Source organism: Rhodococcus sp. NKCM2511 (genome assembly GCF_014905595.1).
GTDB classification, from domain to species: Bacteria; Actinomycetota; Actinomycetes; order Mycobacteriales; family Mycobacteriaceae; genus Rhodococcoides; species Rhodococcoides fascians.
The window spans coordinates 2,863,166-3,089,573 of the sequence record NZ_BNHJ02000001.1 but is presented as its reverse complement, the minus strand read 5'-3'; the positions used below and the strand labels follow the sequence as shown (position 1 = coordinate 3,089,573).

229 protein-coding genes, 3 tRNA genes and 2 riboswitches (2 of these 234 cut by a window edge) are annotated in these 226,408 nt (G+C 64.6%); of the genes, 117 read left to right on the top strand and 115 right to left on the bottom strand.

Annotated elements, in window-relative coordinates; all coding sequences use genetic code 11:
- Nucleotides 1–84: the 5' portion of a GNAT family N-acetyltransferase gene (locus JLZ96_RS14485; RefSeq protein WP_032407192.1), read on the bottom strand. The gene continues 402 nt to the left of window position 1, outside the view; the window shows 84 of its 486 coding nt (coding positions 1–84); the start codon lies at nt 82–84; its stop codon lies off the left edge, out of view.
- Nucleotides 85–93: 9 nt separating this feature from the next.
- Nucleotides 94–834 (bottom strand): 1-acyl-sn-glycerol-3-phosphate acyltransferase, encoded by a 741-nt coding sequence (locus JLZ96_RS14480; RefSeq protein WP_027494833.1) that lies wholly within the window; start codon nt 832–834, stop codon nt 94–96.
- Between the two features lie 100 nt (nt 835–934).
- Between JLZ96_RS14480 and JLZ96_RS14475 the strand changes: the two genes are divergently transcribed.
- A complete protein-coding gene (locus tag JLZ96_RS14475) occupies nt 935–1,822 on the top strand; it encodes a hypothetical protein (protein ID WP_201010434.1) in 888 nt (295 codons plus the stop codon).
- A 7-nt stretch (nt 1,823–1,829) separates the two neighbouring features.
- On the opposite strand, the gene serS is transcribed toward JLZ96_RS14475, so the two are convergent.
- Together serS and JLZ96_RS14465 are read right to left on the bottom strand one after the other, a co-directional pair.
- Nucleotides 1,830–3,083, bottom strand: a complete 1,254-nt coding sequence (gene serS / locus JLZ96_RS14470; RefSeq protein WP_201010433.1) for a serine--tRNA ligase — start codon at nt 3,081–3,083, stop codon at nt 1,830–1,832.
- A gap of 11 nt (nt 3,084–3,094) precedes the next feature.
- Nucleotides 3,095–3,487 carry an ankyrin repeat domain-containing protein gene (locus JLZ96_RS14465; protein ID WP_032383011.1) on the bottom strand — a complete coding sequence of 131 codons (393 nt, stop codon included), beginning with the start codon at nt 3,485–3,487 and terminating at the stop codon, nt 3,095–3,097.
- Between the two features lie 34 nt (nt 3,488–3,521).
- Here JLZ96_RS14465 and JLZ96_RS14460 point away from each other — a divergent pair, with 34 nt between their 5' ends.
- Together JLZ96_RS14460 and JLZ96_RS14455 are read left to right on the top strand one after the other, a co-directional pair.
- Nucleotides 3,522–4,604 carry a septum formation family protein gene (locus JLZ96_RS14460; RefSeq protein ID WP_201010432.1) on the top strand — a complete coding sequence of 361 codons (1,083 nt, stop codon included), beginning with the start codon at nt 3,522–3,524 and terminating at the stop codon, nt 4,602–4,604.
- A gap of 13 nt (nt 4,605–4,617) precedes the next feature.
- A complete protein-coding gene (locus JLZ96_RS14455) occupies nt 4,618–4,950 on the top strand; it encodes a metallopeptidase family protein (RefSeq protein ID WP_027494838.1) in 333 nt (110 codons plus the stop codon).
- A 130-nt stretch (nt 4,951–5,080) separates the two neighbouring features.
- On the opposite strand, the gene JLZ96_RS14450 is transcribed toward JLZ96_RS14455, so the two are convergent.
- Together JLZ96_RS14450 and JLZ96_RS14445 are read right to left on the bottom strand one after the other, a co-directional pair.
- Complete coding sequence (locus JLZ96_RS14450) at nt 5,081–5,851, bottom strand: CbtA family protein (RefSeq protein ID WP_032366733.1); 771 nt, start codon at nt 5,849–5,851, stop codon at nt 5,081–5,083.
- On the bottom strand, nt 5,842–6,036 hold the full coding sequence (locus tag JLZ96_RS14445; protein WP_027494840.1) for a CbtB domain-containing protein: 195 nt from the start codon (nt 6,034–6,036) through the stop codon (nt 5,842–5,844). The genes JLZ96_RS14450 and JLZ96_RS14445 overlap by 10 nt, the downstream gene beginning before the upstream one ends.
- A 50-nt stretch (nt 6,037–6,086) precedes the next feature.
- A riboswitch (cobalamin riboswitch) is annotated at nt 6,087–6,221 on the bottom strand.
- A gap of 63 nt (nt 6,222–6,284) precedes the next feature.
- Between JLZ96_RS14445 and JLZ96_RS14440 the strand changes: the two genes are divergently transcribed.
- The 4 genes from JLZ96_RS14440 to JLZ96_RS14425 all read left to right on the top strand — a co-directional run bounded on the left by JLZ96_RS14440 (nt 6,285) and on the right by JLZ96_RS14425 (nt 9,383).
- The gene (locus JLZ96_RS14440; RefSeq protein WP_032385452.1) at nt 6,285–6,851 is read left to right on the top strand and encodes a histidine phosphatase family protein; all 567 of its coding nucleotides are present in this window, start codon (nt 6,285–6,287) and stop codon (nt 6,849–6,851) included.
- An 88-nt stretch (nt 6,852–6,939) separates the two neighbouring features.
- The gene (locus JLZ96_RS14435; protein WP_027494842.1) at nt 6,940–7,251 is read left to right on the top strand and encodes a PE family protein; all 312 of its coding nucleotides are present in this window, start codon (nt 6,940–6,942) and stop codon (nt 7,249–7,251) included.
- A gap of 66 nt (nt 7,252–7,317) precedes the next feature.
- A complete protein-coding gene (locus JLZ96_RS14430) occupies nt 7,318–8,523 on the top strand; it encodes a PPE domain-containing protein (protein ID WP_268963049.1) in 1,206 nt (401 codons plus the stop codon).
- The gene (locus tag JLZ96_RS14425; RefSeq protein ID WP_201010430.1) at nt 8,520–9,383 is read left to right on the top strand and encodes an ESX secretion-associated protein EspG; all 864 of its coding nucleotides are present in this window, start codon (nt 8,520–8,522) and stop codon (nt 9,381–9,383) included. The genes JLZ96_RS14430 and JLZ96_RS14425 overlap by 4 nt, the downstream gene beginning before the upstream one ends.
- On the opposite strand, the gene JLZ96_RS14420 is transcribed toward JLZ96_RS14425, so the two are convergent.
- The 3 genes from JLZ96_RS14420 to JLZ96_RS14410 are packed head-to-tail and all read right to left on the bottom strand — an operon-like array spanning nt 9,376 to nt 11,702.
- Nucleotides 9,376–10,041, bottom strand: a complete 666-nt coding sequence (locus tag JLZ96_RS14420) for a histidine phosphatase family protein (protein ID WP_032374193.1) — start codon at nt 10,039–10,041, stop codon at nt 9,376–9,378. The genes JLZ96_RS14425 and JLZ96_RS14420 overlap by 8 nt on opposite strands.
- The gene (gene pheA / locus JLZ96_RS14415; protein ID WP_201010429.1) at nt 10,038–10,970 is read right to left on the bottom strand and encodes a prephenate dehydratase; all 933 of its coding nucleotides are present in this window, start codon (nt 10,968–10,970) and stop codon (nt 10,038–10,040) included. Before pheA ends, JLZ96_RS14420 begins: the two co-directional genes overlap by 4 nt.
- A 9-nt stretch (nt 10,971–10,979) precedes the next feature.
- Nucleotides 10,980–11,702, bottom strand: coding sequence for a hypothetical protein (locus JLZ96_RS14410; RefSeq protein WP_057473099.1), 723 nt, complete (start codon nt 11,700–11,702; stop codon nt 10,980–10,982).
- A gap of 124 nt (nt 11,703–11,826) precedes the next feature.
- Here JLZ96_RS14410 and JLZ96_RS14405 point away from each other — a divergent pair, with 124 nt between their 5' ends.
- From JLZ96_RS14405 to JLZ96_RS14385, 5 genes are all read left to right on the top strand, one after another.
- Nucleotides 11,827–12,597, top strand: a complete 771-nt coding sequence (locus tag JLZ96_RS14405; RefSeq protein WP_032383014.1) for a DUF2470 domain-containing protein — start codon at nt 11,827–11,829, stop codon at nt 12,595–12,597.
- Between the two features lie 35 nt (nt 12,598–12,632).
- Nucleotides 12,633–13,442, top strand: coding sequence for a CPBP family intramembrane glutamic endopeptidase (locus JLZ96_RS14400; RefSeq protein ID WP_032391166.1), 810 nt, complete (start codon nt 12,633–12,635; stop codon nt 13,440–13,442).
- Between the two features lie 289 nt (nt 13,443–13,731).
- The gene (locus tag JLZ96_RS14395; protein WP_201010751.1) at nt 13,732–14,982 is read left to right on the top strand and encodes an LCP family protein; all 1,251 of its coding nucleotides are present in this window, start codon (nt 13,732–13,734) and stop codon (nt 14,980–14,982) included.
- Nucleotides 14,983–15,013: 31 nt separating this feature from the next.
- Nucleotides 15,014–15,559 (top strand): ferritin, encoded by a 546-nt coding sequence (locus tag JLZ96_RS14390; RefSeq protein WP_032371710.1) that lies wholly within the window; start codon nt 15,014–15,016, stop codon nt 15,557–15,559.
- Nucleotides 15,560–15,671: 112 nt separating this feature from the next.
- Nucleotides 15,672–16,226: a ferritin gene (locus JLZ96_RS14385; RefSeq protein WP_027494851.1), complete on the top strand. Its 555-nt coding sequence runs from the start codon at nt 15,672–15,674 to the stop codon at nt 16,224–16,226.
- 157 nt (nt 16,227–16,383) lie between these two features.
- On the opposite strand, the gene JLZ96_RS14380 is transcribed toward JLZ96_RS14385, so the two are convergent.
- From JLZ96_RS14380 to JLZ96_RS14365, 4 genes are read right to left on the bottom strand one after another with little or no spacing between them, the layout of a single operon-like run.
- Complete coding sequence (locus JLZ96_RS14380) at nt 16,384–17,295, bottom strand: DUF5926 family protein (RefSeq protein ID WP_032374198.1); 912 nt, start codon at nt 17,293–17,295, stop codon at nt 16,384–16,386.
- Between the two features lie 10 nt (nt 17,296–17,305).
- Nucleotides 17,306–18,079: a glycerophosphodiester phosphodiesterase gene (locus JLZ96_RS14375; RefSeq protein WP_032385338.1), complete on the bottom strand. Its 774-nt coding sequence runs from the start codon at nt 18,077–18,079 to the stop codon at nt 17,306–17,308.
- Nucleotides 18,076–19,191, bottom strand: coding sequence for a DUF4328 domain-containing protein (locus JLZ96_RS14370; RefSeq protein WP_201010428.1), 1,116 nt, complete (start codon nt 19,189–19,191; stop codon nt 18,076–18,078). The genes JLZ96_RS14375 and JLZ96_RS14370 overlap by 4 nt, the downstream gene beginning before the upstream one ends.
- Nucleotides 19,192–19,542, bottom strand: coding sequence for a rhodanese-like domain-containing protein (locus JLZ96_RS14365; protein WP_027494854.1), 351 nt, complete (start codon nt 19,540–19,542; stop codon nt 19,192–19,194).
- Nucleotides 19,543–19,820: 278 nt separating this feature from the next.
- On the opposite strand from JLZ96_RS14365, the gene JLZ96_RS14360 reads away from it, so the two are divergent.
- The gene (locus JLZ96_RS14360; RefSeq protein WP_201010427.1) at nt 19,821–20,765 is read left to right on the top strand and encodes an LLM class F420-dependent oxidoreductase; all 945 of its coding nucleotides are present in this window, start codon (nt 19,821–19,823) and stop codon (nt 20,763–20,765) included.
- Between the two features lie 165 nt (nt 20,766–20,930).
- Here JLZ96_RS14360 and JLZ96_RS14355 read toward each other — a convergent pair whose 3' ends face one another.
- Nucleotides 20,931–22,070 carry an acyltransferase gene (locus JLZ96_RS14355; RefSeq protein ID WP_236253983.1) on the bottom strand — a complete coding sequence of 380 codons (1,140 nt, stop codon included), beginning with the start codon at nt 22,068–22,070 and terminating at the stop codon, nt 20,931–20,933.
- 259 nt (nt 22,071–22,329) lie between these two features.
- Between JLZ96_RS14355 and JLZ96_RS14350 the strand changes: the two genes are divergently transcribed.
- A complete protein-coding gene (locus JLZ96_RS14350; protein ID WP_057477341.1) occupies nt 22,330–22,953 on the top strand; it encodes a superoxide dismutase in 624 nt (207 codons plus the stop codon).
- Between the two features lie 79 nt (nt 22,954–23,032).
- Here the strand turns inward: JLZ96_RS14350 and JLZ96_RS14345 are convergent, their stop codons facing one another.
- Nucleotides 23,033–23,953, bottom strand: coding sequence for a sucrase ferredoxin (locus JLZ96_RS14345; RefSeq protein WP_201010426.1), 921 nt, complete (start codon nt 23,951–23,953; stop codon nt 23,033–23,035).
- A 1-nt stretch (nt 23,954) separates the two neighbouring features.
- Nucleotides 23,955–24,902 (bottom strand): ABC transporter substrate-binding protein, encoded by a 948-nt coding sequence (locus tag JLZ96_RS14340; RefSeq protein WP_201010425.1) that lies wholly within the window; start codon nt 24,900–24,902, stop codon nt 23,955–23,957.
- Between the two features lie 157 nt (nt 24,903–25,059).
- Here JLZ96_RS14340 and JLZ96_RS14335 point away from each other — a divergent pair, with 157 nt between their 5' ends.
- From JLZ96_RS14335 to JLZ96_RS14315, 5 genes are all read left to right on the top strand, one after another.
- Entirely contained in the window at nt 25,060–25,587 is a 528-nt protein-coding gene (locus tag JLZ96_RS14335; RefSeq protein WP_027494858.1) for a hypothetical protein, read from the top strand.
- A gap of 206 nt (nt 25,588–25,793) precedes the next feature.
- The gene (locus JLZ96_RS14330) at nt 25,794–26,501 is read left to right on the top strand and encodes a TMEM165/GDT1 family protein (protein ID WP_032371715.1); all 708 of its coding nucleotides are present in this window, start codon (nt 25,794–25,796) and stop codon (nt 26,499–26,501) included.
- A 312-nt stretch (nt 26,502–26,813) separates the two neighbouring features.
- On the top strand, nt 26,814–27,716 hold the full coding sequence (locus JLZ96_RS14325; RefSeq protein ID WP_374758037.1) for a sensor histidine kinase: 903 nt from the start codon (nt 26,814–26,816) through the stop codon (nt 27,714–27,716).
- On the top strand, nt 27,713–28,729 hold the full coding sequence (locus JLZ96_RS14320; RefSeq protein ID WP_201010424.1) for a hypothetical protein: 1,017 nt from the start codon (nt 27,713–27,715) through the stop codon (nt 28,727–28,729). Before JLZ96_RS14325 ends, JLZ96_RS14320 begins: the two co-directional genes overlap by 4 nt.
- 112 nt (nt 28,730–28,841) lie before the next feature.
- Nucleotides 28,842–29,609 (top strand): SDR family NAD(P)-dependent oxidoreductase, encoded by a 768-nt coding sequence (locus tag JLZ96_RS14315; protein ID WP_027494862.1) that lies wholly within the window; start codon nt 28,842–28,844, stop codon nt 29,607–29,609.
- A 40-nt stretch (nt 29,610–29,649) separates the two neighbouring features.
- Here JLZ96_RS14315 and JLZ96_RS14310 read toward each other — a convergent pair whose 3' ends face one another.
- The gene (locus tag JLZ96_RS14310; protein ID WP_201010423.1) at nt 29,650–31,272 is read right to left on the bottom strand and encodes a TM0106 family RecB-like putative nuclease; all 1,623 of its coding nucleotides are present in this window, start codon (nt 31,270–31,272) and stop codon (nt 29,650–29,652) included.
- Nucleotides 31,273–31,497: 225 nt separating this feature from the next.
- Between JLZ96_RS14310 and JLZ96_RS14305 the strand changes: the two genes are divergently transcribed.
- From JLZ96_RS14305 to JLZ96_RS14265, 9 genes are all read left to right on the top strand, one after another.
- Nucleotides 31,498–32,148 (top strand): DUF6474 family protein, encoded by a 651-nt coding sequence (locus JLZ96_RS14305; RefSeq protein ID WP_027494864.1) that lies wholly within the window; start codon nt 31,498–31,500, stop codon nt 32,146–32,148.
- A gap of 16 nt (nt 32,149–32,164) precedes the next feature.
- A complete protein-coding gene (locus tag JLZ96_RS14300; RefSeq protein ID WP_032381961.1) occupies nt 32,165–32,698 on the top strand; it encodes a hypothetical protein in 534 nt (177 codons plus the stop codon).
- Nucleotides 32,699–32,749: 51 nt separating this feature from the next.
- Nucleotides 32,750–33,412 carry a YcnI family protein gene (locus JLZ96_RS14295; RefSeq protein WP_032366718.1) on the top strand — a complete coding sequence of 221 codons (663 nt, stop codon included), beginning with the start codon at nt 32,750–32,752 and terminating at the stop codon, nt 33,410–33,412.
- Nucleotides 33,409–33,990, top strand: a complete 582-nt coding sequence (locus tag JLZ96_RS14290) for a copper resistance CopC family protein (RefSeq protein WP_201010422.1) — start codon at nt 33,409–33,411, stop codon at nt 33,988–33,990. Before JLZ96_RS14295 ends, JLZ96_RS14290 begins: the two co-directional genes overlap by 4 nt.
- A gap of 16 nt (nt 33,991–34,006) precedes the next feature.
- Nucleotides 34,007–34,951 (top strand): copper resistance D family protein, encoded by a 945-nt coding sequence (locus tag JLZ96_RS14285; protein ID WP_236253978.1) that lies wholly within the window; start codon nt 34,007–34,009, stop codon nt 34,949–34,951.
- 35 nt (nt 34,952–34,986) lie between these two features.
- Nucleotides 34,987–36,177, top strand: coding sequence for a DNA cytosine methyltransferase (locus JLZ96_RS14280; RefSeq protein ID WP_027494869.1), 1,191 nt, complete (start codon nt 34,987–34,989; stop codon nt 36,175–36,177).
- Nucleotides 36,161–37,021 carry a GIY-YIG nuclease family protein gene (locus tag JLZ96_RS14275; protein ID WP_052054712.1) on the top strand — a complete coding sequence of 287 codons (861 nt, stop codon included), beginning with the start codon at nt 36,161–36,163 and terminating at the stop codon, nt 37,019–37,021. Before JLZ96_RS14280 ends, JLZ96_RS14275 begins: the two co-directional genes overlap by 17 nt.
- A gap of 24 nt (nt 37,022–37,045) precedes the next feature.
- On the top strand, nt 37,046–37,954 hold the full coding sequence (locus JLZ96_RS14270; protein ID WP_032391161.1) for a LysR family transcriptional regulator: 909 nt from the start codon (nt 37,046–37,048) through the stop codon (nt 37,952–37,954).
- Between the two features lie 68 nt (nt 37,955–38,022).
- The gene (locus JLZ96_RS14265) at nt 38,023–39,129 is read left to right on the top strand and encodes a TDT family transporter (protein ID WP_201010421.1); all 1,107 of its coding nucleotides are present in this window, start codon (nt 38,023–38,025) and stop codon (nt 39,127–39,129) included.
- 11 nt (nt 39,130–39,140) lie between these two features.
- Here JLZ96_RS14265 and JLZ96_RS14260 read toward each other — a convergent pair whose 3' ends face one another.
- The gene (locus JLZ96_RS14260) at nt 39,141–39,491 is read right to left on the bottom strand and encodes a VOC family protein (protein ID WP_032371721.1); all 351 of its coding nucleotides are present in this window, start codon (nt 39,489–39,491) and stop codon (nt 39,141–39,143) included.
- A gap of 226 nt (nt 39,492–39,717) precedes the next feature.
- Between JLZ96_RS14260 and JLZ96_RS14255 the strand changes: the two genes are divergently transcribed.
- Both JLZ96_RS14255 and JLZ96_RS14250 read left to right on the top strand, forming a co-directional pair.
- Nucleotides 39,718–40,203, top strand: coding sequence for a MarR family winged helix-turn-helix transcriptional regulator (locus JLZ96_RS14255; protein WP_032385330.1), 486 nt, complete (start codon nt 39,718–39,720; stop codon nt 40,201–40,203).
- 57 nt (nt 40,204–40,260) lie between these two features.
- Nucleotides 40,261–42,267: an MDR family MFS transporter gene (locus JLZ96_RS14250; protein WP_201010747.1), complete on the top strand. Its 2,007-nt coding sequence runs from the start codon at nt 40,261–40,263 to the stop codon at nt 42,265–42,267.
- 75 nt (nt 42,268–42,342) lie between these two features.
- Here JLZ96_RS14250 and JLZ96_RS14245 read toward each other — a convergent pair whose 3' ends face one another.
- Nucleotides 42,343–43,896 (bottom strand): succinic semialdehyde dehydrogenase, encoded by a 1,554-nt coding sequence (locus JLZ96_RS14245; RefSeq protein WP_027494877.1) that lies wholly within the window; start codon nt 43,894–43,896, stop codon nt 42,343–42,345.
- A 156-nt stretch (nt 43,897–44,052) separates the two neighbouring features.
- Between JLZ96_RS14245 and JLZ96_RS14240 the strand changes: the two genes are divergently transcribed.
- Together JLZ96_RS14240 and JLZ96_RS14235 are read left to right on the top strand one after the other, a co-directional pair.
- On the top strand, nt 44,053–45,258 hold the full coding sequence (locus tag JLZ96_RS14240) for a lipase family protein (RefSeq protein ID WP_236253974.1): 1,206 nt from the start codon (nt 44,053–44,055) through the stop codon (nt 45,256–45,258).
- A 108-nt stretch (nt 45,259–45,366) separates the two neighbouring features.
- Nucleotides 45,367–46,119 carry a MerR family transcriptional regulator gene (locus tag JLZ96_RS14235; protein WP_201010746.1) on the top strand — a complete coding sequence of 251 codons (753 nt, stop codon included), beginning with the start codon at nt 45,367–45,369 and terminating at the stop codon, nt 46,117–46,119.
- A gap of 192 nt (nt 46,120–46,311) precedes the next feature.
- Here JLZ96_RS14235 and JLZ96_RS14230 read toward each other — a convergent pair whose 3' ends face one another.
- On the bottom strand, nt 46,312–47,343 hold the full coding sequence (locus tag JLZ96_RS14230) for an amidohydrolase family protein (protein WP_236253972.1): 1,032 nt from the start codon (nt 47,341–47,343) through the stop codon (nt 46,312–46,314).
- A gap of 115 nt (nt 47,344–47,458) precedes the next feature.
- Between JLZ96_RS14230 and JLZ96_RS14225 the strand changes: the two genes are divergently transcribed.
- Both JLZ96_RS14225 and rraA read left to right on the top strand, forming a co-directional pair.
- The gene (locus JLZ96_RS14225; protein ID WP_094651481.1) at nt 47,459–47,842 is read left to right on the top strand and encodes a DUF5313 family protein; all 384 of its coding nucleotides are present in this window, start codon (nt 47,459–47,461) and stop codon (nt 47,840–47,842) included.
- 24 nt (nt 47,843–47,866) lie between these two features.
- The gene (gene rraA, locus JLZ96_RS14220) at nt 47,867–48,346 is read left to right on the top strand and encodes a ribonuclease E activity regulator RraA (protein WP_027494882.1); all 480 of its coding nucleotides are present in this window, start codon (nt 47,867–47,869) and stop codon (nt 48,344–48,346) included.
- Between the two features lie 63 nt (nt 48,347–48,409).
- On the opposite strand, the gene JLZ96_RS14215 is transcribed toward rraA, so the two are convergent.
- Nucleotides 48,410–49,249 carry an alpha/beta fold hydrolase gene (locus JLZ96_RS14215; protein WP_032374210.1) on the bottom strand — a complete coding sequence of 280 codons (840 nt, stop codon included), beginning with the start codon at nt 49,247–49,249 and terminating at the stop codon, nt 48,410–48,412.
- 103 nt (nt 49,250–49,352) lie between these two features.
- On the opposite strand from JLZ96_RS14215, the gene JLZ96_RS14210 reads away from it, so the two are divergent.
- Together JLZ96_RS14210 and JLZ96_RS14205 are read left to right on the top strand one after the other, a co-directional pair.
- Nucleotides 49,353–49,913 carry a TetR/AcrR family transcriptional regulator gene (locus JLZ96_RS14210; protein WP_027494884.1) on the top strand — a complete coding sequence of 187 codons (561 nt, stop codon included), beginning with the start codon at nt 49,353–49,355 and terminating at the stop codon, nt 49,911–49,913.
- Nucleotides 49,914–49,979: 66 nt separating this feature from the next.
- A complete protein-coding gene (locus JLZ96_RS14205) occupies nt 49,980–51,128 on the top strand; it encodes a serine hydrolase (protein ID WP_201010419.1) in 1,149 nt (382 codons plus the stop codon).
- Here the strand turns inward: JLZ96_RS14205 and JLZ96_RS14200 are convergent, their stop codons facing one another.
- Complete coding sequence (locus tag JLZ96_RS14200) at nt 51,129–52,040, bottom strand: aminotransferase class IV (RefSeq protein WP_201010418.1); 912 nt, start codon at nt 52,038–52,040, stop codon at nt 51,129–51,131.
- 64 nt (nt 52,041–52,104) lie between these two features.
- On the opposite strand from JLZ96_RS14200, the gene JLZ96_RS14195 reads away from it, so the two are divergent.
- On the top strand, nt 52,105–53,115 hold the full coding sequence (locus tag JLZ96_RS14195; protein WP_268963047.1) for an aldo/keto reductase: 1,011 nt from the start codon (nt 52,105–52,107) through the stop codon (nt 53,113–53,115).
- A complete protein-coding gene (locus JLZ96_RS14190; RefSeq protein ID WP_201010417.1) occupies nt 53,102–53,554 on the top strand; it encodes a GNAT family N-acetyltransferase in 453 nt (150 codons plus the stop codon). Before JLZ96_RS14195 ends, JLZ96_RS14190 begins: the two co-directional genes overlap by 14 nt.
- On the opposite strand, the gene JLZ96_RS25245 is transcribed toward JLZ96_RS14190, so the two are convergent.
- A complete protein-coding gene (locus JLZ96_RS25245) occupies nt 53,536–53,727 on the bottom strand; it encodes a PLDc N-terminal domain-containing protein (RefSeq protein ID WP_032371728.1) in 192 nt (63 codons plus the stop codon). The two genes, JLZ96_RS14190 and JLZ96_RS25245, sit on opposite strands and share 19 nt — an antisense overlap.
- Before the next feature lie 113 nt (nt 53,728–53,840).
- Between JLZ96_RS25245 and JLZ96_RS14180 the strand changes: the two genes are divergently transcribed.
- Nucleotides 53,841–54,038 carry a PLD nuclease N-terminal domain-containing protein gene (locus JLZ96_RS14180; RefSeq protein WP_032366706.1) on the top strand — a complete coding sequence of 66 codons (198 nt, stop codon included), beginning with the start codon at nt 53,841–53,843 and terminating at the stop codon, nt 54,036–54,038.
- Between the two features lie 4 nt (nt 54,039–54,042).
- On the opposite strand, the gene JLZ96_RS14175 is transcribed toward JLZ96_RS14180, so the two are convergent.
- Both JLZ96_RS14175 and JLZ96_RS14170 read right to left on the bottom strand, forming a co-directional pair.
- Nucleotides 54,043–54,399 carry a hypothetical protein gene (locus JLZ96_RS14175; protein ID WP_052056619.1) on the bottom strand — a complete coding sequence of 119 codons (357 nt, stop codon included), beginning with the start codon at nt 54,397–54,399 and terminating at the stop codon, nt 54,043–54,045.
- A 118-nt stretch (nt 54,400–54,517) separates the two neighbouring features.
- The gene (locus JLZ96_RS14170; protein ID WP_201010416.1) at nt 54,518–56,311 is read right to left on the bottom strand and encodes an HNH endonuclease signature motif containing protein; all 1,794 of its coding nucleotides are present in this window, start codon (nt 56,309–56,311) and stop codon (nt 54,518–54,520) included.
- Nucleotides 56,312–56,431: 120 nt separating this feature from the next.
- Here JLZ96_RS14170 and JLZ96_RS14165 point away from each other — a divergent pair, with 120 nt between their 5' ends.
- The 3 genes from JLZ96_RS14165 (at nt 56,432) to JLZ96_RS14155 (ending at nt 57,582) form a co-directional block, all read left to right on the top strand.
- Entirely contained in the window at nt 56,432–56,635 is a 204-nt protein-coding gene (locus tag JLZ96_RS14165) for a hypothetical protein (RefSeq protein ID WP_201010415.1), read from the top strand.
- A gap of 77 nt (nt 56,636–56,712) precedes the next feature.
- The gene (locus JLZ96_RS14160) at nt 56,713–56,922 is read left to right on the top strand and encodes a hypothetical protein (RefSeq protein ID WP_201010414.1); all 210 of its coding nucleotides are present in this window, start codon (nt 56,713–56,715) and stop codon (nt 56,920–56,922) included.
- A 60-nt stretch (nt 56,923–56,982) separates the two neighbouring features.
- Nucleotides 56,983–57,582: a hypothetical protein gene (locus JLZ96_RS14155; RefSeq protein ID WP_201010413.1), complete on the top strand. Its 600-nt coding sequence runs from the start codon at nt 56,983–56,985 to the stop codon at nt 57,580–57,582.
- Nucleotides 57,583–57,692: 110 nt separating this feature from the next.
- On the opposite strand, the gene JLZ96_RS14150 is transcribed toward JLZ96_RS14155, so the two are convergent.
- Both JLZ96_RS14150 and fmdA read right to left on the bottom strand, forming a co-directional pair.
- Nucleotides 57,693–58,058: a hypothetical protein gene (locus JLZ96_RS14150; RefSeq protein ID WP_201010412.1), complete on the bottom strand. Its 366-nt coding sequence runs from the start codon at nt 58,056–58,058 to the stop codon at nt 57,693–57,695.
- A 42-nt stretch (nt 58,059–58,100) separates the two neighbouring features.
- Nucleotides 58,101–59,354 (bottom strand): formamidase, encoded by a 1,254-nt coding sequence (fmdA, locus tag JLZ96_RS14145; protein WP_201010411.1) that lies wholly within the window; start codon nt 59,352–59,354, stop codon nt 58,101–58,103.
- Between the two features lie 68 nt (nt 59,355–59,422).
- Between fmdA and JLZ96_RS25170 the strand changes: the two genes are divergently transcribed.
- Together JLZ96_RS25170 and JLZ96_RS14135 are read left to right on the top strand one after the other, a co-directional pair.
- On the top strand, nt 59,423–59,782 hold the full coding sequence (locus tag JLZ96_RS25170) for an FmdB family zinc ribbon protein (RefSeq protein WP_308436825.1): 360 nt from the start codon (nt 59,423–59,425) through the stop codon (nt 59,780–59,782).
- Nucleotides 59,783–59,824: 42 nt separating this feature from the next.
- Nucleotides 59,825–61,045, top strand: coding sequence for an FAD-binding domain-containing protein (locus JLZ96_RS14135; RefSeq protein WP_201010409.1), 1,221 nt, complete (start codon nt 59,825–59,827; stop codon nt 61,043–61,045).
- Here the strand turns inward: JLZ96_RS14135 and JLZ96_RS14130 are convergent.
- The 3 genes from JLZ96_RS14130 to JLZ96_RS14120 are packed head-to-tail and all read right to left on the bottom strand — an operon-like array spanning nt 61,039 to nt 63,736.
- Entirely contained in the window at nt 61,039–61,818 is a 780-nt protein-coding gene (locus JLZ96_RS14130) for a DUF4097 family beta strand repeat-containing protein (RefSeq protein ID WP_167326998.1), read from the bottom strand. The two genes, JLZ96_RS14135 and JLZ96_RS14130, sit on opposite strands and share 7 nt — an antisense overlap.
- Nucleotides 61,815–62,471, bottom strand: a complete 657-nt coding sequence (locus tag JLZ96_RS14125; RefSeq protein ID WP_201010408.1) for a response regulator transcription factor — start codon at nt 62,469–62,471, stop codon at nt 61,815–61,817. Before JLZ96_RS14125 ends, JLZ96_RS14130 begins: the two co-directional genes overlap by 4 nt.
- Nucleotides 62,462–63,736: a histidine kinase gene (locus JLZ96_RS14120; protein WP_201010407.1), complete on the bottom strand. Its 1,275-nt coding sequence runs from the start codon at nt 63,734–63,736 to the stop codon at nt 62,462–62,464. The genes JLZ96_RS14125 and JLZ96_RS14120 overlap by 10 nt, the downstream gene beginning before the upstream one ends.
- A gap of 135 nt (nt 63,737–63,871) precedes the next feature.
- On the opposite strand from JLZ96_RS14120, the gene JLZ96_RS14115 reads away from it, so the two are divergent.
- Nucleotides 63,872–64,504, top strand: a complete 633-nt coding sequence (locus JLZ96_RS14115) for a hypothetical protein (protein WP_201010406.1) — start codon at nt 63,872–63,874, stop codon at nt 64,502–64,504.
- 38 nt (nt 64,505–64,542) lie between these two features.
- Entirely contained in the window at nt 64,543–64,725 is a 183-nt protein-coding gene (locus tag JLZ96_RS14110; RefSeq protein ID WP_201010405.1) for a hypothetical protein, read from the top strand.
- Here JLZ96_RS14110 and JLZ96_RS14105 read toward each other — a convergent pair.
- The 4 genes from JLZ96_RS14105 to JLZ96_RS14090 form a co-directional block, all read right to left on the bottom strand.
- Entirely contained in the window at nt 64,713–65,543 is an 831-nt protein-coding gene (locus JLZ96_RS14105; protein ID WP_201010404.1) for a MerR family transcriptional regulator, read from the bottom strand. The two genes, JLZ96_RS14110 and JLZ96_RS14105, sit on opposite strands and share 13 nt — an antisense overlap.
- 101 nt (nt 65,544–65,644) lie before the next feature.
- Nucleotides 65,645–66,949: a PQQ-binding-like beta-propeller repeat protein gene (locus tag JLZ96_RS14100; protein WP_236253969.1), complete on the bottom strand. Its 1,305-nt coding sequence runs from the start codon at nt 66,947–66,949 to the stop codon at nt 65,645–65,647.
- Between the two features lie 98 nt (nt 66,950–67,047).
- Entirely contained in the window at nt 67,048–68,145 is a 1,098-nt protein-coding gene (locus tag JLZ96_RS14095) for an SMP-30/gluconolactonase/LRE family protein (protein ID WP_201010403.1), read from the bottom strand.
- The gene (locus tag JLZ96_RS14090) at nt 68,142–69,086 is read right to left on the bottom strand and encodes a hypothetical protein (protein WP_201010402.1); all 945 of its coding nucleotides are present in this window, start codon (nt 69,084–69,086) and stop codon (nt 68,142–68,144) included. Before JLZ96_RS14090 ends, JLZ96_RS14095 begins: the two co-directional genes overlap by 4 nt.
- Nucleotides 69,087–69,108: 22 nt before the next feature.
- On the opposite strand from JLZ96_RS14090, the gene JLZ96_RS14085 reads away from it, so the two are divergent.
- On the top strand, nt 69,109–69,267 hold the full coding sequence (locus tag JLZ96_RS14085; protein WP_176456993.1) for a hypothetical protein: 159 nt from the start codon (nt 69,109–69,111) through the stop codon (nt 69,265–69,267).
- Between the two features lie 245 nt (nt 69,268–69,512).
- Entirely contained in the window at nt 69,513–70,163 is a 651-nt protein-coding gene (locus JLZ96_RS14080; protein ID WP_027494901.1) for a cutinase family protein, read from the top strand.
- A gap of 6 nt (nt 70,164–70,169) precedes the next feature.
- Here the strand turns inward: JLZ96_RS14080 and galK are convergent, their stop codons facing one another.
- From galK to JLZ96_RS14055, 5 genes are all read right to left on the bottom strand, one after another.
- Nucleotides 70,170–71,393, bottom strand: coding sequence for a galactokinase (gene galK / locus JLZ96_RS14075; RefSeq protein WP_201010401.1), 1,224 nt, complete (start codon nt 71,391–71,393; stop codon nt 70,170–70,172).
- The gene (gene galT / locus JLZ96_RS14070) at nt 71,333–72,448 is read right to left on the bottom strand and encodes a galactose-1-phosphate uridylyltransferase (protein ID WP_201010743.1); all 1,116 of its coding nucleotides are present in this window, start codon (nt 72,446–72,448) and stop codon (nt 71,333–71,335) included. Before galT ends, galK begins: the two co-directional genes overlap by 61 nt.
- 23 nt (nt 72,449–72,471) lie before the next feature.
- A complete protein-coding gene (locus JLZ96_RS14065; RefSeq protein WP_032385313.1) occupies nt 72,472–73,287 on the bottom strand; it encodes a DeoR/GlpR family DNA-binding transcription regulator in 816 nt (271 codons plus the stop codon).
- A gap of 89 nt (nt 73,288–73,376) precedes the next feature.
- Complete coding sequence (locus JLZ96_RS14060; protein ID WP_032385312.1) at nt 73,377–73,652, bottom strand: YrhK family protein; 276 nt, start codon at nt 73,650–73,652, stop codon at nt 73,377–73,379.
- A 38-nt stretch (nt 73,653–73,690) separates the two neighbouring features.
- Nucleotides 73,691–74,956, bottom strand: a complete 1,266-nt coding sequence (locus JLZ96_RS14055; protein ID WP_236253966.1) for a reverse transcriptase family protein — start codon at nt 74,954–74,956, stop codon at nt 73,691–73,693.
- A 389-nt stretch (nt 74,957–75,345) separates the two neighbouring features.
- Between JLZ96_RS14055 and JLZ96_RS14050 the strand changes: the two genes are divergently transcribed.
- Both JLZ96_RS14050 and JLZ96_RS14045 read left to right on the top strand, forming a co-directional pair.
- Complete coding sequence (locus JLZ96_RS14050; RefSeq protein WP_201010400.1) at nt 75,346–75,900, top strand: DUF3558 family protein; 555 nt, start codon at nt 75,346–75,348, stop codon at nt 75,898–75,900.
- A gap of 71 nt (nt 75,901–75,971) precedes the next feature.
- Nucleotides 75,972–76,316: a hypothetical protein gene (locus tag JLZ96_RS14045; protein ID WP_080736551.1), complete on the top strand. Its 345-nt coding sequence runs from the start codon at nt 75,972–75,974 to the stop codon at nt 76,314–76,316.
- On the opposite strand, the gene JLZ96_RS14040 is transcribed toward JLZ96_RS14045, so the two are convergent.
- Nucleotides 76,313–76,828: a GNAT family N-acetyltransferase gene (locus tag JLZ96_RS14040; protein WP_032400932.1), complete on the bottom strand. Its 516-nt coding sequence runs from the start codon at nt 76,826–76,828 to the stop codon at nt 76,313–76,315. The genes JLZ96_RS14045 and JLZ96_RS14040 overlap by 4 nt on opposite strands.
- Before the next feature lie 280 nt (nt 76,829–77,108).
- Between JLZ96_RS14040 and JLZ96_RS14035 the strand changes: the two genes are divergently transcribed.
- The 4 genes from JLZ96_RS14035 to JLZ96_RS14020 all read left to right on the top strand — a co-directional run bounded on the left by JLZ96_RS14035 (nt 77,109) and on the right by JLZ96_RS14020 (nt 80,670).
- Nucleotides 77,109–78,056: an ABC transporter ATP-binding protein gene (locus JLZ96_RS14035; protein WP_201010399.1), complete on the top strand. Its 948-nt coding sequence runs from the start codon at nt 77,109–77,111 to the stop codon at nt 78,054–78,056.
- Between the two features lie 8 nt (nt 78,057–78,064).
- Nucleotides 78,065–78,847, top strand: coding sequence for an ABC transporter permease (locus JLZ96_RS14030; protein WP_201010398.1), 783 nt, complete (start codon nt 78,065–78,067; stop codon nt 78,845–78,847).
- Nucleotides 78,848–78,919: 72 nt separating this feature from the next.
- Entirely contained in the window at nt 78,920–80,065 is a 1,146-nt protein-coding gene (locus tag JLZ96_RS14025; RefSeq protein WP_201010397.1) for a sensor histidine kinase, read from the top strand.
- Entirely contained in the window at nt 80,062–80,670 is a 609-nt protein-coding gene (locus JLZ96_RS14020) for a response regulator (protein WP_032400930.1), read from the top strand. Before JLZ96_RS14025 ends, JLZ96_RS14020 begins: the two co-directional genes overlap by 4 nt.
- 1 nt (nt 80,671) lies before the next feature.
- Here the strand turns inward: JLZ96_RS14020 and JLZ96_RS14015 are convergent, their stop codons facing one another.
- Complete coding sequence (locus tag JLZ96_RS14015) at nt 80,672–81,499, bottom strand: SDR family oxidoreductase (RefSeq protein WP_201010396.1); 828 nt, start codon at nt 81,497–81,499, stop codon at nt 80,672–80,674.
- Between the two features lie 182 nt (nt 81,500–81,681).
- Nucleotides 81,682–82,239, bottom strand: coding sequence for a helix-turn-helix domain-containing protein (locus JLZ96_RS14010; RefSeq protein ID WP_032367567.1), 558 nt, complete (start codon nt 82,237–82,239; stop codon nt 81,682–81,684).
- A gap of 66 nt (nt 82,240–82,305) precedes the next feature.
- Between JLZ96_RS14010 and JLZ96_RS14005 the strand changes: the two genes are divergently transcribed.
- The 3 genes from JLZ96_RS14005 (at nt 82,306) to JLZ96_RS13995 (ending at nt 84,764) form a co-directional block, all read left to right on the top strand.
- A complete protein-coding gene (locus tag JLZ96_RS14005) occupies nt 82,306–83,004 on the top strand; it encodes an AzlC family ABC transporter permease (RefSeq protein WP_094665933.1) in 699 nt (232 codons plus the stop codon).
- A complete protein-coding gene (locus JLZ96_RS14000) occupies nt 83,001–83,312 on the top strand; it encodes an AzlD domain-containing protein (RefSeq protein WP_094665932.1) in 312 nt (103 codons plus the stop codon). Before JLZ96_RS14005 ends, JLZ96_RS14000 begins: the two co-directional genes overlap by 4 nt.
- Nucleotides 83,313–83,744: 432 nt before the next feature.
- Nucleotides 83,745–84,764 (top strand): DUF5914 domain-containing protein, encoded by a 1,020-nt coding sequence (locus JLZ96_RS13995; RefSeq protein ID WP_027494916.1) that lies wholly within the window; start codon nt 83,745–83,747, stop codon nt 84,762–84,764.
- 1 nt (nt 84,765) lies between these two features.
- Here JLZ96_RS13995 and JLZ96_RS13990 read toward each other — a convergent pair whose 3' ends face one another.
- The 3 genes from JLZ96_RS13990 to JLZ96_RS13980 all read right to left on the bottom strand — a co-directional run bounded on the left by JLZ96_RS13990 (nt 84,766) and on the right by JLZ96_RS13980 (nt 86,141).
- On the bottom strand, nt 84,766–85,233 hold the full coding sequence (locus JLZ96_RS13990) for an SRPBCC family protein (protein ID WP_027494917.1): 468 nt from the start codon (nt 85,231–85,233) through the stop codon (nt 84,766–84,768).
- Nucleotides 85,230–85,574, bottom strand: coding sequence for a helix-turn-helix transcriptional regulator (locus JLZ96_RS13985; RefSeq protein WP_032371450.1), 345 nt, complete (start codon nt 85,572–85,574; stop codon nt 85,230–85,232). Before JLZ96_RS13985 ends, JLZ96_RS13990 begins: the two co-directional genes overlap by 4 nt.
- Before the next feature lie 63 nt (nt 85,575–85,637).
- Entirely contained in the window at nt 85,638–86,141 is a 504-nt protein-coding gene (locus JLZ96_RS13980; protein WP_201010395.1) for an N-acetyltransferase, read from the bottom strand.
- A 229-nt stretch (nt 86,142–86,370) separates the two neighbouring features.
- On the opposite strand from JLZ96_RS13980, the gene JLZ96_RS13975 reads away from it, so the two are divergent.
- Both JLZ96_RS13975 and JLZ96_RS13970 read left to right on the top strand, forming a co-directional pair.
- A complete protein-coding gene (locus JLZ96_RS13975) occupies nt 86,371–86,820 on the top strand; it encodes an Hsp20/alpha crystallin family protein (RefSeq protein WP_027494920.1) in 450 nt (149 codons plus the stop codon).
- Between the two features lie 58 nt (nt 86,821–86,878).
- Nucleotides 86,879–87,061, top strand: a complete 183-nt coding sequence (locus tag JLZ96_RS13970; protein ID WP_032371449.1) for a hypothetical protein — start codon at nt 86,879–86,881, stop codon at nt 87,059–87,061.
- A gap of 84 nt (nt 87,062–87,145) precedes the next feature.
- Here JLZ96_RS13970 and JLZ96_RS13965 read toward each other — a convergent pair whose 3' ends face one another.
- From JLZ96_RS13965 to JLZ96_RS13935, 7 genes are read right to left on the bottom strand one after another with little or no spacing between them, the layout of a single operon-like run.
- Nucleotides 87,146–87,601 carry a GNAT family N-acetyltransferase gene (locus tag JLZ96_RS13965; RefSeq protein WP_201010394.1) on the bottom strand — a complete coding sequence of 152 codons (456 nt, stop codon included), beginning with the start codon at nt 87,599–87,601 and terminating at the stop codon, nt 87,146–87,148.
- Nucleotides 87,602–87,650: 49 nt separating this feature from the next.
- Complete coding sequence (locus JLZ96_RS13960; RefSeq protein WP_032374617.1) at nt 87,651–89,168, bottom strand: NAD(P)/FAD-dependent oxidoreductase; 1,518 nt, start codon at nt 89,166–89,168, stop codon at nt 87,651–87,653.
- The gene (locus tag JLZ96_RS13955) at nt 89,165–89,902 is read right to left on the bottom strand and encodes a class I SAM-dependent methyltransferase (RefSeq protein ID WP_027494924.1); all 738 of its coding nucleotides are present in this window, start codon (nt 89,900–89,902) and stop codon (nt 89,165–89,167) included. Before JLZ96_RS13955 ends, JLZ96_RS13960 begins: the two co-directional genes overlap by 4 nt.
- The gene (locus tag JLZ96_RS13950; RefSeq protein ID WP_027494925.1) at nt 89,899–90,132 is read right to left on the bottom strand and encodes an RNA-binding S4 domain-containing protein; all 234 of its coding nucleotides are present in this window, start codon (nt 90,130–90,132) and stop codon (nt 89,899–89,901) included. Before JLZ96_RS13950 ends, JLZ96_RS13955 begins: the two co-directional genes overlap by 4 nt.
- A gap of 43 nt (nt 90,133–90,175) precedes the next feature.
- A complete protein-coding gene (locus JLZ96_RS13945) occupies nt 90,176–92,362 on the bottom strand; it encodes a cation-translocating P-type ATPase (RefSeq protein WP_201010393.1) in 2,187 nt (728 codons plus the stop codon).
- Nucleotides 92,359–92,607, bottom strand: coding sequence for a hypothetical protein (locus tag JLZ96_RS13940; protein ID WP_094651454.1), 249 nt, complete (start codon nt 92,605–92,607; stop codon nt 92,359–92,361). Before JLZ96_RS13940 ends, JLZ96_RS13945 begins: the two co-directional genes overlap by 4 nt.
- 26 nt (nt 92,608–92,633) lie before the next feature.
- On the bottom strand, nt 92,634–93,146 hold the full coding sequence (locus JLZ96_RS13935; protein WP_236253963.1) for a GNAT family N-acetyltransferase: 513 nt from the start codon (nt 93,144–93,146) through the stop codon (nt 92,634–92,636).
- Nucleotides 93,147–93,264: 118 nt separating this feature from the next.
- Here JLZ96_RS13935 and JLZ96_RS13930 point away from each other — a divergent pair, with 118 nt between their 5' ends.
- A complete protein-coding gene (locus JLZ96_RS13930) occupies nt 93,265–94,962 on the top strand; it encodes a cutinase family protein (RefSeq protein ID WP_201010392.1) in 1,698 nt (565 codons plus the stop codon).
- A gap of 22 nt (nt 94,963–94,984) precedes the next feature.
- Here the strand turns inward: JLZ96_RS13930 and JLZ96_RS13925 are convergent, their stop codons facing one another.
- Together JLZ96_RS13925 and JLZ96_RS13920 are read right to left on the bottom strand one after the other, a co-directional pair.
- Nucleotides 94,985–96,217 (bottom strand): hypothetical protein, encoded by a 1,233-nt coding sequence (locus tag JLZ96_RS13925; RefSeq protein ID WP_201010391.1) that lies wholly within the window; start codon nt 96,215–96,217, stop codon nt 94,985–94,987.
- Nucleotides 96,218–96,233: 16 nt separating this feature from the next.
- On the bottom strand, nt 96,234–97,769 hold the full coding sequence (locus JLZ96_RS13920; RefSeq protein WP_201010390.1) for an aldehyde dehydrogenase family protein: 1,536 nt from the start codon (nt 97,767–97,769) through the stop codon (nt 96,234–96,236).
- A gap of 157 nt (nt 97,770–97,926) precedes the next feature.
- Here JLZ96_RS13920 and lat point away from each other — a divergent pair, with 157 nt between their 5' ends.
- Both lat and JLZ96_RS13910 read left to right on the top strand, forming a co-directional pair.
- Nucleotides 97,927–99,222 (top strand): L-lysine 6-transaminase, encoded by a 1,296-nt coding sequence (lat, locus tag JLZ96_RS13915; RefSeq protein WP_201010740.1) that lies wholly within the window; start codon nt 97,927–97,929, stop codon nt 99,220–99,222.
- Between the two features lie 73 nt (nt 99,223–99,295).
- Nucleotides 99,296–99,700: a hypothetical protein gene (locus JLZ96_RS13910; RefSeq protein ID WP_027494931.1), complete on the top strand. Its 405-nt coding sequence runs from the start codon at nt 99,296–99,298 to the stop codon at nt 99,698–99,700.
- A 1-nt stretch (nt 99,701) separates the two neighbouring features.
- Here JLZ96_RS13910 and JLZ96_RS13905 read toward each other — a convergent pair whose 3' ends face one another.
- Complete coding sequence (locus JLZ96_RS13905) at nt 99,702–100,559, bottom strand: LysR family transcriptional regulator ArgP (protein WP_201010739.1); 858 nt, start codon at nt 100,557–100,559, stop codon at nt 99,702–99,704.
- A 72-nt stretch (nt 100,560–100,631) separates the two neighbouring features.
- Here JLZ96_RS13905 and JLZ96_RS13900 point away from each other — a divergent pair, with 72 nt between their 5' ends.
- From JLZ96_RS13900 to JLZ96_RS13890, 3 genes are all read left to right on the top strand, one after another.
- Complete coding sequence (locus JLZ96_RS13900) at nt 100,632–101,249, top strand: LysE/ArgO family amino acid transporter (protein WP_032367950.1); 618 nt, start codon at nt 100,632–100,634, stop codon at nt 101,247–101,249.
- Between the two features lie 122 nt (nt 101,250–101,371).
- Nucleotides 101,372–101,893 (top strand): DUF664 domain-containing protein, encoded by a 522-nt coding sequence (locus JLZ96_RS13895; RefSeq protein ID WP_032381985.1) that lies wholly within the window; start codon nt 101,372–101,374, stop codon nt 101,891–101,893.
- A complete protein-coding gene (locus tag JLZ96_RS13890) occupies nt 101,890–102,282 on the top strand; it encodes a VOC family protein (RefSeq protein ID WP_027494935.1) in 393 nt (130 codons plus the stop codon). Before JLZ96_RS13895 ends, JLZ96_RS13890 begins: the two co-directional genes overlap by 4 nt.
- A 4-nt stretch (nt 102,283–102,286) precedes the next feature.
- Here JLZ96_RS13890 and JLZ96_RS13885 read toward each other — a convergent pair whose 3' ends face one another.
- Both JLZ96_RS13885 and JLZ96_RS13880 read right to left on the bottom strand, forming a co-directional pair.
- Nucleotides 102,287–102,673, bottom strand: coding sequence for a VOC family protein (locus JLZ96_RS13885; RefSeq protein ID WP_027494936.1), 387 nt, complete (start codon nt 102,671–102,673; stop codon nt 102,287–102,289).
- 19 nt (nt 102,674–102,692) lie between these two features.
- Nucleotides 102,693–103,070 carry a VOC family protein gene (locus JLZ96_RS13880; RefSeq protein WP_032367582.1) on the bottom strand — a complete coding sequence of 126 codons (378 nt, stop codon included), beginning with the start codon at nt 103,068–103,070 and terminating at the stop codon, nt 102,693–102,695.
- Nucleotides 103,071–103,137: 67 nt separating this feature from the next.
- On the opposite strand from JLZ96_RS13880, the gene JLZ96_RS13875 reads away from it, so the two are divergent.
- The 3 genes from JLZ96_RS13875 to JLZ96_RS13865 all read left to right on the top strand — a co-directional run bounded on the left by JLZ96_RS13875 (nt 103,138) and on the right by JLZ96_RS13865 (nt 105,377).
- Nucleotides 103,138–103,962, top strand: coding sequence for a helix-turn-helix transcriptional regulator (locus JLZ96_RS13875; RefSeq protein ID WP_236253958.1), 825 nt, complete (start codon nt 103,138–103,140; stop codon nt 103,960–103,962).
- Between the two features lie 115 nt (nt 103,963–104,077).
- A complete protein-coding gene (gene mraY / locus JLZ96_RS13870) occupies nt 104,078–105,148 on the top strand; it encodes a phospho-N-acetylmuramoyl-pentapeptide-transferase (RefSeq protein WP_027494939.1) in 1,071 nt (356 codons plus the stop codon).
- A 16-nt stretch (nt 105,149–105,164) separates the two neighbouring features.
- The gene (locus JLZ96_RS13865; protein ID WP_201010389.1) at nt 105,165–105,377 is read left to right on the top strand and encodes an oxidoreductase; all 213 of its coding nucleotides are present in this window, start codon (nt 105,165–105,167) and stop codon (nt 105,375–105,377) included.
- A 6-nt stretch (nt 105,378–105,383) separates the two neighbouring features.
- Here JLZ96_RS13865 and JLZ96_RS13860 read toward each other — a convergent pair whose 3' ends face one another.
- Nucleotides 105,384–106,058: a hypothetical protein gene (locus JLZ96_RS13860; RefSeq protein WP_201010388.1), complete on the bottom strand. Its 675-nt coding sequence runs from the start codon at nt 106,056–106,058 to the stop codon at nt 105,384–105,386.
- Between the two features lie 67 nt (nt 106,059–106,125).
- Between JLZ96_RS13860 and JLZ96_RS13855 the strand changes: the two genes are divergently transcribed.
- Nucleotides 106,126–106,575 (top strand): MarR family winged helix-turn-helix transcriptional regulator, encoded by a 450-nt coding sequence (locus tag JLZ96_RS13855; RefSeq protein WP_201010387.1) that lies wholly within the window; start codon nt 106,126–106,128, stop codon nt 106,573–106,575.
- Between the two features lie 24 nt (nt 106,576–106,599).
- Here the strand turns inward: JLZ96_RS13855 and JLZ96_RS13850 are convergent, their stop codons facing one another.
- Both JLZ96_RS13850 and JLZ96_RS13845 read right to left on the bottom strand, forming a co-directional pair.
- Complete coding sequence (locus tag JLZ96_RS13850) at nt 106,600–106,827, bottom strand: hypothetical protein (RefSeq protein ID WP_032407777.1); 228 nt, start codon at nt 106,825–106,827, stop codon at nt 106,600–106,602.
- Between the two features lies 1 nt (nt 106,828).
- Nucleotides 106,829–107,554: a haloacid dehalogenase type II gene (locus JLZ96_RS13845; protein ID WP_032373374.1), complete on the bottom strand. Its 726-nt coding sequence runs from the start codon at nt 107,552–107,554 to the stop codon at nt 106,829–106,831.
- Nucleotides 107,555–107,666: 112 nt separating this feature from the next.
- Between JLZ96_RS13845 and JLZ96_RS13840 the strand changes: the two genes are divergently transcribed.
- Nucleotides 107,667–108,128 (top strand): GNAT family N-acetyltransferase, encoded by a 462-nt coding sequence (locus JLZ96_RS13840; RefSeq protein WP_201010386.1) that lies wholly within the window; start codon nt 107,667–107,669, stop codon nt 108,126–108,128.
- A 22-nt stretch (nt 108,129–108,150) separates the two neighbouring features.
- On the opposite strand, the gene JLZ96_RS13835 is transcribed toward JLZ96_RS13840, so the two are convergent.
- Entirely contained in the window at nt 108,151–109,224 is a 1,074-nt protein-coding gene (locus tag JLZ96_RS13835; RefSeq protein ID WP_201010385.1) for an aldo/keto reductase, read from the bottom strand.
- Nucleotides 109,225–109,353: 129 nt separating this feature from the next.
- Here JLZ96_RS13835 and JLZ96_RS13830 point away from each other — a divergent pair, with 129 nt between their 5' ends.
- The 3 genes from JLZ96_RS13830 (at nt 109,354) to JLZ96_RS13820 (ending at nt 111,794) form a co-directional block, all read left to right on the top strand.
- Nucleotides 109,354–110,223 (top strand): helix-turn-helix transcriptional regulator, encoded by an 870-nt coding sequence (locus tag JLZ96_RS13830; RefSeq protein WP_048319056.1) that lies wholly within the window; start codon nt 109,354–109,356, stop codon nt 110,221–110,223.
- 89 nt (nt 110,224–110,312) lie between these two features.
- On the top strand, nt 110,313–111,182 hold the full coding sequence (locus JLZ96_RS13825; RefSeq protein ID WP_201010384.1) for an AraC family transcriptional regulator: 870 nt from the start codon (nt 110,313–110,315) through the stop codon (nt 111,180–111,182).
- A 117-nt stretch (nt 111,183–111,299) separates the two neighbouring features.
- Nucleotides 111,300–111,794, top strand: a complete 495-nt coding sequence (locus tag JLZ96_RS13820; protein ID WP_201010383.1) for a hypothetical protein — start codon at nt 111,300–111,302, stop codon at nt 111,792–111,794.
- Between the two features lie 115 nt (nt 111,795–111,909).
- Here JLZ96_RS13820 and JLZ96_RS13815 read toward each other — a convergent pair whose 3' ends face one another.
- On the bottom strand, nt 111,910–112,353 hold the full coding sequence (locus JLZ96_RS13815; RefSeq protein WP_032373377.1) for a MarR family winged helix-turn-helix transcriptional regulator: 444 nt from the start codon (nt 112,351–112,353) through the stop codon (nt 111,910–111,912).
- A 60-nt stretch (nt 112,354–112,413) separates the two neighbouring features.
- On the opposite strand from JLZ96_RS13815, the gene JLZ96_RS13810 reads away from it, so the two are divergent.
- Both JLZ96_RS13810 and JLZ96_RS13805 read left to right on the top strand, forming a co-directional pair.
- Nucleotides 112,414–112,932 (top strand): phenolic acid decarboxylase, encoded by a 519-nt coding sequence (locus JLZ96_RS13810; protein ID WP_197077467.1) that lies wholly within the window; start codon nt 112,414–112,416, stop codon nt 112,930–112,932.
- Nucleotide 112,933: 1 nt separating this feature from the next.
- Nucleotides 112,934–113,389, top strand: coding sequence for a DUF3237 domain-containing protein (locus JLZ96_RS13805; RefSeq protein ID WP_201010382.1), 456 nt, complete (start codon nt 112,934–112,936; stop codon nt 113,387–113,389).
- A gap of 94 nt (nt 113,390–113,483) precedes the next feature.
- Here JLZ96_RS13805 and JLZ96_RS13800 read toward each other — a convergent pair whose 3' ends face one another.
- Nucleotides 113,484–113,915 (bottom strand): PPOX class F420-dependent oxidoreductase, encoded by a 432-nt coding sequence (locus JLZ96_RS13800; RefSeq protein WP_201010380.1) that lies wholly within the window; start codon nt 113,913–113,915, stop codon nt 113,484–113,486.
- Nucleotides 113,912–114,457 (bottom strand): tetratricopeptide repeat protein, encoded by a 546-nt coding sequence (locus JLZ96_RS13795; RefSeq protein WP_201010379.1) that lies wholly within the window; start codon nt 114,455–114,457, stop codon nt 113,912–113,914. Before JLZ96_RS13795 ends, JLZ96_RS13800 begins: the two co-directional genes overlap by 4 nt.
- A gap of 290 nt (nt 114,458–114,747) precedes the next feature.
- On the opposite strand from JLZ96_RS13795, the gene JLZ96_RS13790 reads away from it, so the two are divergent.
- Complete coding sequence (locus JLZ96_RS13790; RefSeq protein ID WP_027494954.1) at nt 114,748–115,218, top strand: nuclear transport factor 2 family protein; 471 nt, start codon at nt 114,748–114,750, stop codon at nt 115,216–115,218.
- Between the two features lie 79 nt (nt 115,219–115,297).
- Here the strand turns inward: JLZ96_RS13790 and JLZ96_RS13785 are convergent, their stop codons facing one another.
- The 4 genes from JLZ96_RS13785 to JLZ96_RS13770 form a co-directional block, all read right to left on the bottom strand.
- On the bottom strand, nt 115,298–116,086 hold the full coding sequence (locus tag JLZ96_RS13785) for an ABC transporter ATP-binding protein (protein WP_201010378.1): 789 nt from the start codon (nt 116,084–116,086) through the stop codon (nt 115,298–115,300).
- The gene (locus JLZ96_RS13780) at nt 116,083–117,108 is read right to left on the bottom strand and encodes an iron ABC transporter permease (RefSeq protein ID WP_201010377.1); all 1,026 of its coding nucleotides are present in this window, start codon (nt 117,106–117,108) and stop codon (nt 116,083–116,085) included. The genes JLZ96_RS13785 and JLZ96_RS13780 overlap by 4 nt, the downstream gene beginning before the upstream one ends.
- Nucleotides 117,105–118,133, bottom strand: coding sequence for an ABC transporter substrate-binding protein (locus JLZ96_RS13775; protein ID WP_201010376.1), 1,029 nt, complete (start codon nt 118,131–118,133; stop codon nt 117,105–117,107). The genes JLZ96_RS13780 and JLZ96_RS13775 overlap by 4 nt, the downstream gene beginning before the upstream one ends.
- 41 nt (nt 118,134–118,174) lie before the next feature.
- A riboswitch (cobalamin riboswitch) is annotated at nt 118,175–118,317 on the bottom strand.
- The gene (locus JLZ96_RS13770; RefSeq protein ID WP_201010375.1) at nt 118,309–119,508 is read right to left on the bottom strand and encodes an MFS transporter; all 1,200 of its coding nucleotides are present in this window, start codon (nt 119,506–119,508) and stop codon (nt 118,309–118,311) included. It overlaps the preceding riboswitch by 9 nt.
- A gap of 46 nt (nt 119,509–119,554) precedes the next feature.
- Here JLZ96_RS13770 and JLZ96_RS13765 point away from each other — a divergent pair, with 46 nt between their 5' ends.
- The 4 genes from JLZ96_RS13765 to JLZ96_RS13750 all read left to right on the top strand — a co-directional run bounded on the left by JLZ96_RS13765 (nt 119,555) and on the right by JLZ96_RS13750 (nt 123,242).
- Nucleotides 119,555–120,601 (top strand): LacI family DNA-binding transcriptional regulator, encoded by a 1,047-nt coding sequence (locus JLZ96_RS13765; RefSeq protein WP_236253956.1) that lies wholly within the window; start codon nt 119,555–119,557, stop codon nt 120,599–120,601.
- Between the two features lie 83 nt (nt 120,602–120,684).
- The gene (locus tag JLZ96_RS13760; protein WP_236253954.1) at nt 120,685–122,040 is read left to right on the top strand and encodes a bifunctional diguanylate cyclase/phosphodiesterase; all 1,356 of its coding nucleotides are present in this window, start codon (nt 120,685–120,687) and stop codon (nt 122,038–122,040) included.
- 10 nt (nt 122,041–122,050) lie between these two features.
- A complete protein-coding gene (locus JLZ96_RS13755; protein WP_201010374.1) occupies nt 122,051–122,470 on the top strand; it encodes a TIGR03668 family PPOX class F420-dependent oxidoreductase in 420 nt (139 codons plus the stop codon).
- 217 nt (nt 122,471–122,687) lie between these two features.
- Nucleotides 122,688–123,242 (top strand): GNAT family N-acetyltransferase, encoded by a 555-nt coding sequence (locus JLZ96_RS13750; RefSeq protein WP_201010373.1) that lies wholly within the window; start codon nt 122,688–122,690, stop codon nt 123,240–123,242.
- Here the strand turns inward: JLZ96_RS13750 and JLZ96_RS13745 are convergent.
- Nucleotides 123,224–124,195 carry a hypothetical protein gene (locus tag JLZ96_RS13745; RefSeq protein WP_032367600.1) on the bottom strand — a complete coding sequence of 324 codons (972 nt, stop codon included), beginning with the start codon at nt 124,193–124,195 and terminating at the stop codon, nt 123,224–123,226. The two genes, JLZ96_RS13750 and JLZ96_RS13745, sit on opposite strands and share 19 nt — an antisense overlap.
- A gap of 304 nt (nt 124,196–124,499) precedes the next feature.
- Here JLZ96_RS13745 and lysX point away from each other — a divergent pair, with 304 nt between their 5' ends.
- The 5 genes from lysX (at nt 124,500) to JLZ96_RS13720 (ending at nt 131,048) form a co-directional block, all read left to right on the top strand.
- Nucleotides 124,500–127,811 carry a bifunctional lysylphosphatidylglycerol synthetase/lysine--tRNA ligase LysX gene (gene lysX, locus JLZ96_RS13740; RefSeq protein ID WP_201010372.1) on the top strand — a complete coding sequence of 1,104 codons (3,312 nt, stop codon included), beginning with the start codon at nt 124,500–124,502 and terminating at the stop codon, nt 127,809–127,811.
- Nucleotides 127,812–127,920: 109 nt separating this feature from the next.
- The gene (locus JLZ96_RS13735) at nt 127,921–128,817 is read left to right on the top strand and encodes an alpha/beta fold hydrolase (protein ID WP_201010370.1); all 897 of its coding nucleotides are present in this window, start codon (nt 127,921–127,923) and stop codon (nt 128,815–128,817) included.
- A gap of 100 nt (nt 128,818–128,917) precedes the next feature.
- Nucleotides 128,918–129,922 (top strand): beta-ketoacyl-ACP synthase III, encoded by a 1,005-nt coding sequence (locus JLZ96_RS13730; RefSeq protein WP_167330128.1) that lies wholly within the window; start codon nt 128,918–128,920, stop codon nt 129,920–129,922.
- Between the two features lie 173 nt (nt 129,923–130,095).
- Complete coding sequence (locus JLZ96_RS13725; RefSeq protein WP_201010369.1) at nt 130,096–130,497, top strand: PPOX class F420-dependent oxidoreductase; 402 nt, start codon at nt 130,096–130,098, stop codon at nt 130,495–130,497.
- Nucleotides 130,498–130,547: 50 nt separating this feature from the next.
- Nucleotides 130,548–131,048, top strand: a complete 501-nt coding sequence (locus JLZ96_RS13720) for a DUF4190 domain-containing protein (protein WP_032400902.1) — start codon at nt 130,548–130,550, stop codon at nt 131,046–131,048.
- Here JLZ96_RS13720 and JLZ96_RS13715 read toward each other — a convergent pair.
- Complete coding sequence (locus tag JLZ96_RS13715; RefSeq protein WP_032367604.1) at nt 131,034–132,266, bottom strand: MFS transporter; 1,233 nt, start codon at nt 132,264–132,266, stop codon at nt 131,034–131,036. The genes JLZ96_RS13720 and JLZ96_RS13715 overlap by 15 nt on opposite strands.
- Nucleotides 132,267–132,348: 82 nt before the next feature.
- Between JLZ96_RS13715 and JLZ96_RS13710 the strand changes: the two genes are divergently transcribed.
- The 3 genes from JLZ96_RS13710 to JLZ96_RS13700 all read left to right on the top strand — a co-directional run bounded on the left by JLZ96_RS13710 (nt 132,349) and on the right by JLZ96_RS13700 (nt 135,472).
- Complete coding sequence (locus JLZ96_RS13710) at nt 132,349–133,260, top strand: LysR family transcriptional regulator (RefSeq protein ID WP_201010368.1); 912 nt, start codon at nt 132,349–132,351, stop codon at nt 133,258–133,260.
- 4 nt (nt 133,261–133,264) lie between these two features.
- Nucleotides 133,265–133,879, top strand: a complete 615-nt coding sequence (locus JLZ96_RS13705) for a histidine phosphatase family protein (protein ID WP_201010367.1) — start codon at nt 133,265–133,267, stop codon at nt 133,877–133,879.
- 96 nt (nt 133,880–133,975) lie between these two features.
- Entirely contained in the window at nt 133,976–135,472 is a 1,497-nt protein-coding gene (locus JLZ96_RS13700) for a phage infection protein (RefSeq protein WP_236253952.1), read from the top strand.
- Here the strand turns inward: JLZ96_RS13700 and JLZ96_RS13695 are convergent.
- Entirely contained in the window at nt 135,407–135,700 is a 294-nt protein-coding gene (locus tag JLZ96_RS13695) for a putative quinol monooxygenase (RefSeq protein WP_032367959.1), read from the bottom strand. The two genes, JLZ96_RS13700 and JLZ96_RS13695, sit on opposite strands and share 66 nt — an antisense overlap.
- Nucleotides 135,701–135,802: 102 nt before the next feature.
- Between JLZ96_RS13695 and JLZ96_RS13690 the strand changes: the two genes are divergently transcribed.
- On the top strand, nt 135,803–137,329 hold the full coding sequence (locus tag JLZ96_RS13690; RefSeq protein WP_201010365.1) for an MFS transporter: 1,527 nt from the start codon (nt 135,803–135,805) through the stop codon (nt 137,327–137,329).
- Here the strand turns inward: JLZ96_RS13690 and JLZ96_RS13685 are convergent, their stop codons facing one another.
- From JLZ96_RS13685 to JLZ96_RS13670, 4 genes are all read right to left on the bottom strand, one after another.
- Nucleotides 137,330–138,232: a cutinase family protein gene (locus JLZ96_RS13685; RefSeq protein WP_201010364.1), complete on the bottom strand. Its 903-nt coding sequence runs from the start codon at nt 138,230–138,232 to the stop codon at nt 137,330–137,332. It lies immediately after the preceding gene.
- 249 nt (nt 138,233–138,481) lie between these two features.
- On the bottom strand, nt 138,482–139,933 hold the full coding sequence (locus tag JLZ96_RS13680) for a glutamate synthase subunit beta (RefSeq protein ID WP_032367609.1): 1,452 nt from the start codon (nt 139,931–139,933) through the stop codon (nt 138,482–138,484).
- Nucleotides 139,926–144,515 (bottom strand): glutamate synthase large subunit, encoded by a 4,590-nt coding sequence (gene gltB / locus JLZ96_RS13675; protein WP_201010363.1) that lies wholly within the window; start codon nt 144,513–144,515, stop codon nt 139,926–139,928. Before gltB ends, JLZ96_RS13680 begins: the two co-directional genes overlap by 8 nt.
- Before the next feature lie 424 nt (nt 144,516–144,939).
- Nucleotides 144,940–145,025 (bottom strand) — tRNA-Leu (locus JLZ96_RS13670).
- Nucleotides 145,026–145,232: 207 nt separating this feature from the next.
- Here JLZ96_RS13670 and JLZ96_RS13665 point away from each other — a divergent pair.
- The 7 genes from JLZ96_RS13665 (at nt 145,233) to pknB (ending at nt 155,038) form a co-directional block, all read left to right on the top strand.
- Nucleotides 145,233–146,702 (top strand): DUF3662 and FHA domain-containing protein, encoded by a 1,470-nt coding sequence (locus tag JLZ96_RS13665; protein WP_201010362.1) that lies wholly within the window; start codon nt 145,233–145,235, stop codon nt 146,700–146,702.
- A 180-nt stretch (nt 146,703–146,882) separates the two neighbouring features.
- Nucleotides 146,883–147,347 (top strand): FHA domain-containing protein, encoded by a 465-nt coding sequence (locus tag JLZ96_RS13660; RefSeq protein WP_027494977.1) that lies wholly within the window; start codon nt 146,883–146,885, stop codon nt 147,345–147,347.
- On the top strand, nt 147,344–148,789 hold the full coding sequence (locus JLZ96_RS13655; protein WP_032385262.1) for a PP2C family serine/threonine-protein phosphatase: 1,446 nt from the start codon (nt 147,344–147,346) through the stop codon (nt 148,787–148,789). The genes JLZ96_RS13660 and JLZ96_RS13655 overlap by 4 nt, the downstream gene beginning before the upstream one ends.
- Nucleotides 148,786–150,243 carry an FtsW/RodA/SpoVE family cell cycle protein gene (locus JLZ96_RS13650; RefSeq protein ID WP_027494979.1) on the top strand — a complete coding sequence of 486 codons (1,458 nt, stop codon included), beginning with the start codon at nt 148,786–148,788 and terminating at the stop codon, nt 150,241–150,243. Before JLZ96_RS13655 ends, JLZ96_RS13650 begins: the two co-directional genes overlap by 4 nt.
- Nucleotides 150,240–151,724: a penicillin-binding protein 2 gene (locus JLZ96_RS13645; protein ID WP_032373395.1), complete on the top strand. Its 1,485-nt coding sequence runs from the start codon at nt 150,240–150,242 to the stop codon at nt 151,722–151,724. Before JLZ96_RS13650 ends, JLZ96_RS13645 begins: the two co-directional genes overlap by 4 nt.
- A gap of 6 nt (nt 151,725–151,730) precedes the next feature.
- Nucleotides 151,731–153,107: a serine/threonine-protein kinase gene (locus tag JLZ96_RS13640; protein ID WP_032385261.1), complete on the top strand. Its 1,377-nt coding sequence runs from the start codon at nt 151,731–151,733 to the stop codon at nt 153,105–153,107.
- Nucleotides 153,104–155,038, top strand: coding sequence for a Stk1 family PASTA domain-containing Ser/Thr kinase (pknB, locus tag JLZ96_RS13635; RefSeq protein ID WP_032371410.1), 1,935 nt, complete (start codon nt 153,104–153,106; stop codon nt 155,036–155,038). The genes JLZ96_RS13640 and pknB overlap by 4 nt, the downstream gene beginning before the upstream one ends.
- Before the next feature lie 3 nt (nt 155,039–155,041).
- On the opposite strand, the gene JLZ96_RS13630 is transcribed toward pknB, so the two are convergent.
- Together JLZ96_RS13630 and JLZ96_RS13625 are read right to left on the bottom strand one after the other, a co-directional pair.
- Nucleotides 155,042–155,683, bottom strand: coding sequence for an aminodeoxychorismate/anthranilate synthase component II (locus JLZ96_RS13630; protein ID WP_201010361.1), 642 nt, complete (start codon nt 155,681–155,683; stop codon nt 155,042–155,044).
- A gap of 13 nt (nt 155,684–155,696) precedes the next feature.
- Nucleotides 155,697–156,443: a DUF881 domain-containing protein gene (locus JLZ96_RS13625; protein WP_032367617.1), complete on the bottom strand. Its 747-nt coding sequence runs from the start codon at nt 156,441–156,443 to the stop codon at nt 155,697–155,699.
- Nucleotides 156,444–156,646: 203 nt separating this feature from the next.
- Between JLZ96_RS13625 and crgA the strand changes: the two genes are divergently transcribed.
- Nucleotides 156,647–156,910, top strand: a complete 264-nt coding sequence (gene crgA, locus JLZ96_RS13620; RefSeq protein WP_048319273.1) for a cell division protein CrgA — start codon at nt 156,647–156,649, stop codon at nt 156,908–156,910.
- A 36-nt stretch (nt 156,911–156,946) separates the two neighbouring features.
- Nucleotides 156,947–157,432, top strand: a complete 486-nt coding sequence (locus JLZ96_RS13615; RefSeq protein ID WP_045841529.1) for a PH domain-containing protein — start codon at nt 156,947–156,949, stop codon at nt 157,430–157,432.
- A 223-nt stretch (nt 157,433–157,655) separates the two neighbouring features.
- Here JLZ96_RS13615 and JLZ96_RS13610 read toward each other — a convergent pair whose 3' ends face one another.
- On the bottom strand, nt 157,656–158,573 hold the full coding sequence (locus JLZ96_RS13610) for a rhomboid family intramembrane serine protease (RefSeq protein WP_167326381.1): 918 nt from the start codon (nt 158,571–158,573) through the stop codon (nt 157,656–157,658).
- A 24-nt stretch (nt 158,574–158,597) separates the two neighbouring features.
- Nucleotides 158,598–159,134 (bottom strand): peptidylprolyl isomerase, encoded by a 537-nt coding sequence (locus JLZ96_RS13605; RefSeq protein ID WP_094621787.1) that lies wholly within the window; start codon nt 159,132–159,134, stop codon nt 158,598–158,600.
- Between the two features lie 82 nt (nt 159,135–159,216).
- Between JLZ96_RS13605 and JLZ96_RS13600 the strand changes: the two genes are divergently transcribed.
- A complete protein-coding gene (locus JLZ96_RS13600) occupies nt 159,217–159,606 on the top strand; it encodes a hypothetical protein (RefSeq protein ID WP_027494989.1) in 390 nt (129 codons plus the stop codon).
- On the opposite strand, the gene JLZ96_RS13595 is transcribed toward JLZ96_RS13600, so the two are convergent.
- From JLZ96_RS13595 to dnaA, 15 genes are all read right to left on the bottom strand, one after another.
- Nucleotides 159,595–161,226 (bottom strand): alpha/beta hydrolase, encoded by a 1,632-nt coding sequence (locus JLZ96_RS13595; protein WP_201010360.1) that lies wholly within the window; start codon nt 161,224–161,226, stop codon nt 159,595–159,597. The two genes, JLZ96_RS13600 and JLZ96_RS13595, sit on opposite strands and share 12 nt — an antisense overlap.
- 123 nt (nt 161,227–161,349) lie before the next feature.
- A complete protein-coding gene (locus JLZ96_RS13590) occupies nt 161,350–162,345 on the bottom strand; it encodes a diguanylate cyclase (RefSeq protein WP_228139313.1) in 996 nt (331 codons plus the stop codon).
- Between the two features lie 196 nt (nt 162,346–162,541).
- Nucleotides 162,542–163,492 carry an acyl-ACP desaturase gene (locus JLZ96_RS13585; RefSeq protein ID WP_032367964.1) on the bottom strand — a complete coding sequence of 317 codons (951 nt, stop codon included), beginning with the start codon at nt 163,490–163,492 and terminating at the stop codon, nt 162,542–162,544.
- A 418-nt stretch (nt 163,493–163,910) separates the two neighbouring features.
- Nucleotides 163,911–163,983, bottom strand: a tRNA-Ala gene (locus JLZ96_RS13580).
- 190 nt (nt 163,984–164,173) lie between these two features.
- Nucleotides 164,174–164,247 (bottom strand) — tRNA-Ile (locus tag JLZ96_RS13575).
- Between the two features lie 109 nt (nt 164,248–164,356).
- Nucleotides 164,357–165,733 (bottom strand): DUF3566 domain-containing protein, encoded by a 1,377-nt coding sequence (locus JLZ96_RS13570; protein WP_201010359.1) that lies wholly within the window; start codon nt 165,731–165,733, stop codon nt 164,357–164,359.
- On the bottom strand, nt 165,734–168,277 hold the full coding sequence (gene gyrA / locus JLZ96_RS13565) for a DNA gyrase subunit A (protein WP_201010358.1): 2,544 nt from the start codon (nt 168,275–168,277) through the stop codon (nt 165,734–165,736).
- Between the two features lie 65 nt (nt 168,278–168,342).
- Complete coding sequence (gene gyrB / locus JLZ96_RS13560) at nt 168,343–170,385, bottom strand: DNA topoisomerase (ATP-hydrolyzing) subunit B (RefSeq protein ID WP_094718090.1); 2,043 nt, start codon at nt 170,383–170,385, stop codon at nt 168,343–168,345.
- Nucleotides 170,386–170,640: 255 nt separating this feature from the next.
- On the bottom strand, nt 170,641–171,738 hold the full coding sequence (locus tag JLZ96_RS13555) for a 2Fe-2S iron-sulfur cluster-binding protein (protein WP_374758049.1): 1,098 nt from the start codon (nt 171,736–171,738) through the stop codon (nt 170,641–170,643).
- A gap of 32 nt (nt 171,739–171,770) precedes the next feature.
- On the bottom strand, nt 171,771–172,688 hold the full coding sequence (locus JLZ96_RS13550; RefSeq protein ID WP_032371404.1) for a metal-dependent hydrolase: 918 nt from the start codon (nt 172,686–172,688) through the stop codon (nt 171,771–171,773).
- A gap of 167 nt (nt 172,689–172,855) precedes the next feature.
- Complete coding sequence (locus tag JLZ96_RS13545) at nt 172,856–173,416, bottom strand: DUF721 family protein (protein ID WP_027494996.1); 561 nt, start codon at nt 173,414–173,416, stop codon at nt 172,856–172,858.
- Nucleotides 173,413–174,645: a DNA replication/repair protein RecF gene (gene recF, locus JLZ96_RS13540; protein WP_201010355.1), complete on the bottom strand. Its 1,233-nt coding sequence runs from the start codon at nt 174,643–174,645 to the stop codon at nt 173,413–173,415. The genes JLZ96_RS13545 and recF overlap by 4 nt, the downstream gene beginning before the upstream one ends.
- A complete protein-coding gene (gene gnd, locus JLZ96_RS13535; RefSeq protein ID WP_032407751.1) occupies nt 174,646–175,572 on the bottom strand; it encodes a phosphogluconate dehydrogenase (NAD(+)-dependent, decarboxylating) in 927 nt (308 codons plus the stop codon).
- A gap of 104 nt (nt 175,573–175,676) precedes the next feature.
- Nucleotides 175,677–176,861 (bottom strand): DNA polymerase III subunit beta, encoded by a 1,185-nt coding sequence (gene dnaN, locus JLZ96_RS13530; protein WP_027494999.1) that lies wholly within the window; start codon nt 176,859–176,861, stop codon nt 175,677–175,679.
- Nucleotides 176,862–177,520: 659 nt separating this feature from the next.
- The gene (dnaA, locus tag JLZ96_RS13525; RefSeq protein ID WP_027495001.1) at nt 177,521–179,053 is read right to left on the bottom strand and encodes a chromosomal replication initiator protein DnaA; all 1,533 of its coding nucleotides are present in this window, start codon (nt 179,051–179,053) and stop codon (nt 177,521–177,523) included.
- Between the two features lie 622 nt (nt 179,054–179,675).
- Here dnaA and rpmH point away from each other — a divergent pair.
- The 9 genes from rpmH to JLZ96_RS13480 all read left to right on the top strand — a co-directional run bounded on the left by rpmH (nt 179,676) and on the right by JLZ96_RS13480 (nt 188,773).
- Nucleotides 179,676–179,819, top strand: coding sequence for a 50S ribosomal protein L34 (gene rpmH / locus JLZ96_RS13520; protein WP_026347786.1), 144 nt, complete (start codon nt 179,676–179,678; stop codon nt 179,817–179,819).
- A 30-nt stretch (nt 179,820–179,849) separates the two neighbouring features.
- A complete protein-coding gene (rnpA, locus tag JLZ96_RS13515; protein ID WP_201010354.1) occupies nt 179,850–180,230 on the top strand; it encodes a ribonuclease P protein component in 381 nt (126 codons plus the stop codon).
- The gene (gene yidD, locus JLZ96_RS13510; protein WP_027495003.1) at nt 180,227–180,556 is read left to right on the top strand and encodes a membrane protein insertion efficiency factor YidD; all 330 of its coding nucleotides are present in this window, start codon (nt 180,227–180,229) and stop codon (nt 180,554–180,556) included. Before rnpA ends, yidD begins: the two co-directional genes overlap by 4 nt.
- Before the next feature lie 4 nt (nt 180,557–180,560).
- Nucleotides 180,561–181,652, top strand: a complete 1,092-nt coding sequence (gene yidC, locus JLZ96_RS13505; protein ID WP_032385250.1) for a membrane protein insertase YidC — start codon at nt 180,561–180,563, stop codon at nt 181,650–181,652.
- Between the two features lie 25 nt (nt 181,653–181,677).
- On the top strand, nt 181,678–182,370 hold the full coding sequence (locus JLZ96_RS13500; RefSeq protein WP_167329011.1) for a R3H domain-containing nucleic acid-binding protein: 693 nt from the start codon (nt 181,678–181,680) through the stop codon (nt 182,368–182,370).
- A 2,651-nt stretch (nt 182,371–185,021) separates the two neighbouring features.
- The gene (gene rsmG / locus JLZ96_RS13495) at nt 185,022–185,699 is read left to right on the top strand and encodes a 16S rRNA (guanine(527)-N(7))-methyltransferase RsmG (protein WP_032371601.1); all 678 of its coding nucleotides are present in this window, start codon (nt 185,022–185,024) and stop codon (nt 185,697–185,699) included.
- A 76-nt stretch (nt 185,700–185,775) separates the two neighbouring features.
- Entirely contained in the window at nt 185,776–186,777 is a 1,002-nt protein-coding gene (locus JLZ96_RS13490; protein WP_236253950.1) for a ParA family protein, read from the top strand.
- Between the two features lie 3 nt (nt 186,778–186,780).
- Nucleotides 186,781–187,857, top strand: a complete 1,077-nt coding sequence (locus JLZ96_RS13485) for a ParB/RepB/Spo0J family partition protein (RefSeq protein ID WP_048318998.1) — start codon at nt 186,781–186,783, stop codon at nt 187,855–187,857.
- A gap of 235 nt (nt 187,858–188,092) precedes the next feature.
- Entirely contained in the window at nt 188,093–188,773 is a 681-nt protein-coding gene (locus JLZ96_RS13480) for a GNAT family N-acetyltransferase (protein ID WP_201010353.1), read from the top strand.
- Nucleotides 188,774–188,820: 47 nt separating this feature from the next.
- On the opposite strand, the gene JLZ96_RS13475 is transcribed toward JLZ96_RS13480, so the two are convergent.
- From JLZ96_RS13475 to JLZ96_RS13440, 8 genes are all read right to left on the bottom strand, one after another.
- Complete coding sequence (locus tag JLZ96_RS13475) at nt 188,821–190,014, bottom strand: N-acetylmuramoyl-L-alanine amidase (protein ID WP_032371397.1); 1,194 nt, start codon at nt 190,012–190,014, stop codon at nt 188,821–188,823.
- Nucleotides 190,015–190,152: 138 nt separating this feature from the next.
- A complete protein-coding gene (trxA, locus tag JLZ96_RS13470; RefSeq protein ID WP_201010352.1) occupies nt 190,153–190,485 on the bottom strand; it encodes a thioredoxin in 333 nt (110 codons plus the stop codon).
- Nucleotides 190,486–190,532: 47 nt separating this feature from the next.
- Entirely contained in the window at nt 190,533–191,522 is a 990-nt protein-coding gene (gene trxB, locus JLZ96_RS13465; protein WP_032367966.1) for a thioredoxin-disulfide reductase, read from the bottom strand.
- 125 nt (nt 191,523–191,647) lie between these two features.
- Nucleotides 191,648–192,406 (bottom strand): hypothetical protein, encoded by a 759-nt coding sequence (locus tag JLZ96_RS13460; RefSeq protein ID WP_201010351.1) that lies wholly within the window; start codon nt 192,404–192,406, stop codon nt 191,648–191,650.
- 59 nt (nt 192,407–192,465) lie between these two features.
- Nucleotides 192,466–193,047, bottom strand: a complete 582-nt coding sequence (gene sigM / locus JLZ96_RS13455; protein ID WP_201010350.1) for an RNA polymerase sigma factor SigM — start codon at nt 193,045–193,047, stop codon at nt 192,466–192,468.
- Between the two features lie 99 nt (nt 193,048–193,146).
- The gene (murJ, locus tag JLZ96_RS13450) at nt 193,147–197,337 is read right to left on the bottom strand and encodes a murein biosynthesis integral membrane protein MurJ (protein ID WP_201010349.1); all 4,191 of its coding nucleotides are present in this window, start codon (nt 197,335–197,337) and stop codon (nt 193,147–193,149) included.
- A complete protein-coding gene (locus JLZ96_RS13445; RefSeq protein ID WP_236253948.1) occupies nt 197,334–199,736 on the bottom strand; it encodes a DUF6049 family protein in 2,403 nt (800 codons plus the stop codon). The genes murJ and JLZ96_RS13445 overlap by 4 nt, the downstream gene beginning before the upstream one ends.
- Before the next feature lie 2 nt (nt 199,737–199,738).
- Nucleotides 199,739–200,314: an NUDIX hydrolase gene (locus tag JLZ96_RS13440; protein ID WP_201010347.1), complete on the bottom strand. Its 576-nt coding sequence runs from the start codon at nt 200,312–200,314 to the stop codon at nt 199,739–199,741.
- Between the two features lie 101 nt (nt 200,315–200,415).
- Between JLZ96_RS13440 and JLZ96_RS13435 the strand changes: the two genes are divergently transcribed.
- Nucleotides 200,416–201,882, top strand: a complete 1,467-nt coding sequence (locus JLZ96_RS13435; RefSeq protein WP_201010346.1) for a CCA tRNA nucleotidyltransferase — start codon at nt 200,416–200,418, stop codon at nt 201,880–201,882.
- A 50-nt stretch (nt 201,883–201,932) separates the two neighbouring features.
- Here JLZ96_RS13435 and JLZ96_RS13430 read toward each other — a convergent pair whose 3' ends face one another.
- The 3 genes from JLZ96_RS13430 to JLZ96_RS13420 are packed head-to-tail and all read right to left on the bottom strand — an operon-like array spanning nt 201,933 to nt 205,732.
- Nucleotides 201,933–203,429: a DUF4185 domain-containing protein gene (locus tag JLZ96_RS13430; protein WP_201010345.1), complete on the bottom strand. Its 1,497-nt coding sequence runs from the start codon at nt 203,427–203,429 to the stop codon at nt 201,933–201,935.
- 59 nt (nt 203,430–203,488) lie between these two features.
- Nucleotides 203,489–204,775 carry an MFS transporter gene (locus JLZ96_RS13425; protein WP_201010343.1) on the bottom strand — a complete coding sequence of 429 codons (1,287 nt, stop codon included), beginning with the start codon at nt 204,773–204,775 and terminating at the stop codon, nt 203,489–203,491.
- Nucleotides 204,776–204,799: 24 nt separating this feature from the next.
- The gene (locus JLZ96_RS13420) at nt 204,800–205,732 is read right to left on the bottom strand and encodes an NAD-dependent epimerase/dehydratase family protein (RefSeq protein ID WP_201010342.1); all 933 of its coding nucleotides are present in this window, start codon (nt 205,730–205,732) and stop codon (nt 204,800–204,802) included.
- A gap of 117 nt (nt 205,733–205,849) precedes the next feature.
- Here JLZ96_RS13420 and JLZ96_RS13415 point away from each other — a divergent pair, with 117 nt between their 5' ends.
- Both JLZ96_RS13415 and JLZ96_RS13410 read left to right on the top strand, forming a co-directional pair.
- Nucleotides 205,850–206,539 (top strand): TetR/AcrR family transcriptional regulator, encoded by a 690-nt coding sequence (locus tag JLZ96_RS13415; RefSeq protein ID WP_094651410.1) that lies wholly within the window; start codon nt 205,850–205,852, stop codon nt 206,537–206,539.
- Between the two features lie 54 nt (nt 206,540–206,593).
- Nucleotides 206,594–207,211, top strand: a complete 618-nt coding sequence (locus JLZ96_RS13410; protein WP_032381871.1) for a YqgE/AlgH family protein — start codon at nt 206,594–206,596, stop codon at nt 207,209–207,211.
- Nucleotides 207,212–207,283: 72 nt separating this feature from the next.
- Here JLZ96_RS13410 and JLZ96_RS13405 read toward each other — a convergent pair whose 3' ends face one another.
- Genes JLZ96_RS13405 through JLZ96_RS13390 form a run of 4 tightly spaced genes read right to left on the bottom strand, consistent with a single transcriptional unit; the run spans nt 207,284 to nt 211,071 of the window.
- Nucleotides 207,284–208,645: a glutamate decarboxylase gene (locus JLZ96_RS13405; RefSeq protein WP_201010341.1), complete on the bottom strand. Its 1,362-nt coding sequence runs from the start codon at nt 208,643–208,645 to the stop codon at nt 207,284–207,286.
- Between the two features lie 31 nt (nt 208,646–208,676).
- Nucleotides 208,677–209,672 carry a bile acid:sodium symporter family protein gene (locus JLZ96_RS13400; RefSeq protein WP_201010340.1) on the bottom strand — a complete coding sequence of 332 codons (996 nt, stop codon included), beginning with the start codon at nt 209,670–209,672 and terminating at the stop codon, nt 208,677–208,679.
- Nucleotides 209,673–209,681: 9 nt separating this feature from the next.
- A complete protein-coding gene (locus JLZ96_RS13395; protein ID WP_201010339.1) occupies nt 209,682–210,662 on the bottom strand; it encodes a DUF1648 domain-containing protein in 981 nt (326 codons plus the stop codon).
- A gap of 4 nt (nt 210,663–210,666) precedes the next feature.
- Nucleotides 210,667–211,071, bottom strand: a complete 405-nt coding sequence (locus JLZ96_RS13390; protein ID WP_201010737.1) for an SdpI family protein — start codon at nt 211,069–211,071, stop codon at nt 210,667–210,669.
- 68 nt (nt 211,072–211,139) lie between these two features.
- Between JLZ96_RS13390 and leuS the strand changes: the two genes are divergently transcribed.
- Entirely contained in the window at nt 211,140–213,962 is a 2,823-nt protein-coding gene (gene leuS / locus JLZ96_RS13385) for a leucine--tRNA ligase (RefSeq protein WP_201010338.1), read from the top strand.
- Between the two features lie 88 nt (nt 213,963–214,050).
- Nucleotides 214,051–215,325 carry a lipase family protein gene (locus JLZ96_RS13380; RefSeq protein ID WP_201010337.1) on the top strand — a complete coding sequence of 425 codons (1,275 nt, stop codon included), beginning with the start codon at nt 214,051–214,053 and terminating at the stop codon, nt 215,323–215,325.
- 5 nt (nt 215,326–215,330) lie between these two features.
- On the opposite strand, the gene JLZ96_RS13375 is transcribed toward JLZ96_RS13380, so the two are convergent.
- Nucleotides 215,331–215,756: a pyridoxamine 5'-phosphate oxidase family protein gene (locus JLZ96_RS13375; protein ID WP_201010336.1), complete on the bottom strand. Its 426-nt coding sequence runs from the start codon at nt 215,754–215,756 to the stop codon at nt 215,331–215,333.
- 91 nt (nt 215,757–215,847) lie between these two features.
- Between JLZ96_RS13375 and JLZ96_RS13370 the strand changes: the two genes are divergently transcribed.
- Nucleotides 215,848–216,573, top strand: a complete 726-nt coding sequence (locus tag JLZ96_RS13370; protein WP_201010335.1) for a molybdopterin-dependent oxidoreductase — start codon at nt 215,848–215,850, stop codon at nt 216,571–216,573.
- Nucleotides 216,557–217,147, top strand: a complete 591-nt coding sequence (locus JLZ96_RS13365) for a cytochrome b/b6 domain-containing protein (RefSeq protein ID WP_201010334.1) — start codon at nt 216,557–216,559, stop codon at nt 217,145–217,147. Before JLZ96_RS13370 ends, JLZ96_RS13365 begins: the two co-directional genes overlap by 17 nt.
- 18 nt (nt 217,148–217,165) lie before the next feature.
- On the opposite strand, the gene JLZ96_RS13360 is transcribed toward JLZ96_RS13365, so the two are convergent.
- The 3 genes from JLZ96_RS13360 to JLZ96_RS13350 all read right to left on the bottom strand — a co-directional run bounded on the left by JLZ96_RS13360 (nt 217,166) and on the right by JLZ96_RS13350 (nt 223,856).
- Nucleotides 217,166–218,596, bottom strand: coding sequence for a phenylacetate--CoA ligase family protein (locus tag JLZ96_RS13360; protein ID WP_201010333.1), 1,431 nt, complete (start codon nt 218,594–218,596; stop codon nt 217,166–217,168).
- 147 nt (nt 218,597–218,743) lie between these two features.
- Nucleotides 218,744–222,577 (bottom strand): hypothetical protein, encoded by a 3,834-nt coding sequence (locus tag JLZ96_RS13355; protein ID WP_201010332.1) that lies wholly within the window; start codon nt 222,575–222,577, stop codon nt 218,744–218,746.
- A 40-nt stretch (nt 222,578–222,617) separates the two neighbouring features.
- Nucleotides 222,618–223,856, bottom strand: coding sequence for a TetR/AcrR family transcriptional regulator (locus tag JLZ96_RS13350; protein ID WP_094621777.1), 1,239 nt, complete (start codon nt 223,854–223,856; stop codon nt 222,618–222,620).
- Between the two features lie 339 nt (nt 223,857–224,195).
- On the opposite strand from JLZ96_RS13350, the gene JLZ96_RS24985 reads away from it, so the two are divergent.
- Nucleotides 224,196–224,429 carry a LuxR C-terminal-related transcriptional regulator gene (locus tag JLZ96_RS24985; RefSeq protein WP_032367970.1) on the top strand — a complete coding sequence of 78 codons (234 nt, stop codon included), beginning with the start codon at nt 224,196–224,198 and terminating at the stop codon, nt 224,427–224,429.
- Nucleotides 224,430–224,647: 218 nt separating this feature from the next.
- Here the strand turns inward: JLZ96_RS24985 and JLZ96_RS13340 are convergent, their stop codons facing one another.
- Nucleotides 224,648–225,319, bottom strand: a complete 672-nt coding sequence (locus tag JLZ96_RS13340; RefSeq protein ID WP_032367647.1) for an SDR family oxidoreductase — start codon at nt 225,317–225,319, stop codon at nt 224,648–224,650.
- Nucleotides 225,320–225,332: 13 nt separating this feature from the next.
- Entirely contained in the window at nt 225,333–225,848 is a 516-nt protein-coding gene (locus tag JLZ96_RS13335) for a DinB family protein (protein ID WP_201010331.1), read from the bottom strand.
- A 107-nt stretch (nt 225,849–225,955) separates the two neighbouring features.
- Here JLZ96_RS13335 and JLZ96_RS13330 point away from each other — a divergent pair, with 107 nt between their 5' ends.
- On the top strand, nt 225,956–226,408 hold the start of the coding sequence (locus tag JLZ96_RS13330) for an amylo-alpha-1,6-glucosidase (protein ID WP_027495036.1). Its footprint extends 885 nt past the window's final position; the window shows 453 of its 1,338 coding nt (coding positions 1–453); its start codon is at nt 225,956–225,958; its stop codon lies off the right edge, out of view.

Below are 226,408 nucleotides of genomic sequence, written 5' to 3'. Positions count from 1 at the left end.
GGGGGTGTGCAGTATTCGGCGTAGCTCCGGCACGTCCTCGGCGGTGATCGGCCGCAACACGACCCGTTCACCGCGGAGGTTCATGCCCGCCGACTACTCGACGCGCTTGGCTGCGCGCGCCGCCAGATCCTGGGCGTCGAGCTTGTCGGCTTCCTCCAGGGTCGGGGCACTGCCACCGAGTCGGGCCGGAACCCAGTACGCGCCGGGCTCGTGGTGGTAGCCCTCCTGAAGCTCGAGCAGCATCTTCTGCATGACCGACCGCAGCTTGTCGGTCAGTTCGTTCGGCGGCCCGACCGGCGCAATCGGTTCACCGACGGCAATGGAGATCGGAGTGTTGGTGCGGCCCAATCGCTTCGGGTAGCCCTTGGTCCACACTCGCTGCGCACCCCAGATGACCGTCGGGATGATGGGGACGCCGGCCTCGATGGCCATACGCGCTGCACCGGACTTGAATTCCTTGATCTCGAAGCTCCGGCTGATGGTGGCCTCGGGGTAGACGCCCACCAGTTCGCCGTTGCGCAGACTCTGCACGGCCGACTTGTAGGACTCCGCACCTGCACCACGATCTACGGGGATGTGCTTGAGCGCGCGCATGATGGGTCCGGAGATCTTGTTGTCGAAGACTTCCTTCTTGGCCATGAAGCGGATGTAGCGCTTCACTCGCCGCGGCGGCAACCCGGCGTAGGTGAAGTCCATGTATCCGGTGTGGTTGACGGCGATGACCGCTCCACCGGTAGCAGGGATGTGGTCCTCGCCCTCGACCTCGAACTTCAGGCCCTCGAACGCGAACACTGTGCGAGCGATGCCGATGACTGATCGGTAGACGGGTTCCACAGTCGGTTAGCGTAGTCGGTGGACGGGGTCGGAGAAAGGTCCGGCCAGGAGCGCGGTCGGGTCGTGCGCAGTTCGAGAAGCTACGGGGGAGAGAATTCACGTGAAGAACAGAGCGGCTTCACCGCGGCGCAGCCGAGTCTGCCGAACCGCGCTGCCGCTGATAGCGATGATTGCGCTGGTCGGTGCCTGCGATTCCGCGGTCGGGATCCCATCCGATCAGGACGCAGCCCCGTCCAGCAGCAGTGCCGGGTCCACCCCCGAGTCCGCGAATGCCGCCGGGTCGAGCACCCCTGAGCCGACGATCACCACCCCGGCACCGCCGCCCATCCCACCGGGTCCGCCCGTCGGCGAAGCCCCCGGAAGTCCTGCGGCCGCCGCGGCACTACGGCCGTTCGTCAACGATCTCACCGGCGGCGGAATAGGTGTCGTCACCGCGAGGTGCTGGACTGTGCCGCCAACCGACATTCCGACGATGTACTTCGACACCGGCGCCATCCTCGCTGCGGTGGCGGCTCCCGCGGTCGACGGTCAGTACGCGGTGACGTGGACCGGACCCACGGCAACGGTCGCCATCAAACGCAGCGAGATCGCGTCGGGTTACGCCTGCCCGACCGTCTATCCCACCGGCACGACGCCGGTGTTCGACGCGACGGACGCGGTCTATACCGTCGACCGCTATCTGGGACGCATCGCCGGTATCCCCGTCAATCGGGGCGACGTCGAAGAGAGCTACCCGCTGGTGTGCGACAGCCGCGGCACGTGGGATCCGAACGGCACCGGGTCTCCCACTGCCCCACCTCTGGCCGAGAATCCGGCAATTCTGCCGAGCATCACCTCGTTCGATCCCGACAGTGTGTTCGTGACGGCCCAGAACGGCGTCTACACGCAGGTCAATGCGGACATCATCGACGCCTCGGGGGTGTACCAGAATCGCACGTTCCTGCTGGCGATCGGCGGCGAGGGCTACTGCATCGGCGACATCGCCTGATCCTGAATTACATCAGGACATCGGTCCCGACGAAAGGCACGAGGGCTTCCGGAACCCGGACGGTGCCGTCGGCCTGCTGGTGGTTTTCGAGGATCGCCACGATCCACCGCGTGGTGGCGAGGGTGCCGTTCAGGGTGGCGGCGGTCTGAGGCTTGCCCTTCTCGTCGCGGTATCGCACGCCGAGGCGTCGGGCCTGGAAGGTCGTGCAGTTCGAGGTCGAGGTGAGCTCGCGGTATGCCTTCTGCGTGGGGACCCAAGCTTCGCAGTCGAACTTGCGAGCGGCCGACGACCCGAGGTCTCCGCCTGCGGTGTCGATGACGCGGTAGGGCAATTCGACTGCGGCGAGCATTTCCTTCTCGTACTGCAGCAGCTTCCGATGCTCGGCCGCCGCGTCCTCGGGCTTGATGTACGAGAACATCTCGATCTTGTCGAACTGATGGACGCGGATGATGCCGCGGGTGTCCTTGCCGTAGCTGCCCGCTTCACGACGGAAGCACGACGACCAACCGGCGTAGCGCTTGGGGCCGTCGGCGAGGTCGATGATCTCGCCCGAGTGGTAGCCCGCGAGAGCAACTTCGGAGGTTCCGACGAGGTAGAGGTCGTCGGCTTCGAGGCGGTAGATCTCGTCTGCGTGTGCTCCGAGGAAGCCGGTTCCCGACATGATCTCCGGCCGCACGAGAACCGGCGGGATCATCATGGTGAACCCGTTCTTGACGGCCTTCTGCGCGGCGAGCTGAAGCAGCCCCTGCTGCAGCAACGCGCCGTAGCCGGTCATGAAGTAGAAGCGTGAGCCCGACACCTTGGCTCCGCGTTCCATGTCGATCAGGTTCAGCGACTCGCCGAGTTCCAGGTGATCCTTGGGCTCGAAGTCGAACTCGGGGACGTCGCCGACGGTCTCGAGCAGCACGAAGTCGTCCTCGCCGCCCGCGGGCGTTCCCTCCTCGACGATGTTGGAGATCGCCCGGTGAGCCGTGTCGAGAGCTGCGTCGGCCTCGGCCTCGGCTGCCTGGGCCGCCTTGACCTTCGCGGCCAGTTCCGATGCCCCGGCCAGCAGCGCGGGACGGTCCTCGGCCGAAGCCTTGCCGACCTTCTTGCCCAGCGCCTTCTGCTCGGCACGCAACTGATCCCCGGCCAACACAGCGGCGCGGCGGGAGGCGTCGGCGTCCAGAAGAGCGTCGACGAGAGCGGGGTCCTCGCCTCGGGTGCGCTGCGAGGCGCGCACTGCGTCGGGGTTCTCGCGAAGCAATTTCAGGTCGATCACGAGAGCAAACCTTACTTGCCGAGCAAGCCCAGGTAGTCCTCGCGTCCGAACATCGTGGCTGCGTCGATCGCCGAGGGGTGGCCGCCGTGTGGGTCGGCTCCGCCGTCGATGAGCAGCCGCACCACCTCGTCCTCGCCTTTGAACACAGCGCCCGCGAGTGGGCTCTGGCCCTTGTCGTTGGCCTTGTTCACATCGGCACCGCGTTCGACCAGCACCCGTACCGCATCGGCATGACCGTGATAGGCGGCCAACATGAGCAGGGTGTCCCCCGACTCGTTGTGCAGATTCACCGGAACTCCGGCGTCGACGTAACTCGCCAGACCGACGGCGTCACCGGTACGTGCCATTGCGAACAGTCGACCGGCCAGCTCACTGAGGTCGTCGTCACCCGTTGGGTCGCTCATGTCGACCGAACATACTCGGGCATGATGGAGGGCGATGTCCGCTACAGAACCAGACCCCACGACGAGCGAGAGTCGGAGAACTCTCTCGGCCACCACTGCTCGACGCGGCCTCGCCATGGTGGCCGTCGGTGCAGTCCTGGCCGCGGGGGCAACAGTGTTCCTGTCCGGCGGATTCTCGACTCCCGAGAAGATCACCACGCATTCGACGGCCAGTGGCCCCGCCACCGCAGGTCCGGTGTCCGCGAAGTCCTTCGGTGCCGCCGACCCGGGCGTATGCCTGCAGTGGACGCCCACCGACGATCCCGAGACCGATCGTCAGGACCTCAGCGAAGTGCCGTGCGCCGACGCCCACCGCTTCGAGGTGGCCCGCGACATCGACATGAGTGTCTACCCCGGTATCGAATTCGGTCCCGGCGCGCCGTACCCGGGAGCGCTGCGCTTCGGTGAACTGCGCGACGAGCACTGCAGCGCCGCCGTCGACGGCTACGTCGGTGCCAAGTTCGACCCGAACGGCCGCTACGGCGTCGGCCTGATGTTCCCCAGCCAGGCCGGATGGGCCAAGGGCGAGCGCACGCTGCGGTGCGGTGTGCAGATGCCGTCGAACACCGGTGCGCTGCTCGAGATGACCGGCTCGATCCTCGACCAGGACCAGTCCAAGGTGTGGCCGACGGGCACGTGCATCGGAATCAACCAGAACGTGCCTGCCGACCCGGTGGAATGCTCGACTCCCCACGCGTTCGAGGTGGCCTCGGTGATCAACCTCACGCAGCAGTTCCCCGGCGGGCACCCGTCGGAAGGCGACCAGGACGCGTACCTGGAGAAGACCTGCACCGACGCCGTCAACGGATACCTCGGCTCGGAGAACGCGCTGCGGGACAAGACGCTGACGTTGTTCTGGGACACGATCGACGTCTCGAGCTGGCTCGCCGGTAGCCGTCAGGTGACCTGCTCGGTGGGCAAGGAACTCGACTCCGGTGGATTCGCAACCATCGTCGGCAGCGCGAAGGGCGACATCCTCATCAACGGTGCCGCACCAGTGCCGCCGCCCGCAGCCCCCGACGGCCGCGCCCTCCCGACTCCGCTGCCCGGTGCCGCTCCGATCACCACCGGAGGCTGACATCCCCACCCATATGACCCGCGTCGACTTCGAGGAAGCGGTGTCCGACGCTCTCGACACACTGCCGCGAGAACTCACCGACTTCATGAACAACGTCGTCGTCCTCGTCGAGGAAGAACACCCCACCGAGGACATCCTCGGGTTGTACGAGGGAATCGCGTTGACCGAACGCTACGAATACAGCGGACACTTGCCCGACGTCATCACGATCTACCGCAAACCGATCCTCGACATGGTCGACGACGAACACGAGGCCCGACGCGAAATCGCCATCACCGTCGCGCACGAAATCGGCCATCACTTCGGCATCGACGACGAACGCCTGCATCAACTGGGATTCGGCTGATCGCGCTCGCCCCCGATCGCCACCCCCACCCCCGTAATGCCACCCCCGGTTGGGATCAATGTGGGTTTCAGTCGGTCAGACTGCAACAAAGGCGCATTGATCCCAACCTGGGGGGGCGGGCAAAACAGGGTTAAGCCGAGACAGCCTCTCGGCGAACAGGTCGCACCGCGCGGTCGGTGAGGAACGCGAATCCCAGTCCCAGAGCCAGCCACAGGGTTGCCTGCGTGGCCAGTGACGAGAGTCGGAATTCCCACAGCAGGGTCGCCGGGAAGTCCGAACCCACTTCGTTCACGCCCGGCAGAAGTGCGTAGCCCACACCGACGATCACGAGGAACGCCACCGTCGGAGCACCGACGCGAACCGCCACCGACGACTGCGACGCCACCGCCTTCGCCACATAGATCGCGACGCCCACGGCCAGCAGACCGAGAATCACCGACGCCAACCACAGCCAGGTGCGCTGGGTGATCGTCTCCGGGTCCCCGACGGCCGGTGGGTTTGCCGGATACTTGAAGAACGGCACCGCTTCGATTGCCAGCCATCCGGCCCCGGCTCCGAGGAGCGCGAGGATCGAGCCCGGGAGCGAGCTGAACCGTCGGGCATAGTGCAGTACCGACGCGAAGATCGCGCCGAGTGCGAGCCCGGCGAGTCCAGTGGCGAGGAAGAGTCCGACGCGTTGCCCGTCGCGACTGACGAGGGCGTCCTCGTCGCCGTGCGAATGCGCAGCAGTCGCATCGGAGTCGGCGTGGTGTGCCTCGCCTGCCGCTTCTTCGATGGAGATGGCCGAATCGACGTGCGGCTCACCGATGACGAAGGCAACTCCGCCGGCGAGCAGTCCCGCGACGAGACCGGCGAGCAGACCTCGCACCAGCAACTGAACGAATGTCCCGGTCAGTGGCATGGCAGGCCCAGCAGGTGGCGGCCGTCGTGCATCAGTTCGTGCATGTACATGCCACTACGCGAGATCGCGCCCTGGTCGAATCCGACGAGGTAGAGCACAACGAACGCGAGCAGTATCGTCGCGGCGACGATGACGGCGAGGGCCGCCGATTCCGTCGTGTTGCTGGGTGCATGAAGTATTGCCATGGGGGTGTCCTCCTGGGATTGTGCGTCCCGTAGTCCCTTCGAAGATGAAGGGACGGCCATGCGATGTACGAGTTTTCTGGCTCTCGAATTCGGACATCTGCCCGACGTCGATCACAGTGGCGCAACCGTTCCGGATTTTCACCGGATTACCTGCGTACATCGCGTCTTACCTGCGCACTGTGGCACCGCGTTCGACTCTGTGTCAATCACTGTCCTCGAAGAACACCGTCCGATGCCACAATGACGCGGTGACTGCGCCTGCGACCCGCCTGACGTTGGTGAGCCACGCCAGGACCGATGCGATGCGCTCGGGCCGCTTTCCTGCCGACGAGCCACTCGACGAGGCGGGTGTGCGCGCACTGGCCGAGGTGACCGATTTTCCGCGTGCCGACCGAGTGATGTCCGGCCCGGAGCTGCGGTCCCGATCCACTGCCGAGATCTTCGGCAGCGACGTCGCCATCGAACCCGCGTTGGCCGATGTCGCGTACGGCCGGTGGTCCGGTCTCGAGATGACCGATCTGCCCGACGCCGACGCGATGGCCTGGCTCGGCGACCCGGCATTCACACCGCCGGGCGGTGAATCTCTGGATGCATTGTTCGCTCGCGTCGAGGCGTGGCTCGACGAGGCCGGTTCGACGCCGGGCCGCACGCTGGCCGTGACCGCACCCGCAGTGATCAGGGCCGCGGTCGTGCTGGTGCTGGCGGCACCGGTCAGCTCGTTCTGGCGGGTCGACGTCGCACCGTTGACGCGCACCTCGATCCATCGCCGAGGTTCGCTGTGGACGATGGATTCGGTGGCACAGAAGTCTCTCTGAATTCTTTCCGGCATCGATGGAACCGATCCGGGCACGGCGGCGTCCTACCTACCGACAGCCCAGTTCGTCGATCGCAGGGAGCGTGCTCATGACCGTCATCAAAGTCGATCCGGTGGCTCTGCAGCTCGCTGCCTCGGAACTCGATGCGGTCGCTGCCCGCTTGCAGGCCGCCGTCACTGCGACGGCACTTCCTGTTCGGCCGTTACCGCCGGGCACCGACGAGGTGTCGCTCTTGACCGATCGCTTCTTCGCCACCGCGGCCGATACCTTCGGTCCCGCTGCCGCACAGGGCATTTCGGAGCTGCACCGAGCCGCCGAGGAACTGCGCAAGCAGGCCGCGGACTACTTGGCCACCGACGACGACACCGCCGGGGGCCTGCCGGGGCTCGCCGGCATCTGACGCACACATCGACCGGCAGCGGTTTCGAAAACGACACGGGGGCTCGAACATCATGGGGGCTGAACAATGACGCTCGGTGTGACAGGTGTGGTGTGGCTACCACGAACTGCGACAGGAAATTCGACGCGACTGCTGGGGCCCGGACCGGTGCCTCTACATGTCGCAGGCGGGGCCTGGGGTTCGGTGGCCGCGGCCTTCACCGAGGCCTCGGTGAGCATCGCCGCCATCACGACAGCCCTGACCGCGGGCTGGGAGGGTGAGTCGGCTCTCCTCGCGCAGGCCGCCCTCGCCCGGTTCGCCACGTGGACCGGAGCCACCGCACTGAAGGCGGCGGCACTGTCGATCGAAGCCCCCGCCGCGGGGACCTCGTACGGCGTCGCACTGGCCACCATGCCGTCGCTCGTGGAGATCGGTGCGGTGCAAGCTGCCAAGGTCACGGCTGCGTCGACCGGCGGTGCGCTCAACGGAAGTTACGAGGCGGCCGAGGTCGCAGACCGATTGCTCGACATCCGCGCAGCCATGGTCATGGAGGGATTCGAGCTGGTCTCCTCGCACCTGATCGCGAAGACGACGTTCGATCATGCGCCCGCCATCGTGTCCGAGTCCGGCAGTGGTCTCGGCAAATTCGCCAACGGTGCGCTGATGACGTCTCCCGTTCAGGCTGCGGTCGGCAGTCTGATGGCCGCGACGCAGAACCCTGGCGTCGCAGCCGCAGCCGGGCAGCTCGGCAGTGCCGCCACCTCGATCGCCGGAACGGGCGTGTCCACGGTGGCCACCGCGGCATCCAACCTGGTCTCGACGCCCCCGCCGAGTGGACCCGGATCCGGCATCGGCCACTCCTTCGCACCCGGTGGTTCGGGACCTCACGCCGTCGGGCCGGCAGCCACCCGTCCGGTGTCGTTCGGCGGACTGGGCGGAAGCATCGGCAGCATCGGCGGCGGACTGGGAGTGCCCGGTTCGGCGTCGAGTCCCCTCGGCGGTGGATCGGGGCTCACGGGTGCAGTACAGAGCAGTCCTGCCGCCACGGTCGGCGCGCCGACCGCAGCCGAGGGTGGCCTCGCTCAGCGCGGAACCGGTGCCGGTGCTGCGCCCGCATCGGGCACACGGGCGCAGGACGACGACGAACACGACACCCCGGAATACCTGAAACAGTTCGAGCATTTCGCCGACGGCCGCACGGTGGCACCGTCGGTCATCGGAGCGGACCCGGCACTACCGGACCCAGCCCTCGACAACCCAGCCCTCGACAACATCGGTGAGAACGGCCGGTGATCGACTTGGGAACCGTGCCGGTGGGCCACACACTGCCGAGTGCCGCACTCGGTGTCGACGAGATGGATTTCCTGGTCGACGAGCTGTCGATTGCCGAACTACCCGTTGTGCTCGACGTCTTCCCACGCTTCGACGACGCGACAGCCCGCGACCGTGCTGTCGACCGCGGCCGTCAGGCCCTCGCGGCGGCAGGACTGTGGGACGGCTCCGCGGTCCACGAGGACGTTCGCCACTGGCTGCGGGTCATGGAACAACCCCGCTGGTACGTCTCGGCTCGACAGTTCGAGGGCGACACCGTTCCTGTGACCCGGATCTGCATCGCATCCGACGACACCATCGCGGTGTCGGCGGTACGGCGAGAGAACATCGTCACCCTGCGCGTCATCGCCGGGGATCCGGCTCGCGATCTCGTCTCGTCGCTGGGATCGGCACCGCCGTTCGATCCCGGCAGCATCAACGCGCCCACCGACCTGCTGGCCGAGGCACTGGACGCGGCACCGTCCGACGTGGGGGGCACCGCTTCCCGTCTGCGCAGCATCGGAATCGCCGATGACCGGGCCCTCACACTGGCCTCGGCGATGGCCACGTGCGCGGGCAGGACCGAGATCACGGCCGTGACCCGCAGGCATGGGACTCGGCGCGGGGCCGGGCGTCCGGTGGCCCTGTTCGACACCCGCGTCGGACGGATCGTCGCCACCTCCGCTGTCGCCGCGGACGGTCGTTCGTGGAGCTCGTTGACCGGCGCGTCGGATCACCGGGTGACAGCGGCTCTGACAGAGCTGATCTCGTCGGCCAAGGACTCAGCGACCACCAACCCAGCGACCACGAACCCAGCGATCGGCAATCCCGCGATCAGCTGATCGGGTTGTCTGCCTTGTCGCTGCCCTTGCCCTCGAACGGCGGCAGGAACGTGCCCCACTTGGCGCATGCCCAGCCACCGTCGGGTAGCGGCAACAGCTCGATTGTCTGGGTGTTGTCGAGATGGTTGTCGGCGGCGAAGGTGCCGTCGACACCGGTGAGGGCCGCCGCGACCAGTCGAATTGCGGCCCCGTGGCTCACGACGACGACGTCTCCGGCGGTGTCGTCACCCAGGTACTGTCCACGCAGCTCGTCGAGCACCGGGACGTAGCGCGCCAACACTGCGCGCCCGCTCTCGCCGCCCGGCGCGGCTGCATCCAGATCTCCGGTATGCCACCGGTAGAAGATTTCGGTGAACAGTCGGTGCGCCTCGGGATCGTCTCGATCTTCCAGCTCTCCGGCGGACGTCTCCTGGATACCGTCGGTCACGACGAGGGGCACTCCGGTGCCGCGCTCGACGTAGCCCGCAGTCTGCTTAGCGCGCAGAGCAATCGACGAGACCAACACGGCGGGAGGATTACCCAGCCGTGTCTGCGCGTACGCCTCGGCTTGCCGGTGCCCGAGCTCGGTGAGTTCGGCTCCCGGCGGCGCTGTGTCCAGCTTCTTCGCGACGTTGGAGACGGTCTGCCCGTGCCGAACGAGAATGAGCTTGCCCATCACAGATCACCCCGACCGGAACGAATTTCGGACAACCACTGCACGTGCTCGTCGATCGGTTGCGGCACCGAACCTCCCGATGTCGTTGCCGTGGGCCATGATCCGAGGAAACGTAGCGGCATCTTCCGGTGGAACGCGGTCAGCGCCTCGGCGACGAGGGGATCGTCCACATGCCCGGCGCAATCGACGAAGAACATGTAGGTGCCCAATTGCGAACGGGTAGGGCGTGATTCGATGAACGTCAGATCGATGTTGCGAATTCCGAACTCCGCCAACGCTGCCGGCAGCGTACCCGGGTCGTTCGGCGGCTTCAGCACCACCGAGGTGCGGTCGGCACCGGTGCGGGCGGGCACCGGCTGCGGCGGAGTCACCAGCACGAAGCGGGTGCGCGCACCCTCGACGTCGATGATGCCGTCGGCCAGCGTCGGCAGAGACAATCGCTCCCCGGCCAACCGTGTCGAGACAGCGGCGTCGACCACGCCGGCGGCAACATCTTCTGCTGCACCGGCATTCGAGGTCGCAGACTGCACGACGGCGTCGGGCATCGCGGCCTGCAACCACTGCCGGACCTGGCTGAGGGCGATGGGGTACGCGCTGATCGTGCGGGCCGAGTCGAGAGTGACACCGGGTCCGCCGACGATGGTGAAGGCGACCTCGATCTCCGTCTCGGCGACGATCTGCAATCGCCGTCCTTCGGACAATGCGTCGAGCGTCGGCGGCACGGCCCCCTCGATGGAACTTTCGATGGGAACCACTGCGGCGTCGGCGGCACCGGATCGAACGGCCTCGAGCGCCGCGGGCGGGCTCGCGGCCGACACCCTCTGGACGTCCCCGCTCAGGCCGACCCCGTCGAATGCGCCGAGCGTTTCGAACTGCGCCAGCGCCATCTCCGTGAACGTTCCCGATGGGCCGAAGTAAGCGATGCGAGGCACGTCTCGAGGTTACGTTGTCGACGTCCCCGAAGCGATCAAACCGACGTCGACCAGCCGGGCGTGGGCGGCGACGGCGTCGGCGATCTCGACCCCCAGCAGTACCTCCCGCACGGCCTCGGCGGCCTCGGGTATGAGCTTGCGCAGAGCGTCGACATTCGGCGCGGCCAGAGCCGACGCGATGTCGTCTCCGCGCAGCGACGCCACCGTCGCGGCGAGGATCGCGATCACGTCGTCTCCGGTGTCGGCGCGGGCAACGAGACCGACATCGGCATGCGAGACGACGGCGAGCACGTCGGCGATACGCCTCGCTGTGTCGCCGACACCGATGCCGGGGGTCCGATGAGCGGCAACGATGGTTTCCGCGGTCTCGGCCACGTCGATCGCGTCGAACACCGGGAAAACGACGAGGGGCGAGGGCAGTCGCAACCCGAGCGCGTCGGCAAGATGCTCGGAGACTGCGTCGACCTCGAATCGAACGGCCTCGTAGTTGCCTGCGCTCGAGGCCCGGAGCTCGTCCGGGTCGATGTCGAGTCGCACGACGATGCGCCCGAGGTTCTCGGTGGGCGGCAGCGTCAGCAGGGTCGAGGCCAGCACGACGGGCGGGCCGTACTCGGCGGCGCGTGGAGCGGCCTGCACGGCAGGGGCATCGGCGCAGAACGGCTGCAGCAGTCCGGCGACGAGCGCGTTCGGATCTGGTCGGTGCGGCACACCGAGGGTCAACGGAATCGGCACGTCTTCACGGTAGTCCCAGCTTGCCCTTGCGATACCCGCCACATCCGGCTAACTTAGGGGCACGTTACTTAGGTATGCCTCACCTACTGGCCATTCAACTGTACCGATCGCATCGGAGGAGCCCATGCTCGGCGCAACCACCACCACCGGACCGTCCACCGCCGAGCGCGTACGCAGCGCCTGCATGCGCGCCGAGGGCGCAGCTCTCGTGATCGACGGCAGCGACCCCGTCGTGACGTCCCTGCACCACCTGCGACCCAACGGCGAGATGATTCTGGCCGTCCCCACCGATTCCATCGACGACGCGATCAGGTGGCAGTCCTCCCGCGCCGGCGTTCCTGCCGTCGTCGAACTCACCGATCACGCACCTCTCGCACTGCGCGAACCGGTGCGGTCACTGGTGTGGCTGCGCGGAGAATTGCGCCCGGTGCCGGAGTCCCTGATGCGCCCGATGGCCGGCGCGGTGGCCGCCGAGCATCCCCACGCGGCCCTGCTCGACGTCGGCCACACCACCTCCCTGGTACGTCTGATCGTCGGCTCCGCAGTGGTGGCGGACAGCACCGGAGCCGAGCCGGTCGACGTCGACTCGCTGCTGGCAGCCGAGCCCGATCCGTTCTGGGAGATGGAAACGAGCTGGCTCGAGCACCTCGACTCCGATCATCCCGACCTCCTCGCACAACTGTCCCGACGCCTCCCACCGTCGCTGCGGCAGGGACGCGTCCGTCCGCTGGGCATCGACCGCTACGGCATTCGTCTGCGTATCGAGGGCGAGTGCGGCGACAACGACGTCCGGTTGGGCTTCGCCGCGCCCGTCGACGACACGATCTCCCTGAGCCGGGCCCTCCGGGTCCTCGCCGGTTGCCCGTTCCTCAACGGTCTGCGCGCCCGGGGCTGACGCCGCCGCGCGGCACAACAGGGCACACTCGTGCCGTGATCGACTTCAGGAACTGGTTGACGCCACCGCCGCCGGAGAGCGCCGCTCCACCGCCCGATGCTCGCGAACGCACGACCATCAAGGTCGAGATCGCGATCGTGCTGCTGGCGACGTTCGGCCTCAGTGGCATGAGCAGCATTCTCTCGCTGGTCGAGGATGCCCTGCAGACCGCAGCGCTGTCCGATCAGACGGTCGCCCTGAACTCCTCGCGATCGAGCTTCAGCGTCATCGACCTGCTGTTCCAGCTGCTGAGCATCCTGCGCCTGTGCGCATGGGGAGCATTGGGGCTGTACCTGCTGTGGCGAGCAGATCTGGCACCGCGTGCGATCGGACTGGCGAAACCGCGCCTGAAGATCGATCTCGGCCACGGCGTCGGGCTGGCGGCACTCATCGGGCTGCCGGGTCTCGCGCTCTACCTGGTCGGCAACGCCCTGGGATTCAATCTGAACGTCGTACCCAGCGCGCTCGACGACCACTGGTGGCGAGTGCCCGCCCTGATTCTGTATGCGCTGGCCAACTCCGGTGCCGAGGAGATCATCGTCGTCGCCTACCTGATCTCTCGACTGCGCCGACTCGGCTTGAGCGAGAACAAGTCCTTGCTGTGCTCCTCGCTGCTGCGCGGGAGCTACCACTTCTATCAGGGGGTGGGCGGCGGCGTCGGCAACTTCCTGATGGGCCTGGTGTTCGGCCGATACTGGCAGCGCACCGGGAGGCTGTGGCCACTACTGATCGCGCACGCGCTCATCGACATCGTCGCGTTCGTCGGTTACGCCCTGCTGCGCGAACACCTGGCGTGGTTGCCCTGATGGGTACAGTCGATTCGTGAACGACGACGATCGCTACGGACGGCACGGCGCGCCGAATCGGCGTACCCCGCCGCCGAGCCAGCCGCCGCCACCGCGTCGACCACCCGGCCAGCAGCCCCCTCCCCCGCCTCGGCGCGCCGGTGGGGCCCCTGGACAGCCACCGCCGCCACCACGTCAGTACCGACCCGGTCCGCCGCCGGTTCCGAACCCCCGTCGGTACAACCCGGAACCTCCCGCGGAGCGAGGGACCCCTCGCCGTCCGAGTCCTGCACCCGAGGGCACCGAATTCATCAGGCGCGACGGTCGCCCGGCCGCTCCCCGCCACGGTGCCCCGGTGCCACCGCAACAGGCGTGGTCGCAGGCACCCGAACCCGGCCCTGCCGGTTCCGTTCCGCCGAACTCGACGCGCCAGTACTCCCGCGCTGCCGAGGACGAGGCCGGGCGCGCCGGGTACGCACCGCGCCAACAGCCGGAACCGTACGTCGACGAGCGCAGGCAGCCACCGGCTTCTCCGCAGCGCGCCTTACGACGACCGGAACCAGCTCGGCCACAACGTGATTCACGTCCCCCCAAGGTTGCGAAGCCGCGCAAGCGTCGGCGCTGGGGCCGTCGCTTCCTGATCGTTCTCCTCGTCCTCGTTCTGGGCATCGGCGGCATCGTCTACTACGTCGACAGTTCGCTCACGCGAGTCGACGCTCTGACCTCGTACCCCGGGAGGATCGGCGACACCCCGGGCACCAATTGGCTTCTCGTCGGATCGGATTCACGAGCAGGTCTGACGCCGGAGCAGGAAGCATCTCTCGCGACCGGCGGCGAGGTGGGCCCCAGCCGGACCGACACCATCATCATGATCCACATCCCCGAGGGCGGCGGGGCGACGACGATGGTCAGCCTGCCCCGCGATTCGTACGTGCCGATTCCCGGCAACGGCGAGGACAAGCTCAACGCGGCGTTCGCATTCGGCGGGCCGTCCCTGCTGGTGCAGACGGTCGAGGGTGCGACGGGAGTACACATCGATCACTACGCCGAGATCGGCTTCGGTGGTTTCGCCGGAATCGTCGACGCCGTCGGTGGAGTCAACGTGTGTGTGCAGAACGCGATCGACGATCCGTTGGCGGGCATCAACATTCCCGCGGGCTGTCAGGATCTCGACGGTTCCGAGGCACTCGGCTTCGTGCGATCCCGCGCGACCGCATTGGCCGACCTCGACCGGATGAACAACCAGCGGGCCTTCATGTCCGCTCTGCTCGACAAGGCAACCAGCGCTTCCACTTTCCTCAATCCTTTGAAACTGTGGCCGTTGGTGTCCGATACCGCGTCGGCGTTGAGTGTCGACGACGGAGACCACATCTGGAACCTGGCCGGGTTGGCCTGGGCGATGCGCGGTGGGCCGGTGACGACGACCGTGCCGGTCGGCGGCTTCCAGGACTCCGATGTCGGCAACGTCCTCGTGTGGGACGACACCAGGGCACCGGCATTCTTCGAAGCCATCGCTCAGGATCGGGAAATTCCGGCAGATCTGCTGACCGGCGGCCCCTGACGGGGGACGTGCGGCCGGTACGTTGTGGATCATGACATTGCCGTCGCATGAGCCCACCACCTCGTTTCACGATCTACTGCGCGCCCAGGTTCGGTACGAGTTCACCGCCTCGCAGCAGTACGTCGCCATCGCGATCTGGTTCGACCGCAACGATCTTCCGCAGTTGGCGCACCGCTTCTACGCCCAGTCGGCCGAAGAGCGTCGGCACGCCATGATGATGATTCGGTTCCTCATCGACAACCGACTCGAGGTGGACGCGTCGGGCATCGACGACGTGGTGACCGCGTTCGATTCGGTCGCCGAACCGGTGGAGTTGGCGTTGGCGCAGGAGGTGGCGGTCACCGATCGGGTCACCGCGCTCGCACAGGCGGCCAGAGCCGAGGGCGATTACATCGGGGAGCAATTCATGCACTGGTTCCTCACCGAACAGGTCGAGGAAGTAGCCGCGATGCAGAGCCTGCTCAACATCGTGCGGCGAGCAGGTTCGGATCTGTTCGACATCGAGCAGTACGTGGCACGCGAGCTCGGCTCGGTGACCCGCGCCACCAATGCACCCAAAGAGGCCGGAAGCGCGTAACTTACGCCCTGCTCAGAGCCGACATTTAGGATTGACTGTATTAGGCTACGTTCGCCTCAATAAGGCTCGACTTGGATGACAATGCCCTCTGACCAGGCATATTGTCCTCACCATGAGCGCAGACATCAAAGAAACGAACCACACCAAGTTCCACGCACTTCTTCGCGACCAGATCCGCAACGAGTTCAACGCCTCGCAGCAGTACATCGCCACCGCCGTCTACTTCGCCAATGTCGACCTGCCGCAGCTGGCCAAGCACTTCTACGCGCAGTCGGTCGAAGAGCGTAACCACGCGATGATGATCGTCCAGTACTTCCTCGATCGCGACATCACCGTCGAACTGACCGGTGTCGACGCGTCGAAGTCCGTGTTCACGGACCCGCGTGAGGCCATCGCCCTCGCACTGGCACAGGAAGAGACGGTCACCGAGCAGATCATCGCTCTGGCGAGCACCGCCCGCGAAGAGGGCGACTACCTCGGCGAGCAGTTCATGCAGTGGTTCCTCAAGGAGCAGGTCGAGGAAGTTGCCAGCATGAAGACCTTGCTCAACATCGCAGACCGCGCCGGCCACAACCTGTTCGACCTCGAGCAGTTCGTTGCCCGCGAGATGAACACCAGCGTCGTCGCCGATGCAGGCGCACCCACCGTCGCCGGCGGATCGCTGTAATTTCGCTCCACGCGACACGCATCGACGAGTAACGCGAGAGATCTCGCGCTCATACGGGTGGTCGTCGGACAAGCAGCCCCTTGTCCGACGGCCACCCGACGTGCGTTTCGGTGCACCGACTTTCGGGCCGCCGCACCTCTCAGTTGGGCTCGACTGCTCAGCGCAGGGTGACTTGACGGCCACGAAGGCCGTCCCGCGAGCGCAGCTGCGCTCCCGTGAGCGGGGCGTCGACGGCAAGAGCCTCGTTCAGCTTCTCCCCGAATTCCTTTGTCGGAGCAGCCCATTCGGTGGGATGCATCTCCGGATCGAGATCGAACACCGGCACCAGCAACCCGTGCGTACGGAACGAGCCTGCGTAACGCGAGCCCTCACCGAGATTAAGGTCTCCGGCAGCGTGCAACCGTGCGAGGGCGAGCATGACGTCGTCCTCGCTCTCCGGGCGAACCCACCGGATGTGCGCCTTGTCGCCGGCGTCGACCCACCATGCTGCAACGACGCCGTCCGCCTCGATCCGCGCCGAGGGCATGATCGCCTGATTCGCGCGCTCCACGGTTGCGGCCACATCGGCTGCGGGAGTGGCACTTTCCGGGATCCACCAATTGAAATCCTGATGCACGGTGATCTCGAGGAGTGCGGACGGGTCGAGGACATCGGTCAATGCGGGGGTGTTCTCGTCCACCGTCGAGGCTTCGAGCGACTCACCTGCGGGGGCGGCGGCGACCCAGCCCAACGCGCTACTGATATCTGCTGCAACGTCTTTCGACTGCGTCTGAACCTGCAGGCCGACGAATCCTTCTACAGTGCCCGCCTCTTCGCGTACCAGAGCGGCGACGGCTCCCGGCAATACCGTTGCCAGAGTGACGGTGCGGCCGCCGGAGGTGATCGGCGCGGTGGCGGTGGCCGACGGCACGAATTCGCGCAGCGCTACCAGGTCGCATTCTGCGGCCAGGCCCTCGAACGGCCGCGTCGTCCCCGACTCGAGGCTGGCGCGCTCGGCCTCACGCTGTGCGAGCTTGGCCGCCCGGTTGCTGTCCTGCTTCGGTCCGCTGTTTCTTTTGCTCTTACCCACGCCAGAAAACCTACACGTTCTTCGATTCCAGCCAGGCGCGCGTTCGTCCGGGATGGTTGGTCGCGATCCACCCGACACCGAGTTCGCGGCACAGGTCCACGTCCTCTTTCTCGTCGACCGTCCACACGTAACTGCCACGGCCCGACGCGGCTGCTCGATCGACGAGCGTCGGGTGCTCACGCAACGCCCGGATCGACGGACCGACCGCGGTGGCACCGACGGTCGTCGCTGCTCCGCCGCCCAGATAGTGCGAGCTGTCGCCGAGGAGGACCGTCGGAAGCATCGGTGCCGAGCGGCGCACTCGCCACACGGCCGAGGGCGCGAAAGACATGATGACCGCCCGCGAATGATCCGCCGAGGCAGGCGCGCCGATGCCGAAGTGGTGCAGCTCGGCCAGCACCGAGGCCTCGATCAGCGAGCCGTAGCGCACCGGATGCTTGGTTTCGATGAAGAGCTTGACCGGCTTGCTGGTCCAATCCAGAATCAGCGCGATCAGGTCGTGCAGCGTCAGAAGTTCGGCGGGTTCGTCGGCATCGCCGTAGTTCAACCGGGCGAGCTCGTCGAAGGTCATCTCGCTGACGATTCCGGTGCCGTTCGAGGTTCGGTCGACGCGGCGGTCGTGCACACACACGATGCGGCCGTCCTTCGTGAGCCGGACGTCGCATTCGACCCCGTCCGCTCCCTCCCGCAACGCGAGATCGTACGCGGCGAGCGTGTGCTCCTTCTTCGCCGCAGATGCTCCTCGGTGCGCGACGACCAAAGGGCCGCGTCGGTCCGGGCTCACGAGACCGTCACCGCCCGGTCGTCCTTCTCGGCCCCGGAATCCGCACGAGCTGCGTCGGCCGGCTCGGTCTCGGTCTGCTCGGTCTGCTCGGTCTCGGCCTCGGCCTGCTTGGTCTCGGTCTGCTCGGTCTCGGACTCCGTGGTCTTTCGCTCGACGCTGGGTGCGATGACCCAGCGGGTGGGACGAGACAGCGCCGAACCGCGCAGGGTGCGGCCCTCGAGTCGGCGCATGACGGCCAGGGTCAGCACCGCGGAAACTGCGGCCACGAGCGCCACGACGGCGGCGAGCAGAACGCCGTCGGCGCGGGCTTGCAGTGTGTTGCGCAGACTCCACAGCACCTGCACGACGACCAGCGCGTTGCTCGTCGCCCAGGCGGCCCACCAGATCCGGATCAAGGTGAGCTCGCGGTACACGTCGCCGTCGGCTTCGGCTCGGAGGCGGACGATCTCCGTCAGGTACACCCCGGGCATGACGATCCGAACCAGAGGCAGCATCGAGAGCAGCAGCATCCATCGCACCGACCGCGGCTCGGTCGCCCCGACCGATGCGTAGGCCAGCCGGCGTTGCCGAACCAGCCAGCAGGACGTCGTGATCAGCGCGAGCAGACCGACGATGAGCGCGCCGACCTGTGCGAAATAGACCAGCGCATCGGAAATTGCCAGCGTGATCGGCGACAGCAGTCGGGTGCGGTTGTACAGCAGAATTCCGTAGCGAAACAGCTCGGCGAACGCCGCCAGCCCGAGCAGCAGCGCCGTGATCCAGACGAACGTCTGCGCGTTGGCTGCGTACTGCTCGACGCGGCCGACGGGCTTGAGTGCGGCCGGGTCGCGTGGGGTGTCGCGCAGTCCCCACGTGGGCGTCGAGTCGTAACGCGGAGTGGGTGTCGGTGCCGCGACCCGGGCGAGACCGACGGCCTTGTTCTTCGACGACGCAGGCCGCGCAACCCAACGAAAATTGCGGCGGCCCTGTGCCGGTGCCCGAGCGGACACCGGCGAGAGCAGCACGCCGTGGCAGCGGGGGCACCACGTACCCGGCCGTGCGCCGACGGCCCAGCGAGTGCTGCAGCGGGCGCAGACCTGGAACGCCTGTGCGCGCCCCTGCGGTGCCGACATCTAGATGATTCTCGCTTCGTCCGAATCGTCGTCGCGCTGGATCGGCCTACCGGCGGCATGCCAGTCGAGCATCCCGCCCTCGACGTTGATGGCCTCGTAGCCCACGCGATTGAGGTATTCGACGACCCGAGCCGAGCGCCCGCCTGCTTTGCAGACCACGTAGATCTCGGACTGGTTGTCGATTTCGCCTGCTCTGGACGGAATGTCGCCCATCGGGATGTGCACGGCACCGGGTGCATGTCCGGCCTGCCACTCGTCGTCTTCTCGGACGTCGAGCAGTACTGCCGCTTCCGGGAACGGCACCGGAAGGCGGTCTACGGTGACGGCGGGCGACTGCTCGGGGTGAGACACCTCTCGATCTTGTCACGTGTGCGATCGCGACTGCCACTCATGCCCGCCTGACGATGGATGGCCCCAGCTATGACCTACGTCACTTTGGCTCACGAAAGTTATCCACAATATCCACAGGTTGATGCACAGAATCGGGGCCCGTGCCGGTTTCTATCCACAGGTCACGGCCTCACAACTGATTGCCGGTGTATCGAGTACCAACGAAGGCTGTGGATCGATCGTGATTTGACACAGCTGTTGTCTGCGGTCGTTTATCCAAGCTGATTACCCTGGCAAACATGACTTCTCACTCCTCGGTCGAGCTACGCGTCTTCACCGAACCGCAACAGGGCGCCACCTACGACGACCTCCTCCGGGTCGCCACAGCCGCGGAGGAATTCGGCTACGGTGCCTTCTTCCGATCCGACCATTACCTCGCAATGAGCGGCGACGGGTTGCCCGGCCCCACCGACGCGTGGATCACCCTGGCCGGCCTGGCCCGTGAGACGTCGACCATCCGGCTCGGCACGCTCGTCACCTCCGCCACATTCCGCTACCCCGGCCCACTCGCCATCAGCGTCGCGCAGGTCGACGCCATGAGCGGTGGCCGCGTCGACCTGGGGTTGGGTGCCGGCTGGTTCGAGGACGAGCACAAGGCGTACGGCCTGCCGTTCCCGGCGCTCGGTGAGCGCTTCGACCGACTGGAAGAGTCCCTCGCCGTCATCACCGGGTTGTGGGAAACACCGACCGGCGAGACGTTCTCGCACGCGGGAACCCACTACCCCGTCACCGATTCCCCCGCCCTCCCCAAGCCCGTCCAATCGCCGCGTCCACCCATCCTCATCGGCGGCGGAGGCAAGAAGCGCACCCCGGCCCTGGCCGCGAAATACGCGGATGAATTCAACATCCCCTTCGCCTCACTGGCCGACACCGAAACGCAGTTCGGACGCGTCCGCGCCGCCTGCACTGCCGCCGACCGTGACCCCCACTCCCTCGTCTACTCCAACGCACTCGTCCTGTGCTGCGGCCGCACCGAGGAGGACATCGCCCGACGCGCCGCCGCCATCGGCCGCGACGTCTCCGAACTCCGCGAGAACGGGGCCGCGGGAAGTCCCGCCGAACTGGTCGACAAAATCGGCCGCTTCGGGGCCATCGGCGCGACTCGCGTGTACCTGCAGACCCTCGACCTCACCGATCTCGATCACCTCGAACTGGTCGCCTCCGAGGTCATCCCGCAGCTCTGATCTCCCCCGCCTCCCATCCGCCCCAGTCCACTCAACGTGACATTGACCCCCGAAAAGGCCACCAAATGTCACATTGACTACCCAGCGGGGGTGAACTACCCAGCGGGGGTGAACTACCCAGCGGGGGTGAACTACCCGGCGGGGGTGACTACCCAGCGGGCTGGGTCAGGGGGCAGATCGAGTGCGTAGTTGTCGGTATCGCGTGCTGATGTGTCGTGCTGCGGGCAGTTCGATCCAGCGGTACATGATTTCGGCGAGTGCGGCGGTGCCGGTCAGGAAGGCCAGGACGGCGGCGGTCGGTCCGAAGTGCGGTTCCACGGCTGCGTAGATGCGGTAGAGCACGAGTGTGTGGATCAGGTAGATGGCGTAGCTGCGGGTGCCGATCCAGCCGATGATGGGCCAGCGGGTGATGGGTCCGTCGTATCGGGCCAGGATCAGCACGGTGCCGGTGACGACGAGCAGTGACCACAGGTAGGTCTCGCCCATCCAGAAGGTGTGGACGTCGATGGCGAGGCGGATCACTTCGATTTGTGCGACGACGCCGATGACGATCCAGCGCCAGGTGACGAGTTTCGCCCAGCCGAGGTAGAAGATCTGGCCGAGGAACAGGGTGGGCAGTACTCCGGCGACTTTGGTGAGGAACGGGATGGTGTACGGCTGGGGCAGGTAGAGGTTCCAGAGGATCGCCAGTGTGCAGAGTGCGGCTCCGATGAGGGGCACGGTGATCGGGCTTGCTCGTAGCGCCGAGCGCATTGCGACGCAGTAGAGGTAGAACACGATTTGCACGACGAGTGTCCAGGTGACGCCCAGTACGGCGACCTCGGGTCGGAGGAAGAAGCCGCCGAGGAAGAAGCTGAGTACGGCCTCTCCGTTGCTGATTCCGGGTTGTCCGCTGAACATGCCGTTGACGCCGAGTTTGACGAGTACGACGGCCAGGGCGATGGCGAACCAGAGGGCGGGCACGAGTCGGGCGAGGCGCGCGACCATGAAGTCCCGACGCGATTGCCGCATAGCGGATCGGGTGATGAGCAGCCCCGTGAGCAGCATGAACATGCTCACGCCCACGAAGGAGAGGTGGAGGTTGAGGCCTACGTCGTCGATGAGGACGAGGTTGACGATGTCGAGCATCCACCAGTCGCCGCCGACGTCGTCGAGCAGGTAGAACGAGATGTGCGAGTAGAGGACGGCGCAGACGGCTATGACGCGCAGGAGATCGGCACCGTTCATCTGGACGCGGGGCGCGGTCACGGCCGGTGCGGCGGCGGACTCGTCGACCGAATTTCGGTTCGGACGGTCCCCTTTCACACCCTCGAGTTTAGGTTCCGTTCATGGTGTGGACCAATTCGGCGCTGTTACGCAACTATTTCGTGACAATCGCAGGTTTTCGCAGCCCAGGAATTCGACTGTCTTGTTCACGTGAATTTATTCCGAGAAAAGCATCTCGGTTACAACGGTTGCACAAGGGGTACGAATGAGATTGGGTTGAACCCTACGAAAGATCCGAAGTAGGACGAACGTGCCCGCATCACGCGATGGGTACGGCGTCGTTAGAGAAGGGAACCACGTGTCCGAGTACACCTTGCCCGACCTTGATTTCGATTACTCCGCCCTCGAGCCGCACATCTCGGGCGAGATCAACGAGCTTCACCACTCCAAGCACCACGCCACCTACGTCGCAGGCGCGAACACCGCGCTCGAGAAGCTCGCCGCAGCGCGCGACAACGAGGATCACGGCAGCATCTTCCTGCTGGAGAAGAACCTCGCGTTCCACCTCGGCGGTCACGTCAACCACTCCATCTGGTGGAAGAACCTCTCGCCCAACGGTGGCGACAAGCCCGAGGGCGAACTCGGTGCCGCGATCGACGACCAGTTCGGTTCGTTCGACAAGTTCCGCGCACAGTTCACCGCTGCTGCCAACGGCCTGCAGGGCTCCGGCTGGGCAGTGCTCGGCTACGACTCGCTGGGCAAGAAGCTCCTCACCTTCCAGCTCTACGATCAGCAGGCCAACGTGCCGCTGGGCATCATTCCGCTGCTGCAGGTCGACATGTGGGAGCACGCCTTCTACCTGCAGTACAAGAACGTCAAGGCCGATTACGTGAAGGCGTTCTGGAACGTCGTCAACTGGGCCGACGTCCAGGCTCGTTTCGAGGCTGCCACGTCGAAGACCCCGGGCCTGATCTTCCCGTAGGTTTCGAGATTGCCGCACGACGCGCAATCGCAGACAGGGCCACCGCGTTCGACGCGGTGGCCCTGTCGCATTTCGAAGGTCACGCCCTCCCGGCGGCGGGCACCGACCCGATGGTTGCGACGCCGTGGTCCGGTCTCGCGACGTCCTCGGAACGGCAGGTCGTTCGGCGCGGGGGCTCGGGATCGGGTGTCACGTGTACCTGCACGCTTCCCGACGTCGTCACCACCACAACATCCGACGCGACGCCGGACGACGTGACATCGGACGGGTGGACGTCGTCGATTCCGGTGAGCCCGTATTCGGTTCGTACTGCGTGTTCGGCGATCTGGGCGACGGTGTCGTCGGTGCATCGGCCTCGGTAGTGGCGCAGCGTGAGATGCCCGCGGTCGTGGTCGTCCACGACGGCCTGCGCGTTGGTCGGTTCGAGGTTGCCGTAGTAGCTGCCGTCGGGCAGGGCCACCATGCCCGCTGCGTATCGATCCCCGCCCAGGTGCGTCGATTCCCATACCCGCCCGCTGGGTCCGGCGAGGGCCGCCGCCACCGGCCGACCGAGCACTGCGCAGCACGGATCCTTCTTTCCGTGCGTGCAGACGAGGTAGAGCCGCTGGTCGACGCGAGTCCCGATCCCAGGTGGGGTGCCCGCCGCAGCGGCTTCGAGCGGTAGTTCGAGTATCTGCTCGACGGTGTCGACCGTGTATTTCTCCAGCCACGGCCCGCGGCGACCCGAGTGCGCGAGAAACACCTGTCGCGTCTCGGTGGGTTCACGCCTGCCGTGCGTTTCTCGCACCAGTTGCGGGCGTACCCCGACGGACTTGCAGCGACGCGAGAGTTCGGTGCCGATTCGACCCAGCGGACCGTCCGGCCCCCACGGTTCGCGCCCCCACGGGCCTCGGTGCTCGATCAACACCCAGCCGTGTGCCCGTGCAGCTGTCCCGCGAAGCGATTCGTCGTTCTCGCGCGCCACTGCAGCGCAGCCGACCCAGCGTTCGGATGCCGGCACGTCAGCCCCCGATTTCGGTTGCGGTCTCGACCAGGGCCTGGGCGGTCAGCACGTTGCCGAAGAGAAAATCCTTGGACGGCAGCTCGGTCACCCGAGCTCCGAGACCGGTGAACAGCGGGTTCTGCCGCAGTTGCGCCACGGCGTCCTCCGTCCCGGCATCGGTGAGCAGAAGGATGTCGTCGGCCGCCAGCACGTCGATCAGTTCCGGGCTGACGTCGACCGTCTGCACCGCGTCGGATCCGCGATCCTGCTGTGCGGGCGCGCGGTAGCCGAGATCGGCCAGGACGGCGTAAGGAAACGATCCGTCCTGCGTCATGTACCGCAACGAGTCGGTGCGCACTCGCGCGACGGTCAACGTGCTGTTTTCCCGAGGTGAGCGTGACTTGGATCGGTCGACCGCCTGTCGATAGTCGGCCAGCAAACCGTCGGCGATCTCCTGCCGATCGAAGATTCCCGCCAGCTGCTGCAAGGTGTTCTGCCACGAGGCCGGGGTGTATTCCACGACGACGGTCGGCGCGATCGGGGCGACCTGGTCGTACAGCGCTCGGTTGTCCTCACCCGTCGTTCGCATGACGATCAGGTCCGGTGCGGCAGCCGTCAGAGCCTCGATGTCGACGTCGGCGTCGACGGATCCGATGTCGATCGGTTCGGTGGTGAGCCGCTCCCGGACGACGGGTGCGTAGTCACCGGTGAGCGGCGGCTTCACCGCTGCGACGGGCTGGATGCCCAACGCGACGACGGCTTCCAACGTGCGGTCGCCGTCGAGCACGGCCACGCGCTGTGGATCGACGGGAACACTCGTCTCACCGAATGCATGCTGCACGGTGCGAACCTCGCCGCCGGTCTCGCCCGGGGTCGATGCCTCCCGACTGCAGGCGGCGACACTCAGCAGCAGCGCAACGGACAGCAACGAGACGACGGTTCGCCGGGCGGATCCTCTGTTTTTCACCGCAGCAGCGTATCGGCTGCCGAGCCGCAGTGGGCCGGCTACGTTTTCGGCTGGCACTCTCCCCATCTTGTGTGCCAGCCGTTTTCGGGTCATTCTTCTCCTTACCCAACGTCGTGTACCCGGCTTCTGCCTCGTACCTGTCTGGGAGGGATGCGCAATGGACGATCGAGATCTCATCGGTGTCTCACCTTTTCACGCCGCCGGTCTACTGCGCGGGTTCGTGATCTCCGGTCGTTGGCCGGACACCACCAAGGAGTGGGCTCAATTCCTGGCGCTGGCCGTCCGGGTCGCGTCGATGCCGGGTCTGTTGGCGACGTCGACGGTGTTCGGGGTGCGGGAGGAGCTGCCCGAGGATCCGGAGCCGGGGACGGTCGGCCTGGTGTTGGCCGAGGGACCGGTGATCGGCGATTTCGCGTTGGCTCCCGGACGGTTCTCGGACCATCAGCCGGCCGCGTTGCTGATGCTGCACCCACCGTCGGAGACGACGCCCTCTCTGCCGGAATGTGCGGGCGCGGCCTCGGGTTGCGTTCTGCTGCCCGGTCTTCCGCATCTGGGCCTCGATCACCGGGCCGCGTGGGTGGAGGCAGAATCCGACGGCACCGTGACGTCGATGATCAGTCGGGTCGGCCTCGATCCGATCAGCGATCCCGACACCGCAGTTTTGGCGATGCTCCTCGCATCCTGACCGCTCCCCGTACACGATTTTTCGGGTCCCCAAACTTATTGGCGCATTGGACAATTGGAGAAACGGCACTTAAAGTCGTCTGCAGCGAAGGGGAGTAGCCCCCAATCAACGTGTCGACATACTGGTCGTTTTCCACGACCCGGCACCTGAACCGGTACTTCCGGTGGGCGAGACCTTCGGTCCGTTCGACGACCGAGGAGTCTGCTGTGCTGTCCGCTCTACTGTTGAGTTTCGCTGTCATTTTCGTGGCCGAGCTGGGTGACAAATCCCAGCTGATGGCCATGACGTTCGCCTTGCGCTACAAGTGGTACGTCGTCATCGGCGGCATCACGGTGGCCACGACCGTCGTGCATCTGGTCTCGGTCGCCGTCGGCCATTTCCTCGGTGTGTCCATCCCCACCGAAGCCATCTCGATCGTCGGCGGGCTCGCGTTCGTCGTGTTCGGTCTGTGGACCCTGCGCGGAGATTCGCTGTCCGACGACGAGGGTGCCAAGGCGTCGCGAGTCACCAAGTCGGCCTTCCTGGCCATCGCGTCCGCGTTCTTCCTCGCCGAACTGGGCGACAAGACGATGCTGGCCACCGTCACTCTGGCCGCCGACAACGACTGGGTCGGAGTGTGGATCGGCTCGACGGTGGGCATGGTCGCCGCCGACGCCCTCGCTATCGTGCTGGGTGCCGTTCTCGGAAAGCACTTGCCGGAACGCATAATTCAGTACGGTGCGGCCATTCTGTTCTTCGTCTTCGGCGCGGTCCTGTTCTTCGAGGGACTGATGCCGGGTACGTCGGCACCGTACGTGGCGGCCGCAGTCGTGGTGGCGATCTCGGCCCTCGTCGTCGCCGCTGCGTTCGTCCGACGCTCCCGCAGCGACGCACCGCAGGAAGTGGAGAAGCGCAGCACCACCGAAGACGTCTGACCTTGGTTTACACTCCTCGCGGAGGGGTGAATGAACGACAACCTGCAGGCGACGGGTAGCGACGCGGCACACCGTTCGACCGATCGGCTCATCAGGATCTTCGGCCGGTTCGTCGGCACCGGCTACGCGGCGTATCTACTGCTGCTCGTTCCCGACATCGCGCGCAGCAGCGTCACGGTCCCCGGGTGGTGGACCCCGGCCGCCGTGATCGTCGTGTTCGGTACCGGTCTCGCGTTCGGAGCCTTCACCTTTCACCCGAGCATCAGGGTCAGCCAGGTTGCGGGTTCGATCGCAGCGTTGGCGTTCCCGGTCATGGCCCTGCTGTGGTGGGTGGCCTGGGACGGGACCACCTTCGATCGGAGCGGAATGTTCCTGTCCGCATTCCCCGGCCTGGCCTCACTCGCGGCCGCGACCGTGTGGCGACCCATCCCGGCATTCGTGCACACGGCCGTCTCGGTGGTGATCGTGCAACTGATCAATCAAGCTGTGCGAGAGCCGTTTCCTCGCAGCAATGTCATCGCCGAAATATTCTTCGGGCTGATGTTCTGCACGGTGTTCGTCGCGGCGACTCTGGCCGCACTGCGTACCGGTCGCATTCTCGATGCCACCATCAGCGCCACCCACGGCGATGCCGCACGGGCGGCTGCGGCGAATGCACGCGAAGTCGAACGGGAACGGTTCGACGCCCTCATCCACGACGAGGTCATGTCGTCACTGCTGGCGGTCGCTCGCCAGGGCCGCACTGCGAGCCTCGCCCGTCAAGCACGTTCGGCATTGGCCCATCTGGACGGACTGCACACCGACACTGCGACACACGATTTCACCGTCGACGACACGATCGCTCTGATGCGGGCCTCCGCATCGACAGTCGACGAGTCGATCGATTTCAGGGTCCGCGAGGACCCCGCCGATTCCTCGGCGAACTACCCTGCCGATGCGGTCCGGTCGATCGCGGGCGCACTAGCAGAAGCACTGCGCAACAGCCTCGTTCACGCTCAGGCGTCGACCAGATCGGTGACGGTCGAGCTGGCCCCGTCGGCACTGCGAGTCATCGTGCGAGACAACGGTATCGGCTTCGATCGACGCTCGGTGCCTCCGCACCGACTCGGCGTCGCCGTCAGCATCGAGGGGCGGATGCGTCAGCTCGACGGCGGTTCGGCCGAGATCGACACCTCCCGCCGCGGAACCACTGTGCGATTGAGCTGGGCGCGATGAACGGCGAGGATGTTCGCGACCTGCTGTCGATGAAGTCGGGGGCCGCGTACGCCGTCGCCGGCTTCTACATCCTCGCGTGCGCCGTGTGTGCGTCGGCGACGCTGAAGGGTATGTCCGCGGTGTGGCCGCCGTTCGTCTCGGTGCTGGTGTTCTCGGCCGCGGTCATCCTGCTGCTCAGAGCGCCGGGGGATCCGCTGAGCCCACGGTCCACGGCGTTGCTCACAGTGTCCGGGCCGGTGGCCGCGTCGTTCGTCTTCGCCGTGGTGCCGGTGCCGCTGACCGGCAGTCTGCAGTCCTGGCCTCTGGGTATGTCCGTCGTGATCTACACGTTCATGTGTGTCCGTGGCCGCACGCCGGCCGCGTGGTTCGGACTCGCGCTCACGATGTCTGTCGTCGTCGGTTGGGCAGCCTGGACGGGTCAAGGCGCACTGTTCGGGTTGTCGTTCAGCGCCATCAATATTGCTCCGTTGTTGATGGCGACGTTCTTCGCCTTCACCATCCGACCCCTCGGTGCAGCGATCTTCGAGCTCCGTGGACAATCCACCATCCGCATCGCCGCCCAGGCCGCCGCTGCGGCGGTACTCGAAGAACGGGACGCCCGCCTGGCCAGTCTCGACACGCTCGCCCGCCCGCTCCTGCAGCGCATCGCGGACGGCCCCGACCTCACCGACGAAGAAGTCCTGGCGTGCCGACTCCTCGAAGCCGAGCTCCGCGACACCCTGCGGGCCCGCGGGCTCGTACTGCCCGAGTTGGCCAGAGCGGCACGCTCGGCTCGCGCCCGCGGGGTCGAGGTCACGATGCTCGACGACCGAAGCCCCACAGCATTGAGCGAGAAGGTCCGCAACGACATCGCGGCGGGGGCGTCGAGCAGTCTGGACGGTGCCGTGACCGGATCGGTGACGGTTCGCCTGCTGCCTCCGGGCCGACCGGCCGCGGCGACGATCCTGCTCGACGACCTCGGTGACGGCGCTCAGCGAGTCGAGTACGACGACTCCGGCCGCATTCTGCCCTGATCGGCGGGTGCCTGGGAGTGGGGTGAGGTCCCCCGCCGGTTATGGTGCAGAACACAGCGTGGTCGCTGCCTGTGCCGCGACCCGACACCGCTAACGAAGGGGATCGTACGACGTGGAGATTTCAGGAACAGCAGCACTCGTCACCGGTGGCGCGTCGGGCCTCGGAGCAGCAACCGCAGCACGTCTGGCAGGCGCGGGCGTCACGGTGTTCGGTCTCGATCTGCCGCAGTCCATCGAGCGCGCCGGAGACAGTGTCCCGGACGGGGTGACCCTCATTCCCGCCGACGTCACCAGTGAGGCCGAGGTGGAGGCCGCACTGGACACGATCGTCGAGTCCGGTGTGCCGCTGCGCATCGTCGTCAACTGTGCAGGCGTGGGCTGGGCGGGTCGCATCCTGTCCAAGAAGGGACCGCACGATCTCGAGCTGTTCCGCACGGTCATCACCATCAACCTGCTCGGCACGTTCAACGTGATGCGGCTGGCCGCCAACCGCATTCAGTCGCAGTCCACCGTCGACGACGCCGGCCAACGCGGCGTTGTCATCAACACCGCATCGGTCGCCGCATTCGAGGGTCAGATCGGCCAGATCGCCTACACCGCCTCCAAGGGCGGCGTGCACGCGATGACCATCACCGCGGCCCGCGACCTGGCCCAGGTCGGCATTCGCGTGAACACCATCGCCCCCGGCATCGTCGACACCCCGATGCTCGCCGGTGTCACCGAGGAATACCGTCAGGGCCTCGAGGCGTCCGTGCCCTTCCCGTCGCGTCTCGCGCAGCCCAGCGAGTACGCCCAGCTGGTGCAGATGATCGCCGAGCACGACTACCTCAACGGCGAAACGATCCGCATGGACGGCGCGATCCGGATGGCACCGCGCTAGAAGTCCTTTCGCGTGTGGCCCCGACTTCTCGGGCGCGGGGTCACACGCGAGCGCGCAGGTCCGCCACGGTCGGGATCTCGTGCTCGGCGCGGTCGGACATCCACTCGCGCAACACTTTGGTGGCGAGCACATCGTCCTCGTTGTAGACGAGTAGCCGTTCTCGCTGGGTGTGATCGGGATCGGCGTCGTATCCGACAGCCTCGCGGTACCAGCCCATCGACGCCTCGCCGCCGGCTTCCTCGTCGCGCCAGGAGAATCCGGCCACCGGGGCAATCTTCTTCAGCCCCTTGCCGTTCGGGCAGATGAACTGGTCGCTGACGGCTTGATAGATATCCACCCACTGCTCGCTGTCGATGAATTCGCGTATCTGTGCTTCGGTGGGCACTCCGGGGACGTCGGCGAAGCGTCGGGCCGAGTCGAGTAGCCATTTGTCCTCGGCTTGTCTCGAATAGCAATACGCTGCAAAGGTTTTGCCGCGAGCCGCGGCATCGGCCCGCGTGTCCATCAACCAGTTCCAGAACACCGCGAACGAGCGTCCCTCGTCGTCGGTGGGCAGCGGATCCCAGGTGACGAAGCCGCGATACTCCGGCGGCGGTCCGCCTGCCTCGGTGAGGAGCGTGCCCCACAGGTACGCGCCGTGCTCCTGATAGCTCTCCATGTCGACGTCCACCTCCACGTCGGCGCGGTGGACCGTCACGGTCTCCGATCGACGCAGCAGCGGCACGTCGGCACGCCAAGCCAACGCCGCGGATACCGCGTCGTCGAAGTTGCCGAAGGGCCACTCCTCGGGAGCCGGACCTGTCCATTGCGCCAGCTCGTCGATCGTCCGCACTCCAGCGCTGCGCAGCACGTCCGCTCGGGATCCCGATGCGACGAGAGAGACGTCGCGGGCCGCCACCAACTGCGGCTTGCAGTCGAACCACCAAGCACACGAACGGCATTCACTGATCTGCGAGGGAACGGTCACCGCGTCACCGCTCGCGACCGCAAGCCGGTCCGCGAAGCGAATGTCGTATTCGTCGAGCGCGGCAGTCAGGTCGTGTACCAACACGCACTCTCCGCGATAACCCACTGCACCCCCGACCGGGGTAGCCGTGGCCAAGCCCTCGTGGGCGAGCATGCGGTACAGGTGCGCGAGGCGGAGCTGATCGCGCAACTGGCTGCGCACCTTGCGGGTCTCGTCGACGGCCGGAGCCCAGTGCGTGAGCGGTGTGGTGCGCGCACCGCGCCCGGGGTCGGTCACTTTGTGATTGACGACGATCACCGGAATGTAGCCGCCCGACGCGTCACGCACGAGAAGCTCGCTCCGTCCGCGGCGGCCGGTATCGCGTTCGAGTGGCAGAACTGCATTCCAGATACGTTCGACGCCTGCGCGGCAGGCCGCGACGGTCGCATCGGCCGCAGCACGGGCCGTGGGCTCGTCGATCTCGGTCCACTGCATGGGGTCGGCCGCTGCCAACTGCGCGCGAATGTTCTCGCGATGCGCCTGGGCCGCCTCTCGGCGTTGCCGCACCCCGGGATTCTCGGGTTCACCGCGCAGGAGCGCCCCGTAGGCGGTGTCGAGATAGAGCCGGTGCCGACATCGCGTCAACGATCCGGCGTCGAGCAGCACAGGTGCGTGCGACGCTGCCGCATCTCGTTGACCGTTCACACCGCTAGACATTAGGTGAGCCCTCCGACAGCCGAAGAAGAACAGCTGCCTATCAGGCGGGAGTGGAGCCTGGGGACCGACCCATAAGGCGGGAGTGGAGCCTGGGGACCGACCCATAAGGCGGGAGTGGAGCCTGGGGACCAACCCATTAGGCGGGAGTGGAGCCTGCGGAATGACCCATTAGGCTGTGTGGAACGCACCGTTACCGCCTAGCAGCACATGTCAGGAGCCTTGTCGATGGGTCTGTTCCGTAAGCGCAAAGGTCGTGCCACTCGCAAGGCGGAGGCGAAGGCCCTCAAGCACAAGGCCACTCTCGAGGCGAAGCTCGGCGCGAAGAACGAGCGTAAGCAGCTGAAGTCGATCGCCAAGGCGCAGCGCAAGCTCAGCGCGGTGGAGGCGAAGTCGCAGAAGAATGTCGAGAAGGCGCAGGTCTCGGCGTTGCGGGCGCAGCAGAAGGCGGCTGCGGCCGGCACGCTGAACGTGGCTCAGATTCGTAAGTATCTCGGTATTGCTCGGCTTCTGCTGCCGGTGCTGGCTCCGATCGCCTACCGCGCTGCCACCGTCGTTCGCGGGCAGCTCGACAACCGCAAGGCGCAGCAGCTGGGTGTCGCACCCGATCAGCTGAGCGAGTACTCGGGCCACGGCGGCAAGCTCAGTGCCCGGATCGCCGGTGCCGAGAAGTCGCTGAGCACCATCGGATCGCGTCATTCGGATCCGGAGACCAAGAGTTTCGGTGCCGCGATCAGCGAGCGTCTCGACGATCTGACCACCGCTGTCCGCGCCGCCGAGCAGATGCCGCCGGCACGCCGCAAGACTGCCCACGCCGCCATTTCCGCTGAGCTCGACGGCATCGAAGCGGACGTGCTCGCTCGCCTCGGCGTGCGCTGATCTCACCGACCATCCGATGACCGACGGCTCTGCTGCACCGCTTCGCGGCGGAGCTGTCGGTACGGTCACCGCCGCGCTGGCGGTTGCTGCGCACGGAATGGCGGGCGGCGGCTATCTCAGCGGATCGGGCCTGGCTCTGCTGATCGTGGTCAGCCTCGGCGTCGGTGCCATGACTGCCGTTCCGCGTCGCTCGACTGTTCTGTTGCCCGCCCTGATGGGTGGCCAACTCCTCGCTCATACCGCACTGAGCCTGAGCGACATGGCCGGCATGTCGGGCTCGTCACACAGCCATTCGCTGCTGCCCAGCGCCGCGATGATCGGCTTTCACGCGGCCGCGTCGCTGGTCGCCGCGCTGTTGATCGCCGCAGCCGAACGTCTCTACGGCCCGATCACATCGATTGTTCGTGCCGTTCTCGCGCTCCTCACTCCCCTGCCCGACGGTTCTGCTGTCGGTCGCGTCCGGTTCTCCGTCGCGATGCCGTCGGTGCACGGTATTGCCCTGGACTGGGCCATTTCTCGTCGTGGGCCTCCGATGTCGATCAGCTCGTAACTCTGATCCGACATCCTCTTTCCACCTCCGTACAGAAATGACCCAACACTCATGAAGAGTTCCATTCCGCGTGCCTTGTTCGTATCCGGTGCCACCGTCGGCGCACTGCTGATCGGCGCAGGCGCAGCCTCCGCCCATGTGGTCGTCTCCGCGCCCGACGCCGCGCAGGGCGGCTACTCGGTCCTGACGTTCCGCGTCCCCACCGAGTCCGACACCGCATCGACCAACTCGGTCAAGGTCACCTTGCCCGGCCTCAATTCCGCTCGCACCCAACCCATTCCGGGGTGGACGTCCACCGTCGAGAAGGACTCCGCCGATCTCGCCGTGTCGGTGACCTGGACGGCGAATCCCGGTGCCGAGGTCGGTCCGGGCCAGTTCCAGCAGTTCCTGCTCTCCGCGGGGCCGCTGCCCGAGCAGGAAACCGTGTCGTTCCCGGCCACCCAGACCTACACCGACGGTGAGGTCGTGCAGTGGAACGAGCCGATGACCGAGGACGGCAGCGAGCCCGAGTTGCCCGCTCCCACACTGACCCTCGCAGCATCGAGCGGTGACGCGCACGGCGGAGCCCACGCCGAGACGACGGACGCAGCCGAGCAGACGTCCACGTCCTCCTCGGACACCACCGCCCGGTGGATTGCCGGTGCCGGGCTCGTTCTCGGTGCCGTCGGCGCCGGCCTCGGAATCGGTGCAACCGTACGGAGCCGACGCTCGTGAGGGCGCTGACCGTGTCCGCCAAAGCGGTGGTCGTATCGGCGGTGGCCTTGCTGGCACTGCTGGTCGCGGCTCCGATTGCCTCGGCTCATTCGCAGGTCACCGGGTACAGCCCGGCCGACGGCTCCTCGCTCGACGCATCTCCGGCGACGGCATCGGTGACCTTCAACGAGGTGCCGCAGTCGCAGTTCGCAACGCTCAACGTCGTCGGCCCCGACGGCAACATCTGGTCGAAGGGCGATGCTCGCATCGAGGGCCAGAGCGTGGTCGTCGACGTCGGTGATCTGGGCCCTGCCGGCGAGTACACCCTCGCCTACCGCATCACCTCGGCAGACGGTCATCCGGTAAGCGGCACGGCCACGTTCACGCTGACGCAGGAAGGGTCCGGAACACCCGGGGCACCGGCCGATGCGTCGGGCACCTCGGAAGAGTCCGAGGACGGGTTCCTCGGCGGTTACGGACCTATCGTGCTGGTCGTGATTGCGGTCCTCGCCTTCGGCGGAGCATTGGCATTCGCACTGCGTAAGCCAAAAGACCAGCGTAAGTCAGAAGACCAGCGTAAGCCGAAGAGCGAGAAGTAGATCCGACGTGGCTGCGGTGAGCGAGAGGAGCGTTCGGCTCGTGCTCGCCGCCGCAGCCTCGGCGGTGGTGGGGGTCGCGGCAGCGTTCGCGCTGGCGTACCCCACCTTTCCCAGCGGGTCGTCGTGGCTCCGCGTCATCGCTGTCGCGTCGGGTTCGGTGGTGTTGGGGTTCGGAATTCTCGCTGTCCTGGACGGTAATTCCGCATCTCGACGCCCCGCCCTCGACTCGCTGGTGATGTGGCGGTCGATCGGGTTCCTGTCGGGTCTGTGGGCGGTGGCCGAGTTCGTCCTGTTGGCAGCGGCCGCAGCCGAGGCCGAGGGCCGAGCAGTGACGGCGCTGTCGCCGAGTGCATTTGCGGCCTTCGTCGCGTCGATCTCCGTCGGTCGACTCGGCGCGACGACGGTGCTCCTCGCGCTCGTTCTGTGCGCCATGGGCGCACTCGGATATCGACGAGACGCATCCTGGTCCCCGGTTCCCGTGGTCACACTGGCGGCGCTGGCCCTGGTCGCGCGACCGATCACCGGACACATGTCGCAATTCGCATTCGGGTCCATTGCCGTTGCCGTTCATGTGGTGTGCGCCTCGGTGTGGCTCGGTGTGCTCGGCGCGATGGCGCTGAGTCTGCGGACCAAGACAGCGTGGGCGACGCTTTTACCGGCCTATTCCCGGATCGCGCTGTGGTGCGTCGTCGGGGTGGCCGTGACCGGCGTATTCGACGCGGTCCTGAAGTTGGAGAGCCCGGCCGCTGCGATCGAGACAGGTTACGGCCGAATCGTTCTCGCCAAAGTCGTGATGACCGTGATCCTGGTGGCTGTGGCATCTCGGATCCGCCGCACGTGGTTGCCGACCGCCACTGCGCACCGCTCCACGGCGGACTACTCGGTGCGGCGAGCTGCAGCTCATGTCTGTCTGCTGACGGTGGCGTTCGGACTGGCGGCGGCGTTGGCGACCACGGCCTAAGCGAGTCTGTCGGGGCTCTGTACTAGCCTGAGTGCATGCCGAAGTTGACTGTGGTGCCGGGTGGTTCCTCGGTGTCCGCGCGCGATCGGATTCCCACGGTCGCCGAGTTCTTCGCCGGTATCGGTTTGGTGCGAATGGGCTTGGAGCAGGCCGGTTTCGAGGTGTGCTGGGCCAACGACATCGAGCGCGACAAGCACCACATGTATCGCCAACACTTCGGTGACGACGCGGCCCATTTCCAGCTCGGGGATGTCGCCGGCACGCGGGGCGGCGATCTGCCGGACGGTCTGTCGTTGGCATGGGCGTCGTTTCCGTGCACGGATTTGTCTCTGGCCGGGGGCCGGGCCGGTCTCGCGGGCAAGAACTCCTCGACATTTCGGCACTTCACTCGAGTGTTGGACGAAATGGGTGACGGCCGTCCCGAGGTGGTCGCGCTGGAGAACGTCGTCGGCCTGGCCACCAGCCATGGGGGCGACGATCTGGCGGCGGCGGTCCGTGAGCTCAACGAACTCGGCTATTCGGTGGACGTCCTCACCATCGATGCTCGACGCTTTGTCCCGCAGTCCCGTCCCCGTTTGTTCCTGATCGGTGCGCAACATCCGCCCGAGGATGCCCGCGATCCCAACAGTGAACTGCGTCCGGATTGGTTGCAGGCGGTCTACGGCGATTCGACGCTGTCGACGCATCGGGCTCCGCTGCCCAGCCCGCCGATCCCGTTGACCAGTGGTCTCGGCGATCTGGTCGAGCGGATGGATTACCGCGACGAGCGCTGGTGGGATGCAGACCGCACCGAGGCGTTCGTACGCTCGTTGTCTCCGATTCAGTTGCAGCGCATCGAGATTCTGAAGAAGGCGCGCAAGGTCAGTTACCGTACCGCCTACCGTCGTACGCGCAACGGCGTCGCGGTGTGGGAGGCCCGCCCCGACGACATCTCCGGCTGCCTGCGTACTGCGCGCGGTGGGTCGTCGAAGCAGGCGGTGGTCAAGATCGGCCACGGCCGGTTGCAGGTGCGCTGGATGACGCCTCTCGAGTACGCCCGCTTGATGGGAGCCGGCGACTACACGCTCGGCGGTCTGCGGAACAACCAGGCGCTCTTCGGTTTCGGTGATGCGGTGTGTGTTCCGGTGGTCGCGTGGCTGGCGGAGCACTACCTGATGCCCCTGGTGAACGGGACACTCGGTTCCATCGCGCCGAATGCGACTGCTGCGCATGTCCAGTCACGGTAAGTCCTCGCTGCGGGCGTCGGCGGTCGCGCCGCGCAAGAGCAGTCTGCCTGCGGACGATGTGCAGTCATTTCGAGCTGCACTGCGAGAAGTGCTGAGCGAGAAGGACGATCGAGGACGCGTCTGGTCGGCGGCCAAGTGGGGCGTGTATGCGTTCTACGACTATGACGGCGAGCCGATCTACGTGGGGCAGACCAAGGAGAAGCTCAGCGTTCGGGTGCAGCGGCATCTGACCAATCAGCGGACCGACGCCGTCGCGATGCGAGTGCTGGACGTGTTCGAGGTCGCGGAGATCGAGATCTGGCCGCTCTGGCAGTACGAGGACCTCAAGAAGTCCGACGGCGCAGAACAATTCCGCGCAGCCGAACGCGATTTGAACGCCCACGAGTACACGGCGTACCTCGAGGCCATCGACAGGTCGCGTCACAAGGCAATTCTGAACGAGAAGATCCCGCCGGTCTCCGAGCCCATCACTCTGCCTGCGTCACTGCGGCGGTCGCTGATCTCCGAGCAGATCCGAATAGAGCGCGGGCACCCCGACATTCGGATCGCGCGGCGCGCGGAGACCATCTCCCGATTGGCTGCGGTCACTCGCGAGCGCGGCGAGGTGTCCGAGGGTCTGCGACGCGTCCTGGTGGTGCAGGCGGTGCGGCTGGCGTATTTGTCTGCAGAGCGACTCGCCTTCGTCGAGGGTCACCCCATTCCCGATCCCGCGGCCATCGACGTCACCGCCCTGGTGGGTTCGGTGCTGCACGAACGTAGCGATCCCGAAGATCCAGACGACCCCGGAGACCCAGAGGACCTACCCGAGCCCGACGCCGAGCTGGACCTGTTCAGCGACTACTGACTCCCGTCGCCGTAGGCTCGACCTGTGCCGCTTCCCCCTCACGTTGCCGATCTCACCAGCATCGATCTGTTGCTGTCGGTGGCAGAGCTCGGCAGCATCGGCCGTGCCGGACACGCCCACGGCATGTCGCAGCCCGCGGCAAGTTCTCGCATTCGCGCGCTGGAGCGTCGCGTCGGAGCGCCGTTGTTGAAGCGGGGCGCACGCGGAACGGTGCTGACCGAGTTCGGCGAGCTCGTCGCGAGTTGGGCAGCGCCGGTCGTCCGGTCGGCAGAGGACTTGGCGACGGCGATCGCCACGCTGCACGCCGAGCGCATCGGTCACCTGCAGATCGCGGCCAGTCAGACTGTCGCCGAATATCTTCTGCCGAGATGGCTGGTCACACTGCATACAAAATTGCCCCAGATCGTGCCCACGCTGAGCTCGGGCAATTCGGCGGTGGTCGCCGCGACGGTGCTCGCCGGAGACGCAGACCTGGGGTTCATCGAAAACCCCAGTGTCCAGGCCGAACTCACGTACCGCACCGTCGCAACCGACGAACTGGTTCTCGTCGTGGCACCCGGACATCCGTGGGCACACACTGCACCGTCGACCGCGCAGGTAGTCGAGACGGCGCTGGTCACCCGCGAGGCCGGGTCGGGAACCAGGTCGGTGTACGAGAGTTCGGTTGCTGCAGCAGGTTTCGGCCCGCCCACGACTCCTCTACTGGAAGTGTCGTCGACGACGGCTATCAAGTCCGCTGTGGCGGCGGGGATCGGCGGTGCCGTCCTCAGTTCACTGGCCGTCGCGACGGAGCTGGCGGCGGGCAGTCTGATCGGAGTGCCGCTCCCCGATCTGTCCCTGCACAGAGACTTGCGCGCCATCTGGCGATCGGGCCGTGAGCCCAGTGGCCCGGCCGCAGAACTTCTGACGGTCGCAGGGTCCATCCAGCCATAATCTCCGGTTATGGCTGGATGGCGAATTGCTGCCTACCGGACATGGGCCGCGTCGCGCACAGTGAAGTCATGACCGTCCTCGAGTCCGTCTCGTATGCACCCCGGCTGTCGCGCAGGCGGACCGTCGAGCACATCACCCCCAACTGGTTCGCCGCCGTCATGGGAACCGGCATCGTCGCCACCGCGGCCGCCACACTTCCCGTCGACCTTCCTGCGTTGCACGTCTTCGCCGTCGTCGTATGGGTACTCGCTGCCGCAGCACTCGCAGTGATCGGCGCGGCGTTCGTGCAGCATTGGATCGGTTACCGCGCACGCGCAGTCGACTACGCGCAGCACCCGGTGATGATGCAGTTCTACGGCGCACCGCCCATGGCCTTGCTCACCGTCGGTGCCGGGGCCGGCCTTCTCGGCGGAGACCTCATCGGTCCCACGGCGGCCACGGCACTGTTCGCAGTCCTGTGGGTCGTCGGCACGATCACCGGCCTGCTCACCAGCGTCGCGGTGCCGTTTCGCATGGTTACGGCCGGTCCCCGAGAGCAGGTCACGGCATTGCCGTCGTGGTTGATGCCCGTCGTCCCGCCGATGGTGTCGGCATCGACCGGAGCGTTGCTGCTCCCTCACCTGCCCGACGGCCAGTGGCGGTTGGCGCTGCTGTGCGCGTGCTACGCGATGTTCGGGCTGTCGCTGACCGTCGGAATGCTCACCATGACGTTGATCTACGGACGCCTGCTGCACGGCGGTCTGCCGTCCGTCGACGCGGCTCCGACGGTCTGGATCACGCTGGGGTTGATCGGCCAGTCGGTCACGGCGGCCAATCTGCTGGGCAACGATGCAGCGATGGTGTTCACCGGTGCGCAGTCGTCGATCGCCGTCGGGCTGCACGTCGTCGGGATCGGCTACGGCTTGATCATGGGCGGATTCGGCGCGCTGATGTTCGCACTGGCCACTGCACTGACCGTGCACGCGGCGCGGAGGAAGATGAGCTTCTCACTGACGTGGTGGTCGTTCACGTTCCCGATCGGCACCTGCGTCACCGGAGCGACCGCACTGGGCAATGCCCTCGATTTCGGCGCGGTCCGTGCCCTTGCCGTACTGCTGTACGTCGTGCTCGTGACGGCCTGGATCACCGTCGCTACTCGAACCCTCCGAGGCGTGTGGCGAGGAAACCTGCTGTAGCCCAGCTGATCTCACATGTGCGCGAGCACGTTCACCACGTTGCCGCCTGCGTCTCGGAAGAAGAATCGGCGCACGCCCCACTCCTCGTTGGTGATCTCGTACACGATCTCGAAATTCGCATCCACCGCGGCGCGGTAGGCCGCGTCGACGTCGTCCACTTCGAGAGACGCCGACGGATTCACCGGGCCGGTGGGGTCGACGGTGATCAGACTCAGTTGCGCGGTGCTGTCTCCCGGTGACGCAAGTGTGGCGATCCAACCGTGGTTCATCACCACCTCCATGCCGGTGACCTGGACATACGCGTCCAGCGCCGCATCGAGATCGGTGACCGTGAGCAGGGGCATCGCGCGCACAACGTCCATGTTCGGACTGTATCGCCCTCCCCTGGGCCCCAGATCGGCTCCCCAGCTTCGGATTTGTGCCGCCGATCGCAGGCTGGAATCCAGATCGGGGGAGCCGATCCCCCACCACGGCCCCACCTCGCCACGACGCTGTGACCCACCAGACAGGAATATTGTTTGCTTAGCGCATGTATGTATATATATGGTTGCAGACAGCAAGTAAATCGAACTCAGCGTTGGAGTACTCATGGCAGTTCAATCCACGACAGCGGAATCGCTCGTCGAAGAGGTTTTCCTCTTCGGGCGCACGCTGAAGCGGGCCGTGACCACCGGAGTCGAGGATTCACCGTTGCCGCAGGCGCTGACCGGAGTTCTGGCCATCCTCGCGACAGAGGGTGAATGCAGACAGACCGACCTCGCCAGCAGGCTCTGCGTCAGCCAGTCCGCCCTCAGCCGGCAGATCGCGGACCTCGTCGAACTCGGCTACATCGATCGGCATCCCGATCCGGACGACAGACGAGCGTCCCGGGTCTGCGTGTCGGACGACGGCCAGGCTCGACTGAAACAGATTTGGGACAGGCGAGCTCGTCGCCTGGCAGAGATGTTGAGCGAGTGGAGCGAAACCGAGGCGCTCGATGCCCTCGATTCCATCCGCAAGCTCAACGACACGTTCACCGAAGACGCCCACGCCCAGCACCAGGACGTGGCCCGCATTGAATTGATTGCGAGATAACCAATGACAACATCCGCGGAGAATCCGCCGAATCAGGCAGTCGCCGATCCCGATGCGATGACGCATCGCCAGATCCTCGAAGCCCTCACCGGTCTGCTGGCCGCGCTGTTCACCGCGCTGCTGAGCACCACCATCGTCTCGACCGCATTGCCGACCATCATCGGTGACCTGAAGGGTTCGCAGACCGCGTACGCCTGGGTCATCACCACCGCCCTGTTGGCCAACGCCGCGTCGACGCCCATCTGGGGCAAGCTCGCCGACCTGTTCAACAAGAAGGTCTTGGTCCAGAGCTCGATTCTGATCTTCGTCGCGGGCTCGCTCATCGCCGGCTTCGCGCACAACGTTCCGGTGCTGCTCGCCGCACGTGTGGTGCAGGGCATCGGCATGGGTGGCCTGACGGCACTCGTCATCGCCATCATCGGAACCATCGTCTCCCCGCGTGATCGTGGCCGCTACTCCGGTTACACCGGTGCCGTCATGGCCGTATCGATGTCCGGTGGCCCCATCCTCGGCGGCGTCATCGTCGACAGCCCCCTCGGGTGGCGCTGGTGCTTCTTCGTCTGCGTCCCGTTGGCTGTCATCGCCCTCGGCCTGCTGCAGAAGACGCTGCACATCAAGACCGTCCGCAAGGACAATGTCTCCATCGACTGGCTCGGCGCACTTCTGCTGACCGCAGGCGTGTCCGTTCTCCTCGTGTGGGTTTCGTTCGCCGGCAAGGCCGACTACTACGCCTGGATCTCTCGTGAGACCGCGTACCTCGTGGGCGGCGGAGTTGCGCTGCTCGTCCTGACGATCATCGTCGAGGCTCGGCACAAGTCGCCGATCATCCCGCTCAAGATCGTCACCGAGCGCACCACCGGCCTGGCCATCATCGCGTCCATCGCCGTCGGCGTCGGCCTCTTCGGAGCCACCACGTTCCTCGGCCAGTACTTCCAGACTGCTCGCGGCTACACCCCCACCGAAGCTGGATTGCTGTCCATCCCACTGGTATTCGGCATGCTTGTCGCCTCCGTGGGCTCCGGTCAGCTGATCACCAAGTTCGGTCAGTGGAAGCCGTTCATCGTCACCGGCTCCATCTTGCTGGTCATCGGATTCCTGCTGCTGGGCACCATCGACCACGCCACCAGCCTGGTGACGGTCGGCATCTTCATCACCATCGTCGGTCTCGGTACCGGCATGCTGATGCAGAATCTCGTTCTCGCAGTGCAGAACACGGTCAGTGTGCAGAACGTCGGTGCAGCATCGTCGACGGTTGCCTTCTTCCGAACCTTCGGCGGAGCGATCGGCGTCTCGGTTCTCGGTTCGCTGCTGGCAACCCGTGTCGCCGAGAAGTCGGCAGCCGGTCTGGCGCAGCTCGGTGTGGACGGTTCGGCCGGAGGCGGCGGATCGCTCGACCTCACGGCACTGCCTGCTCCGATCGTCAGCGTCATCCGCACCGCATACGGCGACGCGACCGGACGCATCTTCATGATCGCCGGCTTCGTTGCGATCGTCACGCTCATCGCAGTGGTCTTCATCCCGAATCGCCCGCTGCGCAAGACGATCGACATCGCGTCGGCACCGGCGCAGGGACCCGTCGCCGATCCGAACAAGACCGATCTGGACCAGAACGATCTCGGCGCTGATGCTCAGGCACAGCCCGAGCGTCGGGAACAGCTCGCCGAGATCCCGTCCTTCGGGGCGACTCAGGACTACGTCGGAGCGCAGTACGGCAACGAACGTCGCTTCGAGCGTCGCAACGAAGGTCGCCACGAGGCTCAGCCGGGTCAGCGTCCCTTCGATGGACTGAGCACCGATGCCCGTGATCGACTGCTCTCGCTGCTGCTGCCCCAGCCTGAGGACACGTTGACCGCACTCGACGAGGCCGAGGCCATTCGCGCCGAGGTGATCGAGCTGCAACAGGAGCTCGACGCCAAGATGCTCGACTTCGATGCAGTGTGCGAGCGACTCCGCCGACTCGGACTCAGCGAGCAGCAGGTGGCTCGGGTGTTGGGAGACAACCACATTCCCGACAGCCACAATCACTACGCCAACGCCGGACTGAACGGCCACAGCGTCAACTGATCTGCCACAGAACAGCGAAAGGCCCCGCACACCCGAAAGGGAGTGCGGGGCCTTTTCTCGTCCGTCTACCGACTACTACCGGCCGGGTATGTACTTCAGCGCTTTGACGAAGGGAGGCATGATCTTTGCCCACAGCTTCGGCGGAAGTCCGCGCGGTCCACCGAGATTGAGCAGGCGGGTCGTCGCGATGGTCTGCGGCTCGGTGTACTTGAGCAGTCCCTCGTTTCCGTGCCTACGGCCCATTCCGGAGACGCCCATTCCGCCCATCGGCGCACCGGTGGTGCCCCACGTCGGCGCGTAACCCTCGTCGACGTTGACCGTGCCCGCGTGCAGACGTGCCGCAATGGCCTCGCCCTGCGCCTTCGTCTTGGCCCAGACACTCGCATTCAATCCGTAGTCGGTGTCGTTGGCCTTCGCGATGGCCTCGTCGACGTCGGCGACGGGGTAGATCGACACCAGCGGCCCGAAGGTCTCGGTCGCCGCGCACTCCATGTCCTCGGTGACGTTCGTCAGCAACGTCGGCTCGTAGAACAGCGGGCCGATGTCGGGACGCGCCTTGCCGCCCGCGACGACCGTCGCGCCCTTGACCTTGGCGTCGTCGACGTGCGCCGAGACCGTCTTGATCTGGTCCTCGGAGATGAGGCTGCCCATTTCGATGCCGAACTCGTAATCGGCACCCACGGTCATGTTGCGTACCCGCTGGCCGAACTTCTCGGTGAACTCGGCGGCGATCGACTTCTCGACGTAGATGCGCTCGATGGAGATGCAGAGCTGACCGGAGTTGGAGAAGCAGGCGCGCACTGCCGCGTCGGATACTTCCCGCAGGTTCGCGCCCTTCGCGACGATCATGGCGTTCTTGCCGCCGAGCTCGGCGGAGAAACCGATGAGTCGACGCCCCGCCTGTTCGGCCAGGAGCTGACCGGTGGCCGTGGAGCCGGTGAACATGACGTATTCGGTGTTCTCGACGATCGCGGTGCCCACCACCGAGCCGGGGCCGGGGACCACGGCGAACAGGTCGCGGGGCAGACCGGCCTTGTAGAGCAGCTCGACGCAGGCCAGCGCGCAGTACGGCGTCTGGCTGTCGGGCTTGAGCACGACGCCGTTGCCGGCCAGCAGCGCCGGAATGGCGTCGGACACCGCGAGAGTCATCGGGTAGTTCCACGGCGAGATGATTCCGACGACGCCCTTGGGCTGGTACCGAACGCGAGTCTTGGTCAGCACGGGAAGCATGCCGGTGACCTTCTTCGGGGCCAGCAGTTTGGCGGCCGTGCGTGCGTAGTGCCGCGAGGTCATCGAGATGTCGAGGACTTCCTCGAGGGCGGCGGCGCGGGACTTGCCCGTCTCGGCCTGCGCCATGTCCATGAGCTCGTCGCGGTGCGCGAGCACCAGGTCGCGGTAGCGGTGGAAGATCTCTGCGCGCTCGGAGACCGGGCGCTTGGCCCAGGCCGCCTGAGCGGTACGGACGCGAGCGATCGCAGCCAGAGCATCTGCAGCCGTGCCGACCGGAATGGTCGCCAGCTCCTTACCGGTGAACACCTCGGTGATCGTCTTGGTGGGACGCGAGTCCGCGTCGGGAATGGCGATGAGATCAGCGAGCCGGGAAAAGGTCGCAGTGGACGGAGCAGGCATTTTTGCATCCCTACTGATGAGTAGTGTTCGGAGTAACAGACAACCTACCTGGTCTTCGGCTCAGTTCACAGGGCCGATGTTCCCTGGCCCTGTGGCACGATGGGCGGTGGTCTACTCCGACGTCGGGGCGTTCGGAAGCAACAGGGTGGGGAATCCATGCGCAAGGCACTAGTTCTGGCCGGAGCAGCAGCACTGATGGTGGTATTCGCGGGGTCTGCGCAGGCAGATCCGGTCCAAGATTTCATTGCTCCGCCGAGCGATCCGGATGCGTATCTCCCCTCGTCACTCGGCGATCCGTGGTTCGATCCGCCGGCGGGATACGAGAATCTCGTGCCCGGCACTGTCCTCGCTCGACGAGATGTCGCGGTGACGCCCGAGGCCTCGTCCGTCCAATTGCTCTTCCGCTCCACCGATTCGAAGAATCGTCCCATCGCAGCGGCGACGACGGTGCTGACTCCCACTGCGCCGTGGACCGGTGGTGGAGATCGCCCTGTCATCGCATACAACGAGGCGACGGATTCACTCGGCAACACGTGCGCGCCGTCGTACACCCTCCCGCGGGGCAACAACAAAGAGATCGATCAGGTCCGGATCCTCCTCGGCCGCGGTTACACCGTGGTGATGACGGACTATCAGGGGCCGCGTCAGGCGTATTCGGCCGGTCTCGTGTCGGGGCACACCGTGCTCGACGGTCTGCGCGCCTCCCGGACTGCAGGCGTGAGCGCGGATGCACCCATCGGCATCACCGGATATTCCGGCGGTGCGATCGCGTCTGGCTGGGCGGCGCAGTTGGCCCCCGAGTACGCACCCGAGCTGAACATCGCCGGAGTCGCGTTCGGCGGCCCGCCGACCGATTACAAGATTCTGCAGACGTCGCTCAACGGCCAGATCGGATCGGGCTTGTTCACTGCGGCGACGATCGGACTGTCCCGGGAGTACCCGGAGATGCGGCAGCTCGCCAACGACAACGGCAAGCGACTGGCGCTGGCGCAGAAGGATCAATGCGTGGATGTGTTGTCCTACAGCGGACTACTGCTGTTGGACCAGCGAAATCTCTCCAACGTCCCTGATGTCTTCGCGCATCCGATCACCACGGCCGTCGTCGAGGAAAACCGCATGGGCCAGACGAAGCCGGACGCGCCGGTGTACATCTACCAGGGCCTGCAGGACTTCCTCATTCCCAAAGAAGGTGCCGAGGCCGTGCAGGATCAGTGGTGTGCAGCGGGAGCATCGGTACATCTGGAAGAGGTGCCCGGCGACCATTCACAGGCCCAGACCAACGGCCGTCCCGGTGCCTACGACTGGCTGGCGCAACGCCTGGCCGGAGTACCCACCTCGGGTTGCGAACGTGTGATTCGCTAGAGGTCGGTAGCGAATCGTTTTCGTCTTGACCCTCACGCCACGGGAGGCAGCACAGTGTCCTTCGTGAGTGATTCGTCCGCGAACAGTTCGGTTGACGTCCAGGTCGGCATGCAGGTCGGCGCGGTCTCGAAGTTGGTGGGTGTCAGCGTCAGAACGCTGCATCACTACGACGAGATCGCGTTGGTGGTGCCGTCGGGCAGAACCCCCAAGGGCTATCGGACGTATTCGTCGGCCGATGTCGAACGGCTGCATCAGGTACTGACCTACCGCGAGCTCGGGTTCCCACTCGACGTCATTGCAGCGTTGCTCGACGACCCGGCCGTCGACGCGATGGCGCATCTACGTCGGCAGCGCGAGCTGCTCGGCGAGCGGATCGATCACTTGCACGCAATGGCTGCGGCCGTGGACAAGATGATGGAGGCGAAGAAGATGGGTATGCAATTGACTCCCGAGGAGCAGCGAGAGATCTTCGGCGACAACTGGACCGGCGAGGAATACGCCGAGGAGGCCGAGCAGCGCTGGGGCGAAACCGACGAGTGGAAGCAGTCTCAGCAGCGGACGGCGTCGTTCACCAAGGACGATTGGAAGGCCGTCAAGGAAGAGACGGACCTCCTGGAAGCCGATCTCGCTGCCGCGATGCAGCGGGGTGTGTCGCCGGATTCCCCCGAAGCCGGGGTACTGGCCGAACGTCATCGCGCGTCGATCGAGCGGTACTACGACTGCGGTTACGAGATGCAGGTGAACCTGGCGGAGATGTACATCGCCGACGAGCGATTTGCCAAGCACTACAACGATATCGCCGACGGTTTGGCGCAGTACCTTCGCGACGTCATCGTCGCGAACGCCGCTCGTCAGGGCTGACTCGTCTCGATCCGCACCCCTTTTCGGAATCCGCGCCTCCTGCAGGGGGTGCGGATTCCGACCCGGGGCGTAGATGTCCGGGCGAAGGCTGCTCGTCAGGGTTGACGCGAGCGGCAGGCGGCATTCATCTGCCAATCCCAGTGCCCCGAGAACGGTTGTAGTGCTTGCGCTTTCATCGAACTCCCGTACGGATCAGACACTCAACAGACTGCGGGCATTGTCGGATGTGACGGCGCGCCAGTTCTCCAGTCCACCGTCCGCGGCACCGGCGTCGAGCGATCGCAGTTGTTCTTGCACAGCGGCGATCGGCGAGAAGCAGTAGTCGCTGCCGTACACCAGACGATCGGGCCCGACCGCCGACAGCAATGCCGGCAACTGCCTCGGAACCGGCGTACCGGCGAAGTCGAACCACATGCGCTGCAATACATTCGGCGTCGACGGGGTACCGAGACCGACCTGCGTCCGGAAGAAGTCGACCCGATCTGCCAACAGCGGCAGTACTCCGCCGCCATGAGTGAACACCCAACGGATGTGAGGGAACCGATCGACCACGCCCAGCAGAATCAAGTCGATGACGGTTCGCGCTGTGTCGAAGAGGAATTCGACCATCGGAGCGGGCCTACCGAGCGCTACCGCAGCTGCATTCGGCGGCGAGGTGGGATGCACGAAGACCACCGCCGAACGCGCATCGAGCGCGGTGAGCAGTGGCGTCAGCACCGCGTTGCCCAGATACATGCCGCCGGCGTTCGACATCACGGTGACCCCGTCGGCACCGAGCCGATCGAGAGCCCGAATGGCCTCGACCGTCGAGTCGACGACGTTCGGAAGGGGCAGCGACGCAAAGAATCCGAGTCGTGGCTGACCCTGGGCAACTCCGGCTCCGAAGTCATTGACCCGTCGGGCCAGATCGGCAGCCTTACCGTCGTCCCCGAAGTGCACCCCAGGGCTCGACACGGACAGGATCGCACTGTCGATCCCGCACCGGTCCATCATCTGCAGATGCTCGGTCACCGACCAGGACGGCCACTTCGGCATGCCGTCGGGAAAGACGATGCCGGACGCGAGCGCTTCGCGCAGATAGAAGTCGGGGACCATGTGCGAGTGCACGTCCACTACTCCCCCGGCAGCAGGTTTCGGCGACGCCGACGCGGTCGCAGCGGACAAAACGACGCCCGAGAGCGTGGCTGCACCGAGCGCGCCGAGCAAGGTTCTGCGATCGATCACGGTCTACGTCCTTGTCGTCGACACCACCCGGTCCGAACTGACGCTATCGTCACATATGAGATTATCCGCAGTCAACGGTGACTTGTACCAACTGATGTAGGACTAGCATGGCGCGATGACGACCGAACGCACGAAGCCCAGTCCTGCGCAATTTGTGGGGTACTCGTTCGGTCGTGTCCTGCCCCCGTCGATGCAGGATTGGGTCCGAAACGACCTCGTCGGCAACGGTGCCCAGGTGCGCTACCTGGCTCGATTCACGGTTCCCGTCATCCCGTTGCTGCTGCTGTTCCTGCTGATTCCCGGCCCACTGTGGATGTCGCTGGCGATGATGGCATTGCTGTTCATTCCGCTGGTGTACTTCGCGATAGCGCTGATGAACGTCTATCGGCGGCACCGGTTGCTCATTCACGGCCTCGATCCCCAGTTGATCAACGCCAAGGCGCAGACACGCGTCGACCGCACCCGGGACGACTACGAGCGACGTCACGGCCGCGGCTGACGATCGGACGTTAGTCTTCTGCGCATGACTTCACCTGTGGAATTCAAAGCAACCGCTGATCTGGCCGACGAGATCGGTCCCGACATCCGCAGCTGCGACACCCAGTTCATCCAGTTCGGCAAGCACACCGAGTTCGCCGGACCCATCACCACCATCCGCTGCTTCCAGGACAACTTGCTGGTCAAGCAGACGTTGAGCGAGCCCGGCAACGGCGGCGTTCTCGTGGTCGACGGCGACGCCAGCATCCACACCGCGCTCGTCGGCGACATCATCGCCGGGCGGGGTGTCGACAACGGCTGGGCAGGCGTCATCGTCAACGGCGCTGTGCGGGACTCGGCGATTCTGCGCACCCTCGACATCGGCGTCAAGGCATTGGGGACGAACCCACGCAAGAGCACGCAGACGGGATCAGGCGAGAAGAACGTGCCGGTGACCTTCGGCGGCGTCACCTTCACCCCCGGCGAGATCGTCTACAGCGATCACGATGGAGTGGTCGCGGTCTGATCCGACGCGAAAGGGACGGCCGCGGTGCCGTCCCTTTCTGTTGCGTCTTGTACGACGTCGGTGCTACTTCACGAATGCGAGAAGCGCGTCGTTCACTTCCTGGAAGTGTGTCCACAGCAGCCCGTGGGGTGCGCCGTCGACCTCGACGTACGTTGCCTCCGGGAACGCCTCGTGGAACGGGCGGCCGGTGGAGTCGATCGGCAGGATGTTGTCGGCCGTGCCGTGCAGGATCAGCGTCGGCTTGCCCGATGCGCGGACCTTCTCGACGTCTCCGCGAAAGTCTTCGAGCCAGGTGGGCACGACGGCATAGGCCGCGACGGGCGCGCTGGTGGTGGCGGTGTTCCAGCTGGCGCGCACGGTGGCCTCGCTGATGCGGCTGCCGAGGTTCTCGTCGAGGTTGTAGAAGTCCTTGTAGAAGTTCTCGAACCAGGTGAAACGATCCTCGCGCGCTGCGGTCTCGATGCCGTCGAACACCGACTGCGGAACGCCGGTGGGGTTGTCGTCGGTCTGTAGCAGGAACGGCTCGAGCGAGGCGAGAAACGCGAACTTGGCGACGCGATCGGTGCCGTACTTCGCGGCATACCGAGCCAGTTCTCCTGTGCCCATGGAGAATCCGACGAGGATGACGTTGTTCAGGTCGAGCTCGGTGAGTACCTTGTCCAAGTCTGCAGCGAAGGTGTCGTAGTTGTAGCCGACGGTGGGCTTGCTCGACTGCCCGAATCCACGGCGGTCGTAGGTGATGACGCGGTAGCCGGCATCGAGCAGCGCACGCGACTGGCGCTCCCAGGAGTTGCCGTCGAGCGGGTAGCCGTGGATGAGCACAACCGGCTGGCCGGAGCCGTGATCCTCGTAGTAGACCTCGACGGGGGTGGAGTTCTCGGTTCCGACGTTGATGTACGCCATGATCCTGCCTTCCTGTGTCCTGAACATCGAGCGGGAGAACGGTCGTTCTCTCCGTGTGTGGACTACTGTAGAGAACGTTGGTTCTCTCGGCAAGGGGTAAGCGATGACCATTACGGAAATCGGACGGGCACAGGTGGTGAACGCCGCGGACGAATTGTTTTATGCGCGCGGCATCCAGGCCGTCGGCATGGATGAGCTGCGCACCGCAGCGGGAATCTCTCTCAAACGCATGTACACACTGTTTCCGTCCAAGACGGCCATCGTGGCCGAGGTCCTCCGTGGCCGCACTGCCCAGTGGAACGACGGGATCCGCGCCGAGGCGGACCGACACGACACGCCGCGCGGAAAGCTGTTGTCCATCTTCGACTTCCTGGATCGATGGTTTCGAGAGGACGACTTTCGCGGGTGCGCGTTCATCAACTCCTTCGGCGAACTGGGCGCAACCATGCCCGAGGTCGCCGACGCCGCGCATCAGCACAAGAAACGTTTCATCGAGTACGTCACCGCCTTGGCCGTCGAAGATGGATGCGAGCCGACCGTCGGTCTGCAAATCGCACTTCTCGCCGAGGGTGCTCAAACCACCGCCGCCATCACCGAACTGGCCGAATCCGCCTCTGCAGCAAAGACTGCGGCCGAGGTTCTGTTGAATTCGAGCGCGAAGTGACCGGCATCGCGGATCACTGACATTTGACACTGAAATTGTCCGTTTCGGGACGTTAGTGTCGAATCCATGAGCAAGCTACGAGTCCTCGCCGCCCTCACCGTCTCGACGTTCCTGCTGGTCAGTGGATGCACGTCGTCCGACGAGCCCTCAGCCGTGCAGGCGACCACTACGACGACGTCGAGTGGGAACATCAGGACCGACGACGTCCAGGCGGCTCTGGACGCGCTGGTAGCGGCCGGGTCCGTCGCCGCTGTCGCGCAGGTGCGCGACGGCGAGGATTCCTGGTCGGGAGCGGCAGGACTCGTCGAGCGTGATGGCACCGAGCCGGCGGGTGCCGATGATCCGGTGCGCATTGCAAGCGTCACCAAGTCGATGGTCGCGGCGGTGGTGCTGCAGCTCGTCGACGAGGGAAAGCTGCAGCTCGATCAGCGGGTCGACGAACTCCTTCCGGGCCTGCTGTCCAAGTCCGTCACCGTCCGACAACTGCTCGACCACACGAGCGGAATACCCGACTACCTCACCGGACTCGATACGGCGCAGCAGATCGCTTCTCGCGCCGATGATTCCGTCTCCGACGATGAGCTGATCTCGAAGGCATCGGCCATGCCGTGGACAAGTGAACCGGGCCAGGAGTTCAGCTACTCGAACACCAACTACGTTCTACTCGGGCGGATCGTGGCCGATCTCGATGGGAAGCCCGTCGGACAGTCGTTGCAGGACAGGATCTTCGAACCTCTGCAGATGACCGACACCACCTACCCCACCGACACTGATATCGCCGGCGATGCACTGCACGGCTACGTGCTGGAGAACGGGATCTACACCGACGTCACCGAATACGACGCGAGTATCTGGTCTTCGGGTGCTGCTGTGGTGTCCACGGTCGGCGATCTCAACACCTTCTTCAGAGCGCTGTTCGACGGCATGCTCATCCCGCAGAACCTGATCGACGAGATGCAGGTCCTCACGCCGTCCGCGTATGGACTCGGACTGCTGCTCGGCGGCGATGCCTGCAATCCCGGTTCCGGGGAACTGGTATTCGGTCAGCGCGGCAACGGCTTCGGCTACAGCACTCTCGCGTTCGCGAGTCCGGACGGGGAGCGCCAAGTCGCACTGTCGTGGACCTCCGCGGCACCTGACCCCGCAACCGATCCCCTGTTCCAGTACGCCAGCGCCGCGCTCATTGCCGGACTCGAGTCGACCTGCCCGGCGTAGCTAGAGGGTCGTCACCCAGCCGTGCACTTCGTCGCTCGTGAGTGCAGCCTGGTGACGCTTCCGCAGAGTGAGCGTCGTCGGTCCGGTTTCCTTGGTTCCTATTGCGCGGCCGTCGATTTCGTATACCGGGGCAACCCCGGCCGACGTGCCACACACGAAGACCTCGTCGGCGATGTACAGCTCGGTGAGGTCGACGGTGCGTTCCTGAACCGTCATTCCTTCTTCGCGCGCCAACGTCAGGAGCGTTCGACGGTTGATGCCATCGAGAATGTCGCTGGTGACGTCAGGCGTGACGAGCACGCCGTTTCGGACGAGGAAGATGTTGGCGGCACTGAGCTCGCAGACGTGTCCGTTGATGTCGAGGAAGATGCAGTCGTCGAAACCGCTGTCGATCGCATCCTGTTTCGCCAGAACGGAATTGACGTACGCACCGTTCACCTTGGCGCGGGAGGGAATGGCGTAGTCGGGAATGCGACGCCAGACACTTGTCTTCAACCGCATGCCGTCCTGCGGCACAATGGGATTGGCGTCGTAGAGGAAGATCGACACTGTCGTGTGCAGGCCACGGACCCGTGTTCCGGGAATGGACTCGTCGACGTGGACGGTTGCCCGCACGTACACCTCGTCGGTCGGGGCGTTGGCGGCGATCACGTCGCGTGTCGCCTGTACGAACCGCTCGAACGTCCACTGTGACGCGAACGTGTCGATACCGATGATCTTGCAGGACTCGACGAGTCGCTGGTAGTGATCGAGTAGCCGAAACGCGGTGCGCCGATCTCCGTCCACCTGCACCGGAAACACGGTGTAGACACTCAGGCCGTAGAGGACGGCCGAGGTCGCGACCCCGAGTGTCGCGTCCTGCGCATCGACCAGTCTGTCGCCGAAATACACCTTCGAGTGCGGGAGTGCCATGCGGCGATGCTAGTCGCCCGGTGAGTCCAAGCGACAACGCTTTTACTTCTCTATGGTCGAGTACATGAGCGAACGCACAGTATCCTGGCCACCCCTTGGTCGTTCCGCAGGCTCCACTCCCGCCCGCACACTCTGGAACAACGGCCCCGAGGTGGGTGCCATCGGCTTGGGCTGCATGGGAATGACCTGGGCATACAAGGCAGACGACCAAACGGAGTCCCCCGATCGCGTCATCGGGCACGCCTTGGACTTGGGTGTGAACTTCATCGACACCGCCGATGTGTACGGACCGTTCACCAACGAGGAAGTCGTCGGCGCAGCCATCGGCAGTCGACGCGACGAGGTGGTGCTCGCGACCAAGGGCGGATTGACCTCCCACATCGGCGACGCCGGAGAGCCGGTCACTTCCGGCCCCAACGGCAAGCCCGAGCATCTACGGTCTGCCATCGACGACTCGCTCCGACGGTTGGGCGTCGACCACATCGATCTGTATTACCTGCACCGTCCCGATCCCGAGGTCGACGTCGAAGACAGCATCGGCGCGATGGCCGAGGCCGTGCAGTCCGGAAAGGTTCGCGCACTCGGTGTTTCGGAGTTCACCGTCGAGCAGCTCGATCGGGCTCAGCGGGTGCATCCGATATCCGCTGTGCAGTCGGAGTTGTCGTTGTGGACACGCGACCACCTGGCCACGTCGCTGAAGTGGACGCAAGACAACGGTGCGGTATTCGTGCCGTTCTCGCCGCTGGGCCGCGGCTTCCTGACCGGCAACTTTCGCGGAACAACTCCCGCTGCAGATGATTTCCGAGCTCGGCTGCCACGCTTCAGCCAGGACAACCTCGACGCAAATCTCGTGATCGTCGACGCCATCGCGGCCATCGCCGACGAGCTCGGTGCGACGCCTGCGCAGGTGGCCCTGGCATGGGTGCTGGCGCAGGGAGAGCACGTGGTGCCGATTCCCGGCACTCGCCGCACTTCACGTCTGGACGAGAACGCCGGTGCCGCCTCGCTCACGTTGAGCTCCGAGCACCTCGCCGCACTCGACACGTTGCCCGAGCCCGCTGGTGGCCGGTATTGAGATAGCGCAGGTCGATCCGTCGACGGATCGGTTGTCGGCCGAGAAAATCCTCGCGGTACAGAGGAGTGCGTACGCGGTCGAGGCCGAGCTCATCGGCGACGATCGCATCCCACTACTGCACGAGTCGGTGGATGATCTGTGTGCAGCACAGGTCCACTGGCGCGTCGCGCTTGATCTGGACGAAATCCTCGGTGCCGCAGCGTGGTCCGGATCCGAGATCGACCGTCTGGTGGTGGCTCCGCACGCACATCGCCAGGGCATCGGTCGCGGTTTGGTTACCGCGGCACTGAATTACATTGCCGGAGAACGTGTGCTGGTGGCTACCGGGCGAGACAATGCCCCGGCCCGTCGCCTGTACGAGTCACTCGGCTTCGTGCACAGCCAGAATCAAGAGGTGTTGCCGGGACTGTGGCTGGCCCGCTACGAACTCAACCGTTGATCTGTATCGGGCTTACGCGGGCGAGCGACGAACCATATCAGTGCGCCTGAGATGGGCATCAGCAACACGAGCAGACACCACCAGAACGCGGATCCCCGACGAGCCTGATTGCTCCGAAGAATCGACACCCATGCGACACCGACGAGTAGCAGCCACAACACGATCCCAGCCATCCATGCGAGATCGAACCATAACGGCAGAGCCGGGTTACCGTCAGCATCCATGGTCTTCCGACTCCTTTCACCTCAGGGCAAGACTAGCCACGACGCAGGCATAAGGTGCGACCATGACTTCTGCCGGCGGCGCGATTGCATTGGCTCTCTTCGGCATTGCTCTCGTGTCGATCGTCCGTGACACAGGCTCCAACTGGCTCATCAAGCTGGCATGGGTAGTGGTGACACTGATCCTGCCCATCGTCGGCCCGATCCTGTGGTTCGCAGTCGGGAAGCGCTATCCGTATGGGGTGAACGGCGGCAACAGCTGAGAGTTCAGTGTCCAGTCGCATTGCGTAGGTCGATGTTGATCAGATGGCTTACCTGGTCGCGGAGCCATTCAACCGTCTGCGGGTTGGGGGCGGGTGTGTGGGCCAACAGCGTCCAGCGAAGTCGGGTTGCTGCGGTCAGATCGAACTGCACCAGGATGTCGGGAAGACTCGGCCACGGCGAGCTCCACACCACGCGGTCGAACTCACTACTCTCGACGATGCGCGGCAGAGCGGCACCCTCGAACATCACCGGCCAGGCGAACCCTTGATTCTTCGGATGCACATCTGGGCGCATCAGTGCCTTCCAGACGAAGAAGACCGGCGGCGACAACTCCGCAGTCCTGCTGGCGAGAACCATCATGGGGTCACCGTACGCGGGCGCCGACTCGGGAGCCCTCCTATTTTTCGCGCACGCCGGTGCGGTCGGTCGCGATGTACTGACAACAGACAGAGCTGTGCCCTGACGCTTGTGTGGGTCGTCAGGCGGGTTGTCGTGGTTCTTCGTCGCCGGTGTCGCGGGTGTTGTCGCAGTGGTGGTCGGGTGGGTAGAGGACCTCCTCGGGGTGGTGTGCGTGGTTGATCAGCCCACGGCGTGTGGGGTCCATTCCGGTGGGTGGGTGCCACAGGGTGCGGCCGGGGTAGCGATGTGCGGCTGTGGTTTTGGTGGTGGCCCACTTTCCGGGGCCGGTGCCGACGAGTGCGTGGTGCATGTCGCAGGCGAAGGTGAGGGAGTCGATGTCGGTGGGTCCGCCCTCGACCCAGTCGTCGAGGTGGTGGGCTTGGCACCAGGTCGCGGGGCGGGTGCAGGAGGGGAAGCTGCAGCCGCGGTCGCGGGCGATGAGCACGATGCGTTGGTCGGCGGAGGCGATGCGTTTGGATCGGCCGAGGTAGAGGGCTCTGCCGTTGTCGTCGAAGATGGTGAGGTAGTGGTGGGCGTGCGAAGCCATGCGGATGGCGTCGCGGATCGAGACGCGGGATCCGGTGGCGGTCATGGCGTAGCCGCAGCCTGATTCGAGATCGTTCAAACTCATGGTGACGATGGCGGTGACGGGTAGGCCGCGGTGGGTGCCGAGGGTGCCGGAGGCGAGGGTGTGCCGGAGCGCCATCTTCAGGGCGTCGTGACGGCGTTCGTTCTGGGTGCGTAGATCCCGCGCAGCGGCAGCATCACGTATATCTGCTGCGTCGTCTGAGTCAGTAACACCGTCGGGTGCAGCTGCGTCCTTGGGTGCGGCTGCATCCTTGGGCTCTGTGCCGCAACCACAGTCGTCATCGTCACCGCAGTCGTCATCGTCACCGTAGTCGTCGTCACTGTCGCAGTTCGTCTCATCCCACAAACCCGCATGACTGGACCCGACATCGCCCGGAAGGGGCTCGGGCGTCGGCGTAGTAGCGCTGCCGCTCCCGCCGTTGTCATCACTGCCGGCCTCGTCTTTGTCGTCGTCACGTTCATCCTCGTGGACGATCGATGTCGGGTCTGCAGGATTGTTCACCCCCGGCTTCGCAGCTTTCGAGAACAAGGCCTCGAGGTAGGCCCGTAGCTCCGAGTCGACGCAGAACTTCCCTTCCGACATCCCGTCGGACCCCTGCTCACCGAGGTAGAAGAACGCATCCCGTTTCCGTGGCCTCGGCTTCGCGTTCTTGTCCTCGTCTTCGTTCTCGTCGAAGTCGCCGTCGGGGTCGAGGATCGAATCCAGATGCGCCACCAGTGGCGCGAAGTCGTCGGGCCGCCTCGTCGAGGCGAGACCCACCAACTGCTGTTCGGCGCGATCGCGGGTCTGCGGATCCACACTCGACGGTAGGTGCCGGAAGAATTCGCGGATCATCTGCACGTGCTGGGCATCGAGCAATCCTTCCCGTACCGCAGCAGCGGTGCGCGGCAACAAGGGAGGCAGAACTTCGCCGGACAATGCGGTGCGATCCCCCAACTCCGCGGCCAGACGCACCCGCGCCCCGGCCGCGCGTGGGGTGATCCGCAGCATCCATGCCACCGAACACGGCACCGACCCCGGATAGACATCGAGGCCGTGCTGCGCGATCAGCTCGTTGAGCCAGGTGTGCGAATACGCCGTCACAGACCGCGACACAGTTTCCATGCGTTGGATCACCGCACGCCGGTCGGCATTCGACCACGACACCGACGCCTGCCCCGCCAACTCGGCAACCGCCGACTCCACCGCCTCGACCAACCCAGCCAAGTCGGGATCGGACACGACGGGGGCAGGCGGCACCGTGTCGATGCCGTCCACCCCTGATCCGCCGTCCCCCGAAAGCATGAACAGAATCTACCGCGACCCACCGACACACTTTCGAACGCACGTGCGACAACATAATGACGAATGACCCCGGGCCCCGAACCAGACATCTGCACGGTGACACTGGTGGAGGATGCAAGCATGCTGACGATTCCGAATCGCACCAGCGTAGTCCGTCGCTCGGTGATCGTGGCGGGAAGTCTTCCCCTCGCCTGGTGGTGCCTCAGCTTGGCTGCTGGCGCGCTGGGCATCGGCAACGACGCCATCGGCGACGTCGTGAGCACCTGGAATATCAGTACGGCAGCCGATTGGTCATTCTCATTCCAGCTGCCTTTTTCTCCGTAAACGGAGGCTTCGAGCTTGCCTCCCCCGGCCGTCTTCGTCACGCCCGCTGGTATGCGACCGTTGGATTGGCTCTGGCGATGGCCTTCTACCTGTTGATGGTGCTGAATTCGATCATTGCCATCGTCGGCGATTCAGCCCTTCGCGACCCGGACAGCTGGAGCCCCGAATTGTCCTCGGTGGAGCAGTGGGCGGTTGCGGCACCGTACGCAGCTTTCATCATCCCAACAGGCACAACGCTCGCAGCGCTGTGGACTGGGCGCAGCAGGCAGGCAGGATCCGTCACCTAGCCATCTTTGCTTGCGAGATGGGTCGACCAATCCACACCGGATGTCGGTAGCGTCAGGTTAATGGAATCGAAAACCGATCGGGCGGAATGGTCGGATAACGATCTGCAGCATGATGTCTCGCGGGCCGAATGGCTGAAAGACAACCTCGACGGCGTCGCGAGGACCACGGTGGGCTCACTGGTCCCCACTGTGTTCGACGCCTACGCCCGCATCGCGTATCCCGCTCGCAACGGCATGCCACAACGTACAGCGCCGGCGAAACCCGTTGCAGCCTGGCATGTTCAGCTGATGTCCATCATCGAAGTACTCACTCGAAACACCACAACACCCAATGACTGCTGGTTCGCCGTCTGGGAAGGCAACACCGCACTCGACTACATTCGCGATTCGGCACCGACCACGAACATCGCCGGCTACGACTACTTCCTGTTGAGGCGACCGGTCTCACGTGCAACGGACACCCTCGGCGGGTTGTCGCCGAATCTGTGGTGGCCCAACGACCAGACGTGGTGTGTAGCTCAGCACTTCGACTTCCCCTGTGCCTATATCGGGGGCAGCAGGGATGCCGTTGCGGACCTTCTCGCGCTCACAGAGATCGATTCGTCGCCGGTCCGCGTCGACCAGATCATCACCGTGAACTACGACCAGCACATCGACTGAGATACCTCAACCAGTCGATGCAACGGTCTCGACGACGGATGCCCTCCATCGGACCCCGAGTCCCTCCGGCATTGAATCTCGTCGGTGATACTCGAACTCGCCGTCGTAGGTCAATTGAACGCACCTAGGTGTCGCGTCGCGACCAGTGTCTTGCGTTGCGCGAGAAAGCCGGCCCGATCCAGGATGCGGAGGGTGCCTCGCGGCCGCGTCCGAAAGTCCAACCACAGATACCTGTCCCACACCAGGCAGCCGCGTAACGTCACATCACCGACCAGGCCGCCGTCGCCCATCATCGTGGTGAAGCCGTTCCCGAGATGCGCCACCCACTCCGTCAGACCGTCCACAGTGACAGTCTCGACCCGAGCCGGCACCTCGGCACACATTTGCGCCGGCAGGTCCATCTGGTCGGGTGACGCCCAGTACGTGGTGGGAGAAAACACCGCGCCCACGGCAGGCTCGTCAGGCCACGGTTCCATGTCCTGGAGCATCCACAGTTGCGACATATCAAGCGAACTGAATCAGAACTGCGCCCGAGGTGCTCCCATTCCCGGGTCGATTTGGAACGGACCGCTTCCCGAAGGCGCTATCGGGAAATCGAAGATTGCGGTGGGGATGTACACGGTGGCACAGGAGTTGGGGATGTCGACCACTCCGGACAGGCGTCCTTCGATCGGGGCCGAGCCCAGTAGCAGGTACGCCTGCTCGGGGCTGTATCCGAATTTGGTGAGGTAGTCGATCGCATGCATGCAGGCGTTCTGGTAGGACAGGTCGGAGTCCAGATACTTCTGCTCGCCGTCGACGGTGACCGAAATGCCCGAGAAGGCAATCCATTCCGAGTACTGCGGTGCGGTGTTTCCGGGCATGAAGATCGCGTTTTCACTGACCCCGTACGTGTCCATGCCGCCCTTGATCAGGTCGACGTGCAGGTCCATGAAACCGCCCATTTCGATGGCACCACAGAAGGTGATCTCGCCGTCACCCTGCGAGAAGTGCAAGTCTCCGAACGACAACTTCGCCCCTGGTACGAACACCGGATAGAAGACGCGAGTGCCCTTGGTGAGATTCTTGATGTCTTGATTGCCACCGTTCTCTCGTGGCGGTGCCGTACGTGCGGCTTCGCCTGCGACACGAGAGAACTCGTCGCCGCTCAACGATCCCAAAATTGCCCCGTCGAGTTCGGGTGCTAAAGCCAGCGGCGGAACACGCTGAGGATCCGTGGCAATCAGCGCACCTTCACGGGCGTTCCACTTGGCCAGCAGTGCAGCCGACGGCGCGGTCCCCATCAGGCCGGGATGGGTGATTCCGGTGTACTTCACGTGCGGAACGTGGCGAGATGTGGTGGTCTGGCCGGAAAAGTCCCAGATCGCCTTGTACGCGTCGGGGAATCGATCAGTGAGGAATCCGCCGCCGTTCTGCTTGGCGAAGATCCCCGTGTATCCCCAGCCCTGACCGGCCAGTGGGCCCGAATCTTCCTGCGGGATCGGACCGACGTCGAGGATATCGACGATCAGCAGGTCCCCGGGCTCGGCTCCCTCGATGTGGAACGGCCCGGACAACGTGTGCACGTTGTTGAGCGGCGCATTCAGAATGTCCTCGGCGGAGTCGTCGTTGTGAATGGCCCCGTCGAACCATTCGCGGCAGTGCGCCCGAAACGACGTGCCGGGCTTCACTGTGACCGCGGCCGGTATGTCGGGATGCCATCGGTTGTGACCGACGATCTCCTGTTCGGTGAAACTCTTCGTCGAGTCGAGCGGAAACAGCAGTTCGGGCACGAGGCACCTCCGGTTGCGCGGATTCTCCTGCCTCGATCATTGCACCGTCGTGGTGTATTCGGCCCGGTATGACGTGTAAATGTTGTATGACGTTGCGCCGGAACGCCACTGACACGACACCTCGCGCTACCCTCGTGTGCGTGCCCACCTACAGCTTTCGCTGCACACAGCGTTGCGAACCCGTCGAGCAGAGATTCTCCATGGCCGATGTCCCCTCCCAGGTGACGTGCCCGGAGTGTGGAGAGACAGCTGCACGCCAGATTTCGTCTCCCGCCCTCGGCAGGGGGAACAGCGCTGCGATGAAGGCGCACGACGCCTCGCGCGTCACCGCCGACACACCGACAGTGGTCACTTCCATCCCACAGCAGGGACGGGCGGCTAGCCCGACGACGTCGAACCCGCTCCACCGTCGCCTGCCTCGTCCCTGATTTCGTCGTTTCTCTTTCGTGCCGACGGGGAAGTCCGGGTGCATGTCCCAGCTCCCCGCTCCCCCGTCGATTGCCGACGGTTTCACCACCGAGGACGTCGTTGCCTGGGTTGCCGAGCATCTAGGCGACCTGGTGCTCGAGCGGCCGGACGACATCGCTCCGGGTGCTATTCGCGGGGGCCAATCGGCGGCCGATGCCGCATTGGCGAGCTTGGACATCACCGGTTACGCCCGCGACCGAAGCACGGTTCTCCCAGTGAATCGCCGCGGCGCAAGCCGGATGTCGCCGTACATCCGGCACGGTCTGCTCACTCTCCGTGAGGTGTGGGACGCGGTAGCGGACGCCCCGGCGCGAGACCGCACGCGGTACCGAGACGAACTTATGTGGCAGGAATACGCCCGCCACCTCTATGCCCGCGTCGGAACCGATCTGGGACGATCCCTTCGACGTGAACAACCGCGACCGCACAACTGGACTTCCGAACCCTGGCCCGAAGAGATGAACTGCATGTCCACGGTGGTGGACGAATTGCACAGTGACGGTTGGCTCGTCAACCAAACACGCATGTGGCTGGCATCCCAGTGGGCTGTGCGTGCCGGCGCGACATGGCGCGACGGCGAGGACGAGATGTTCACCCACTTGCTCGACGGCTCACGGGCGGCCAATCGACTGGGTTGGCAATGGACGGTCGGTACCGGAAGCGGCAAGGTGTACGGCTTCAGTCGGTGGCAGGTGAACAAGCGCGCCCCATCGCTGTGCCGCAACTGCGCGCTGAAAGATGCTTGCCCCATCGAGAACTGGCCCGACGACGATCTCGGACCGGCAGTCGACGGCCCGGATCTCAACAAGGCACCGGTGCCCGCGGGCCCCGTGCACATGGAAGGTGATGGTGCAGAACAGGTCTGGCTGACCGCCGAATCGCTCGGCACCACAGACCCCGCCATGGCTGCGAATCCCGAGCGACCTGCTGTCTTCGTGTTCGACGAACCACTCCTGCACAAGCTTCGGCTGTCCGGAAAGCGACTGGTGTTCCTAGCCGAGACTCTCGGCGAGATCGCGTCGACCCGGCCGTTGGAGGTACGCCGCGGCCGAGTAGCCGATGAGCTTTCCGGACGGTCTCTGGCCGCCACCTGGGCACCCGTTCCCGGCTTTTCTCGCATCGCCGACGCCATCGCCCCGGTCGAATTGCATCCATGGCCCTGGCTGACGCGTCCCACCACATCCTCGGTCCGGTCGTTCAGTGCGTGGCGGCGCAGTCACTGACGTGCCCGCACCGTGATTTGCCCTTCCTCGCTGGTGGCGGAGACCGTCTTCGGCGATCTGGGGTCGTTGATCACGTCGACGACGACGTCGCCTTTGTCGGATGCCGCGTCGACGGCATAGAAGTCGGCGGGCGGAAGCCCGATCGTCGTGTCGCCGATCACGTTGCGCGCCTTGACCGATTCCGGTGCAGTACGCGATTCGACGCTGATCTCGCCGAACGTCGTGCTCACATCCACGATGGACGCAGTTGCATCACTGATCTTCACGTCGCCGAACCGTGTGTCGACCCGGATGGCCCCTGCCGATCCACGAGCGAACACCGATCCCGACGCTGTCGAGACGGATACGTCTGCACCGACATCCGACAGCACGACATCACCGCCCGCACCGTTCACCGTGAGGGTCAGACCTGCGGGTATCTGCAATTCGACATCGGCGTCGCACGTCTTGTACCTGCCGTAGGAGCATTCCACAGCCACGCTCGACCCGTCCGCACCGACGTCGATCGTGGGGGCGTCCCCTCGGTAGATCCCGTGCGCTCGAACATGCAGCGAATCATCGGGACTGGGCACGAACTTCAGGTGCGCGAACCCGGTCGTCACCGTCAGCTGTGAGCCGTCGATCGCGTGATCGACCGAGTAGTCGTAGTTCTGAGTCTTCGGGACGGAGAAGCCGAGCGCGATCGCCGCAGTCGTGCCGGCCCCGGCCGCACCGACCACGACGGCCGCGGTGGTGATCGCCAACGTGTAGCGCAACAATGGAATTCGGTTCATCGAATAGCTCCCAGGTATCGTAGGACTGCCATGACCCGGCGGTGATCCGCACTGTCACCGAGCAATCCGAGTTTGGCGAAGATGTTTCCGATGTGCTTCTCGACGGCTGCTTGGCCTACGACAAGAGCGGCAGCGATGCCGGCATTGGACTTACCTTCGGCCATCGCCGTCAGCACATCTCGCTCTCGCGGTGTCAGCGAGTCGAGTGGATCCGATCGTGGGGCACGCGCCAGAATCTGTTGCACAACTTCAGGATCGATGACGGTTCCGCCGTCGGCGACCGTCTTGACCGCGTCGGAGAATTCGTCCACATCGGCGACACGATCCTTCAGCAGATATCCGACGCCGTCCGTGCTCTGCCGAATCAGTTCTGCCGCATACCTTTCCTCCACGTACTGCGAGAGCACCAGTACTCCGACATCGGGCCATCGCTCACGAATGACCAACGCTGCTCGCAGACCTTCGTCGAGAAATGTCGGGGGCATCCGCACGTCGATGACGCAGACGTCGGGCACGGGTTCGGTAGCCGACATCAGCGTCAACAACTGCGCCGCGTCACCTACTTTTCCGATCACATCGGCACCCGAGTCGACCAACAGACGTGCAACACCCTCACGGAGCAATACCGAGTCGTCAGCGATGATCACTCGCACGGGATGGTCACCTCCACTCGTGTCGGGCCGCCGGACGGCGAGGTCACCGTCAGGGTTCCGTCGATTCCGCTGAGCCTGTCGGCCAATCCGGACAATCCGCCGCCCGGCTCGAGATGCGCACCGCCGCAACCGTCGTCGATTACGGTGACGGCGACGGAGGACTCGCCGCGAGCGACGTCGACCTGCACGTTGCCGGCGTGGGCGTGCTTGCCGACATTGGTCAAGGCCTCGGATACCACGAAGTACACCGTCGACTCGGCGGTGGCGTTCAGACGTCGCTCGCCGGTGAGGTCCGGGTCGATGTCGATCGTGACCGGAACCGTCGACAACGCCGCGACCGACGACAGTGCTGCGTCGAGTCCGCGATCGGTCAGGATCGGGGGATGCAATCCGCGCGTCAACGTTCGGATCTCCCCGATCGCGTTCTTCGCCTCCCGATGTGCATCGTCGAGCAAACCCTTCAAGACGACGTCGTCCGTAGCCGACGCGCGAGACTTCGCTTGCCCCAGTGACATTGCCACCGAGACCAGCCGTTGTTGGGCACCGTCGTGCAGGTCTCGTTCGATGCGTCGCCGCTCGGCATCGGCGGCGTCGACGACGCGCGCACGGCTCACGGTCAGCTCGTTCACCCGCTTGCTCGACTCCGACTGCCCGAGAAGTGCTGCGGCGCTCCACCAATCGAGCTTGGCAATCAGGGTCGTCAGTGGCGGAACGCCTGCAACCAGTACCACAAGAGCTGCCACCCCGATCACCGCAACCAGCGGAAAGTCCACTCGTTCGGCTATCTCCAACCCGGTGCCCTCGGGATCGGTGACCAACCACGCGACCGGGGCGGCCGCCAGAACGGGAAGTGCCAGGAACAGCGCAGGCAGCAAGAACAGCAGCGCAGCCGAGATCGGAATACGAATGATCCAGTAGACGAGCGACTTCCACAGCCCGACGTCACGAACACACCACACCAACTTTCGCCAACTGGTCGGATAGACGATGGTGTCCGGTTTCGTGATCTCGATGCCACTGGTCAGGTCGATGCCCGCTCGCGCCGCAATGTCCAGCCAACGAAGGACCACGATCGTGAACACGAAGACGAGCACACCGCTGAGGGCGAACGGCAATGCGAACACCGCGAGCAGGAGCAGACCTACGATCAGCCATCCGCCCAGTCCGGCGAACGTCGTCGCCAACAGCGACGCCATTGCCAACCACCACTGCTGCGAAATCCACGCTCTGAGCGGATTGAGGGGAATCGGTAATGCCTGGTTCATGCGGATGAGCCTAAGTGGGCAGTTGCCGGGGCGTCCTCACTGCGAACCCACGAGGTGAGGTAGGGCCAGCCCTACCGTCGATCAGTAGGTCGATCGTGGTTTCTTCCGCGGTCCGGACGACGAGATTCGACAGTTATGAACCTGAACATCCTCGATGTGGACCGGTTGTCGTCCGTGCCCGTGTGGGTCGTCTTCGCCGTCGTCTTTGCACTGCTGGCATTCGAGTCCGCGTCGCTGCTCGGTCTCTTCACACCAGGAAACAGCGTCCCGATCACACTCGGGGTGCTGACGTCGATCGGTGTCGTGCCGTGGCTGCCCGCCGTCGTCGCCGCGGCGGTGGCGTCGAGCATCGGTGCACAGTGGGCGTTCTGGCACAGTCGCCATACCGACACTGTGTTGGGTCTCGGGCGAGCGGAGTCCGCGCTGCCGGCTGGGGTGATGAGGGTCGTCCTCGGGCTGACCACTCAGGCGCGATCGCGTCCACGCGCCGTCGCCACTGCCGGACACCTCATCGGGGGTATCCGCACCGTCACTCCCCGACTCGTTGCGACCTCCTCACTACGGTGCCGCGAATACGCGGTGCTCAGCCTGCTGGCCGCAGTCGTGTGGGCGGCTGTCTTGGTATCGGCCGGAGCATGGCTGGGCGACCGAACGATCATCAGGACCGCCCTGGGATACGCCTGGATTCCGGCTCTGACGGTGATGGCTGTTACCCAGCTCAGGCGTCGAACACGCTCGTCTTCTCCCGAACTTGTCGGAGCCCGGTGATATCAAGGATGTAGAGGAAACGACAGAAAGGGATTCGCATGTCCGCACGCTTCGATACCTGCAACGGCACACTCGTGATCCACGCGGTCGGTGGTGCGGAGTGCACGGAGCCGGACTGCGTGGACCTCGAGTACGTGCGCCACTTCCTGGTGCTCGAGTGCGAAGAGGTCACCGGCGGCTGCCAGTGCTTCGCGCTCGTCGAGCTCGCTCAGGCGTCCTGACGTCGGACCACCGGCTGCTGCAGTTCGGTGACCCAATTCTCCTGCGACTGCGGCTCGGACACCAGGTAGTACTCACGGCAGATCCCGGAGAGCTCGTAGCCGTTGGCCTCGATCCACGCCGTGAACTGCTCCCAGGTCTCACCGATCGTTGTCATGGAACCGTGGTGAACGGTGGTCACCGCCAGCTCGACGGGCGGAAGCTCACGAACCTCGTAGCCCTCACCGGACACGACCTCCGGCCCCACCTCGAATGCGGCATGCACGGTGATGCCGGTGCCGTCCCCGTCGTCGACGGCCTCGTACATGGCAATGGACGACGGCCCGAACGCCACGCCGTGCCGAGCGAGCATCTGCGCGAGTCGGGCGTACATCGGGCCGATGACCGGGCCGATGTTCTGGGGCCCGAACCCGGCAGCGGTCTCGGTGACGAGAGCAATGCGGGTGCTCGGCAGTGCTTTGGTGTCCACGGTGATCATCGAAATCCCTTCGGTGTCGGAGAGCCGCGCATCGATGCGACGCAGGCGAGCGGCGTCGAGATCGAGTCGACGAGCGACGTCATCGCGCTTGGCGGCGAGCATCTCGCGTAGCCGGTCGACGCTGACCTGGCCGTGCACGATCTGCGTTACCTCGTCGAGCCTGAACCCGAGGTCCTTGAACATGAGAATGCGTCCCAGAACCTCGAACTGCGAACCGTCGTACGAGCGATAGCCCGTGAACGGATCCACCCGTGCAGGAGTCAACAACCCGATCTCGTCGTAATGCCGAAGCATGCGAACCGACACCCGGCCGATCGATGCGAACTCTCCAATGTTGAACATGACTCTCCGAGGTTCTCGTCTCACACAGTGTGAGGGTCAAGCGCAGAGAATCGGGTGAGCGAGGTTTACTGCACCCGATACTTGCGGGTCGGGGATCCCACTCACTTCCACACCGTGAATTGGTTGTCCCACGACCTGGTCATGTGTCCGGTTGCCGTGGAGACCACCACCCGAGCCGGGTCGGCACCTTCGGGCTGTGGGATGGTCCATCCGATCTCTCCGCTGCTGGCGTCGATGGAATGCGTACCCCGATAGTCGCCGAAGACGAAGTTCTTTCCGTCGGTCAGTCCGCCGCGTACCCAGTACGCGTCTTCCCACGGCGTCACCCAACGCTCGGTGCCGTCGTCGATATCGAGACCGGTGAGCGTCTTCGCTTCAGGATCGGTGACGATGACGACGCCGCCGACCACTGCAACCATGGCAGATTGGGCACCGCTGAACTCTGATTGCACCATCGCGGGGTTACGCCAGAGCTCGTCACCGGTGTTCGGGTCGTAGGCTCCGTCGCCGAGAAACATCGGCGACGGTTTCACTGGACTGCTGGGATACATCGACGCTCCGTAGGACGGCCGCGGAATCGCTCGGATCACCGAGCCGTCTGCCGCCAGGAGATTCTGAGTGCCGACGGTTCCCGATTCGCTTCCTATGCTGGAGAGGAACAGGCCGTTCCCGACGCTCTGCACCGAGTCACCCTCGTAGGTGAATCTCTCAGCGCCACTGTCGAGATCGAAGATGGTGTAGATGTATTGCGGAGTGCCGTCACCCCTGGACGTCAACATCACCGACTTTCGATCCGGAGTGACATACACCGAGGAGAAGTCGCCGGACCGCTCGAACGTCCGACGGAAGTCGGACTCGATCGCAGTCGGGGTACCTTTCGTCAACACCGGCGTTCCGTCCAGATTCCCAGAGACGAAGACGGTTTGATCCACGATTCGCGCACCGTTCACATCGAAATCCGTTCCGACGTCCGCGACCAGCGCCCCATCGAACGTGTCGATGGACACCACGCGCCGATCACCCCAGCACGCGAGCAACACCGATTCCAGTTCCGACGCACATTGACTCACCCGCCCGATAGGCGTCTTCCACAGCGGCGCGCCGTCATCCGGGTTCACGCCGACGAGGGTTACGGCTCCTACCTCTGCGCCGCTCGATGGATCCGCACTGGGAAGCGGATACCCGGTCGCACCGATCATCACGCCGTCTCCGCTGAGGAATCCGCCGTAGCCGTAGTACTGGCCGAGGCCGTAGGGCATCGACAGCAGCACGTCGCCGCCGTTGTCCGACAACGTGCGGACGTCTGACGTCCACGCCGGCTCAGGTGGGGTGTCTAGGGACCCAGCAACCATGGCCTGCTCGGCACCCGGCGCGGGCGTATCCGGCTCGTCCGACGCTACCCGCACAGCGATAACGCCGCTCCCACGACCAGCGCCGAACCGAGCGCGATCAACTTCCACCGCTCGTCACGAGTGAGCTCCATCGGCAGACGGTAGCACCGGCTTCAGGCAACTCCCACCGGATAGTGCAGCGGTAGTCCCGTCTCTTCGACACCGAGTTCGAGGATTGCCCATTGATGTGGGTCGATGGCGAGCAGTCCGTGGTTGGAGACGATCAGCGACGTCCCGCGGAATGCGACAGAGGCGGGTGTGGAGTACGGGATGGACCGAGTGATGCTCTCGACGGGTGTGGGCAACGACGCCACCACCGAACGGGTGTCGGGATCGACCACCTCGAGGGCGTTGTACAGCGGATTAGCAATCGGCAGGTAGATGCGCCCGCTGGACCCGATGGCCAAACCGTCACCCTGACTCGCGACCGCCACTGTCTCGAGCTCGCCGGGAGCGCCGTCTGGCATTACCGAAAGACGATGGACGACACCGCGCCCGAACGATTCGACACGCGGAACCAGGGACATGGTCACCACGAAGTTCAGTCGCCCGGCAGCGTCGAACTGCATGCCGTTGACACCGTAGATCGAGGCGAAATCCGCATTCTGATACCAGATCTCGGCCGCCCCACCGCCGGCAGGGACCTTCCAGATGGTGGCCTGATTCAGGTCGCTGACGTACATGGTTCCGTCGGGCGCGAACGTGGCCCAGTTCGGCCAGGCAGGCCGGTCGATGGGCGACGGCTCGCACGCGATGCCCACCGCCCCGGAACAGGTCGGCAGATTCGCAAAGGTCGCGTAGACCGATTGCTTACCGGTCGCCGGATCGATGCGCACTGCTCGTGCACCCGAGTAGTCGAGGGCGTAGACCCTACCGTCGCCGTCCAACGCAATGCCGTTGACGCCGTGTTCGGCGGCCACGCGATCCGTCAACGAGTACGTCGCCAGCAGACGACCGTCGGCGTCCCAATGCCAGACGTCCGCAGACGAATTGGGCCGGTTCGAGCCCGACCAGATGCTGCCGTCCTCAGGATCGACTGCCATTCCCTCGGGCTGGCCGGGCAACGGCACCACGGCGATGTCCCTGGTCTGCCCGTAGTCGAGGGAACCGGCCAGTGGTTCGGCCGCCACCCCGGGAGCGGTCACGACCGCGCCCGAGATGCAGCTTGCCATCACCGTCAGAACGAGAACCCCGATCCGACGTCCGTTCATCGAGGGGTGATGGAACCGAGGAACGAGGTGGTCCAGATTGCCGAATTAGCAGATCCTGCAGCATCGTTCGTCGGAACGAGACCGTTGAGCGTCACCTGGCCACCGGTCAGACCGAGAGCGGGCTGCGGCGGCAGGGTGAAGCCGCAGGACTGCTGCACGGCGCCCGGCTCGATCGGCAGATCGGTACGACGGCACTGCCCGGTGGAGTTGGCAGTCAGCGCAGGCGTGACGCCGTAACTCGTGATGCTCAGCGATGCACCGAAGTCCGGGGACGACGGATTCTGATAACAGATCGACGCCGTGGCTGCGACGTCCGCGGAGGGCTCGGTCGATGCCGCGCCGGTGGCGGCGTCGACGGACACGGCGTGAATCTCCGTGGTGCGCAGGCCACCCGGGCATGCAGGAGTGCTTCCGGTCGACACCGAGTTCACCTCGCGACCGGCGCTGTACTTGACCGAGCCGGTCGGTTGGGGGGTTCCTGCCACGGGTTCCGGCACGGGAGCAGTGCCTTCACCGAGTGTGTAGAGGGTCCACAGCGAGCCGGTGCGTCCGTCCGGCAGACGCAGTGGATTGGCGATCGAGTTGCTGGTAGCAACTCCACCGGTCACACCGGAATCGTTGGGGTTCACGCGCAATACGCAATCGACCGCGGCACGGCCGGGCGAGCCGATCAGGAACTCGAGTCCGCACGGCCCGTTCATCGTCAACTTTCCCAGCCCCGGCGCAGTCAGCACACCCCACTGATCGAGGAAGGCCTGACCGTCGATCGTCGGACCGTCGCACACGTAGATAGGTCCGACGTTCTGGGCGGTGGGATCGGTGAGAAAGCCTGTGGTCGGGTTGTTCTCGAACGTGTACATCCGCGCGTCGAGTCGTTCGACCACGGTCAACGATCGGGGTGAACCGAAGTAGTCATTGCACGCGGCGTTGTCCGCGGCCACGGGCCGCTGCCCACTGTCGACCGTGCGGAAGACGCTGAAGCTACCCGGGCCGTCGTTGATCGACCCCAAGATCGTCGCCGGAGCGGGACTCGGTGCCGCGTTCGCCGAGACCACGGGACACATCGCCACCATTGCCGCCGCCACTACCGCTGTTCGTACCCAACGACTCGTCACTCGATAACCCCCGAAAATTCGGACCAGGCCATTCGCCAGGTCTACGGCACCCCAGCGGTCACCGTAGCGCAACAGGCGTTGAGAAACCAGGCTTGGCAGTGGATTACCGACACATCCCGATACGGCCTCCCGGACCCGCCTCGATAACCGACCGGGCGTCTGTAATCAAATGTTGAACGACCCTGTGAATGCGACGTCGCAGCGGTTATGGTTCGTTTCGATGCTCCTCCCCCGAACCCACAAGGACTCGCCATGAAGAGACGCCTGATCGCCTATTCCATTGCTGCACTTGCTATCTCCGCCACCGCAGTGGCGCTTCCCACCGGAGTGGCGTCGGCCGCGCCGTGTTCGGATGTGGACGTCTCGTTCGCTCGGGGCACCGGTGAACTTCCCGGTCTCGGCATCACGGGTACTCCTTTTGTGAACAGCGTCAAATCGCAACTCTCGGATCGCTCGGTCAGCACGTACGCCGTGAACTACGCCGCCGACTTCACCCAAGCCAGCGCCGGACCCGGATCTCGCGACCTCGTGGCTCATCTCAATTCCGTTGCGGCATCGTGCCCGTCGACGAAATTCGTGATCGGCGGTTACTCGCAGGGGGCGACCGTGGTGACCAACGCAGTGGGTCTGCGCACTCCCAGCAGCTTCACCGGTGCCGTCATCCCGGCCGCGATCGCCGACCGTATCGAGGCCGTTGTGGTGTTCGGCAACCCATTCGGGCTTACCGGCAGGAAGATCGAGACAGCCAGCAGCACATACGGTTCACGCACCAACAGCTTCTGCAACTTCGGCGACCCGGTGTGCCAGATCGGTGGCTTCAACACCTTCGCTCACCTGACCTACGGCACCAACGGCTCGACGACGCAGGGTGCCTCGTTCGCGGCCGCTCAGGTACGCAGCTGAATCGACTCACCGAAATCGGTGCGCGGGCCCCGATGGTTCTGCGGATAGAAAAGTCGGTTCCGGTAGCCCGGATTGCTGTGCGCTCGTACAGATTTCCTCAGCGACTGCATCGACCCGAGCTATCGGAACCAACGCAATGGCAGAACCCCCGAACCCCCCACCAGTCATACGGGCCCCGTATGCCCCGGCTCGCAGCGCAGCATCGACGGCGCTGTCCAGCTCGGGGGAACTGACCTCGTAGTCGTCTCGAAGCGAGACGTGCGACGCCGTCATCAGGTCGCCGAGTTCGGTACCGATGTCACCGCCGTCCAGCAACGCTACTGCCCGCTCGACTCGTCGTATCTCGCTGGTGACGTGACGAACTCGGGGAACGAGAGCCTGATCGACGAGCCCCGATACCGCCCGCTCGGGGTCGAGTCCGCGCAGCGACGACACACCCAGCTCCAGGTAGGCCCGGTCGAGGGCGGCCCGGCGGGCACCGTACTGGCCGTCGACCAGACGGTGCGGAGCGTTGGTGTCGATCACCATGATGCGAGCACCCGACGACGCGACGTCCAGTGGGATCTGGCGGGTCGACCCGTCGAGGCAGTCCAGAAGCAGGGCGTGTCCTCGTTCGGAAAGCATCGCGATGGCTTGATCCATTCCCCCGGTCGACGCGCCGGCCACATCGTTCTCGGCCCGAATGCTGGCGTCGATCAGCACCTTTCGATCGACGTTCAGATCGAACAGATCGCTCAGGGCCAAGGCGAACGAACACTCGAGGGCCGCCGAACTCGACAGGCCCGAGCCCACCGGTACCGAGGAGTGCACGGCAACATCGACTCCGCCTATCCCGTGCTCCTGCAGCGCCCAGGCAACGCCCGCCACGTACGCGGCCCAGCCCGACGGACTTCCCGGTCCGATGTCACCGAGTTGCCCCGTCCACGTCTGGTCGGTATGCGTCGAGACCGCCCGCATCGTGGCATCCTCGCGCCGCCGAACAGCGACTGCAGTGGCGAAGGGCAGCGCGAACGGCAGCACCAGACCACCTGCGTAGTCGATGTGTTCGCCGATCAGATTGACTCGTCCTGGGGCCAACCAGACGCCGTCCGGTTCACCGCCGAACGCGGCGTCGAACAGCTCCGAAGCACCGTCGGCGAGGCTCTGCTCGGACACGACGCTCAACCAGTTCACACCAGCACCTCGCGCAATCTGTCTGCGATTCTCTCGGGAGTCGTGTCGTTGATCCATGCGCCCATCGCCGACTCGGATCCGGCGAGAAACTTCATTCGGCCCGGTGACCGCATCATCGAGAACAGCTGTAGATGAAGACGTCCCAGCTCTCGATCGGATCCGACGGGAGCCTGATGCCACGCCGAGATGTACGGCACCTCGTCCACGCCCTCGAAGAATGCGTCGACGCCCCGCAGCAATGCGCGGTAGACGCCGGCCAGCTCGTCGCGCTCCGCATCGTTCAGTTCGGCAAGATCTGCGACGTCGCGGCGCGGAGCAAGATGCACCTCGAGCGGCCAGCGTGACGCCGCAGGGACGTACGCCACCCAATGCTCGACATCCACGACTATTCGTCGACCCGAGCGCAATTCGGCGGCGAGTACATCGGCCAGCAGAACTCGACCAGTGCTCTCGAAGTGCTTGCGCGACTGCCTGATCAAAGCATCGGTACGAGGAGGAAGGTAGGGGTAGGCGTAAATTTGGCCGTGCGGGTGCGTCAAGGTGACACCGATCTCCTTGCCACGATTCTCGAAGCAGAACACCTGCTTCACTCCATCGATCGCCGAGAGCTCCGTGGTCCGGTCTGCCCACACGTCGATGATCGTTCGGACCCTCGACAGTTCCAGCGAGACGAAAGACGCCTCGGGATCGCTGGCGAAACAGACGACCTCGCACCGACCGGTACCTGCCGCCAACGGCCACAGCGGCTCACCGTCGACCGCTGCCAGAAGAGTCTGTTGTGCAGCACTTCCCGCCAACGACGGGAAACGGTTCTCGAAGACCACGACGTCGTAATCCGAGGCCGGAATCTCGGTCGGCGGCCGGCCCGGACGGCTGGGGGCCAACGGGGACAGGTCGGCGGGAGGCAAGAACGTGCGGTCCATCCGCTGGGCAGCCATGACGATCCACTCGCCGGTAAGCACGTCGAATCTCATCTGCGAGAGCGACATCGAGGGCGGCAGCGGCCGCGAGTCCACGAGCTCCCGGGTGTCACCACCGGAAAGGTAGGGCTCGGTGTCGTCGTAATAGATCAATTCTCGACCGTCGGCCAACGTGGTCGAGGTCTTGCGCATGGGATGGGTGGTGACCTGCATGGTCATCGACTGCTCGCTTCCTGGGTGGTCGGCCGGGGCTCGGCGGGACCGGTTGCGACGACCACGTCGTCGACGATGTCGGTCAGCGCGTCGCGAATACGTTCGGGCACATCGACATCGGTGACGATCACGTCCACCTCCGACAACGCAGCGGTGGTTGCGAGGGCGCGAACACCCCATTTGGTGTGATCAGCGAGGACCGCGACGCGTCGAGCCGAGGCGACGAAGGCCTGATTGGTCTGTGCCTCCAGCAGATTGGGGCAGGTGAGGCCCGCATCGATGTCCACTCCATGCGTGCCGAGAAACAGAATGTCGACGTGCAGCGTCTGCAACGCGCCGACCGCCAACGGACCGACGAGTGCGTACGACGGGGTGCGTTGGCCTCCGGTGAGCAACACGGTGTGGTCTGCTCTGCCGCCGGCATGAAGGACGTCGGCGACGGGCAGGGAGTTGGTCACCACGGTGATGTCGGGTATCCGAAGCAGTTCCCGCGCCAGCGCGTGTGTCGTCGTACCTCCGGAGATGCCGATAGTCGTTCCTGGCCGGATCAATCGTGCGGCGGCGCGGGCAATGGCGGCCTTGGCGTCACGGCTCTGCTCGGACTTAACCGGAAAACCCGGCTCGAACGCGCTCGCGGAACTCGGCGCGGTGATGCCGCCATGCACTCGCTCGACCAGGCCCTGGGCGACCAGCTCATTGACGTCACGTCGAATGGTCATGTCGGACACCGACAGAGCAGTGCCCAACGCGGCCACCGTGACGGCTCCCTCGGACAGCACCCGGTCCAGAATCTTTTGCTGACGTTGATGGGCGAGCATCACACCATCACCAGACCTGATTCCATGCACACAACATTCACCAGATAGCAACAAATGTCAACAAAAGCGAACAGGGTGCGGCGATGTGGTCAGAAGTCGTCGTCGCTCTCGGACGCGGTTCGTGCACGACCGATCCGTGTCAGATGCACCCGTCGCGCCAGTCGAATCACGGGACGGATGAGCAGTTCGATACTCCCCAGCAGGAAGAACCACGTACCGATCACCGTCGTGCTCTCCTGAAAGAAGAGGATGCTGCCGGCGATGAACCAGACCGCAACGAGAATGTCGTTGATGATGCTGACAACTTCCCACCGCTGGCGAATCACCAGTTCCTCGTGCCCGATGGTGAAGGTCAGGTCGTTCATAGCGGCTCCTTCGTAAAACGTCGGTGTACCCAGTCCGACTACCCGGATCCCTCCCAATCGACCCGGGCTGCCATCTCGAGCAGTTTCCGACGGCGTGTCTCGCTGGTCTCGCCGATCCGCGCAATACGTCCGTACACATGGGCGCGAAAGTCGGTCAGATCGTCCCGATTCTGTTGGGCTGCACCGCTACCGATACAGTTGTGCACTAACGCGCGGAGGTTGTCGTACTCCTCTCGCGGAACTGCGGGCCACGCATTGACCACCAGCCCGGTGAGCTGTTGGCGTTGATGAGCGCGCCGCACTCGAGTTTTGTCGGGATGAATCGTGAAGCCCTCGTCGTGCGCGATCTGGGACACCACCCACAGCAACTTGTCGACATCGAGCTCGGCCGGACCGGAGAACGCCAGGTCGTCGGCGTAGCGGGTGTAGCGGGCACCCATGGTGCGGGCGAGCCCGGCAACTCGTATATCAAGTTGGCGGGCAACCAGGTTGGCCAAGGCGGGCGACGTCGGTGCGCCCTGCGGCAAGTGAGTGGTGCGAAGCCTCGCCGCCGTTGCGCGGTCCATGCCCGTCAATTCGCCGGCCGGGGTGACCGTTGTGCACAGCGCGGCAAGATTGGCCGCGACCTTTCTGCGGTAGCCGACAGCCTCGAAGATCGCAACCACGCGATCGAACCCGATGGACGGAAAGAAGCGACGTAAGTCGACCGAGACCACCACCTCACGCTCGGCGTGGGGCGTCGCGAACGTGCGGGGGCTTCGCCCTTTACGAAAACCGTGCGCGGCGGGATGTGGTGGAATTCGATCCAGGATGCGGTGCAGTATCTTTCGCTGAATCTCGCGCAAGCGCGGTTTGGGCACCTCGAGCAGACGGACGCCGTGGCGCTTGTCGAGACGAGCAGATCTATAGTGCTGCAGGGGAAACGGCGCAGTACGCAGCCGACCCTGCAGATCCGCGAACCACTCGATCTCGGAAATGGTCAGATCAAGCGATTGCGCGAGCTGGCCCGTCGTCTCGTAGCGAGGCACCTCGAACCGCCAGGGTACGACGCGACCACGTACCGGCTTTCGCGGCGACTTCGAGGGATCGGCGATCAACGGAAGATCTCGCAGCAGAACGAATATCGACGCCTCGTCGAACGGCGGGCTCGGGTACAGGTCGATGATTCGATCGGCCAACCTCGAGGCCTTGGCCGGTATGAACCGAGAGAACGCCTCCTCGAGCCCCGATTGCGTCCACTCTGCGCCTGCCGCCAGGCGAGCCAGAGTTGCGGCGGCGCGCGGAGACAGTTCGCGGTCGTTCACGTGTGTGGCTCCACCGGATCTGGAGCAAGAGAATGCAGCGACGCGCGGCGACCGAAATCTTTCGTCCTCGGAGCAGTCAAGCACGCGGAGCGTGCCGAGCTGCTTCGGACGCAGTGCTCGATTCTCTTCGTGTACCCAGGGGTTACCCCTGAGACCGGTCCCGCGGACCAACTCTCGCCCACGCGCCGCTGCATCCCACCACAATGCCAAACCGACGCGGATCTGTCAGCGGGATGACTCACTAGTTCGACCGACCGGTCGGGTTTTGAAGTTCTCGTGAGTTGCTCGATTGCGAGCCGGAGCTCTCGAGTCCGGAGCGGGTGAACGGAACCAGCGCCGACTCCGTTGCGTCCAACCCGTAGATGGGCTCTTGGGAAAGGACAGTGCACATGCATCGAAGCAGTCGATGGGCGGCAATCGCAGTAGGTCTGCTCCTGCTCACCGCATGTTCGACGGGCCACGACGGTACTGCAGTCCCCAAAGTCATCGCGACGACCAACACCGCCGTCGCCGCACCGACGCCGTGGGATCCATGCACCATCCCCGACAACGCCATCGAGCAGGCGGGATTGAACGTCGACTCCAAGGAATCGGGGGTGTTCGGCCGCGATCAAAACGGATTCAAAATTTGCGGCTGGGAGGAAAGCCCTCCAGACAACCAGTACTACGTGTCGTTGATCTCCGGACTCGAGACATTGGACTTCATTGACGACCCGAGCTACTTCGACCGGCTTCGGCCAGTTCGGGTGGGCACCCGTAATGCCACCCAGTATCAACAGGTCTCCTCCGACTCGGCCCTTAATTGCGGCCTCGCCTTCACTGCAGGCCCTCATCTGATTCGAGCGACACTGCTGACCGATGGTCAGGTTCACGCGCCACGGTACGACCCGTGCATTGAACTGAACGCCCTGGTCGCCGTGCTCGATCCCGTACTACCCAGCTGAATTTTCGTCGATGGAAGGACGCGTAGACCGTGGCCCAAGTGAAGCCGGACCTCCTTGCACAGTGGCAGGCCATGAACAGTCAAGCCGACGCCGGCACACTCACCATTCCGCCCGATGTCGCCTCGAAATGCGATGCGGCCTGCGTCGCCTACCTCGCGCATCTGAACGACATGAGGCGCAAAGCGGCGGTCTTGCACGAAACCAAGAGTTGGGGGAATTTGCCGTCTGCCCAGGCTCTGCAGAACAGGTTCGCTCGCCTGGCGACCGGCAAAAGCACGTCACTCGACGTCATTCTGCAGCAACACATCGACGTCATCGATTCGATGCGCATGCTCTTTCGTCGCTACTTCGACGAGACCGAGGCTACCGACACCCAGACAGCTGCGAACATCACCGCGCTCACTCCGGGAAGCTAGCACCGCAACAGTTTTCGATGGACCTCGACTTCGCGTTTGTCATTGTCCAAACGCCGTTCGACCGGCAGATAGCCGAATGAACGCCACCATCCGATGCGCTCGACCATGCTCACCATCGGACCCACGAACACATGGGTCCACCCCTGTGCCGCAAGAATGCGCTCGAGCTCCGCCAGCACCTGATTCGCCACACGCTCATGCTCTAGTTCCCCGTCGACGATCAGACTCCCCACCCACGGTTGACCTTCGCGGGGATGCGGAACCAGCAACGTCACCACTCCCACGATTTGTTCTGCTGTACGAATCACCAAACAATGCGAATTCTCCATGACCGTGTTGTGCCACAGAAACTTCTCGACATCCTCCGCGGTGAATGCAGTGACACCGGTGCGCAACGTACTCGCGTCGAGGAACTTGGGGTTGCTGTTGAACACCGCCATGAAGTCCTCAGGACCATCGCTACCCTCGACCTCACGGACCGCATACGAACCCGCATCGAAAACGAACTCCATCCCGCCACGATAGGTCCACCGCTCGATCCGCGCCCACCGTCGTCAGGCACACCCCATCAACGCGCTATGGATCTTCACGAGGGGCGTTGATCCCGGCATCGGGGCACTTACGTGACACCTGGTCCGTAGTTGCGTATGACAGTTGTCAGCAGTTCACCATGACGGCCGAAACGACGTGCCATTTCGCGTTGACCTGCGCTTTCTCCGAGGTGGAGAGTCTGATGTGTCGCCGAGGAACACGGCTGAAGATCCACAGACGAAGGAGCGAAGGGAATTGCAGATGATCACGCAGAATTCGACTCGGACCGAGGCGGTGGGTACCGAGACAGCACTCGCGGTACACGCCACCGGTATCCACAAGTCGTTCAGCGACTCCACGGGCTCGAAGATCCGCGCCGTTCGCGATGTGAACCTCTCGATTCCGCGCGGGCAGGTTGTGGCGTTCCTCGGTCCGAACGGCGCAGGCAAGAGCACGACGATCGACATGATCCTCGGGCTCACCGAACCGGACGGCGGCACCATCGAGGTGCTCGGCACCGATCCGCTGACCGCCGCGTCGACAGGACGCAGCGCAGCGGTACTGCAGTCCGGTGGACTGTTGCCGGACGTCACTGTCGGAGCACTGGTCGCGATGATGGGCTCGCTGTACATCGGGGCCGATCCTGCCGCCGCGATCACCCGCGCCGGGCTCGGTGAACTGGTGAATCGACGTGTATCGAAATGCTCTGGTGGCGAACAGCAGAAGGTGCGGTTCGCCCTCGCATTGCTCTCCAACCCCGAGCTACTGCTGCTCGACGAGCCGACCGCCGGCATGGATGTCACTGCGCGCAAGCACTTCTGGCAGGCGATGCGCGCGCAGGCAGCCAACGGCACGACCGTCATGTTCGCAACCCACTACCTCGAAGAGGCACAGGACTTCGCCGATCGAATCGTCGTCATCGTCGACGGTGCCCTCGTCGCCGACGGCACGGTGGCCCAGATCAAGGCCACCGTCTCCAATCGGACCGTCGACGCCAACCTGCCACGCTCCGAGGCCGAATTCGTTGCAGGGCAGACCGGCTCGCGACTGCAGGAACTCGCCAACGGCCGGTTCCGATTCGTCTGCACCGATACCGACCCCGTGGTGCGCGCACTGAGCACGTCGACCTCCGCGACCGATATCGCGATCGTGTCGGCCTCACTCGACGAAGCATTCGCCGCGTTGACCGACCGCACACACAAGAACTGAGGACCTCCATGACCACCACGACCTCACTGCAACCCCGCCGCGGAATGCACCCCACGTTCATCCTGCACGACGTCCGCCGACAAATCACCCCACAGAATCTGATCTTCACCGTTGCGCTACCCGCCGTGCTCTATCTCGCCCTGTTCCGCGTCGTCGAACCCAGCGCGGGAGTAGACCTGCCGCACGGAAACTTTCAGGCCTGGATGATGATCGGAATCGCCGTCTACGGTGCGTCGATCGGCACCATCTCGCGGGCCGCGGGCATCTCGAACGAGAAGGCCAACGGCTGGCTGCGGACAATTCGCCTGTCGCCCTTGGGTGCCGGCGGCTACGTCGCATCACGCATTATCGCCTGCCAGGTGTACGCGGCCATCCCGGTCGTAGTGGTCGGCATCCTCGGAGCACTCACCGGAGCCCGCGCCGACGCGATCGTCTGGATCACCGGCCTCGTCGTGGCCTGGATCGGATCTGCCATCTTCTCTGCCCTCGGCCTCGTGCTGGGCATGCTGCTGCCACCCGAGGTGGTCACCCACGTTCCCGGCGTCGTCATGACCGGCCTCGCCTTTCTGGGCAACATCTTCATTCCGCTCTCGGGCGGCATGCTCGCAATCGCACAGGTGACACCGCTCTACGGTGTGGCGACACTGGCCCGCTACTCGCTGACCGACGGCTACAACCTCGACGGATCCCGCGCCTCGCTCGCAGGTGCGCTCATCAACGTCGCAGCCTGGTTCTTCGGATTCTCCTTCGCCGCCGTCCGACGATTCGCTGGGGCGACCGGACGCCAGTGACATACAGGTCACGGTTGCCCAGCGCGGAGGCGTCGTTCATAGTGTGGGTTCCTCACCGGAGAAAGTGACGCAGTGATCACGCAGAAAACCGATGCCCGACGCGATGAGCGGTTCCCCAGCGCGTTGGTCGCGTTCGTTGCGAGTTGGTTCGTCGTCGCGTTGTTCACGTTCATTTCTCTGACAACGGTGTTCGATCACAGGGAAAGCATCGGATACGGGCTCGCACTGCTGGCAGCAGCGATGGTCGTCTTCGTTGCGGTAGTCATGGTGCTGACACAGCGGATGTTCGTTCATGGACGCGTCGATTCCCGGCTGACGGTAGCGGCATGGATCGCCATTCCGCTCGGCATCGTCGTGGTGCCGCTCTCCGAGGTCTGGGAGATGTGCGCGATGTCGGTCGCGATTTCCGCCACCTTGGTACGTGGGCGCTGGGCACCAGCCGTCATCGGCGGTGTATTCGTCGTCGCGACGGTCGTCACGGTCGGCGTGGACCGCGGCGATCCGCTACAGGCGTTCGGCATCACGTTGTTCAACACGTGTACGACTGTGGTGCTGATCGTACTCACCGAGCTCGCAAGAGCGCTCGATGCATTGCGGGCGTCTCGTGAACAGGTTGCCTTACTGCTCGTAGACGCTGAGCGACAACGGATTTCACGGGATCTGCACGATGTCATCGGCCGCACTCTGGTGACCGCGCAGCTACGCAATCAGGCTGCACTGCAGATGTTCGAGAACCAGCCGGAGAAGGCCCGCGAGCAGCTGGGGCATGTGCACGACGTTCTCAACAGTGGTCAGGCCGATCTGCGGAGGATTACCAGCGGACCCATCCTGGACGACTTCGTGTCTGAGCTGGCAGCCGTCGAAGCGATGTGTGCTCGGCTGGGCATCGACTGCCTTACCTCGGTGGAAGCCCCGCCGGTCAGCGACGTGGACCGCATCTTCGCCGCCGTCGTACGCGAATCGTCCACCAACATGCTCAAGCATGCTCACCCACGCAGGTGCACCGTTCGAGTCACCGCTGAGAAGGACTGCGATGTCTTCGAGTTCACCAACGACGGCGTCACCCGTGAGGAGACCGACGCAGGTACTGGAACCGGGATCGCTGCACTGACCCGTCAGGTGGAAGATGTCGGAGGCAGATTTTCAGCCGGTAAGACGTCAGCGGGTACCGAGTTTCGAGTCGTGGCAACAATCCCGAGGAAGGGGGCCGATGCATGACGATCACAGTGCTGCTTGCCGAGGACGTCGCTCTACTGGCCGAAGCCTTCGAGGTGCTGCTGTCCACCGACCCGGACATCGAGGTGGTCGGACGAGTGTCCCGAGGAGACGAAGTATGCGATGCCGTAGATCACTTGCGGCCGGACCTCGTCCTGATGGACATCGACATGCCCGGTATGACGGGCATCGCGGCCACGGCCGCCCTTCGAGCAATGAATGACCGCACCCCCGTCCTGCTGCTGACTGCCCTACCCGGCAGCGGGCATGTGCACGACGCTTTGGCCGCGGGAGCGAACGGGTATCTCCTCAAGAGCACGGACGCGGTGCACCTCTTCGCCGGTATCAAGGCGGTGTTCTCGAAACACACCGTCATCGATCCCGCACTTGCCGCCGAAGCACTGCGCGCCGGACCCAATCCTTTGCGTGATCGCGAACTCGACGTCCTAAGGCTCGTCGATCAAGGGTTGTCCACCAAGCAGATCGGCGAACGCTTGTTTCTCAGCCCCGGAACCGTGCGCAATTATCTCTCGAGCATCATTACCAAGTTGGACGCAAGCAGTCGTCTCGAAGCGATAAAGTCCGCACGTGAAAACGGGTGGTTGTAGATCAGCCTCCGTGTGCTTCGACGGCCACGGGCTGCCATTCGCGCCAGTTCGCCAGGCGTGATTCGTAGTCCTTCGTCGCGATCTGGAGCGGTGCCTCTCCGAAAAAGACTCGCAGCGGCGGCTTTTCGGCGTCGACGACCTTGAGCAGCGCCGAACGCGTAGCTACCGGATCGCCAGGAGTCGCCTGCCTTGCACTCCGCAGTTCGGCGGCCTTCTCCCGAATCGGGTCGTACGCGGCGATGTCGGTGGACTTCTTGGCAGACGGACCGGCCCAATCGGTGGAGAAACCACCCGGTTCGATCAGCGTCACATGGATACCGAAGTCCTCGACCTCCTGCGCCAGGGCCTGACTGAATCCTTCGAGGGCCCACTTGGACGCGTGGTACGCACCGACATTGGGGAATGCGGAGATTCCGCCGATGGACGACACCTGCAGGATGTGGCCGCTGCCCTGCTCACGCATGAACGGCAACGCGGCCTGAGTGACCCACAGCGCTCCGAAGACATTGGTCTCGATCTGCGCGCGGGCGTCCTCCTCGGAGATCTCTTCGATCATCCCGAACTGGCCGTAGCCGGCGTTGTTGACGACGATGTCGAGCGATCCGAAGGTCTTGTGCGCCAGGGCGACTGCTGCGAAGTCGGCAGCGCGGTCGTTCACATCCAGCTCGATCGGCAGAATCGCGTCGCCGTATTTTTCCACGAGATCGTGCAGTGTCGCCGTGTTGCGAGCCGTGGCTGCGACTCGATCGCCGCGGTCGAGGGCTGCAATAGCCCACTCGCGTCCGAATCCCTTGGAAGTGCCGGTGATGAACCACGTCTTGGCTGCCATGAATCTCGCCCCTTCGCTACACGGACAAAAGTAAGGACGACGTCCGCTGCAAACGCCTCTCGGCGAGTGGTCGCTCGTAGCGACAAATGGGGTGAGGCCCGGGGCTTGCCAAGCGAACGCCGTCGAAAGAGTCCAACGGGGTACGTCCGCCGACTATTCCCCGCACGTCAACTGCGTTCCGTTCAGCTGTGCTCGGTGATCATTACCGCCATGGTGTTCGGCTCCAGCGCCTCGAAGATATGCAGCGCGTCGCCGGGGTAGGCGACATAGTCGCCGGGCAACAGTTCGACTGCCTCGCCCACCGGCCCCACCAGCGCTCGTCCGGCGCTGAGCACCACGTGCTCGACCACGCCGGGGGAATGAGGGTCCGAGCGCCTGGGCTCGCCCACGTCCGCACTGACCAGATAGATGTCTCGTCGCGCGTTCGGCGGAGACGACGCCAGCAGCGTCGCCGAGTAGTCCGCCCGGTCCGACGCGAATCTCGGCCCCTCCCCCGCACGGATCAGCCGGACCGACTGCTTCGCGGGCTCGACCAGTCTGGAGAACGGCACGTCCAGGGTGACGCTGAGCGCCCACAGAGTTTCCAGACTTGGATTCCCCGTACCCGATTCCAGTTGCGACAGAGTCGATTTGGCGATACCCGCACGACGCGCCACCTCGGCCAGCGAGAGGCCGACGCGTCGTCGTTCCTGCTGCAGAGCAGCAGCGATGGCTGCGATCGGTGGTCCGGCGTCCGCCATTCGTTCACTCCATCAGTACGTTCGTTTGATTTGACGAACAGCCTAACATCGTCCACTATAACGACCATGCGTTCGACATGGCGAACCCTGCAGGGGGTCAATATTCGCGACATCGCGTTGGTTTGCCTGGCCGACGCCTTGGTCGGGGCCTCGTTCGGTGCCATCGCCGTCGCCGCCGACCTGCCACTGTGGCTACCGGTGGTGATGTCCTTGGTGGTCTTCGCGGGCTCCTCCCAATTCATCTTCGTCGGCATCCTGGCCGTCGGCGGCAACCCCGTCGCCGCCGTGGCGAGCGCCTTGCTCGCCAATACCCGGCTCGTGCCGCTCGGATTCTCCATAGGATCCGTTTTCGAGAACGTCTCGCCATGGAAGCGACTGCTCGGCACCCACCTGATCACCGACGAAGCGGTCGCATTCAGCGTCGCCGAAGAAGACGAAGGACGGCGTCGAACAGCGTTCTGGCTGTGCGGAATCGGACTGTTCGTCACCTGGAACATCGGGGTGGTGATCGGCACTCTCGGTGGTGGCGCAATTACCGATACCGCCGCACTCGGACTCGACGCCGCATTTCCGGCGATCCTGCTCGGACTGATCATGCCTGCGCTCCGAGATCGGGGCACGCGCAATGCCGCACTCGTCGGCGCAGGGATCGCCCTGGCAGCGTCGATGTTCCTACCGAGCGGACTGCCGGTGCTCCTCTCGCTGATCGCCGTGGTCCCCGCACTGCTGTCCACCAAGCCCGCCGCAGGCAAGGAATCCGCATGAGCCTCACGATCCCGCTGATCGCCATGATCGTCGGCACTTTCGCGCTCCGCCTCATCGGCCCGGCCCTGCGCTCGCGCATGACCATCTCGCCCCGCATCGACCGCGTCATGTCCACCTCGGTCGCCGTCGTGTTCGTAGCCCTCATCGCCACCTCGACCCTGCTCGTGGGCAAGGACTTCGCGGGCTTCGCAGCCCCTATCGGCGTCACCGTCGCCGGAATCCTCGCTTGGCGCAAAGCACCCTTCGTCGTCATCGTGATCGCCGCTGCCGCGACCACCGCTGCCCTCCGCTGGATCGGTGTCGCCTGACCGAACCGCGGCACCCCAAGTCCACTAGATGTGACATTGACCCCCGAAAAGTCCACCAAATGTCACATTGAGTGCATCGGATGGGGAACACGGGTGACAGCCATCGCCCCTTCGCGGACTACCGACTCGGCAACAAGCCCGTTGCCACCCGGGCCACCTCGCGTACTGACCTAAGCGCCCACTATTTCTCTGCATCCACGGGATCCCGCCTTTCGAGCCGAATTGTGGGCGCTGACATCAGTTGAACGGCGCAGCGTGAACCGCCGACCCCCACTGGACCCACCTGACCTCGTGCACCGCTCCCCGTTCACCGGCACCCCGGGTCCACTGGATGTGACATTGACCCCCGAAAAGTCCACTCGACGTCACATTGAGTACCCCAGGGCGGGGACAATGGAGAATGAACACAATGTCTCGATGTGGGGAGCAGCAATGACCGCGCTGGATGCAGTACGACGACGCTGGCCGAAGACGATGCCACTTCAGCCGCTTCCGTCGGAGTCGTGGGCCAAGCAGGAGCCGACGTGGAAGGGTGCGAATCCCCAGGTCATCGAGTCAGCGTTGAAGCGTGCGAAGACTCGGACGTCGGGTAATTGGTTCGTTTTCGCTGCCAGTCGCGACGTGAAGGCCGACAAGCCGTTCGGTCGCTATGTCGGTACCACCGAGTTGGTTGCGTGGCGGGATTCGGCGGGCAAGGTGCATATCGGTCCGGGTGCGTGTCCGCATCTCGGGGCGGCGCTCGATACCGCGAAGATCGAGTGCGACGCGTTGGTGTGCCGGTGGCATGGGCTGGCGTTGGGTCCGAAGGGTAAGGCTGGCTGGCGGCCGGTTCCTGCGTTCGACGACGGTGTTCTGGTGTGGGTCCGGCTCGACGAGCTGGGCGGCGAGGAGCCGACGCCGGTGCCGGTGGTTCCGATCAGGCCCCCTGCGTCGACGTCCATTCCTGGTGTCGTCACGTTGATCGGGAAGTGCGAACCGGACGACATCATCGCCAATCGCCTCGATCCGTGGCACGGCGCATGGTTCCATCCGTACTCGTTCGCGAGGTTGAAAGTGGTGAGCGCGCCCACCGACATCGATGTGCCCGAGGAGGACGATCGCTTCCTGGTCGATGTCACGTTCCGCGTCAGTCGCGGCATCGGTGTTCCGGTTCGAGCCGAGTTCGTCTGCCCCGGCCCACGCACCATCGTCATGCGCATCCTCGACGGTGAGGGGGCGGGAAGCGTCGTCGAGACTCACGCGACTCCGCTGGCTCCTGCGCCCGACGGCACCCCGCGGACGGCGGTCATCGAGGCGACGATCGCGAGCTCGGATCGACCCGGCTTCCAGATGGCGCGCAAGGTCTCGGGATTGCTGCGTCCGGCGATGAATTTCACCGCCGCACGTCTGTGGAAGGACGACCTCGATTACGCCGAACGTCGTTACGAACTGCGCTCGACGGGTCGCGCGTGATCTAACTTTCGACGAGTGCGGCGAGTTGGCCGATGACGGTTCCCCATCCGTCTTCGAAACCCAACTCCTCGTGCATCTTTCGGTCTTCTACGTTGCGGTGCATCACGTGCGCCCGGTACTCCGTCCCGTCGGGATGGTCGGCGAACGTGATCACCGCGGTCATGAACAGTTGTGGGGCAGGTCGCCAACCTTCGACGAGGGAGTTGGTGAACACGATGCGTTCCTGATGGTCGACGGCGAGGAAGCATCCGTCGATGTGCGGTTCGAAGTCTCCTCCGGGTTCACTCATCAGCGTTCGGAATGCGCCTCCGGGCTGCAAGTCCCACGCATCCACTCGGCACAGAGTAGGTGCGGGAATCCACCATTTCTCGAACTTCGACGGGTCGGCCCACGCATCCCACACCGTCTCGCGCGGAACCGCGATGATGCGGGAGATACTCAGGTCGAGTTCGGGATCGAAGGAAGTCATTGCTGCTCACTCTCTTTCGAGGATCGGGTGACGAACTGTTCGAGACGGTCGGTTCTGGATTCCCACACGGACCGTTGCTGTTCCAGCCACGTGGAGGCCGCATCCAGGTTGGTTCGCTCGATCGTGCATGCGCGTACACGTCCGGTCTTGTGGGTGCGAATCCATCCGCTGCGCTCGAGTACATGAATATGTTTCATGAACGACGGCAGAGTCATGTCGAATGGTTCGGCCAGTTCCCCCACGGTGGCAGGCCCGGACCCCAGTCGGCCCAGTACTGCACGCCGCGTCGGATCGGCCAACGCTTGGAACACGTCGTCGAGGACCTCGGAATACTGAGCCATAAGGCACAGTATCTCCACGAGAATACTTAGCGCAAGGGCACAGTATCGTCGGCTCGGGTCGGACTAGCTACAACCATCAGTCTCGGCGAGGTCCTTGAAATAGTGGGCGACGGGCCACCGCTCGAAACCACTCTTCTCGTAGACCGACCGCGCCGGCGCATGACCGGGATCGTCACCGGTCTCGACCATTACCATTCGCATTCCGGCGGATCTCACTCGCGCGAAAGACCGATCGAGGAGCGCCCTTCCGACGCCGGCTCGCTGCTGAGCTGGGTCGACCACCAGGACGTACACCTCACCCATGTCGTCGTTCGGGTGCAGGCGGGTACAGACCCAGCCGACCGGCGTGTCACCGTCCACGGCCACGTCCACGCTCTCGGGTTCGTCGTCGACGACGGATGCGAGATCGTCGTACTGACGCGCCTGCCACCCCTGGGGATAGAAGGAGTCGTACACGAACCACGGGACCGCCTCCTGCACGAGCGGAAACACCGGTTCCCACGCGCGAAGCGACAGCGCGAGCAACTCGGCCCGATACCGGGGGACGTACGGCACGATGGTGACCATCGGACCGAGTGTAGGTTGCAGCATTCGAGCGAGGCGGCCGTTCGACCGTCACACCGACTGCTGCACGCCACCCCCATTGCGCCGCAGCACTATTGGGTCGAAGAAATTTCCGAAAATGTGCCGTAAAGGTCTTGGCACTCGCTGCATTCGAGTGCTAATTTTTGTGTTGCACAGTTGAGAAGCGCCTCGCCACAGGGGCGAGCGCATCTGGGTACAGGAGGTGGTTGCTGTGCTTCGTTTCGATCCGTTCCGTGACGTCGATTCGCTCACCTCGGCATTGTTGGGTGCGTCTACCGGTTCGGACCGCGCACCGCGATTCATGCCCATGGATCTGTACAAGGTCGACGATCACTACGTACTCAGTGCCGACCTTCCCGGCGTCGACCCGGGATCCATCGACGTCGACGTCGATCGCGGCACATTGACGCTCACCGCGCAACGAACCGTGCCGGAAAGCTCCGGCGTGCAGTGGATTTCATCGGAACGGTTCGCCGGAACGTTCCGTCGACAGATCTCACTGGGTGACGGCGTCGACACCGAGGGCATCTCGGCGTCGTACGACAACGGCGTCCTGTCGATCACCATTCCGCTTGCCGAGCGAGCGAAGCCGCGCAAGGTCGACATCGCTCGTGCAGAGCTGACCGGCGAGCAGAGATCCATCGAACACCAATCGACCTGATCCGTCACGCGCACAAGCACATCGAGCACTGTCGAACTACTCAGGGAGGGTGATGCATATGGAAACGGATACCGTGGTCTGGCCGGAATCTCCCGATCGCGACCAGTGGTGGCGCACGGTTCTCGGGGTCGGGACCGAGATCCGTGAATGCGCGACGGCCGATCTACTGGATCAGCAGCGAGCAGAACCGGTCGACGACGACCTCTACCCGCACGTACCGCGAGAGCCCGTCGCTGCGTGATCCGAACGACCGCAAGGCCGGCACCGACATTCGGTGCCGGCCTGCGTCATTGCCGCACCGAGTGACTGGTCACAAGGCCAAACATCACAGGACCAACGAATAGAACGTGCTCGACGGGTCCACGACGTAGTCGCCGAACGGGGGCACTGCGACGAATCCGTGTCGCTCGTAGAGGCGTCGAGCTGCGGCGAAGTAGTCCTGGGTGCCCGTCTCGAGGCTGACGCGCTCGAACCCCAGCCGCCGCGCCTCCGTCAGAACGTGCTCGAGCAGTTCGGACGCCACCCCGCGGCCTCGCGCGAAACTCGAGGTGCGCATCGATTTCAGTTCTCCGTGTTCAGGAGTGAGTGTCTTCAGCGCGGCAATGCCGAGCAGTGCCCCGGCCTCCCACGCCGTCCACACCCGCATATCCGGCCCGCGCAGACCCGACAGATCCAGTGCGTGAACACTCTCTGCCGGTGACGTCGCGTGCATGTCCGCAAGGTGCTCGACGAGCAACACACCGACCTCCGGCCGCGACAGATCGTCGACCTCGAGACGCATGCAACCTCCTGTCGTGAGTGGAAGTTCGACCCCTGCTACGAAGTACCACTCACCTGCGGCGAAGCCGCTCCAAAGCGTCGAACATCTTGAATCGTCCACTCGTGGGCACGGTTTCGATGTCGTGGCCGGTGACGCCCCAGCCCGCCAACAGGGTGTTCGCTGCCTGCAGTCCGGTGGTGGCGGCACGTTCCATGAGAGCAACGGGCAGATCGATCCGAATGCCGTCACCCGCGAGTACCAGCGAGGGCTCGGGGGTGCGCACGGTGGGCCGCTCGGCGAATGCTCCGAGGCCGAACATCGGACAGTCGTCTCGCCATTCGGATCGTTCCGCGATTACTTCTGCCGCAGCGGTTTCCGGGTAGATCTCGTGCATGCGAGCCATCAGCTGCGCGCGGGTGACCTCCTCGGATTCCTCGGCGGCGTAGGCATGCAGTTCGACCACGGAACCTCCGGTCCTCGCTGCCCACTCCGCGGCCTCGTCCTCGAACCGCTCGAGCACACTGATGTTGTCGATCGGAGGCATACCGCCGGTGCCGATGAACGCGGGACGATCGGCATTCACCGCCTTGCTCAGCCACACGCGGTGGACCATGAAAGGCGGGGTGTTCTGCAGCGCGCCGATCTGCTTGCGCCACGCCGGCGTCCCGAGCTCGGGGGATTGCTCGAGCACCCGCTGCAATCCGGCGATGTCGGTAGCGAGGACCACCGCGTCGGCGTCGATGATTCCGCCGGCGTCGACGCGGAACTTGCGCAGGCCACCGCGGGTGATCTCGCCACACGGAGTGGACGTTCTGATCTCGACACCGAGACCGCTGAGGTACTCCCCCAACGGGTTCCACAGTGCCTGTGGGTAGGGATCGCGGGGGACGTCGAAGATCAGACCCTCGGAGGAGCCGAGGAAGTAGATGTGGAACATCATCGCCAGTTCGGCAGCCGACATCTCCTCCGGGTCGGCGAAGAAGCTGCGTGAGAACACCCCGAACGCCAAATGGCGTGCCGCTTCGGGAAAGTTGATGTTGCGCAGGAACTCCGCCGCGGGAGTGGTGTCGAGTTCGTCGAAGGTCTTCGGCACGCTCACCGTCATGAGCGGCAGGGCGGCGATTCCGTTGAGGTCGGTGAGGTCCTTCCACCGGAACGTCGGACTGCGCTTGACGAACGCGAACGCATTGAGCGGTGGCGTCTCGGGCAGACCCTTGAATCCGTCGATACGACCGTCGCCGTCGATCAGCGGGTAGTCGTCGACCGGGCGTAGACGCGCCAGGTCTGGGTCGGTGCGGCGCAGCAGGTTTCGCAGGTTGTAGTACTGCCGGAAGAACGCGTGGAAGCCGCGGCTCATCGTCGCGGGCGAGCCGTCCTCCAGCGTCGTGTCCCAGCCACCGACGCGGCCACCGAGGTAGCTTTCGCGTTCGACCAGATGAACCTTGACGCCGCGTTCGGCCAGCGCGGTCGCGGCGCTCAGTCCCGCGATACCGCCGCCCACCACCACCACATGCGGGACGTCGGCCAGCTGACCTGCATCCGAATATCCCTGCACCGCAGCATGGGTGACCTTCTTGGAATCGGTCAACGCTCTTCCTTCGCGGGTCGAGAGCCCAGGAACGTGTGCACCACACCGTTCTGCCATCCGGTCATCGTTTCTCGGGCGACACCGCTGTAGCCCGCACGCTGCATCCGTCGCACGAACGCCGATGCGCCGTCGAACGTGACAACGCTGCGCCACAGATGCCGATACAACGTGGCGTCTCGCGTCGCGAGCCAGCCGAGCGGGATGATGATGCCCCAGCTCACGACGTTCCAGGAGATGCGAGCACGCAGTGAATCGTGCACCGAGTACTCGTGGAACGCGATCGTCGAACCCGGACGCAGCAGTGCCAGTAGCGATTTGAGTTCGGTGTCGGGGTCGTCGACGTTCCTGATCAGATATGCGGCCAGGATGGCGTCGAACGGTCCGTCGACCCCGTTCACGGCCAGATCCTCCACCCGCGAGTGCACGAACGTGACGTTCGACGGCCAGTCCTTGCTCCGGGCGACCTCGAGCATCTCGGCGGACGCGTCGGCGGCGACGATCTCGGCGTGCGGTGCCGCTTCGAGCAGCGCTGCGGTGGACGCACCCGTACCGCAACCGATATCGAGCAGGCGCAGTCCGCTCCCGAGGTCGGGGATGCGGAGGCGCTGCGCAGACTTGACGAGGTGCTCGTGGTAGCCGGGGTTCGCTCCGACGAGTCGGTCGTACGCCTTGGCACCGACGTCGAATGCGCCGGGAACTTCGTTTCGCGGCAGACCGCGCTTACCGACCTTCACAGTGCCTCTTCCTTGCTCACGCGGGCAGCTGGCCCACCTTGGACCGATACGACATCTCCGTGCTGCAACTGCCGTCCGCGGCGGATGTCCACGTCCCCGTTGACGCTGACCAGGCCGTCGGCGATGATGCCCTTGGCTTCGGCACCGGATTCGATCAGGTTGGCGAGCTTGAGGAATTGGCCCAGCCGGATCGATTCGTCGCGGATGGGGACATCGTGTGCATCGGACATGTCTCCATCCTGTACTAGCGGGCCGCTCGCTGCTACCAACGAGTCACATCGCGGCGCAGAAGCGGCGCAACCGCAGGCTGTTGCTCACCACGAACACCGAGGACAGCGCCATTGCAGCCCCGGCGAGCATCGGGTTGAGCAGGCCCGCCGCCGCGAGGGGGATCGCCGCGACGTTGTAGGCGAACGCCCAGAACAGGTTGCCCTTGATGGTGCTCAGCGTGCGACGCGAGAGCCGGATCGCATCGCCGACGGCCCGTAGGTCGCCGCGGACGAGCGTCAGGTCGCTCGCCTCGATCGCAACATCTGTACCGGTCCCCATCGCGAGGCCCAGGTCGGCGGTGGCCAGCGCTGCCGCGTCGTTGATGCCGTCGCCGACCATCGCCACGACCTTGCCTGCGGCCTGCAGTTCACGAACGGCATCGACCTTGCCCGACGGCAGCACACCGGCAACGACCTGCTCGATGCCTACCTCCGCGGCGATCGTTCGGGCGGCGGCCTCGTTGTCGCCGGTGAGCATGACCGGCGTCAGGCCCAGCTCGCGCAGCTCGGCGACGGCCTGCTTCGACGTCGGCTTGACCGAGTCGGAGACCACCAGAACCCCGCGGGCTTTCCCGTCCCACCCGATCGCGACGGCGGTGCGTCCCTGGCGCTCGGCGTCGTCGAAGGCGTCGGCCAGTTTCGGTGGCAGAGGCATCGACCAGTCGGCCAGCAGGCTGCGACGGCCGATGACCGCGGCGCGACCCTCGACGACGCCCTGGACACCGAGACCCTCGAGGCTGGTGAACTCCTCGACCGACTGGGACAGTGCTCCGCCTGCGATGGCCCGCGCGATGGGGTGCTCCGAGCTCGATTCGAGGGCAGCGGCAACCTCACGGACCGTGTTCTCGTCCTCGCCGTCCGCCACGTGCACCGAATGCAGTGTCATCTCACCGGTCGTCACGGTGCCGGTCTTGTCCAGCACGACGGTATCGATGCGGCGGGTCGATTCGAGCATTTCGGGGCCCTTGATCAGAATCCCCAACTGCGCTGCCCGTCCGGTGCCGACCATCAGAGCGGTGGGGGTGGCAAGCCCGAGTGCGCAAGGGCAGGCGATGATCAGGACGGCTACCGCCGCCGTGAAGGCGGCCGCCACCGAATTGCCGGTACCGAGCCAGAATCCGAGCGTTGCCACCGAGATGGCGATGACGATCGGCACGAAGATTCCCGAGATGCGATCGGCCAGACGCTGGGCCTGAGCCTTGCCGGTCTGCGCATCTTCCACCGCCTTCGCCATCTGCGCGAGCTGGGTGTCTGCACCGACTCTGCTGGCGCGCACGGTGATTCGACCACCGACGTTCACCGTGGCTCCGGTCACCGCGTCGCCGGCCCCGACCTCCACCGGCACCGACTCGCCGGTCAGCATCGACCGATCGACGGCCGAGGATCCACTCTCGACGGTTCCGTCCGTGGCGATCTTCTCACCCGGACGAACGACGAACAGATCGCCGACGGCGAGCTGATCGATCGGAATCTGCTGTTCCTCATCGCCTTTCAGCACGGCGACGGTCTTGGCACCCAGGTCCATCAGTGCGCGCAACGCCGCACCGGCCTGCCTCTTGGACCTGCTCTCGAACCACCGGCCGGCCAGGATGAAGGTGGTGACACCCGCAGCCGCCTCGAGATAGATATTGCTCGCCCCGTCCATCCGCGCGATCGTGAACTCGAACGGATGCGTCATACCGGGCTCGCCGGCTGTACCGAAGAACAGCGCATACAGCGACCAGCCCAGTGCAGCAAGGGTTCCCATGCTCACGAGGGTGTCCATCGTCGACGTACCGTGCTTCAGGTTGGTCCACGCGGCCCGGTGGAACGGCAGCGCTCCCCAGACAACGACCGGCGCGGCGAGAGTCAACGACAGCCACTGCCAGTTGGTGAACTGGAGAGCCGGAATCATGGCCATCGCGATGACCGGAATGCTGAGCACTGCCGAGACGACCAACCGCTGTTTCAGCGGATCGGTAGGGAGATCGTCCTGTGGCTCGGCGGCCGGCAGCGTGGCGGTGTACCCGGCAGCTTCGACGGCGGCGATCAGGTCTTCGGTAGCAACACCGTCACTGGTGACGCGCGCCTTCTCGGTGGCGTAGTTGACCGTCGCCGATACCCCGTCGAGCTTGTTGAGCTTGCGTTCGATGCGGTTGGCGCACGACGCACAGGTCATGCCGCCCAGAATCAGTTCGGTTTCCGTACTCATCCCTGATTCCCTTCTGCCTCGATGACGAATGTGGCCGTGCGGACGACACCCTGATGCTGGAAGTCCGGATGAAGCGCAGATGTTCCGTCATGCGACTCGTGGTCGGAATGCGTCGGTTCGCTGGGCGACGCGTCGGGTCCGATTGCATGGCCGACGAACAGGGCAAGAAAGAAGACGAGGGCTATGCCGACGACGAATCCGACGAGCTTGGTCGGGGTGCCGAGTTCCTGTCGTGTGGAGTTCACATCCCTACCCTACCCCCCCAGGGTATCTAGTGGGTAGTGCCGATCGCCTTCTTGAAGCCGACGTGTGAGGCAGTGAAGCCCAGACGGGTGTAGAAGCGGTGGGCATCCACTCGACGCGAGTCGGACGTCAACTGCACCAGAGCGCACCCTCGCCGCGTGGCCTCCTCGATCGCCCACTCGATCAACGCGCCACCGAGTCCGCGGCTGCGCCAGGTAGCGGCCACCCGTACGGCTTCGATCTGAGCTCGCAACGCGCCACCTCGCGCCAGTCCCGGAATGACGGTCGACTGCAGAGTCCCCACCACCTCGTCACCGTGCACGACGACGACCACCACGTTCCGTGGATCGGAAGAAATGTCCTCGAAGGCGGTGCGATATCCGGCCATGTCGTCGACGGATTCGCGCGTCGCGCCCAACTGGTCGTCCACCAACAGCGCCACGATCGACTCCAGGTCCGACGCCACCGCCTCACGCACGACGCAGGTCGACCCATCGGTCAGAGTTAATTCCATCGGTGTCATTCGGGCGTGAAAAGTCATGTCCACGACGGTAAACGAAGCGTTTTGTAACGCGAACCATCCGAGCGACGAAATGCCGGGTAACCCACTGGCAATTGCAGTCGGGATCGGTTCGGGCGTGGATGATGGGGATCGAAACATGAATGGTGGCAAGTCGAAGCGTGTGCGCATCGCGCTCAGCGCGTTTGCGATCGGCGCACTCGGTGCCGGAGTGCTGGTAGCAGCACCCTGGTCTGCGTCGGAAACGAGTGTCGAGGCCTCCGTCGAGCTGGTGTCGACATCGACCTGCTACGACATGGTGAGCATCGCCATCGGCGGACGCGGTGACACCCCACGCGAGGGCGTCAAGTGGCTGACCAAGCCCGACGGTACCCGCCTTCCCGCGGCGATGTCCGGTGACTACTCGAGCGACTGGATCGACCAGGCCGTGCGAGCTCCCAACAACGGCAACGTGGTTCCCGACTCCTACGCTGCGGTCTACGTCGAATACCCGGCGAACCTCGCGAGCTACGAGGACGCCGTGCAGACGGGCGTCACCAACTCGCAGACCATCATGAAGGAAATCTCCGCGTCCTGCCCCAACACTCGCTTCGCCATCGTCGGCTACAGCGAAGGCGCAGACGTTGCTCGCCGCACCGCCATGGAAATCGGCAATCAGGCCGTTCCCGAGGACGGCAAGTACGGCATCATCGACCCCTCGCAGGTCGTCGGCGTCGTCATCTTCGCCGACGCGGGACGCGTCGCAGGAGAGGGACCGTTCCCCGGTGCCGAGAACCCGTTCAGTAACCCGGACGGTTTCGACACCAAGTACCAGAACGGCAACAACGCCATCCCCGGACAGGGTGCATTGCCGGGAACGTCGGGCGGCTTCGGCGCACTCGACGGACGCGTCGCGTCCTTCTGCTCCGACGGTGACCTGACCTGCGCACTGCCCGCCAACACGTCGCTGATCCACCTGGCCGCCAACGTCGGTCGACAGGTCAACGCCGATGCGCTGCAGAACGAGAACCTCACCCCCGCCACCGGAGCCGATCTGGCTCTGGCACTGGGACGCATCGCAGTCAACGCCTTCAACGACATTGCCTCGCAGCCCAATTGGATGCAGAGCGACGAGACCTTCCTCGACGTGCTGATCAAGGTGTCCGAGCCCGACTACAAGCCCGGCACCGCAACGACCCCTGTCTCGGCCAAGGTCGACGGTGAAGAGCCGATCGAGACCGGCCAGATGGTCGACATGGTGTACCTGCCGCAGAAGATCTTCAAGGAGATCACCGGGTTCATCTCGTCCAACCAAAACACGATCCCGGTCATCATGAACGACCCCTACGGCCTGACCCTCGGGCCCGGCTCAGGACACCACTTCGACTACTGGCGAGACTCCGACGCCGCCAACGGCAAGCCACTGACCTCGGTCCAGTACGCCGCGGCCTGGCTGACCCAGCTGGCCGAGCAGGCCAACCGGGGCGAGCCGGTGAAGACCAAGGAAGTACAGGAGAAGGCAGGCCGCGCAGCAATCCAGGCCATCGCCGCCACACCCGAGACCACCACCTCGGCCACGGCAACTCCGACGGCAACGACAACGGCACCGGTCACCACCAGCCCCGCTGCCCCGGCTGCCCCCGCTGCGCCTGCTCCCGCCCCCGCAGCCGAGGTGCCGGCACCCGCACCGGCACCGGCTCCCGCTGCCGAGCCTGTAGAACCGGCCTGCACGACTCCGGTCGAGGGTGAAACACCCGTCGAGGGCGCACCGCCGGTATGCGTCACCGCGCCCGCCACGGACACCCCGGCCACCCCCGAGGCCGCAGCTCCGACGACGACTGTCGCACCCACCCCGTAGGTGTGTGGAAACTCGTAGCCCACTACGAGTTTCCACGCACGACGGGTGAGCGACGCGCCAGCAGAACAGCGGCACCCGTCACCACAGCAAGAACCACGAGCCCGGCCACCGGCAGCACCAGGTGGTCGGGCTCGCTTGTGCGTGAGATGACCGATTCATCCATGGACAACGACGGTGTGTAGCCGGCGGACACCACGGTCACGGGCAGCGCCATGACGAACAGCGCCGACAGTGAGATCGCCAGAGATCCGGGTGACGTCGCCAGCGCGGAGACCAGAACATAGGCCGCCACGAGCGGCAGGCCGAACTGCGAGACGATCGGAATGTCGACGTAGTTCTCCGTCAGGCTCGTAACAGCGATGACGAACAGGCCGCCCAGCCCGACGTACAGCTGCGGCCACCGGTAACCGATCCCGGCTCCCGCGACCAACAGTGCTGCGCTCGCGCACAACCGAACGGCATCTCCTGCGGCGAAGCCGGAGGTGCCCAGGGCTGTCGCCGACACTGCGAACAGCACCAGCAGCAGACGTCCGTCCCGGCCAGGAAGTAGGAACGACGCCAGCAGCGCAGCAGCCGTCATGCCGGCGAGAGCCCCCAGCCACTCCACGCTCCGCGTATCGGCATCTGCCGCAATCCAGCTCAGGACGCTTGCCACGACGGGCAGCGACAGGCCGACGAGCAGAATCCGCGGGGTCTCGGGTGGCTGCACCACCTCGTGGTGTCGTGCCAGGAACAACGTGACTGCCGCGGCCACTGCAGCGATCACCATGACGATCGCGCGCTCGGGCGCCACATCGTCCTCGGCACCGACCACATCCCAGACGAAGACGGGACCGTCGTTCGCCTGCAACAGGGCATCGAGCCAATAACCCAGCAGCCCGGCACCCACAACCGAGACACCCAGGGCGGCCTGTGCACCACGGTGGTGTCCCGACAAAACCGCGGCCGCACCCAGCAGCACACCGGTGCCCACTGCAGCAGCCCAGTGCCCGAGCATCCCGGGCACCATTCCGACGGTCTGGAACACCACGACGAGCAGCGCTGCCATCGCCACGATGGTCGCAGTTGGCGCACTGACCCGGGCCACGGCGACCGCCGTCCCACAGGCAGCGACGGCAACGACTGTGAGCCCGTTGACAATCGACCAGAACGACCCGAATTCCGCTGTGCCGTTCAGCAGCGACTCGACGGGGCCGATGTCACTGATGGCATAGCCGAGAACGAAACCGGCCAAGAGCATCGACAGTACTTTCATACTGCCGATCATGCCGTCAGCCGAATTTCACTCCCTGCGCCAGGGGCAGTTCGTTGGAATAGTTGACCGTGTTCGTCGCCCGACGCATGTAGGCCTTCCATGCGTCCGAACCTGATTCGCGTCCGCCACCGGTTTCCTTCTCGCCGCCGAAAGCACCGCCGATCTCGGCACCGGAAGGACCGATGTTGACGTTCGCGATGCCGCAGTCCGATCCAGCAGCCGACAGAAAGCGTTCCGCTTCACGCAGGTCGGTAGTGAAGATCGACGACGAAAGTCCCTGCGGCACATTGTTGTGCAGGGCGATGGCCTCGTCGAGGGTGTCGTAGGTGAGCACGTACAGGATGGGCGCGAACGTCTCGTGCCTGACGATGTCGGTCTGGGCGGGCATCGTCACGATCGCGGGCTGCACGTAGTACGAATACTCGTCGACAACATTCACGCGCTCACCGCCGACCACCACCGTTCCGCCGTCGGACTTGGCGGCCTCGAGCGCCTTCTGATAGCCGGCGAACGCGCCCGCGTCGATGAGCGGACCCACCAAAGTGTCGCTCTCCAAGGGAGATCCGATGGACAGTGTCTCGTACGCCGAGACCAACTTGGCCACCAGTTCGTCCGCAACCGAGGAATGCGCGATGACGCGTCGGAGCGAGGTGCACCGCTGACCGGCCGTACCCGCCGCCGAGAACACCAGCCCGCGCGTCGTGAGATCGAGGTCTGCCGACGGCGTCACGATCGCCGCGTTGTTGCCGCCGAGTTCGAGCAGCACGCGCCCGAATCGCTGCGCAACCCGCGGCGCAACAGCCTTGCCCATCCTGGTCGAACCGGTTGCCGACACCAGAGCAACACGCGAATCATCCACCAGCGCTTCACCGGACGCTCGGTCCCCGATCACCAACTGAGCGATCTTGGGATCGACACCTGCAGCGGCAGCAGCACGCTCGAACAGAGCCTGCACGCCGACGGCAGTCAGCGGGGTCTTCTCCGACGGCTTCCAGATGACGGTGTCGCCCGCCACCAACGCCAACGCCGTGTTCCAACTCCACACCGCGACAGGGAAATTGAACGCCGTGATGACGCCGACGACACCGAGCGGATGCCACTGCTCCATCATGCGATGCCCGGGGCGTTCTGTGGCAATGGTGTTGCCGTACAGCTGACGTGACAGGCCGACGGCGAAGTCGCAGATGTCGATCATCTCCTGCACTTCCCCGAGCCCCTCGGAGACGATCTTTCCGGCCTCGATGGAGACCAGGGCGCCGAGGTCCTCCTTGTGCGTACGCAGCAGTTCCCCGAGTTCTCGGATCACCTGACCCCGCGCCGGTGCCGGCACCTGCGACCACGAGACGAACGCCGCAGCTGCGTCCGCGATGACACCGTCGACGTCTGCGGCAGAGACCGATGCCAGCGACGCCAAATTTCCGCCGGTGATCGGCGATCTCGCGGTGATCGCGTCGGGACCGGCCGGCACGTCGAGCGCGATCGTCGCACCCAGCCGGTCGAGAATGGCGCGCGTACGCACACTCAGCTCGTCGTGGGTGATGGATGCAGACATGCGCGTACACCTTCCGTGGAGAGAATCGAACCGTCGGACATAAGCCTACCGACGGGGGTTACAACAGTATTATTTCCTGCCCAATGGTCTTGCTTACGGAATATTAACGCGTATGTTCGTCATCATGACGCAAGTATTACAGCGCACCGGAGTGCCCATCGACGCCTCGACCGCCCGCGGCGTGATCGGTGAACACCTACTGGCCGACGGTTTCGAGCTGGTCCTGGACCTCGACGCCTCCACCGGGTCCACCCTGGTCGACGCCCGAGACGGCACCCGCTACCTGGATCTGTTCACCTTCTTCGCGTCCAATGCCCTGGGGATGAACCACCCCGCCTTGATCGACGATCCGAATTTTCGGGCCGATCTGCTGCAGGCGGCGATGAATAAACCCAGCAACTCCGACATCTACACCGTGCCGATGGCACGTTTCGTCGACACGTTCGCCCGGGTGTTGGGCGATGCTCGGCTACCGCACCTGTTCTTCGTCGAGGGCGGTGCGTTGGCAGTGGAGAACGCATTGAAGGTGGCATTCGACTGGAAGTCCCGTTGGAACGAGCGCAAGGGAATCGATCCGTCCCTGGGCTCACAGGTGATGCACTTCGAGCACGCGTTCCACGGGCGCACCGGGTACACGATGTCCCTCACCAACACCGACCCGAACAAGGTCGCGCGCTTCCCGAAATTCGACTGGCCCCGAATTCCGTCCCCGTTCATCAGATCCGACGCGAACATGGACGAGCTCGAAGACGCGTCGTTGACGGCCGCGCGGCTGGCCTTCGAAGCCAATCCGCACGACATCGCCTGCGCCATCATCGAACCCATCCAGGGCGAGGGTGGGGATCACCACTTCCGCCCCCGCTTCCTGCAGAAGCTGCGCGCACTCTGCCACGAGTTCGACGCACTGTTCGTCATGGACGAGGTGCAGACCGGAGCCGGAATGACCGGTACTGCATGGGCTTTCCAGCAGCTCGACGTCGTCCCGGATGTGGTCGCCTTCGGTAAGAAGGTCCAGGTCTGCGGCGTGATGGCGGGCGGTCGCGTCGACGACATCGACGACCACGTGTTCGCCGTCAGCTCCAGAATCAACTCGACGTGGGGCGGCAGCCTCACCGACATGGTGCGATCGCGTCGAATTTTGGAGGTCGTCGAATCCGAGAACCTCATCGAACGCGCCGGCCAACTCGGAACAGTCTTGCTGAAGCAGTTGCAGGAGTTGGCAACTCGACATGAGATGGTCTCCGAGGTTCGTGGCCGCGGACTCATGTGCGCCTTCTCCCTGCCCGACGCCACGACCCGCGACCGAGTGATCGAACTGTTGCGCACCGAGGAGCACGTACTTGCGCTCGGCTGCGGCGACGCGGCAGTGCGATTCCGGCCGGCACTGACGGTCACCGAAGCCGAACTGACACAGGCAATCGAGTCGATCGATCGGGTGCTGAATCGGCTCTGACCCACCGCGTCAGGTAATCCTTGACACCAGCCGTAACCTTCTGTCAGGATCAACCTGACGCAGGAGGTGGATCATGGATCCGATCGAGCTGGCCGCCGAGGCCGATATCACTGCGGCAACACGGGCGGTCGTGACGGCCGCAGCCACCGAGGCCGGTCGCATTGCCGACGAGATCATCGGCACCGGCCCACTGCCGGGCACACCGGAATGGGAGGCAGAGCAGTCGACCGACCTGCCTGCACGACGGAGCCTCGCGTGGCATCTGTTGAGTCTTCGTGTGCAACTGGCGGCGGGGCTCGACGGCATCGAAACCGTTGTGGTGCTGCGCGTTCAGGGTGCGACGTGGGCGATCATCGGCCAGGCGGTCGGCATGTCTCGTCAATCGGCGCACGAGCGGTGGGGTGCCCGCGCGGCGGCGATTCTCGATCCCGTCGGCGATGGGCAGCCCGACATCGTTCCGAACGACAGTCCGGCGTGACTTACCGCAGCACGCTCGCTGCCGCGGCAGCCACAGCGTCGGCCGCTCGCTGCAGTGCAGGCGAGGACAGCGACCACTGCTGCCAGTACAGCTGAACGTCTTCGATGCCGTCGGCGTCGAAGCACGTCAGCGAGTCACAGTCCTGGAGGTCCGGGATCATGCCCCAGCCGAAGCCGAGTTCCACCGCCCGCGCGTAATCCGAGGACGCCGGGACGAGGTGACGGGGCGGAGCGTGCGAATCGACGCCTCGGTGCCGTAAGTAGTTGTCCTGCAATCGGTCGTCGGCATCGAACACCACCACCGGCGCGGTCTGCAGTGCCTCGATCGTCACACCGGGGCCGAACCATCGCTCGGCGAACTTTTCGGTGGCCGACGGCCGGTAGCGCATGGCGCCGAGGGATCGGACGGTACATCCACGAACCGGCTCGGACACCGATGTGATTGCGGCAGAGACGATTCCGTCGTGCAGCAACTGGGCCGTGCGGTCCTGGTCCTGGCGATGCAGATCGAAGGTCGTCGTACCGGCGAGTGGCGCGAGCGCAGGCAGCACCCACGTCGCCATCGAATCGGCATTGACGGCAATCGAAATGGGGGCCGAGACGCCGTCGTCGTTGAGCTCGGCCCTCGTCTGATCCGTGAGCGTATCGATCTGACGAGCCAGGCGTAGTACCGCGGCACCCGACTGGGTGGCCACCACCGGTTTCGTCCGCTGCACCAGGGTGCGCCCCAACGACGCTTCGAGCGACTTGATTCTCTGGCTTACTGCCGACGGGGTCACATGCAATGCACGTGCGGCAGCCTCGAAAGTTCCACCGTCGACTACTGCTGTCAGCGCTCTGAGCTGCTCGATCTCCACAATATGAAGTTACACTTACCGATGGTGAAAAACATTCGCTGGCTCTAATGCTGGTCGCCTCCTAGCGTGAACAGCATGACCTCGCTTGCCGCAGCACAATCGACGTTGACCGGACTGGGAGTCGGCCTGTCCCTTATCGTCGCCATCGGTGCGCAGAACGCGTTCGTCCTGCGCAAGGGCCTGCAACGCACCCATGTGTTCCCGGTGGTTGCGGTGTGCGCGCTGTCCGACGCCGTGCTGATCGTCGCCGGGGTGGCGGGCATCGGCGTCCTCGTGGACCGGTTTCCGCTGGCGTTACGCGTCGTCACCGTGCTCGGAGCGCTGTTCCTCTTCGTCTACGGAGTGATGGCGCTGAACCGCGCCCGCACCCCAGCGGCGATGACCACCGACGGCGGCGGTGGGGGCTCGCTGATCGCCGCTGTCGCAACGTGTCTCGCGTTGACGTGGCTCAACCCGCACGTCTACCTCGATACCGTCGTATTTCTCGGGTCCATCGGTAACCGGCAGCCGGGCGAGCTTCGGTGGTGGTTCGCCCTCGGTGCCGTGCTGGGCAGCGTGCTCTGGTTCACCGCTCTCGGATACGGATCGCGCGTGCTCAGCCCCCTGTTCGCGCGGCCGACGGCGTGGCGGGTCCTCGATCTCGGTATCGGAATCATGATGCTCACCCTGGCCGCGCTGCTGTTGTTCGGCTGAGTCTGCCGCGCCGACGGAGCGCGAGCAGTGAGCTGAGTGTCCACAATTCTCGATCGCGGCCCTCATCCCGATTTCGCATCCACAGAATGGACACGCAGCCCACCACCCGATACGAAGGACCCATGGCACAGCTGACGACGTTCCCGGAGCCCGATTCCTCCTTGTCCGATCCCGCCGACCTGTTCGTCGAGTACCTCCGCTTCTACCGCGGTGAGCTCGCCCGGCGGATCGCCGCGTTGAGTGACGACGCGCTGGCCACGTCGGCTGTGCCGTCGCAGTGGACTCCCCTCGAGATGCTCATCCATCTTGTGTACATGGAACAGCGCTGGTTCGTCTGGGGGTTCCTCGGGCGCGCCGTCGACGATCCGTGGGGGGACAAGAAGGACGGATCCTGGCATGTGCCGACCGACGTGCCGGCGGCGGCATTGCTCGCGCGCCTCGACGACGGCGCTCGACTGACCGAGCAGGTGCTGCGGTCTCATCGCATGGACGACGTGGCCACCCTGGGTGGACGATTCACCGAAGAACAGCCCACCCTGATCTGGATCTGCTTTCATGTACTGCAGGAATACGCCCGCCATCTCGGCCACCTCGACGTCGCCGTCGAACTGACCGGCGGGCCCACAGGCGAGGGGCCGCAATGAGAATCAACATCACCAGTGTGTTCGTCGACGATCAAGACAAGGCACTGGCGTTCTACACCGACGTACTGGGCTTCGTGGTCAAGCACGACATTCCCATGGGCGGAACAGATCGCTGGCTCACGGTCGTATCTCCTCAGGAGCCGGAGGGCACCGAGCTACTGCTCGAGCCCAGCGGCCATCCGGCAACCGGCCCGTTCAAGACGGCACTGTTCACCGACGGCATTCCGTTCACCCAGTTCGCCGTCGAAGACGTTGCAGCCGAACACGATCGGCTTGTCGGACTGGGTGTCAGGTTCACTCAGGAGCCCACCGAGATGGGCCCGGTGATCACCGCCGTGTTCGACGACACCTGCGGCAACCTGATTCAGATCATCGCTCCGGTGAGCTGACCGGTCACACGTTCGCGTACAGATCGACGGTGGTGCCGTCGGGATCGTGCACGACGGCATAACGCTGCCCCCAGAACGCATCCCACGGCTGCAGGTGCCCTGTGTACCCCGCGTCGGTCACTGCGGCCCACGCGGCATCGACTCCGGCGGCCGTGCCGCAGTCGAATGCCAGCGCGACGCGGTGGCCTCCGCTGGGCGCGGTCCACGTCGGATCGAACGAGGTGATCGTCGAGGGTAGGTCGAACAACAACCGAACCCCACCGAGGTCGACCTCCACATGTTGCTCGGCATCGGCCTCGGCCGGAATGTCCAGTCCCAGAACGCGGTAGAACGCCAATGCAACTGCCATATCGGCGACGACGATTTCGATTCCTGCCAGACGTGGTTTCACCCGGACAAGGGTAGCCACGTCAGCCCCAGTTCGCGGCATTTGTCAGGCAGAACGGATGCCCGGCCGGATCCAACAGCACACGCCAGGTCTCACCCGGTTGCTCGTCGGGCACAGTTGCCCCCAACTGCACTGCGGCTTTCGCGGCCGCATCCAGATCGTCGACCGCGAGATCGAAGTGAAACTGTTTGCTGCCCTTCGTGTTCGGCCACTCCGGCCGCTGATAATTCTCCACGCGTCCGAATCCGAGCGCGCTGGAGGGCCCCTGCAGCATCGCGTAATCCTTCTCCGCGTGGACGACGGTCCAGCCGAGTAGCGCAGACCAGAACGTCGCGCTGGCCTCGGGATCTCCGCAGTCCAGCGTGACCATCTTCAGGGTTGCCACGGGTGCATCGTTCATGGTGTTTCTCCTCGACAGCGTCGATCGTTTCTCGAAGGTGTCGGACCAGACTCCTACACTGACGCCCGTGCCGGATAGGAAAAATGCGACAGCCACCCACGCCGGTGTCCTGCGGCCGGATCAGCTGGCGCAGTATGTCGACCTGGTCCGGCTGCCGTGTGCGGCGTCGTTGGAACCGTGGGTCGAGAACTACTGGCAACTTCGGTGGGATCTGCCGTCGGGCACCTCGTATCGCAGCTCGACCCTGCCCCACCCGGCATGCACGCTCAGCGTCGAGCACGGCTGGACCCGCGCCGGCGTCACCGAGCCGGTGGTCGTGACCGGAGTGCTGACCCGACGGTTCGACGTCGAACTCGCCGAGTCCGGGTGGGTGTTCGGCGTCAAGTTCCGCCCCGGCGGCTACGCGAGCTTCACCGGAACCGTGGCCCGAACTCTGCGCGACGTCCCAGTAGCTCCGCCCACCCCGTTCCGATCGGAGACCGTCGCCGCGTTGACGCAACTGGACGCACAGCACGACGCCGACCACTGCCGAACCGTCGTCGACGCGGTTCTCGAGCCCTACGCCCACGATGTCGAGCCGGAGTACGAGATCGTCTTGGATGTCATCGGCACGATGCTCGGTGATCGGACGCTGATACGCGTCGGCCAGGTGGAGGACAGATGTGGCATCGGGACTCGTCGGCTACAGCGGTTGTTCGAGCGTTATGTCGGTGCGACGCCCAAGTGGGTTCTGGGCCGATATCGGATTCACGACGCCCTCAGTGATCTCGACAACGGATACAGCGGGTCGCTGGCGGAACTGGCCGCGCGGTACGGATGGTTCGACCAGGCGCATTTCACCCGCGAGTTCACCGAACTGGTCGGTGTGTCTCCCGGTACGTATCAACTGTGAGTAACACCTTCGTCACGCAATGCGACTTTTGCCGATTCGTTTGGCACAGTATCCCGCGGTGCTCGGTAGCACCCGGTGGGCAACCGCAGCACAGAGGAAGAGTGGGCTTCAACGCATGATCAACATTCTCGTCGCCGGTGGAATCGCATTGGCGGTCTCGATTCTGTTGACGCCATTTCTCATCGCGCTGTTCACCCGGCAGGGCTTCGGCCAGGAGATTCGCGTCGAAGGCCCGGCGAGCCACCAAGCCAAGCGAGGAACGCCGACGATGGGCGGCGTCGCGATCATCGTGGGTCTGTGGGCCGGTTACCTCGGTTCCCACCTCGTGGCGATGGGAGGCGACGGGCCGTCGGCATCGGCGCTGTTGATCCTCGGTCTCGCGACCGCCCTCGGCATCGTCGGTTTCCTCGACGACTACATCAAGCTCCGGATGAAGCGAAGCCTCGGCCTCAAAGCCACCGGAAAATACGTCGGGCAGATCAGTGCCGCGGTGATCTTCGCGGTCCTGGCTCTGCAGTTTCGCAACGGCAACGGGCTGACCCCGGGCAACGTCGAACTGTCACTGGTGCGGCAATCGACGTTCTTCACGATGGCCCCGATCGTCTTCGTGCTGTTCTGTGTGTTCCTCGTCGTTGCCTGGTCCAATGCCGTCAACCTCACCGACGGGCTCGACGGTTTGGCGGCGGGCTCGATGACCCTCGTCCTCGGCGCCTACACGGTGATGACGTTCTGGCAGTACCGGCAATCGTGCGCCACCAATTCGGTGGCCGGGTGCTACCAGGTGCGTGATCCCCTCGACCTCGCTGTCGTGTGCGCGGCGGCCGCGGGAGCGTGCATCGGATTCCTGTGGTGGAACGCAGCACCGGCCAAGATCTTCATGGGCGACACGGGCTCCCTGGCACTCGGTGGTCTGCTCGCCGGCCTGTCCGTCGTCAGCAAGACCGAGCTGATCGCGGTTGTCTTCGGAGCCCTCTTCGTCGCCGAGAGCGCGTCGGTGGTCATCCAGGTCGCGTCCTTCAAGTCCACCGGCAAGCGGCCGTTCCGGATGGCACCGATCCACCATCACTTCGAGTTGGGCGGCTGGGCGGAAACAACGGTCATCATCCGACTGTGGCTGTTCGCGGCCATAGCGTCGGCGCTGGGGCTCGGATTGTTCTACAGCGAATTCCTCGCAGCCGTCGGCTGACCTCTACGATTCCGATATGACCGACGAACTGTCTCCGCTGGCCAAGGTCGATGCTCTCGCCGCCGAACTCGAGACCCTCGATGCTCGACGCGTCGCCATCGGAGTCGAACTCGTCAACCTTCAATTCGGACTCGACGGAAACGCAAAGATCCGCGCCACCGAGGTCTTTCACAGCGACTACCTGGGCAGGCTGTTCACGTTGGTCGACGAACTACGCACGGACGATTAGGGCTCGCTAGAGCGCATCCGGGTCCGATCGCGACACCGCAGTCAACCGAAAATCCCTCAGCGACAACGTCCATGCTGCAACCGCTGCAAGGACAACACCACCGATGGGAAACACCGTCCACGGACTGCCGATGATCGGGGTGAAGGTCGACGGTGACGCGTCGTCGACAGCAGCATCAGAACTGAAGACGTTTCCGACGTAACCCTCATCGTCCTGAATCCCGATGCCGGATATGTCCGCGGGTGCGGTGCCGAACGACGACTGCGGGACTTCGGTTGCACCACTGTGAATCACGATGTACCGAGCCCACGCCGCTGCGGGATCTGGAGCTCTCTCCAACTGCTGCGGCGGCCAGTGGGTCCACGCGAAGGCGCTGCCCGCTCCCAGCGCGGCACCGACGACGATCAGCAACGTGAACAGGTGGGCGGAACTGTACTGACGGTCTCTGACGACGCGCATTCCGGAATCGACGAGAAACCACGCCACCACCAGAGCCAGAGCCACTCCGGCGGCAACGAGATACAGCGACACGGGGAACCAGCTCGGTCGCAGATGTGCCGTCCCAGGAGTGTCCGGCGGTTCGGTGATCGCAACGTGCCACACCACCGCGGCCGCAGCCCCTGTGGCCGCGCCGACGCCCCCGAGCACTGCGACGAGCCCTCTGCCGGATGGTCTGTCCACGCGCGAGACTCTACCGGCCAGTCGGTCTCTTGACCTGAAGCATTGTTCAGGTTCTACCGTTCCATGCATGACGACACAGCGCCCCATGCAACCACCCGAGAAGCAACCCATCGGCTTCTGGACCGTCCGCGCGGGGGAGGCCGTCCGCGCTCGAACACGCGGAGCGCTCCGCGACATCGGCATCACCCAGGCCGAATGGTGGCTCCTGCATCAGATTTCACTGCATCCCGCTGGTGCCGATCGAGCGAGGACAATCGACACGACCGGACACAACGACACCCCTGGCGCGATCGTCGACGCAGTCGACTCCGCTACCCAGAAGGGTTTGATCACCGAATCCCATGCACGACTGAAGTTCACGCCTGAGGGCCAGCGGCTATTCGCCCGCGCCGCGGACATCCAACGGATGCTGCAGGACGAACGCATGCAGGGAATCAGTCAGGACGATTTCGCGACCACTATCCGCGTCCTGCAAGGAACCATCGAGAACGTCGGCGGCGACGCATGGCACTGGTAGGGCAGTCGCTCGTAGCCGACAGCGTCAGCGTCGCTTTCTGGTGAACAGAACACCGACAACGAGGCCGAGAACAGCGCCGAGGATGGGTAGGCCGAAGACAACGAACGCCGTTGTGTAGGTGATTCCCAACGAGCGGATGTAACTCGAACTGTCCACGACGAACGCGTAGTTGACCCGTCGCGGCCTGATCTCCCACAGCAAGTATCCGAGCGAGCCGACCAATCCGAGACACAGCCCAACCAGGGTGCTCAACCTACGCATTGCCGTGCGCCCCACGGGCCGCGTCGGCAAACTCCGCCATGCTCGGGAACTGCATCGCAAAACCGTAGTCGCCGTTCGGCTCCGGTGTTGCGCCCCACCCTGGCCGATCGTGTCTGCGATCGATCCACACCGACGCAAGGCCGTGACGCCGCGCCGGGACGTGATCGTGGAACAGGCTCTGTGCCACGTGCAGCAGACGTGATTTGGGCACACCGAAGTCGTCGAGGATCGCGTCGAGCGCATCGAAATGGTTGTCCGCCGGCTTGTATGCGTGCACATCCTCGGCTGTGACGATGGCGTCGAATTCAACGCCGAGCCGACGGTTGCTACCGGCAAAACCCGCGCGGTGCACGTTGGACAGAATCACCAGCTTGTAGTGCTCGGCGAGTGATGCCAGTGCGTCCGCCGAGTCCGGAAACGCCGGCCAGTCCGGAACGGAGCCGGCGAGTCTGCCTGACCAGTCCGGGGTGACCGGTATACCCAGCGCGTCGCCTGTTCGTCCGAATGCGTCGGCCAGGATGTCGGGATAGAGCATCGACGGTGAATCCTGCTGCGCCTGTGCTTCGTTGGGGGCATAGGCGGCGAGTAATTCGTCTTCGGACATCGGCGATCCTGCATCCGCAGCCCATGCGCCGAGCACGTCGCCGATCCCCGACTCCCAATCGATCAGCGTTCCGTAGCAATCGAAGCTCAAGACGTCGTAGTCGGCCAGGTTCATCGGGCTCCCTTGGGTATTCGGTGGCGGTCGGATCCGGATGCCTCTATCGTCTGCAGGTCATGAGCATCGTACTGCGGTTGGCCGACCCTCGACCGATCGATGGTCGGCGGTTGTGACGTCGACCCGGCTACGGCGGGCAACTGCCACCGATGCCGAATTCCTGTACTCGATGGCCTCGGACGCCTCCGTCATGCGGTGGGTGGGCGACGGAAAACCCTGGACAAGAACCTATTTCGATGGTCGATTCAACCGCGCATTGGCGACGACGGACCTCGATACACCCGACCTGCCGATGTGGTCGATCGGCGTCGAAGACGCGGTACCGGTCGGACTGCTGAGCCTCATCCGTCGAGCCGATCACGTCGAGGTGGGCTACTGGGTGCATCCGGACCACTGGGGACGCGGCTGTGCTGGGCACATGCTGGGCTTGGCACGCGAGACCGTGGGCAACCTCGCAATGGTTGCGACAGTCGCACGCGGCAATGCCGCGTCGCAAAGAGTGCTGGAGAAGGCAGGTTTCACGGTCGTGCACGACGGTGATCCGTTGACCTATCGTCGATCACCGTCGTCCTGATTCGACTGCTCACCAGGTCCGATCACCAGGACCGCAGTGGGCGTGGGCGCACCGACGTCCGCCCGCTCATGACCCCGCGGACCATCGGACGCGCCAGGAATTCGTGCGGAAACCCCATGTCGATCGCGCTGACCGAATGCAGCCGAGCCAACTGCGACTCGTCGAAGACGATATCGAGGGCACCGATGTTGTGCTGCAACTGTTCTGCGGTCCGCACCCCGATCAACGAACTGACGACGGCGGGATGCAGCAGCGTCCATGCCAACGCCACCTGGGCCGGAGTCGCACCCAGCTCTTCTGCCACCTCGACGACGACGTCGGCTGTGCGCAACCCACGTTCGGTCAGTGTTCGGTTCGACCTCGCGTGATCGCGCCGACTACCCGCCGGTGAATTCGAGCTTGCCCCTTCGAGGTCGGCAGCGGTGTACTTACCCGTCAACACACCCCCGCCGAGCGGTGACCACGGAATCACACCGAGACCCAGATCTGCTGCCATCGGTAACAACTCGCGTTCGGTAGTGCGCTCGATCAGGCTGTACTCGACCTGAAGTGCGGACAGCGGTGGCCATCCACGTAGCTGCGCAAGGGTCTGCATTCGCGCGACCTCCCAGGCCGGGGTATCCGAAATGCCGAGGTAGAGAACTTTTCCCGATTGCACCAAATCACCGAGGGCGGACATGATCTCGTCGCTCGGCGTCACACCGTCCCATGCGTGCAGGTACATCAGATCGATGTAGTCGGTGCCCAGGTTCCGCAAACTGGCATCGACCGAACCACGCAGGCTCTTTCTCCCGCCGCCACCCGAATTCGGGTCCGCCGGATCGCGCGTCGCCGCATATTTGGTCGATACGACAACCGAGTCGCGACAACCTTCGAGAAATTCCCCCAGATACCGCTCCGATTGACCGTCGGTGTAGATGTTCGCGGTATCGATCATGTTGCCTCCGAGGTCCAGATAAGCGTCGAAGATGCGTTTCGACTCCTGCTTGTCGGCTCCCCACCCCCAGACGTCCCCGAATGTCATGGCCCCCAACGACAACGGTGCCACGCGCAGTCCCGAGCGTCCCAGGAGTCGATAGTCGTCCATCCGTGTCATCGTGTGTCTCCTTCTCGATCGATCCGTCCGGCTCACAGTGCCGGTCCGGTCGAGAAGCGGGAAGGTCATGGTCATCCTGGGACGCGCGATACCAGGCTGACTGGTCCGAATTGACCTACGCTGTGTGGAATGACCACGACGCCACCGGAGATGGCCCGCCGAGAACTGGCGGCCTTCCTGCGGTCTCGACGTGAAGCGCTCGTTCCGTCCGACGTCGGTCTGCCGCCGCGGATCGGGGCCTCCCGGACCCCCGGACTCAGGCGCGAGGAGGTCGCCGCACTCGCCGGTGTCAGCGTCGACTATCTCGTGCGGCTCGAGCAGGCCCGTGATATCCGACCGTCCGCCCAGGTGGTGGGGTCACTGTCGAGGGCCTTGAAGTTGTCCGGCGACCAGACGGGCTACCTGTTCACGTTGGCGGGGCATCGTGCACCCGAACGGCCCACCGACCGAAAGATTCCCGACGGAATCGCCCAGTTGGTACACGACGTCGAGCCCCTGCCTGCCATGGTCCTCGATTACAGACTCGACATCCTGGCCATCAACGAAACCATGGCCGCCCTGCTGCTCGACATAGACGAGCGGCCCGCCGAGAGTCGTAATGTCCTCCGAATGTGCTTCTTGGACACATCATTCGACGGCTTCTACGAGTCACGCGACGACGTCGTCCGCGGTGCCGTCGCCGATTTGCGTGCCGCGTGGGTCGACCACTCGCACGACACTCACCTCGCCCTGCTGATCGACGAACTCCAACACGGCAGTGCCGAATTCTCGCGATACTGGCAATCACGTGAAGTATCGATACGAAGCCGGGGAGACAAGCCGATGCAGCACCCGCTCGTCGGCCCGGTGACCGTGACGTTCGACGTCCTCACTCCACTCGGCGACCCGGATCTTCGATTGATCGTCTATCGCCCGGCCGACGCACAATCGCATGCCGCGTTGGCCGAACTCGGTCGCCTCCGTGCTCGGCGACGCGGACGGCATCTGCGCACCATCTGAACCCGACCCAGCCGGGCTCGAAAAGTCGAGCCAGCCGTGCCTGCGCCTCCCTATCGTTGTCACCAGAACGAAGGAAAGGCCACCGGCACATGCTCGAACGATGGAATGCAGCACTCGATTACATCGAGGACAACCTCGACCACGACATCGACCCGGCACAGCTCGCTCGCATCACCCTCACGTCCGACTATCACTTTCGACGCGTGTTCTCCGCGCTGGCCGGAATCCCACTGTCGGCGTACATCCGACAGCGGCGAATGTCGTTGGCAGCCGCAGACATTCTCGCCGGCATCGGGGTGCTCGACGTCGCGACCAAATACGGCTACAGCGGCGACGCATTCACTCGCGCATTCCGAGACATGCACGGGGTCACACCATCCCACGCCCGCAAGCCAGGGACCACCCTCCGCTCCAGACCGCCACTGGCATTTCACCTGACCATCGAAGGAAAGAGCACCATGGACTACCGCATCACCGAACTGCCCGCATTCCACATCATCGGCAAATCGACGCGAATCCCCCTCACATTCCACGGCGAGAACACCCCCATGACCCAGTTCCACCAGACCTTGCCCACCGGATTCGGCGAACAACTTCGCCGACACGCCGACCTGCCCGAACTCCCCCACATCCTCTTCGTCAGCGATGGCTTCGAAGCCGACCGAACCGACGGCAGTCTCTTCGACTACTACTTCGCCGTCGCCACCACAGCCCCCATACCGGCCGACCTGGACTCCCTCAGCGTCCCCGCATCGACATGGGCGGTCTTCGAAACACACAGCGACACCGCACTCGCCCCAGCACTACAACAACTCTGGGCCGACGCATTCAGCGAGTGGTTCCCCTCCCACCCCTTCCACATCACCCCCGGCCCGGAAATTCTGACCGTCATCGAAAACACACCCGACTGGTCATCGGGAACCGGAGAACTCTGGATCCCGGTTGCCCGCAACCAATGACTCCCCGCCCGCCCTGGCTACTCAATGTGACATTTGGTGGCCTTTTCGGGGGTCAATGGCACATCCAGTGGACTGTGGGGGCGGGTGTCGCTGCCAACTCATGACTAATCTGGCGTGATGTCCAGTGGTCGCCGGAACGCGTTGCGGCGACGGTATCTGTCGCTCGGCCTGGGTGAGCTGTCCGCCGCAGCGGTGTTTGCTTCGATTGCGCTCACCATGGCAGAACCACGACTCGACGACAGAGAGGACTCACTCGCCATGTGGTCTGCTCTCGTCCCGTTGCTCGCCGTCCTCGTGCAGGCGGGAGTTTATTGGTTGATGGCGCGATCCTGGGTCGAACTCAACCCGATGCCACCGGTCATTCGCGCGATCTATCGCGTATGTCGAGTCGCAAACGTCCCACTGTTGGCGGTTGGGCTCATCGGTGTCGTCGTATGGTTCCCGTCGAGCGCCGGAATTGGCGTCGCACTGCTCGTCGTGTGGCTGTTCGCCGTTGTCGAATTCGTCAACTACTTCGTGGTTCGACTGTCGTATCCCGCACACCGCTGGTGGTCGACAGTCGGTCAGATGCGCACTCCTCGGCTTGTCCTCGACATCAACACGCGTCGTTGATCGAAACAGGGAGCACGAGCACGACATCCCGGTACTCAATGTGACATTCGGTGGCCTTTTCGGGGGTCAATGGCACATGGAGTGGACTGCACGGGTGCGGACGCACCGCCGAGAATCAGGAGCTGCGGCGGGAGAGGATGCTGGTGATTTCCGCCAAGGCCGGCAGAGCTGCGGCGATGGCTTCGCGGTTGTGTCGACTCAGTTCGTCCAGTGCGTCCGCGAGTACTCGGGAGCTCGCCGCGTCGTATTCGGCGAGGAGCTTCACAGCTTTCGGCGATGCGGTGAGTGTCGCCCCTCGAAGGTCACCGGTGGTGATCGATCTTTCCACCAGGCCGGCGTCGACCATCGCTCTGATCAGGTTGCTCACGGTGGATCGGGCCAGGTTGAGGCGAGTGGCAAGGCGTCCCGGACTCATGGACGGTTCTGCTGCAAGGGCTCGCATCACCTCGATGTGCGAGTCGGCGATGTCGGGCAGCTGCGCGACATCCCGCGTCGCCCGGAGCAGTGATCGCCGCAGGGGCCCCAGCTGTCGGCCCAATTCCGTTGCGGTGGAGTCCATGCGTCGATGATCGCACAGATAGTTTTGCCGCAAACATAGTTTTGTGACAAAATGAAGACCATGACCACAGTCGAGAACCCCATCCCCAGCCAAGATCTGAGCGGCATCGTCGGGCATCGCTTCATCTACACGTACGCCAACAGCTGGCAGTACGAGATGTATGTGAAGAACGCGACCACGATCGACTACCGAATTCACACCGGCATGGTCGGCGGACGCTGGGTCAAGGACCAGGAAGTCGATCTCGTCCAGCTCGACGACGACGTCTACAAGATCTCGTGGAACGAGCCCACCGGAACCTCGGTCGTCGTCAACGTCATCCCAGGAAAGCGTCGTCTGCACGGAACCATCTTCTTCCCTCAGTGGATCGAATTGGACGGCACCAAAACGGTCCTCTACCAGAACGATCACCTCGACGAAATGCGTGCGTACCGCGACGCCGGACCGACCTACCCCATCTATGTCGTCCCCGAGTTCGCCACGATCACGCTCTTCGAGAACGTCGGAGCCGACGACGAGACCATCGTGTCCGTCGCACCTGGCGATCTTCCCGACGGCTTCGCGGACCGAACGAACTGACGTGCGCCCCGATCTGACGTTCGTCGCGCACCTGTCCGTCACGGTCGGGGAGCCCATCGATCTCGGCCAGGTCAGCGACGGACATCGACGCCTCGTGCCGATCCTCGGTGGGACCGTCGACGGGCCGGTGATACGAGGACGCGTCCTGGCCGGCGGTGCCGACCACCAGGTCCTCAGATCGGCCACTGTCACCGAACTCGACGCCCGATATGCACTCGAGACCGACGCAGGCGAACGGATCTCGGTCCATAACGTCGGGGTGCGCACCGGCAGCGAACAGGACATCGACGCACTGACTCGAAACAAGCAGGTTCCCGCCGACCGAATCTACTTTCGCACCTTTCCGCGACTGTCGACGTCCGCCGACTCCCTCAGCTGGATGAACGGAACACTCTTCGTGGCAACCGGTGAACGTTTACCGAATTCCGTCGAACTGGACGTCTACCAACTCACATGACGGAGGCAGATATGCACCGACCCCAGTGCACTCAATGGCACATTCAGTGGCCTTTTCGGGGGTCAATGGCACATCGAGTGGACTGCCTAGGCGATCAGGTGAGGCTTTCGCCATAGACGTGGTCGACGGCGATGGTCACCAGAACTCGGCGATCCGCGGCCATCGCGGCGCGGTATTCGTTCCAGTCGGGGTGCTCTCCGGCGGCGGCGCGGTAGTAGTCGACCAGCGCATCGATTTCGGGGCTGTTCGGGTTCGCGCCCGGTCCGGTGAGGGTGACGGATCCTTCTGCTGTTGCCCAGGCCTTGCCGTCGGCGCTGGTCACTTCGAGTGCAGCGCGCGGGTCTCGGCGTAGGTTGGCCGTTTTCGCTCGTCCTTCGGTGACCGAAATCTTGATTGTTCGCTCGGTGCGATCGTAGAACGGCGTCACCGGCGACAGTTGCGGCAGGCCGCTCGCTTTTATCGTGGCGAGTACGCCGAGTCGGCTGTGCTCGAGGAGGTCGTGTGGATCGAATGCTCCGCTGGTCATGGCTTCACCTCGGGGTCGTCGAGCGAACTGGCACGATCATGGTGGGCAACACGGTCGTCGGTGCCGTTGTTCCTCGGCCTGTCGGTACGGAGGTCGTCGGCATATGTTCCGATTGCGCGACGGTATGTGCCGAGCGCAGGCTTCGCTGCCTGCAGTGCCGCCTTCAGCGCGCCAGCACCATCGCCCAGATCCCACAGGATCAGGGCATTGAATGCAGCTCGCGCAGAGGAGAATTCGTCGGAAAACTCGAAGTCTTCCAACACACGCGACGCCTCCTGGAGTCGGCCGACATTACGCAGCGAACTGGCGAGCTGAATTCTGGCCTTGCTCTCGTGCACGGAATCGAGCCCACTCGACAGCGCCGCCTCGTACAACGGAATCGCAGCCGATTCTTCGCCCAGAAAATCCTCGAGCGACGCACGTTCGAACAGTGTCCGTGCTCGGGAAAGCCTTGTCGCCGAGAGCAACTGATTCATCTCCGACCGCATCAGAGCAGGCTCGCCGTCATCTGCGTGGCACCAGAACGCAGCTATGGAGTCCATCTGGGCCCCCCGGGATTCGGCCGGACAGCGACCGACGAACGATATGCGCTCACGTTCGTCCCCTCACCAGTCCATCCTTGCAGAGCATGCCTACGCTTGGAACCTTCACTCTGTCATGTTCTCTGAACCGAAGCGAAGTACACGATCGGTGTGAGTCGTCATCGACGGTATCGGCCGGGCTGCGAACTCGAAAAGATGGTGAACAGCACCACCACCGACCTGGGTGAAGCCGGGTCTCGAAACGTCCCACTCGATTGACACGTCGGTGAACGGTAAGCAAACGTATAGCCATGCAACTGAGATTTCTGGCCGGCATCTCGACGGCCTTCGCATGCAAGCTTCTGCTGATGCGAGTGCTGACCCTCAAGTTGCAGCGAGACATCGAGGCGCTCAACAACGGAAACTATCGCCCACTGCTCTCGTCGTTCCACCGAGACGCGGTGCTCAAATTCGCCGACGGTGACAGCCGATGGTCGGGCACCCACCGCGGACGACCGGCAATCGAAAAGTTCTTCCAGGACTTCGTCGCCGCCGGCATCCGCGGGCAGGTCACGGAAATCTACAGCGGCGGAGCCCCCTGGCGCATGACCCTCCTCGTCCGCTTCGACGACCAAGCACACGCAGCCGACGGCACCGAGTTGTACAGCAACCGAACGGTGCTCCTTGTCCGCACCAGCTGGGGCAAAATCGTCTCGCAAGAGGACTTCTTCGAGGACACCACACGCATCGACGCATTCGAGCGGAAATTGCGCCAACTTTAGATTCGGTCTCCCCTCCCCCGGTTTTGCCCCTTCCCCGGGTACTCAATGTGACATCTAATGGCCTTTTCGGGGGTCAATGTCACATCGAGTGGACTCCGGGGGCGGTCGGGCGGGGGCGGCGATAGGTCACCTGGGGGCAGTCGTCGGTATGCGAGACGCTGGCGTGCACGTTGTACACCTCGCGCACCAGGTGTTCGGTGATCACTTCGTGTGGGGTTCCCGATGCCACGATGCTGCCGTTGTTCAGGACGATGATGCGGTTGCAGAACATGGCGGCGAGGTTGAGGTCGTGGAGGGCGATGTAACTGCTCAGGGGTAGTCCTGCGACGAGGGTGAGGATGTCGAGTTGGTGTTGGATGTCGAGGTGGTTGGTCGGCTCGTCGAGCAGTAGTTCGGTGGGTTGTTGAGTGAGGGCCCGTGCGATCTGGGCGCGTTGGCGCTCTCCGCCGGAGAGGGTGTGCCAGCGTCGGGTGGCTTTCGACGCCATAGCGGTGTCGGTGAGTGCCTGTTCGATCGCGGCGTCGTCGGCTGCTGTGTCTCCGCCGAGGATGCCGTGGTGGGGGATGCGGCCCAGGCGTACGACGTCGCGGACGGTGATGTCGACGTCGGTGTCGGAGTGTTGGTCGACCATCGCTACGCGGCGGGCGATGCTGCGACGACGTTGGGTGCGCAGGTTCTTTCCGTCGAGCAGCACGTCGCCGCTGTCGGGTGCCACGATGCCGGCGAGGATTCGTAGTAGCGACGATTTGCCGGAGCCGTTTGGGCCGATGAGCCCGATGGTCTCGCCCGGTTCCGGCGCGAAGCTGACGCCGTCGAGAATCGGGTTCCCGCCACGGGTCCACCGGATGTTGTTGACGTGCAACGTCATCGGGATCTCCTGAGTCGAAACAGAATGAGCGCGAATGCCGGCACGCCGATGAGTGCGGTCACCACTCCGACGGGTATCTCCTGCGGGGCGAACAGCGTTCGGGCGATGGTGTCGACCCACACCATGAAGATCGCGCCGATGACCACCGTCGTCGGCAGCAGCCGTCGATGCCGTGCGCCGACGAAAAAACGTGCGGCGTGCGGCAGAACGAGACCCACGAACCCGATGGCTCCGGCGGCGCTGACGAGCGAGGCCGTGATCAGTGCGGTGATGACCAACAACAGGATTCGCACCCACTTGACCGGAACACCGAGGGACGCGGCCGCGTCGTGCCCGAATGTGAAGGCGTCGAGGGCCGAGGTGTTGAACAGACACACCACCATTCCGAGCAGCGCAACAGATCCGCACAGCACCACGTCCGTCCAGTCGGCACCGCTCAGCGATCCGAGGAGCCAGAACAGCACGCCGCGTGTCTGTTCGGCGTCGGCCGAGGAAATGACGATGAACGACGTCAAGGCCGAGAACAGCTGCGTCCCCGCGACCCCGGCCAGCACCACGCGGTCGTTTCCGCCGCCTGCCCCTGCGGCCAGCAGCATCACCAGGACGAACGAGAGCAGCGCACCGGCGAATGCCCCTGTGGACAAGGACAATGCGCCACCGCCGACGCCGAGAACCGCGACGAGGACCGCTCCGGTAGATGCACCAGACGAAATGCCCAGGACGAAGGGATCGGCGAGGGGGTTGCGCAGCAGTGATTGCATGATCGCCCCGCACAGCGCGAGACCCGCGCCGCACACGGCGGCCAGCAAGGTCCGGGGCAGGCGCAGCTCCCAGACGATTCCGTCCTGGATGCGACCGACTCCCGAACTCCCGATACCCATGTGCGTCAGTATCACTCGATACACGTCGGGCACCGACACGTTCGCGGGTCCGATGGTGACGGCGACGCCGATCGAGAGCACCAACAACGCCGATCCTGCGAGCAGTAGTGGGACGAGCACCCCGCGATCGGTGCGGCTCATCGCGACGCCATTCCCCAATCCTGCAGGGCAGCCGCAACTTTCTCGACACCGTCGATCGTCCGAATGGACGGGTTCAGATCGGCACCGTTGACGACGATGTACCGCTTGTTCTCGACGGCGGGCATTCGGTTCGTGACCGAATTCGACTCCAGGAAGCCGATTTTGCTGTCCAGGGCGTCCCCGGCGATACTGCGTCGACTCAGATCTGCGAGCACCAGTGCAGTCGGGTTGCGATCGAGCACACTCTCCCAATTGACCTGTGGCCATTCGTCGGTGGTGTCGGCATAGATGTTCTCGGCGCCGACGGAGTCGGTGATGATGCCCGACGATCCGCAGCAACCGGCCATGTACGGCGTATCGGTGTCGGCGAACCAGTAGGCCAACGACACACCTGACGCGTCGACCGAACCGGAGGCCTTCTCGAACCGATCCTGCAGTTCGGCGACCAGGCGCTCGCCACGGTCTCGCACGTCGAAGACCGCAGCGAGATCACGAATCTCCCGATAGACGGTGTCGATCACCAGCGGCTCCGTGCGAGCACCGTCGGAATTGACGCTTTCGTCGGTCTTGCCCTGACAGTCGGTGGGCGAGAGATAGTTCGGGACGCCGAGTTGCTCGAACCTGCTCCGATCTGCGACTCCCCCGGGTCCGAGGGTGCCGCCGAAGGACGCGGACACGAAATCGGGCTCGGTATCCAACACGACCTCGAGCGATGGCTTGTTGTCCGCGAGCCTCGGCACCCTGGCGTTCTCGGATTCGAGGTTCGAGCGGACCGGGTCGGTCCAGGTGGCGGTGCCCACCATCCGGTCTGCGAGGCCGAGCGAGAGCAGTATTTCCGTCGAGCTCTGGTTCAACGACACCGCGCGTTGCGGTGGTGCGTCGACGACGACGTCGCGTCCGCAGTTCTCGATGGTCAGGGGATAGTTCCCGGAGGTGACGGTGGACGCGTCGGGGGTCGACGCGGTCGAACAACCGGAGACCAGAAGGATGGAGACAGCGCCTAGTGCGGCGAGAGAGGTACGCATCGAAGAGCTTCCTGCTTGGGGCTCGTGTCGCGGAGCCGCGGGTGGGGTTCGATCACGACGTCCGAGCATTCGGACTTCGAGCTCTCACCCGTCACCGTTGCGCGCCAGCTCCGGAATTGCACCGGATTCCCTCGTTCGTCGCGTGCTGACCCTATCGCGCGAGAGCGCCGAGAGGTCAGTGCGCCGGCGTCGAGACCGGTACCGACGGATACGAGCTCGGAAAGGCTCTGCGCGCGACCACTACGACGGTGAGTGCCACAGCCACCAGGATCGTCGCCGCAGCGGTCACCGCCCCGATACCCCTGGCGTCGACGACGACGCCTCCCACCAGGGCCCCGGTGGCAATGGCCAGTTGGAAGGCGACGACATAGATCGCCGACGCCTTGTCGGCGTCGGCAGGGGCGGCCCGAACCACGGCGGACTGGATGCAGACCGGCAGTGTGGTGAAGGCCAGACCCCACAACGCGATCGCCCCGACAGCAAGGACGGCCAGGCTGCCCGGTGCTGCGCTGAGGGTGCCCCACAGGATCGCCGTCGCGGCCGCGACGGCACCCAGAGCAGCGATGGTGGAGGGCCGCGGCCAACGGTCGTACGTTCTGCCGATCACCCAGATACCGACGACCCCGAACAAACCGTAGAGCATCAACATCAGCGTCAGAGTGGTTCCGGCCGAACCGATTGCGCGATCGACGATGAGCGAGAAGTACGTGTACGCGGCGAAATGGCCGAGGACGGCCAGGAACGTCACTCCACACAGGATCGCCAGGGTGCCGTCGAGCACGCCCGGTGATTTCTTGCCGCGCGCAGCTGCTCGGGTGACCGGTAGTGCAGGGAGGACGAAGTAGAGCGCCACCGCGATAGCGGCGGCGACGACACCGAGAATCGTTGCAGCAGTGCGCCACCCGAACCACTGACCCATGGCCGCGGTGATCGGATTACCGGCGACCAACGCCAACGAGGTGCCGGCGTACACCGTGGCGATCGCTTTTCCTTGCTTACCGGGAAGTGCGAGTGACGCCGCGACGGGTGCGACCACGGCCCAGAAGACTCCGTGGGTCGCCGCGCACAGCATCCTCGACAGCACCAGCATCGGGTACCCGACGGACACCGCGGAGAGCAGTTGCGAAAAGGCCAGTGCCGCAACGGTGATGACGACGACCCGTCGCCGTGGCCAGTCGCGTACGAACCTGATCAACGGCATGGTCATGACGGCGACGCCGTATGCGTAGAAGGTCAGCAGCAGACCGACCGCGGATTCGCCGACGCCGAGATCGCCCGAGATCTCCGGAAGCAGACCCACGGGCAACGTTTCGGCCGTGACATAGATGAAGGCGGCTGCACCGAGGACCAGCAGCTTGGGGAGGGGCGACGACATGGTGTGTATCGTTACACAGATCGTCGACACGCGCTAAGGTGGCCCCGTGAACAATCGGGTGACGATGGCCGACGTCGCGGCGTCTGCGGGAGTCTCCACCATGAGCGTCTCGTATACCTACAACCAACCCGACCGCGTCTCGCCTGCCACCCGAGACCGCGTCCACGCAGCGGCGGCGGCCCTCGGATACGCAGGTCCCAACCGCGCGGCACGCTCGCTTCGCAGCGGAAAGCACAACAGCATCGGCGTCGTACTCGGTGAAAAACTCACCTATGCCTTCGAGGATCCCCAGGCCCGACGGTTCCTCTCGGGCATCGCCGACGCGTGTCTCGACGCCGACACCGCGCTGGTGATGTTGCCTAATCTGCACCGCGACAGCGACATTGCGAGAATTCGCGACGCGCAGGTCGACGGCTACGTCGTCTGGACCACCGGCGTCGACGACCCCGTCCTCGACGTGCTCGTCGGCACCGGTCGACCCACCTGCGTCCAGGGCGGCCCCCAGCATCCGGGATTGAACTCCATCGGAATCGACGACCGCGCTGCAGCCGACGCGATCGCCACCATTGCTCTGCGCAATCGACGTCGGCCCGCGATCGTTGCGCTACGACCCGATTCGCGACGCGAATCGACGGTGGTGCACGGCGCCGACGCGTCGGACATCTCGATGCCGGTGACTCGCGCACGACTCGAGGGCTACCGCGATGCGTGCATGCGTCGAGGAATCGAATGGTCGACGGTACCGACGCTGTTCACCACCCACAATTCGCGCGAAGAGGGCGCACGGGCAGCACGACTGTTGTTGCGCGACAACGTCGTCGATGTGATGTTCGCGATGAGCGACGAACTCGCCTTCGGCGCACTCGACGCGGCGACGGGTGCCGGGATCGACATTCCCGGCCACGTCGCACTGACCGGATGGGACGACTCCCCTGCAGCGGCGGCGGCCCACTTGACCACCGTCGCGCAATCGTTGTTCGACCAGGGCCGATCGGCGGCCCGGTGGGTGCTCGGTCTCAGCGACGCCGTCGACGCGGCGGTATGGAACATCGAGACGCGAGGGTCGACGGGCACGCTGCGTGAGGGCCAGTAAAAAGGGCGCGCTCCCCGTTTATAGGCGTTAAGCAAACTCTTCGGCTAGTATCGCCGGTGGCCGTCCGGCTACGAGGGGGCACTGTGAGTCGAGAACACGACACGCCGCTCCGCCGTGCCGACCCCAACCCGACGCTCGACGCCCTCACCGGGCTTGCGAACCGGAACGAAATCCTGGCCACCATCACCGCCGCGCTGGTCGACCTAGGCCCTGACCAGCACTTCAGCGTCCTCCTCGTCGACATCGACGGCTTCCGTGAATTCAACGACGCGCTCGGACCGGCCCAGGGCGACGAGCTGCTGTGCATGGTCGCCGACCGACTCACCGCATCGACCCGACCCGGGGACACCATCGGCCGACTCACCGGGGACGAATTCGTCATCGTCGCCTACGGCTGCCATTCCCTGGCAGCCCGAGCGATGGCCGCGGGGTTCGCCAGCATCTTCGAGCCCCCCTTCGAGCTCGGCGGCCGTCAACTCACCCTCACCGCCAGCGTCGGTGTCGCGTCCACCACCGGCAGCACCGATCGCGCCACCCAGCTGGTACACAACGCCACCGCCGCCATGCATGCCGCCAAAGCCACCGGCCGCAACCGGCATCACATCTTCACCGACGAGCTGCACCACACCAACCGCACGCGGCTCGAGCTCCTCGAACGACTGCGCGGAGTCGCCATGACCGCGCGCGAGCTCACCATGGTCTACCAACCCATCGTCGAACTCGCGACCGGAGCCGTCGTCGGAGCCGAAGCCCTCGTTCGCTGGAACCACCCCGAGCTCGGACTCCTGATGCCCGACGCCTTCATCCCCCTCGCCGAAGACAACGACCTGATAATCCCCCTGAGCATGTGGATTCTCACCGACGTCGCGGCAACCATCGCAGACTGGCAATCCCGCGCGATCATGCTCCAGGTCGGTGTCAACGTCAGCCCCGCACACTTCGCCGCAGGAACCCTGGCCACCGACGTCATCGACATCGTCGACACCCACGGCATCGAACGCGGTCGACTCGCACTCGAACTCGCCGAATCGCAGACGCTGCACGACCTCGACGCCGTGCACTACCAACTCCGCGACGTCCAACGCCACGGCGTCCTCATCGCCATCGACGACTTCGGCTCCGGCTTCTCCTCCCTCGAACGACTCGCCACCCTCCCCGTCGACATCCTCAAAATCGACAGATCCCTCACTCAACACCTCGACAGCACCAACCTCCACCGACGCCGCGCCATGACCACCCTCTGCACCGCCCTCGTCGACGTCACCACCACCCTCGGCAAAGACACCGTCATCGAAGGCATCGAGACCACCGAACAACTCCGAATCTGCACCGACATGGGCGTAACCTTCGGCCAAGGACACCTCCTCGGACGACCCATGCCCGTCGCCGAACTGGAGCAATACATCACCCGACACAGCAGCCACAGCGAATCCGCATGAGGAACCGAACGTGAAGATAGACAACGAAATTCAACGCTTCACCGACGCACCCCGCGCCCAACTCTCCACCGTCAACCCCAACGGCACCCCACACCTGGTCCCCATCGTCTACGCCGTCGCACCCACCGGCGACCGCATCTACACAGCCATCGACTGGAAACCCAAAACCACCCAGAAACTGCAGCGACTCGACAACATCCACGCCGACCCCGCCGTCAGCCTCATCGTCGACCACTACTCCGACGACTGGTCCCAACTCTGGTGGATCCGCGCCGACGGCAACGCCCGCATCGTCGACGCGGGCAGCGCCGAAGGCACAGTCGGTACCGACACCCTCGTCGCGAAATACAGCCAATACAAGAACAACCGACCCGAGGGGCCGGTCATCGTCATCGACAAACTGTCCTGGAGATCGTGGTCCGCTTCCTGATCGTTTTACTTCCTCTCCCCCAGCATCGCCCACCCCACTACCGCCTGACCACTCCCGGCTGACACCACTACCGTCTGACACCACTACTGTCTGACCACTCAATGTGACATCCGGTGGCCCTTTCGACCGTCAATGGCACATCGAGTGGACTGCACATGGGTCGGAGGGCACCGAAAAACCAGTGGAATCGGCATTAGCAGGGAGTCAGACTGTCTCAATGGTCAGCAAACCTCCCGTTCGGATTGTCACCGACCGTCTCGTGGTTCGACGCGAGACGGCAGACGATGCTGTCGTCATTGCCGAAACGATCGAGCGAAATCGGGTCCGCCTGCTGCCGTGGCTCGGTTGGGCCACCGAGGACGCTGCAAACAGGTCGGCGCAGATCGTCCGCATCGCGGAAAGCCGGAAGCTGTGGGACGCCGACGAAATGTACGACTACGGGATTTTCGGTCGATCCACCAGCGCATTCCTGGGGAAGATTGCATTGCACCGACGAGTCGGACCGGGTGGGATCGAAATAGGGTACTGGCTCGACAGTGCAGCCGAGGGTGACGGCATCATCTCCGAAGCCACCGCGACCCTCACGCAAGAGGCATTGAAACTCGCAGACGTCGATCGCGTCGAAATTCATTGCGATGCAGCCAATTCGAGGAGTCGAGCCGTTCCGCGGCGGCTGGGTTTCGTCCTCGACAGGATCGAGCCGCGAGCCTTGGCCGCTGCGGCCGAAACCGGCGACCACATGATTTGGGTGTATCAGCCCGATCGGCGGTAGGACGGGTCGACGGTGACGTGGGGGCGCGGACGCGCGAGCGCCTGTCGGTACCGAGACCGCAGGTCGGAGAGAACACGTTCCGGATCGTCGCGAATATCGCTCGGCAGGTGAGTCACGACAATGATGCCGGCGTTCTGAGCGCGCTCCCGTCGTTCCACGGTGGCGCGGTGCGCCGCGGGTGACAGGTGATATTCGAGCGAGTCGATCTCCCAGTCGAGGGCGACGTCGTCGAGCCAATTGTCGGCCACCAGCAGCAACCTGCCCGACTCGTCGCGAACCGCGACATTGTGCGTCATCGGGGGAAGACCGCTGCGCGCGTACAACTTCTGCGCGTGTGCTTCGGCAACGGAGTGCGCGCCGGCGGCCAGTTCGCGAAGTACTCGACGAGGCATCGCGGTTCCACGCGTGGTGCCGGCGTCCAGTTCCTTCATGATCGCCTCGATCGTTGCGGCACCCCGCTGAACGACACTGGCAACGAGCGCCATGCACTGCTCGGCGTTCTTCATGCGACGAATCGCGTCGCACAGACACCGAACAACCGGCGCGACGGGAAGACCCGACTTACTTTCCGCCGTTGGCATCCGCCACGTACGTTCCACCGCGGCGAAGCTCACGGACCTGCGGTGCTGCGCCTCGGGAATGAGCACGAACGTCTCCTCGAACGAGCCGGATGTACCGAGACCATGCAACGCCAGCCCGGCCCGACCACTGATGACGCCATCACGACCGCAATAGATGGAAGCGGCAACCGCCCGCTCCAAGGGCGTCAGCGAACGGTTCTTCAAGAACACCAGGCCAGGTAGCGCCCGTGACCAGATACCGTCCGGCAGCGTGCGCCGAACAATCGTCTTCGACGCGACGCCGAGTTCGAGAAGATGAGCAGTCCGCACCAGCCCGCGATCCGATGCGGCCGCAATTACCCTCGCATCGACCCGTGCGCCGCCCCTCTTCATACAGACGATCGTGCACGCTCGGCCGAACACCGATCGCACCCGACGTCGCACTATCAACAGCCCTGTGGACAACCGAAGGCCTGTGGACAAACGCATACAGGAAGGGTGGCCCACACTCTGACTCGAGCACGGCCAGGCGCGCTCTCGTGACCGGCCGCGAGTCCACTCGATGTGCCATTGACTGCCGGAAAGGCCACCAAATGTCACATTGAGTGGACGGCGGGGCGGCAACAGGCAACCCACCCACCTCAGCGGGGATACCGTCTATCTTGCAACTCGTGCGTTCTTATTTCGGGAGTGAGACATGACGGCGACAGCAGTTCCCTCGGATCGGTCGGGTACTACGGGACCACGGTCGTTTTCGCCGCCGCAGCGCGGTCGGTTGAGTGAGGTTCCGCATATCGCGGGGCTGGTGCTCGGTGTGTTCGCGGCGGCGTTGTTTCTGTGGAGTCTGTCGCCCACTTTGCGGTATCTGGTTCATGCGCCGCGGGAGTATGTCGACACGTATTACTTCGATGCTCCGGATACGAGTTTGTCGTGGGCTCTCGTTGTCGGGTTGTTGGCGGCGGCGTTGGCGAGTCGGAAGCGTATTGCGTGGTGGTTGCTGACGATCTATTTGGTGTTGTTGGCGATCACGAACGTCGCGGAGGGCATCGAGGACAAGAACGTCAGTTCGTGGATTGCGTTGGCGGTTCATGTCGTCGTGACGGGTCTGCTGATCGCGTCGCGCAAGGAGTTCTACACGCGGGTTCGGCGCGGTGCGGTGTGGAAGGCGCTCGGGGTGCTCGTGCTGGGAGCGGCCGTCGGCACGATTGTCGGGTGGGCGTTGGTGGCGTTGTTCCCGGGTTCGTTGCCGGAGGGTCAGACGTTCCTGTGGGCGTTCAACAGGGTGACGGCGTTGGCGACGGTGGACAACGAGCAGTTCGACGGAAGGCCGAACGGTTTCGTCAATACGGCGTTGGGACTGTTCGGAGCGCTGGCGTTGCTCGGTGCCGTGGTCACGTTGTTCCGGTCGCAACGGTCGAGCAATGCGTTGACCGGGCGCGACGAGTCGGCTCTGCGCGGCCTGCTCGACAAGTGGGGTGCCGACGATTCCCTCGGTTACTTCGCGACCCGCCGCGACAAGGGCGTCATCTTCGCCACCAGCGGCAAGGCGGCGGTGACGTATCGCGTCGAGGTCGGGGTGTGTCTGGCCAGTGGTGACCCGATCGGCAACCCCGAGGCGTGGCCACATGCGATATCCGAATGGCTCGACCTGGCCGAGAAGTACGGCTGGACCCCAGCTGTCATGGGGGCCAGCGAGATCGGGGCCACGGCCTACAAGCGGGCCGGCCTGAGTGTTCTCGAACTCGGCGACGAAGCGATCCTGAAAACCAAAGATTTCAACCTCAATGGACGCGAGATGCGTCCCGTGCGTCAGGCCGTCAACCGGGCTCGCAAAGCGGGTGTCGTGGTCACCGTGCGTCGTCATCGCGATATTTCGGCCGAGGAGATGGACGAGATCATTGCCTGCGCGGATGCGTGGCGCGATACCGAGACCGAGCGTGGTTTCTCGATGGCGCTGGGCCGGTTGGGCGATCCGCTCGACGGCGATTGTCTTCTGGTGCAGGCGGTTCAGGGCGAGAAGATCGTCGGTGTTCTGTCGCTGGTGCCGTGGGGTCGGACCGGCGCGTCGTTGGACCTGATGCGCCGCGATCCGGCGTCGCCGAACGGTGTCATCGAGTTGATGGTGACCGAACTTGCCACCGGCGCAGATCATTTCGGTGTCAGCAAGATTTCGCTGAACTTCGCGGTGTTCCGTGCTGCGTTCGAGGAGGGTAGTCGGATCGGGGCCGGTCCGGTCCTGCGAATCTGGCGCAGCGTATTGGTGTTCTTCTCGCGCTGGTGGCAGCTCGAGGCGCTGTATCGCTCGAATGTGAAGTACTTGCCGGAATGGGAGCCGCGCTACCTGTGCTTCGCCGACAATCGGGTGCTGCCGAAGGTCGGTGTCGCGTCGGCCATCGCCGAAGGCTTCTTGACTCTGCCGACCTTTCGGCGCGCCTCGAAGCACACCGGGTCCCACGTCGCGGTGCCGGCAGCGTTGGTCGACGCCGAGGACATTCATCCCGACGGCAGCGGACCCGAGACTCCCGCAGACGACACCGTGCCCGGCCGCAAACGTCCCGACCAGGTACGCGTGCGCATGGCCAAACTCGATCGTCTCGAAAGTGACGGCATCGAGGGCTATCCCGTCGCCTATCCCCCGACACACACCGTCGGTGAAGCGGCGGCTTCGCCCCAGGGCACGACCGTCCGAATTGCGGGTCGAATACTGCGCATTCGCGACTACGGCGGCGTGTCGTTCGCCGTCATCCGGGACTGGTCGGCCGATATTCAGGTGCTGTTCGACCGCGAACGCGTCGGCGACAGAATCGAGGAATTCGATGCCGACTTCGACCTGGGTGACCTCATCGAAGTCAGTGGCACCATCGGATACAGCAGGCGTGGTGAGCTGTCGCTGCTCGCCACCGAGTGGCGAATGAACGCCAAATGCCTGCACCCTCTACCCGACAAGTACCGCGGTCTGACCGATCCGGAAGCGCGAGTACGGCAGCGGTACGTGGACCTGGCGATCAACCGCGATGCGCGCGCGCTGATGATCGCACGCTCGAATGTGGTGAAGTCGCTTCGTGATTCACTGAGCGATCGCGGCTACATGGAGGTCGAGACACCGATCCTGCAGCAGGTACACGGCGGTGCGAACGCTGCCCCGTTCGTCACCCACATCAATGCCTACAACCTGGATCTGTACCTGCGCATCGCACCGGAGCTCTATCTCAAGCGGCTGTGCGTCGGCGGCATGGAGAAGGTCTTCGAGATCGGGCGAGTGTTCCGCAACGAGGGAGCGGACTTCAAGCACAATCCGGAGTTCACGATCCTCGAGGCGTACGAGGCACACAGTGACTACGAGCGCGCAATGGTGTTGTGCCGCGAACTGATTCAGCGTGCAGCCGTGGCAGCGCACGGCCGCGAAATCATTCTGCGTCCCGACGGCCCGGACGGCGAGATGATCGAGATCGACATCTCCGGAGAATGGCCCGTCAAGACACTGCACGGTGCCGTCGCCGAAAAATTGGGTGTTCCCGTCGAGCCGTCGACGCCCCTGGACGAGCTGCAGCGGCTGTGCGACGAGAACGCCATCCCCTACGAGAAGTCGTGGGACGCGGGTGCCGTCGCCCAGGGCATGTACGAGCACCTGGTGGAGGACTACACCGAATTCCCCACCTTCTACAAGGACTTCCCGACGTCGATGTCGCCGTTGACGAGACCGCATCGGAGCATCCCCGGCGTCGCCGAAAAGTGGGACCTGGTGGCGTGGGGGGTCGAACTGGGCACGGCCTACAGCGAGCTGACCGATCCCGTCGATCAACGTCGACGCCTCACCGAGCAGTCGTTGCTGGCTGCGGGTGGCGACGAAGAAGCGATGAGCTTGGACGAGGACTTCCTGCAGGCGCTCGAGCACGGGATGCCCCCGACCGGCGGCCTCGGAATGGGCGTCGACCGCGTCGTCATGCTCATCACCGGCGGCAGCATTCGCGAGACACTCGCATTTCCGCTGGCCAAACCGCGACAATGACGGTCTTCCCGAGGCGATCCTCCACGGGAAAGTTGCAAAACGGGGCGAATGATGGAAAATGGAGGCTTAAACAAACTTCGAGTAGGCAATGCATGGTGGGGACGAAAACATGGATCACGGGAATCGAACCGAGCGCGAGGCATTGTTTCCCGTGAAACATCCTCCCGGGCGGTACGTCGAAGTGGACGGCCAACGTCTGCATCTGTTCGTCCGGGGAACCGGCCCCACGATCGTTCTCTGCGGCGGCCTGGGCAGTAACTGGTTCGACTGGAACGACACCGTCGATATCTTGAGCGCACGACATCATGTCGTGGTTCTCGACCGCCCCGGCTTCGGACTCAGCGACCCTCTACCCGATGGCGCCACTCCCACCGTCCGCGGCGAGGCCGACAGGATCGTCGGCGTCCTCGACGCGCTCGGTGTCACCGAGCCGGCCGTCGTCGCGGGTCACTCGATTGCCGGCTTCTACGCAGAAGCAGTGGCCCGGCTGTACCCGTCGCGCATACGTGGTGTTCTTCTCCTGGACTCGAGCGCCGAGTCCGACCCCCGCCGCATCCTTCCGGCGGCTCTGCGAGTGCGCGCAGCGCATTTGCTGTCGACGCTACTGAGCCGCACGGGCCTTCAGCGACTCGTCGGTCCGCGCGTCCGACCGATACTCAACCAGGCGACGCCACCCGACGGAACACCGAAGGACGTCGTCGACTGGGTCGACGACATCTACCGCAGGCCTACCTATCTCACGGCTGCACTCGTCGAAGATGTCGTCTACCCGGACCTCGCGGCCGAATTGAACCGACTTCGGAAGAGACTGCCACTGGTCGTTCCCGTTATCGTCGCGGCCGCCCACACCGGACGCCCGTCCCCGTGGGGACGCAGATGGATCAAGACCCAACGCAAGCTGGCCACATACTTGCGAGCCGATTTCACCGTCGTCATACCCGCCCATCACCACGCCATGATCGACAAACCCGCCGAGGTTGCGGCGCTCATCACCGAACTGGTGTGAACCTCTCCCGTCGGCGCACGTAACGTGTGTCGACGAGCCCGTAGCCCAAGACCCGAGCCGAAGCTCGGCGATGGCGCGGTAGCACGAGAGGAAATTGAAGATGGTTGCGATCAGCACAACGCAAGGTCGACAGTCGAAGATGCTCGGTCTGGGCGTTCACCGCCCCGAACGAATAGTCACCAACGATGAGATCTGCGAGTTCATCGACTCCAGCGACGAGTGGATTCAGACGCGATCGGGCATCAAGAACCGCCGATTCGCCGACCCCGAAGAAAACGTCGTCCAGATGTCGATCTCGGCAGGCCGAAAAGCACTCGAAGCCAGCGGCATCTCCGCCGAGCAGGTCGACACCGTCATCGTCGCGACCTCCACACACCTCGAACTGACACCCCAAGCAGCCGCCAAGGTTGCCCACGGACTTGGCACCAAAGGACCGGCCGCGTTCGACATCTGCGCCGGATGCGCAGGCTTCTGCTACGCACTCGCCGTCGCATCGGACCTGGTCAAGGCCGGAACCTCGCAGTACGTCCTCGTCATCGGAGCCGAGCAGCTCAGCGTCACCACCGACCCGTACGACCGCACCACCCGCTTCATCTTCGCCGACGGCGCCGGAGCCGTAGTCGTCGGACAGAGCGACGAAACCGAAATCGGACCCGCCGTATGGGGATCCGACGGCTCGCAGTCCGACGCCATCGTGCAGACCACGGACTGGTACGAATACATCACGACAGCCAACATGGAACGACCCTGGATCAGGATGAACGGAATCTCCGTCTTCCGCTGGGCTGCATTCGAGATGGGCAAGGCCGCGCAGAAGGTACTCGACGTCGCCGGCATCAAAACCGACGAACTGCACGCCTTCATCCCTCACCAGGCCAACAGCCGCATCACCGATCTGCTGGCGAAGAGTCTCAACCTGGACGAAGGCACCGCCGTCGCCAACGACATCGCCGAAACCGGCAACACCTCGGCTGCGTCCATCCCCCTGGCAATGGAAGAACTACTGCGCACCGGAAAAGCCAAAGCAGGCGACACCGCACTCCTGCTCGCCTTCGGTGCAGGACTGTCCTACGCCGGACAAGTCGTCAAACTCCCGAAGCTGTAATCACTCCACCCGTCCGCAGCCCACACCCACCCGCAGTCCACCTATCCGCAGTCCACTCAATGTGACATTCAGTGACCTTTTCGGCAGTCAATGTCACGTTGAGTGGACTCGGGCCGGGTGGGCGGTCCGCCGAAGGTCTGGCCGAGTCAGCTTTCGGGTCGTAGTGTTGGTTCATGCCCAAGCCTCCGTTGCTCGTTGATGCTGTCGAGTTGCTGAAGAAGGCGAATCCCGCTGTCATGGCGGTGGTTCGTGCCGATGGAACTCCAATCACCGCGCCCACGTGGTATTTGTGGGAGGACGGGAAGATCGTGCTCAATTTCGATGCTTCACGTAAGCGGCTGGAGCACATTCGGGCGAATCCCAAGGTCTCGATTTCGGTGATGGACGAGGCCAGTTGGTATACGCATGTGACGGTGCACGGTTCGATCGAATTGCAGGACGACCCGGATCTGGTGGATATCGATCGCATCGCGACGCATTACACCGGCGAGCGGTATCCGGTTCGCGATCAGCCGCGCGTGACCGGTTACGTGACCGTCGACGCGTATGTGGGCTGGGGCAAGGTCGGTTCGTAGACGTCGCGTTGCCGCTTGCGACGGCCCAATTCAGGTGCAAGACTCCCGCAATGGTCAATCCGCAGGGTGAAGGTAGCGACGCGTTCGAGAAGGACGAGCCGTACGGGGGTCAGCAGTACCCGCCGTATCAGGACCCGAACACGAGCTACCAGAACCCGCAGCACGGACAACCTCAATACCAAAATCCTCAGTACCCGAACCCCCAGTACGGACAACCCCAATACGGGCAACCCCAGTACGGACAGCCGCAATACGGTCAGGCCCCGTATGGCGGAGCGGGTTTTCGGCCGGCACCCGCCACGAACACGTTGGCGATCGTGTCGCTCGTGTTGGCGGTATTGGGTCTGACGTTCATCCCGCTGATCGCGTCGGTGTGTGCGGTGGTGTGCGGCCACGTTGCGAAGGGCCAGATCAAGCGCACCGGCGAGGGCGGGTCAGGATTCGCGACGGCAGGTCTGATCGTCGGCTACGTGTCGATCGCCCTGTTCGTCCTCGTCGTGGCTGCTATTTTCATCTTCGCGATAGCAGCCTCGAATTCATCCACGTATTGAGTTCGGTTGCTGCGCCAGTCGGCCGTTCATCGCTGCGGCCCACAGGCCGGCGATGACTGCCAACGCAATGACGAACAGCGCCAAGGCGTTCCATCCGAGTGACTGAAAGACCACTCCGCCGAGCCAGCCCACGACGGACGATCCTCCATAGTAGAACAGGTTGTACAGCGATGTCGCCTGCGCCCGTCCGTGGACGGCTCGCTGGCCGGTCCATCCCGACGCGATGGCGTGGGCGGCGAAGAATCCCATCGTGAAGATCACCAGCCCGGTGAGGATCACGGCCAAGTTCGACGCCATCGTCAGTGCGACTCCGGCGATCATGGTGGCGGTCGATCCGGCGAGGACGATCGATCGGCCGTGCTTCGTCGCCAACTTACCCGCCACTCGCGAGGACACCGTGCCACTGAGGTAGGCCACGAAGATCAAGCTGATCAGAGACTGTGGAAGACCGAAAGGCGCTGCCTCGAGCCGGAATCCGAGGAAGTTGTAGACCGCGACGAATCCTCCCATCAGCAGGAACCCCTGGCCGTACAGCGCCAGCATCCCCGGCTCTCGAAGATTCACCCACAACCGACCGGGTAGGTCACCGATCTTGCTGTGCACGAGGGTGGTTCGCGGCCGCGGTGCCAACCACACGAACAGTCCCGCTGCCAGCGCCGCGATCACCGACACGGTGAGGGTTCCGATTCGCCAGTTGGTCTGTTCTGCAACGGGTCCCGAAACAATTCGCCCCAGCAGACCACCGAGCGTCGTACCGGACACGTAGGTTGCCGCTGCCAGCGCGGTGTGATTGCGGTGCACCTCCTCGCTGAGATAGGCGATCGCGATGGCCGGAAGTCCCCCCAGCGCAGCACCTTCGAAGAATCGCAGGACCAGCAGCACCTCGAGCGAAGGCGACAGAGGCACCAGCAAACCCAGTGTCGTCGCGACGAGTATCGAGGCGGTCATCGCTCGAACGCGTCCGATTCGGTCGGCCGCGACCGACCACGGAATGACCGACACCGCGACGCCGACGGTCGCCAGGCCGACGGCGAGCGAGGACTGCGACGGGGTGATGTCGAGACTGGACGCGATCAGCGGCAGAATCCCCTGTACCGAGTAGAGCTGCGCGAACGTCGCCACTCCGGCGAACAGCAGCGCCAACACGAGACGCCGGTACTCGGTCGATCCCTTGGGATGCCCCTCCCACTCCAGGACCTCGGGCTGCGTCGTAGTCATGTCCAAGACGTTAGAAGCGCTCACGGTATACGTCCAATGCATGAGACCCCAGCGATCAATACGTCAGCGATATGCTTCGTTCATGCGCCGCGAGACCACCGAGCTGCTGCCGCTTCTGCCGACACTGGTCGCGGTGGCGGACACCGAGCACATCACTGACGCCGCCCACGTCCTGGGAGTCCCGCAACCCACCGTCAGTCGACAGGTCGCCCGCGCGTCGGCGATCCTCGGCGTCGACATCGTGGAACGACGGGGCCGCGGCATCGTGCTGACCAGTACCGGCCGCGTCCTCATCCCGTATCTTCAACGAGCCCTGAGCGACATCGACGCCGGTATCGACGCCATGACCGAGCACGACGCCCGAGCGCGTGGCCGCATAGCCGTCGCGTTCCAGAACACACTCGGTGAGGACGTCGTGCCGGCACTGATCCGGCACTTTCGCGTCGACCATCCCGCGGTGACGTTCGATCTCGACCAAGGCGCACGTGCGCGCTGCCTAAATCGCCTGGCAGATCGCACGTCCGACCTGGCGTTCGTGTCTTTGAGCGCCGAACACACCGACACGAATTCCTTTCAGCTGTACGACGAGCGGCTGATGCTGGTGGTCCCCGAACATCACCGCCTCGCGTCGCGGACGACGGTCGATCTCGCTGATACCGCCGACGAGAACTACATTGCCATGGGCCACGGATACGGAATGCGCTCGATCTGTGACGAGCTGTGGGCCGATGCCGGATTCAGCCCGCGCATCGCGTTCGAGGGACAGGACACCCATACCGTGCGCGGACTCGTCGGCGCCGGCCTCGGCATCGCCATCCTGCCGCGGATCCGTGCACACGGCGCCGAGGGTGGAACGGTCGACGTGGGACTCACCCAACCGGCTGCGCGCAGGCGAATCGGCATGGTGTGGGAGCCGGGAACGGACATGCCCCGCCAGGTGGCGGCCTTCCGCTCGATGGTGCAACGCAGTGGACGCACACTCGTGATTAGGTGAGTCGATGCAACTGGTTCTGGTACGGCACGCCCTTCCGCGACGATCGGAGTCCTCGGCCGATCCCGATCTCGACGAACTGGGCGTCGAACAATCCCGCAGAGTGCCCGATGCGCTGGCACGCTTCACGGTGTCCCGAGTCGTGTCGAGTTCGCAGCAACGCGCGATCCGGACCGCGCAGCCACTCGCCGAACGGCTCGGTCTCGAGATCACGACCGACGACCGTCTGACCGAATACGACCGGGACTTCGGCGGCTACGTCCCGATCGAGGCCGCGAAGACCGAATTTCGCGACGCCTACGACCGCATCAAGGCCGGTCACCTACCCGAGCAGGTCGACGAACAGGCCTTCCGCCAGCGAGTTCTCGCCGGAGTGGCCGATATCGTCTCGGCCGCCGCGCACTCCGATACCGTCGTCCTCTTCGCTCACGGCGGCGTCGTCAACATGCTGTTGCAAGACATTCTCCAGACCCCGAAAGTGCTCGGATTTCCCATCGACTACTGCTCGGTGACGCGTGTGCTCTTCTCCCGCAGCGGTGCCCGATCGGTCTCGTCGGTCAACGAGACCGCCCACGTGTGGGACCTGTTGCCGCGCAACCGGCAATCCACAGAGACCTCTTAAAGTCCCTGGTAGAGGGGCAGAACGGCCGCTGTGGATCGCTCCGAGTGGTCGGTGCGGCCGGCGCTGGCAGTTAGCCTCGAAGTCATCATGGGTGAAATGCGTATCTTCCGACGTCCTGCCGTTGCTCTCGTCGCACTGGCGTTCCCTCTGGTGGCTGTGGGTGCGTTCGCGCTCGGCACCGGCTACGACCTGGGCGGAGAATCGACCACGACGACCGCCGTTGCCGCCGACACTCAGCAGGCCCCGGCAGAGGCACAGCAGACGGCCGATCCCCTGTCCAAGGCCAGGAGCAGCCTCAACAGCGCCTCGCTCCCGATCACCTTTCTCTCCAGCGGCATCGGTCAGCTGACCGAAGGCGGAACGCAGCTCAACGACGGCGTCGGCCAACTTGCCGACGGCATCACCCAGGCTCACGACGGAACCATCCAGCTCGCCGACGGGTTCGGCCAGTACCGCGACGGCATCGGCCAGCTCGGTGACGGCGCATCGCAAATCAGCGGGGGTGTCGACCAGGTCGTCGACCAGCTCGCCGGATTCGGAGCTCTGCAGGCCGACTTCACGGCAAAGCTCGCCGCCACGGCAGACACCGTCGATCGCTTCCCGCATCCGGGATCCGACGCGATTTCCGGCGAGATCCGCGGAGTGATCGACAACCTCAACACTCAGGCGTTCGGTCCCGATACGCTCGCTCAACTGCAGACCCTCAAGGGTGGTGCTCAGCAGCTGTCGACCGAACTGAACGACCCCAACAGTCAGTTCCTCGGTGCCACCGCGCAGCTCGGCGACGCAACCGTGCAGTTGCGTGACGGACTCGGCCAGCTCGACGACGGCGGGCAGCAACTCAAGGCCGGCACCGATCAGCTCGTGACGTCGGTGAAACCCGTCGAGGGGATCGTCAACGGCATCGCCACCAATGTGCGCGACGCCTCCGCCGCCCTCCCGACAAAGGCGGCCGCCACGACCGATGACGCCACCTCCGACCAGAACGTTGCAGCGACGGCGACGAGCACCGGTACCGGTGCCACCCCGTATCTGATCGCCGCCCTCGTGGCACTCGGAGCTCTCGGCTGCGTCAGCCTCGTGCGGGTCCTGGGCAGGGACACCAAGCCGCGGTGGCTCGCCGTCGGAGCGGCCGTCGCCGCAGTGGGTGTCAGCGCGGCCGTCGCATTCGCCTTCGCCACCGACGCCGCCCTCGGACCGGTGATCGGAGCCGGCGCGTTCCTCATCGTGTCGGCCGCGGCTTATCTCGCCACCGCAGGCGCAATTCAACGAGTGCTCGGTGCCGTCGTCGGGCAGATCGTCAACGTCGTCGCCCTCGTGGTGCAGGTCGTCGTCTGCGGATTCGCGTACGCATCGACGGCACCGATCTGGGGAGACGTCGCCGCCTTCATGCCGATGAGCTACACCGCCGCCGGTGCCCGCATCATCGCGTCGGGAGAGATGAGCGGGACCGGGTGGCTGGCGATCGGTGCCACGGTGGCGCTGCTTGCCGTCTCGGCACTCGTGTACGTCAGCGCGCGGGCAGGCTCAACCGACGGGCCGGAGCGGATGGATGGCGGGCGGGGCCGCGAGATGGGCACCGAATTCGCTTAGCGCCTGCTGCAGGTGCGGGGTCTGCATGTGGCCGTCGAGGTCCTCCTGCGACTTCCATACCTCGATGGTGATGAAGGTGCCCGGCTCGACCGCCGACTCGAACAACTTGTAGGAGACGTTGCCGCTCTCCTTGCGTGACTCGGCGACCAGAGCCACGAGCCCGTCGCGCACGGTGTCGATTGCGTCCGGCTTGGCGGTGATCGTCGCGACTACCTCGAGATCGTTGATCATGCGGAATCGGTTCCTTCGTTCGGCGAGACACACTCTTCCTCACCGAACGTACTCCCGACCCACCTAAGGTGAGGTGTCCACGCGGGAAGGGAAGAAGCAGTGAATCAGACGGCAACCGAGGATCGCGCCACGAAGAAGGAATGGCTCGGCCTCGCGGTACTGGTGGTGCCGATCCTCGTGGTCTCCATGGACATGTCGGTGCTGTATCTCGCGCTGCCCTTCATGACCGCCGATCTCGAACCCACCAGCAACCAGACCCTGTGGATCCTCGACATCTACGGATTTCTGCTGGCCGGTCTGCTGATCACCATGGGCTCGCTCGGCGACCGTATCGGACGCCGGACCCTGCTGATGGTCGGCGCGGTGGTCTTCGGCGCGGCATCGCTCGCCGCGACGTTCTCCACCTCCCCCGAGATGCTGCTCGTCGCACGTGCTCTGCTGGGAGTGGGCGGAGCCACCATCGCGCCGAGCACACTGTCGTTGATCCGCAACATGTTTCACGACCCTGCGCAGCGCAAGGAAGCGATCGGCCTGTGGACCGCTGGTTTCGCAGGCGGCGCAGCCGTGGGCCCGGTCGTCGGAGGCGTTCTGCTGGAACACTTCTGGTGGGGTTCGGTCTTCCTGATCAACATCCCCATCATGGTCGTGCTCTTCGTTGCGGCCCCGCTACTGGTCCCCGAGTTCAAGGACAGCGACCCCGGAAAGTTCGACCCGATCAGCGTGATCCTCGCGATCTCGTCGATGCTCTCGATCGTGTTCGCCATCAAGCACGGTGCCCAGGACGGTATCGACGCCACGACGATCACCACCGCGATCCTCGGCCTGGCACTCGGCTTCGTGTTCGTCATCCGGCAACGCAAGGCATCGAACCCGCTCATCGACGTGACGCTCTTCGCCGAACGTGCTTTCAGCGCTGCGGTCGTCGTGCAATTTCTGGTCATCTTCTCCATGACCGGCTTCAGCCTGTTCGCCTCCCAGTACCTGCAGCTGGTTCTCGGACTCGGACCACTCCGCGCCGGACTGTGGTTGCTGATTCCCGCTGCCGCAGCGGCGGCCGGTGCCGTCACCGCACCGACGATGAGCAAGGTGATTCCCACCGGCACCATCATTTCGGCGGGCCTGCTGTCCATCGTCTTCGGCTGCGTCGCACTGATATTCGTGCAATCCGACTCCGGCCTGCCGCTGCTGCTGACCGGAATGGCCCTGGTCACGTTCGGAATCGGAGCAGCATCGACTCTGAACTCCGACATCGTGCTGACCGCAGCGGCCCCCGAAAAGGCCGGGGCTGCATCGGCATTGTCGGAAACCGGGGCCGAGCTCGGCGGTGCCGTCGGCATTGCCATTCTCGGGACTATCGGCAGCACCGTCTATCGACACCGTATGGAGGACGCCATCCCGGCGGGCACACCGGCCGAGATCGCCGATCCGGCCCGCGAAACCATCGGCGGCGCAATAGCCGTGGCCGACTATCTGCCGGAGCCGTTCGCAACGCAGTTGACCGACGTCGCGCACTCGGCCTTCATCGACGGCTTCAACCTCGCCGCCGGTACGAGCGCCGTGCTGATGTTCGTCAGTGCCGTGGTCGTGTTCCTGCTGCTCCGTCGGGTTCCTGCTAGTACGTCGTAGTCAGACCGCGTCGGCGAGGTAACGCGCCAACCACCGCGTCGCCGACACTCCGCCTCCGACGTCGTAGGTCTGATATTCCTGGTGGATGCCCGAGCGGTAGAAGGCCTCGATTTCCCGCTGACGCTGGGCATTGGCCTGATCCGACAGCTGCCCCTGCAGTACGGGTAATCCACCGGACGCAGCGAGGTCCGCGATCAAGGATTGTGCTTCCTGGGTGTACTGATCTGCGACGTCGGGCGCAGGGTTGGACGACACGGCGAGGAAGCCCGCGAGTCGCGCCACGTAGTCGTCCTTGGGCGTCGAGCAATACAGATCGCCGACGGCGCAGAACGTGCGCACCACCGGACTGACGTAGCCGAATCCACCGACCCTGGGTCCACCGACGCCGGTACCCACCACAGGGGGACCGACCAGGGCGTCGGTGTCCGACCGCTTCGGGTCGGAGACGAGCCCGACCGCCACCACCTTGTCGGCCGGAACCACCCCGAGACCGGTTCCGATGGACGCGGCGAGATCACCGGCCGCGTCCGCTCCCTGGCTGTAGCCGATGATGCCCAGTTTCGTTGCGCCGCAGCGATCCGCCATCGCCTTCAGCATGCCGCCTGCGTTGGTGACGGCAGCAGCACGGGACTGCCCGTACACCTCGCCCTCCCACGGGAACGCGGTGGCGGGATACGAGACGTACTCGGTGCGGATGTCCCCGCCGAGACGATCGGTGACGTCGGTCAGCATCCCCGGCTTCGGCGCAGCACCGGAGCTGGTCTCCCACGTTCCCGGAATCGCTACGACGTACATCGAGGGACAACCGCCGGGATCGGCGACGGCGGGCGATGCCCCGACGATTAGACCGGACGCAACAGCTGCAGCGACGCCGACACCGGCGCAGAATTTCTTGACACTCATGGGGAGGGGGCCTCACTGGGTGATCGAACGCTTCTTGTGTTCGATCACCACAATGACAGCGGCCTGTGACCATCCGATGCCCACATGGTTAACGGACGTAACCGTGCGTCACACGGTTCGCCGCCACCCGTCGGGATCGGTCGCGCCCCCGTCGGGATCGGTCGCGCCCCCGTCGGGATCAATGCGGCTTTCAGTCGCTCAGAGTGCAAGAAAGGGACATTGATCCCGACGGGACGGGCGAAAAACTACCTACCGCTGCGGTGCCTGGGTGGGCACGATCGGCGACGGCAGTGCCGTTGCTCCCTGCAGGAAGGTGTCGACGGCGGCCGCGCAGGAGCGGCCCTCGGCAATGGCCCACACGATGAGCGACTGACCGCGGCCCATGTCTCCGGCGACGAAGACGCCGGGCACGTTGGTGACCCACTCGTTGGTGCGTTCGACGTTTCCGCGCTGGTTGAAGTCGACGCCAAGGTCGGTCAACAGACCGCCCTTGTCGGGTCCGACGAAGCCCATGGCGAGGAGCACGAGATCGGCTTCGAGGGTGAACTCGCTGCCTTCGATCTTCTCGAACTTGCCGGCCTTGAACTCGACCTCGCATGCTTCGAGTGCGGTGACCTTGCCGTTCTCACCGACGAAACGCTCGGTGTTGACGGAGAAGACGCGCTCGCCGCCTTCCTCGTGTGCGGACGCGACGCGGTACATCAGCGGGTACGTCGGCCACGGGGTGGAGGTGGCACGCTCCTCGGGCGGACGGGCCATGATCTCGAACTGGTGGACGCTCGCCGCGCCCTGACGGTGCGAGGTGCCCAGGCAGTCTGCCCCGGTGTCGCCGCCGCCGATGATGACGACCTTCTTGCCCTCGGCACTGACCGGCGGCTGCTCGAAGTCGCCCTGCTGGACGCGGTTGGCGTGCGGCAGGAACTCCATGGCCTGGTAGATGCCGTCGAGTTCGCGGCCCTCGATGGGCAGGTCGCGCCAGGCGGTGGCACCGCCGGACAGCACGACGGCGTCGAACTGCTCGCGCAGTTCGTCGGCCGAGATGTCCACGCCCACATCGACACCCGTGCGGAAGACGGTGCCCTCGGCCTCCATCTGCGCGAGCCGACGATCGATGTGGCGCTTCTCCATCTTGAACTCGGGAATGCCGTAGCGCAGCAATCCGCCGATGCGATCGGCACGTTCGAACACCGTGACGGTGTGGCCGGCGCGGGTGAGCTGCTGCGCTGCAGCAAGTCCCGCCGGTCCGGAGCCGACGACGGCGACGGTCTTGCCGGTCAGGTGCGTCGGGTAGACCGGCGTGACCCAGCCTTCCTCGAAGGCCTTGTCGATGATCTCGACCTCGACCTGCTTGATGGTCACCGGATCCTGGTTGATACCCAGGACACACGCCGCCTCGCACGGAGCGGGGCACAACCGTCCGGTGAATTCCGGAAAGTTGTTGGTGGCGTGCAGGCGATCGATGCTGTCGCGCCAGCGATCCTTGAACACCAGGTCGTTCCACTCGGGAATCAAGTTCCCGAGGGGACAACCGTTGTGGCAGAACGGAATGCCGCAGTCCATGCATCGGCTGGCCTGGGTGCGCAGAGTGTCCTTCGAGAAGTCCTCGTAGACCTCTTTCCAGTCCATCAGGCGCAGATCGACGGGCCGCCGCTTGGGTACCTCGCGAACCGTGTTCTTCAAAAATCCCTGTGGGTCACCCACGAGCTGCCTCCATGATCGCTTCGTCCACGTCCGCGCCGTTCTTCTCGGCTTCGGAGATGGCCAGCAGTACCTTCTTGTAGTCGCGAGGCATGACCTTCACGAAATGGTTCACCTGCTGTGACCAATCCGCGAGGATCCGCTCGGCCACCTCGGAGCCGGTCTGCTCCTGGTGACGAGTGACGATGTCCTTCAACCAGGTGAATTCGTCGCCCTCGAGCTCGTCGATGTCGACCAGCTCGGTGTTGAGGTTGGCCTCGAACGTCTTGTTCGGATCGAAGATGAACGCGACGCCGCCGGACATGCCGGCACCGAAGTTTCGTCCCGTCGTGCCGAGGATGACGACCTTGCCGCCGGTCATGTACTCGCAGCCGTGATCGCCGACGCCTTCGACGACAGCAACGGCACCGGAGTTACGAACCGCGAACCGCTCGCCGACGACGCCGCGGATCAGGGCTTCACCGCTGGTGGCACCGAACAGGAACACGTTGCCGCCGATGATGTTGTCCTCGGCCACGAATCCCTTCGGAGCGTTCAGCGACGGCCGCAGCACGAGATGTCCACCGGACAAGCCCTTGCCGACGAAGTCGTTGGCGTCACCGTTGAGGCGCAACGTCATACCGGAGGGCACGAACGCACCGAAACTGTTGCCGGCCGAGCCGGTGAACGTGATCTCGATGGTGTCGTCCGGGAGGCCGACGCCGCCGTACGCCTTGGTCACCTCGTGTCCGAGCATCGTGCCGACGGTGCGGTTGACGTTGGTGATCTTGGACTCGAACGCGACCTTCTCGCCCTTGTCCAACGCATTGCGGCTGGCCGCGATGAGCTGCTGATCCAGGGCCTTGTCGAGACCGTGATCCTGAACGCCTGTGTTGTACAGGTTCTGGTTCATGAACGCCGATTCGACCTCTTCGAGGATCGGCGACAGATCGAGCTTCGACGCCTTCCAGTGCTCCTTGGCCGCGGTCGTGTCGAGCAGACCGACCTGGCCGACGGCCTCGTCGAGGGTACGGAAGCCGAGCTCGGCCATGAGCTCGCGCACCTCTTCGGCGATGAACATGAAGAAGTTCTCGACGAACTCGGGCTTGCCCGCAAAACGCTTGCGCAGCAACGGGTTCTGTGTCGCAACACCGACGGGGCAGGTATCGAGGTGGCAGACGCGCATCATGATGCAGCCCGAGACGACGAGCGGAGCGGTGGCGAAACCGAACTCCTCGCCGCCCAACAGAGCCGCGACCATGACGTCGCGGCCGGTCTTGAGCTGACCGTCGACCTGCACGACGATGCGATCGCGAAGACCGTTGAGCAGCAACGTCTGCTGGGTTTCGGCCAAGCCGAGCTCCCACGGTCCACCTGCGTGCTTGACCGACGTCAGCGGCGTCGCGCCGGTGCCGCCGTCGTGGCCCGAGATGAGCACCACGTCCGCGTGCGCCTTGGACACACCCGCCGCAACGGTGCCGACTCCGACCTCGGAGACCAGCTTGACGTGAATACGAGCCGACGGGTTCGCGTTCTTCAGGTCGTGGATCAGCTGCGCGAGATCCTCGATCGAGTAGATGTCGTGGTGCGGCGGCGGCGAGATCAGACCGACACCCGGCGTGGAGTGCCGAACCTCGGCGACCCACGGGTACACCTTGTGAGCCGGAAGCTGGCCACCCTCACCGGGCTTGGCTCCCTGCGCCATCTTGATCTGGATGTCGGTGCAGTTCGTCAGGTAGTGCGAGGTGACGCCGAAACGTCCCGACGCGACCTGCTTGATGGCACTGCGTCGCCAATCGCCGTTCTCGTCCGGCTCGAAGCGCGAGACGTCCTCGCCGCCCTCACCGGAGTTCGAGCGTCCACCGAGACGGTTCATCGCGATGGCAAGGGTCTCGTGCGCCTCGGCCGAGATGGAGCCGTAGCTCATCGCACCCGTGGAGAAACGCTTGACTATCTCGCTGGCCGGCTCGACCTCGTCGATCGAAATCGCCTGTCGCTCTTCGGTCTTGAAGCGGAACAGACCGCGCAGCGACGCGAGCCGCTCGGACTGGTCGTCGACCATCTTCGTGTATTCCTTGAAGATGTCGTACTGACCGGTGCGGGTGGAGTGCTGCAGCTTGAAGACGGTGTCGGGGTTGAAGAGGTGGTACTCCCCTTCCCGACGCCACTGGTACTCGCCGCCCGTCTCGAGCTCACGGTGTGCGCGTTCCTGACGGTTGTCGAGGTACGCGACGCCATGTCGCGCTGCGACGTCGTCGGCGACCTGGTCGAGATCGATACCGCCGAGGTGGCTGTTCAGCCCGGTGAAGTACTCGTCGACCAGTTCCTGCGACAGGCCGATGACCTGGAACAGCTGGGCTCCGGTGTACGACGCGAGGGTCGAGATGCCCATCTTGGACATCACCTTCAGCACGCCCTTGCCTGCGGCCTTGATGTAGTTGCCGACGGCCTTGTCGAAGTCGATGCCGGTGAGGGCACCGCGCTCGATCATGTCCTCGATCGACTCGAAGGCCATGTACGGATTGACCGCTGCCGCACCGAATCCGATGAGCAGAGCCATGTGGTGGACCTCGCGGGCGTCACCGGCTTCGATGATCAGACCGACCTTGGTGCGCGTCTTCTCACGAACGAGATGGTGGTGCACTGCCGAGGTGAGGAGCAACGACGGGATCGGAGCGAGCTTCTCACTGGACTCTCGATCGGAGAGCACGATGATGCGCGCTCCGCCCGAGATGGCAGCGGAAACCTGAGCGCGGATGGCCTCCAACGCCTTTCGGAGACCCTCACCGCCCTCGGCAACCGGGTACAGGCCACGAACGACCACCGAGCGCAGCTCTTCCTGCGTGCCCTCGTCGTTGATGTGGACGAGCTTGGCGAGGTCGTCGTTGTGCAGGATCGGCTGGGGCAGCACGATCTGCTTGCAGCCGTCGGCACCCGGGTTGAGCAGATCGCCCTCGGGACCGATGGTGCCGCCGAGGCTGGTGACGATCTCTTCACGGATCGCGTCGAGCGGCGGGTTGGTGACCTGGGCGAACAGCTGCGAGAAGTAGTCGAACAACATCCTCGGACGTGCCGACAGCACGGCGATCGGGGTATCGGTACCCATCGAACCGATGGCCTCGGCACCGGACTTCGCCATCGGCGAGACCAGCACGTTCAGTTCCTCGGTGGTGTATCCGAAGATCTGCTGGCGGATCAGCACGCGATCGTGCGGCATGTGCACGTGCGGCCGCTCGGGCAGATCGTCGATCGACGTCAGGCCCTCGTCGAGCCACTGCTGGTACGGGTGCTCGGCGGCGAGTTCGTCCTTGATCTCGTCGTCGGAGACGATGCGGCCCTGCGCGGTGTCCACCAGGAACATCCGGCCCGGCTGCAAGCGAACCTTGCGGACGACCTTGGACGGGTCGATGTCCAGCACGCCGACCTCGGAAGCCATGACGACCAAGCCGTCGTCGGTGACCCACAAGCGGCTGGGGCGCAGACCGTTGCGGTCCAGAACGGCGCCGATGACGGTCCCGTCGGTGAAGCACACCGAGGCCGGTCCGTCCCAGGGCTCCATCAGCGAGGAGTGGTACTTGTAGAACGCCCGACGTGCGGGGTCCATGGATTCGTGCCGCTCCCAGGCCTCGGGAATCATCATCAGCACGGCATGCGGCAGGCTGCGGCCGCCGAGGTGCAGCAGTTCGAGCACCTCGTCGAAACGTGCTGTGTCACTGGCTCCGTGGGTGACGACGGGGAAGATCTTCTCGAGCGCTTCCGAGCCACCGAACACGTCGGAGGTGATGAGGGCCTCGCGGGCGCGCATCCAGTTCTCGTTGCCGGTCGCGGTGTTGATCTCACCGTTGTGTGCGACCCGACGGAACGGGTGGGCCAACGGCCACGACGGGAACGTGTTGGTCGAGAAACGCGAATGCACAAGTCCCAGTGCACTTTCGACGCGCTCGTCCTGCAGGTCGAGGTAGAAGCCCTTGAGCTGGGGCGTGGTCAGCATGCCCTTGTAGACGAACGTCTGCGAGGACAGTGACGGGAAGTACACGGTCTCGCGACCGGGGCCGTCCTTGCCTGCGCCCTCTTCACCCAACTCGTGTTCGACGCGCTTGCGTATGACGAAGGCACGACGCTCGAGTTCGAGGTCGGTGATCGCCGCGTCGGGAGCGGAGAAGAACAACTGACGGAACGTCGGCATCGCGTCGCGCGCCAACGCGCCCAAGGAGGAGTCGTCGGTGGGGACCTCACGCCATCCGAGGACGGTCATGCCTTCGCTCTCGACGATGCGCTCGACACCCTCGCACGCGCGTGCGGCGTCGCTGCGGCCCTGCGGCAGGAATGCGACACCTGTTGCGTAGGCACCGGGTGCGGGGAGCTCGAAGTCTACGACGGCGCGGAAGAACGCGTCCGGTACCTGGATCAGAATGCCCGCACCGTCGCCGGTGTTCGGTTCGGAGCCCGCGGCACCGCGGTGCTCGAGGTTGACCAGTGCGGTGATCGCCTTCTCGACGATGTCGCGACTGCGGCGACCGTGCATGTCCACCACGAATGCGACACCACAGGAGTCGTGTTCGTTGACGGGATCGTAGAGGCCTTGCGGGCCCGGAGTGTGCTTCATACCTAGCCTTCGGATAAGTCCAGCCTTGAAACTCGTCGGCGACGGTGTGGTGTAACCGGCTGCTCGAACGGCCTGCGGTGCGTCCTCGCCGTTGAAGCAGCACCTGTCGATCTTCCACGCTTTCCTCTGCACGGGCGGGTGGGCTCGTGGTAGAAAAGTGAAGGTCTCGACGGATCAGGCCGTGGTGAGGCCGATCCAATTACGAACGATAAGTCAGTACCAGGGTGCTCTCGCAAATAAGGTAAGCCTACTTCGGGCTCTCACCTGCGATTTTCCACCGAATCGACGGGGTCCGGAATCCGGCGCTGCATCGACACGTCGACATCGTTGTCGAACTACACGAATGTAAGGCATCACCCGCGCTCACACGCCGGGGTTCGAAGAAACTACTGGCCGCAGCGATCGAGATCAGCTGCGGCCAGTGTGGTGGGCGGAGGGGGACTTGAACCCCCACGTCCCGAAGGACACTGGCACCTGAAGCCAGCGCGTCTGCCATTCCGCCACCCGCCCGGGTGACGGCGAGAACACTAACACGCACCCCGCCGTGCTCGAAAATCGCCGTCTCGAGCGGCCCCGAGCAACCGGCGGCACAGCGTTGCTGTCGGCCGCACCGTATATCATGCTTGCAGCGCGACTTCGTGATGACACGCGGCCGTCGCACCGTTGTAGGCAACAGGCACCACAGGGTGGAAGAACACAGTGAGAGGAGGGGTCACGATGGGCATCGTTCAGCGTTTCGAACGCAAGCTGCAGAGCGCTGTCGGCGACGTCTTCGCCCGCGTGTTCGGCGGCGGCGTCGTACCGGCCGAAGTCGAGGCGGCGCTGCAACAGGAGGCGTCCGATCTCGTTCGCCCCTTGGACGGCGGTCATTACCTGGCACCCAACAACTACGTGATCACGATCAACAGCTCGGATCACGAGGAACTTGCCGGTGATCGCGAGCTCACGGTCAAGGCTTTCTCGCGTCACCTGGACGATTACATCCGTGATCAGGGGTGGCAGACCTACGGTGACGTGGTGGTTCGCTTCGAACCGTCGCCCACCCTTCACACCGGACAGTTCCGGGCCAGTGGCTCGGTCGATCCCGATGTGGGACGATCGGCGATTGCTGCGCAGAACAGCTCTGTTCAGCAGAACGCGTCGGCACAGCCAGCCCGTCCCGTCCCTTCAGCCACGCAGCGACCGACTGCCCCACCGATGTCGATACCAGGAGCCGGCCACATGACGCAGAACCCAGGCTACGACCCGCAGCGCGACCCCGCGGACGGACATCGTCCGGATCCGCGCGCGCGCAACGGATACGCCGGTGGCCAGGATCCCCGCTACGCGGCGCGTGAGCAGAACGGATACGACGCGCAGGGTTACGCGCCCGCCGATCGAGATCAGCGCTACGACCAGCAGCCGTACAACGCCCAGGGCTATGAGAACCAGGGCTACGACGAGCAGCCGTACGCCCAGCACGGCCAGGCCTACAGCGCCGCCGGCGGCCAGGATCAGGGATACGACCAGGCCTACGGAGCACCCAACGGCCAGGAGCAGGGTTACGACGCCCAGGGCTACGACCGAGCGGGCTACAACGCCCAGGGTTACGACGCGCAGGGCTACAACGCGCAGGGTTACGACGCGCAGGGCTACAACGGTGCCGGCTACGACTACAACGGTGGCGAGCAGGGCGGTGCTTACAGCGAGGCTCCCTACCAGGAGCAGGCGTACGGCGAGCCCGCTGGCCGCTACGCCGAGCCGCAGGGTGCCGGTTACCCACAGCAGGGCTACCAGCAGCCCGCCTACGACTACCCGCCTGCCCAAGCGCCCTACGGCCGCGGCTACCCCCAGGGTGCCGGTGATCGCGGGGACGGCTACGGCTACGACCAGCCGGCGTCCTACGCAGGTCAGCCCCAGGCGCTCGCCGCGACCCTTCAGCTCGAGGACGGCAGCGGCCGCTACTTCCAGCTCCGGGACGGACAGAACATCATCGGGCGCGGCCAGGACGCCCAGTTCCGCCTCCCCGACACCGGAGTGTCACGCCGACACATCGAGATTCGCTGGGACGGCCGAGTGGCCATGCTGTCCGATCTGGGATCCACCAACGGAACCACCGTCAACGGTGCACCCGTCCAGGATTGGCAACTGGCCGACGGCGACGTGATCCGCGCCGGTCACTCCGAGATTCTGGTCCGGATCGTCTGATCACCGGAGTGGCCCGGCCGACCGAGATGTTCGTCTCCTCGACTCGCAGGTTCGCCCACCCGTATGTCGTCCACACGAGCGACTGCACCCTATGATGCTGCGAGACAACCATGTCTGTCGCGCCGCCGCGTCGGATTGTGGGGGATGCAGGTCCGATCGCGAAGGAGGAGGTGAATCGTCGTGCAGGGATTGATTCTGCAACTGACCAGGGCAGGTTTTCTGCTTCTGTTGTGGTTCTTCGTCTGGGCCGTTCTTCGGACGCTGCGCAGTGACATCTATGCCGCAGCCGGTATGCGTGTGCCCGCCCGCTACTCCGGTGGCTCGAAGGTGCTCCCGTCGTTCAACAAGCAGAAGGTGGCGAAGTACCTCGTGGTGACCCAGGGCGGCCTCGCCGGCACGCGCATCTCGCTCGGCACTCAGCCGGTTCTGATCGGACGCGCAGACGATTCGACTCTCGTTCTGACAGACGACTATTCGTCCACCAGGCACGCTCGCCTCTCGCCTCGCGGCGGAGATTGGTACGTCGAAGACTTGGGCTCGACCAACGGCACCTACCTCGATCGAGCCAAGGTCACCACCGCTGTACGCGTTCCACTGGGAACTCCGGTTCGCGTCGGCAAGACCGTGATCGAGTTGCGCCCGTGACCCTTGTTCTCCGCTACGCCGCCCGCAGCGATCGCGGTCTCGTTCGCTCCAACAACGAGGACTCCGTCTACGCAGGTGCACGACTGTTGGCTCTGGCCGACGGCATGGGCGGTCACGCCGCAGGCGAAGTGGCCTCGCAGTTGATGATCGCCGCGCTGGCGCACCTCGACGACGACGAACCGGGCGAGGATCTGCTCGGCAAACTCGAAGCCGCCACCCGCGAGGGCAACGCCTCCATCGCCGACCAGGTGGAAGACGAGCCCGAACTCGACGGCATGGGAACCACGCTGACCGCAATCCTGTTCGCGGGCAAGCGAATGGGTCTGGTGCACATCGGTGACTCGCGTGCCTACATGCTGCGCGACGGCTCGCTCACTCAGATCACCCGCGACGATACGTTCGTCCAGTCACTGGTCGACGAAGGCCGCATCACCGCCGAACAGGCGCACACTCACCCGCAACGCTCACTGATCATGAGGGCGCTGACCGGTAACGAGATCGAGCCGACGCTCACCGTCCGCGAGGTCCGTGCCGGCGACCGCTACCTGTTGTGCTCCGACGGTTTGTCGGACGTCGTGAGCGACGAAACAATCGAGAACACCCTCGCCGAGGGCGAGACCGGGCCGTGCGCCGACCGCCTCATCGAACTAGCCCTGCGCAGCGGCGGTCCCGACAACGTCACCGTCGTCGTCGCCGACGTCATCGACCTCGACTACGGCCAGAGCCACCCGATTCTCGGCGGCGCAGCCAGCACCGAGGACGAAGAAGACGCTCCGCCGCCGAACACTGCAGCGGGCCGCGCCGCCGCCATGCGTCCCCCGCGCACGACGCCCAAGCGCGTGACCGCCCCTGTGGTGACACCGGAGAAGAAGTCGCACAAACTGCGGTGGTCGCTGATCGCGCTGACCCTGATCGTGTTGGCCGGAATCGGTGTCGTGGTTGCCAATTCGGTGATCAAGGGCAATTACTACGTGGGTGCGGACAACAGCAAGGTCACTGTGCTGCGCGGTCTCCCCGGTTCCGTTCTCGGGTACTCGTTGCAGAGCGTGGAATTGATCGGCTGCCTCGACGACAACGGTGGCGTCACATTGACCGCACCCGACGCCGCGCCGGCCGATTGCGTCCCGTTCGAGATCGACGACCTGTTGCCGGCCGCGCGCGAGCAGGTGACCGCAGGACTCCCGTCGGGCTCTCTCGACGACGCCCGCGGTCAGGTGCAACGGTTGGCCTCGGGAGACCTACTGGAGGTCTGCGAGACCGAGCCGGCAGTGACCACCACGGCCGCACCCGCCCCGACGACGCCGATCATCGCGCCACCCGGAGTGCCGTTGCCTCCGCCCGCGCCGGAGCCCGTTCCGGAAGCTGCCCCGACCACTACCGCCGTGCCGACACCGACCGTCGCGCAGATCCCAGGCCAGAACTGCAGGACCGGTACTCGATGAGTTCCAATCCGTCCGCAGGAGGCTCCTTTCCGAGTCCTCCCGGTGGGTTCGCTCCCGCACCGATCCAGTCGAATCGTCGCAATGTCGAATTGCTGCTGCTCGGTGCCGCGGTCCTGATCACCACCATCTCGTTGATCCTCGTCGAAGCCAGCCAGGAACAGACGATCACCTGGGACCTGGCCAAGTACGCGCTGGCCTACCTCGCACTGGTGACGGTGGCGCACCTGGCCGTTCGACGGTTCGCCCCCTATGCGGATCCGCTGCTGCTGCCGATCGTCGCGCTGCTCAACGGTCTCGGCCTGGTGCTGATCCATCGACTGGACCTGGCCGATCAGCAACAGGCGCAGTACCTCGGCAACCCCATTCCCTCGCCCGACGCCAACCAGCAGGTTCTGTGGACGACGCTGGCCATCGCCGGCTTCGTGGCACTGCTGGTGCTGCTGCGCGACTACCGCACCCTGGCTCGCTACGGGTACACCCTCGGCCTGGCCGGGTTGATCCTTCTCGCCATTCCCGCGCTGCTGCCGTCGGCGTTCTCCGAGGTCAACGGATCCAAGATCTGGATTCGGTTGCCTGGCTTCAGTTTGCAGCCCGGTGAATTCGCCAAGATTCTGCTGCTGATCTTCTTCGCGTCACTGCTGGTGTCCAAGCGCGAACTGTTCACCACGGCAGGCAAACACTGGCTCGGCATGGACTTCCCGCGCGCTCGCGATCTCGGGCCCATCATCGTCGTGTGGATCGTCTCGGTCGCGGTGCTCGTGTTCGAGAAGGACCTGGGCACCTCGCTGCTGATCTTCAGCACCGTTCTGGTGATGATCTACATCGCCACCGAACGTGTCGGCTGGATCATCATCGGCAGCGGTCTGCTGATGGTCGGATTCTTCTTCGCCTACCAGGCGTTCAGCCACGTGCGCGTGCGGACACTGACCTGGCTGGACCCGTTCGCGGACTACAACGACACCGGCTACCAGATTTCCCAGTCGCTGTTCGGTCTGGCCACCGGCGGGCTCGCCGGCACCGGCCTCGGCAGCGGTCGCCCGTCGCAGGTTCCGTTCCCCAAGACCGACTTCATCATCGCCACCGTCGGCGAGGAACTCGGCCTCATCGGTTTGGCCGCAGTGCTGATCCTGTATCTGCTGTTCGTCATTCGCGGAATGCGTACTGCGCTCGCCGTCCGAGACAGCTTCGGCAAGTTGCTCGCCGCCGGGCTCTCGTTCACCGTCGCCGTCCAGCTGTTCGTCGTCGTCGGCGGCGTCACCAAACTCATCCCGCTGACCGGTCTGACCACCCCGTACATGTCGTACGGAGGATCCTCGTTGCTGGCGAACTACCTGTTGGTGGCCTTGCTGATCAAGATCTCCGACGCAGCGCGTGAGCCTGCGACCCCCAAGAAGAAGCCCGCTGTGGCCGCCCCGATCGCCGAGGCGCCGACCGAAATGGTGAAGCGCGCATGAACACTCCCCTACGCCGCGTCTCCATCGCCATCATGGTGATGGTGGTCGCCCTGCTCGCCAACGCGACCTACGTTCAGGTCATCAAGGCCGACGACCTGCGCACCGACCCGCGGAACTCCCGCGTTCTGCTCGACGAGTACTCACGTCAGCGCGGTCAGATCTCGGCCGGTGGCCAGGTTCTCGCATCGTCGGTTGCCACGGACGATCGCTACAAGTACCTGCGCACGTACCCGCAGAACTCGATCTCCCCCGCGAGCCCGCAGGCCAACGCCCCGATCACCGGCTTCTATTCGATGCTGTACTCGAGCACCGGTCTCGAACGCGCCGAGGACCCGGTACTCAACGGATCCGACGACCGGTTGTTCGGCGGACGCCTGTTCGACCTCATCTCCGGCCGGGATCCCCGCGGCGGCAACGTCGTCACCACCATCGACCCGGTCGTCCAACAGGTGGCGTACGACCAGCTGACCGCCAAGGGATACACCGGCTCCGTCGTGGCCCTCGACCCCGCCACCGGCAACATTCTCGCCATGGCCAGCACGCCGAGCTACGACCCCAACCTGCTGGCCAGCCACGACGGCAGCACCACGTCGACCGCGTGGGAGAACCTGAGCGACGATCCGGGCAAGCCGCTGGTGAACCGCGCGATCTCGCAGACCTACCCACCGGGATCGACGTTCAAGGTGATCACGACCGCTGCTGCGCTCCAAGCGGGCGCCACCCCGGACGATCAACTCACGGCCGCATCGAACATCACCCTTCCGGGAACGTCGACGACGCTCGAGAACTACAACGGTTCGACGTGCGGAGGCGGTCAGACCGCCTCGCTACGTGAGGCATTCGCACGGTCGTGCAACACCGCCTTCGTCGAACTGGGCATCGACACCGGTGCCGACAAGATGCGCGAGACCGCCGCCAAGTTCGGTATCGGAGAGGACACCAGCATCCCGCTCACCGTCGCCGACAGCACCATCGGATCGATCGACGACGACGCGGCTCTCGGCCAGTCCAGCATCGGTCAGCGCGACGTGGCGCTGACCCCGCTGCAGGACGCCGTCATTGCCGCGACCGTCGCCAACGGCGGTGTACGGATGGCCCCGAACCTGGTGCAGCAGTTGCAGTCTCCCGACCTGTCGGACCTGTCCAGTTACCAACCCCAATCGATGGGTGAGGCGATCAGCCCCGATACGGCCTCGACCCTGACCGATCTGATGATCGGTTCCGAGAACAACACCAGCGGGGAAGGCAAGATCCCCGGGGTGCAGATCGCGTCGAAAACCGGTACCGCAGAACATGGTTCGGATCCTCGCAACACCCCGCCCCACGCGTGGTACATCGGATTCGCACCGGCGAAGGACCCCAAGGTCGCCATCGCCGTCATCGTCGAGGACGGCGGAGATCGAGCCCTCGCCGCCACCGGCGGTTCGGTCGCAGCACCCATCGGCCGCGCCGTCATCGCCGCCGCATTGCAGGGGAGGTGAGCATCGGTGCCACTGAGTAACGGAGCCGTCATCGCGCAGCGCTACAGACTGCTGCGCCTCATCGCCACCGGCGGCATGGGACAGGTCTGGGAGGCGATGGACAATCGCCTCGACCGCCGTGTCGCCGTGAAGGTTCTCAAAGCCGAGTTTTCCGAGGACCCGGAGTTCTTGCAGCGCTTCAGGTTCGAGGCCCGTACCACCGCTCAGCTGAACTACCCCGGAATCGCCGGGGTGTACGACTACGGCGAGACCCGCGACGGTGCAGGCGAATCGCTCGCCTACCTGGTGATGGAACTGGTCAACGGCGAACCCCTCAACGCAGTGCTGGGTCGCATGTCGCGCCTGCCGCTCGGCCATGCCCTCGACATGCTCGAACAAACCGGGCGCTCACTGCAGATCGCGCACACGGCAGGGGTCGTCCACCGCGACGTCAAGCCCGGCAACATCTTGATCACCCCCACCGGGCAGGTCAAGATCACCGACTTCGGCATCGCCAAGGCCGTCGACGCCTCCCCGGTCACCAAGACCGGAATGGTCATGGGCACCGCCCAGTACATCGCTCCCGAGCAAGCCCTCGGCGAAGAGGCGACCTCGGCATCCGACGTCTACTCACTCGGCGTCGTCGGATACGAAGTACTCGCGGGCACACGGCCTTTCGTGGGCGACGGCGCCTTGACCGTCGCCATGAAACACGTCCGCGAAGCACCGGCACCCATGCCGGTCGACCTACCACCTGCCGTCCGTGAGCTCATCGAGATCACGATGGTCAAGGATCCGGCCGCCCGGTACGCCAACGGCGGTGAATTCGCCGACGCCGTCGCCGCAGTTCGCGCCGGCCGTCGGCCGCCTGCACCCGGCAACTCGCGCGGTACCGGAACCGGGAGAGTCATGATGCCCGGGGTCGTGCCCAGCCCGCAGCCGCCTCCGCCGTCGAGCACCCAGATGATGCCGACCTCGCAACGGGATTACCGGGGCCCGGCTACCGGCACTGCAGCTGCAGCGGTTCCCGAGCAGACCGGCATGTCCTCGGCACAGAAAACGTTGGCCTGGGGCGGCGGCGCGCTCCTGCTGTTGGCCATCCTGATCGGCGGTTACGTACTGCTGACCGGTGGCAGGGACGACTCGCCGACACCGTTCGTGCAGCCCACGACCACCACGCAGCCGTCGACCACGACCACAACGACCACCGAGCCGACGACCACCACCGAAGAAACCACGACCACCGAAGAAACGACAACCACCACCACGACGACCACGACCACCTCGGAGGAGCCGACGACCACCGAAGAGAGCACGACGACCTCGGCGCAGCCCACCCAGACGACGACTCGCAGGCCGCTGATCGAGATTCCGTTCCCGCAAGCACCACAAGGACAACGATGACGACTCCCCGTACGCTCTCCTCTCGCTACGAGCTGGGCGAGATACTCGGTTTCGGCGGTATGTCCGAGGTTCACCTCGCTCGGGACACCCGACTCGATCGTGACGTCGCCATCAAGGTTCTGCGCGCCGACCTCGCTCGCGACCCCACGTTCTACCTCAGGTTCCGACGTGAGGCGCAGAACGCTGCTGCGCTCAATCACCCCGCCATCGTCGCCGTCTACGACACCGGTGAAGCGGAGACCGAAGCCGGTCCGCTCCCGTTCATCGTCATGGAATACGTCGACGGCGACACCCTGCGCGACATCGTGCGCGCCGAAGGACCCATGGAGCCGCGTCGGGCCATGGAGGTCATCGCCGACGTCTGTGCTGCGCTCGATTTCAGCCACCGCAACGGCATCGTGCACCGCGACGTCAAACCCGCCAACATCATGATCAACAATGCAGGCGCGGTGAAGGTGATGGACTTCGGCATCGCCCGTGCCATCGCCGACTCGTCCTCGCCGATGACTCAGACCGCCGCCGTGATCGGAACCGCGCAGTACCTCTCGCCCGAGCAGGCCCGCGGGGAACAGGTCGATGCGCGTTCGGACGTCTACTCGCTCGGGTGCGTGCTGTTCGAGATCCTGACCGGCGAGCCGCCGTTCAAGGGGGATTCGCCGGTCGCCGTCGCCTACCAGCACGTCCGTGAAGACCCCCAGCTGCCGTCGCTGGTCAACGACACCGTCCCACGCGAACTCGACTCGATCATCCTCAAGGCAATGGCCAAGAACCCGGCCAATCGTTACCAGAGCGCCGCCGAGATGCGTACCGACCTGGTCCGCGTTCTGGGTGGACAGCGCCCGAGTGCGCCCATGGTGATGAACGACGAGGATCGAACCACCATCCTCGGCTCCGTCGATTCCCGTCAGGCCGATTTCTCCGGCAAGGACAAGCCCGCGGCTACCGCGGCACCTCGGTCGTCACGCCACACGGAGGACTACGACGAACCGAAGAACCGCCGCGGCCTCAAGATCGCGTTGATCTCGGCGGCCGCGATCATCGTCGTCGCTATCGTCGGCGCCTTCCTGTGGTCGCTCGGTCCCGGTGCCGACCCCAAGACCGTCGCCGTGCCCACCGTCGTCGGACTGTCCGCAGACGAGGCGCAGCGTCAACTCGAAGAAGCCGGCCTGCGAGTGAGCATCCAGGAGAAGCCCGACGCGGCGATTCCGGAAGGCTCGGCCATCGGCACCAATCCGGCGGCCGGATCACAGACCGAATCGCCGGGGAACATCCAGCTCGACGTGTCCTCCGGACCGCAGCAGGTGCAGGTTCCGCGACTGACCGGCCTCACCCAGCAGCAGGCGTCGGATGCACTGAACGAGGTGGGCCTACAGCTCGATGCCACCGTCGCCCGTGCTCCGTCGTCACCCGAGAACCTCGACAAGGTCGTCGAGCAGAATCCGTCCTCGGGCGTGAGCATGAACGCCAACTCGCAGGTCCGCATCACGCTGGGCACCGGGCCCGCGCAGGTTCGGATGCCCGATGTCGTTGGGCAACTCGTGAACGTGGCGCAGCCGAACGTCGAGGGAGCCGGACTGCGCGTCCAGGTTCAGAACATCGACTCGGGACAGCCGACGGGTCAGGTCGTCTCCACAGACCCCGTGGGCGGCACCAATGTCACCGAGAACACCGTGGTCACGCTGCGGGTGTCGAACGGCGACAAGATCCCCATGCCCGACCTCGCCGGTCTGACCGAGGCGCAGGCGTTGGCCGCGCTGCAGTCGGCCGGCTGGACGGGCACGGCAGCGGAACTGACGGCGACGAGGGAAGCGACGCTGGATCCGTTGATGGTCGGGCGAGTGGTGAATCAGACGCAGCCGGCAGGATCCGAGATCAGCAAGTCCGACACCGTCACGATCAGCATCGGTGCCCTGGGTATCCCCGGGCGTTAGCGATCAGGCGAAGGCCTCGGCGACCTGCGCCTCCAGGGTTCCCACCAAACCGGAATCGGTGGGCATACCGCACACTGCGAGCCAGTTGGCCAGCATCCGGTGCCCGCCCTCGGTGAGGATGGACTCCGGATGGAACTGCACGCCGTGAATGGGTAGCTCGGTGTGCCTCATGGCCATCACCAGGCCGGATTCGGTACGGCCGATGATCTCGAGCTCCGCGGGGATGGTGTCCTCGCGGACGGTCAGCGAGTGATAGCGGGTGGCCGTGAACGGCTCGCCCATCCCTTCCAGGACGCCGACGCCGGTGTGATGGACGAGGCTGGTCTTACCGTGCAGCAACTCCGGGGCCTTCTCGACCGTGGCGCCGAACGCAGCTCCGATGGCCTGATGGCCCAGACACACACCGAGCAGCGGGGTTGTGGCCCGCGCGCTCGCCGAGACCAGATCCATCGTGGCCCCGGCGCGCTGCGGGGTTCCCGGGCCCGGGCTGAGCAGAATGCCGTCGAACTCCGCGGCGACAGCGTCGCGATCGGCGAGTCGCTCGTCGTCGTTGCGCCAGACCTCGACCTCGGCGTTCAACTGGCCCAGGTACTGGACGAGGTTGAAGACGAAGCTGTCGTAGTTGTCGACGACGAGAATGCGCATGTCGACAGCGTACTCAGCGCGGCTCCGCGAAACGCATGCGCACCGATTCGGTGTACGCCGGAACCGAGAGGTTCTGATAGGCCGCGACCTCGTAGCGCAGGCCGTAGCGCAACGCATACTGCTCGTACAGCCGCACCCCGGGCTCGTTGTCCAGCGCCGCCCGCAGTCGATCCGGGTCGCCGAGAGCCGTCATCACGTACGGCGGACTGTACGTCCGGCCGCCCAGTAGCAGCGTATTCCCGATACACCGCGGTGCCGACGACGCCACCAGACGCTGATCCTGCATCGCCATCGCCGACGCACCACCGGCCCACAGGGCGTTGAGGACACTCTGCACGTCGACCTGATGAACCACCAGGTCGTCCGGAGACGCGTCGGACGCATACGACCCGTCGGGACCGCGTGGAGCGTCGGCCATCGTCACCGTCAACCCCGTGCCGGACGCCTCCTCCCGGCCCGCCGCGTCCGAGAGGGCGTCGACCCGGGCCAACGCGTCGGCCACCTCGGAGTCGCCCGCCGCCGTACGTTGCTGCAGGAGATCGACCTGCTGCTCCAGCGCATCTCTACTGCGCAGCGCATCGTCGCTGCTTCTCTGGGCCGAATCGACCAGATCGGCGAGCCGCGTCGTGTCGCCTCCCCGCAACTCGTTGCCGTCCGAGGCATGCCTCGTGGTACCGAGCAGCAGACCGACCACAGCGCACACCGCCACAGCGAGCACCCACCATCGGGTCTCGGAGGAATCGGTCGATCGTCGTCTCACAGAGTGCTCGCCACTGTTCGGTAGGTCGGTGCTGCGCTGATCTGAGTTAGCGTGTACTACAAACCGGGTGGATGACCGCCACGGCTCTCCGGGAGACAATAACCTGGGGATGCACGCAACTCGATCGATCCACAGGTTGTCACCGTCAGTTGTCCACAGGCACGGCGCACGCCGATGACCGTCAAGAACACGAAGAGGACGCAATGCCGAAGTCGAAGGTACGGAAGAAGAACGACTACTCGATCAACCCGGCCAACCGCACGCCGGTGAAGGTCAACGCCGGCCCGTCGCCGGTCTGGTACGTGGTCCTGATGCTCGGATTCATGCTGGTAGGGCTGCTGTGGCTGATCGTGTACTACCTGGCCCAGGAAGACATCTCGTTCATCGGCAACCTCGGTGCGTACAACTTCCTCATCGGATTCGGGTTCATGGTCGTCGGCCTCGTCATGACCATGCGATGGCGCTGAGAGCCGGCCGAGTTACACCCATGTCATTCATCCCCAATGTGGATAAACCCTGTGGATAACTTTCCCAACCATCCACAGGGTGTGTACGAACACCGATGGGCGACGCCGGCCGTAGCCGTCGGCGCGCTGGTGGCAGGCGGTATCGCACTCGCCATCGGTGCCGTCCTCGCCTCCTCGGACGCTGCCGGAACCTTCCTCGTCGGACTCGCCGCCGTCGGAACCTGGGTAATGGCAGCCCTCGCGGCCGCGCAACGCCCCCGACTCGCCATCACACCCGACGGCTCCCTGGTGATGAAACGACTCACCGGCACACGCACGTACTCGCGCGCCGACATCGTCCAAATCAAAGTGGTCCGCTACCCGAGACTGGGACGACGAGTGCCGATGCTCGAACTGGACGTCCGCCCACCCGACGAGGACGACGATCGACTCATCATCTTCGGTCGATGGGACCTGGGAGCCGACCCACGCGACGTGTTCGAGGTACTCGACACCTACGGTCTGGTGCCGCCGAACAACTGACCGCCCACCGTCCCCGACCCCGACCCCTCCGGGGTACTCAATGTGACGTTCAGTGGACTTTTCGGGGGTCAATGGCACATTTAGTGGACCAGTGAGCCGTCGCAAAGCCGCCGGGTACCAGCCAGCAGCCCATGGTGATTGCCGAGCCCGCGTATCGGCGTCGTCGGGAGTCAATGTGACGTCCAGTGGCCTTTTCGGGGGTCAATGGCACATTCAGTGGACTTCAGAGGCCCATCTGCGCGCGGAGGTCGAGGACTCGGACCGCGATGGTGCCCAGGGCTATCAGGGCTACTGCGGCCACGGAGAGCCAGGCGAGGGATATCCCGGCACGAGGCTGCGCGTCGTTGCGGTTGGGTAGGAACACCAATCCGGCGGTGGCTGCCGCTCCGGCGACCAATCCGCCCATGTGACCCCACAGCGAGATGCTGGGGATGGAGATGCTGATGAAGATGTTCAGCGCGATCACGATCAGGACCGGGGTCGGGGAGCGCTTGAGTCGCAGCAGAATGACGGCCTGCGCACCGAGCAATCCGAATACGGCACCCGACGCGCCGGCGGTGGCTGCGAGAGGGTTCTCGAACAGCATGACCGATGCACTGCCACCGAGCAGCGACAGGAAGTAGACGGCGAGGTAGCGGCTGCGGCCCAGCACCAGTTCGACGTCTCGGCCGATGATGTACAGGGCGAACATGTTCACCAGCAGGTGGATGGGTCCTATGTGGATGAACCCGCTGCTGAGGAGGCGCCACACATCGCCGTCCGCGACCAGCAGGCTGTTCAGTGCCCAGGCGTCGGCCAGCGAGGATCCGCGGAAATTGCTCATGAGGTCGCCGGATTGAGCGGCGGTGATACCGAAGATCACGACGTTGATCGCGATCAGCGCGAAGGTCAGGGGTGTCTTGGCCGAGCGTGTCATCGGCGCGCCGGCGACCGTACGTGCGGTCCGGACGTTCTTGTTGCCGTCGCGCACACAGTCGACACAGTGTTGCCCGACGGCCGCGGGCTGCAGGCACTGTGGGCACGCGGGCCGGCCGCATCGAGAGCAGGCCAGGCCGGTCGGGCGATCGGGATGTCTGACGCACACCGACTGGGGTGGGTTGGGCTGGTCGCCGTACGCGCCACCCCAGCCGGGGTTTGTCATCGTGTAATTCCTTCTACAACCGAATCAGGCGATGGTGATGCTGTTGATGACGACCTCTTCCACGGGGCGATCGCCGCGGCCGACCTGCGTGCTCGAGATGGCGTCGACGACCTTCTTGGACGCCTCGTCCGTGACCTCACCGAAGATGCTGTGCTTGCGGTTGAGGTGCGGGGTCTTGCCGGTGGTGATGAAGAACTGCGAGCCGTTGGTGCCGGGGCCTGCGTTCGCCATGGCCAGCAGGTAGGGGCGGTCGAAGGAGAGCTCCGGGTGGAACTCGTCCTCGAACTTGTAGCCCGGTCCGCCGGTGCCGGTTCCGGTCGGGTCGCCGCCCTGGATCATGAAACCGTCGATGACGCGGTGGAAGACTGCGCCGTCGTAGAACGGTCCGGTCTTGGCACCCGACGCGTTCTGCGTCGTGTATTCCTTCGACCCGTCCGCGAGACCGACGAAGTTCGCGACGGTCTTGGGGGCGTGATTGCCGAACAGTTCGATGACGATGTCGCCGCGGTTGGTGTGCAGCGTTGCCGTTTGGGTCTTGTTTGGTGAAGTCACGCTCACCATCGTGCCATCTCGAGCGACCGGGTAGTTCACAGGTGGTGTATCGGGAGGGTCGATCGGGGCGCTGTTGTGGAACAGTGAGGGCATGACGAGCACAACGAAAACCGAGCGGGTTCACTCCTCCACCGGTACGGCGGCGTCGACGCTGCTCGGTGCCGCTTCCGTCGTGAGCAAGGGCCCTGCCGGAGTGGGCCTGTTGCTCGCCAAGCGCGGCTACGGCCTGGCGCGTAAGCAGGCTGCGCAGCGTCGCGCGGCGACTGCCGAGCGAATTGCCCGGGCCGATCTGACCAAGGCAGCTCTCACGACTGATCGGACGCCGGGAAACAAGCGTCGCGTCCTGGCGCTCGGAGCTGCCGCTGTCGTCGTCGGAGGTGTCGTGTTCTACCTCAGCCGTCGCCGCCACGAGGTGCCGCCGCCCGCAGATGCGCCGCCCAGCCTGGTCGATTACGAAGACGAGTCGACGTCACAGGTATAGAAGCTTCTGTAGTAGATCGAACAGGCCCGGCCGGGGCCTGGTTTCTGCGTCGTCACCCCGGCCGGCCACGACCAGCGCGACGTTGTGTTCGACGCTCGAACCGTCCGTGAGGTAGTCGCTGTGACCCGTCGCGCCCGGACGCCCGTCGCCCTCGTCAGTGGCCAGCTGAGTCACTCCATCGAGCGTTCCGGGATCTCGACCGAAGGCACCGATATCGGCCACGATGTCCCCGCGCGCCTCCGCCGCGAAAACGTGACCGTCGGGAACCTGTAGTTCGCTCACACTGTGGGTCCCGAGGCCAGGTGATCCGAGGGCCACGAACTCGTCGACGCCGGTGCTTTCGTGCAGGGCTGCGGCCGCGGTCAGCGATCCGTAGGAGTGTGCGAGCACCGACAGATGTGGATCGTTCGACCGGGCCGCATCGAGGCCCTCCAGAAAGGGCACCAATCGCGTCGCCCCTGCGTGCGCTGCTGCATCGGATACGACGGTCCGATCGGGATCGAGCAGGCCCCATCCCAGCTGTGGTGCCTGGTAGTTCATCCACGTCACGGCTGCGACGGTGGGCGGCGGATCCTCCGAAAATATCTGCTCCACAGTAGCTTTGAGATTTTCCAGATCGCCGTCGTAACGTACCGCGTCTCCGTGGACCGTCGAGCCGAGGCCAGGCACGAACACCGCCACGTGTGTTGCCGTGTCCACGTCCCCTACCGCAATCGCGGCAGTGGTCTCCGCATACGTCGAATTGTCGAGCGCCAACAATTGCCGGTCACCCTGCGCCAGAATGCTCTCGATCGCGTCGAGCGAACTCAACCGTGTTCGCGTCTGTTCCAAGCCGGCGTCGGCATCACTGAACAGGCCTCCGAAAGTGTTGTTCTGCAACTGCTTTCCGAGTTCCTCCGCCACAGCCTGCAGTCGGACGCGCTCACTGGCCAGTACACGGCGGTTCGCGGAATCCCGAACTCGACCCTGTAATCCGTCGAGATTGCCGATGAGAGCCGGGTGCTCGACGAGCAGTCGTGTGCGCTCGGCGGGCGAGAGTGCGCTCCAGAACGCCGCATTCGTGGCCGGACTCCCATCGACCGGCACATCCGATACCCCTGCCGTCGCCACCTTTTCCGGTGAGATGTCGCCGGCGAGTCGTCGGGCCAGATCGTCGTCGAACGCGGTCGCGGCTCGCATCAGTTGGGTGATGCGTTCGGCCAACTCGGTGCAGCGGCGACGCCGATCGCGAATGGTCGACGACAAGTCCTGCTGCGCAACCGAATACGACGTCAGCACGTCGGTCACCGAACCGTCGCGTCGGATATCGAAGTGCTCGCGCGCGGCGTTCGATTCCAGAGCGGTCAGCGCCGAGACGAGTCCGGCCATGTCGATGGCCGCCGGAACGGTGCACAGCGCTACCCGCAGTAGCTCCGTCGCACAGTCCCCCACCTGCGCACGGAGAGCTCCGATGGCATCTCGGTATGCCGTTGCCGCGGGGCCCTGCCATCCGTCGTCGACGACGGTCTCCAGCAGTGAACTGTGCACGGCGGTCAATTCGCGCCAACTGTGCATGAACTGATTCGAGACGGCGGTCAACGCCTGACTGTCCCATGATCTGACGTCATCGAGCGTGACCATCGCAATCCCTCCCGCAGAGTTGTCGTCGTACTCGACGAGTCAACGTCAGCGAAACGGTGTAGGAAGGAATCTATCCCCAGGCTGTGGATGAAATCTGGGGATGACGGCCACATCGGTGTATCGCTACACGATTCTGCGTACCGGCCCGCGATGTCCGTCGCCGGGCTCGGTATGGCGAGACGCCTTCGGGGGACGACTCCGCTTGGCGCGGTACAGGTCTGCGTCCGCGGCGCGGTAGATCTCACCCCACCGGCGGCCGGCAGGCATACAGGCCAGACCGACGCTCCACTCGGCTCGATGGGATCGGCGCAAGCCGTCGATGACCTGCCAGGCTTCGGCCTCGAGAACCCCTGGCATGAACAGGACGAATTCGTCACCGCCGAGCCGGCCCAGAACATCCCGTTTCGTCAGTTGCCCCTTCCACGCCTTCGAGACGCGAGTGAGCAACACGTCGCCGGCAATGTGGCCGTACTCGTCGTTGATCTCCTTGAAGTTGTCGAGATCGAGCACCGCCAGACTGACCGTCAGACCACGAGCGGCGCACGCGGGCAACATCTTCTCGATCTTCGACTCGAAACCGAATCGATTGAGCAGGCCCGTCAACGCGTCATGAGTGGCCGAATACCGCATTCGACGCGCGAACACACCGAACACTTCCGTTGCGCCGACGATGCCGAGGGCGACCAGAATGTAGCTGATGAAGGGCGTGCCGTAGGGGGCGACGGCGGCACCCACGACCGCAGACACGGCCAGCACCGCAACCCATATTCCAGCGTCGCGCTCGGACCAGAACGCACCGATGTGCATGCCGAGGAACATCGCCGCTTGCACGCAGATCAAGAACGCGGGCATCGTGTTACTACTACCCAATGCACAGGCAAGCGCGCCCACCGACAGAGCGGTCGCGGTGCCGACCGCATGCTTGGGACTCGGCGCTCCTGCCCGGGCGAGAACAACGATCGCCGCCGGCCCCAGAACCACTGCGAGCGCGGCGAAGAGCTGCTGCGGGCCGGACAGGTCCGACCACGATGCGATGCCGTTCGCGATGTAGAGAACCGTGGTCACCGCGGCGAATACCGCCAGCATCCGGCCGGACTCGTCGAACCTGAATCTGCTCACCAGCAAACACCGTCGACTACGCGTGACGCCTCACCGAGGCACGCAACGAACCGGACACCACCGCTCACGCGATTCCCCCCAGGCACCATCGGCCCTCCCCACGCACTACGACCATCGCCTCATCGGGCCCACCCGTGACCGGACTCTAACACCTCCGAGCTTCGATCACGACCCGCAGCAGCGATTCCGTAGCAGGTCAGGACGCTTTCTCGGCCCGCGCTGCCTCCCGCGCCAACAGGCGATCGCGTGATTCCTCGAACTTCGTCGCCTTCGCCTCGAGATCCTGGACGAATGCGGCCAGACGATCGCGATCGCGTTCGCCCTCACCACTGAAGTCGTTGCGCTCGAAGATGTTCCATTTCCGCAACACCGGCATCAGCACCTCGTCCAGATGCTGGCGGAGATCGTAGATCCCGTGCTTCGCCAGGATCATGGCGTTCTTGCGGAAGTTCGGCATGTTCAGTCCCGGCATCTGAAAGTCCGTCGCGACATCGGCGATGGCACGCACCATCTGGTCCGGGACCAGGTCGAGCGACGCCTCGCCGAGGTTCCGGTAGAAGATCATGTGCAAATTCTCGTCGGCGGCCACCCGGGCCAGCATTCGATCGGCAATCGGGTCACCACAGGCCAGACCCGTGTTGCGATGCGACACGCGCGTTGCGAGCTCCTGGAACGTCACGTACGCCACCGAATGCAAGAAATTGGAGCCGTCCATCGGGGCATCGACGCCGACCGTCATGTGGTGCATCCGAGCCCGCTCCAGCTCGACCGGGTCGACGGCGCGTGTGACGACCAGATAGTCGCGCATCACGATCCCGTGACGGTTCTCCTCCGCGGTCCAACGGCCCACCCAGGTGCCCCAGGCTCCGTCCAACGAGAAGTTGTCGGCCAGACCGCGGTGGTACGACGGCAAATTGTCTTCGGTCAACAGATTGGTGATCATCGCTGTGCGAGCCAACTCCGACAACGACGACTGCTCCAGCGACCAGTCCTCTCCGCCCATCGCTGCAAAATTGCGACCCAGATCCCACGGCACGTAATCATGCGGATGCCACTCCTTCGCCATCGACAGATGGCGATTCAGGTTGGCTTCCAACGTGCCGTCGAGTTCGGTCAACAGCTCTTCATGATCGAGAACACGCGTCATCTGTGGGGCTCCTCCGAGAAATATGAGACGCCCGAACCGAAGACCGATCCGAGACGCCGAGATCGAACGACGGCACACCCCCCTGCGGTGCGCCGTCGCGACCTGTCCCGTCGATCCGAGAACCGACGCTGCTGTACCCGAAGAACGCTAGGGACCGCGGACGTGATGCGAAACGAATCGAACAATGATCTGGATATCTGGGCACCGATCTCGACAGCGGTTGGTCCGAGTCACAACAGCGGTCGATGCATCCCTGCCACTCCGCCGGGACTCGATGTCACGTTCGGTGGACTTTTCGGGGGTCAATGTCACATCTAGTGGACTTGGAGTGAGGGGCAATCGAGTGGACTTGGGGTGAGCGACAGTCGAGTGCAGACACGAAAAAGGACGCCCATCGGAGTGGACGTCCTTTTGATTGTGGAGCCTAGGAGATTCGAACTCCTGACATCTGCCTTGCAAAGGCAGCGCTCTACCAACTGAGCTAAGGCCCCGGGTGTTGCTGTCGAACGTGCACGAACTTTACACGTTCTCTCCGAGCGATTGTCACCCGGTGGAGATGCTGTGCCAGACGCCTTCCGAGCTGCGCGTGGAGCGCACCTTCGATACTGTCAGCACTGCGATCACCACCGAAGCAACAAGAAGAAGGATTTTCACGTCCTGCCTCTTTTCGTTCGTTCGGTGTGGGCCTAGGAGGACTTGAACCTCCGACCTCTTCCTTATCAGGGAAGCGCTCTAACCGCCTGAGCTATAGGCCCTCGATACTGCTTCGGGCCGAAGAATTGCTCTCCTCGAACCGAGGGATGAGATTACCGTATCGGGCCGCTGTCTTCCAAAACGGCCCGATACGGCAGTCGTTCGTGCTGGTCAGTCGCGATCTGCCAGCGTCACTTCGACGCCGCCGACCAGGTCCGACGACAGGTTGTAGATGAAGGCCCCGATCGTGGTGAGTGCGGTGAACAGTACGACATTGATCACACCGATCACTGCGGCGTAGCCGAACACCTGACCGGCGCTGACGAGTCCGCCGTCGCCGGATTCGTTGACGATCTCGGTGAAGGCACTGTTGAGTCGGTCCCACACACCCATGCCGTCGAGCACGGCGTACAGCATGCCGACGGCCACCATCCACACGAAGAAAAGCGACACAGCGATGACCAGTGCGATCTTGAGCGTCGACCAAGGATCGATCTTACGAATCTGGATCGTCGCCCGCAGAGGATCGCCGTCCGCGCTGGGTACCGCCGTGATGGCGGTGGGGGCTGCGCGATCGGCTGCCGTCGGCTCGGGATGCCGGGTGGCGGACAGATCCGGCATGTCCTTCGCCAGATCCTTGCGCTCGATGTGCCGAGTCGGTCCGTCGATCACGGCCGCCTTCGACCGCGCTGCCTCGCGTCGTTCGGTCTTGTCCTCACCCGATTCACGCTCGCCCGATTCACGCTCACCCGATTCGCGCTGGCCCGGCGCTGCCGAGGCGGCTGCAGCTGCCGCTGTCGAACGATCGAACTCACCTGTTGCCGGCAGCGCGGTGCCGCGTCCGGACAGGTTCGTCTGCGGTTGGTTCTGGGGCTGTTGACGGTCGTCGGGCCCCTGCTGTGCCGGACGCTGGCCGGGGCCGCGCTGCCAGGGCGGAGTGCCGGAACCGCCCTGCGGGCCGTCTCCGCGTTGAGTCGGTATCGCCTGGGTCGGTGCCGGACCCTTCGACTCGGCTGACCCCTCGGCGACAGGAGCAGCGGCATTGGCGGGACGCGGCGGCGATGCGGGACCGGACGGTCCCTGACCCTGCGGCGGCTGGCCGTTGGCGGGGCGACCGCCGTCGGCGTTTGCGGTACCCGGCTCACCGGGCCGACCGTTGGCCGCCTGTGGCGGGCGAGACTGAGCCGGCCCCTGCGGTGCCGGTCCCTGCTGAGGTGCTCGCGGCGGCGGTCCCTGAGGTGCCGGCTGACCCTGAGAACCCGGCTGACCCTGCGGTGCCGGTGGGCGCTGCGGCGGCGGTCCCTGCGTCGGACGAGGCGGGCCGGCCGGACCACCCTGTGTCGGGCGTGCCGGTGGCCGAGCACCCTGCTGCGGTGCCGGTCCTCGCCCGGCCGCGGGAGCCGGACGCGTCGCCGGCTGGGGGCGACTTCCCGGTCGGGCACCTTCGGGGGGTGCCGGACGCGATGGCTGCTCGGTCTGCGCAGCGTCCCTGCTGTCCGGTCCACCCGTGGGGCCGGGCCTGCTGCCAGGCCGGTTGGGAGTGCTCACTTACGACTCCTTCGGTGCATCGTCTTCGGGACCTGCTGCTTCCGGTTCGATCTCGTCGGCGTTGCGCGCTATCGCGAGCAGTGTGTCGCCTTCACCGAGATTCATCAACCGCACGCCCTTGGTCTGTCGGCCGGCTTTCCGAACCTGCTTGGCAGCGGTCCGGATGACGCCACCACTGGACGTGATGGCATACAGCTCGTCCTCGTCGTCGACGATGAGAGCTCCCACCAGCGTGCCACGCTTGGGGTCGTACTGGATTGTCAGTACTCCCTTTCCGCCGCGGCCCTGCTGCGGGTAGTCCTCCATCGCGGTGCGCTTGGAATAACCGCCCGACGTCGCGACCAGCAGGAACTTGTTCTCGCTGACCACGTTGAGCGAGAGCAGCTCGTCTTCGCCGTTGAAGCGCATGCCCTGGACGCCGGAGGTGGCGCGGCCCATGGGTCGCAGTACCTCGTCGGTGGCCGAGAATCGGATCGATTGGCCCTGAGCCGAGACGAGCAGCAGGTCGTCGTCGGACGACGCCAGAACTGCCCCGACCAACTCGTCCTCGCCGCGGAGGTTGACGGCCACGATGCCGCCGCTGCGGTTGGAGTCGAAGTCGGTCAGACGCGACTTCTTGACCAGACCGCCCTTGGTGGCGAGCACCAGGTAGGGAGCATCTTCGTAGGTCTTGATCTGGATGACCTGCGCGATGCGTTCGTCGGGCTGGAACGCCAGCAGGTTCGCGACGTGCTGTCCGCGCGCCGTGCGGTTGGCCTCGGGCAGCTCGTACGCCTTTGCCCGGTACACGCGTCCCTTGGTGGTGAAGAACAGGATCCAGTCGTGCGTCGAGCAGACGAAGAACTTGCTGACGATGTCGTCCTGCTTGAGGCCCGCTCCCTGCACGCCCTTGCCGCCGCGCTTCTGCGACCGGTACAGATCGGTTCTGGTGCGCTTGGCGTATCCGGTCTCGGTGATCGTGACGACCACGTTCTCCCGGGCGATCAGATCTTCGTCGTTGACGTCGCCGTCGGCAGCGATGATGCGCGTGCGACGGTCGTCGCCGAACTTCTCGACGATCTCGGCCAGCTCGTCTCGCACGATCTGACGCTGACGCTCCGGCTTGGCCAGAATGTCCTGCAGGTCGGCGATGGTGCGTTCGAGTTCGGCCAACTCGTCGATGATCTTCTGGCGCTCGAGAGCTGCGAGGCGCCGCAGCTGCATGTCGAGAATTGCCTGCGCCTGGATCTCGTCGATGTCGAGCAGATCGATCAAGCCCTGCTTGGCGAGATCGACCGTCTGCGACGCACGGATGAGGGCGATGACCTCGTCCAACGCGTCGAGCGCCTTCACGAGACCGCGCAGAATGTGGGCCCGCTCCTCGGCTCTGCGCAGGCGGTACCGCGTACGACGAACGATCACGTCGAGTTGGTGAGTGACGTAGTACCGGATCATCTGATCGAGCCGCAGGGTGCGCGGCACGCCGTCGACAATCGAGAGCATGTTGGCACCGAAGCTGGTCTGCAGCTGCGAGTGCTTGTAGAGGTTGTTGAGCACGACCTTCGCGACGGCGTCGCGCTTGATCGTCACGACGATACGCATACCGACGCGGTCCGAGGACTCGTCGTCGATCTTCGAGATACCGGACAACTTGCCGTCGCGAACCTGCTCGGCGATCGAGGTGATCAGGTTGTCGGGGTTGACCTGGAAGGGCAGTTCGGTGATGACGATCGTCGTGCGACCGTTGGAGTCTTCCTCGATCTCGACGACGCCGCGCATGCGGATCGAACCGCGGCCGGTCGAGTACGCATCCTGAATTCCCTGGCCGCCGACGATGAGTCCGTGGGTGGGGAAGTCGGGACCCTTGACGCGTTCCATGCAGGCCGCGAGAGTCGCTTCCTCGTCGGCCTCGAAGTTGTCGAGAGCCCAGAACACCGCGTCGCCGAGTTCACGCAGGTTGTGCGGCGGAATGTTGGTGGCCATACCGACGGCGATACCGTTGGAGCCGTTCATCAACAGGTTCGGCACACGCGACGGAAGTACCGTCGGCTCTTGGGTTTTGCCGTCGTAGTTGGGGATGAAGTCGACGGTTTCCTCGTCGATGTCGCGCAGCATCTCCATGGCGAGCGGAGTCAGGCGCGCTTCGGTGTATCGCATGGCGGCGGCGCCGTCGTTGCCGCGGGAGCCGAAGTTGCCCTGGCCGTCGACCAGTGGGTACCGCATCGACCACGGCTGAGCCAGACGCACGAGCGCGTCGTAGATCGAGGTGTCGCCGTGGGGATGGTAGTTACCCATCGTTTCGGCAACGGGCCGTGCGGATTTCACGTAACTACGGTCGGGACGGAAGCCCGAGTCGTACATCGCGTACAGCACACGTCGGTGCACCGGCTTGAGACCGTCGCGGACCTCGGGAAGCGCGCGGCCGACGATGACGCTCATCGCGTAATCGATGTAGCTGCGCTGCATTTCCTGCTGGATGTCGACCGGATCGATCCGGTCGCCGCCCTCGGCGTTGGTGGTCGAGCCCGGCGGGGGCCCGACCGGCGGTTCGGTGATGTCAGACATAGAAGATCTCCTCGAAAACGGTCGTCGGACGCACCGACACTGAGTGCGGTGCGTCCGAGAAACGACTAAACGTCAAGAAAGCGAACATCTTTCGCGTTACGCGCGATGAAGCTTCGGCGGGCGGACACGTCCTCGCCCATCAGGACGCTGAACAGTTCGTCCGCGGCCGCGGCATCGTCGAGAGTGACCAGACGAAGAACTCGCACTGCCGGGTCCATCGTGGTTTCCCACAGTTCCTTGGCGTTCATCTCGCCGAGGCCCTTGTAGCGCTGGACGCCGTCCTCGACGTTGATCTTGCGCTTGTTGGCCAGACCGGCCTCGAGCAGACCGTCGCGCTCGCGGTCGGAGTACGCGAAATCCGGTTCGCCGCGACTCCACTTGAGCTTGTACAGCGGCGGCATGGCCAGGTAGACGTGACCGTTCTCGATCAGCGGCCGCATGAACCGGAACAACAGGGTCATCAGCAGGGTGGAGATGTGCTGGCCGTCGACGTCGGCGTCGGCCATCAGCACGATCTTGTGATAGCGCAGCTTGGCGATGTCGAACTCGTCGTGAATGCCGGTGCCGAACGCGGTGATGATCGACTGGACCTCGTTATTCTTGAGGACGCGGTCGATGCGGGCCTTCTCGACGTTGATGATCTTTCCGCGCAGCGGCAGGATCGCCTGGAACATCGAGTCACGGCCGGACTTGGCCGAGCCGCCGGCGGAGTCGCCCTCCACGATGTAGATCTCGGACTTGCTCGGATCGTTCGAGCGGCAGTCTGCGAGCTTGCCGGGCAGGCCACCGATATCGGTTGCGCTCTTGCGCCGCACCAACTCTCGCGCCTTACGCGCGGCCATGCGGGCCTGCGCGGACGAGACCGCCTTGTTGATGATGGTCTTGGCATCGGCCGGGTTGGACTCGAACCAGTGCGAGAGGTGCTCGTTGCACGCCTTCTGCACGAACGAGCGAATCTCGGTGTTGCCGAGCTTGGTCTTGGTCTGTCCCTCGAACTGGGGCTCCCCGACTCGCACCGAGATGACGGCGGCGAGGCCTTCGCGGATGTCGTCGCCGGTGAGCTTGACGTCCTTTTCCTTGACCAGTTTCTTCTCGATGGCGTACTTGTTCACCGTCGACGTCAGCGCGGTACGGAAACCCTCTTCGTGGGTACCGCCCTCGTGCGTGTTGATCGTGTTGGCGAAGGTGTGCACCGATTCGGAGTAACCGGCGTTCCACTGCATCGCGATCTCGACCTCGTGGCCCTCACCCTTGCCGGTGAAGCCGACGACCGAGTTGTGGATCGCGGTCTTGGTGCGGTTGATGTGCTTGACGAAGTCCACCAGACCGTCGGGGTAGTGGTACGTCCGCTTACGAACCTTGGCCGGCTTCGCCGCTGCGGCGTCGGCCTGCTCTTCCTCGGCGGTTTTCGGTGCCTCGGCGGTCTCGCCGAGTTCTTCCTCGGTCGCGTCGGTGGCCGCCACTCGCTCGTCGGTGAAGTTGATGGTCAGTCCCTTGTTGAGGAACGCCATCTCCTGCAGGCGACGGTGCACGGTCTCGAAGCTGTAATCGAGGGTCTCGAAGATCTTGCCGTCGGCCCAGAACCGGACCGTGGTGCCGGTCTCCGTGGTGTCGCCGACGGTCTCGAGTGGGCCGGGCTTGGCGTAGTCGTAGGTCTGCTTGTAGCGGTGACCGTCACGCGCGATCTGCAGTTCGACCTTGGTCGAGAGTGCGTTCACGACGGAGATACCGACGCCGTGCAGACCGCCGGAGACGGCGTAGGAGTCGGAGTCGAACTTGCCACCGGCGTGCAGTTGGGTCATGACGACCTCGACGGTGGGAACACCGGAGGAGTGCATGGCGACGGGGATGCCGCGGCCGTCGTCCTTGACCTCGACGCTGCCGTCTTCGTGGATGGTGACGTCGACGGTGGAGGCGTAGCCGGCCATGGCCTCGTCGACGGAGTTGTCGACGACCTCCCAGATCAGGTGGTGCAGGCCTCGTTCACCGGTGGAACCGATGTACATACCGGGCCTCTTACGGACTGCTTCCAGGCCCTCGAGGACCGTGATGGACGAAGCGCCGTAATCCTTGCTGTTCTCACTGTTACCTGACTTCTGGGCAGCCACGGTTAGCTGGTTCTCCTTCTACGCGTCCACTACCCCGCTCACACCTGATGTAGGTGCTACCGCAGGGTCGGCACGGTCGTTTCCGCCGTGCTCGGTCCATGCGTTTGTTCCGGGCTTGATGTCGTACCGGTCCATAGTACTGGGTGGCTGCGACAGCATGGGGACGATGACACCCCTAAAAGGCCCCTGATTGCTTCACAGGCGCATTTTCTCGACATCGGACGACAAAGATGAAGGGTAAAACCGGCGATTCGGCTACAGATCGAGGACGATCCGTTCTCCGTCCGACCGCGAGACACAGATCAACATCTCGTGCCGCTGCTCCTCGGTCGTCAACCGATTCTCTCGATGCTGTGGTGTTCCGCTGAGCACTCGCACCCGGCACGTGCCGCAGAAACCCTGCTGACACGAGTACGCGACATCCGGCCTGATGCGTCGAATCGCATGCAGCGCAGTCTCTTCCGCACCGACCGACAAAATCTCGCCGGAATCGACGAGCTGCACTTCGAATTCCGTCCCGTTCTTCACCGGCGGCGGTGAGAAGCGCTCGAAGTGCAGATGCGTGGCCGGGAGGGCGTCGAACGAGGCGCGAACGAGGTCGATCATCGGCGGCGGACCACACACGTAGACCGAACCGCCGGGGGCCGTCGAGCCCAACAGATCCATGCTCGACGGCATGCCGTCCACGTCGTCGGTGCGCACGGTGACCCGGGCGGGATCCCAGCCCTCGATCTCGTCGAGAAACGGCATCGACTCGCGGGAGCGGCCGCAGTAGACGAGGTGCCAGTCCATGCCCAGATCGCGGGCACGGCGCACCATCGAGATGATCGCGGTGATGCCGATTCCACCGGCGACGAACACTGCCTGTTCGGACGGTACGAACGGAAACCCGTTGCGCGGCCCCCTGATCGCCACCGCAGTGCCGACCGTCAGGGCATGCATCTCCGGAGATCCGCCGCCGCCGTCCGGCACGAGTCGTACTGCGATCGAGTACGTGTCGTCGCCGGGCAATCCGCACAGGGAATACTGCCGTCGGCGACCGGACGGGAGGTAAAAATCCAAGTGCATTCCCGGTGCCCACGCCGGCAGAGCCGACCCGTCGGCGGCGGCGAAGGTCAGCTGGACGACCTGTTCGTCGATGCACAGAACGTCACGGGAGACCAGTGTCAGTTCTCGGGTACGCGCGACGGGAGGCGCCGCGAACGAGGCGTCGTACTCACCGTTGTCGAGGAGGGCGAACCACTTGTCCAGTGCATCGGTGACCAGCGACACCGTCTGATCCGGCTCGTCGCGCCCGTACAGATTCTGTGGAATCGTGCGGCCTACTCGGAACGAGTCGACCTTTCGAGCCATCGCGTCGAGCCTGCTCCGCAACGTGCGTTTGGTCATCGATCAGCGGACCGCGCCGCCGGCGAGGTGGCGAGATACTGCACGGCCTGGGCCGTCGAGCCTTCCTGAGACGGGTGATATGTGCTCTTGAAGTACCGCAGGGACGCCTTGACCATGGACATCGGCGTCGGAAACAGACCGGACTTGGCGACCCGTCGGAATTCCCGGAACGACGGCGTGCGCTCCTTCGGCGACAGATGCGCCAACGTCGGATCCTGGCTCATGAGGTAGCGCACGCCGCGCGTCCAGAACCAGACGAGAGTGGGTGCAATGACCACGTAGGTACGGATACGCCGGGCCGGCCGAACGTCGAAGTAGCGCATCACCTCGTACGCCACCGAACGATGCTCCACTTCTTCGGCGCCGTGCCACCGCAACAGATCGAGCATGACGGGATCGACGTCGGCTTCGTCGAGCTCGCGCGCGTTGAGGACCCAGTCGCCGAGGAACGCGGTCAGATGCTCGGCGGCTGCGATCAAGGCCAGCCGCTCCACCAGGCTGTTCTGGCCGTGGCCCGAGCGATTGCCGAGTGCGCGTCCGAACAGGAACTTCATCTGGTCGACGTACGGATCGACATCGATGCCGTGGGCCCGAAGCTGATCGTGGACCTCGGTGTGGGCCTGTGCATGCATGGCTTCCTGGCCGATGAAGCCGATCACGTCGTCGCGCAACTGATCGTCGTGGATGAGCGGCAACGCCTCTTTGAACGTGCGCACGAACCACTCCTCGCCCTCGGGCAGAAGCAGGTGCATCACGTTGATCAGATGGGTGGCCAGGGGATTGCCGTCCATATAGTGCAGCGGCAGAGTTTCCCAATCGAATTCGACGTTCCGAGCGTGCAGAACCACTCTGTCTTCGGGGGTCCCATCGACGTCGACCGCCGTTGTCGACGCCTTCTTCGTAGGTGCAGACACAACTTCTCCTCGTCCGATGGCCGCATGGAACAGTATTCGGTCCCCCGACCGTTGCGTGTCCCGAATCACGCTACGCATACCAACTGTCTCACAGCAACACTGCCCCCAACATCTGTTGAGGATCACCTGGACCAGGGGCTACGTCGAACGCGAATTGGGAACAGTCACTATCCGTAGGTGTCCCGCGGACCACGACCTTTGACATGGCGCTCGCCTTTTCGCCAGCTCTGCGTCGTCGGCCCGGTGATCCGAAGCGACGTCACCACACCGTGGCCCACCGCCGCCGCGATCTTCGCCAGAATCTGCGACTGCATCAGTCGGAGCTGAGTCGCCCACGCAGTCGACTCGGCGGAGATACTGAGCACTCCGTCCTTGAGGCCAGTGGGGTCGGCGTGCGCCGAGATGTCCTCACCGACGACGCTGGGCCACCGCCCCAGCACGGCACCCTCGGATACCTTGGCCGACCAACCACGCTTGGACGCGATCGAATTGGCCAGTGCTCCGAACGCCTGCGGATCTCGATCGTCGGGGCCCGCTCCCGACCAACCCCGTCGTCGACGCCCCCGCAGTGCCCGGACACCCCCGGTCGGTGACGAACGACCTTGACCGACCGACTTGCCGCTCGCCTTGGCCGCGGCCCGGGCATCTTCGAGGGCCCGCCGAGCAAGGTCGACGCCTTTCAACTCCGGCTGCTCATCCGGTGCCGGTGAGTTCGTGTCGTCGCTCATGACACCTCACTCTCCGACGTCGACAGCTCGGTGATGGTCGAAATACGCCCTGCCGCACCGGAATCGGATTCCTGACGAGCTTCGACACCGTAGCGTCGTGCATCGAGTTCGGGTGGCACGTCCTCGGGAACCGCGGCGGTGATCAGTACCTGTTCCGCGTCGGCCGCGACCGCCGCGAGGGCCGTGCGCCGCTTGCGGTCGAGCTCGGCGAACACGTCGTCGAGCATTAGGACGGGGTCGGTCCCGTCCTCGCGCAGCAACGAAAAGGAGCCGAGCCGAAGAGAGAGTGCATACGACCACGATTCACCGTGGCTGGCAAAGCCTTTGGTGGGTCGGTCGCCGAGCATCAGTTCCAGATCGTCTCGATGGGGCCCGACCAGACACACCCCACGTTCGATCTCTCGCTGCCTCATCACCGAAAGTTGGTGCAGGAAAGCAGCTTCCAGCACGTCGACGTCGTCGGACTCCGGTGCTCGGCCGGCATCGGAGAATTCCGGCGGCAGTGCCTCGGCGAGACTGCAGCGATAGGACAACGTGGCGAGCCGGGACTCCGGCGCGATCGACTCGTAGGCCTGCTGCACGAAGGGCATCAGCTCGTGTACCAAAGATATTCTGGCCGAAAGCAATCGGGCACCGTGGGCGGCAAGATGGCCGTCCCAGACATCGAGCGTGGCCAGAGCGCTCGAGCCGTCGCTGGACGACGAGCCTCGGCGCAACGCCCCGCTGGCGGTCTTGAGCAGTGCCGACCGCTGACGCAGCACCTTGTCGTAATCTGCACGCACAGCGGCCATTCGAGGAATTCTGGTGGTGAGCAGCTCGTCCAGATACCGACGGCGCTCACTCGGGTCTCCGCGCACCAGAGACAGGTCCTCGGGTGCGAACAACACACTCTGGAGTACACCCAGAATTTCTCGTGGCCGACGCAGCGGAGACCTGTTCATCCTCGCCTTGTTCGCCTTGCCCTCGAGCAGTTCGACGTCGATGATCAACTCGCGTCCGTGATTGACCACGGCGCTGCCGACGAACGCGGTGGACGCGCCTGCCCTGATCATGGGCGCATCGGTCGAGACCCGGTGCGAGGACAGCGTCGACAGATAACCGAGTGATTCCAGCAGGTTGGTCTTACCGTGTCCGTTGGGCCCGACGAACACGGTCGATCCCGGGCCCAGGTCGACGATGACGTCGTCCCAGGACCGGAAATCGTGAAGTTGCAAAGACCGGACGAACACTTACTCGGTGTTCTTCGGCGCGGGTGCGCGCAGTGTCTCGTCCGCATCCGCCTTCTTGACGGCATGCCCGCCGAACTGGTTCCGCAACGCCGACACTGCCTTCATGGCAGGCGAATCTTCTTGTCGCGAAGCGAATCTCGCGAACAGAGCTGCGGAGATGACCGGGGCGGGTACGGCATGCCGAATGGCTTCCTCGACGGTCCATCGACCCTCGCCGGAGTCCTCGGTGTACCCCGAGATCTCACTGAACTCCGGATCCTGACCGAGTGCCTCGACCAACAGATCGAGCAGCCACGACCGCACGACGGTGCCCTTGCTCCAGGCCCGCAGCACGCCCTGCACGTCCTGCACCAATTCTTCGGCCTCGAGGATTTCGTAGCCCTCGGCGTACGCCTGCATCAGACCGTATTCGATGCCGTTGTGCACCATCTTCGAGTAATGCCCGGCACCGACAGGGCCGGCGTGGACGAAACCGTCCGCGCGCTCCCCTTCCGGACGCAGGGCGTCGAAGATCGGCATTGCGCGTGCAACGTGCTCGTCGTCGCCGCCGACCATCAGGCCGTAGCCGTTCTTCAATCCCCAGACACCGCCCGAAACTCCGGCATCGATGTAACCGATTCCCTTGGCGTCCAACAGTTCTGCGTTGGGCTTGTCATCGGTGAAACGTGAGTTTCCACCGTCGATCACCAGGTCGCCCGGTTCGAGAACATCCCCGAGCCCGATGATGGTGTCCCGGGTGATCTGGCCGGAGGGCACCATCACCCACACCACTCGGGGAGCGGTGAGGGATTCCGCGAGACCGGCGAGTGACGGGGTGTCCGTCACCTCGGGCCTCGGGTCGTAACCGATGACCTCGTGGCCGTGCTCGCGCAGCCGCTCGCGCATGTTGAAGCCCATTTTTCCGAGACCGACCAAGCCCAGCTGCATGAGGAAGCGTCCTTGTCTGTGTCAGGTGTAATTCCGGTCGAGCGGGAGTGGAGTCGGCGGAACGACTCGTCCGATCCCGCAACGTCAACAGTAACCAGGCAGGATCAGCCCGGCAGCCTGACCGGCATCAACAGATAGGTGTATTGGGACTGAGGCGCCGCGAACTTGCCGGAATCGTCGGGCACCAGCTCCTCGTCCGACGTCGGACGCAGCACCGCAGGCCGACTCGGGGTGGTGAAACCGAACGTGACCTTCTCGCTGTGCAAGGAGGACAGGCCGTCGATGAGGTACCCCGGGTTGAACGCGATGGTGAGCGCCTCGCCCTGGAAGTCGGCCGGCAGAGCTTCCTCGGCGCGGCCGGCATCGTCGCCGCCTGCCGAGAGCAGCACACCTTCGGCGTTGAATTCCAGACGCACCTGCGCACCGCGTTCGGCGACGAGTGCCACGCGCTTGATGGCCTCGACCAGCGGCGCGATCTCGAGTGTTGCGACGGCGGTGTGCTCTGCCGGGAGCAACTGACGGAACTTCGGGAATTCCGCATCGAGCAGACGAGTGGTCGTGCGGCGCCCGTCGCTGACGATTCCGAGCAAACCGTCGCTCCCGATGGAGGAACCCGAACCGAGAGCGAGCTCGACGGGCGAACCCGCGTTGCCACCGAGAGTCTTGGCCGACTCGGACAGGGTCTTCGCCGGAATCAGCACTGCGGTGGTGGTGTCGGCGCCGGCGGGAGTCCAGTCCACCTCACGAACCGCCAACCGGAATCGGTCGGTCGCAGCCAGCACGACGTTGGTGCCGTCGATCTCGACACGGATACCGGTCAGCATGGGAAGCGTGTCGTCCTTGCCCGCCGCAATGGCGACCTGGGCAATTGCCTCGGAGAAGACATCACCGGCCAGCGAACCGGTGTTGCTGGGCAACTCGGGTAGCTGAGGATAGTCCTCGACCGGCATCGTCGGCAGCGAGAATTTTGCGCTTCCGCAGTTGACGAGAACGCGAGTCCCGTCGACGGTGACGTCGACGGGCTTGTTCGGCAACGACTTGGTGATATCGGCAAGTAGCTTGCCCGACACCAGAACTCGTCCTGCGGTGGCCACTTCGGCCGACACCTTCACCTGGGCGGAGACCTCGTAATCGAAGCCCGAGACCGTCAGACCCTGTTCGTCGGCAGCAAGCAGAACGCCACCGAGAACGGGAACGGGCGGCCGGGACGGCAGGCTGCGGGCCACCCACGCCACGGAATCGGAAAAATCTTCACGAGCAACGCGAAACTTCAAACTTCCAAGCTCCATCGCTCGGCATTTCCTCTCGTTCGGGGCATTCGTGTGCACAGTCGAGCGGTGCGACCACGATCGTCGCGGCTCCAACCGATGCAACGACGAGTCTGGCACATCCAGCGCAAGCACACCGTATGCCCTTCGAGACGAAGTTGAAAGCTCGGGCGAGGCCGCGAAGGGCACCGATGCGGTCGTCGGAAGGGGGCTGTGAACGGATCGTTCCCCAACACCTGTTTTCAAAGAAGTTCTTTCAAGGAGAAAACAGAAGTATTAATAGGTCCTGTGCAATCTGTGCATGGAGCCCTCGCGATGCTGGTGGCTCGGCGTGGTGTCGTGGGGATGAACTCGGGACCAATCTGCGGTTGACGGACGGCTGCCTGTGGACCAATCGCATCGGTGCACAGGCGCCCACATTCCATCCCCAGAAGTCGACGGTTGTCCACATGGTTATCCACAGGTGTGAATCAATGGTCGTCGGCTCCGAAATGTCATCCGATTCGGCCCAGAATCGGCGCGGAATCGACCCAGATTCGATCCGGAATCGACTGGAGATCGTGTTCGATCGACGCCCGAGTCGAACCGAGGCGGCACCGATCACCGACGAAAACGGCGACGGCGCCGACCCCCGCGATGGGAATCGGCGCCGTCGCCGTCGTTGCCGAAGGACTGTGGAGCTATCGCTTCGAGCGCTGCTTGATGCGCGCCGTCAACTCCTGGACCTGGTCGTAGACCTTGCGACGCTCGGTCATTTCCTTGCGAATCTTCTTGTCCGCGTACATCACCGTCGTGTGATCTCGGCCGAACGTCTGACCGATCTTCGGTAGCGACAGGTCGGTGAGCTCTCTGCAGAGATACATCGCGATCTGCCGGGCCATGGCCAACGCTCGGGCCTTACCCGGTCCGCACAGGTCCTCGATGGAGGTGTCGAAGTACTCCGCGGTGACGGCCATGATCGTGGCCGCGTTGATCTCCAAGCTGGACGAATCGGGAATCAGGTCACGTAGGACGACCTCGGCGAGGGTGAGGTCGAGGGCCTGTCCGTTCAACGAGGCGAATGCCGTCACGCGAATGAGGGCGCCTTCGAGCTCGCGGATGTTGCGCTCGATGCGGCTGGCGATCAGCTCCAGGACGTCGTGCGGCACGTCGAGTCGATCCATCCGAGCCTTCTTGCTCAGAATGGCGATCCGCGTCTCGAGCTCCGGTGGCTGGACGTCGGTGATCAGGCCCCACTCGAAGCGGGTACGCAGCCGCTCCTCGAGGGTCGCCAACTGTTTGGGTGGTCGGTCGGACGAGACGACGATCTGCTTGTTGGCGTTGTGCAGCGTGTTGAAGGTGTGGAAGAACTCTTCCTGGATACCTTCCTTGCCCTCGATGAACTGAATGTCGTCGACCAGCAGCACGTCGGTCTCCCGGTAGCGGCGCTTGAACGCCACCTTGCGGTCGTCACGGAGACTGTTGATGAAGTCGTTGGTGAATTCCTCGGTGGAGACGTACTTCACGCGCATGCCCGGGAACAGGCGCTGCGCGTAGTGCCCGGCCGCGTGCAGCAGGTGCGTCTTGCCCAGGCCCGATGCCCCCCACACGAACAACGGGTTGTACGCCCGGGCGGGTGCTTCGGCGATGGCGACCGCGGCGGCGTGCGCGAACCGGTTGGAGGCGCCGATCACGAACGTGTCGAAGGTGTACTTCGAGTTGAGGCTGTTGGCACCCGACGACGGTGGCGTCGACTCCGGTGGTTTGGTGAAGTACGTCGGCCACGAGTTCTGGACGCTGGCGAGGGCTTCCCGCTCGTCGTCCACTTCCTCGTAATCGGCGGTCTCGGAGTCCGACGGCTCGTCGTCTCTGCTGGTCAGGACGCGGCGCCGGTACGTCGGGGAACTGACGGCATCGGGATACGTCGAGCGCTCGGTTTCGAGCTTCTCGTCCTCGGGAGCCGAGATACGAACGCCGAGACCTTCGACACCCTGTCCCAGATGACGCCCCAGAGCTCCCAGGATGGGTTCGCGCAGGTCGCGTTCGATCGCTTCCTGAGCGAAGGTCGACGGGACGGCGAGCAGAGCGAAGCCCTGAGTCAACGTGAGCGGTTTGACCAGCGCGAGCCAGGCCTTCTGGCCCTTGGTCAGCGGCGACCCACTGTGTCGGTCGGACGTCAGCTCCGCGACTACCTCGGGCCAGATGCGCGCAAGCGCATCCGGATCGTCGTTCACGTCGATCCCTCCGTCGTCGAGCTTGTAGGTCTCGCCGGACTCCGACAACCGATTCGGTGCGGCGTTTCGAACCCGCGCAACCGCGTCGTCGGATAGCGTCGTCGATCGTGCGCCTCCGCGGCCGAGACAAGGGTCCTTCGGTGGACCCCGCAAGGTACGAATATGCCACCTGAACTGTGTTTCCACACAATTATCCACAGGTGTGGATAAACGACACCGATGTGAGCCCAATCGTCGCCGAGTGGCGTGGTAGTACGTATACGACAGTCTGACCTGCGGCGATAGCCATTGTCAGTCGTTCGATCGCAGCAACGACCAGTTGCGCGGCGCCGCGGAACGACAGATATTGTCGACTCTTCGGCCCGTCCGAGGTCTCGTTGTCCGTGGCCTGTGTATGAATCGACGGATCGGTCGATGTCGAGCGAGTTTGACCACCGGTGACTCGATCAGTACTCTCGAACAGTCACCCAATAGCGAGGTGGCCGATGCTTGCTGGCTGCTCACAGTCTGTCTTCACTCGGATTTCTCGCTCGGGAGGCTAGCGAGTTCATCCGAACTCGCTGAGAACCTTTACAGCAGGCGCCGACAGATCGGCGTCTTCGAATCTCGAGGAGTGTTGACCGTGGCCAAGGGCAAGCGGACGTTCCAGCCGAACAATCGCCGCCGCGCGCGCGTTCATGGCTTCCGTCTTCGTATGCGTACCCGTGCGGGTCGTGCAATCGTTTCCGCACGTCGCGGCAAGGGCCGCAAAGAACTCACAGCCTGATAACCGTTCGTCCGAAGCTTGGAGCTCGGGATGCTTCCTGAGCCGAATCGGCTGCATCGCGCACGTGACTTCACCGTGGTGATGCGTCGAGGACGCCGAATGGGTAGATCGGACCTGGTCGTACACGCAGCTGCGCGTCACGAGCAGGACATCGCATCCACCGTTCATGGGCCACGTTTCGGATTGATCGTCAGCAAGGCAGTCGGGCCGGCCGTAACTCGTCATCGAGTTGCGCGCCGGCTTCGGCATATCTGTGCTGAGGTGATCGACGGGCTCGCGGTGAACACCGACGTGGTCATTCGAGCACTTCCGGGTGCTGCGCATGCATCCTCGGCAGATCTACACGTTCAACTGCGTTCAGGTTTGAAGAAGCTCGGTCTACTCGAAGCTCCGAAGGGTCCGCCGTCATGACATTCATGGGCAACCTTCGTTCCATTCCTGCTCGAACTCTCGTCTACTGCATCGTGTTGTACCGGACCTATGTGTCCCCGATGCGGCCCCCTACCTGTCGCTTCTCCCCCACCTGCAGTGAATACGCCATCGAGGCGCTCCAGGTGCACGGGATGCCGAAGGGCTCGCTCCTGGCAGTCGTCCGCCTCCTCAAATGTGCTCCCTGGCACTCTGGAGGCTGGGACCCGGTGCCCGAACCCGGTAGGTGGCGCGCAACCGTCACCGAGCTGACCGAAACCGAAGAACACCACGATCTCCTGCGAGTGGAAGAACAGAGGAGTACATAGAGCCGTGCTCGACTTCATTTACTACCCGGTTGCCTGGATTCTCTGGGTGTGGCACAAGGTGTTCGGCTTTGTGTTCCAGGATCCCAGCAATGGCTTCGCCTGGGCATTGTCCGTCGTCTTCCTCGTCTTCACCCTCCGGCTGATCCTGTACAAGCCCTTCGTCAAGCAGGTCCGCACGACGCGGCAGATGCAGGAACTGCAGCCGCAGATCAAGGCGCTGCAGAAGAAGTACGGCAAAGACAAGCAAAAAATGGCCGTCGAGATGCAGAAGCTGCAAAAAGAACACGGCTTCAACCCGTTGATGGGCTGCCTCCCCGTGCTGGCACAGGCACCGGTGTTCATCGGCCTGTTCCACGTGCTTCGCTCGTTCAACCGCACCGGTACCGGTGTCGGGCAGCTCGGCCTGAGTCCGGAAGAGAACCGCGAACTCTCGAATTATGCGTTCAGCGTTGCCGATGTTCAGTCGTTCCTGGATGCCCGCCTGTTCGGCGCTCCCATCTCGGCCTGGATCACCATGCCGCAGGATCAGCTCAACGCCTTCGCCGTCGGTCCCGACGCGACCATTCCGTCCACGTGGGTCATCGCGGCTGTGTCCATTCCCCTGATGATCATTGCGGCCGTCATGACGCACCTGAACTCGCGTGCGTCCGTGGCCCGGCAGAGCGCCGCCGCGGCCGCAAACCCGCAGTCCGCGATCATGAACAAGCTCGCCCTCTACGTGTTCCCGCTGGGTGTTCTGGTGTTCGGTGCACTGTTGCCCGTCGCCATCCTGCTCTACTGGGTCAGCAACAACACCTGGACCTACGCGCAGCAGCACCTGGTGTTCGGCAAGATCGACAAGGAAGAGGCCGCCAAGGTAGCGGCCGCCGTCGAGAAGCGCTCGGAGAATGCGCCCAAGCCAGGAGTGAAGCCGGTCTCGACGACAAAGCCCAAGCCCGGTGCTCGGCCGAAGCTCTCGAAGATGGCACCGACGGATGACGAATCCACTACCGATACTGCAAGTACCGGGACGGACTCTTCGTCAGGGTCTGCCACCCCGAGCAAACCGCGACCGCAGGCGAACAGGAACAAGTCGACCAAGCGCAAGCGGCGCTGACCGACACGTCGAGAGAAGGACGAACATGGCAGCGCACGCCGAAGAAGCACAGAACGACGAAGTACGGAACGCAGCAGCTGGGGATGGAGTGGGTGACGTGATGGTCGAGACCGATCAGGTGAGTGCCGTCGAGACGGAGTCCGACGACGAAGCTACTGTCGACGACGCCGTACAAAAGACTCCGTCGGTCCCCACGAGTGTCGATGACGTTGCGGACTCGAATGACGACGATTCGGATGAGGACGACGAAGACGACGAGGATTACTTGGTCGAGGAAGGCGAAATCGCCGGCGACTACCTCGAGCAGCTTCTGGACGTGCTCGACTTCGACGGAGACATCGACCTCGACGTGGAGGGTGATCGCGCGATCGTCAGCATCGACGGCGGAGACGATCTCGCCAAGCTCGTCGGTCGCAAGGGCGAGGTACTCGACGCTCTGCAGGAACTGACCCGTTTGGCTGTGCAGCAGTCGACGGGCGAGCGCAGCAAGCTGATGCTCGACGTCGCCGGGTGGCGTGCCAAGCGACGCACCGAGCTCGGGAACCTGGGTGCCGAAGCAGCACGTCGAGTACTCGAATCCGGAGAGCGTGAGGAACTGACTCCGATGACTCCGTTCGAGCGCAAGATCGTGCACGACGCAGTCGCCAAAATCGACGGCGTTGCGAGCGAAAGCACCGGCGTCGAACCCGCTCGACGGGTAGTCGTCGTCAAGGCATAGCGACACTTTCGATAGTCGATGGCCCCCACTTCGGTGGGGGCCATCGTCGTTTGTGGTGAAAGCTTGGGCATGAATTGCACTGATGTAATTTGCCTTGGGTGTTGGCGATCGGATGGGCTCCGAGAGCGAAAAATATAGGGCCCAGCGGTATCGGACGCTTTCGTCACTGTGACGGGTGGTTGCAGGGCGGCTCTGTCCGTGATTCCACGTGACGGACGATGTTTCACGTGAAACGAACGCTGAGGCAGATGTCGATTGATAGGTCGAGGTGGCTCGCCCTTGTGGCGGTCATACGCACGACGATCATGCGACCGGATCCCGTTTGGTCGACAGCCGATGATCGAGGAATGCCTCGCGGCTCGGCGAGGTCGAGGGTGTCAACCAACTCTTGGACCCCAGCCGATTGCGAGCAGTCGAGACCGCCCATCGTGCAGACCCTCGGAAGCGCCTGCATAGTTCTTCGGCATCAACGCACGTGGTTGGTCAGTGCAAGTCCGGGGAAGGATCAGTCACGGTGGGACAGCGGACTACACGACCGTCGGTTCGCTTGCCGCGATGCGCGCCCGCAGCGGGGACTTCGTCACCGTGGCCCATTGCGCGATGACACGGCAGGCGGGCCTCGGTGTAGCGGGCGCGCACACCGGGCTAGTTCATGACCTCGAACTCTGCTGTCGTGTCTGGAGAAGGTGTGCTCCTCACTTGCCGAGACGCTATCGGATGACGACGAGGGCCGATCGACGGACGGTGGGCTGTCACCGTGCTGTGCGTGCTGCGCGAACCTCTAGAGGCATGAGGCGTAGCAGGATTCGTCTGGGTGAATTCTGTGATGACCTTGTTCTGGATTGCGACGGCGGAGTATCCAGGGGCGGCGATGATGCAGGGTGGTGTCGGATGATCATGGCTGGTTCGCCATGGCTACGTGTGGCGGCCGGCAGTTTCGTAGTCACCGTCGGTCGCTTCACGCTCAGCGGGACTCGATACACCAGCATCGGATCGCGAATGTCTGCGAACGCAGGATCACCCATCGTGGGTGCGCCCCGGCGTCGCATTATGGACACGACGGTCGCGTAGGGAGAACCACCTCCCCCCGGGTGACTTACGAGGGGCGCGGACGCGTGTGCGTGTTTCACGTGAAACAGTCGGGTTTCTGGCCGGTCGCAACCTATCGAGACTGGGCTCGATTGGACTGATGCCGGCTCGCCCTATGCTTCCGCCCCCAGTTGCTCAAGGAAGGATCGACGTCGCCGCTCTCGATCGACGTGCAACTGTCGTCTCCGAATTGCGTCTGCGGGTGAAGTGATCCAACCGATCGGAGGCACACCCGAGGGCTGCTCGCGAATCTGATGTCCAGACTTATCGTCAGCAGGACCCGTTGTAGAACTTGGCGCCGAGGGCGACTAACGGTCATCGAGACTACGGCGACGTCGACAGCGAACGTGACGCGCGGAGAGTCGGATCGTGTTTCACGTGAAACACGTTCGAGGGCACGATCGTGCCCTCGAAGCGTCCGACGGTTTTGAATACGCTCCGGCCGATGCTCACGACATTCGGCGGGCCCGGCTTGAGGAGCAGTCCGAACCGGGCTTCGATCTTGCGACCGGTCGACCGGCGCTCGCGACAGCCGGCGGTAGCCGGGCGCGAGGAGCAGTCCGAGCCGCGCGACATTTCGCGACAGGACAAACGATGCCCGAAGCTGTCCGGTTGTATCCGAAAGCGTGGGTGCGCCAATCGCGGACGACCCCACGGCGGGTGCTCGCAACAGCCGGTCCGAACGAGGGGGTGCGGCGTCGGCTTCGAGCTTGGTGCTGTGGGGCGAGGCTGTGGTCGAGAGTGAGGGCGGCGTGTAGCAGGCTCGGTCGAGGCATGATCGATTGCGGTGTCATTCGCGCGACGGCTCTGCCGATGCTGTTCGACCCGAGTGACCTGTCCTGTTTCACGTGAAACAGCGAAAGGTGCCCGACAGCACGGAGACGGCCATTAGAGAACGACTCGTCTCGACGAAGTGGTTCCTCCGATCCTGGGCGGGATGGCGGATGCACTTCAGTGAACGCGGTCCCCAACGCCGTCCTCGGGTGTGCTCATCGCATCGCCGGATTCTGTTGGACTCGTGATGGTGGTCCGGTGAATGTGTCGGTGGGGTGCTTTCCCTTGGCGGGCTCGCCCAGTGTCTATGGAGCAACGGTCGTAGGCGGCCCGGCCGAGGACACATGACGGCGGTGGGTACGGGGCAGCGATCCATTTCGAGTCCCCGGCCTGACGCTCTCCAGTGAATAGGAGAAGGGAAGAGCGCTCGTACTGGATGGGTCTAGTCGTACGGGCATTTCGTTCACCATCGCCGGGCCGAGAAGTCCCACTCGATGTGGATCGGTGCACAAGTTCTTTGGAGTGCGCTGAGGACACCGGGTCGGTCGCTCGAAGTACACGCAACCGTCGCCTCCCCAGCCGTCGGACCGTGGCGCGGTTTCACGTGAAACACCGGCGTACGCGGCAACGGCGAAGTGTTGGGAAAGATGAACCGTCGAATCGGAGCGGGCGCGGACGGCCGTCCGGGTGTGCTCGACCCATCGAATCGTGACTCCAACTCCCGGAACCTCGCGATCTAGTTGACTTACAGAGGTGTCGTTTGGCGATCCGTGCCCAAGCGCGGGATGATGTTTCACGTGGAACAAGAAGCGTCGGATAGCACCGAGTTGATGGCCGTCGCCGAGCAGATGTTCGGAGATCGACTGGATCTCGCTCGGAGATATCACGAGTCCTTGGCTACCGCCGGAGTCGAACGGGGGCTGATCGGTCCACGCGAAGTTCCGCGACTCTGGGAGCGGCATATTCTCAATTGCGCCGCGATCGGCGAACTCATCGACGAGGGCGAGACTGTGGTCGACATCGGCAGCGGTGCCGGTCTGCCCGGTATCCCTCTTGCCATCGCTCGACCGGATCTTCGGGTGACGCTCGTCGAGCCTCTTCTTCGGAGAACCGTCTATCTGGCCGAGTTCATCGACGAGCACGATCTGAACGTGTTGGTCGTACGTGGGCGGGCCGAGCAGCCCGGCGTGAAGAAGGAAGCCGGCGGCGCGGATGTCGTCACGTCGAGGGCTGTGGCCCCGCTGGAGAAGCTCGCCAAATGGTCTCTCCCCCTCGTTCACGAACGCGGCCGGATGCTCGCGCTGAAGGGTTCCAGCGCGAGTGAAGAGATCGAACGCGACAGGACTTCCCTCACCCGTATGGGTGCTGGCAAGCTGGAGGTCGTGGAGTGCGGTGTCGGTCTTCTCCCGACACCCACCATCGTCGTCAGGGCAGTCCGTGAGCCGCGGCGGCTCAGTCGCCACTGATGATCGATTGCGGGAATCGCCCCGCGCCGTTTGTATCGAACGTAGAACACATTCAGTTCCGCACTAAGGAGCACATATGTCGGGTGGGTCGGATCCCGCTGTTTCACGTGAAACAGAGTCCAAGAAGAAGTCGTCGAACGCAGCCGCCACCAAGGCGGGGGTGACGAGTGGCTTCGAGTACACCAACTCGATTTCGACCGACGACACCCCGATCGGGGCCGCCGCGCACCGGGCCAGTCAGGTCCTTCACCCGGGATCGGTGACGCTGCCCAAGCCAGCGAAGCGCCGCATGCTGACGATTGCGAATCAGAAGGGCGGCGTCGGCAAGACCACGACGGCGGTCAACCTCGCAGCCGCACTCGCGCTCCAGGGCCTGACGGTCTTGGTGGTGGATCTGGACCCTCAGGGCAACGCCAGCACGGCACTGGGCGTCGAACATCATTCCGGTGTGCCGTCGAGCTACGAGGTGCTCATCGGCGAAGTGAAGGCCAAAGACGCGATCCAGCAGAGCCCGCACAGTGAACGGTTGTTCTGCATCCCGGCAACGATCGACCTCGCGGGCGCGGAGATCGAATTGGTCTCGATGGTGGCCCGGGAAGGACGCCTCAAGACGGCGTTGTCGGTCGAGGAGTTGGCCGGACTCGACGCCGATTTCATCCTCATCGACTGCCCACCGTCACTCGGTCTGTTGACTGTCAACGCGCTTGTGGCGGCCACCGAGGTGCTGATTCCCATTCAATGCGAGTACTACGCACTGGAAGGTGTGGGGCAGCTGCTTCGGAATATCGAGCTGGTTCAGTCCCATCTCAATCCTGAATTGCACGTCTCGACCGTCATCCTCACGATGTACGACGGCCGCACCAAACTGGCCGATCAGGTCGCCGAGGAAGTGCGCAAGCACTTCGGTGATGCCGTGCTCCGTGCCGTGATTCCGCGAAGTGTGAAGGTCTCCGAGGCACCGGGGTACGGCATGACGGTGTTGGATTACGACCCCGGTTCGCGCGGAGCAATGAGTTACTTGGACGCCGGACGAGAGCTCGCTGCTCGCTCGGCCGGCATCGACGCACGAAAGAAGTAGGACATGAGTCAAGCACGTAAGGGCGGTCTGGGGCGCGGACTCGCGTCGCTCATCCCCACGGGCCCCGATGCCGGACCGCGCCTCGGTAACGCAGCAGCCGACGTCATCATCGGTGCCGACCGCAACGCCAAGGACAAGCCGGACACGTCGACGAAGCCCAAGCGGGCAGCGGCGTCCGACGACACCACAGAGACCGCAACGGCGCCTACTCCGACGCCGCCGGTGCTGAACGGGGACGACCTCTCCCCTGTCGGTGCCGTGTATCGGGAGATCTCGCCGGACCGAATCGAGGCCAATCCCAAGCAGCCGAGGCACGTCTTCGACGACGAATCCCTTGCCGAACTGGTGCACTCGATTCGCGAATTCGGCCTCATGCAGCCGATCGTGGTGCGTCTCGTATCCGGTTCTGCGGCTGCAGGAGATGCCAAGTATCAACTCGTCATGGGCGAGCGGCGGTGGCGCGCGAGCCAGGAAGCGGGCCTGGAGAAGATCCCCGCGATCGTCCGGGAAACCGCAGACGACGCAATGCTGCGCGACGCACTGCTCGAAAACATCCATCGCGTACAGCTCAATCCCCTCGAAGAGGCGGCCGCATATCAGCAGCTGCTCGAGGAATTCGATGTCACGCACGAAGAGCTCGCGGCAAAGATCGGACGGTCACGCCCCGTCGTGACCAACATGATCCGTCTGCTGAAGCTGCCGATTCCGGTACAGAGACGTGTCGCAGCCGGTGTCCTGTCGGCGGGACATGCACGCGCACTGCTGTCGTTGGACGCGGGATCGGATGCACAGGAATCGTTGGCTGCGCGCATCGTGGCCGAGGGTCTCTCGGTGCGAGCGACGGAAGAAGCCGTCACTCTCGCCAATCGCGAGGACGGTAAGTCCCCCGAACCAGCGGCGAAGCGCAAGCCGATCCAGATGCCCGGCCTTCAGGATGTGGCCGATCGCCTCTCGGATTCGTTCGATACGAGGGTGACAGTGAGTCTGGGTAAGCGAAAGGGCAAGATCGTCGTCGAATTCGGGTCGGTCGACGACCTTCAGAGAATCGTCGAGATGATGGAAGCTCAGAAGAAAAAGTAGCCGCGTTTTTTCAGGACCAGTCATACCAGGGCGTAACGTCACTGTGACGTATATCGACGACGAGTGGTCCGGAAAACGGCGAGTTGGATCGAAAACTATTGTGATGCACTAGGTTTCGAGGATCTTCCCCGATCACCAGGTAGCGCGAGCCCGTCGCCTATCCTGGTCGAGGAGAGAATCGGCTCCCCACCGAGAATCGAGCGGTGGAACGACTGCACGGAGGCTGAGGTACGCGGTGTCGGCGATGGTGACCGGAGTGACCCTCGGCTCGTTCGAACATCTGCCGGTACATTCTCGGCGGTGTAGCTTCTGGGTCCTCGATCCCACGTCCGACGGCGCGGCAGTGGACCTCGAATTCGAGAACGAGGTGTGGCTGTCGACGATCATGCTCGAGTGGGGATCGTGCGGACAGCTGTTGTCCGTGGACGGCAACACGATCGGGTGTGCGCTGTATTGCCCGCCCCGCGCAGTTCCTCGGGCGTCGACCTTCCCTACTTCGCCCGTCAGTCCCGACGCGGTCCTACTGACCCAGCTTCGTATCGACTCCCCGGCCGATGCGGATCTGCACTCGGCAACCCTGATTCAGGCGGTGGTCGGCGATCTCGTCAATCGTGGTGTTCGTGCCTTGGAGGCCTTCGGCATTCGCCACAATGCGGACGACGCGTCGCCGGCAATTCCCAAAGCGACGGCACATGCGACGTGCTCGGCTGCGACATGCATGATCGACGCCGACTTTCTGGAGAAGGTCGGCTTCGAGGTGGTGGCGCCGCATCACAGGTTCCCGAGACTCCGCCTCGAATTGGATCGCGATCACGGGTGGAAGCAGGACGTCGAATCGGCGCTCGAGCAATTGCTGGTGGCGGCGAGTATCTCGGTGGTCGACATCGAACAGAAGTCGACGGTCGGAGCTCGCTGAACGACGGGCTCCGACCCGTGGCGCGGGCGGAGCGGGGGTGCCGTCGATCAGGGACGGTCGGCGGCTGCGAGTTCCTCGGCCAGTAGTTCAGCGAACGTGAACGTGCCGGTCGGTTGGTCGTCCTGACCCAGGAGGTACAACCGCTTGACGGCGATCAGGATTGCTTCGGCAATGATGTCGCGGAATCGCGGATCGCTCAGTACTTCGACGTCGGATTCGTTGGTGAGGTAGCCGAGGTCTATCTGGATGGTCGGCATGTTGGTGAGCCGCAACAGATCCCACGTGCGGCCGTGACTGCGGCAATCGAGAAGTGGTGTGCGAGCCACGATTTCGCGTTGCACGTAGCTGGTGAGGACCTGGCCGATCATCGAGGTGGATCCGTGCGAGTTACCGAAGTGGAAGCTGGCCACTCCGTTGGCCACAGGACTGGTGCTCGACGCGCAGCGCAGCGAGATCATCAGATCTGCGCCCCAGGCGTTGGCGGTTTCCGCGCGGTCGGCCACCGACGGGTTGGTGCCCCGTGCACGAGAGAGGAACGTTTCCATTCCGGTCGCCGCCATTCGGCCTTCCAGACGGCTGGCCAGATCCCACAGAATTTCCGATTCGGAGACGCGTCCGAATGTGCCGTCGACGATGCGTCCGGTGTCGGCACCACCGAGATCGGGGTCGATGACGATTCGCTTACCCGTCAACTGTGGGCCCGATTTGCGCACGAGTTCTTCTTCGCTCATCGCGTGGGGCGATCCACCGGTGACGCGGGTTCCGAGGAGGTCGAGCGAACGCAGTGTCGCCGGACCACAGATACCGTCGGGTGCCAGGCCGATCTCGCGTTGAAAAGACGACAGGCCCTCGTGCGTCTTCGGACCGAAGAAGCCGTCGACGCGCTCGTTGTAGAAACCGAGGTCCTGCAGGCGTGTCTGCAGGGTAGCGACATCGTCGCCGTACAGCGGAGCGGACAGCTGGTAGATCAGCGTGCGGGCACCGAGGTGGTAGGACGCTTCTTTGAGGGCGCGGTACGTGGCCGGACCGACGACACCGTCGACCAGTAAGCCGCGATGTTGCTGGAACGCGCGGACGGCACCGTCGAGGGCCCGGTCGAATACCGATCCTGGGGCCGTCCAGTGGCCGTCGTCCATCGGGCCGGGCGGAACCACGGCCTCGTGGAGGAAACCGAGTGCCGAGAGAGTGCCGCGGACCTCGGCGACGGCGGGTCCGGAATCGCCGTGACTGAGCTCCTGCATCCTGGAAAAACCCTCTCGATCGTCCTGACGGTCAACACGCACTTCGATGCGCTGATGTGCCGACGCAAGCATCGGCACATCAGATGATTGTCGCAGAAAGACAGGCTTCTGCGGCAATCCACACCAAGCGTGGGTGAGTCAGATAACGCCTTCGAGGTCCTTGAGCAGCGCGGCCTTGCCCTTTGCGCCCACGATCTGCTTGACCGGCTTGCCACCCTGGAACAGGATCAGCGTCGGGATGGACATGACCTTGAACTCCCGAGCCGCCTGCGGGTTGGCATCGATGTCGAGCTTGGCGATGGTCAGCTTGTCCTTGTGCTCGGCAGCGATCTCCTCGAGAACGGGAGCAACCATCTTGCACGGGCCGCACCAGGTGGCCCAGAAGTCGACCAGAACGGGCTTCTCGCTGGTCAGAACGTCGTCGACGAACGACGCGTCGGTGATGGTGACTGTGCTCTTGTCGTCGGACATGTGTATCTCCTCGGTGTGGGTCTGCAAACAGATGGTGGGGCTACCGGTCAGGCGTTGACGGCGTCGACCGGCTGATCGGCGTGCTCGAGTGTGTTGGTGGTGATGTCGCCCTGCTCGGCCAGCCAACGCTCGGCGTCGATGGATGCGGTGCAGCCGGTACCCGCAGCGGTGATGGCCTGCTGGTAGACGTGATCGACGAGGTCGCCTGCAGCGAACACCCCTTCGACCGAGGTGGCCGACGTGGGCGATGCGACCTTGACGTAGCCGGCATCGTCGAGTTCGACCTGGCCCTTGACCAGCTCGTTGCGAGGATCGTGGCCGATCGCCACGAACATCCCGGTGACGTCCAGAGTCGTCTTCTCGCCGGTGACTGCATGTTCCAGTGCCAGCCCGGTGACGCTGGTGTCGCCGAGGACTTCGAGAACCTTGGTGTCGGTGAGGAAACGAATCTTCTCGTTCTTCTTGGCGCGCTCGAGCATGATGCGCGACGCGCGGAACTCGCTGCGGCGGTGCACGATCGTCACGCTGCGGGCGAAGCGCGTGAGGAAGGTTGCCTCTTCCATTGCCGAGTCGCCGCCGCCGATGACGGCGATGTCCTGGTCGCGGAAGAAGAACCCGTCGCAGGTGGCGCATGCGCTGACGCCGCGTCCGAGGAGCTTCTCCTCACCGGGAATGGAGAGGTAGCGAGCGGCTGCGCCCATCGCGAGAATGATCGCGCGAGCACGGTAGGTCTCACCGCCCGCCGAGACGGTCTTGATCGGCCCGGTCAACTCGAGCTCCTCGACGTCCTCGGTTCGGATGTCGGCACCGAAACGTTGCGCCTGCTCGCGCATCTGTTCCATCAGATCGGGGCCCATGATGCCCTCGCGGAAACCGGGGAAGTTCTCGACCTCGGTCGTCGTCATCAGCGCGCCGCCGAACTGGGTTCCCTCGAACAGGATGGGCTCCAGCTCCGCGCGAGCCGCGTAGACACCGGCGGTGTATCCGGCCGGTCCCGAGCCGACGATGATGAGATCGTGAACCTTGGGGGTACTCAATGCAGACCTTCCGATCTTGTGCGGCGTGTTCTTGGCGTCGACGCGAAAGTGCACTGAGCACTGCCTATCGACGTACATCTGGTCAACACCACCCTAGAGGCAGTTGTTCCCCGGTGAGAGATGTGTCAGCCGATATCGCGACGCGTGAGGACATCGGGATTGCCGCCGCGGCAATCGTTGCCCACTGCCAGAGCGATGAACTGCGCGGGCCCGGCCCCGGCGAGGACGAGGAGAGTTCCCTGTCGGCCGTCGATTCGAACCTGACTGGATCCGAGAACGGCGGCGGCGGGGTCCACGCCGTTGGCGTCGAGACACGCGGCCAGGTCTGCCGGATCCGACAGGCTGCCGGGGTCTCGTTTACCGATGACGGTGAACGCGACGTTCGAGTCGAGGTCGGTGGAATCGAGAACGAGGGACGAGTCGGGTGGCGTGGTCCCCGGCTCGGCTACGACGGGATCCGACGTGCCCGGGCTGTGCAGAACGGCGGCGAAGGTGACCGAACCACCCGCGAGAAGTGCTGCAGCAGCGGCAATTCCGACGATGGCATGCCGGCGTGTACGCGCGCTACGTGGAGGTCTGCGAAGCGGAAGGACGTCGACGGTACGGTCCGCCGAATCTGTGTCGGCCAGGGTCTCGAGGGTGCGATCGATCTGCCGGGCGACGTCGGCGGGAACGGGCATCGTGCCGTTCGGATCCTCGCCCAACTCGTGCAGCCGAGCTGTGACGGTGTCCAGTGTCGCCAGGATTCGCATCGCCTCGGCGTCGGCACGCACCAACGGCCACAGCCGACTGCTGACGTCCTCGGGTAGAGCATCTGCATGCAGATCGGCCAGCAACTCGGGTGAGAACGGGGCACCGGGTAGAGCGTCGGTGTTCGACGACACGTTCCTACCTCCCTTCGCCGAGTCTTCTTTCCCTCTCACACGGTTTAGACGCGAGGGGTCTAGATTCGGTTCCCTGCGTCCTTGAGGTATGCGAGCTGCGTCGACAACTTGAGTCTGCCGCGAGCGCATCGACTCTTCACGGTACCGGTGGGAACCCCCAGCAACGCTGCGGCGTCGGCCACGGAGTAGCCCTCCATGTCCACGGCGACCACCGCCGCTCGTTGGTCGGGCGGCAGCGTCATCAGGGCCTGTCGGACGAGGATGCTGGTCTCGGATTCGGAGATGCGGTCCCGAGGCGACACCGGTTCGTGACTCTCGTTCTCGCTCAACGGAACCGACGGACGTGCCTTGTTTCGGCGAATGCGATCGAGGCACGCGTTGACGACGATCTTGTGCAACCAACTGCGGACTGCAGCGTCGGCGCGAAACGACCCGGCCGTTCGATGCGCGGAGAGCAATGCCTCCTGCAACGCGTCGGATGCGTCCTCGGGTGTGTAGCTCGTGCGGCGTGCCGTGAGCCACAGGTGTTCCTGATGGCGATGGATCAACGTGGCGAATGCGGTCGGCTCACCGGCTGCATGAGCAGCCAACAATTCCGCATCCGTGCGCTCCCCCAGCGCCGAATCGATACGTTCGGTCATACGAAAACGGCTCCCCCCGTGTTAACGCATTGGGGGGAGCCTAGGCCATCGATACCGCGAAGTACGAAACGAACGCGATTTGCCTCTGTATCGCCGGTTTTACGTGTCGAAACCGATCCCGGAGATCGAGGTAGCGATGCGGCCACCCTGCTCTCCGAGGGTGGTGATCCACACCAGGACGTTGCCGGTGGGTTCGGTGCCGTCGAGTGCGATGTCGGTGCGGCCGTTCTGCAGAGTGGCTTCACCGAGCAGCGTGGTGTCGCCGAGGCTCGGGGAATCGTTGGGAGCGGACCTGATCTCGACGACCGTTCCCGGCGACGTCGATTCGATCCACGCATTCTTCAACGTCGACGACGGGATGGTGACGAGCAGTCCGACACCGTTCTTCAGTGCCGGGAACTGCTGGAAGTAGGAGTCGGTGGTCCAGGCCGTGCTGGGGTTGTTGTCGATCACGTTCGATGCCGTGCCCGGGTTGTCTGCAGACCCCTGTGGGGAGAAGACGCTGACATCGCTCATCGCGACGGGTCCACCCGTCGGCGCCGGGGGCGCAGCGGTGTCGCCGGCCGGCGGCGCGGCAGCCGGGGTCGTCAGTCCGAACTCCTGGCTGTCCAGCGGCGCATCGGTGTTGTCGCCCGCGATGGAGGTGAACAACCAATAGCCGGCGAACGCCAGAATCAGCACCGTCAGAGCGCCGAGAACGGCGATGGCGATATTGGTTCGCGTCGACTTCGCCTTCTCTGCGGCCAGCTCTTCCGGGTCTGCGAGCGAGTGACCGCTGGCTCCCGGGGCACGCTGGCCCAGTCGCAGTGCCGGCATCAGGTCGGTCTTGTCGTTGACCACCGCGGCCTGATCGAGAACGTGCTGCACCGTCGCTGCGGTGCGAATGCCACTGTTCTGCTCGAGCGCTCGTACCGCGACGGCAGAGATCTCGAACGGAACGTCGGGGCGAATTTCGCGAGGCTCGCGCGGCGCACCCTTGTCGTCCCGATCGGCCGGACGCATGCCGCCGACGCTGCGCAGGGATGCCGCGTCACCGGGAACGACGGCTTCTCCGGTGGTGTCCGACAACGGCCAGCGTGCAGTGATCAGGGCGTAGAGCATGGCACCGAGACCACGGACGTCCGAACTGGAGTCGGCGTCCGCCAAAGTGGCGGGAAACGCCAGAACAGCGTTGCCGCTGGTACTGATGCGTACGCGATCGGGGTGGTCGATCGACAGTGCGCCGCCGCTTCGGTGCGCAGCCTCGGCTGCGGCGGCCAGGACCTTGATCGCACGAGCGGCACCGGTGGGGGCAGGAACCGTATCGGCCATCTCGCGCAGCGAGCGACCGGGAGTCCACTCGGCGACGACGATGCCGCCGGAGCTACCGCGCACCACGTCGAGCACCCGGGCGAGGCCGGGAGAGTTGATCCGACCGAGGCGCAGCGTCCGGGACAGGATTGCCTGCGGGCCCTGAGTGCGGTCGTTGGGTGACGCGGTGGACTGCTGATCGGCGTCGACGAACGTCAACGCGACCTCGCGGTCGAGCTTGACGTCGTGGGCCTGCCAGAACTTCAGCCCGCGAGCTCCACCGTGCGGTGCCAACAGGCGGTAGCGTCCGCCGGCTACCGAAGCACCGGGAATCAGCGTCGGTCCGCGAAGGGTGCGCCCGGGGGCGTCCGCGGTGGACTGGTCCTCGGCTGGTTTTTCGGCAGCTTTGTCCGTCGTCGGCTTCGGTGCTAGTGGTGTGTCGACTGCAGCCGATTTCTTCGTCGCGTCCACCGGTGTGCTGTCGGTCTTCGGCTCCGCCTTGCTCGCGTCGTCGACCGGAAGCTTCGCCTTCGAGATGGAGACGGTCTTGTCCGACGGCTTGGCGGCCAGCGCTGCCTTGGAGATCGCGATCGTCTGATCCTTGGGAGCGGACGCTTTGGTTTCCTTCTTCTCGGTGGCCTCGGCACTCGATGCTGCCGCCGACTCAGGCGTGCTGGGTGTGCTCGGCTTCTCCGAAGAATCAGGTGCTTTCGGGTCCGCTGTCTTCGACTCGGGTGCTTTCGACTCGGGTGCTTTCGACGACGCAGCAGACTCGGCCTTCACGGGCTCGGTGCGGTCCTGGGTGTCGACTTCGACTCCGCCGCTCGTTCGGTCGGCTTCGTTTGCTGGAGACTGTGCCGGCCCCCCAGCAACATCGTCGTCGGTCACTGTTACTCCTTCAGGCGAATATGCCCCGTGTTGTTCTACAAGCGGTCGACCTGCAGGGGCGTCTGCCCCCGGGTGCCGTTGACCAGGGTACGGGAGTCGATCCCGCGCAGTGTCCCATGTGGGCTCGGTTCGAATAACAGGAATCACGCTGGTTTCCGCGGCAGCCGGATCCGGCACCGAACCGGACGTCGCAGGCTCGGGCGGGGCCGACCGTCGGAGGACCCGGCGGACGAGACGGCTCAACGCGACGGTGACGGCCAGTACTTCGGGAATCTTGCCGAACCACAGGATGGAGAACGTGATGCCGAGCATGATGACGGCGTCCATCGCGACGCGCACGAAGTTGCCGATCCAGCCGTTCGCCATGGCGTCGAATCCGACGATCCGGTCGATGGCGAGCATGGCTGCGCCGCCGGCCAGCGAGGCGATGAGAACCAGCCAGACAGTCTTCCCGACGTTGGCCATCCGCAGGTTGCCGAGGCTCTTGTGCAGCAGGTATCCGCCGATGACGGCACCTGCGGTGTAGCCGAGGCCGGTCGCGGTGCCGAGGAGCAGCACCACTTGTTCCGGATCGGTTGCGACGATCGGGGCGAGCAACGACAGGCCGATCTTGACGGCGGTGATGCCGAGGACGATCCAGGTGGGCGTCCAGGCCTGCTCGCGGGCGTAGAACACGCGCAGGTGGATCAGGACCAGCGCGTACGGGATAAGGGAGAACGCCGACCAGCTCACGGCCTCACCCAGCCGGTTGGCGTCGGGCGCAAACTTGCCGAACCCGTACAGCGCCTCGCCCACCCACGGCCCCGCGAACGTCAGGAACACGACGATCGGGACCATCGCGACCATCGTCAGCCGAGTGGCGACGGAGAGATCGTCGACGACCGAGGGCGTGTCACCGTTGGCGGCATTACGACTGAGTCGAGGCATGATCGCCGTCAGAACCGTGACGCCGAGAATGCCGTACGGCAGCTGCAGCACGATCCAGGCCTGGGAATAGATCGTGGGGCTCGCGTCGTCGGCTCCCGACGAGATGTTGGTGGCGACGATCAGACCGATCTGACTGATGACGACATAGAGCACGATCGCCGCCGCCATCGCGCCGAACTTCTTCAAGCGCGCGTCGAATCCCCAGAGTGGGCGCAGGTCGATCTTCTCGCGGCGGAGCGCAGGGATCAGCGCCAGCACCTGCGTGATGACACCGGTGGTGACGCCGAGGCCGATGATCAACAGCTGCGGGTTCGTCATGTCGACCGGGTTGACGGTGATCTCACCCGGCATCAGGAAGTAGATGCCGAACACCGCAAGTACCACGAGGTTGTTGAACACCGGTGCCCACGCACCGGGTTTGAAGTTCTGTCGGGTGTTGAGCACCGCCGTGAGCAAGCCGGAGAGCCCGTAGAACATCAGCGCCGGCAACACCAGATAGGTGAAGGCAATGGTCAGGTCCTCGTTGACCTTCGGATCACCGTTGAGCATCAGACGCGCCAGCAGCGGCGCAGCGATGGTTGCGGCCAACGCCACGGTGCCGAGCAGCGCGACCGCAATGGTGAACAGGCGTCGGACGAAGTCACGTCCGCCGTCGGCGTCCTCTTGTTCTGCGCGTACCAGGACAGGAACGACGATCGCTCCGAGGACGGCACCGAGCACCAGCTCGGAGATCATGTTCGGGAGAATCGTCGAGACGGTGAACGCACTGGCCAGGCCGGCACCCAGGGTGGCCGTCATGGCTACTTGCTTGGCGAATCCGGTGATCCGGCTGACGAGGGTCGCAACGGCGATCGAGCCCGACGCGGCCAGCAACGATTTCTGAGGTCTGGGTTCGGGCTGCGGTGGTGACTCGTTGCCGCCCGGTGGTGTCTGCGGCGGAGGAATGTTCCCCGACGGCGCGGCGGGTGGGTAGTCCTCGTCCCGGAACCGTGGGATGAGCTGAGTTGCGGAGTCGTCCGCTGCCGGTTGACCGTCGAGCGGGGGCGGTGCCGGATAGGAACGCATCTCCGGTCGTGGTTGCCGCTCCCAGGGGGCGGGGCGTGGGGGCGTCGTGCGCCGGAACACCTGCGCTGCGGGCATGCGTGACCGGGGCAGGTCGCCGTCGTACGGCACATTGCCTGTCATGGTCTCTCGTACCCTTCGTCGGCCGGGTCGGGTTGTCCTCGGAATCGGTGCCAGAGTCGTCGGCCTGCAAGCAACAGTAGGAGCGCGCCGGCGCAGGCGGTAATTATCGCGAGAGCTTGACCGTATGCGTTCGATCGAACCGACACCGTCGATACCTCGCCGAGCCGGGTGCCGTCGAGGGTGGTGACGGAGAAGTCGACCGACAGATTGCGTTTGTCGTCCACCTCGGCGGGCACGGTGATGGTTCGCGATCCGCGCGCCGGAAGTTGGGTCACGCCGACGTCGCTGATCGTCATCTCCGGTGGCGCGTCTACTCGGAGGAGCACGTTGACCGGCACCGGTAGGTCGTTGCGGGCCACGAGCAGCAGCGGACTCTGCTCGGAGGCGAGTGTGTAGACGCCGCCCGGAGCCAGCACGGTCACCGATCCGTAGACGGTGTCGAGTCCGACGCGGGTCGCGGTGAGACGGGTGCGTGCCATGGCCGCGGCGTCATCGCCTTCGGCGCTGGCGCGACCCGCGGTCGACAGGGCGCGGAGCATGTCCTCTCGCAACGGGGCGGTGTACAGGCGCGGAGTCAGTGCGGACTGGGGATCCTCGACCAGCGACTGCGCCAGGGTGTCCACGCGTGCGCTCTGCGTTCGGACCGTGTCGATGGCGGACGCATCGAGATCGGTCGGCACATCGATGCTGGTCACCGGGATTCCGGTGGGGGGCTCGGTGATCAGGCCGGGCAGCGGACGAGGCGTCGCCAGGCCCGAACGCAACAGCGAGGACACAGTCGACAGGATTGCCGAGGGTTCGTCTCCTCCCGCGGTCCAGTACTGCGGCGGTGCGACGGTCACGGTGCGGCCGGGTCGATCGGCTCCGACGAGGGCATGGAAATTGATGGCGCCGAGGGCGTCCTGCAGCCGTGCGGTACGAGAGTCGGTGCCCAGGTCGAAGCGTTGATTCGCCGGGGTCAAGGCCGGGGTCGACGGGGTCGTCCCGACGCCGGCCAGTGCGGCTGCGGTCGCCGAGTCGTAGTGGGTGGCGGCCAAGGTGCCGGTCGGATCGGCGGCGGTCGGCGCGGTATCGGTGGACACCAGCAGAGACGTCGGCGACGACGTGGGTGGGCTGATGCTGTTGTCGGCGACGAGGACGGTCCCGGTTCCCGACGATCTCAGCGCGTCCGCAGCGCCCGCGTCGACGCCGCCGGTGGCACTCCAGGTGAAACCGCGTAACGAGCTGATGCCGAGGATGCCGTCGACGATGTCGGCCGGGGCGGCGACAGCGCTGCTGAGCAGCGAGGAATCACCGATGTCGGCGACGGCGGCGAGGTCGGCCTGAGCGAACGGTAGGGCCGTCACGCACGTGTTCGACGCCAGTGCCTCGAGCCGCGTCAACCACTGGGCTGCGGCCCCGCTGCCGGAGCCCTCCCGCGCGGAGCTGGCCGGATCGGCCGGGTTGTCGACGACGAGGTAGCCGCGGGTCATGTTCGAGACGGTGACCAGCAGGTCGGGATCGATGCCGATGCACAGGCTCGACGCCAGTTTGCCGTCGGGATCGAGACCGGGCTGCGTCGCGAATTCCACGGCTTTGAGCAGGGTGTCGAGCCGACCACCAGCGGCGAGCTGGGTCGCCAAGTCGTCGTCGATTAAACGCACTCGATCGTCGATGGAACCGGGGATTCCGGCCGCGAGACGGGGAATGTCGGCGAGTGGCCACAACACCGTCATCGCTACCGGATTCCGGGTGTTGGGGGGTAGCGGCATCGCGTCGGGCGCTGCGGGGTCGAGCTGACCGGGATTCCGCGGCAGTCCCACGACGGGTAGCAGGAAGCGGGCGTCGTCGAGTCGAGCCGTCCCGCCGTATTCGGGGGTTCCGTTGACGTTGAGAAGTAGGGGGTAGACACCGGGAGCGTCGATCCCGAGGGAGGGCTCGGTGCTGCTTCGTAGCTGCATCGACAGATCGAACTGGCGGCTCTGGTCCTTTTCCAGCGACTCCACGACCGTGACGAAAGTCCCGACGCGGTCGAATCTTTCCTGGTCGAGGGTCAGCGAGGTCCGCAGACCGGACGTGGTGTCGATGGCCGCCGCACCCTGTAGGCGCACGCTGACGTCGTCGACGCGTCGATCGCCGGTGTTCTTCACCGTCGCGCGAACCGTGACGAACGGATCGCTGCTGGTGGTGACCGTCGAGGGTGCGACCGTGTCGATGCTCAGCGTCAGGAACGGATCGCCGGCCTGCGTCATCGGGGTATCGGGAACGGCGCTGGTGGTGCCGCTGGTGTCTCCGGCGGAATCTGGCTGCGCCGTGGCAGTAGGGAGCTGTTGGGGTACCAGTGCTGCGGTGCCGACGGCCGGCGCTGCAGCGAGGAAAAACGAGGTCAATGCGGCGGCAGCGACCTTCCGGGCCCGCACGATCACTTCCCGCCGGGCGTGGGTGCGTTCGTGTCGCCGCCGGTTGTCTGCTCGCCGTTCATGTCCTCGATGAGGCGGGTGGCGATGGCGGCGAGTTTGCGTTCGTCGGCGTAGGCCAGTCGGGACGGCAGTTCGCTCAGCGGTACCCAGGCGACTTCGGTGACCTCGAGATCCTCGTCGGACAGTTCACCGCCCAGGAAGCGGAGGAGATAGTGGTGAACGGTCTTGTGGACTCGGCGGCCTTCGGTGACGAACCAGTAGTCGATGCTTCCCAGCGACGCCAGCACGGTACCGCGGATGCCGGTTTCCTCGGCGACCTCGCGCATGGCCGTCTGCTCGGCGGTTTCGCCCTGCTCGATATGTCCTTTGGGCAGGGACCAGAGCAGGCGTCCGCGCCGGTCGGTGCGGCCGATCAGGGCTGCGCAGCGGGTGGCAGGCGGGCCGTCGAGGCCGTCGACCACCAGGCCTCCGGCAGAGGTTTCTCGGACGGTCCGCAGCTTGGGTGCTTCGGTGTCGGCGCGTGCTGGACGCCGCCGCGGGTTGCGGCGGCTCCTGTTCGCACGTTCGGCAGCAGACACCCGATCCATACTAGTTGCCTCGGCGCCCCGCTCCGGCTTGCCGCACCGTGGCCGATGGCCGAGACGATCCGGTCGATACTGCGCCAGTAGGCTCTTCCACCGTGGCCGATCAGTCCCTGTCTTCCGTTTCCCCCGAGCACGCCGATGCGCGCCGGGAAAGGTTGCTGGCTGCAGCTGCGGTGACGTTGCGTGAACTCGCGCCGGTATTGACCCCGCTGGGCGCGTTGTTCGCCGCCGCGGGCCACGAGCTCTACCTCGTCGGTGGGTCCGTTCGGGACGCGGTTCTCGGTCGTTTGGGAACCGATCTGGATTTCACCACCGACGCCAGGCCGGAGGTCGTTCAGACGCTGCTGTCCGGGTGGGCGGACCATCAGTGGGATACGGGCATCGCGTTCGGAACGATCAGTGCGGCCAAGGACGGCCAGCAGATCGAGATCACGACGTTCCGCACCGATTCGTACGACCAGGTCTCGCGTAACCCCGAGGTGCAGTACGGCAGCAGCCTCGAAGAAGATCTGATTCGACGCGATTTCACCGTCAACGCCATGGCCGTGCGGTTGGGTGCGGACGGCGTGCAGGAGTTCGTCGATCCGCTCGGCGGCATGGACGCGTTGCTCGAGGGCGTTCTCGATACCCCGTCGGCACCGGAAACGTCGTTCGGTGACGATCCGCTGCGGATGCTGCGCGCGGCGCGTTTCGTGTCGCAACTCGGTTTCTCGTTGTTGCCGCGGGTGCACAGCGCCATCGTCGACATGGCCGATCAGATCGATCGCATCACCGCCGAGCGCATTCAGGTGGAGCTGGACAAGCTGATTCTCGGCGCCCACCCGATCGAGGGCATCGACGTGATGTGCGAGACCGGTTTGGCTCAGCGGATCATTCCCGAGGTGCCGAACATGAAGCTCGAAATCGACGAGCATCATCAGCACAAGGACGTGTACTGGCATTCGTTGACGGTTCTGAAGCAGGCCATCGACCTCGAGGACGGCGACCCCGATCTCGTATTGCGTTGGGCCGCACTGCTGCACGACATCGGCAAGCCCGATACCAAACGTAACGAGCCCGGCGGCGGCGTCAGTTTTCACCACCACGAGGTCGTCGGGGCCAAGATGGTGCGAAAGCGTATGCGCGCGTTGAAGTATTCGAAGAAGATGATCGAGGACGTCTCGCATCTGGTGTTCCTGCATCTGCGATTCCACGGGTACGGCAAGGGTCAGTGGACCGACTCGGCGGTGCGTCGCTACGCCACCGATGCCGGCGAGCTACTGCCCAAGTTGCACAAGCTGGTTCGAGCCGATTCGACCACCAGGAACAAGCGTCGAGCGGCTGCCCTGCAAGCCACCTACGACGATCTCGAAGAGCGCATCGCCCGCATCGCCGAGCAGGAGGACTTGGCGCGGGTTCGTCCCGACCTCGACGGCAACGCGATCATGGAGCTGCTCGGTATCCCCGCCGGTCCCGACGTGGGCAAGGCGTGGAAATACCTGAAGGAACTGCGCCTCGATCGGGGACCGCTCTCACGTGAGGACGCCGAAGCGGCGCTGCTCGAGTGGTGGCCGACGCAGTAGCGCGTCCCGCGCACGTGCGCGGAACTTCGTAGCCCACTACGAGTTTTCACTCACGACGAGCGAAGCTCGGCCTTGACGAGATAGACGTTGTAGCTGTCCCACTCCGAGACGGTGAAGTACAGCTCGTTCGCCGTGGACCATGGATGAATGAAGCCGCCGTAGGTCTTGGGGTACTCGGCGGTATCGATCAGGGTGCTCGGGGCGGTCCACTCACCCTGTGGTGAATTTGCTTCGCGCAGAACGATATCGCCGCGTAACGGATCCAGATACGTCATCTGCCAGAGGTCTCGGGCCTCGTCGTGATGGACCGACAGTTCCCCGGCCATACCGTCGGCGATGGGGGTGGCCTCGTTCGATCCGACGGGAGCCCAGGTGCCGTTCACCCAGTACTGGTAGGCGGTCTTGTTCAGTACGTCCGCTTTCGGGACGCGTGCCAGGCCGACCTGTCCGGCGCGACCGTTGACGGTGCCGAACATGTACACGTACTCCCCCGCCGGGACCATTGTCGACACTTGGAACTTGGAGACGCCGAAGACGTTGTCCCACTTGGCATGTTCGTCCTTGACCCAGGTGGACCCGTTGTCGTCGGAATAGGCGATGCCGCCGTAGTTGGTCCACCACATGCCGGGGATCGTGCTCCACCGCCGGATGGACATGTACGACATGTACTGCCGGTCGTCGATCGCGAACCCGGACGTGGGGATGACGGTGGTCTCCCAATTCTTGATCTTGCGCGAGGGCAGGAGTTCGGCTGCGTGACAGCGGGAATCCTGCACCATCGAGTCCAGGGTCATACCGTCGGACAGGTTGGTGTCCGTGCTGTGTCCCAGTACGTTCGACCGCCAATCGTCCCCGCCGACCACACCGAATTCCCAACCCATGCCGAAGGAATCGCCGAAAACGACGGCGACCTCGCCCGGCTTGCTCTCCCACATGATGCCGAGGTCGGTGCCGTCGACCTGCCAGCGCTTGTCGGTGCGGTTCTCCGATCCCGGTCCGGTCAGCTGCGAGACCACCTCGACGTGTCCGACGGCCGGTGCCACCGGCGGTACCGTCGTCGGCCCGGACTCCGCCGCGGTGACCGCTGGTGCCGGCGGCGGGGTTTTCGGAGTTCCACCGGGGCCGGGAATCGGGATGGGAATGGTCTCGGGCTGCGGGTCGATCTCGATGCGAGGGAACGGGAGATGGTCTGCCGAGCCGGTGGTGGGCGACTCCGTGGCGTCGGTGAGGTCGGGGCAGGGGTCCGCGCACGGGTCGGCCGACGGCTCGGCCTGGACACGGGTGTTGTTCGGCGGCGGGTCGGGCACCGGCACGAGTTCGATCGACGGATACGGCACGGGGATCACCACACGATCCGGCAACGGCGGCAGCTGCGGCGGATTGCCGGGCCCGATGGGCTCTGGTGGGTAGTCCTTGGGGTCGAATCCGGTTTCTCCACAGGAATTCACCGGCGGCGGCGGGGCCGCGTACGCGGGGGGTGCGGCAAGAACGGCTGTACCTGCGGCAACCGCGATGATGCAGCCGAGCGACGTCGTGCGGCCATGCATGCGGTGCCCCCGTGTTGTCCGACGAAACCTAGCGGTCCGATACGGGAAGATACACCACGTCAGCGCGGTGCGCGCCTCGTGTTGAGTACCGCTGCAACGAAGCCGACGGCGTAGATCCCTGCTCCGACGAACACCAGCGCGTGCGCAGTGGGATCCTGGCTCAGCTCCGTGGCGTCGGGGCCGACGGCGAATGCGGCCGCGGCGAGGGCGCCGACGAACGCCACGTTGAACACGGTGTCCTGCAACGCGAAGACTCGTCCACGATGCGCGTCGTCGATCTCGATCTGCATGGCGGCGTCCCCACTGAGTTTGACGGTCTGCCCGGCGATGCCGAGGAGAAATGCTCCGAGCAGCAGACTGGTCTGGGTGAGGCCGGAGACGGCACCGACCTGAGCGGCGATGGCCAGGACGAGGGCCGTGGCGATGGTGCGGGTGCGGCCGAACCGCGGGACGGCGAACGGGGCGATGACGGCGGCGAGGAACATTCCGGTGGCCGTGGCTCCGACGGCAATGCCGAAGCCGGCGAGGCCGCCGGGCAGGGAACTCTGCGTGCTCTCCCGCAGCACCAGCACCATGATGAGGGTGTTGATGCCGAACACGATGCGGTGTGCCCCGATGCCGATCATCGCGGTGGTCACGCCCGGCGACCGCCACACCGCCAGGGCACCCGATTTCAGGCCGGCGGCAACATCTTTCAGCGGGTTGCCGGGCCGATCGTCCGTATCGGGACCGAGAGACCGCGGCGCGAACCGTCCGGCCGCAACAGCACCGACCACCGAGCCGGTCGCGGCCAGCCCCACGGCGACACCCGAACCGAAGTCCCCCGCTCCGACGGCACCGATCACTGCGACCGCCAGTCCCGCACCGGCCGCCGCGAAACCGGAGCCGACGGTGGCCAGTACCGAGTTCATCGGCACCAGCCACGATTGCCGCACCACATGCGGCAAGGATGCCGACGCGCCCGCCAGGACGAACCGACTGAGCCCGACGGTGGCCAGAGCCAACAGCAGCAGCGGCGTGGCGTCGACCCCGGCACACAGAAGCCCGGCGGTAGCGGTGATGAGAACGATGCGAACGATATTGGCCCACAACAGAACCGATCGACGATCCCAGCGGTCCAACAGCGCACCTGCGAACGGGCCCACCAAAGAGTAGGGCACGAGCAGAACAGCGAAACCGGCGGCGATCTCGGCGGGGTTGGTGGCGCGTTCGGGATTGAACAGGATGGCACCGCTCAATGCGGCTTGGAACAATCCATCACCGAACTGGCCGGCGAAACGAACAGTGGTGAGCTTGCCGACGCCCGGGGACTCACGTAGGCGGGTACGAAAGGAGGCGTCGTTCACCGACGGGACTCTATCCCGCGTCGGTCACACCGATACGGCGGGCTTGTCTGCCTTCCACCACGCGATCGTCGCGGCTGTGCCGTCGGCGAGCGGGGTGGGCTCGAGGCCGAGAACGCGCTCGCTGTGGCTCGAATCGAGGATGTAGGGGTAGCGGAACTGGTACAGGGTGTCCCCCAGCTCTTTCATCGGACCGGAAACGAGCCCCAGTGCTCGCATGACCCAAGCCGGTACGGCACCGATCTTCGGGGTCGGCAAGTGCGCTGCAGCGGAGTACATCTCGATCATCTCCCGCTGAGTCACCGCGGGGGCGGTCGGTGCATGCAGGACGGTGTTCCACGTGGACGGTCGTGCGGCCGCGACGATCATCGCGGCTGCGAAATCCGGCACGTACGTGAAGGAATGGGGTAGGTTCGCGGCCCCGATCACCCGAATGGTCTTACCGGCGAGCACATTGGCGACCACACGTTCTCCCATGTGCGAGACGAGCACCCGTGGGCCGTAGAAGTCGGATGCCGCGATGCTGACGGTGGGGGTCGAGTGAGCGTCGCGTGCGGCCAGGAGTTCGGTGCGCACACCCAGCTTGCGGAACGTGGCATTTCTGGGTGAGTCCTCGCGGATGGGCCCGTCGACCCGGCCGTAGGCGTAGAGACTTTCGGGGAACACGACGACCGTGCCCGCGGCCGCGTCGAGCACACGTCGTTCCATCGCCTCGAGCTTGTCGCGCCACACCGTGTTCTCGTAGGCGGCGTGGGTGCAGTGATAGATGGCGGTTGCTCCGTCGACGTGCGCTCGGAGGTCGTCGGACTCGATGTCGACCGATCGCCGTTCGATGTTCGGATGCTGTGGCCCGCTGCCGGATCGAGTCAGGATCCACACCGTATGTCCCTGTGCAGCAAGCTGTTCGGCGATCGTCCAGCCGACGGGTCCGGCACCGGTGACGACGTGAAGTTCTGACATGGCTACTCCGTTTCGGTAAACGAGAGCGGTGCTCTCTGATGTGTCGAGTGTGCACCTCTGCTCGGAGAAAAGCAAGAGCAGTGCTCTCGGAAAAGAGCGGCAGTTACAGTAGCGAGCATGGCGAGCACTCCGCGTACCCGAGCCCGCGCCCAGACTCTGAGCGACATCACCCGCATCGGACGCGAGCACCTGGCCGCAGACGGTGCTGCTGCCCTGTCGCTTCGCGCGGTCGCCCGAGATCTGGGCGTCGTCTCCTCGGCGGTCTATCGCTACGTCTCGAGCCGGGACGAACTACTGACGTTGCTCGTCGTCGATGCGTATTCCGAGTTGGGCGACGAGGTCGACGCGGCCGTCGACGCAGCGGACGGCCCCGCCGACAAATTCCGGGAGTTGAGCCGGGCGGTGCGTCGATGGGGACTGCGAGAGCCGGCCCGGTACGCGCTGCTCTTCGGCAGCCCCGTACCCGGTTACCACGCGCCCGCCGAACAGACCACCGGCCCGGGGACCCGGGTGATCACCACATTGGTAGCAGTCCTGCAGTCGGCCTGGGATATCCGTCGCCCGGACATCGAATCGGGACCCACCGAGTTGGCGTCGCTGCACGCAAGTTTCGAGGACATCCGCGCCCAGATGGACATGGACCTGCCCGACGAGCTCATCGCATTGGGCGTGATGGTGTGGGCGTCACTGTTCGGCGCGATCAACTTCGACGTGTTCGATCAGTACGGCGCGACGACGTTTGCCGACCGGGACGCGTTGTTCGAGTTCCAGTTGGGGATTCTGACCAAGATTGCCGGGCTCGAGTAGGACCGAGGACTGGCCGTCGTGCTTGTGCCACATCCGGCGGTGTGCGGTGCCACAATGGCTGATGTGGCAGCGCATGCGGAGGAACCCGAGGATCGGACGGCGTCGGCACTGCACGATGTTCGTCCCGGCAGTCTGCTGGTGTCGTCCATCGAACTCGTGGAGCCCACGTTTCGGCGCACCGTCATCTACATCATCGAACACAACGACGCGGGCAGTCTCGGCGTCGTGATCAATCGCCCCAGTGAGACCGCGGTGCAGAACGTGCTGCCCGATTGGTCCGAGCTCGCCGCGAAGCCGCGGGCCCTGTACGTCGGTGGTCCGGTCAAGCGTGATTCGGCACTGTGTCTGGCCACGCTGCGCACCGGTGCGTCGATCGAGGGGGTCGCCGGTCTGCGCCGAGTCGACGGCCGGGTGGTGATGGTCGATCTGGATTCCGACCCCGCAGACATTGCGCCGTACGTGGAGGGTGTGCGTATCTTCGCCGGGTACTCGGGGTGGACGTTCGGGCAGCTCGAAGGTGAACTGGACCGAGAAGACTGGATCGTGTTGTCGGCCTTGGCTTCCGATGTGATCGGTCCGCCGCGCGTCGACCTGTGGGCGCAGGTTCTGCGTCGTCAGCCGATGCCGTTGGCGCTGTTGGCATCCCACCCGATCGACGTTGAACGGAACTGAGAGCGGCTGCGCCGCACGTGCGCGGAACTTCGTAGCAGGGGTCGAGTTTCCACTCACGACCCAGGACGCAACCTAGTGCGAAAAAGCCCGCGCGGTCGAGTGTCCGCCCGATTTCAGACCGTCGATCACCTCGTCGATGGCGATGCACAGCATGCGGCCGAGGTCTGCGCTGAAGCCCTCGCGGACGACGATTCGCAGTACGGCGACGTCGGTGGCGTTGTCGGGCATCGTGTACGCCGGCACCTGCCAGCCGCGGGCTCGCAGTTCGTGGGACACGTCGAACACGGTGAACTCGCAGTGCTCTTTCAACATGAACGACAGGACCGGGATGGCCGATCCGTCGGTGATCACGTCGATGTCTGGATGTCCCGCGAGATGAGTGCTGACGCGAACTGCGGTGTCGCGCAGTGCTTTCATGATGTCGGTGTAGCCGGACCGGCCCAGGCGCAGAAAATTGTAGTACTGGCCGATGACCTGATTGCCCGGCCTCGAGAAGTTCAGCGTGAAGGTGGGCATGTCGCCGCCGAGGTAGTTCACGCGGAACACGAGATCCCCGGGCAGGTCTTCTTTGGTCCGCCAGACCGCGAATCCGATTCCCGGATAGGTCAATCCGTACTTGTGTCCGCTGGCGTTGATGGACTTGACCCGAGGCAGACGGAAGTCCCATTCGAGCTCCGGGTACAAGAACGGTACGACGAAACCACCGCTGGCCGCGTCGACGTGAACCGGTACGTCGGGTCCACCGCCGCCGGCGATCTCGTCGAGGACGGCGCAGATTTCCTGCACCGGTTCGAGTTCACCGGTGAACGTGGTGCCGAGAATCGCCACGACGCCGATGGTGTTCTCGTCCATCGCGTCCCGAACCTGCTCCGGGGTGATGACGTAGCGACCGCGCTCGACGGGCAGGTACTTGGGTTCGACGTCGAAGTAACGACAGAATTTCTCCCACACCACCTGGACATTGCTGCCCAACACCAGGTTCGGGGTTCCTGTCCCGGCGCCCTTCGCCCGCCAGCGCCACTTGAGCGCCAACCCCGCCAGCATGACTGCTTCACTGGATCCGATGGTCGAGACGCCGGTGGCCGACGACGGGTCCTCGCGGTCGAGGCCGGGTGCGTGGAACAGGTCGGCGACGATGTTGACGCAGCGTTCTTCGATGGCCGCGGTGGACGGGTACTCGTCCTTGTCGATCATGTTCTTGTCGAACGTCTCCGCCATCAGCTTCTCGGCCTGCGGATCCATCCAGGTGGTCACGAACGTCGCCAGGTTGAGGCGTGAGCTGCCGTCGAGCATCAGTTCGTCGTGGATGTAGCGGTAGGCGGCGTCGGGGTCGAGTTGATTCTCGGGGAGTCGCAGTGCGGGTACAGGATCGGTGGCGAGCCGGCCGGTGTAGGCGGCAGAGACGACGCCGTCCGTGTGCAGTTTCCTGGGCATTGTCTTCTCCGATTTCTCGACTGACACCAACCTAGTCCGCGACGACCGCCGCCGGGCTCGGTTCCGGTCGACGCGCGAAATGCTGAGCGATGACGGTGCACACCATCAGCTGGATCTGATGGAACAGCAACAGCGGCAGGACGATCAACCCGATGGGTTGGCCGACGAAAAGCACGGCGGCCATCGGCAGCCCGCTCGCCAGGCTCTTCTTGGATCCGCAGAACAGCAGCACCAGACGATCCTCGAGCGAGAAACCGAACCACTTGCCTGCGTACCAGGTGATCGTCAGAACGAGGGCGAGCAGCAGGATGCACACGGCCACGACGATGCCGATGCGCCACAGGGCGACCGACGACCATACGTGTTGGTTCATCGACGCGCTGAAGGCGGAGAAGACGACCAGCAGAATCGATCCCCGGTCGACGAGCTTCGTCGACGCGCTGTGGCGGGTCAGCCAGCCCGTCACCCAGGGTCGGAGCAACTGACCGACGGCGAACGGAAGGAGTAGCTGCGCCACGATGTCGAGGATCGAGCTGGGATCGATGCTCGCCGAACCCGTGGTGGTCACCAGCGCGAGCACCAGCAGCGGGGTGACGAACACGCCGAGGATGTTGGAGAACGACGCGCTCACCACGGCACCGGCCACGTTGCCTCGGGCGATGGAGGTGAAGGCGATCGAGGATTGGACGGTCGAGGGCACCAGGCAGAGGAACAGCACTCCGGTGTAGAGGTCCTCGCTGAGCAGACTCGGTTCGAGGACCCTCAGGGCCAGTCCGAGCGCAGGGAACAGCAGGTACGTCGACGCCAGGATCACCGAGTGCAAGCGCCAGTGTTTGACGCCTTCCCAGGCGTCACGTGGGGACAGTCGCGCGCCGTAGATGAGGAACAGCAGCCCGATGGCGACGCGTGTCACCCAGCCGAGAACGTCCTCGGCGGTTCCCGACGCGGGGAAGATGCTCGCCAGCGCGGCGACCGCGAAGATGCTCAGCAGGAAGGGATCCAGGACGGTGTCCCGCAACGCTTTCACTCGGCCTGCTCAGTCCGCAGTGGTGGTGCGGGCACGGTCGGTGAGGGTGTTGAGCGTTCCCGCGATCGTGTCGGCGGCTGCGGTTCCGATGGTCAGTCGATCACCGTTGGCGAAGGTGACGAATGCCGCCGGCCCGGCTTCGGTGGCGACGGCGTAGTTGCCGCTGCCCTTCGCTCGCAGACCCCATCCGCCGAAGTCCTTGGCCGGGTTCACCGTCCGCACCGAGGCACCGGTGATCTCGGCGATGTCGTAGTCGAATGCCGCCATTCCCAGGCTCGAGACGTAGAGGCCGTCGCTGTCGATGTGCACGGTGAATCGCAGCAGGGACAGGATCAGGATGGTCAGCGGAACGAACAGAAAGATCGGCCACGGCGAATTCGAGAGGTAGCACGTCACGCCGGCTCCGGCCGCCGACAGCGCGATCACCGTGACTGCGGCGACGCGGCTCGCTCCGACGGGAACCACCAGCGGCAGTTCGAGGCCGCACCGAGGTAGGTCGGTGTGCAGGGGTGCGGTGGCGACGACGCGTTCGCGGTGATCCCGCAGGCGCGTCGCTCCGAACAGTCCGATGGCGAACCCGGCAACGGTACCGACGGCGATGGCCCAGCCGGGAATGGTGACGCTCTGCTCGGTGGGTAGGTCGAGTTCGCGTGCGAGGGTCGCGATCTCCAGCACTCCGATCGTCCCGACGACGGTGAGCCCGATGATCAACATCGTCCGACGCATGATCAGCAGCACTCGGGCCAGGGCGGCCACCGCGCTCACACCGCCGCCGACCAACACGATGATGATGGCGACGGTCCAGGCGTTGGCGAGCGGATTGGAGAAGTCGTCCGGCTGGGTTCCGCTGAAGTGAGTCGCCACCTGGTCCGGCAGGCGACCCTCCCACAGATAGGCCAGGACGAGGCAGAGAGCGGCAACCGCGAGCGGGAGGACGACGCCGAAGACGACTCCGGCCGGATCGAAGGTGCGCAGACTCTTCTGTTTCATGCGCTCAGCTCGGCTGGCAGGCGTCCTTGAGGCTGCACGAGATGCACGATTGTCCGCATCCGTCGGCCTCGGCGGGTGCCGGCACTGCCGCGGCTGCGCGGGCACCGATGGATCCGCCGGCTGCGGCGATGAACAGCGCTGCAGCGAGGGCAACGACCACTCCGACGACCGCTGCGATGCCGTTCAGTGCGAGTGCGGCTACGCCGCCGATGGCCAGTACCAGCGCAGATGCTGCTGTGGTCGGGCCGGCGACACGGTTCGCGAGGACGAACGTCTCGTCGTCGCGCATTGCCTCGGGGGTACGGACACCGGCGAATCGATTGCGCGGGAGCCGGCCGAGCAGCGACAGGGCAGCGACAACCCCGACGACGAGGGCGAGCACGAACAACACAACCGAGACGATGACCACCTGGCCAGGATACGGCGCAGCGAGGTCCTGGTACCAGGCGGGCCGCGTCACACTTTAGGCTGGTAGGTGTGACCGATTCCGTTGAAGCATCCACCGAGTCCGTTCCCGAGTACCGCTACACAGCCGAACTCGCCGGGCGCATCGAGGAGCAGTGGCAGGACCTGTGGGAATCGCAGGGCACCTTCGACGCGCCCAACCCGGTCGGAGCGCTCGCCGGAGACGTCCCCAAGGACAAGCTCTTCGTCCAGGACATGTTCCCGTACCCGTCGGGCAGCGGCCTGCATGTCGGGCACCCCCTGGGCTACATCGCCACCGACGTCTTCGCGCGCTACCACCGCATGCAGGGACGCAACGTGCTGCACGCGCTGGGGTACGACGCGTTCGGCCTGCCTGCCGAGCAGTACGCCGTGCAGACGGGCACGCACCCGCGCAGCACCACCGAGGACAACATCGTCAACATGCGGCGCCAGTTGCGACGTCTGGGCCTCGGGCACGATCGTCGACGGTCCCTGGCCACGACGGATGTCGACTTCTACCACTGGACGCAGTGGATCTTTCTGCAGATCTTCAATTCGTGGTTCGACGCGGACCTCGGTAAAGCGCGGCCCATCTCGGAACTGGAGGCGGCGTTCGCCTCGGGTGAGCGGTCTCTGGAAGACGGCCGCTCCTGGGAGTCGCTGACCGTCGGCGAGCGCCGTGAGGTGATCGACGGCTTCCGTCTGGTGTACGAGTCCAACTCGATGGTCAACTGGTGCCCCGGCCTGGGTACGGTGCTCGCCAACGAGGAGGTCACCGCCGACGGCCGCAGCGATCGCGGCAATTTCCCGGTCTTCCGAAAGAACCTGCGGCAGTGGATGATGCGTATCACGGCATACTCCGACCGCCTGGTCGACGACCTCGAGTACCTGGATTGGCCCGAGAAGGTCAAGACCATGCAGCGCAACTGGATCGGACGCTCCCGCGGTGCGCAGGTCTCGTTCTCCGGCATCGAGGTGTTCACCACTCGCCCCGACACTCTGTTCGGCGCGAGCTACGTGGTGCTCGCCCCCGAGCACGATCTGGTCGACGGGCTGATCGCTCCCGAGTGGCCGGCGGATGTCTCCGACAAGTGGACCGGCGGAGCCGGTACCCCCGCGGAAGCCGTTGCGGCATATCGCGCGTCGATCGCCGCCAAGTCCGATCTGGAGCGGCAGGAGAACAAGGAGAAGACCGGCGTCTTCATCGGCGCCTACGCGACGAACCCGGTGAACGGCGAGCAGGTGCCGGTGTTCATCGCCGACTACGTGCTGACGGGCTACGGCACCGGTGCGATCATGGCCGTACCCGGCCACGATGCGCGTGACTGGGAGTTCGCTACGGCGTTCGGTCTGCCTGTGCGCGAGGTGATTTCGGGCGGCGACGTGACCGAGGCGGCGTACGTCGGCGACGGCGCGTTGGTTAACTCCGACTTCCTGGACGGCCTGCCCGTCGACGAGGCCAAGGCTGCCGTCATCGCGCGCCTGGAAGCGGACGGCACCGGCCGCGGCACCATTCAGTACAAGTTGCGCGACTGGCTGTTCGCCCGCCAGCGTTACTGGGGCGAGCCGTTCCCGATCGTCTGGGACTCCGAGGGCAACCCGCACGGCTTGCCGGATTCCGCTCTGCCCGTGGAACTTCCGGAGGTGGAGAACTACGCACCGGTCTCCTTCGACCCGGACGACGCGGGCTCCGAGCCGTCCCCGCCACTGGCGAAGGCCAGCGAGTGGGTCAACGTCGAACTGGATCTGGGCGACGGGTTGCAGACCTACACCCGCGATACCAACGTCATGCCGCAGTGGGCCGGTAGTTCCTGGTACCAGCTGCGCTACATCGACCCCACCAACTCCGAGGCCTTCGCGGACCCGGAGAACGAAAAGTACTGGGTCGGACCGCGTCCGGAGATCCACGGACCCCACGATCCCGGCGGGGTCGATCTCTACGTGGGTGGCGTCGAGCATGCGGTGTTGCACTTGCTGTACTCGCGCTTCTGGCACAAGGTGTTGTTCGATCTGGGTCACGTCAGCTCGAGCGAGCCGTACCGTCGCCTGTACAACCAGGGCTACATCCAGGCCTACGCCTACACCGACGCGCGTGGGATCTACGTGCCCGCGGCCGAGGTGGTCGAGCGCGACGGCGGCTACTTCTATCAGGATCAGCCCGTCAACCGTGAATACGGGAAAATGGGCAAGTCGCTGAAGAACTCGGTCTCCCCCGACGAGATCTTCGCCGAGTACGGTGCCGACACCCTGCGCTTCTACGAGATGTCGATGGGCCCGCTGGACACCTCGCGGCCGTGGGCGACGAAGGACGTCGTCGGTGCGCAGCGGTTCTTGCAACGCGTGTGGCGACTGGTGCTCGACGAGGTGACCGGCGAGGTCCGCGTCACCGATGCCAAGCCCACCGAGGACACGCTGCGAGTGCTCAACCGGGTGATCGACGGTGTGCACGCGGATTACGCTGCGCTGCGGGACAATACGGCCGGTGCCAAGTTGATCGAGCTGACCAACCACATCACCAAGGCGTACCCCGACGGTGCGCCGCGCGGAGTGGTGGAGCCGCTGATCCTGATGCTCGCTCCGCTGGCACCGCACCTGTCCGAGGAACTGTGGAGCAAGCTCGGTCACGAGAAGTCGTTGGCGCACGGGCCCTTCCCTCGTGTGGAGAAGAAGTGGCTGGTCGCCGATACCGTCGACTACCCCATCCAGGTCAACGGCAAGGTCCGCAGCCGCATCACCGTCCCCGCCGATGCGACGAAGGACGACGTCGAGAAGACGGCTCTGGCGGACGAGAAGATCGTGGCCCTGCTCGACGGCAAGGCCCCGACCAAGATCATCGTGATCCCGGGTCGAATGGTGAACATCGTCCTGAAGTAGCCCCCACCTCCGCCGAACTCGAAGTTATGGACGAAAATCGCGGTGATTCCGTCCATAACTTCGAGCTCGCGGGGGTTTAATTTGGTGCATGTCACTGGCTGGTAGTGGGTTTGCGTTGAGGCTGATCGCGTCGGTCGTTCTACTTCTCGGGTCCGCGTCAATCGTGAGTGTGCCTGTCGCACAAGCAGATCCGGGACCCGGCTCACCGGTTCCGGCCGATGATCCGTTCTACGATTGGGACGGCGGCCTGGACGTCTCCCCGGGAACGGTGTTGCGGTCGAGGCCCATGACGTTCCGTACCCCCGCCCAGCCGACGCCGATCACGGGTAGCCAGGTTCTGTACAGAACTACCGACCAGCAGGGCGACGGCGTCGTCACCGTCGCCACAGTGCTGCGGCCCCTGGTCCCCAGGCCGACGCGGATCGTCTCGTACCACATGGCCTACGACGCCCTCGGCTCTCAGTGCAATCCCTCGTACACACTCAGCGGCGGGTCCACGAGTCCCATTGCCGGCGCGGAACAGGCGGTCATTGCCGGCTACCTCGCAGCCGGCTACACCGTCGTCGTGCCGGATTACGAGGGTGAGGAGCTCGAGTGGACGATCGGGCGGCAGTCGGGCTACGCAGCGCTGGACGGCATTCGTGCGGCGCAGTCCCTCCTGCAGCTTCCGTCGAGCACGCCCGTCGGCATGGTCGGGTACTCCGGTGGATCCGTGCCGACGCAGTGGGGTGCCGAAATTGCCCCCGAGTACGCACCCGAGTTGAATCTCGTCGGTTCGGCAGCCGGCGGGCTGCCGGTCGACCTGGCTCACAACCTTCCGTACGTCAGCGGTAGCAGAGAGTGGGCGGGTGTCATCCCGGCACTGATCGTCGCCTACGAGCGTGCGTATGGCCTCGACCTGAACAGTTTCATCTCCGACTACGGCTTCGAGGTGATCGATCAGGTCGATCAGGAGTGCATCGCCCAGTTCGCCGACGACTACCCGACACTCACCGACGCCTCGATGGTCAAGGCCCCGTACACCTCCCTGTTGGATGTACCCGAGGTGGTCGCGGCGATCGACGACAACATCATGGGTAGCCAGGGCACTCCGCGGACTCCGTTGTTTCTGGCGGTCGGCCACGCCGATCCGATCGGCGACACCGTCATGGTTACCGGCGACGTCCAGGGACTGGCGTACGCCTACTGCGGCCGGGGCGTCGATGTGCAGTACGCAAAGTACGACGGCTTGACGCACAGCGACGCCTTCCCGGTATTCGAGGCGCAGAGCCTGCAGTTCCTGACCGAACGGTTCAGCGGTGGGCCGACGCACAGCAACTGTGTGACGATCCCGCCCGGCAATGCCTTGACCCCGACTTCGTAGTTCTCTCAGATGGCCCCGAGATCGGCAGACAGCCAGTGTTCGGGGCGCAGGTAGAACACCACGTTCTCCTCGTGCTCTCGGTTGGCCATCTCGAGGTAGCCGTCGACCTTCTCCGGGGGCAGGTACCGGGCTGCCATGTCCCGCAGCAGCTCCGGGGTGCTCGGTTCCTCTCGCGCCACTGGACCCTCGACGCTGACGTAGCGGATCGTCGGATCGGACTGCTCGATCATCAGGGTGAATCGCCCTGCGGTCCTGATCAATTGGGCCTTCTTCGAGGTGGCACCGGTCAACACCCAGGCTTCACCGCCGGGCGTGTAGTCGTACCAGATCGGTACCGTCAGCGGGCCACGGTCCGCCCCGGCCGCTACCGAGAGGGCGGCGATATGCGATTCGGCCAGATACTCTTCGCGTTCTGTCTTCGACAGTGCCATGAATCAACCGTAAGACTTCCCCCGGCGAAGTTCCAGACCTGATTCGACGCCCAATGTGGCCTGGATCTGGTCCGCCGTGGACAGTGGAGGGATGCCGATCGACGAGCCGAAGATTGCGGGTAGCCCCGTGGGTCGCCGCGTCGTGCTCGGCCTGGTGGCGGCCGGGGTCGCGGGCATCGTCGGTGGGGGCGCGGTCCAGAAGGGTCTCGCGTCGGTACTCGGGCCGATCGGTAACCACGATCCGACGGGGCTGATCGGACTGATTCCCGTCGGGAACAATTTCCGGTTCTATTCGGTGACGCAGGGCGCGCCGCGCAAGGACGAGAAGTCCTATGCCCTGACGGTGGGCGGTTCCGTCGACACACCGCGCACGTTCACTCTGCAGGACCTCCGCTCGATGCCGCAGACGTCGCTGGTGCGTGACTTCCAGTGCGTGACGGGATGGCGGGTACCCGAAGTTGCTTGGAGTGGAGTGCGATTGGCAGATATCCTCGATGCCGTCGGACCCACCGCGTCGGCGACGTCGTTGCGGTTCACCTCGTTCGACGGCACGTATACCGAGAGTCTGACGCTCGATCAGGCGCGACGCGACGACGTGCTGGTCGCGTTGACGATGCTCGACGGCCCCGTCACCCACGATCACGGAGGTCCGGTGCGGTTGTTCGTCGCTTCGATGTACGGCTACAAGAGCATCAAGTGGCTCGGCGGAATCGAGCTGACGGACAACGTGGTTCCCGGATACTGGGAGAAGCGCGGATACGACATCGACGCGTACGTCGGCGAATCGAACGGGCGTCGCGATGAACCCACGAGCTGACGACCGGAGCCGGTTCGACCGAGTCGAGCGTTACGTGCACTGGGCGGTGGGGGTCTTGGTGATCGTCTGCATGGTGTCCGCGGCGATTTTGTACATCGGGTCGCTCGCGGTGCTTGTCGGCAATCGTCCGGTGGTGGAGTTCGTGCACGTGTGGTCGGGCTTTCTGTTGCCGATTCCGTTGATCCTCGGTGCGGTCTCACGCAGCTATCGCGCGGACCTCGGCCGTCTCAACAGATTCGTCGCCGACGACTGGAAGTGGTTGCGCTCCAAAGCACGTCGACTCGGGGCGGTGGGGGTCGGGAAATTCAACGCCGGACAGAAGCTGAACGGTGCCCTGAGTGCCGGGTCGATTCTGGTACTTCTCGGTACCGGCGTCGTCATGTATTTCTCGTCGTGGAGTCCACTGTATTGGCGTATCGGTGCAACATTCGTACACGACTGGTTCGCCCTGGGATTCGGGCTACTCGTCGTCGGACACATCACGTACGCGTGGCGCGACCCGGAGGCAATGCGCGGGATGACACAGGGTGCCGTGACCAGGGAGTGGGCAGAGCACGAGCATCCGGAGTGGTGATCGTGCTCTGCGACAAGGCTATTGGATGGACTTCTGTTTGCCACCGGTGACGAAGCCCTCCGAACGGAACGGTCTCAGCCGCACGTGGGGCTCTGCTTCTCGACCCTTCTGGTCGTGCACCACTCGGTACTCGGCACTCAGTTGGCGCAGGCTTGCAATGGACAATTGGCGAACCTGTTCGGCCGTCTCGGTATCCGGCAGTTGTTCGGGCCGCAGTTCCACGTCGAGGGTGAGAGTTTGCCGTTGTTCGCTGTCGGTCTCACAGCGGGCGATGAACCGACCGGTCAGCCGTGTTGCCAGGGAGATGTGCTCGACGGCGGGTCGGATGTAGTCGGGGTAGATGTTGACGGCGCTGTAGATCGCGGCGACGTCGGTCCGTCCGAAAACGAGTAGGTAGTAGGCGTCCGTGTCGATGCCTTCGGCGAGTGAGGCGTAGCCGGCCTCGGCCAACCGAGTTCGAATCTCGCTGCCCCTGAGGATGTCTCCCCTGTCGTTCACGCGATAACGGACGAGCGGAAGCACTCCACCGACAGTGAACAGGAGGTACCCGTCCGTGTCGACTTCGATGTAGGTGAATTCCGGTTGGTACTGAACGAAGGCAGGTTGCTGCACGACGTTTTCGTCTGTGTCGTCCGTGCCGAACATCAGGCGGTTCAGAGTCGAATCATGTGCGGCAGCCGAGCGGATGGCAATCGTGGAGGCCGTCTCGTAACCCACGAAGCCGACATCGGTCGCCCCGTAGACCACGCGTACTCGATCACCGTGTGCATCGCCGAGCATGGAGTGAATCAGAGCGCGCCACGCTTCGCTCACGGGTTCACCACCGACGATGACGACCACTCGGTGCCGGCGTAACAGATCACCGTGAGTGTCGAGGAGGTCGCGGACGATCGGAGGGTACGCGAAGATCAGGATCTGCTCGTACCCGTCGGCGGCTTCGGTCACGACGTCGGCGATGGCGTCAGGGTCCATGCCGGGGGTCGCGATGGACAGCCGGTGCCCACGCCTGCGGAGATCGAGCAGCATCGAGTACATGAAGGCACCCCCGATATAGGGACCGAGCGGAAAGGTGACGAGTGCGAGAGTGGCACGGCGTTCGGTATCGGCACTCTCCCGCAGAACGCGACCGAACATCGCTGCGCCGTGGTCGGCCGTGCGTTGGCCGCGCGACCAGAATGTCGGTTTCCCGGATGATCCGGCGCTGCTCGCAATGGTCTCGACGTCTTCTGGGCGGCCGGCCTGCAGGTCGGTGAGGATGCTGCGTAGCCGATAGGTGTCTTTCGACGTCGTCGGCAGCCGGGTGAGGTCTTCTGTAGTGGCGATCGAGTCGACTGCGATTCCGTGTTCGTGCAGCAGGCGGCGATATGCCGGCACCGACTGGGCAATGGATTGGACGAGTTGGAGCGCCGTGTGAGCGGGGTCGTGGATCTCGGCCGGGTTCATTGGCATGACCTTTCGATCGTGCCCGTCTCCGTTCTACGGCAGACGGGAATCACTGTGAGGGACAGTCCGATTCGATCGCAGATCGGTCTTGCTCCACTGTTCGAGAAATTGAGAGATGTCGACGAACATCGACGCGAATTATTCGGTGCCGGTCTACCTGTGCCTGTCCCGGGCGTGCCGTGCGTCGTCCGCTTCCTGATTCGCTGCGGCGTATGCCCTCTGAGCGGCTGCGAGTCCGAACTGCCGGCCGACCGCTGCACCATGGGCATCGACGGCTGCGCACAGTGCCGGTCCGGGTGCTGACCAGGTAGTGCCGGCCTTCAGCCTGTAGAAGGCCGATCTGGAAATCGAGAACAAGGTCTGCCCGAGATGGGCGTCGTCCCTGCTGTCCTGGATCCGACGGATGGTCCGGTAAGCCCTGTCGGTCGCCTGCTCGAACTCATTTCGTCGCTGCTCGAGTCGGCGGAGGGCATGGATCAGGCGCTCGTCGTATGCGGCCGAGTTCGATGACTCGTCGTACATCGACGACCACGGCGCACCCTGGGCTGAGCTGTCGTGTCGAACGAGAACCTCTTTGAAGGTGCCGCTTGCGATCACTCTCGGCGCGAGGTCCAGGCGGTCGCCGAATTCCTGGGCACGTTCGGCGAACAACGCCGACTCGAGGAGTCCCTGTATCAGCTGAGCGGTCAGTTCTGTCGGCGTCGTCCGGATCAGGTTGGCCAGTCGGTCGTAGTGCCGATCGTGCGCTCGGCGCAGAATTGCCGTGACAGGGCCCGTCAGCTTGTGGGACGCTTTGGCGCGCGTTTTCTTGTTCAGCTGTGACAGCGCGGACCACGTCATCCCGAGGTGCGCTATCGCGTCGTCCAGAGTTCCGGTCTCGGCCTCTGCACGCAGGAACCGTGCGAGAAGTCGAACACCTTCTGCGTCGGTTTTGCCCGACGAGCGCGGTGCGAACGTGAGGGCATAGACAGTGGGCCATTGGTCGGAAAACGATGTGGGACTGCGCGCTATGGTCTGCAACAACGCGTCTCGGGCGGCGTCGATGACCATCGGTGGCCAAACCTGTTTTGTTCGAGGCGAAACGGTAGGTTTCGGGACGAGGCTCGTCGTGATGAACTGTGTCAGCAGGTCTGCAGCTACCGTTGACGAGTTCGCGCGGCGAGAGCAGGTACCGATCGTCCGTAGCAGCAGCGCTGTGCCCTCCGCGCTGGTCGCTTGTTCGAGCCAGGCAGCAAGTAGGTCCACTGATGGCAGAATCATGTTGTGGCGCAGCAGCATACGGAGCATTCCGGCACCTGACGCCTGGCTGTCGTGGGCACCGGTCATGAGCTGTTCCGTCCAGCGCTCCAGCAATGGTGCATGTGCACGTAGGGCGGTGTGATTGTTCTGGTGACGAAGCAGGTCCGCGACGGACTGGGGTCGACCGACCCGGTGTGCAATCGCCAGCGATGCGCGGACGAGCAGCTCTGGTCTTTGATGTGCGCGAACCAGCGAGTGATCGAGGAAGATCTCGGCCGCCCGAGGGTCGAGGCCGGCGCCTGCGTCGACCCGCGAGAGGCGATCCGCAGCGGCAATTGCGGTGGGTTCACCCCACACGATCGCTACCGGAGCCAGCGCGACCAGGTAGTCGCTGCGAGTGAACAATCGACGGTCACTCGAGTACTTGTGAATCGTCGTGGACACGATGTCGCGAATCACCTCCGCGGGGACGGAGGGGTCGGTCAACATCTGTCGAGTGACCGCCGCCCATACCGCTGGACCGGGGGCTGGATTTCGATCGTCGACAGGCAGGTGGTCGTGCAGCAGCACGGACAGCGTGGCGATCAGCGACGTCCTCGCGAACGATGGTGTTGCGAGAACTTCGCGTGCGAACACGTCGGCGAGTCGATGCGGTGCCGTGGGCACGGGCAGCGAGAACAATGTGGCGAGCGTGGCTTCTACGAGGCCGACGTGGTGTGGTTCGTCGATCTGCCGCAGTGCCATGCCGACTGCCGCCAGGTGGGCGTCTGCGGTCGGATCTCGCTCACTACCTCGACGCTCGAGGTCGGCGCAGACTTCGCCGACCCAATGGAACCACCGGTCCGTCCAGTCGTTTTCCAGGCGATCGCGAAGAATGTGTGCGGCTATCACAGCGCCCATCGCCCGTCGGATGACCTCGACGTCGCGACGGTTCGAGTGTGCCTGAATTTTTGTGACACTGACTTCGAGCTGGAGCAGAAAAGGGTCGTCGGCCAACGCTTCCCACGATTCTGCCACCATATTCACGTACCGAGCGATGGTGTTCACGCTCTTGCGGCCCGATTCCTTGTCCGCGTGCATCGAGCGTTGGCTGAGCCCCTCGATCACTGAAAGGACCGCACCACGAACCACATTCGGAGCAGTCGAAGTCAGGTCACGCAGGAGGGTGAGGGGTTCACTGCTCGATCGCAGGTGGTGAGTTCGGGCAGCCGCTAGATCCGCGTACATCGCGGTCCGGCTCACGAGGTTCGCAATGGCGTGTGTATCGCGCCCGGCGAGGTACGCCGCGGTGGTTGCGATCTCAGGACGGAGTTCGGGACGTCGAACCCATAGACGATAGAGGTGCTCTGCCACCGACGTCGTGTGCCCATGTACTCGCGGCAGGGTCCGCAAGAATCGCCGTAGTTGTTCGTCGGTCAGGACAGCGACCATGTCGTCGGTGAGTTCGAGCAGATCCGGGTGATGCGCCCAGACCGTCATGACAGACGAAATATGTTGTGGGTGGCCAGTTCCGATGAGACGGCGGCAGCTCGCGCGCACAATCGTTCGCGCCATCACGTCTGCCCCGAGAACTATCAAGGTCTGTTCGACCACGGCCCCGACGAGCAGGTCGTCGGGCACCCGCGCCGCCCGTTCGACCAATCTCGGCAGTTCACCGTCGGCACCTCGCGCAGCGAGACCCTGGGCGACGGCGAACTCGAAGAACGTCCGATGGAGAAATCGGACGCGATTGTGGGTCGTGACCAGGACTCCTCGCCGCGTCAACGTCTGAACATGTCTACGCAGAACAGCGGCGTCGTGCGTTCGATCGGCAGAATCCGCGACCTGAGCAGTCCACCGAATCAGGACGTCGATAGGTGGTTCGGGAGTTCCCAACGCCAACAATGCGATTGCGAGTAAGCCTGTAGTGCCGGAGAGGTCATCGGCGTCGTCCGGAGGGAGGTCAGCTCCAGTTCGGTGATCGCTGACGATCCGGCGGCACCAGAACAAGTTGTAGAGGCCGGTCACGTCCAATTCCAAATGTGGGAAATAGGGAGCGGACAGCGAGAACAGCAGCCGTAGGAAGAGAGGGCTGGTACAAACATCTTCGACGAGAGCCCCACGCGCGCGTGCTGATTGGATTGCCGCGACCGGGTGGGCGGGCCGGACGGAGTCGAGGTCGACGAACTCGTCGGTCAACGCCGTGATCGCGGCCGGAAGCTCGGATTTCGATGAGTAAGGGCCGAGGGAGATCTTGTGGCCGAGATTTGTCGGAAGGCTTTGGCCTTCCAGTGGTCTGGTAGTCATCACCACCGGAACGTGTGCTCGTGACAGTGTCTCGACCAGATCGATGACGTTGTGGCGAGCAGCGGGACTGTGCAACAAGAGGTCAGTGGTGTCGAGCAGCAGAATCGAGTCCGGTCGGGAGACCACAGCCGAGACGACGTCGTCGAGCGACGCATTCCGGATTCTATCGGTACCGGGTTGTAGCCACGTTGCCGACAGCAGCAACGGAGTCCGTCCCAATCTTGTCAGGGTGCGCTGTAACGACCACAGAAGGGTGGACTTCCCGTGTCCGGCTTCTCCGACGACGATGTGTGGTTCGACCCCCGGGGACAACAGCTGCTGAACCAGGGCAGCTTCGATATCTCGCGCTACATACCAAGTGTCGTCATCGTGGTGAGGCCGACTCCCTATGTCGTCGAGCAGATGCTCCGACAGCCGCGTCAATCGATCCCACAGTGTCCAAACCGATTCGGTGACGGTCACCTGTCGACGCCACCCACGTGACCACGCTTGTCCCGCGTTGTCACCGCGGCCGTATCGCAACACCGGGCATCAGTATTCGCAAGACACCCTGCGCCACTTCGGTTGCGGACTCCGCAGGACGCGTCAGGCAGCGAAAGAGAATGTTGTTGGTCAACATGATTGCGGCTTCGAGTGCCGGTGCGTCGTCGCTGAACACGCCGCTTTCACGTCCGCGTTCGAGAATGGGGACCACAGCGGACGGGAGGTAGAGGTTTTCGATGACCGTCGTGATGGTGCTCGGTTGGTGGAATTGTTCGAAGCTCAACGCGAGCAGCATGCCCGAGCTCATGGCTCGATTGTCGATGACGAACTCGCCCAAAGAAACCAACGTGCGTTGCAGTGCGGTGGCGGGGTCGACTCCGAGGCGTTCGTCGGCGCGACGGAGCCGGAGCACACGGTCGAATTCGGGCTTCAGCGCCGCAACGATGATGTCGACCTTGCTCGGAAACAGTCGTCGAAGGTCTTCTACGCGGATCTTCGCCGCCGCCGCGATGTCGGCCAGGGTGACCAGGAAGTAGCCGTTGTCGACGAACAGAGTTTCGGTCGCCGCGATCACGTCGGCCTCGAGGTCGGGCCGCAGAGCATCCGAGATTTCGCCCGGATCGGGTTGGGCAACGGTGCGGTCGGAATGCAGTGGGTCTATGGCCCACTGGAGAATCGAGTTGGTGGCCGATGCAACGTCGTCGGAGGACACCGAGCCCGGCGTGAGCACCTCCCGGAGCGCCAGCCCGTCGAGCAGAGCCCCGACGACCGCCGAGAGGTTTGTCAGCGACAGTGGTTGACGCAACGATCCGCCGTGAGCCTGCACCGCTCGGCCGATGATGGATCGCAGGTCGGTGTCGAAGCGCTCGAACTCGGGGATAACGGCTTTTCGGGCACCGTTGTGGTCGGCAGCCAGCAGCACTGCGACGAGGCGACGTCGCATGAGACCGGACGTGAGGTCGTCGAACAGCGCCGACACCGGAGCTTTCACGTCCTGGCTGCCGGCAGTAGCCGCAGTACCGGTGTAATCGAGTGTGAGGTGGTCGAGGAGGTCTTCGACGAAAGCTTCCTTGCCGCCGGACCCGCCGCCGCGAGAGTTACCGGGGTACGTGTTGTGGAAAGTTTGGTGCGACAGCCCCGCGCGTTCGACGACGGCCGAGATCGAGAGCGAACGCGCAAGATCGGTCGTGTCCATCTCACCGAGCAGGCGATATCCGGCCTGAAGGAACTGCTCCCGTGGGAGTGACTTCTGGTTCACCGACTACCGCCTTCGTCCACCTGCACCGCATTGTTGGATCTTGAACTATAGCAATTGGATGGTCCGGTTCCCGTTGTTTAGTTTCAACTAAAGCATGGTGTAGCCGAACATGCGTTGTGGAGTAAAGCCTCGAATAAGCTTGTGTTGCATGGAGTTCGGCAACCGTGGTCAGATTCAGATCGGTCCGTAGGCCGATTGCATGAGGAGGCCAAGATGGTAGCGACGAGTCATCGACCCCAACTTTATTCGCGAGTCTCGGTGTCGAGCGGCGTCCGCTCTCCACTCGCTACCAGGCCCGGCGGAGTGAGGCCCACCCCTGCGCCCGCTCGGGCTGTGCGGGTGTACACCTCACCGGGCCTGACCGCGCGTGAGATCACCGTGCTCAAGGCGTGGCTGGACTGCGATTCCAAGGTCGACGTGGGCGCACGCCTCCACATCGCATTGGGCACCGTCAACACGCACCTGACGAGAATCCGTGACAAGTACTCCCGCGTCGGCCGCGCCGCTCCCACGAAAGCTGCACTCGTCGCGCGCGCCCTGCAAGACGGCATCGTGAAACTGGACGAGCTCTGACCCTGGATTGTCCGCGTTGCTGAAACCTGTGGATGCGTTCCCGAGGTAGTCGGCAGTCGCCGCCCCGGACCGTAAGCGGTAGATCATCCGAGTGAATGAGAAGACTCCATTCGTCCACTGGCAAGGGTGAAGAGGGAGATGCAGTCGGTCCTGTGAACAACGCCGGGGACGAAGCTCATGTTGTGAGTGGAAACTCGACCCCTGCTACGAAGTTTCGCTCACCTGGTGCGGAGCACCAATTCCGTGGGGTGAGCATCGGCGGGGGTATCGATTGCGTTGCGCACTGCACGGGCAACGGTGCTGGGCTGCAAGAACTTCGAGCCGTCGTACTCCCCGCCTTCGTGCGCGACGATCTCCTGCTGCATCTCGGTGTCGATGCGTCCTGGGTGCACCGAGGTGACGCGCAACGACGGCTCCTCGAGGCGCAGTGCATCAGCGAAGGCGCGGAGCGCGAACTTGCTCGCCGCGTAGGCACCCCAACCGGGGTTGGCGCGTATGCCGGCACCCGAATTGATCAGCACCACATGGCCTTTGGCGGAGCGCAGTGCAGGGAGTAGCAATCGAGTGAGTTCGACGACGGCGATGACGTTCACCTCGTATTGGCGACGCCAATCGTCCGCCGTCGATTCTTCGACCGTCCCGAGCGCTGCCACCCCGGCGTTGTGCACCAACACATCCAGAGAATCGATGTTCGACGCGGCGGCGGCCACCGCATCCTGATCGGTCAGTTCCACCGGCCACGGGGTGGACCCGGACAGTTCCGACGCAATGGGGGCGAGGGACTCGGTGGACCGACCACCCAGCAACACGTGATGGTCCGGCGCGAGCAATCGAGCGATATGGGCCCCGAGACCCCGGCTTGCTCCGGTCACCAACGCAGTACGAGTCATGAACTCAGGTTAGCTAGAAGCTCATCCCCGCCTCGGATGCCCATGCCTGGGTGGTGTTCGCGCCGTCGAGTTCCTCGCGGATGATGTCCGCGTGGCCGGCGTGCTGGGAGATTTCGCGGAGGATGTGCAGAACCGTGAATCGTGCGCTTTGCCAGATCCTTTCGGGTGCCCACGGCGCCGTCGGGACAGGTACCGACAGGTCGAGGTCCAAGGTTTCCAGCGCTGCCGAGGTGGCACCGGCCACCTCTTCCCATTCGGCGACGAGTCCGGCGACGGTCTCGTTCTCGGCCATCACGTACTCGCTGCCGGCGGCGGCCATGTCGAATTCGGCCGTCTCGTCCAGCTCTGCGATCACTGTCATCCAGTGGCGCTCGTTGCTGATCACGTGGTGCAGCAGTCCACCGAGGGTCAGCTCGCTCGCGGTGGTGCGGGTACGAGCCTGTTCGTCGCTGATGCCGCGGACGGTGATGAGAAAGTTCGCGCGCTGTTCGGCGAGCATTTTCTGGATGTCGGTGTTCTCGGTGGCCATTGTTTTCCTCCTGGTAGCTGGTGAAACTCACACTAGGAGCGATCGCGGACATCTTCGGTCCGCAATCCAACCGAGCAGAAATCGGCCGCCGGACGCAAACTATCTGCATGGGCGATCGCGGTTTCACTTCCACGCAGCTGGCCGCACGTGCGGCGTATCTGCTCCGAGGCAACGACCTGGGCACCATGACCAGCGCAGCACCCAGGTTGTACCCGCACATGTGGAGCTGGGACGCCGCATTCGTTTCCGTCGGCTTGGCACCGCTGAGCGTCGAGCGGGCCGTCGTGGAGATGGACACGTTGCTCTCGGCGCAGTGGAAGAACGGGATGATTCCGCACATCGTGTTCGCCAACGGTGTCGACGGCTACTTCCCCGGCCCTGCGCGGTGGGCCACCGGGACGCTGGCGACCCACGCTCCGATGAGTCCGCAAACTTCCGGAATCACCCAACCGCCCGTCCACGCGATCGCCGTGCAGCGCATTCTCGATCACTCCAAACGCCACGGCCGCACGACGCGAGCGGTGGCCGAGGAGTTCCTGGATCGCCGCTGGGGTGATCTG

Coding starts and splice junctions, on each gene's coding strand:
- JLZ96_RS14465 (WP_032383011.1), bottom strand. CDS start 3,487: ATGAGCGACCCAACGGGTGACGACGACCTCAGTGAGCTGGCCGGTCGA.
- JLZ96_RS14460 (WP_201010432.1), top strand. CDS start 3,522: ATGTCCGCTACAGAACCAGACCCCACGACGAGCGAGAGTCGGAGAACT.
- JLZ96_RS14455 (WP_027494838.1), top strand. CDS start 4,618: ATGACCCGCGTCGACTTCGAGGAAGCGGTGTCCGACGCTCTCGACACA.
- JLZ96_RS14450 (WP_032366733.1), bottom strand. CDS start 5,851: ATGCCACTGACCGGGACATTCGTTCAGTTGCTGGTGCGAGGTCTGCTC.
- JLZ96_RS14445 (WP_027494840.1), bottom strand. CDS start 6,036: ATGGCAATACTTCATGCACCCAGCAACACGACGGAATCGGCGGCCCTC.
- JLZ96_RS14435 (WP_027494842.1), top strand. CDS start 6,940: ATGACCGTCATCAAAGTCGATCCGGTGGCTCTGCAGCTCGCTGCCTCG.
- JLZ96_RS14430 (WP_268963049.1), top strand. CDS start 7,318: ATGACGCTCGGTGTGACAGGTGTGGTGTGGCTACCACGAACTGCGACA.
- JLZ96_RS14405 (WP_032383014.1), top strand. CDS start 11,827: ATGCTCGGCGCAACCACCACCACCGGACCGTCCACCGCCGAGCGCGTA.
- JLZ96_RS14390 (WP_032371710.1), top strand. CDS start 15,014: ATGACATTGCCGTCGCATGAGCCCACCACCTCGTTTCACGATCTACTG.
- JLZ96_RS14385 (WP_027494851.1), top strand. CDS start 15,672: ATGAGCGCAGACATCAAAGAAACGAACCACACCAAGTTCCACGCACTT.
- JLZ96_RS14370 (WP_201010428.1), bottom strand. CDS start 19,191: ATGTCGGCACCGCAGGGGCGCGCACAGGCGTTCCAGGTCTGCGCCCGC.
- JLZ96_RS14360 (WP_201010427.1), top strand. CDS start 19,821: ATGACTTCTCACTCCTCGGTCGAGCTACGCGTCTTCACCGAACCGCAA.
- JLZ96_RS14335 (WP_027494858.1), top strand. CDS start 25,060: ATGGACGATCGAGATCTCATCGGTGTCTCACCTTTTCACGCCGCCGGT.
- JLZ96_RS14325 (WP_374758037.1), top strand. CDS start 26,814: ATGGCCCTGCTGTGGTGGGTGGCCTGGGACGGGACCACCTTCGATCGG.
- JLZ96_RS14320 (WP_201010424.1), top strand. CDS start 27,713: ATGAACGGCGAGGATGTTCGCGACCTGCTGTCGATGAAGTCGGGGGCC.
- JLZ96_RS14310 (WP_201010423.1), bottom strand. CDS start 31,272: ATGTCTAGCGGTGTGAACGGTCAACGAGATGCGGCAGCGTCGCACGCA.
- JLZ96_RS14305 (WP_027494864.1), top strand. CDS start 31,498: ATGGGTCTGTTCCGTAAGCGCAAAGGTCGTGCCACTCGCAAGGCGGAG.
- JLZ96_RS14300 (WP_032381961.1), top strand. CDS start 32,165: ATGACCGACGGCTCTGCTGCACCGCTTCGCGGCGGAGCTGTCGGTACG.
- JLZ96_RS14295 (WP_032366718.1), top strand. CDS start 32,750: ATGAAGAGTTCCATTCCGCGTGCCTTGTTCGTATCCGGTGCCACCGTC.
- JLZ96_RS14280 (WP_027494869.1), top strand. CDS start 34,987: ATGCCGAAGTTGACTGTGGTGCCGGGTGGTTCCTCGGTGTCCGCGCGC.
- JLZ96_RS14275 (WP_052054712.1), top strand. CDS start 36,161: ATGTCCAGTCACGGTAAGTCCTCGCTGCGGGCGTCGGCGGTCGCGCCG.
- JLZ96_RS14265 (WP_201010421.1), top strand. CDS start 38,023: ATGACCGTCCTCGAGTCCGTCTCGTATGCACCCCGGCTGTCGCGCAGG.
- JLZ96_RS14260 (WP_032371721.1), bottom strand. CDS start 39,491: ATGGACGTTGTGCGCGCGATGCCCCTGCTCACGGTCACCGATCTCGAT.
- JLZ96_RS14255 (WP_032385330.1), top strand. CDS start 39,718: ATGGCAGTTCAATCCACGACAGCGGAATCGCTCGTCGAAGAGGTTTTC.
- JLZ96_RS14250 (WP_201010747.1), top strand. CDS start 40,261: ATGACGCATCGCCAGATCCTCGAAGCCCTCACCGGTCTGCTGGCCGCG.
- JLZ96_RS14245 (WP_027494877.1), bottom strand. CDS start 43,896: ATGCCTGCTCCGTCCACTGCGACCTTTTCCCGGCTCGCTGATCTCATC.
- JLZ96_RS14240 (WP_236253974.1), top strand. CDS start 44,053: ATGCGCAAGGCACTAGTTCTGGCCGGAGCAGCAGCACTGATGGTGGTA.
- JLZ96_RS14235 (WP_201010746.1), top strand. CDS start 45,367: ATGCAGGTCGGCGCGGTCTCGAAGTTGGTGGGTGTCAGCGTCAGAACG.
- JLZ96_RS14225 (WP_094651481.1), top strand. CDS start 47,459: ATGACGACCGAACGCACGAAGCCCAGTCCTGCGCAATTTGTGGGGTAC.
- rraA (WP_027494882.1), top strand. CDS start 47,867: ATGACTTCACCTGTGGAATTCAAAGCAACCGCTGATCTGGCCGACGAG.
- JLZ96_RS14215 (WP_032374210.1), bottom strand. CDS start 49,249: ATGGCGTACATCAACGTCGGAACCGAGAACTCCACCCCCGTCGAGGTC.
- JLZ96_RS14210 (WP_027494884.1), top strand. CDS start 49,353: ATGACCATTACGGAAATCGGACGGGCACAGGTGGTGAACGCCGCGGAC.
- JLZ96_RS14205 (WP_201010419.1), top strand. CDS start 49,980: ATGAGCAAGCTACGAGTCCTCGCCGCCCTCACCGTCTCGACGTTCCTG.
- JLZ96_RS14200 (WP_201010418.1), bottom strand. CDS start 52,040: ATGGCACTCCCGCACTCGAAGGTGTATTTCGGCGACAGACTGGTCGAT.
- JLZ96_RS14195 (WP_268963047.1), top strand. CDS start 52,105: ATGAGCGAACGCACAGTATCCTGGCCACCCCTTGGTCGTTCCGCAGGC.
- JLZ96_RS25245 (WP_032371728.1), bottom strand. CDS start 53,727: ATGGCTGGGATCGTGTTGTGGCTGCTACTCGTCGGTGTCGCATGGGTG.
- JLZ96_RS14180 (WP_032366706.1), top strand. CDS start 53,841: ATGACTTCTGCCGGCGGCGCGATTGCATTGGCTCTCTTCGGCATTGCT.
- JLZ96_RS14175 (WP_052056619.1), bottom strand. CDS start 54,399: ATGATGGTTCTCGCCAGCAGGACTGCGGAGTTGTCGCCGCCGGTCTTC.
- JLZ96_RS14170 (WP_201010416.1), bottom strand. CDS start 56,311: ATGCTTTCGGGGGACGGCGGATCAGGGGTGGACGGCATCGACACGGTG.
- JLZ96_RS14165 (WP_201010415.1), top strand. CDS start 56,432: ATGCTGACGATTCCGAATCGCACCAGCGTAGTCCGTCGCTCGGTGATC.
- JLZ96_RS14160 (WP_201010414.1), top strand. CDS start 56,713: ATGGCCTTCTACCTGTTGATGGTGCTGAATTCGATCATTGCCATCGTC.
- JLZ96_RS14155 (WP_201010413.1), top strand. CDS start 56,983: ATGGAATCGAAAACCGATCGGGCGGAATGGTCGGATAACGATCTGCAG.
- JLZ96_RS14150 (WP_201010412.1), bottom strand. CDS start 58,058: ATGGAACCGTGGCCTGACGAGCCTGCCGTGGGCGCGGTGTTTTCTCCC.
- JLZ96_RS25170 (WP_308436825.1), top strand. CDS start 59,423: ATGACGTGTAAATGTTGTATGACGTTGCGCCGGAACGCCACTGACACG.
- JLZ96_RS14135 (WP_201010409.1), top strand. CDS start 59,825: ATGTCCCAGCTCCCCGCTCCCCCGTCGATTGCCGACGGTTTCACCACC.
- JLZ96_RS14130 (WP_167326998.1), bottom strand. CDS start 61,818: ATGAACCGAATTCCATTGTTGCGCTACACGTTGGCGATCACCACCGCG.
- JLZ96_RS14120 (WP_201010407.1), bottom strand. CDS start 63,736: ATGAACCAGGCATTACCGATTCCCCTCAATCCGCTCAGAGCGTGGATT.
- JLZ96_RS14115 (WP_201010406.1), top strand. CDS start 63,872: ATGAACCTGAACATCCTCGATGTGGACCGGTTGTCGTCCGTGCCCGTG.
- JLZ96_RS14110 (WP_201010405.1), top strand. CDS start 64,543: ATGTCCGCACGCTTCGATACCTGCAACGGCACACTCGTGATCCACGCG.
- JLZ96_RS14105 (WP_201010404.1), bottom strand. CDS start 65,543: ATGTTCAACATTGGAGAGTTCGCATCGATCGGCCGGGTGTCGGTTCGC.
- JLZ96_RS14095 (WP_201010403.1), bottom strand. CDS start 68,145: ATGAACGGACGTCGGATCGGGGTTCTCGTTCTGACGGTGATGGCAAGC.
- JLZ96_RS14080 (WP_027494901.1), top strand. CDS start 69,513: ATGAAGAGACGCCTGATCGCCTATTCCATTGCTGCACTTGCTATCTCC.
- galK (WP_201010401.1), bottom strand. CDS start 71,393: ATGGATCAACGACACGACTCCCGAGAGAATCGCAGACAGATTGCGCGA.
- galT (WP_201010743.1), bottom strand. CDS start 72,448: ATGCGCAAGACCTCGACCACGTTGGCCGACGGTCGAGAATTGATCTAT.
- JLZ96_RS14065 (WP_032385313.1), bottom strand. CDS start 73,287: ATGCTCGCCCATCAACGTCAGCAAAAGATTCTGGACCGGGTGCTGTCC.
- JLZ96_RS14060 (WP_032385312.1), bottom strand. CDS start 73,652: ATGAACGACCTGACCTTCACCATCGGGCACGAGGAACTGGTGATTCGC.
- JLZ96_RS14050 (WP_201010400.1), top strand. CDS start 75,346: ATGCATCGAAGCAGTCGATGGGCGGCAATCGCAGTAGGTCTGCTCCTG.
- JLZ96_RS14045 (WP_080736551.1), top strand. CDS start 75,972: ATGAACAGTCAAGCCGACGCCGGCACACTCACCATTCCGCCCGATGTC.
- JLZ96_RS14040 (WP_032400932.1), bottom strand. CDS start 76,828: ATGGAGTTCGTTTTCGATGCGGGTTCGTATGCGGTCCGTGAGGTCGAG.
- JLZ96_RS14035 (WP_201010399.1), top strand. CDS start 77,109: ATGATCACGCAGAATTCGACTCGGACCGAGGCGGTGGGTACCGAGACA.
- JLZ96_RS14030 (WP_201010398.1), top strand. CDS start 78,065: ATGACCACCACGACCTCACTGCAACCCCGCCGCGGAATGCACCCCACG.
- JLZ96_RS14020 (WP_032400930.1), top strand. CDS start 80,062: ATGACGATCACAGTGCTGCTTGCCGAGGACGTCGCTCTACTGGCCGAA.
- JLZ96_RS14015 (WP_201010396.1), bottom strand. CDS start 81,499: ATGGCAGCCAAGACGTGGTTCATCACCGGCACTTCCAAGGGATTCGGA.
- JLZ96_RS14010 (WP_032367567.1), bottom strand. CDS start 82,239: ATGGCGGACGCCGGACCACCGATCGCAGCCATCGCTGCTGCTCTGCAG.
- JLZ96_RS14005 (WP_094665933.1), top strand. CDS start 82,306: ATGCGTTCGACATGGCGAACCCTGCAGGGGGTCAATATTCGCGACATC.
- JLZ96_RS14000 (WP_094665932.1), top strand. CDS start 83,001: ATGAGCCTCACGATCCCGCTGATCGCCATGATCGTCGGCACTTTCGCG.
- JLZ96_RS13995 (WP_027494916.1), top strand. CDS start 83,745: ATGACCGCGCTGGATGCAGTACGACGACGCTGGCCGAAGACGATGCCA.
- JLZ96_RS13990 (WP_027494917.1), bottom strand. CDS start 85,233: ATGACTTCCTTCGATCCCGAACTCGACCTGAGTATCTCCCGCATCATC.
- JLZ96_RS13985 (WP_032371450.1), bottom strand. CDS start 85,574: ATGGCTCAGTATTCCGAGGTCCTCGACGACGTGTTCCAAGCGTTGGCC.
- JLZ96_RS13980 (WP_201010395.1), bottom strand. CDS start 86,141: ATGGTCACCATCGTGCCGTACGTCCCCCGGTATCGGGCCGAGTTGCTC.
- JLZ96_RS13970 (WP_032371449.1), top strand. CDS start 86,879: ATGGAAACGGATACCGTGGTCTGGCCGGAATCTCCCGATCGCGACCAG.
- JLZ96_RS13965 (WP_201010394.1), bottom strand. CDS start 87,601: ATGCGTCTCGAGGTCGACGATCTGTCGCGGCCGGAGGTCGGTGTGTTG.
- JLZ96_RS13950 (WP_027494925.1), bottom strand. CDS start 90,132: ATGTCCGATGCACACGATGTCCCCATCCGCGACGAATCGATCCGGCTG.
- JLZ96_RS13945 (WP_201010393.1), bottom strand. CDS start 92,362: ATGAGTACGGAAACCGAACTGATTCTGGGCGGCATGACCTGTGCGTCG.
- JLZ96_RS13935 (WP_236253963.1), bottom strand. CDS start 93,146: ATGACTTTTCACGCCCGAATGACACCGATGGAATTAACTCTGACCGAT.
- JLZ96_RS13930 (WP_201010392.1), top strand. CDS start 93,265: ATGAATGGTGGCAAGTCGAAGCGTGTGCGCATCGCGCTCAGCGCGTTT.
- JLZ96_RS13925 (WP_201010391.1), bottom strand. CDS start 96,217: ATGAAAGTACTGTCGATGCTCTTGGCCGGTTTCGTTCTCGGCTATGCC.
- JLZ96_RS13920 (WP_201010390.1), bottom strand. CDS start 97,769: ATGTCTGCATCCATCACCCACGACGAGCTGAGTGTGCGTACGCGCGCC.
- JLZ96_RS13910 (WP_027494931.1), top strand. CDS start 99,296: ATGGATCCGATCGAGCTGGCCGCCGAGGCCGATATCACTGCGGCAACA.
- JLZ96_RS13900 (WP_032367950.1), top strand. CDS start 100,632: ATGACCTCGCTTGCCGCAGCACAATCGACGTTGACCGGACTGGGAGTC.
- JLZ96_RS13895 (WP_032381985.1), top strand. CDS start 101,372: ATGGCACAGCTGACGACGTTCCCGGAGCCCGATTCCTCCTTGTCCGAT.
- JLZ96_RS13890 (WP_027494935.1), top strand. CDS start 101,890: ATGAGAATCAACATCACCAGTGTGTTCGTCGACGATCAAGACAAGGCA.
- JLZ96_RS13880 (WP_032367582.1), bottom strand. CDS start 103,070: ATGAACGATGCACCCGTGGCAACCCTGAAGATGGTCACGCTGGACTGC.
- mraY (WP_027494939.1), top strand. CDS start 104,078: ATGATCAACATTCTCGTCGCCGGTGGAATCGCATTGGCGGTCTCGATT.
- JLZ96_RS13865 (WP_201010389.1), top strand. CDS start 105,165: ATGACCGACGAACTGTCTCCGCTGGCCAAGGTCGATGCTCTCGCCGCC.
- JLZ96_RS13855 (WP_201010387.1), top strand. CDS start 106,126: ATGACGACACAGCGCCCCATGCAACCACCCGAGAAGCAACCCATCGGC.
- JLZ96_RS13845 (WP_032373374.1), bottom strand. CDS start 107,554: ATGAACCTGGCCGACTACGACGTCTTGAGCTTCGATTGCTACGGAACG.
- JLZ96_RS13835 (WP_201010385.1), bottom strand. CDS start 109,224: ATGACACGGATGGACGACTATCGACTCCTGGGACGCTCGGGACTGCGC.
- JLZ96_RS13830 (WP_048319056.1), top strand. CDS start 109,354: ATGACCACGACGCCACCGGAGATGGCCCGCCGAGAACTGGCGGCCTTC.
- JLZ96_RS13825 (WP_201010384.1), top strand. CDS start 110,313: ATGCTCGAACGATGGAATGCAGCACTCGATTACATCGAGGACAACCTC.
- JLZ96_RS13820 (WP_201010383.1), top strand. CDS start 111,300: ATGTCCAGTGGTCGCCGGAACGCGTTGCGGCGACGGTATCTGTCGCTC.
- JLZ96_RS13815 (WP_032373377.1), bottom strand. CDS start 112,353: ATGGACTCCACCGCAACGGAATTGGGCCGACAGCTGGGGCCCCTGCGG.
- JLZ96_RS13810 (WP_197077467.1), top strand. CDS start 112,414: ATGACCACAGTCGAGAACCCCATCCCCAGCCAAGATCTGAGCGGCATC.
- JLZ96_RS13800 (WP_201010380.1), bottom strand. CDS start 113,915: ATGACCAGCGGAGCATTCGATCCACACGACCTCCTCGAGCACAGCCGA.
- JLZ96_RS13795 (WP_201010379.1), bottom strand. CDS start 114,457: ATGGACTCCATAGCTGCGTTCTGGTGCCACGCAGATGACGGCGAGCCT.
- JLZ96_RS13790 (WP_027494954.1), top strand. CDS start 114,748: ATGCAACTGAGATTTCTGGCCGGCATCTCGACGGCCTTCGCATGCAAG.
- JLZ96_RS13785 (WP_201010378.1), bottom strand. CDS start 116,086: ATGACGTTGCACGTCAACAACATCCGGTGGACCCGTGGCGGGAACCCG.
- JLZ96_RS13780 (WP_201010377.1), bottom strand. CDS start 117,108: ATGAGCCGCACCGATCGCGGGGTGCTCGTCCCACTACTGCTCGCAGGA.
- JLZ96_RS13775 (WP_201010376.1), bottom strand. CDS start 118,133: ATGCGTACCTCTCTCGCCGCACTAGGCGCTGTCTCCATCCTTCTGGTC.
- JLZ96_RS13770 (WP_201010375.1), bottom strand. CDS start 119,508: ATGTCGTCGCCCCTCCCCAAGCTGCTGGTCCTCGGTGCAGCCGCCTTC.
- JLZ96_RS13750 (WP_201010373.1), top strand. CDS start 122,688: ATGGTCAGCAAACCTCCCGTTCGGATTGTCACCGACCGTCTCGTGGTT.
- JLZ96_RS13745 (WP_032367600.1), bottom strand. CDS start 124,195: ATGAAGAGGGGCGGCGCACGGGTCGATGCGAGGGTAATTGCGGCCGCA.
- lysX (WP_201010372.1), top strand. CDS start 124,500: ATGACGGCGACAGCAGTTCCCTCGGATCGGTCGGGTACTACGGGACCA.
- JLZ96_RS13735 (WP_201010370.1), top strand. CDS start 127,921: ATGGATCACGGGAATCGAACCGAGCGCGAGGCATTGTTTCCCGTGAAA.
- JLZ96_RS13730 (WP_167330128.1), top strand. CDS start 128,918: ATGGTTGCGATCAGCACAACGCAAGGTCGACAGTCGAAGATGCTCGGT.
- JLZ96_RS13725 (WP_201010369.1), top strand. CDS start 130,096: ATGCCCAAGCCTCCGTTGCTCGTTGATGCTGTCGAGTTGCTGAAGAAG.
- JLZ96_RS13720 (WP_032400902.1), top strand. CDS start 130,548: ATGGTCAATCCGCAGGGTGAAGGTAGCGACGCGTTCGAGAAGGACGAG.
- JLZ96_RS13715 (WP_032367604.1), bottom strand. CDS start 132,266: ATGACTACGACGCAGCCCGAGGTCCTGGAGTGGGAGGGGCATCCCAAG.
- JLZ96_RS13710 (WP_201010368.1), top strand. CDS start 132,349: ATGCGCCGCGAGACCACCGAGCTGCTGCCGCTTCTGCCGACACTGGTC.
- JLZ96_RS13705 (WP_201010367.1), top strand. CDS start 133,265: ATGCAACTGGTTCTGGTACGGCACGCCCTTCCGCGACGATCGGAGTCC.
- JLZ96_RS13700 (WP_236253952.1), top strand. CDS start 133,976: ATGCGTATCTTCCGACGTCCTGCCGTTGCTCTCGTCGCACTGGCGTTC.
- JLZ96_RS13685 (WP_201010364.1), bottom strand. CDS start 138,232: ATGAGTGTCAAGAAATTCTGCGCCGGTGTCGGCGTCGCTGCAGCTGTT.
- gltB (WP_201010363.1), bottom strand. CDS start 144,515: ATGAAGCACACTCCGGGCCCGCAAGGCCTCTACGATCCCGTCAACGAA.
- JLZ96_RS13665 (WP_201010362.1), top strand. CDS start 145,233: ATGGGCATCGTTCAGCGTTTCGAACGCAAGCTGCAGAGCGCTGTCGGC.
- JLZ96_RS13650 (WP_027494979.1), top strand. CDS start 148,786: ATGAGTTCCAATCCGTCCGCAGGAGGCTCCTTTCCGAGTCCTCCCGGT.
- JLZ96_RS13645 (WP_032373395.1), top strand. CDS start 150,240: ATGAACACTCCCCTACGCCGCGTCTCCATCGCCATCATGGTGATGGTG.
- pknB (WP_032371410.1), top strand. CDS start 153,104: ATGACGACTCCCCGTACGCTCTCCTCTCGCTACGAGCTGGGCGAGATA.
- JLZ96_RS13630 (WP_201010361.1), bottom strand. CDS start 155,683: ATGCGCATTCTCGTCGTCGACAACTACGACAGCTTCGTCTTCAACCTC.
- crgA (WP_048319273.1), top strand. CDS start 156,647: ATGCCGAAGTCGAAGGTACGGAAGAAGAACGACTACTCGATCAACCCG.
- JLZ96_RS13615 (WP_045841529.1), top strand. CDS start 156,947: ATGTGGATAAACCCTGTGGATAACTTTCCCAACCATCCACAGGGTGTG.
- JLZ96_RS13610 (WP_167326381.1), bottom strand. CDS start 158,573: ATGACAAACCCCGGCTGGGGTGGCGCGTACGGCGACCAGCCCAACCCA.
- JLZ96_RS13605 (WP_094621787.1), bottom strand. CDS start 159,134: ATGGTGAGCGTGACTTCACCAAACAAGACCCAAACGGCAACGCTGCAC.
- JLZ96_RS13600 (WP_027494989.1), top strand. CDS start 159,217: ATGACGAGCACAACGAAAACCGAGCGGGTTCACTCCTCCACCGGTACG.
- JLZ96_RS13595 (WP_201010360.1), bottom strand. CDS start 161,226: ATGGTCACGCTCGATGACGTCAGATCATGGGACAGTCAGGCGTTGACC.
- JLZ96_RS13585 (WP_032367964.1), bottom strand. CDS start 163,492: ATGACGCGTGTTCTCGATCATGAAGAGCTGTTGACCGAACTCGACGGC.
- gyrA (WP_201010358.1), bottom strand. CDS start 168,277: ATGTCTGACATCACCGAACCGCCGGTCGGGCCCCCGCCGGGCTCGACC.
- JLZ96_RS13555 (WP_374758049.1), bottom strand. CDS start 171,738: ATGGCTCGAAAGGTCGACTCGTTCCGAGTAGGCCGCACGATTCCACAG.
- JLZ96_RS13545 (WP_027494996.1), bottom strand. CDS start 173,416: ATGAGCGACGACACGAACTCACCGGCACCGGATGAGCAGCCGGAGTTG.
- gnd (WP_032407751.1), bottom strand. CDS start 175,572: ATGCAGCTGGGCTTGGTCGGTCTCGGAAAAATGGGCTTCAACATGCGC.
- dnaN (WP_027494999.1), bottom strand. CDS start 176,861: ATGGAGCTTGGAAGTTTGAAGTTTCGCGTTGCTCGTGAAGATTTTTCC.
- rnpA (WP_201010354.1), top strand. CDS start 179,850: ATGCTTCCTGAGCCGAATCGGCTGCATCGCGCACGTGACTTCACCGTG.
- yidD (WP_027495003.1), top strand. CDS start 180,227: ATGACATTCATGGGCAACCTTCGTTCCATTCCTGCTCGAACTCTCGTC.
- JLZ96_RS13500 (WP_167329011.1), top strand. CDS start 181,678: ATGGCAGCGCACGCCGAAGAAGCACAGAACGACGAAGTACGGAACGCA.
- rsmG (WP_032371601.1), top strand. CDS start 185,022: ATGTTTCACGTGGAACAAGAAGCGTCGGATAGCACCGAGTTGATGGCC.
- JLZ96_RS13490 (WP_236253950.1), top strand. CDS start 185,776: ATGTCGGGTGGGTCGGATCCCGCTGTTTCACGTGAAACAGAGTCCAAG.
- JLZ96_RS13485 (WP_048318998.1), top strand. CDS start 186,781: ATGAGTCAAGCACGTAAGGGCGGTCTGGGGCGCGGACTCGCGTCGCTC.
- JLZ96_RS13475 (WP_032371397.1), bottom strand. CDS start 190,014: ATGCAGGAGCTCAGTCACGGCGATTCCGGACCCGCCGTCGCCGAGGTC.
- trxA (WP_201010352.1), bottom strand. CDS start 190,485: ATGTCCGACGACAAGAGCACAGTCACCATCACCGACGCGTCGTTCGTC.
- sigM (WP_201010350.1), bottom strand. CDS start 193,047: ATGACCGAACGTATCGATTCGGCGCTGGGGGAGCGCACGGATGCGGAA.
- murJ (WP_201010349.1), bottom strand. CDS start 197,337: ATGACAGGCAATGTGCCGTACGACGGCGACCTGCCCCGGTCACGCATG.
- JLZ96_RS13430 (WP_201010345.1), bottom strand. CDS start 203,429: ATGCATGGCCGCACGACGTCGCTCGGCTGCATCATCGCGGTTGCCGCA.
- JLZ96_RS13420 (WP_201010342.1), bottom strand. CDS start 205,732: ATGTCAGAACTTCACGTCGTCACCGGTGCCGGACCCGTCGGCTGGACG.
- JLZ96_RS13415 (WP_094651410.1), top strand. CDS start 205,850: ATGGCGAGCACTCCGCGTACCCGAGCCCGCGCCCAGACTCTGAGCGAC.
- JLZ96_RS13410 (WP_032381871.1), top strand. CDS start 206,594: ATGGCTGATGTGGCAGCGCATGCGGAGGAACCCGAGGATCGGACGGCG.
- JLZ96_RS13405 (WP_201010341.1), bottom strand. CDS start 208,645: ATGCCCAGGAAACTGCACACGGACGGCGTCGTCTCTGCCGCCTACACC.
- JLZ96_RS13395 (WP_201010339.1), bottom strand. CDS start 210,662: ATGAAACAGAAGAGTCTGCGCACCTTCGATCCGGCCGGAGTCGTCTTC.
- JLZ96_RS13380 (WP_201010337.1), top strand. CDS start 214,051: ATGTCACTGGCTGGTAGTGGGTTTGCGTTGAGGCTGATCGCGTCGGTC.
- JLZ96_RS13375 (WP_201010336.1), bottom strand. CDS start 215,756: ATGGCACTGTCGAAGACAGAACGCGAAGAGTATCTGGCCGAATCGCAT.
- JLZ96_RS13370 (WP_201010335.1), top strand. CDS start 215,848: ATGCCGATCGACGAGCCGAAGATTGCGGGTAGCCCCGTGGGTCGCCGC.
- JLZ96_RS13365 (WP_201010334.1), top strand. CDS start 216,557: ATGAACCCACGAGCTGACGACCGGAGCCGGTTCGACCGAGTCGAGCGT.
- JLZ96_RS13360 (WP_201010333.1), bottom strand. CDS start 218,596: ATGCCAATGAACCCGGCCGAGATCCACGACCCCGCTCACACGGCGCTC.
- JLZ96_RS13340 (WP_032367647.1), bottom strand. CDS start 225,319: ATGACTCGTACTGCGTTGGTGACCGGAGCAAGCCGGGGTCTCGGGGCC.
- JLZ96_RS13335 (WP_201010331.1), bottom strand. CDS start 225,848: ATGGCCACCGAGAACACCGACATCCAGAAAATGCTCGCCGAACAGCGC.